Source organism: Sulfurospirillum tamanense (assembly GCF_016937535.1).
Taxonomy (GTDB): domain Bacteria; phylum Campylobacterota; class Campylobacteria; order Campylobacterales; family Campylobacteraceae; genus Sulfurospirillum_B; species Sulfurospirillum_B tamanense.
Genome location: NZ_JAFHKK010000003.1, coordinates 1 through 165757 on the forward strand (window position 1 = coordinate 1; position 165757 = coordinate 165757).

164 protein-coding genes, 1 tRNA gene and 1 pseudogene are annotated in these 165757 nt (G+C 44.4%); 55 read left to right on the forward strand and 111 right to left on the reverse strand.

What is annotated here, in order from left to right:
* Together JWV37_RS02040 and JWV37_RS02045 are read right to left on the reverse strand one after the other, a co-directional pair.
* Positions 1-820 (reverse strand): ATP-binding protein (locus JWV37_RS02040; protein ID WP_205457989.1); only part of this gene is annotated, 820 nt, incomplete at its 3' end.
* On the reverse strand, positions 817-1674 hold the full coding sequence (locus tag JWV37_RS02045) for a P-loop NTPase (protein WP_205457990.1): 858 nt from the start codon (positions 1672-1674) through the stop codon (positions 817-819). The genes JWV37_RS02045 and JWV37_RS02040, both read right to left, overlap by 4 nt.
* A gap of 119 nt (positions 1675-1793) precedes the next feature.
* Here JWV37_RS02045 and JWV37_RS02050 point away from each other — a divergent pair, with 119 nt between their 5' ends.
* Positions 1794-3650 carry a diguanylate cyclase gene (locus tag JWV37_RS02050; protein WP_205457991.1) on the forward strand — a complete coding sequence of 619 codons (1857 nt, stop codon included), beginning with the start codon at positions 1794-1796 and terminating at the stop codon, positions 3648-3650.
* Here JWV37_RS02050 and JWV37_RS02055 read toward each other — a convergent pair.
* On the reverse strand, positions 3636-4085 hold the full coding sequence (locus JWV37_RS02055) for an SRPBCC family protein (RefSeq protein WP_205457992.1): 450 nt from the start codon (positions 4083-4085) through the stop codon (positions 3636-3638). The genes JWV37_RS02050 and JWV37_RS02055 overlap by 15 nt on opposite strands.
* A gap of 105 nt (positions 4086-4190) precedes the next feature.
* On the opposite strand from JWV37_RS02055, the gene thiD reads away from it, so the two are divergent.
* From thiD to JWV37_RS02120, 13 genes are all read left to right on the forward strand, one after another.
* Positions 4191-4940: a bifunctional hydroxymethylpyrimidine kinase/phosphomethylpyrimidine kinase gene (gene thiD, locus JWV37_RS02060; RefSeq protein ID WP_205457993.1), complete on the forward strand. Its 750-nt coding sequence runs from the start codon at positions 4191-4193 to the stop codon at positions 4938-4940.
* A complete protein-coding gene (gene thiE, locus JWV37_RS02065; RefSeq protein ID WP_205457994.1) occupies positions 4930-5538 on the forward strand; it encodes a thiamine phosphate synthase in 609 nt (202 codons plus the stop codon). The genes thiD and thiE overlap by 11 nt, the downstream gene beginning before the upstream one ends.
* Positions 5535-6482 (forward strand): YbgA family protein, encoded by a 948-nt coding sequence (locus JWV37_RS02070; RefSeq protein WP_205457995.1) that lies wholly within the window; start codon positions 5535-5537, stop codon positions 6480-6482. Before thiE ends, JWV37_RS02070 begins: the two co-directional genes overlap by 4 nt.
* Positions 6479-7801, forward strand: coding sequence for a cryptochrome/photolyase family protein (locus JWV37_RS02075; RefSeq protein WP_205457996.1), 1323 nt, complete (start codon positions 6479-6481; stop codon positions 7799-7801). Before JWV37_RS02070 ends, JWV37_RS02075 begins: the two co-directional genes overlap by 4 nt.
* Positions 7802-7888: 87 nt before the next feature.
* Complete coding sequence (locus JWV37_RS02080; protein ID WP_205457997.1) at positions 7889-8173, forward strand: c-type cytochrome; 285 nt, start codon at positions 7889-7891, stop codon at positions 8171-8173.
* Between the two features lie 9 nt (positions 8174-8182).
* On the forward strand, positions 8183-8740 hold the full coding sequence (locus JWV37_RS02085) for a TorD/DmsD family molecular chaperone (protein ID WP_205457998.1): 558 nt from the start codon (positions 8183-8185) through the stop codon (positions 8738-8740).
* Entirely contained in the window at positions 8715-10988 is a 2274-nt protein-coding gene (locus JWV37_RS02090) for a molybdopterin-dependent oxidoreductase (protein WP_205457999.1), read from the forward strand. The genes JWV37_RS02085 and JWV37_RS02090 overlap by 26 nt, the downstream gene beginning before the upstream one ends.
* Before the next feature lie 11 nt (positions 10989-10999).
* Positions 11000-11629: a 4Fe-4S dicluster domain-containing protein gene (locus tag JWV37_RS02095; protein ID WP_205458000.1), complete on the forward strand. Its 630-nt coding sequence runs from the start codon at positions 11000-11002 to the stop codon at positions 11627-11629.
* Positions 11630-11639: 10 nt separating this feature from the next.
* Entirely contained in the window at positions 11640-11996 is a 357-nt protein-coding gene (locus JWV37_RS02100; RefSeq protein WP_205458001.1) for a hypothetical protein, read from the forward strand.
* A gap of 91 nt (positions 11997-12087) precedes the next feature.
* Positions 12088-12777, forward strand: a complete 690-nt coding sequence (locus tag JWV37_RS02105; RefSeq protein WP_205458002.1) for a response regulator transcription factor — start codon at positions 12088-12090, stop codon at positions 12775-12777.
* On the forward strand, positions 12767-14431 hold the full coding sequence (locus JWV37_RS02110) for an ABC transporter substrate-binding protein (RefSeq protein ID WP_205458003.1): 1665 nt from the start codon (positions 12767-12769) through the stop codon (positions 14429-14431). The genes JWV37_RS02105 and JWV37_RS02110 overlap by 11 nt, the downstream gene beginning before the upstream one ends.
* On the forward strand, positions 14432-16087 hold the full coding sequence (locus JWV37_RS12885) for a sensor histidine kinase (protein WP_205458004.1): 1656 nt from the start codon (positions 14432-14434) through the stop codon (positions 16085-16087).
* A gap of 61 nt (positions 16088-16148) precedes the next feature.
* Positions 16149-16658, forward strand: coding sequence for a lipocalin family protein (locus JWV37_RS02120; RefSeq protein WP_205458005.1), 510 nt, complete (start codon positions 16149-16151; stop codon positions 16656-16658).
* Between the two features lie 28 nt (positions 16659-16686).
* Here JWV37_RS02120 and JWV37_RS02125 read toward each other — a convergent pair whose 3' ends face one another.
* Positions 16687-17028, reverse strand: a complete 342-nt coding sequence (locus JWV37_RS02125; RefSeq protein ID WP_205458006.1) for a type II toxin-antitoxin system RelE/ParE family toxin — start codon at positions 17026-17028, stop codon at positions 16687-16689.
* Positions 17025-17219 (reverse strand): hypothetical protein, encoded by a 195-nt coding sequence (locus JWV37_RS02130; RefSeq protein WP_205458007.1) that lies wholly within the window; start codon positions 17217-17219, stop codon positions 17025-17027. Before JWV37_RS02130 ends, JWV37_RS02125 begins: the two co-directional genes overlap by 4 nt.
* A gap of 369 nt (positions 17220-17588) precedes the next feature.
* Here JWV37_RS02130 and JWV37_RS02135 point away from each other — a divergent pair, with 369 nt between their 5' ends.
* The 9 genes from JWV37_RS02135 to JWV37_RS02175 all read left to right on the forward strand — a co-directional run bounded on the left by JWV37_RS02135 (position 17589) and on the right by JWV37_RS02175 (position 28080).
* Complete coding sequence (locus JWV37_RS02135; RefSeq protein WP_205458008.1) at positions 17589-18179, forward strand: DUF6988 family protein; 591 nt, start codon at positions 17589-17591, stop codon at positions 18177-18179.
* A 3-nt stretch (positions 18180-18182) separates the two neighbouring features.
* The gene (locus tag JWV37_RS02140; RefSeq protein ID WP_205458009.1) at positions 18183-18842 is read left to right on the forward strand and encodes an AbiU2 domain-containing protein; all 660 of its coding nucleotides are present in this window, start codon (positions 18183-18185) and stop codon (positions 18840-18842) included.
* Between the two features lie 491 nt (positions 18843-19333).
* A complete protein-coding gene (locus tag JWV37_RS02145; protein WP_205458010.1) occupies positions 19334-20782 on the forward strand; it encodes a phytoene desaturase family protein in 1449 nt (482 codons plus the stop codon).
* Complete coding sequence (locus JWV37_RS02150; protein ID WP_205458011.1) at positions 20775-21776, forward strand: sensor histidine kinase; 1002 nt, start codon at positions 20775-20777, stop codon at positions 21774-21776. Before JWV37_RS02145 ends, JWV37_RS02150 begins: the two co-directional genes overlap by 8 nt.
* The gene (locus JWV37_RS02155) at positions 21754-22434 is read left to right on the forward strand and encodes a LytR/AlgR family response regulator transcription factor (protein WP_205458012.1); all 681 of its coding nucleotides are present in this window, start codon (positions 21754-21756) and stop codon (positions 22432-22434) included. The genes JWV37_RS02150 and JWV37_RS02155 overlap by 23 nt, the downstream gene beginning before the upstream one ends.
* 46 nt (positions 22435-22480) lie before the next feature.
* Positions 22481-24187 carry an autotransporter assembly complex protein TamA gene (locus JWV37_RS02160; RefSeq protein ID WP_205458013.1) on the forward strand — a complete coding sequence of 569 codons (1707 nt, stop codon included), beginning with the start codon at positions 22481-22483 and terminating at the stop codon, positions 24185-24187.
* Positions 24184-27360 (forward strand): translocation/assembly module TamB domain-containing protein, encoded by a 3177-nt coding sequence (locus JWV37_RS02165; protein ID WP_205458014.1) that lies wholly within the window; start codon positions 24184-24186, stop codon positions 27358-27360. The genes JWV37_RS02160 and JWV37_RS02165 overlap by 4 nt, the downstream gene beginning before the upstream one ends.
* Before the next feature lie 148 nt (positions 27361-27508).
* Positions 27509-27754, forward strand: coding sequence for an AbrB/MazE/SpoVT family DNA-binding domain-containing protein (locus JWV37_RS02170; RefSeq protein WP_205458015.1), 246 nt, complete (start codon positions 27509-27511; stop codon positions 27752-27754).
* Positions 27748-28080: a type II toxin-antitoxin system PemK/MazF family toxin gene (locus JWV37_RS02175; protein ID WP_205458016.1), complete on the forward strand. Its 333-nt coding sequence runs from the start codon at positions 27748-27750 to the stop codon at positions 28078-28080. The genes JWV37_RS02170 and JWV37_RS02175 overlap by 7 nt, the downstream gene beginning before the upstream one ends.
* A gap of 402 nt (positions 28081-28482) precedes the next feature.
* Here JWV37_RS02175 and JWV37_RS02180 read toward each other — a convergent pair whose 3' ends face one another.
* From JWV37_RS02180 to JWV37_RS02245, 14 genes are all read right to left on the reverse strand, one after another.
* Complete coding sequence (locus JWV37_RS02180; protein ID WP_205458017.1) at positions 28483-29730, reverse strand: ATP-binding protein; 1248 nt, start codon at positions 29728-29730, stop codon at positions 28483-28485.
* Positions 29731-30088: 358 nt separating this feature from the next.
* Positions 30089-31072 carry a hypothetical protein gene (locus JWV37_RS02185; protein WP_205458018.1) on the reverse strand — a complete coding sequence of 328 codons (984 nt, stop codon included), beginning with the start codon at positions 31070-31072 and terminating at the stop codon, positions 30089-30091.
* A 158-nt stretch (positions 31073-31230) separates the two neighbouring features.
* Entirely contained in the window at positions 31231-31443 is a 213-nt protein-coding gene (locus JWV37_RS12890) for a DUF5615 family PIN-like protein (RefSeq protein ID WP_205458140.1), read from the reverse strand.
* A 50-nt stretch (positions 31444-31493) separates the two neighbouring features.
* Positions 31494-31718, reverse strand: coding sequence for a DUF433 domain-containing protein (locus JWV37_RS02195; protein ID WP_369407637.1), 225 nt, complete (start codon positions 31716-31718; stop codon positions 31494-31496).
* A gap of 313 nt (positions 31719-32031) precedes the next feature.
* On the reverse strand, positions 32032-32277 hold the full coding sequence (locus JWV37_RS02200; protein WP_205458020.1) for a HepT-like ribonuclease domain-containing protein: 246 nt from the start codon (positions 32275-32277) through the stop codon (positions 32032-32034).
* A gap of 77 nt (positions 32278-32354) precedes the next feature.
* Positions 32355-32648, reverse strand: coding sequence for a nucleotidyltransferase family protein (locus JWV37_RS02205; protein WP_205458021.1), 294 nt, complete (start codon positions 32646-32648; stop codon positions 32355-32357).
* Between the two features lie 114 nt (positions 32649-32762).
* A complete protein-coding gene (locus JWV37_RS02210) occupies positions 32763-33158 on the reverse strand; it encodes a hypothetical protein (RefSeq protein WP_205458022.1) in 396 nt (131 codons plus the stop codon).
* Positions 33159-33221: 63 nt separating this feature from the next.
* Positions 33222-34403, reverse strand: a complete 1182-nt coding sequence (locus JWV37_RS02215; protein WP_205458023.1) for an MFS transporter — start codon at positions 34401-34403, stop codon at positions 33222-33224.
* 26 nt (positions 34404-34429) lie between these two features.
* A complete protein-coding gene (locus JWV37_RS02220; protein WP_275898328.1) occupies positions 34430-36151 on the reverse strand; it encodes a YgiQ family radical SAM protein in 1722 nt (573 codons plus the stop codon).
* The gene (locus tag JWV37_RS02225; protein ID WP_205458024.1) at positions 36135-36605 is read right to left on the reverse strand and encodes a GyrI-like domain-containing protein; all 471 of its coding nucleotides are present in this window, start codon (positions 36603-36605) and stop codon (positions 36135-36137) included. The genes JWV37_RS02220 and JWV37_RS02225 overlap by 17 nt, the downstream gene beginning before the upstream one ends.
* Positions 36602-37870, reverse strand: coding sequence for an aminotransferase class V-fold PLP-dependent enzyme (locus JWV37_RS02230; protein WP_205458025.1), 1269 nt, complete (start codon positions 37868-37870; stop codon positions 36602-36604). The genes JWV37_RS02225 and JWV37_RS02230 overlap by 4 nt, the downstream gene beginning before the upstream one ends.
* Positions 37871-37956: 86 nt before the next feature.
* Complete coding sequence (locus JWV37_RS02235; protein ID WP_205458026.1) at positions 37957-40815, reverse strand: sensor domain-containing protein; 2859 nt, start codon at positions 40813-40815, stop codon at positions 37957-37959.
* Between the two features lie 42 nt (positions 40816-40857).
* Positions 40858-41289, reverse strand: coding sequence for a hypothetical protein (locus tag JWV37_RS02240; protein WP_205458027.1), 432 nt, complete (start codon positions 41287-41289; stop codon positions 40858-40860).
* Positions 41290-41309: 20 nt separating this feature from the next.
* Positions 41310-41531 (reverse strand): VF530 family protein, encoded by a 222-nt coding sequence (locus tag JWV37_RS02245; RefSeq protein ID WP_205458028.1) that lies wholly within the window; start codon positions 41529-41531, stop codon positions 41310-41312.
* 173 nt (positions 41532-41704) lie between these two features.
* Between JWV37_RS02245 and JWV37_RS12780 the strand changes: the two genes are divergently transcribed.
* Genes JWV37_RS12780 through JWV37_RS02275 form a run of 6 tightly spaced genes read left to right on the forward strand, consistent with a single transcriptional unit; the run spans position 41705 to position 46666 of the window.
* On the forward strand, positions 41705-42511 hold the full coding sequence (locus JWV37_RS12780; protein ID WP_205458029.1) for a DUF234 domain-containing protein: 807 nt from the start codon (positions 41705-41707) through the stop codon (positions 42509-42511).
* Positions 42504-43520: a sensor histidine kinase gene (locus JWV37_RS02255; protein ID WP_240331966.1), complete on the forward strand. Its 1017-nt coding sequence runs from the start codon at positions 42504-42506 to the stop codon at positions 43518-43520. The genes JWV37_RS12780 and JWV37_RS02255 overlap by 8 nt, the downstream gene beginning before the upstream one ends.
* A 58-nt stretch (positions 43521-43578) precedes the next feature.
* Positions 43579-43929, forward strand: coding sequence for a P-II family nitrogen regulator (locus JWV37_RS02260; protein ID WP_205458030.1), 351 nt, complete (start codon positions 43579-43581; stop codon positions 43927-43929).
* Positions 43929-44327, forward strand: coding sequence for a CBS domain-containing protein (locus tag JWV37_RS02265; RefSeq protein ID WP_240331967.1), 399 nt, complete (start codon positions 43929-43931; stop codon positions 44325-44327). The genes JWV37_RS02260 and JWV37_RS02265 overlap by 1 nt, the downstream gene beginning before the upstream one ends.
* Position 44328: 1 nt before the next feature.
* Positions 44329-45822, forward strand: a complete 1494-nt coding sequence (locus JWV37_RS02270; protein ID WP_205458031.1) for a DUF1538 domain-containing protein — start codon at positions 44329-44331, stop codon at positions 45820-45822.
* Between the two features lie 10 nt (positions 45823-45832).
* Positions 45833-46666, forward strand: a complete 834-nt coding sequence (locus JWV37_RS02275) for a universal stress protein (protein WP_205458032.1) — start codon at positions 45833-45835, stop codon at positions 46664-46666.
* Here the strand turns inward: JWV37_RS02275 and dnaE are convergent.
* The 9 genes from dnaE to JWV37_RS02320 form a co-directional block, all read right to left on the reverse strand.
* Positions 46663-50217 carry a DNA polymerase III subunit alpha gene (gene dnaE, locus JWV37_RS02280; protein ID WP_205458033.1) on the reverse strand — a complete coding sequence of 1185 codons (3555 nt, stop codon included), beginning with the start codon at positions 50215-50217 and terminating at the stop codon, positions 46663-46665. The two genes, JWV37_RS02275 and dnaE, sit on opposite strands and share 4 nt — an antisense overlap.
* Before the next feature lie 30 nt (positions 50218-50247).
* Positions 50248-51111 carry a glutamate--tRNA ligase family protein gene (locus JWV37_RS02285; protein ID WP_205458034.1) on the reverse strand — a complete coding sequence of 288 codons (864 nt, stop codon included), beginning with the start codon at positions 51109-51111 and terminating at the stop codon, positions 50248-50250.
* 49 nt (positions 51112-51160) lie between these two features.
* On the reverse strand, positions 51161-51436 hold the full coding sequence (rbp, locus tag JWV37_RS02290; protein ID WP_205458035.1) for an RNA-binding regulator: 276 nt from the start codon (positions 51434-51436) through the stop codon (positions 51161-51163).
* 83 nt (positions 51437-51519) lie between these two features.
* On the reverse strand, positions 51520-52125 hold the full coding sequence (locus tag JWV37_RS02295) for a hypothetical protein (RefSeq protein ID WP_205458036.1): 606 nt from the start codon (positions 52123-52125) through the stop codon (positions 51520-51522).
* Positions 52126-52175: 50 nt separating this feature from the next.
* Positions 52176-52928 carry an NYN domain-containing protein gene (locus tag JWV37_RS02300; RefSeq protein WP_205458037.1) on the reverse strand — a complete coding sequence of 251 codons (753 nt, stop codon included), beginning with the start codon at positions 52926-52928 and terminating at the stop codon, positions 52176-52178.
* Positions 52929-52950: 22 nt separating this feature from the next.
* The gene (locus tag JWV37_RS02305; protein WP_205458038.1) at positions 52951-53370 is read right to left on the reverse strand and encodes a gamma-glutamylcyclotransferase family protein; all 420 of its coding nucleotides are present in this window, start codon (positions 53368-53370) and stop codon (positions 52951-52953) included.
* 130 nt (positions 53371-53500) lie between these two features.
* Positions 53501-53890 carry a DUF2721 domain-containing protein gene (locus JWV37_RS02310; RefSeq protein ID WP_205458039.1) on the reverse strand — a complete coding sequence of 130 codons (390 nt, stop codon included), beginning with the start codon at positions 53888-53890 and terminating at the stop codon, positions 53501-53503.
* Positions 53891-53939: 49 nt separating this feature from the next.
* On the reverse strand, positions 53940-57521 hold the full coding sequence (locus JWV37_RS02315) for an EAL domain-containing protein (RefSeq protein WP_205458040.1): 3582 nt from the start codon (positions 57519-57521) through the stop codon (positions 53940-53942).
* Between the two features lie 12 nt (positions 57522-57533).
* The gene (locus tag JWV37_RS02320) at positions 57534-58091 is read right to left on the reverse strand and encodes a DJ-1 family glyoxalase III (protein ID WP_205458041.1); all 558 of its coding nucleotides are present in this window, start codon (positions 58089-58091) and stop codon (positions 57534-57536) included.
* A gap of 183 nt (positions 58092-58274) precedes the next feature.
* Between JWV37_RS02320 and JWV37_RS02325 the strand changes: the two are divergent.
* Positions 58275-58472: pseudogene (locus JWV37_RS02325) on the forward strand (SelT/SelW/SelH family protein); the annotation flags it as partial.
* Positions 58473-58526: 54 nt separating this feature from the next.
* On the opposite strand, the gene efp reads toward JWV37_RS02325, so the two are convergent.
* Positions 58527-59093: an elongation factor P gene (gene efp / locus JWV37_RS02330; RefSeq protein ID WP_205458144.1), complete on the reverse strand. Its 567-nt coding sequence runs from the start codon at positions 59091-59093 to the stop codon at positions 58527-58529.
* A gap of 233 nt (positions 59094-59326) precedes the next feature.
* Between efp and JWV37_RS02335 the strand changes: the two genes are divergently transcribed.
* Both JWV37_RS02335 and JWV37_RS02340 read left to right on the forward strand, forming a co-directional pair.
* Positions 59327-59575 (forward strand): XRE family transcriptional regulator, encoded by a 249-nt coding sequence (locus JWV37_RS02335; RefSeq protein WP_205458043.1) that lies wholly within the window; start codon positions 59327-59329, stop codon positions 59573-59575.
* On the forward strand, positions 59572-59742 hold the full coding sequence (locus JWV37_RS02340) for a hypothetical protein (RefSeq protein ID WP_205458044.1): 171 nt from the start codon (positions 59572-59574) through the stop codon (positions 59740-59742). Before JWV37_RS02335 ends, JWV37_RS02340 begins: the two co-directional genes overlap by 4 nt.
* A 3-nt stretch (positions 59743-59745) precedes the next feature.
* Here the strand turns inward: JWV37_RS02340 and serA are convergent, their stop codons facing one another.
* The 7 genes from serA to pheS form a co-directional block, all read right to left on the reverse strand.
* The gene (serA, locus tag JWV37_RS02345; RefSeq protein ID WP_205458045.1) at positions 59746-61320 is read right to left on the reverse strand and encodes a phosphoglycerate dehydrogenase; all 1575 of its coding nucleotides are present in this window, start codon (positions 61318-61320) and stop codon (positions 59746-59748) included.
* Complete coding sequence (locus tag JWV37_RS02350; RefSeq protein WP_205458046.1) at positions 61317-61796, reverse strand: hypothetical protein; 480 nt, start codon at positions 61794-61796, stop codon at positions 61317-61319. Before JWV37_RS02350 ends, serA begins: the two co-directional genes overlap by 4 nt.
* A gap of 3 nt (positions 61797-61799) precedes the next feature.
* A complete protein-coding gene (locus JWV37_RS02355) occupies positions 61800-63485 on the reverse strand; it encodes a 30S ribosomal protein S1 (protein WP_205458047.1) in 1686 nt (561 codons plus the stop codon).
* Between the two features lie 67 nt (positions 63486-63552).
* Positions 63553-64383: a 4-hydroxy-3-methylbut-2-enyl diphosphate reductase gene (locus JWV37_RS02360; protein ID WP_205458048.1), complete on the reverse strand. Its 831-nt coding sequence runs from the start codon at positions 64381-64383 to the stop codon at positions 63553-63555.
* Entirely contained in the window at positions 64373-65656 is a 1284-nt protein-coding gene (gene aroA, locus JWV37_RS02365) for a 3-phosphoshikimate 1-carboxyvinyltransferase (protein WP_205458049.1), read from the reverse strand. The genes JWV37_RS02360 and aroA overlap by 11 nt, the downstream gene beginning before the upstream one ends.
* Positions 65653-67995, reverse strand: a complete 2343-nt coding sequence (gene pheT / locus JWV37_RS02370) for a phenylalanine--tRNA ligase subunit beta (protein WP_205458050.1) — start codon at positions 67993-67995, stop codon at positions 65653-65655. The genes aroA and pheT overlap by 4 nt, the downstream gene beginning before the upstream one ends.
* The gene (gene pheS, locus JWV37_RS02375; protein WP_205458051.1) at positions 67992-68984 is read right to left on the reverse strand and encodes a phenylalanine--tRNA ligase subunit alpha; all 993 of its coding nucleotides are present in this window, start codon (positions 68982-68984) and stop codon (positions 67992-67994) included. The genes pheT and pheS overlap by 4 nt, the downstream gene beginning before the upstream one ends.
* Before the next feature lie 208 nt (positions 68985-69192).
* Between pheS and JWV37_RS02380 the strand changes: the two genes are divergently transcribed.
* Entirely contained in the window at positions 69193-69549 is a 357-nt protein-coding gene (locus JWV37_RS02380) for a histidine triad nucleotide-binding protein (protein ID WP_205458145.1), read from the forward strand.
* Here JWV37_RS02380 and argH read toward each other — a convergent pair.
* The 24 genes from argH to nadB form a co-directional block, all read right to left on the reverse strand.
* Entirely contained in the window at positions 69546-70934 is a 1389-nt protein-coding gene (argH, locus tag JWV37_RS02385; RefSeq protein ID WP_205458052.1) for an argininosuccinate lyase, read from the reverse strand. The two genes, JWV37_RS02380 and argH, sit on opposite strands and share 4 nt — an antisense overlap.
* A 33-nt stretch (positions 70935-70967) precedes the next feature.
* Complete coding sequence (gene pckA / locus JWV37_RS02390; RefSeq protein ID WP_369407642.1) at positions 70968-72542, reverse strand: phosphoenolpyruvate carboxykinase (ATP); 1575 nt, start codon at positions 72540-72542, stop codon at positions 70968-70970.
* A 32-nt stretch (positions 72543-72574) separates the two neighbouring features.
* The gene (locus tag JWV37_RS02395; RefSeq protein WP_205458054.1) at positions 72575-73891 is read right to left on the reverse strand and encodes a sodium ion-translocating decarboxylase subunit beta; all 1317 of its coding nucleotides are present in this window, start codon (positions 73889-73891) and stop codon (positions 72575-72577) included.
* 11 nt (positions 73892-73902) lie between these two features.
* Entirely contained in the window at positions 73903-75717 is a 1815-nt protein-coding gene (locus JWV37_RS02400; RefSeq protein ID WP_205458055.1) for a biotin/lipoyl-containing protein, read from the reverse strand.
* Between the two features lie 20 nt (positions 75718-75737).
* Positions 75738-75992: an OadG family protein gene (locus JWV37_RS02405; protein ID WP_205458056.1), complete on the reverse strand. Its 255-nt coding sequence runs from the start codon at positions 75990-75992 to the stop codon at positions 75738-75740.
* Positions 75993-76148: 156 nt separating this feature from the next.
* A complete protein-coding gene (locus JWV37_RS02410) occupies positions 76149-78983 on the reverse strand; it encodes an FAD-binding and (Fe-S)-binding domain-containing protein (RefSeq protein ID WP_205458057.1) in 2835 nt (944 codons plus the stop codon).
* 91 nt (positions 78984-79074) lie between these two features.
* On the reverse strand, positions 79075-80421 hold the full coding sequence (locus JWV37_RS02415; protein WP_205458058.1) for a TRAP transporter large permease: 1347 nt from the start codon (positions 80419-80421) through the stop codon (positions 79075-79077).
* Between the two features lie 2 nt (positions 80422-80423).
* Positions 80424-80945, reverse strand: coding sequence for a TRAP transporter small permease subunit (locus JWV37_RS02420; RefSeq protein WP_205458059.1), 522 nt, complete (start codon positions 80943-80945; stop codon positions 80424-80426).
* A gap of 107 nt (positions 80946-81052) precedes the next feature.
* Entirely contained in the window at positions 81053-82117 is a 1065-nt protein-coding gene (locus JWV37_RS02425; RefSeq protein ID WP_205458060.1) for a TRAP transporter substrate-binding protein, read from the reverse strand.
* Between the two features lie 130 nt (positions 82118-82247).
* Positions 82248-82898, reverse strand: coding sequence for a response regulator transcription factor (locus JWV37_RS02430; protein WP_205458061.1), 651 nt, complete (start codon positions 82896-82898; stop codon positions 82248-82250).
* A 78-nt stretch (positions 82899-82976) separates the two neighbouring features.
* Positions 82977-85235, reverse strand: coding sequence for a sensor histidine kinase (locus tag JWV37_RS02435; protein ID WP_205458062.1), 2259 nt, complete (start codon positions 85233-85235; stop codon positions 82977-82979).
* Positions 85236-85245: 10 nt separating this feature from the next.
* Entirely contained in the window at positions 85246-85506 is a 261-nt protein-coding gene (locus JWV37_RS02440) for a hypothetical protein (RefSeq protein ID WP_205458063.1), read from the reverse strand.
* A gap of 9 nt (positions 85507-85515) precedes the next feature.
* Positions 85516-86886, reverse strand: a complete 1371-nt coding sequence (locus JWV37_RS02445) for a sodium-dependent transporter (protein WP_240331969.1) — start codon at positions 86884-86886, stop codon at positions 85516-85518.
* Between the two features lie 134 nt (positions 86887-87020).
* Positions 87021-87105, reverse strand: a tRNA-Leu gene (locus tag JWV37_RS02450).
* A gap of 33 nt (positions 87106-87138) precedes the next feature.
* Positions 87139-87438, reverse strand: a complete 300-nt coding sequence (locus JWV37_RS02455; protein WP_205458064.1) for a F0F1 ATP synthase subunit C — start codon at positions 87436-87438, stop codon at positions 87139-87141.
* Positions 87439-87630: 192 nt separating this feature from the next.
* Entirely contained in the window at positions 87631-89862 is a 2232-nt protein-coding gene (locus JWV37_RS02460) for a polyribonucleotide nucleotidyltransferase (protein ID WP_205458065.1), read from the reverse strand.
* Complete coding sequence (locus tag JWV37_RS02465; RefSeq protein WP_205458066.1) at positions 89841-90566, reverse strand: phosphoribosyltransferase; 726 nt, start codon at positions 90564-90566, stop codon at positions 89841-89843. Before JWV37_RS02465 ends, JWV37_RS02460 begins: the two co-directional genes overlap by 22 nt.
* The gene (locus JWV37_RS02470) at positions 90544-90822 is read right to left on the reverse strand and encodes a J domain-containing protein (RefSeq protein WP_205458067.1); all 279 of its coding nucleotides are present in this window, start codon (positions 90820-90822) and stop codon (positions 90544-90546) included. Before JWV37_RS02470 ends, JWV37_RS02465 begins: the two co-directional genes overlap by 23 nt.
* The gene (locus tag JWV37_RS02475) at positions 90822-92909 is read right to left on the reverse strand and encodes an LPS-assembly protein LptD (RefSeq protein ID WP_205458068.1); all 2088 of its coding nucleotides are present in this window, start codon (positions 92907-92909) and stop codon (positions 90822-90824) included. The genes JWV37_RS02470 and JWV37_RS02475 overlap by 1 nt, the downstream gene beginning before the upstream one ends.
* Positions 92902-93354, reverse strand: coding sequence for an RDD family protein (locus JWV37_RS02480; RefSeq protein ID WP_205458069.1), 453 nt, complete (start codon positions 93352-93354; stop codon positions 92902-92904). The genes JWV37_RS02475 and JWV37_RS02480 overlap by 8 nt, the downstream gene beginning before the upstream one ends.
* Positions 93351-94613 (reverse strand): phosphoribosylamine--glycine ligase, encoded by a 1263-nt coding sequence (gene purD, locus JWV37_RS02485; RefSeq protein ID WP_205458070.1) that lies wholly within the window; start codon positions 94611-94613, stop codon positions 93351-93353. Before purD ends, JWV37_RS02480 begins: the two co-directional genes overlap by 4 nt.
* A 263-nt stretch (positions 94614-94876) precedes the next feature.
* The gene (locus JWV37_RS02490; RefSeq protein WP_205458071.1) at positions 94877-95530 is read right to left on the reverse strand and encodes a uroporphyrinogen-III synthase; all 654 of its coding nucleotides are present in this window, start codon (positions 95528-95530) and stop codon (positions 94877-94879) included.
* 2 nt (positions 95531-95532) lie between these two features.
* Positions 95533-97071, reverse strand: a complete 1539-nt coding sequence (gene guaA, locus JWV37_RS02495) for a glutamine-hydrolyzing GMP synthase (protein WP_205458072.1) — start codon at positions 97069-97071, stop codon at positions 95533-95535.
* Positions 97072-98526, reverse strand: coding sequence for an L-aspartate oxidase (nadB, locus tag JWV37_RS02500; RefSeq protein ID WP_205458073.1), 1455 nt, complete (start codon positions 98524-98526; stop codon positions 97072-97074).
* Positions 98527-98633: 107 nt separating this feature from the next.
* Between nadB and JWV37_RS02505 the strand changes: the two genes are divergently transcribed.
* On the forward strand, positions 98634-99083 hold the full coding sequence (locus tag JWV37_RS02505; RefSeq protein WP_205458074.1) for a hypothetical protein: 450 nt from the start codon (positions 98634-98636) through the stop codon (positions 99081-99083).
* On the forward strand, positions 99065-100864 hold the full coding sequence (gene uvrC / locus JWV37_RS02510) for an excinuclease ABC subunit UvrC (RefSeq protein WP_205458075.1): 1800 nt from the start codon (positions 99065-99067) through the stop codon (positions 100862-100864). The genes JWV37_RS02505 and uvrC overlap by 19 nt, the downstream gene beginning before the upstream one ends.
* A 16-nt stretch (positions 100865-100880) precedes the next feature.
* Here uvrC and hisG read toward each other — a convergent pair whose 3' ends face one another.
* The 5 genes from hisG to JWV37_RS02535 are packed head-to-tail and all read right to left on the reverse strand — an operon-like array spanning position 100881 to position 104036.
* Positions 100881-101501: an ATP phosphoribosyltransferase gene (gene hisG, locus JWV37_RS02515; RefSeq protein ID WP_205458076.1), complete on the reverse strand. Its 621-nt coding sequence runs from the start codon at positions 101499-101501 to the stop codon at positions 100881-100883.
* 4 nt (positions 101502-101505) lie between these two features.
* Positions 101506-102138: a type III pantothenate kinase gene (locus tag JWV37_RS02520; protein ID WP_205458147.1), complete on the reverse strand. Its 633-nt coding sequence runs from the start codon at positions 102136-102138 to the stop codon at positions 101506-101508.
* On the reverse strand, positions 102125-102457 hold the full coding sequence (locus JWV37_RS02525; RefSeq protein ID WP_205458077.1) for a hypothetical protein: 333 nt from the start codon (positions 102455-102457) through the stop codon (positions 102125-102127). Before JWV37_RS02525 ends, JWV37_RS02520 begins: the two co-directional genes overlap by 14 nt.
* A 13-nt stretch (positions 102458-102470) precedes the next feature.
* Positions 102471-103472 (reverse strand): outer membrane protein assembly factor BamB family protein, encoded by a 1002-nt coding sequence (locus tag JWV37_RS02530; RefSeq protein WP_205458078.1) that lies wholly within the window; start codon positions 103470-103472, stop codon positions 102471-102473.
* 3 nt (positions 103473-103475) lie between these two features.
* Positions 103476-104036 (reverse strand): tetratricopeptide repeat protein, encoded by a 561-nt coding sequence (locus JWV37_RS02535; RefSeq protein WP_205458079.1) that lies wholly within the window; start codon positions 104034-104036, stop codon positions 103476-103478.
* Positions 104037-104194: 158 nt separating this feature from the next.
* On the opposite strand from JWV37_RS02535, the gene gatC reads away from it, so the two are divergent.
* The 11 genes from gatC (at position 104195) to JWV37_RS02590 (ending at position 113910) form a co-directional block, all read left to right on the forward strand.
* Positions 104195-104485, forward strand: a complete 291-nt coding sequence (gene gatC / locus JWV37_RS02540) for an Asp-tRNA(Asn)/Glu-tRNA(Gln) amidotransferase subunit GatC (RefSeq protein ID WP_205458080.1) — start codon at positions 104195-104197, stop codon at positions 104483-104485.
* 35 nt (positions 104486-104520) lie between these two features.
* Complete coding sequence (locus tag JWV37_RS02545; protein ID WP_205458081.1) at positions 104521-105582, forward strand: type IV pilus twitching motility protein PilT; 1062 nt, start codon at positions 104521-104523, stop codon at positions 105580-105582.
* Between the two features lie 81 nt (positions 105583-105663).
* Complete coding sequence (locus JWV37_RS02550) at positions 105664-106608, forward strand: GGDEF domain-containing protein (RefSeq protein WP_205458082.1); 945 nt, start codon at positions 105664-105666, stop codon at positions 106606-106608.
* Positions 106609-106611: 3 nt separating this feature from the next.
* Positions 106612-107172, forward strand: coding sequence for a CvpA family protein (locus tag JWV37_RS02555; RefSeq protein ID WP_205458083.1), 561 nt, complete (start codon positions 106612-106614; stop codon positions 107170-107172).
* Positions 107169-107621: a Fur family transcriptional regulator gene (locus tag JWV37_RS02560; RefSeq protein ID WP_205458084.1), complete on the forward strand. Its 453-nt coding sequence runs from the start codon at positions 107169-107171 to the stop codon at positions 107619-107621. Before JWV37_RS02555 ends, JWV37_RS02560 begins: the two co-directional genes overlap by 4 nt.
* Before the next feature lie 27 nt (positions 107622-107648).
* Positions 107649-109166, forward strand: coding sequence for a lysine--tRNA ligase (gene lysS / locus JWV37_RS02565; RefSeq protein WP_205458085.1), 1518 nt, complete (start codon positions 107649-107651; stop codon positions 109164-109166).
* Positions 109166-110413: a serine hydroxymethyltransferase gene (locus JWV37_RS02570; RefSeq protein WP_205458086.1), complete on the forward strand. Its 1248-nt coding sequence runs from the start codon at positions 109166-109168 to the stop codon at positions 110411-110413. The genes lysS and JWV37_RS02570 overlap by 1 nt, the downstream gene beginning before the upstream one ends.
* 7 nt (positions 110414-110420) lie before the next feature.
* A complete protein-coding gene (locus JWV37_RS02575; protein WP_205458087.1) occupies positions 110421-110963 on the forward strand; it encodes a DUF1882 domain-containing protein in 543 nt (180 codons plus the stop codon).
* 18 nt (positions 110964-110981) lie between these two features.
* Entirely contained in the window at positions 110982-111707 is a 726-nt protein-coding gene (locus JWV37_RS12895; protein ID WP_205458088.1) for an SPOR domain-containing protein, read from the forward strand.
* Positions 111707-113119: an anthranilate synthase component I family protein gene (locus tag JWV37_RS02585; protein WP_205458089.1), complete on the forward strand. Its 1413-nt coding sequence runs from the start codon at positions 111707-111709 to the stop codon at positions 113117-113119. The genes JWV37_RS12895 and JWV37_RS02585 overlap by 1 nt, the downstream gene beginning before the upstream one ends.
* Complete coding sequence (locus tag JWV37_RS02590) at positions 113116-113910, forward strand: shikimate dehydrogenase (RefSeq protein WP_205458090.1); 795 nt, start codon at positions 113116-113118, stop codon at positions 113908-113910. Before JWV37_RS02585 ends, JWV37_RS02590 begins: the two co-directional genes overlap by 4 nt.
* Here the strand turns inward: JWV37_RS02590 and recR are convergent.
* The 4 genes from recR to JWV37_RS02610 are packed head-to-tail and all read right to left on the reverse strand — an operon-like array spanning position 113894 to position 116909.
* Positions 113894-114466: a recombination mediator RecR gene (recR, locus tag JWV37_RS02595; protein WP_205458091.1), complete on the reverse strand. Its 573-nt coding sequence runs from the start codon at positions 114464-114466 to the stop codon at positions 113894-113896. The genes JWV37_RS02590 and recR overlap by 17 nt on opposite strands.
* A 24-nt stretch (positions 114467-114490) precedes the next feature.
* Positions 114491-115738, reverse strand: a complete 1248-nt coding sequence (locus JWV37_RS02600) for an ArsS family sensor histidine kinase (RefSeq protein WP_205458092.1) — start codon at positions 115736-115738, stop codon at positions 114491-114493.
* Positions 115735-116406, reverse strand: a complete 672-nt coding sequence (locus tag JWV37_RS02605; RefSeq protein WP_205458093.1) for a response regulator transcription factor — start codon at positions 116404-116406, stop codon at positions 115735-115737. The genes JWV37_RS02600 and JWV37_RS02605 overlap by 4 nt, the downstream gene beginning before the upstream one ends.
* A 35-nt stretch (positions 116407-116441) precedes the next feature.
* Entirely contained in the window at positions 116442-116909 is a 468-nt protein-coding gene (locus JWV37_RS02610) for a Spy/CpxP family protein refolding chaperone (protein WP_205458094.1), read from the reverse strand.
* Between the two features lie 156 nt (positions 116910-117065).
* Between JWV37_RS02610 and dnaJ the strand changes: the two genes are divergently transcribed.
* A complete protein-coding gene (dnaJ, locus tag JWV37_RS02615; protein ID WP_205458095.1) occupies positions 117066-118196 on the forward strand; it encodes a molecular chaperone DnaJ in 1131 nt (376 codons plus the stop codon).
* A gap of 110 nt (positions 118197-118306) precedes the next feature.
* Positions 118307-119602: a M99 family carboxypeptidase catalytic domain-containing protein gene (locus JWV37_RS02620; protein ID WP_205458096.1), complete on the forward strand. Its 1296-nt coding sequence runs from the start codon at positions 118307-118309 to the stop codon at positions 119600-119602.
* Here JWV37_RS02620 and mltA read toward each other — a convergent pair.
* From mltA to JWV37_RS12785, 6 genes are read right to left on the reverse strand one after another with little or no spacing between them, the layout of a single operon-like run.
* The gene (gene mltA / locus JWV37_RS02625; RefSeq protein WP_205458097.1) at positions 119577-120641 is read right to left on the reverse strand and encodes a murein transglycosylase A; all 1065 of its coding nucleotides are present in this window, start codon (positions 120639-120641) and stop codon (positions 119577-119579) included. The genes JWV37_RS02620 and mltA overlap by 26 nt on opposite strands.
* A complete protein-coding gene (gene polA, locus JWV37_RS02630) occupies positions 120641-123289 on the reverse strand; it encodes a DNA polymerase I (RefSeq protein WP_205458098.1) in 2649 nt (882 codons plus the stop codon). The genes mltA and polA overlap by 1 nt, the downstream gene beginning before the upstream one ends.
* A gap of 7 nt (positions 123290-123296) precedes the next feature.
* Positions 123297-124115 carry an HDOD domain-containing protein gene (locus JWV37_RS02635; RefSeq protein ID WP_205458099.1) on the reverse strand — a complete coding sequence of 273 codons (819 nt, stop codon included), beginning with the start codon at positions 124113-124115 and terminating at the stop codon, positions 123297-123299.
* Between the two features lies 1 nt (position 124116).
* Positions 124117-126930, reverse strand: coding sequence for an excinuclease ABC subunit UvrA (uvrA, locus tag JWV37_RS02640; RefSeq protein ID WP_205458100.1), 2814 nt, complete (start codon positions 126928-126930; stop codon positions 124117-124119).
* 6 nt (positions 126931-126936) lie between these two features.
* Positions 126937-127668 carry a sulfite exporter TauE/SafE family protein gene (locus tag JWV37_RS02645; protein ID WP_205458101.1) on the reverse strand — a complete coding sequence of 244 codons (732 nt, stop codon included), beginning with the start codon at positions 127666-127668 and terminating at the stop codon, positions 126937-126939.
* Entirely contained in the window at positions 127662-127790 is a 129-nt protein-coding gene (locus JWV37_RS12785) for a hypothetical protein (protein WP_275898331.1), read from the reverse strand. The genes JWV37_RS02645 and JWV37_RS12785 overlap by 7 nt, the downstream gene beginning before the upstream one ends.
* A gap of 183 nt (positions 127791-127973) precedes the next feature.
* Between JWV37_RS12785 and JWV37_RS02650 the strand changes: the two genes are divergently transcribed.
* Genes JWV37_RS02650 through JWV37_RS02665 form a run of 4 tightly spaced genes read left to right on the forward strand, consistent with a single transcriptional unit; the run spans position 127974 to position 130446 of the window.
* Complete coding sequence (locus JWV37_RS02650) at positions 127974-128405, forward strand: restriction endonuclease (RefSeq protein ID WP_205458102.1); 432 nt, start codon at positions 127974-127976, stop codon at positions 128403-128405.
* Positions 128402-128713 (forward strand): flagellar motor switch protein FliN, encoded by a 312-nt coding sequence (gene fliN / locus JWV37_RS02655; protein WP_205458103.1) that lies wholly within the window; start codon positions 128402-128404, stop codon positions 128711-128713. Before JWV37_RS02650 ends, fliN begins: the two co-directional genes overlap by 4 nt.
* Entirely contained in the window at positions 128710-129534 is an 825-nt protein-coding gene (locus JWV37_RS02660) for a hypothetical protein (RefSeq protein ID WP_205458104.1), read from the forward strand. Before fliN ends, JWV37_RS02660 begins: the two co-directional genes overlap by 4 nt.
* Positions 129535-130446, forward strand: a complete 912-nt coding sequence (locus JWV37_RS02665; protein ID WP_205458105.1) for an AEC family transporter — start codon at positions 129535-129537, stop codon at positions 130444-130446.
* Here JWV37_RS02665 and JWV37_RS02670 read toward each other — a convergent pair.
* The 7 genes from JWV37_RS02670 to gltB all read right to left on the reverse strand — a co-directional run bounded on the left by JWV37_RS02670 (position 130421) and on the right by gltB (position 140025).
* On the reverse strand, positions 130421-131371 hold the full coding sequence (locus JWV37_RS02670) for a tRNA dihydrouridine synthase (RefSeq protein WP_205458106.1): 951 nt from the start codon (positions 131369-131371) through the stop codon (positions 130421-130423). The two genes, JWV37_RS02665 and JWV37_RS02670, sit on opposite strands and share 26 nt — an antisense overlap.
* A complete protein-coding gene (locus JWV37_RS02675; protein ID WP_205458107.1) occupies positions 131372-132376 on the reverse strand; it encodes a fatty-acid--CoA ligase in 1005 nt (334 codons plus the stop codon). It abuts the gene before it with no gap.
* A gap of 14 nt (positions 132377-132390) precedes the next feature.
* Entirely contained in the window at positions 132391-132744 is a 354-nt protein-coding gene (gene dksA, locus JWV37_RS02680; RefSeq protein WP_205458108.1) for an RNA polymerase-binding protein DksA, read from the reverse strand.
* 16 nt (positions 132745-132760) lie between these two features.
* Positions 132761-133216, reverse strand: coding sequence for a 23S rRNA (pseudouridine(1915)-N(3))-methyltransferase RlmH (locus JWV37_RS02685; RefSeq protein WP_205458109.1), 456 nt, complete (start codon positions 133214-133216; stop codon positions 132761-132763).
* The gene (gene accD, locus JWV37_RS02690) at positions 133213-134115 is read right to left on the reverse strand and encodes an acetyl-CoA carboxylase, carboxyltransferase subunit beta (protein WP_205458110.1); all 903 of its coding nucleotides are present in this window, start codon (positions 134113-134115) and stop codon (positions 133213-133215) included. The genes JWV37_RS02685 and accD overlap by 4 nt, the downstream gene beginning before the upstream one ends.
* A 101-nt stretch (positions 134116-134216) precedes the next feature.
* Positions 134217-135599, reverse strand: a complete 1383-nt coding sequence (locus JWV37_RS02695) for a glutamate synthase subunit beta (protein ID WP_205458111.1) — start codon at positions 135597-135599, stop codon at positions 134217-134219.
* Position 135600: 1 nt separating this feature from the next.
* On the reverse strand, positions 135601-140025 hold the full coding sequence (gene gltB, locus JWV37_RS02700) for a glutamate synthase large subunit (protein ID WP_205458112.1): 4425 nt from the start codon (positions 140023-140025) through the stop codon (positions 135601-135603).
* A gap of 230 nt (positions 140026-140255) precedes the next feature.
* On the opposite strand from gltB, the gene recO reads away from it, so the two are divergent.
* Positions 140256-140873: a recombination protein RecO gene (recO, locus tag JWV37_RS02705; protein WP_205458113.1), complete on the forward strand. Its 618-nt coding sequence runs from the start codon at positions 140256-140258 to the stop codon at positions 140871-140873.
* Here recO and JWV37_RS02710 read toward each other — a convergent pair.
* The 28 genes from JWV37_RS02710 to JWV37_RS02845 form a co-directional block, all read right to left on the reverse strand.
* Positions 140870-141622, reverse strand: coding sequence for a PP-loop family protein (locus tag JWV37_RS02710; RefSeq protein ID WP_205458114.1), 753 nt, complete (start codon positions 141620-141622; stop codon positions 140870-140872). The two genes, recO and JWV37_RS02710, sit on opposite strands and share 4 nt — an antisense overlap.
* Complete coding sequence (locus JWV37_RS02715) at positions 141615-142337, reverse strand: 5'-methylthioadenosine/adenosylhomocysteine nucleosidase (RefSeq protein ID WP_205458115.1); 723 nt, start codon at positions 142335-142337, stop codon at positions 141615-141617. The genes JWV37_RS02710 and JWV37_RS02715 overlap by 8 nt, the downstream gene beginning before the upstream one ends.
* Before the next feature lie 8 nt (positions 142338-142345).
* Positions 142346-143104 carry a nitrilase-related carbon-nitrogen hydrolase gene (locus tag JWV37_RS02720; protein ID WP_205458116.1) on the reverse strand — a complete coding sequence of 253 codons (759 nt, stop codon included), beginning with the start codon at positions 143102-143104 and terminating at the stop codon, positions 142346-142348.
* Positions 143101-144024, reverse strand: coding sequence for an ACP S-malonyltransferase (gene fabD, locus JWV37_RS02725; RefSeq protein ID WP_369407639.1), 924 nt, complete (start codon positions 144022-144024; stop codon positions 143101-143103). Before fabD ends, JWV37_RS02720 begins: the two co-directional genes overlap by 4 nt.
* Positions 144021-144884 (reverse strand): DNA-binding transcriptional response regulator, encoded by an 864-nt coding sequence (locus tag JWV37_RS02730; protein WP_369407640.1) that lies wholly within the window; start codon positions 144882-144884, stop codon positions 144021-144023. Before JWV37_RS02730 ends, fabD begins: the two co-directional genes overlap by 4 nt.
* Entirely contained in the window at positions 144781-145371 is a 591-nt protein-coding gene (locus JWV37_RS02735; protein WP_205458117.1) for an FKBP-type peptidyl-prolyl cis-trans isomerase, read from the reverse strand. Before JWV37_RS02735 ends, JWV37_RS02730 begins: the two co-directional genes overlap by 104 nt.
* 120 nt (positions 145372-145491) lie before the next feature.
* Positions 145492-146400 (reverse strand): tetratricopeptide repeat protein, encoded by a 909-nt coding sequence (locus JWV37_RS02740; protein WP_205458118.1) that lies wholly within the window; start codon positions 146398-146400, stop codon positions 145492-145494.
* A gap of 3 nt (positions 146401-146403) precedes the next feature.
* Positions 146404-146946: a peptidoglycan-associated lipoprotein Pal gene (gene pal, locus JWV37_RS02745; protein ID WP_205458119.1), complete on the reverse strand. Its 543-nt coding sequence runs from the start codon at positions 146944-146946 to the stop codon at positions 146404-146406.
* Positions 146947-146999: 53 nt separating this feature from the next.
* Positions 147000-148268: a Tol-Pal system protein TolB gene (tolB, locus tag JWV37_RS02750; RefSeq protein WP_205458120.1), complete on the reverse strand. Its 1269-nt coding sequence runs from the start codon at positions 148266-148268 to the stop codon at positions 147000-147002.
* On the reverse strand, positions 148268-149017 hold the full coding sequence (locus JWV37_RS02755; RefSeq protein ID WP_205458121.1) for a TonB C-terminal domain-containing protein: 750 nt from the start codon (positions 149015-149017) through the stop codon (positions 148268-148270). The genes tolB and JWV37_RS02755 overlap by 1 nt, the downstream gene beginning before the upstream one ends.
* The gene (locus tag JWV37_RS02760) at positions 149018-149407 is read right to left on the reverse strand and encodes a biopolymer transporter ExbD (protein WP_205458122.1); all 390 of its coding nucleotides are present in this window, start codon (positions 149405-149407) and stop codon (positions 149018-149020) included.
* The gene (locus JWV37_RS02765; protein ID WP_369407641.1) at positions 149391-149954 is read right to left on the reverse strand and encodes a MotA/TolQ/ExbB proton channel family protein; all 564 of its coding nucleotides are present in this window, start codon (positions 149952-149954) and stop codon (positions 149391-149393) included. The genes JWV37_RS02760 and JWV37_RS02765 overlap by 17 nt, the downstream gene beginning before the upstream one ends.
* A 50-nt stretch (positions 149955-150004) precedes the next feature.
* Complete coding sequence (atpC, locus tag JWV37_RS02770; RefSeq protein WP_205458123.1) at positions 150005-150394, reverse strand: ATP synthase F1 subunit epsilon; 390 nt, start codon at positions 150392-150394, stop codon at positions 150005-150007.
* A gap of 20 nt (positions 150395-150414) precedes the next feature.
* Positions 150415-151812: a F0F1 ATP synthase subunit beta gene (atpD, locus tag JWV37_RS02775; RefSeq protein WP_205458124.1), complete on the reverse strand. Its 1398-nt coding sequence runs from the start codon at positions 151810-151812 to the stop codon at positions 150415-150417.
* Positions 151813-151844: 32 nt separating this feature from the next.
* On the reverse strand, positions 151845-152729 hold the full coding sequence (gene atpG / locus JWV37_RS02780) for an ATP synthase F1 subunit gamma (protein ID WP_205458125.1): 885 nt from the start codon (positions 152727-152729) through the stop codon (positions 151845-151847).
* Between the two features lie 9 nt (positions 152730-152738).
* Positions 152739-154244, reverse strand: coding sequence for a F0F1 ATP synthase subunit alpha (gene atpA / locus JWV37_RS02785; RefSeq protein ID WP_205458151.1), 1506 nt, complete (start codon positions 154242-154244; stop codon positions 152739-152741).
* A gap of 30 nt (positions 154245-154274) precedes the next feature.
* Entirely contained in the window at positions 154275-154805 is a 531-nt protein-coding gene (locus JWV37_RS02790; protein WP_205458126.1) for a F0F1 ATP synthase subunit delta, read from the reverse strand.
* Positions 154805-155320 (reverse strand): F0F1 ATP synthase subunit B, encoded by a 516-nt coding sequence (locus JWV37_RS02795; protein ID WP_240331971.1) that lies wholly within the window; start codon positions 155318-155320, stop codon positions 154805-154807. The genes JWV37_RS02790 and JWV37_RS02795 overlap by 1 nt, the downstream gene beginning before the upstream one ends.
* Positions 155321-155336: 16 nt before the next feature.
* On the reverse strand, positions 155337-155759 hold the full coding sequence (locus tag JWV37_RS02800; RefSeq protein WP_205458127.1) for a FoF1 ATP synthase subunit B': 423 nt from the start codon (positions 155757-155759) through the stop codon (positions 155337-155339).
* 121 nt (positions 155760-155880) lie between these two features.
* Positions 155881-156738 carry a ParB/RepB/Spo0J family partition protein gene (locus JWV37_RS02805; RefSeq protein ID WP_205458128.1) on the reverse strand — a complete coding sequence of 286 codons (858 nt, stop codon included), beginning with the start codon at positions 156736-156738 and terminating at the stop codon, positions 155881-155883.
* Between the two features lies 1 nt (position 156739).
* Positions 156740-157525, reverse strand: a complete 786-nt coding sequence (locus tag JWV37_RS02810) for a ParA family protein (RefSeq protein WP_205458129.1) — start codon at positions 157523-157525, stop codon at positions 156740-156742.
* Positions 157522-158157, reverse strand: a complete 636-nt coding sequence (locus JWV37_RS02815) for a biotin--[acetyl-CoA-carboxylase] ligase (RefSeq protein ID WP_205458130.1) — start codon at positions 158155-158157, stop codon at positions 157522-157524. Before JWV37_RS02815 ends, JWV37_RS02810 begins: the two co-directional genes overlap by 4 nt.
* The gene (gene fmt / locus JWV37_RS02820) at positions 158138-159055 is read right to left on the reverse strand and encodes a methionyl-tRNA formyltransferase (protein ID WP_205458131.1); all 918 of its coding nucleotides are present in this window, start codon (positions 159053-159055) and stop codon (positions 158138-158140) included. Before fmt ends, JWV37_RS02815 begins: the two co-directional genes overlap by 20 nt.
* Entirely contained in the window at positions 159055-159825 is a 771-nt protein-coding gene (gene proB / locus JWV37_RS02825) for a glutamate 5-kinase (RefSeq protein ID WP_205458132.1), read from the reverse strand. The genes fmt and proB overlap by 1 nt, the downstream gene beginning before the upstream one ends.
* The gene (gene obgE, locus JWV37_RS02830; protein ID WP_205458133.1) at positions 159806-160915 is read right to left on the reverse strand and encodes a GTPase ObgE; all 1110 of its coding nucleotides are present in this window, start codon (positions 160913-160915) and stop codon (positions 159806-159808) included. Before obgE ends, proB begins: the two co-directional genes overlap by 20 nt.
* Before the next feature lie 87 nt (positions 160916-161002).
* Positions 161003-161257, reverse strand: a complete 255-nt coding sequence (gene rpmA, locus JWV37_RS02835) for a 50S ribosomal protein L27 (RefSeq protein ID WP_205458134.1) — start codon at positions 161255-161257, stop codon at positions 161003-161005.
* Between the two features lie 9 nt (positions 161258-161266).
* Positions 161267-161575: a 50S ribosomal protein L21 gene (gene rplU / locus JWV37_RS02840; protein WP_205458135.1), complete on the reverse strand. Its 309-nt coding sequence runs from the start codon at positions 161573-161575 to the stop codon at positions 161267-161269.
* Between the two features lie 116 nt (positions 161576-161691).
* Complete coding sequence (locus JWV37_RS02845; protein ID WP_205458136.1) at positions 161692-162603, reverse strand: methylenetetrahydrofolate reductase; 912 nt, start codon at positions 162601-162603, stop codon at positions 161692-161694.
* Between the two features lie 156 nt (positions 162604-162759).
* On the opposite strand from JWV37_RS02845, the gene JWV37_RS02850 reads away from it, so the two are divergent.
* Complete coding sequence (locus tag JWV37_RS02850; protein WP_205458137.1) at positions 162760-163332, forward strand: c-type cytochrome; 573 nt, start codon at positions 162760-162762, stop codon at positions 163330-163332.
* 30 nt (positions 163333-163362) lie between these two features.
* Here the strand turns inward: JWV37_RS02850 and pyk are convergent, their stop codons facing one another.
* Positions 163363-164808 (reverse strand): pyruvate kinase, encoded by a 1446-nt coding sequence (gene pyk / locus JWV37_RS02855; protein ID WP_205458138.1) that lies wholly within the window; start codon positions 164806-164808, stop codon positions 163363-163365.
* 186 nt (positions 164809-164994) lie between these two features.
* Here pyk and JWV37_RS02860 point away from each other — a divergent pair, with 186 nt between their 5' ends.
* Positions 164995-165537 carry an isochorismatase family protein gene (locus JWV37_RS02860; RefSeq protein WP_205458139.1) on the forward strand — a complete coding sequence of 181 codons (543 nt, stop codon included), beginning with the start codon at positions 164995-164997 and terminating at the stop codon, positions 165535-165537.
* The last annotated feature ends 220 nt before the right edge of the window (positions 165538-165757 follow it).

The window sequence follows — 165757 nt, forward strand, 5'->3', positions numbered from 1 at the left end:
ATTTGGGATGCTCGTAGAGGGTTTTTTTCTCTCTAAGCGCTTCCCAAAATGCCTTTTGATACCGCAATTTTCCCACAAGAGGAATAGCTTCTTTTTCCAAATATGCCTCTATAGTTTCAGTGGATTTTGGGCTTAAATCCCATTTATTAATTATCGCCGCGCAAGGGATACCAAACTGGCGCGCCAAGGTTATAACCCGCGCTCCATCGTGCAATCCTGAAGCACTTGATTCCATCACCACCACCGCAAGAGAAGCCCCACTAAGCGAAGAGACCACAGGGCACCCGATTCCTGGGCTTGCGTCACTAAGAAGAAATTGGGCGCCTCTTTCTTTGGCTTTTTTTCGGGCACGCTCTTTGACGTGCGCGACGAGTTTTCCCGAGTTTTCCCCGCCAATCCCTAGTGTTGCATGCACCAAATACCCTCCAAAGCGCATAGAAGAACAAAAACTCTCTCCCGCAACGCGCGGCTCCATACCAATAGCCTTGGGGCGACAAATCGTGGCGCAAAAATGGCATCCCTCACACGCCAACGGGTCAACCACAAAAGCGTGGCCCTCCCCTTTGCTAATGGCTCCAAAACGGCACACTTCAAGGCATCTTCCACACCCGCGGCACACGCTTGGGTCAATCACCGCTTCATGACCACTTTGAAAAGCCTGCGCTTCGTTAAAATCTGCCCCCATGAGGATGTGCATATTGGCTGCATCTACGTCACAATCACACGCTAGTACCTCTTTGGGATGCATGGCTGCTAGGGCAGCGCTGATGGAAGTTTTACCTGCTCCGCCCTTACCCGAAATAACGACGATTTCTTTCATGCCAATACCCCCAAATGGTGTGCAAGCACCTCCAAGGATGCCTTAAAATGGGGCACTTCTTGGGCCGCTAAAACACCCAAAGCACAGCAGCGCGCCACTCCCTTGTCGTGGAAAAAACGCCCGATAATCTCAATGCCTTCGTGCTCACAGTACATTTCAACCGCACTATCTCCCATTCCTACACGGTTAATCACGACGCCAAAAGGTTTATTAAGAGCGCGTACCGTTTTAACTGCGAGTGTCAAATCGTTTAGTCCAAATGCTGTTGGTTCACTCACAAGCACCACATAATCGCTCTGACGTACTGTTTGTACAAAAGAGCACGACGTCCCAGGAGGCGCATCACACAAAAGAATCTCTTTGGTGTGTGCCTTTGCCGCATCAAGAGTCTGGGCGATGAGTGGCGTCGCCATCTCTTGCCCCACGTCCAATCGTCCTTCCACCACAACAACACCCTCACACAAACCTGTTGCAATCTCGCCTATGCGCTCTTTTGCCATAGGGAGCGCACCAACAGGACACAGTTCACTGCACGCGTAGCAACTGTGGCACAACTGAGGAAAGACTAGGATTTCACTGGGTAAAGCAATGATGGCATTAAAGTGACAATGGCCTGCGCACGCTCCACACAGCACACAAACCTCTTCGTCCCACACCGGCCTTTGTTTGATTGCCACCTTTACATGTAAACTATCGGGGCGCAAAAAAAGAGAGACGTTAGGCTCTTCTACGTCTGCGTCTGCTAAAACCACATGGTAGTTTTTTCCCGCAAGAAAGTGAGCAAGGTTGGTACTGATGGTCGTTTTCCCTGTTCCTCCCTTTCCGCTGCCAATGGCAATCGTTTTGCTTTGCATGACTCTCCTTTTTTTACATATGCAAATAGTACTCTTTATTTTTACATATGTCAATATAAAATGTCACTTCTCTTTAATAATTTTTTCTGTATACTTAACAATTTTCACGAGGAGTTTTTTTGAAGCGTGTATTAAGACCTGCCGTACTTCCTTCACTAATACTCTTCATTGGTCTTGCCTTCACACTCTTTGTTTCTTACAAAACCCAAAAGTGGATTCGACTCACCGAGCAGTCTCGCTTTGAAACCGCCATCACCCACACCACTTTGCTTGTTGAAAAACGCCTTGAATCCAACGTGCAACTTGTACGCAGTTTAGGGGGGTTGTTTTTGGCCTCAGACAAGGTAACACGCGATGATTTTAAACAGTTTCTTAGTGCTTACAATCTGGCGGAAAAATTTCTAGGCATTCAGGCGATGGGGTTTGGACCCTTGGTGCCATTGGAGCAAAAACGCACCTTTGAACGCACTGCTGATTTTGACCATTATTTTATCTTTCCTGCGACTGCAAAAACAGCTGTACCTGTTTATTATCTTGAACCTTTTAATAGGCACAACCAACGCGCCCTTGGCTTTGATATGGCATCTGAATCGGTGCGCAACACCGCCATGGAACGTGCCCTTAAGCGCAAAGACATCGCTCTTTCTTCGCGGATTGAACTTTTGCAAAATGAGAGCGAAAGGGATGGGTTTTTGATTTATTTGCCTGTTTTTAATGACGCAAATGTTCACCAAGGTTATGTGTATGCCGCCCTTAATACCAAGCGACTCTTTGATGGCATCATGCAAGACCGCTACATTCCCGTTGATTTTAAACTCCACGATAGCGCCTCTCACGACAAAGGAGCGCTTCTTTATGACTCTAATCCAAACCTTACCTCAGCGCGCCTTTCGCGCTGTGTTTCACTACCCGTTTATGGACACGCGTGGATAATGTGCTTTAAAACCGACCGTGTTCTTGACTTTGGCGATGGAATCTATTTGCCTTGGGTTCAACTCTTTTTTGGTTCGCTTCTCACTTTTGCCATGAGTGCGTGGGTTTATGCCCTGTTGCATACCCAACGTCGCGCTCTTACGATGGCAGATAAGATGACTTTTACTATCCAAGACCAACTGCGCATCATCGACAAAAACGTCATCATCTCTTCCACCGATACGCGCGGTATCATCACCGAAGTAAGCCAAGCCTTTTGTGATGTTTCAGGCTACACCAAAGAAGAGCTCATCGACAAAGACCACCTCATCGTCCGCCATCCAGACACCCCAAGTAGTACTTATGAGACAATGTGGAACACGATTTTACAAGGGGAAATCTGGGAAGGGGAGCTTAAAAATAGGCGCAAAAATGGCTCTGCGTACTGGGTGCATGCCATCATTACACCCAAGACAAACAGTGCAGGAGAGATTACGGGCTACACCTCGGTTCGCCAAAACATCACCGACAGAAAACGCGCGGAAGAGCTTTCCATCACCGATCAACTCACAGGGCTTTACAATCGCCTCAAATTGGATGAGATGTTTAAGACCTATTTACATGTAAGCCAGCGCCATGACACTGATTTTTCCATCATCATTTTAGACATTGACCGCTTTAAAAACGTCAACGACACCCACGGCCACCAAGTTGGCGATACCATCTTGCAAGAGTTTGCAAAAATCCTCCAAGAAAACGTGCGCTCTGAAGATGTTTTGGGACGCTGGGGAGGGGAAGAATTTATGATTTTAGCGCCCCAAAGCGGCCTTGAAGCGGCACAAAATCTTGCGGAAAAGCTACGTACTAAGGTGGAAAATTTCTCTTTTTCAACCATTGTGCGGGCAACGTGTAGTTTTGGCATTAGCACGTACCACAAAGGAGATGATGAAAAAAGCATGGTTTCCCGCGCAGACGATGCCCTTTACCGCGCCAAGACAAATGGCCGAAACCGCGTGGAAGTAGAAGAGATCCAAAGCGCTGCTACAAAATTAACTTCCCTCTAAAAGCTTTTGGGTTTGTTGGTGGCGGTAGGCAAACATGCGCGCCAAGTCCCACACTACCAAAGGGTACACAAGCTTGGAAAATGGCTCAAAAGGCAAGCTAAAGCTAACCGTGTCACGCATTTTGGTGGTGGTTTCATTGACCACTTCAAAAGCATGCTCATGATGAAACGTACGAAAAGGCGACTTAAGCGAGCGATCAACCACCACATAGGGCGCTTGCATCCTTTCAATCTCCATTTTCCAGCGTTGTGTGAACCCAAAACGGGTAATGTCTAGCACAATCACCGAGCCTTCTTGCAAAGGCAAAACAAGCTCTACAATCTGCGCTTTTATCCACGGAGGGGTGATTTTGGGAAGGTTGTTGGTATCACAATGAAAGGCATACACAGCCTCGATAGGCGCATTTAATAAAGTGGAAAAAGAGACGGTTTTCATGGGTTACTCCTTAACGCGCAGTATACCACGCACCCACGAAAAACCATTCCTTACCTACGAATTTTAAAGGGTTTTGTCTATAATAGCCAAAAACAAAGGAGTGCCATGAAAGTGATGCTAAGTATCGCAGGAAGCGACTCCAGTGGCGGGGCGGGCATCCAAGCCGACATCAAAACCGCCGAAGCCTTTGGGGTCTTTTGCGCCACAGCTCTGACGGTTCTCACTGCCCAAAATACCACAGGGGTGCGTAGCATTATGCCTGTCCCTCCGCAGTTTTTAGACGAACAACTGGCCATGGTCATGGAAGATTTGCCCGTCAAAGCCGTGAAGATTGGGATGCTTTACAGCACCGAGCTTATCCGCGTGGTGGAGCGTTTTGTCAAAACACTTTCCATCCCCGTGGTGCTTGACCCTGTGTTTCTCTCTAAAGCGGGTTCACCCCTTTTGCAACCCGAAGCCGTAGAGGCCATGCGCGCGCTTTTTCCCTACGCCACCGTCCTTACCCCCAACCAACACGAAGCCAAAGCCCTCTTTGGGGAACCCTACCATGTAAAGGCTCCTTGCCCTGTCATCGTGAAACATTTCACGACGGAGAAAGAGAGCCACGACACGCTATTTTATCCCAATGGCACCAAACGTACCTTCGCTTCACCCAAACTTGAAACCAAAAATTTGCACGGGTCTGGGTGTTCGTTTTCTTCGGCCATTGCCGCTAACCTCGCCCTTGGCAAACCCCTCGAAGAAGCTATCATGCGCTCCAAGGCGTTCATCTACCACGCCATTTTCCACGCACCCGCTCTTGGCCACGGACCTGGGCCACTTGGACACAAGCAAGGAGGGTTGCATGTACGTTAGCAAACTCTATGTATTGACCGATGACATCCTCACGCCCCGCGAGAGCATCATGGCCCAAACCAAGGAGGTATTAGACGCGGGTGTGCGTACCCTTCAACTGCGCGACAAAACCCACTCGAATGCAGACTTGCTTCCTTTGGTTAAGGCCATGGTTGCCCTGTGCAACGTCTATGATGCAAGGCTTATCATCAACGACCGTGTGAGCCTCGCCCTAAACGCCAACGCGCATGGGGTACACATTGGGCTGGAAGACGGCTCTTTAGAAGAAGTGCGCGCGCTGTTGCCTGATGCGCTCATTGGCGTGTCGTGCTATGGGGATTTGGAACGCGCTAAAAAAGCCCAAGAGGCAGGTGCAAGCTACGTGGCCTTTGGGTCGTTTTTTCCTTCTCCCACCAAGCCCCACACCAAAACCGTGCCATTAGACATCATCGGCCAAGCAAAAGCGACGCTCTCCATCCCTGTGTGTGTCATTGGAGGGATTAACGCAAGCAACATTCACCTTGTCAAAGAAGCCGATATGATTAGCGTGGTGAGTGCGGCGTACAAGCCCGATAGCATCACCCAAAACATCCAAAACCTCGCCAAAGGACTCTTATGAACATTGCCATTTCCTCGTGCCTTTTGGGTAACGAAGTCCGCTTTGATGGCGGACACAAACGCGACCGTTTCATCACAGATTTACTCTCCAACTACGCCTCGTTTGTTCCTTTTTGTCCCGAAGAGTTAGCCTTTGGCACACCGCGCCCTTCTATTCGCCTCGTCAAACACGACGAAGGGTTACGCATCATCTCCAACAAAACGGGCGAAGACCTTACATGTATGCTTGAAACACAAAACCAACACGAACTCTCCCGCCTCAAAGAAGTCCCCCTCACAGGCATCATTTTTAAAGCTAAAAGCCCAACTTGTGGGTTTGGAAGCGCGAAAGTGTATTTACCAAACGGGCATGGCGAGGGCAAAACTGACGGGCTTTTTGTCCTTACATGTAAGGCCGCATTTCCCCACCTGCCCATGGAAGAAGAAGCCAGACTCCTTGACCCGTGGCTTCGGGAAAACTTCATCATGCACCTCTTTGCCTACGACCGCTTTGTGAAATTTTGCGCTCAACATCCCACCATGGGAGGCTTGGTGCAGTTTCACACGGTCAATAAATTCCTCCTTCAATCCAAAAACGAAGCCTTGTACCGCGACCTTGGAAACGTCGTCGCTAACCACGAAAAACACCCGTTTCCTGATGTGCTAGAGGCATATGGTGCGCTTTACAAAGAAGCCATTGCGTGCAAAAGCAGCGTAAGCAAAACCCGCAACGTCCTTGAACACATGGTAGGGTTTTTCAAAAAAACACTCGAAAAAGGTGAAAAAGAGCTACTGCACCTCATGATTGAAGACTACAGCCAAAAAATCATCCCGCTCATCGCGCCCATTTCTGCCATTGTGCTTTTGGCTAAACGCTACAACATAGACTACCTTTTAGAGCAAACCTTTTTAGCGCCCTACCCCAAAGAGCTCGCCTTGCGCTCACACGTGGACGCGGGTAAGTGAGGCGCATTCTGTGGTTTCGGCGGGATTTGCGCGTACGCGACAACCCGCTGTTAAGCTTCGAGGGTGAGGTACTGCCCCTCTTCATCTTCGACCCTGCTATCTTGGACGAACTTAGCAAAGACGACAAGCGCATGGGGTTCATCGTGCACCATGTGCAAAAACTCAAACAGGAATTACAAGAGCGTGGGCTAGACCTAGCCATCTTTTACGACACCCCCAAACGGGTATTTGAAACCCTTGCACCGTTGGGGTTTGACGAAGTGGTAGCTTCGGGGGATTTTGACACGTACGCCACCGCGCGCGACAGGGAAATCTCCCACCTGCTCCCTTTCAGGCTTGTCAAAGACACCTACGTGTTTGAGCCCGAGGAACTGCTCAAAAAAGACGGTTCGCCGTATCTGGTCTTTACCCCGTTTTACAACGCCGCCAAAGAACGCTTTACTCCCTTACATGTAAAAGAATATGTACCCGCAACGCAAACGCTTTTTCCTTACATGTACGCCGCTTTTGACATGAACTCTTTAGGCTTTAGCACGCCCACGCCTGCAACGCTTGACCCTCATGAAGCCCTTGTGCGCTTTGCGTTAGAAAACTACCTCAGCACGCGGGATTTTATGGCGCAAGAGGGCACGTCGCGCCTTGGGGTGCATGTGCGCTTTGGCACGCTAGGCATTCGCACCCTCTTGCGCCACCTTGCTACGCAAAAAAAGGAAGGTGTGGACACGGAGCCTTTTTTTCGCCAACTCATGTTTCGGGAATTTTACGCCCACTTGCTTCACCATTTTCCCCATCTTGAAACCCAAAACTTTCGTTATGCTTTTGAGGGCATCCCCAACGCCAAGCTTCACCGTGCGTTTTGCGAGGCAAAAACAGGGGTGCCCATCGTTGATGCGGGCGTGCGCGAACTGGTGCAAACAGGCTTCATGCACAACCGCGTGCGGATGATTTGCGCCTCTTTTTACACCAAACATTTGCTCTTGCCCTGGCAATGGGGCGAGCGGTTTTTTGCCGCGCATTTACTCGACTATGAGCGCGCCAGTAACGCCCTTTCGTGGCAGTGGAGTGCGGGCACGGGGGTTGACCCGCAACCCTATTTTCGCATCTTTAACCCTTACGCGCAAAGCGCTAAGTTTGACAAAGAGGCTGTTTACATCACACGCTTTTTGCCCGAACTTCACGCCATTCCTGCCAAAACCTTGCATGATGAAACAGCCTTGCTTAAGGGCGTACATGTACACTACCCCAACCCCATTGTAAACCACAAAGAAGCCAGAGTAAAAGCCTTGGCACATTTTAAAAAACACACCCAAAGCATCTAAAAATCACCCAAAAACTCTCCTATTAGCCAATTTTTTCCCAATTAATTTTCGTCATCATACGACATCTTGTTGTTAAAGGAGGTCTGTATGAGAGTATGGATTGTATTAGCCGTGTTATTGCAAGGTATGTTGTTTGCCAACGCAGACGCATTGTATAAACCCTGCGCAGGGTGCCACGGACTTGAAGGCGAAAAAGTGGCAAACGGTGTGAGTAAAATCATCAACCAAATGAGCAAGGAAGACTTTATTTCAGCCATGGAAGGCTATAAAGATGGCTCTTATGGCGGCAATCTCAAAGCATTAATGCGTGGGCAAGTCATGCGCCTTAGTAAAGAAGATATCGAAGCGCTTGCGACTAAAATCGTCAAGTAAGGTGCAATCATGACCCTTTCACGACTTGCGGACGCCAAAGCCTTAAGAGACATCTTCAACAGCACCGACACCGCATCTTTGTGGGCGGCTTTTGGCGCGATATCCTCTGAAACATCTTCATCTGCGATGTCTTTAGAGGCCGAATTTAACCGTTTTTTTGTTGGGCCGGATGCACCTCTTGCACCGCCATACGCCTCAATATATCTGGAAAAATCAGGGCTTTTAATGAGCAAAACCACGCAAGAAGTAAGGGGTCTCTACACCCTTTTTGGGCTTAAAAACCCCAAAGATGGCCAACAGCCCGATGATTTTTTGGGGTTTGAGCTTGATGCGTATTATCAGCTACTTTACATCGAGCTTCACAGCAACATTCTCTACCTTAAACCACTGCGGTGCTATTTTTTGCAAGAGCACATGGCGCGGTGGATACTTCCCTTTGTCGAAGCAGTCAAGCAGCACGCGCCCTCACCTGCTTTGACGCAGATAGTAGACCTGCTTCAGCGTTTCATTACTACAGAACTTTCTATCCAAGGAGAAAACCATGAGTACTCACCCATCACCTGTTGATGCCCTGCTTCGCGAGGGTGTCAGTCGTCGTAACTTCCTCAAAGGGCTACTCGCCAGCGGTGCCGTGGCATCGTTTCCTGGTGGCGCATTGGCCGCAGAGCCTTATGTGGACACCAAAATCCCCTTTACGGGCAAAAAAAGCTACACCACGTTTCGCAACGCCTGTCCTCGCAACTGCTACGACACCTGTAGCATCAAAACGTTCGTCAAAGACGGCGTGATTCAGTTTATCGAAGGAGCCAAAGAGTCCACATTTACCAACGGTGGCACCTGTGTCAAAGGCAACTCGTATGTCAGACGTGTCTACTCTCCCGACCGCATCAAATACCCTATGATGCAAGTAGGTGGCAAAGGTTCAGGTACATGGAAACGCATCAGTTGGGATGAAGCCATGGATACCATCGCCAAAAAATTGCTTGCTATCAAAAAAGAGGACGGCCACCTACTCGGAGCCGCGCTCACAAAATACTCTGGCAACTTTGGTATCACCCATTACGGCGTTGAGGGCATGTTTAGCTCCATCGGCTACACCACACGCTTTGCTGGAACTCCTTGTTGGCCTGCAGGCATCGATGCCCAAAACCTCGACATGGGCGCCATGTGGTGCAATGACCCCGAAGAGATGAAAGACAGTAAGTACATCATCCTCTGGGGCGCAAATCCAGCAGCTAACTCCGTACACTCCATGAAGTACATTTTTGAAGCCAAGAAAAAAGGGGCAAAGGTCGTTGTCATCGATCCCGTTTTCACCGAAGCGGCCTCTAAAGCAAGCGAGTGGATTCAAGTTAAAGTAGGCTCTGATGGCCTTTTGGCCCTTGGTATGGCTAAAATCATCATCGATGCTAATATGCACGATAAAGAATGGCTTGCCAAAAACACCAAAGGCTACAAAGAGTTCAAAGCCTACCTTGACACCATCAACCTTCGTGATGTCGCTGAAACTTCAGGGCTTTCGCTAGAACTCATTAGCCAAATCGCCCTAGAATTTGCCAAAGCAGACCCCGCTACCATCTGGTCAGGCTACGGTTTGCAACGCCACACCAACGGCGGCTCTATGATACGCGCCATTGACGCCCTAGTTGCTATCACCGGAAACATCGGCAAATACGCGGGAGGCTCTCGCTACGGACACCTTGACACGTGGGGTTTTAACTACCACGCCATGAGCATGGAAAAACCCGCAGGAAGCGTGGGATATGTGGGCGGCAAACGCATGGGAGAGTTTGGCCATGGCGCAGCAGGCGAAGAGAAACCTGATTACGATGACCGCTACCTCAACATCAACAAAACCGCGCGTGAAATCTTAAATTCTGACCCTAAGGTACGGCTTTTATGGGTAGCGTGTAAAAATACCTTTGCTCAAGATTTTGACCGAAACCTTCTCATTGAAGCGTTTAAATCCCTAGAGATGGTGGTGGTTGTAGACGAATTTTTCAACGAAACCACCAAGTGGGCCGACATCGTCTTGCCTGTCACTACACAATTTGAAGAGTACGATGTCAATGTCTCTTACTGGCATTACTGGCTCAGTATCAACGAACAAGCCATCAAACCCCTTCATGAAGCCAAAAACGACCTAGAAATCGCCGCGTTGCTTTCTAAAAAACTAAATGCGCTAGAAAAAGGCTCTTGTACCTTCCCTGAATACGTCGATACCAAACAGTGGACCGCCAAAGAGTTTAATGCGGGCATCTACGAGAAGTTTGGCATCAGCTCTTGGGAAGAGCTTAAAAACGGCCCTGTGAAAGCAAAGCCAGTCATCCCTTACGCCGATGGCAAGTTTTTTACTCCTAGCGGAAAGTATGAGTTTTATTCTGAAACCTCAAAAGAGTATGGTTGGAAAGCACTGCCTGAGTACGTAGAAGTGCGAAAGCCTTACGACAAATTCCGTCTTACCACGCCACACAGCCGCTTTAGTCTTCACTCTCAGTTTCAAAACCTTGACTGGATGGAAGAATTTAACGCAGAACCGTTTGTCTACATCAACACCAAAGATGCGACCGACAAGCGCGTAGAAACGGGCGATATTGTAGCGGTCTTTAGCAAGGTTGGCTTATTGCGCGTTAAAGCAAAAGTCACCGACAATGTCCCCTCTGGCACCGTGATGATGTACGAGCAATGGTTCAATAACAACATTTACAATGTCAACGAACTGGTGGATGACACCTCTTCAGACATGGGTGCGTTTAAAACGGGTGCGCCGGGCGTTGCCTTACACGATGCCTATGTTAACTTTAGAAAAATTTAAAAGGATTACGCATGCAAAAAGCATTTTTAGTCGATAGCAGCATCTGCTTAGGCTGCAACACCTGTGCGATGGCCTGTAAAAACCAATACCACCAAGACAATGGCATTGCGTGGAGAAAGGTGCGTGAAATTGGTGGCGAAACATACCGTGAGGACCAAAACAACTTTCTTCCCACTGTCACCTGGTACGCCAAAGCGCCACAAGCCCAAATGCCCGAGGAGCGGTACTATTTCTCCCTCGCGTGCAACCACTGCGAAAACCCTGCGTGCGTAGAAGTCTGTCCTGCGGGCGCACAAACCAAGGACCCTATCACAGGAATCGTCAAGCACGACCAAGAACTGTGCATTGGGTGTAAGGGGTGTGTATTGGCCTGTCCTTTTGGGGCGTCCAAATACAACGAACGCTTAGGTAAATCAGAAAAATGTAGCATGTGCTGGGAGCGACAAGATGAGGGATTACTCCCCGCTTGTGTTCAATCGTGCCCAACAGGCTCCATTGCGCTCATTGACATCCATGACCCAGCTTATGCAAATGCAGGCACCACCGACCCCCTTGGCATTGATTACGCCATCGGCTCTTCTACAAAGCCTTCCACGCGCTTTGTGCATCCTAGCTTGCCTGCTAAGATGCACAGGCTCTAAGAAGCCTCCCATGAAACAGTGGATTTTTATACTGCTCGTGGGATTTTTACCACTCTGGGGAGAAGAAGCCTCCCCAGGGGCCTGTCCGCTAATCGACATGAAAGAATTTAGTGATTACGCGAAACAAAAAGTGACCATCTCCACGCCCAAAAAAGCGAAAATAGGAGAAAATATCGTCACGTTCTCTCTTGAAAAAAACGACTTTCCTTCGGGCTATATGGTTGCAGGCTATGCGGATATTCATGCTTTTTCCGCCCAAACACCGCCTAGCATCGTCGATGGCTTTCCTCGCACAACCATCACGCTACACGAAGCAGGAACCTATGAGTTTAGACTAAAATTGAACCTCATTTACAAAAGCAGTTGAGGCGGGATCAAATTTGCCAGTTTGGCAAAACAATCTTTGGTCTTGAAACTTGAAGATAAATAACCTATAATCATTTTTCTAAAGGATGGCGATGGACAAAGCACTCAAACTTCAGCTTAAAACCCTTCGCATTTTGTATGCGGAAGACGAACCCAACATCCGTAAACCCATCAGTGACACCTTGCGTTTTTATGTACACAGTGTCATCGAAGCCCAAGATGGCCAAGAGGCCTATGAGCTTTACCAACTCCACAAACCCGACATCATTCTCTCCGACATCCTCATGCCTAAACTTAGCGGCATCGAATTTGTCCAAAACGTACGGGCCAAAGACCGCACCACACCCATCGTGCTCATCACTGCTCACACGGAAAAAGAGTATTTACTCAGCGCGGTAAAGCTTCACCTGGAGCAGTACCTCATCAAGCCTGTCACTCTTCCTGATTTACTGGGCGTTCTTGAAGCCTGTCTCGCCCAAATCGCGCAGACCCATCCACTGACCCACGGCTTGCCAAACGATTATCATTATGACATCGACCACAAGCTTTTAACCCACAAAGGAAAAGAGATTCGCCTGAGCAAAAAACAGATTGATTTTTTAGAAATGCTCATCCAAAACCGCCACCGCGTGGTCACCTACGACGAACTTCAATACGAAGTGTGGAAGGACGATGTCATGACCGACAACGCCATTCGTTCTTTAGTGTTAAGCTTGCGTAAAAAGCTTCCCAAAGACCTCATCGTTAACCTCTCAGGCATCGGATACAAGCTTGAAACGTAGCTTAACGCTTCTTTTTTGCCTTTTTAGCACCTTGGTAGCCTCGGGCTATCGGTTGGATGATAGCGCTTCTTTGGCCCTTCAAACCCGCCATCCCGACTCACACATCAAGGTTTTTTTACCCACCATGCCCTACCTTTACCTCTCCAAACTCGTCAATGGCACCTTAGTGCGCTCCAGTGACTCTTCGCAGGGGTGGGAGTACATGATGGCCCACTCCCACCGTCAGCTCTCCCCTACGGTGTATGACTTTTTTTTGGTTGAAGGAGCGGTGTTTCAAGATGGCTCGCCCTTTGATGCGGATGCGGTGCTTGAGAACTTTGCGTCCATGCGCAAAAGCCCTTTTCGGTATTCTGATTTGTTTTCGCGTTTGGACCGTGTTGAGAAGATTTCCCCTTTACATGTAAGGTTTACGCTCACTCAGCCTTATGAACTGTTTATGTTTGATTTGACCATGGTCAACCTCTACACCAGTACCTACCTAGAACACTACGGCTGGGGATTCAAAGGCGCTTCGACGTCCAATAGCATGAAACACCCCGGACCCTACGGACTTGGGCCTTACATTCTCAAAGAAGGGTTTGCTACGGGTGGGGAGCAAACCCCCGTCATTGAACTAGAAGCCAACCCGCACTACTATGACCCGCGCTTGCCCTACATCCAAAAAATCACTATCTACACCGAACTTGGTACCGAAGCGGTCTTAGAGGCTGCGCTGGAGAGGGAGGGCAGCTTAGACATCGCACCCATTCCTTTTAACCGCAAAACCGAAGCCGTGCTTTCCCCTTACGCCAAACTCATCACCCATCCCTCAACCCACAACATTTCGGTTTATTTCAACATGCTCAAACCCCGTGGCGTGCTAAAGGACAAAGCCGTACGCATCGCGCTCAATGAGGCCATCAACCAAGAAAATCTTTTAAAGTTTGTCTACAAAAACGAAGGGCGCATCGCCCCCACTGCCGCCACACGCAACTACGCCTCGGTGGAAACAGCCACCCAAGACTTGCCCACCCACTTTGAACGCGCCGCGGCGGCGCCTGATGCGAAAGAACGCACCAAAAAACGGCGAGAGATTTTAGAAGGGCTAACCCTAAAAGTGTACACCCTTGAGCGCTTTATGTTTTTATGGAAAGGCATCGAATACCAACTGAGCCAATACGGCGTACGCCTTGAGTACGAAACCACCACCAGCGAAAAAGAGCTGTACGCCCAACTGCTCACCAACCGTGAAAGCCCAAAAAACTGGGATATTTTAGCGTGGGGGAATGATGACTGGTGCAGTAACCACCCGTGGACGGTCTTTTTTAATTACCGTACTGATGATGTGTGGTCGACCATCGACGAAGATGCGCCCCTCCAAGGGTTACTGCAAGAGTTTTTCACTCTGCCGTACAATTCCCCTGCCTTTGTCCAAAGTGTGGGACGCATCACCAAGCGAGCGTACGAGGAAGCTTACATGCTCTTTGTACCCTCACCCAACATCGTCTTAGCGGTCAATAAAGAAGTCAGTTACACCCCCTCCGCGGTGTTACTCATGCCCTTATGGGAAGCAAAAATCACCCCTTACCATTGGTCGATTCGCCAAGGCGCATACCCAAGTGCTAGGCATTTGCCCATCCGCCCTAACGCGCACCTTTTTGAAGAAAGGCCCTAAGTGTCGTACCTTCGCATTCGCACCAAGTTTATCCTCATTGGCGCTATCGGGTTTTTGACCCTCTTGTCCTTAGTGGGCTTGGCCTTTAACATCGGCAGGCTTGGCATTGACAGCCTTGACCACGTGTTTCAAGACTCCAAAAATGTCCAAACCCTTCAGCAAGAGTTCATCGCCCCTTTGTTTTACCTCAGAGAGCTTTCTCTCTCTCTTGTGGTTGCACCCAATGAAGATTTTCGCCAAGAAATCGAAAGGGCGCTAGAGCCTCTGCTTGGCACCTTGGATGCAAAAATGAGCGCCCAAGAAGAGGTCATCGCCAAAGAGTGGCGCGCCTACAAAACCCAACTTGCCCAAACCCGCACGTTTATCCATGAAGACTTTGAAGAGGGGGCATTTATCAACGCAAATACGGGAGAGCGCGAACAATTTTACGTGCTTGCCTCGGCCTTACAAAAAGCCCAAGCAAAACAGCTTGATACCTCTTCTAATACCTACTTAGACGCCAAAGAAAGGATTGACAACACCCGCTGGACCATTGTCATCATCTCCGTCCTTTTAAGCCTTTTGAGCCTTACTCTTGGGTGGTTGGTGATTCGCAAGATTGCCCTGAGCATTGAGCGGGTAAAGTCGGGATTGCTCGAGTTTTTTGAGTTTTTTAAACACAAAACCATGACCAAAAAACCCATCGCCATCGCCCTTGACTCCCACGATGAGTTGGGAGAAATGGCGCGGGCCATCAACGTGGAAATCGACGCGGCCAAAGACGCGCTCAAACAAGACATGGAGTTCATCGAATCTGCGACCCAAATGCTCCAAGCCCTCAAAGGCGGGGATTTGCAAAAACGCCTTGACGCACAGGCCAAAACCCATGAACTCAATGCGCTCAAAGAAGTTATCAATCACATGGTGGATGATTTGGAGCACAAAATCCAACAAGAAATCAGCCGCCGCACCGACCAAGAAAAACTCCTCATCCAACAATCAAAACTCGCCTCCATGGGAAATATGATTGGCAATATCGCCCACCAATGGCGTCAACCTCTTGGGGAGCTAAACGCCATCTTGATGAACCTAGAAACCCGCCACAAATTTAACCAATTTGACGGGGCATTTTTGGAGCATTGCGTGAAAGAGTGCAACACCATCACCGCGTACATGTCCCGCACCATCACGGACTTTCAAAACTTTTTTAAACCTTCTAAAACCAAAGAGTTTTTCAACGTGGTCACCGCGTGCAAGAGTGCGGGGGGCATCCTTGCCTCTTCCCTAAAGCACCACAACATCGCCCTAGAGTGGGACATCGTCAAAGAGTACGAAGTGCTTGGCTACCCCAATGAATTTTCCCAAGCCTTTTTAAACATCCTCTCCAACGCCAAAGACGCGCTCACCTCACGCCTCATTGCGCGGCCAAAAATCCGCATCAGCATCAGTGAAGGCGCCCAGTGCGTGCTCATCAGAGTGGAAGACAACGCAGGCGGCATCCAAGAGGAGCATTTGGAGCGGGTGTTTGAGCCTTACTTTACGACCAAACATGCCAAGCAAGGTACGGGCATCGGGCTGTACATGTGCAAAACCATCATCGAAAACAATATGGATGGCTACCTCAACGTAGCCAACACGCCCGAGGGCGCGTGCTTTACTATCAAGCTTAACAAATAGCCATTTTTTCCCTACGAACCGCGTCAAAAAGGCGGTACACTCTTTTAAAAAAGGAGATCCCATGCGCGCCATGCTTGCTCTGTTTTTGGGTCTTTTTCTAGGCGGTTGCGCCCAAAGACATCCCGAACTCCCCACGGTCTTACATGTAAACCTTGAACGCTACGCAGGCACATGGTACGAGATAGCCCGTTACGAAAACCGTTTTGAAAAAGGATGCATCGGCGCCACAGCCACCTACACCCAAGAAGGAAAGCGCTTGCGTGTGGTAAACCGCTGTTTTGACGCACAGGGCACGCAAATTGGCGAAGCCAAAGGCGTGGCGAAGCTGGCCTCACCCTTTGACACCGCCAAACTCAAAGTAAGCTTTTTTCGCCCCTTTTACGGCGACTACTGGGTACTAAAGCTAGCGGATGATTACCGCTACGCGCTCATCGGCGAACCTTCACGAAAATACTTCTGGATACTCGCCCGCGAAAAAGCCTTACATGTAAAGGACAAAGAAGAGATTTTAGCCCACATGAAAACCCTAGGCTACGACCCAGAAAAGCTTTTTTGGACGCGGTATCCGTAGCCTTACATGTAAAGGGTTTTAGCGAGGACTAGTCGAGTGCTTCTAGAATGAGTTGGTCTATTTCTTTTTCGCTTAAGGTTTCAAAGTCACTTTTGTCGTAAATGTAGATAAGGTAGAGTTCGTTGTTGAGGAGCTTTAAATAGGAGATGAGCCTGTAGCCACCGCTCTTGCCAGTGCGTTTATCGGAATTTGAAATGCGCGCTTTGTAGACGCCACTACCTAAATAAACACCTAAATCCTCTTCTGTTTTGATGCCATCAACAAAAGCAAGCCAATCTTTGTCGATATTGCGAAACTTTCTTTTTAAATTTTTGACAGCTTTGGCAAAAACGCTGGTGTCTTTAACAGTCAGGTTATGGAGCGGTTTCACTCGATAACTCTTATTACTTTTGAGCGCCCTTCTTCAATGTCCAACAAGGCTTGCTTGATGTTTTTTTGCAACACCCGAGCCTCTTCTTTGTTTTTGCTTTCAATTTTTACAGCCTTTTTGGGAAGCATATCTAAAAGAACTAAGAATTTATCAAAATAATCATCGCGTATTTTCAAGGTCAACGTTTTCATGTTTAGTCCTCATGTAAAATCAGTCTCAATTTTGAAGGATTATAGCATATTTGCAAAGCCCAAAACGAGGAGCTAGAAAAGCTTTTTTGGACACAGTATCCGTAACCTTACATGTAAAGGGTTTTGGCAAACATCAAGCTACTTTGCCTATAATGTTTTTTCTATAAACTTCATGAAAAACAGACACTAGGAAACCTTTGATGTTTGAACAAACCTTTAAAAACATAGATGGCCCAGAAAAAGACCACGCCAACATAAACAACTATAAAGGGATAAAGAAGCTAGAAAAACTCTCTCATAGATAACAAAACTTCCAAAAAAAAGTTTGTGAATATACGAGATAAAAATTATTGAGGATAGTTTTAACAAATGACACTAGATGAAGCATTGCAAAAAGCCAAAGATACAAAACAAAGTGTTCTTGCATCTTTAGGTGGTATCACGTCAAGCTCCACAATAAAAGATTTGATTGTTGTTTCTTATTTAGCACTTGTAAAACAACATCATGCTTCAGTTATTTTACTTATCGAAAATAATCTCCATAGCTCAGCAGTTGCACTTTCTCGTCCACTGCTTGAGGCTTGCTATAGGTGCTTGTGGGTTCAGCTTGTAGCAGACAATGATGAGTGTGAGAAAATCAAGACTCCAGATTATGATTGGAAACAAACTTGGAAATTAGCTAAAGAAGTTGATGGTGCATTATGTGGAGGAGTTTTTCATAGTATTTGTCAAAGAAATATTGGAGTCTTAAATGATTTTACCCATGGAGGGCTAGAACAAATATCAAGACAAATCAATTATAGCACTTATATAGTAGAACCAACCTTTTCAGATGAAGAGCTGATAGTGCTGTTAGTTTCTTCAAATGCTCAATTAGCTATGACCCTCTTGGCTTTTGCATTAAATATCAATGATAAAAAATTAATAGAATTTGCACAAAAACCACTCCTCGAAGAATAAATAATGAGCTTGCCTGAACTTATCTCAAAACACCAAGCGCATCTTCTACATGTAACCGATGCCTACCATGGGGTTGAAGAAAAATACGCCCTTTTAGACCCGATGCTTTTTGATACAAACTTATCCCAAAAACACAACAATCGAGGGTTTGAAGTCTTACGCCAGAGCCTCTTTTTTGCCTGCGTGGTGGACATTGTCAATATCGTTTGTAAAAAAGGTGGCAATAAAACGCCAAGCATAGAAGGCATAAGTTCCATATTTTGCAATCGAGAACTTTTAAAATACTTCCATGATGCAATCGTAAATGCGGATGCTTTTGTGGGATTTTCTAAGACACAAGAAAAACAGAGTCACGGTTTTTGGGAAAATGTTACAAAAACCAAAACAAAGATAGACTGTTTGCTTCATTCGCCAAAATTAGAAGCGTTTGAAACCATACGAGACAAACGCATTGCCCATCTTGAACTTAAAAAATCTGGTGATGATTATGAGCTTTTAGATATCTCAACTCTAGGATTAAAATGGGGTGATATCAAAAGTATGCTAGCTGAAATGCAAAGTATTATCATCAATCTAAATCAAATTATGACGGGTGCAACGATTATCACGAGAGATAAAATTAATCAAACAATGCGAGATGAGTTTTGGGAACAAAACAAATGAAAACTGTCAACAGTATTGTCATAATTATCTCAGCAAAAAGCGTAGATAATTATTGGGTATTTTAGTATTCCAAACTGAAATACTTTTAAGCGATTTTTTGCCAATGTGTTACGCTATATGTAAAGAATACAGGGGCGTAAAAATGCGCAATATTAAACTTTTTGAAGACAAAAAAATCTGCAGTCATTATGATGAGAAAAATGAAAAGTGGTTTTTTTAGTTGTGGATGTGGTTGGTGTCTTAAGTGAGAGTGAAAATCCTTGAAAATATTGAAGTGTTTTAAAAACAAGGCTTAAAAATGAAGGTAGTAAGTTGGCTACAAATTGTAGTCAACTGAAATTAAAAGTAACAGATGAAAAATATTATCTCACAGATGTTGCGGATGTGGAGCAACGTTTGCGCCTGATTCGATCCATCCCTCCGCCCAAACCGCCATTTTTTCCCTACCAACAGCGCGCGCCTTGCGTTACACTTTCCCAAAAAGAGGTTTCATGGTACACAAGGCACTTAACATGTACGACGTGGTCGTGGTGGGCGGGGGGATTGGTGGCACGTGCGCGGCGGCGATGCTCTCCGCTAAAGGCAAAAAGGTTTTGTTGTTGGAAAAGGAGCCTTACCTCGGGGGGTGCAGTAGCACCTTTTCACACCAAGGTTTTCGTTACAACACGGGTGCGACGACCTTTGCGGGGTTTGAAGAGGGAATGCCCGTGCATAGATTTTTTGAAAGCTTACATGTAACGCTGCCGCTTCTTCCTCTTTCGTCTGCTTATGTGCAAATCCAAAAAGGCAAAGCCCTGCCCCGTTTTGAGGATTTGGAGGCTTTTTTAGAAGCCCTAGAGCGCGTGCATCCTCATCCGCAAAATCGCGCGTTTTGGGAAGAAATCTGGCGCATTAATCGCGCTTTTTATGCCCACCAAGATTACGTGTTTTCCAAGCGTTCATGGGGAGATTTTGCGCGCTCTTTGGTGAGCTTTTTACCCATCGCGCGAGCTTTTTTTCCACTACTGTTGCGCCGAGGTGATGGGTACATTCGGGCGAAACTTCCTGGCATTTCGTCTGCTTATAAAGCCACCCTTGATGCATCCTTGCGCATCGTTACCCAAACCACCACCCATGAAGCCAGCGCCCTTTCGACTGCCCTAGCCCTTGGGTACCCTTTTTTACACAATGCTTACGTGCAAGGAGGCATGGGTGCGTTGTTTGATGCGTTGGAACCTTGCATTACACACGTGCGCAAGAAAACCCCCGTATCGCGCATATTTGCTCGTTCTTATGGCTTTGAAATTCACGCGCGCCACGAGGTATTTCACGCGCGCACTCTCGTGCTCAACACCCCCGTGTTTGAAAGCGCTAGGTTTTTTGAATCAGGGGCTATACACGCTTACTTTTCACGCTTCAAGTCTCTAGACAACGACCAAAGCGCCTTCATGGTTTATGCTACCTTTCGCACTGATGCGCCCTTAGAGCACCATTATCAGATTCTTTTAGATAGGCCTCTTCCTCAAACCACTTCTGACGCGCTTTTTGCCTCTTTTTCTGATGCAAATGACCACGATTTAGCGCCTCAAAGGCATCGTTCCATGACCCTTTCGGTGCACACTAAAAGCAGTTGGTGGAGAGGATTGCCACCTGCACTTTATAAAGCGCAAAAATCCGCCCTTGTTTCACAGATTCTTGACCAAGTCTGTGCTACACTAGGGCTTGAAAAATCCTGCGTCGTACACCATTTTGGCGCCACGCCAAAAACCTTTGCCCGCTACCTTGGGCGCGCGCAACTTGGAGGAATCCCCATGTCCTACACTCGCCCATTTTTTACTAATCCTGCCAACGACACCCCCTTTCGCGGGCTTTACATGGTAGGCGACACTACCTTTGCCGCCCAAGGATGGCCTGGCGTCATCGCAGGAGTCAATAACCTCCAAAAGCTCCTTGATGCTTGAACTGAATATCCGCTTCAAAGACTGGCTTGGAGTGCTAGGACTTGGGATCTTTTTTTCAGGACTTTTGGCAGGGTTTTTGTACCTTTTGCTTGAACTCCCTCTTGTGCATGGTCTTGGGTTCGGGGCGCTACTTGGCGGGTGGATTGGCCTTGCTTCGTGGGGGCTTTTTAGTGTAACAAACCGCCTCATCATGCCCAAAATTTCCCCCACTTGGTGGGTGCCCACAAGTGCGTTCATCGCGTTTTTGGCCGGATTTTTGGGTACCTTTCTTGCGTTGCGATTTCCTTTTGGGCTGGTACTGCCTGCCAATGTGCCCCACCTAGAGAGTGCTTTTATCTTAGGCATACTAACGTACCTCTTGGGTGCTTTACTGTACCATCTCGTGCGCTTGCGCAACATCAACACGCACCTAGACACCCTCTTGCTCCAAAGCCGCCTCAAATCCTTAGAAACCCAACTCAATCCCCATTTTTTGTTCAACGCCCTTAACTCTTTGGCCGAACTTTACCACGTCAACCCCGAAAAAGCCGAAGCCATGGTCTTAAAACTCTCCACCTTTTTGCGCAACACCATGCAAGAAAGCGCCCTGTTGAGTCTCTCTCAGGAGTTGGAAAACACGCGGGCGTATGTGGAAATCGAAGCGGTGCGCTTTGAGGGGAAAATCACCCTAGCCGAGGACATTGCACAAGCGTTTGGTGCGCACCTTGTGCCCAAATTTTCCATTCAACTTTTAGTGGAAAACGCCATCAAACACGGCTTCAAAGGCACCCCTTTTGAGATTCGCATCACCGCTTCGCGCCACCAAAAAGCCTTACATGTAAAGGTAGAAAACACCGGCCCCATTCCCCAAAACCCAAGCTATGGCATCGGTCTTTCCAATCTTAGCGAACGCTTAGAATTCCTTTGCCACGGACATTTGATACATTCATCCTCTCAGATGGCTAGCTTTACCCTTATTTTAGGAGAACCTCATGCACATTTTAATCGTCGATGACGAACCTTTAGCCCTCTCGCGCCTTGCCCGTTTACTTGGCCAACTGGGCCACCAAAACATCCTCCAAGCAACCAGCGGCGCCCAGGCACTTGAACTACTCCAAACCCAGCCCGTCTCTTTACTCATCACCGACATCGCCATGCCCGACCTCTCAGGGATTGCCCTAGCCTACCAAGTGCGACTGCGTGCGCCCATGCTTCCCATCATCTTTCAAACGGCCTACGAAAAACACGCCCTTGAGGCCTTTGACATCGGGGCGGTGGATTACCTGCTTAAGCCCTACACCGCCGAACAACTTCACCGCGCCCTTTCGCGCGCCAAGCCCGAAGCCTTACGCTTACTGACAAAAAACGGGGAACTATTTTTCTTGCTAAAGCCCGAAGAGATTTTTTACATCAAGGCAGATTTGGCCGAAGTCATGGTGCGCGCACGCGAGGGGTTTTCCTACTACGCGGCCAAAATCTCCCACATGGAAACACTCTTAGAAACCCACGATTTTGTGCGCATTCACCGTTCTTATCTTCTCAATCTTGCCCATGTTTCGCACTTTGAGAGCTTAGACCAAAGCCGATTGGCCTTTTTCTTCAAGGGTATCGATGAGAGTATCGAAAGCAGCAAAGAAGGCGCCAAGCTCTTTCGCGAACGGTTTAAAAAATAAGCCCAACCTTACCCTTTCCCAAGGAATCCCATGGTATCATGCGCGCATGCTAACCCGTTTTTTAAGCGCGTTGTGCCTTGTTGGCACCTTGCACGCCACTCCCATTACCACGTTACATGTAACAGGCGACATTGACCCGCTTTTTGGGCCTTTCACCAAAGACACCTTACTTAAAGTGTGCAACATTACTTTTCCTCCTGTGTATAAGTTTTGGCAAAGTGCGCCTGTTTTTTCTCCTGAGCAAATTTCCCAGTGTGCCCAAACCCTTACGCAATACGCCCACAGCTACGGGTTTTACAATACGGAAGTGACACATGCCATCAACGAGGACTCCGCCTCCTTACATGTAAAGAAAAATGTCCCTATTCGCGTGGCCTCCTTGGAAGCTGACGAAGCACTACGCCCTTTTATCGATTTTGCCCAAGGTGACGTTTTTACCGCCCTCGCCTTTTCCGCGGCCAAGCGGGACATCAAAGACCATTTTGCTGCCTTAGGCTACCCCAAAGCTGAGCTTGACACCAAAGCATACGTGGATTTGGATGCGTACAAGGTCGATGTGCATTTTCGCGTCACCCCAAGAGACCTGCACACTTTTGGCCCCATCACCCTTTCCAACAACGCAAAGGTAGACGAAGCCCTTATTTATAACGCCATACACTTCAAAGAAGGTGAGCGCTACGACGCACGCTTGCTTGAAAAAACCTACGAAGAATTGTACGGGTTTGGCGTCTACAGCTACATCGCCCTCAACCAAGACTTCGACCAATCCAACGCCACTGTGCCCGTTGAAGTTACCCTCCTTCAGGGTGATCACCGTGAAATCCAGTACGGCTTTGGCTACGACACGGACACGGGTGGGCGCGTCGTAGCCCTCTATAAAAATGACAATTTCTACGGCAACTTGAAAAAATTTTCCCTTGGCGGCACGCTTAATGAAAAAGGAGTGAGCGTGTACAACTCCCTCTTTCTCCCACGCCTTTTTCTGAATGATACCCTGCTCAAAGGCGTCACCCTAACCAACGACATCACCTTTGAAAACACCGACTACGACAGTTACAAACAACGAAAATTTGATGAAAAAATCACCTTTTCCAAAGAGTTCTGGGGGCTCAAACATGGCGTGGGGGCTTCGAGTGAAATCAGTCGCATCACCTCCAAACTGCCCGAATACGAAAGCGGTAACTACTGGATTAACGCCGTGTTTTACCAAGTAGAGCTTGACAGGCGCGACAACGCCCTAAACCCCAAAAATGGCTACTACCTCTCTTTTACCCTCGAAAACGGCACCAAACTCTTAGCCAGCGAAGAAGAATACGTCAAAACCCTCACCGAATTTCGCGCCATGAAAACCTTCGACCGCCTCACGTTTTCCTTTAAAACCAAAGTGGGCACCCTCGACCAAGACCTTCCTATCTTCAAGCGCTTTTTTGCAGGGGGAGATTACAGCAACCGAGGCTATCAGTACCAAAAAGTAGGCAAAAAAGACCATGAAGACAACCCTTACGGAGGGCTTACCCTCATCGACAACAGCCTCGAACTCGAATACGCCTTTACAAAAACATTGGGCATCACCACCTTTTTGGACTCCACCATGTTACGCGAAAAACCCAACGATTTTGCCAATGATTTTTACCATTCGGTGGGCGCAGGGGTGCGCTACTACACACCCATCGGGCCGTTGCGCCTTGACATTGGCACGCCGTTGAAAGAAGGGGGTGTTGTGTTTCACCTTGGGATAGGACAAGTCTTTTGAAACGCCTCGCACGTCTTTTGGGCCTACTTAGTGGCCTTTTTATTTTTTTTGGTCTGACTTTTTGGTGGGCGCTCACCTCCCCTTTTGCCGCACGCTTTATCCTAGAAAAACTCGCCCACGCCAACGAGGCTTCTTATAAAAAAGTCGAAGGCACCTTGTGGGATGGCATTCGCCTTGAAGGGCTTTCTCACCCTTTTGGAAGCATCGACACCCTTCATCTCTCCCTTGACTTGCCTGCACTTTTGTGGGGCGAGCTTCGCATTGGAACCCTAGAACTCTCAGGCGTTTCTTTGGAAAATGAGTTGAGCGAATCGCTCTTTTCAAACGAGCAAACACAAGCAGGATGGTTTCCGTTTCATACGGTCTTTATTACCACATTGCGGGTGCGCCTAAATGCACTTGCCTACCAAGACTACCGCATTTCCTACCTCAACTTACAAGGCAAGGGCCTAGCGTATCAGCCAAACGAAGCTCCAAAAGGAACACTCTCTTTAACCGTTGGCGCTTCAGTGGGCGAACTGCACGCGTTTGCGACGCTGGATGAGTACGTCGAGGCAAAAGGAACTTTTTTGCCCACGGCATTGCCTTATGATTTTTCCCTCGCGCCCAAAGATGCCCTCACCTTTAGCGCCCAAGGTACGGCGCAAAACGTGGAATTTACCCTCGAAACCCAAAGTGTGGATTACCGTGGGTTTTCCGAGCCTGTTTCTTTTTTGACCCCCTCATTTCAAGGAACTTACAACCTCCTCACCCATGCGCTAAAGGCAACCCTTGCTTCCCAAGTACGCTTTGGCTCTTTAGAGATTGGCGCGCGCGCTTTGGTGGAGATGCAAGGATGGAATGCTCCCACTTTTAGCCTTGAAGCGTCCGCGCAAACCAATGAAAAAACCGTGGAAGAGCTCCGCGCGTTAGTCCCTTCTTTTCCTTCGTTTTTAGAAACATTGTCAGTTCAAGGAGAGGCGCGCCTAAACGCTAATGGCACCCAAGAAGCCGTGCACTATGAGGCTTTTTTGACCCAAGCACGTGTCCTTGAGGCAACACTAAGCGAGACCTTTGTCATCGGCACGTTAACAAACACAACCCTCGCAGGAACGGTTGCCACGCAGCTTGACACCCTAGAAAGTAGCACCAAACTCGAAGGTGCGTTTAGTGCACCTCTTAACAACCTTGAAGCCTTGACCTTTGAAGCCAAAGGCGACACATTGCTTTCCTTCTCGCCCACGTTGCAAGGCGTCTTACATACCACTGCCAAAGGTTCCCTAGAAGCGGTTACCTTTCACACGAATGTTGCGCCAACCTCCCTTTCTTTTGGCGAACAGCGCGCCCAACTCAACACCCTCGACATCCAAGGAAAAGCCACCTCCAAAGAGACGGTTTTTGACCTCAAAGGGACAGCGTTGTATCAAAAGCGCGCCCTTGGCATGGAAACAAAAAATGCAATACTTTCTTACGGCACCTCGCGCGTCACCCTTGATTTTGCGCCCCTTGTCACCATAGAAGGGGTTGAACTTGAGGAAATTATGGAAAATGCCCATGTTCTTTTGTGGCGTACGCCAAAGGAAGTACATGGCATCTTTAACTCTTCATTATTAGAAGCCTCTCTCTCCCAAAAAACCGACCAACCCATCAAAGGTGCTTTACATGTAAAGCCTTTTGACCCAGCGCGTTTAGCGGAGCTTCCCTCCCCCCTCGCCATTGGCACAGCTGAGGGGAAAGCCACTTTTATCTACAACAACATCTTACGTGCCAATGGGGCTTTTACCCTTGATGGCGTCACTTTTGAGGGGGATTTTATTGGCAGTGCCGAGAGTTTTAAGGCAACCCTTTCTCATGAAACCTTTGCCCTTGTACTTTCACGCCAAAAAGCCACGGCCCGCGCCACCCTTGATGTGCCTTCTCTTGCTCTTTTTAGCCAAAGCTTACTGCCTTTTACGACCCTTTCACCCCAACGCCTTGAAGGCGCGTTTAACGCTTCAGTTTCTCACGACGGCACGCAAACGCGCTTAAAGATCACTTCGCCGCACCTTGCACTAGAAGGGTATGGGGTTGACGCCATCACCCTAGCAGGAATGTTTCAAAAAGAAAACTTACGCATCAACCAGTTTGATTTTACCCTCGGGGAAGCTTTTGGAGGACCTCATACCTACAGCCTCACCAAAGCAGGATATATTGACCTTGCGACGCGCCAAGGAAGCCTTGAGTTTGAAGGCCTTTCGCTAAACGCAAGTTTTTTGCCTCAGTGGTTCCTAGACCTTCACGTCAACGATTTTTTGCTCGCCCATCCTGATTTTGGCGCAGGGCGTGTTACGGGAGATTTACATGTAAGCGCCCAAGAAGAGGTGCTTCGCTTTGAGGGAGAATTGCACGCGAGGGAGGTGCTTGTGCACTACAAAGCCCCCGCCCTTAGCATCCACACTGACCAAGACATTGTCATCCTTACCAAAAATGGCGAGAGTGCCAAAGAGGATTATTTCACAGCACAAGTTGCCCTTGAAGTTGCCCTTTTTGTTGATGGCCTCACCTACGCCCACAACGGTGTCAACCTCAACAGCGACGGGGTGTTTTACTTTAAAAAGGATGCCAAAGCGCCTTTAGAGCTTTATGGTTCACTGCACGACATTGCAGGAACATACACCGAGCTTGGCAAAACCTACACGCTGGAGCGCTCCAACCTTTATTTTCGAGGTCTTAGCCCTCTCGACCCCGTACTTGACATCCACGCGCGCTACGCCCACAACGAGGTGGACATCAGTATCCGCATCAGCGGTACCCAAAGCAACCCGCGCATCTACCTTAGTTCCAACCCCATCATGCCCCAACAAGACATCCTCTCTTTGCTCATCTTTGGCACCCGTTTGGGAGGCGAGGGGTCTTCTTTGGATAAAGAGCACCGCGCTAGCCAAGTGTCCCTGTTTTTGGTCAACGAACTCTCCAAAGATTACGCCAAAGAGTTGGGGTTGGATGTGTTGTATTTTGAATACGACCCCAGTAACGAATACATCGAAACCATCATCGGAAGAAACCTGACAGACAACACCGTCGTGCTCATTAAAAACAAATTTGAAGGGGGCGAAGCCGTACTTCAACGCCAACTCACCGACAAATGGAACGCCGAGCTGGGCGCGAGAGAAAACGCAGGAAGCCTTGATTTTGTGTATAAAAAGCGGTATTAGGGAATTTTGCTTGCAGGGGTGATGTGCCTTACATGTAAAGCATTTAAAAGCACAGTCCCCGCCAAAAAGCACTTCTGGCGAATCTAGCTACATGTTGACAACCCTGTAAATAAACAATATACTTCGGATATACAAAAAAGGAGGGCTCATGATAGCGACTATCTCAAGCTGGGGCAATTCTCAGGGGCTGAGACTTCCAAAAGGTGTTATTAAAGAATTGCACCTCTCGGTGGGCGATAAAATAAACATTGTGGTTGAAAATGAAAAAATTGTCTTAGAGCCGCTAAAAGCATCGAGGCAAAAATACGACATCAAGACCTTGGTCAGCAAACTGCCAAAAAACCATCAAGCTCATGAAGAATTCAACAACAAAAGTGGGCAAGAAGAGTGGTAAGCTACATTCCAGAACAAGGCGATATTGTGGTCTTAGATTTTGATCCACAAAGTGGCCATAAACAAAAGGGTCGAAGACCTGCAATGATTATTAGCAATAAAACATTTAACAAACACCTTGGGCTTGCTTTTGCGTGCCCAATAACAAATACAAAACGAGATTTTCCCTTTCATGTTGAAGTAAAAAGTGAAAAGATTACGGGTTTTGTCATGGGCGAGCAAATGAAGTCTATAGACTACAACGCTAGAAATATAAAATTTATAGAAAAAGCAAACCAAACAGCCCTCAATCAAATACTAGGCATTGTTGATAGCATTTTACAATAGAGCGCCTTTCCACTTCTTGACAGGGTTTTCATAGTGGCTTTTCCACGCGTCTAGGTCGTTTTCGTTGCAACTCAAATTTTTCTTTCAGTTCGGGTTTGTAGTAGGCTCTTGCCTTGTTTAAAAAGGTCGTTAACTCGTCCAAGAAAACATACCACGGGTTAAAACAATAGACTCTTGTTTTTCCCACCATTCTTTACATGTAACGCTTGTTTTGGCTTATGCTCCTCTTGAAGCGTTTGCTATATGCGTTTTTGCCAGGTGTATTCCATTTGATGGGCCACTGCTGTAGCAAGTGCTTGGCTATGAAGCTGTGATACCAATATTCATAGTGCCTCCGTTGTTTGTGTGGAAATGCTTACATGTAAAGGATTTGAGGAAAAAGCAATCACCATCCCTTGGGCGTTATGTATAAAAATACTCCCAAAAACTCACTACTTTTATATCGTCGATTGTCTCTTTTTGATTGTAGGTGATGATGTATTTTTCCTGCACATCAAAGGGGAGTTTTTTGATTCCGTTTAGCTCTCTGGTTTTATTTTGGTCATTTAGTTCATAGCACACTTGCAGGGCGATGGTTTTCTCTTCTTTTTTGACGACAAAATCACATTCACTCTCTTTGTTGTAAAAATATATCTCAAGCCCATGTTTTTGGAGTTCGCTAAAGACCAAATTTTCAAGAAGTTTTCCGTGGTTTGCACTAAAGCTGTATCCTAAATTCATAAAGCCGTTATCGCATAAGTAGAGTTTCTTTTTGTTGTTCATCTGCTCTTTGAGCGAGTAGGAAAAAAGTTTTAGTTCTCTAAACAAATAGCAATCTTCCAACGCTTGAATGTACTCTTTGATCGATTTATCGTTCAATGTTACCGCTTTGGCTAAAGACGCGTAAGAGTAGAGTGACGTAAGGTTGCTAAGTAGATAAAAGCTCAACTCTTTAAACCCTTTGATGTCTCTGATTTGATTATTTGCTACGCAATCTTTTAGGAGGATAGTCTCATAGTAACTGCTAAGCACTTCCCTTTTTAACTCATCTTGCAGCCCATACACCTCTACAAATGAGCCATAAAGCATCATGTCGTCTACGAGTTTTAAGACTTTTGGGAGGTGTTTGTTAAGCTCTAAAAAACTCGTTATGCCATTGATATGTAAAATCTCATGAAAACTAAGGGGGTAAACCTTTGTGGAGATATAGCGTCCTGTAAGCAAGGTTGCAAACGCGCCGTTTAAAAGCGAAGAGTTAGAACCTGTGATAAATATCTTTTTAAACTCACCGCTATCATAGACGCTTTTAACGTACTTTTCCCAGCCCTCTATGGCCTGAACTTCATCTAAAAAAAGATACCTTATCTCTTTTTGAGTAAGTTTTTTGGCTGCTTGGAGGATTTCATAAAAACTTGTAGGGTCATTGGAATATTTGGTAAAAAAGGGGTCATCTAAGTTGATATAGAGTATCTCCTGAGGGTCTATGGTTTGGGAGAGGTGATTGATGAGGAGTTTAAAAAGCGATGACTTTCCGCTTCTTCTTATCCCTTGCAAAACTTGGATGTGTTTAGTCTGTAGATTGGTAAGAAGTTTTTGAAACACATCTCTGTCATAGAGGTTTTTATACCCATGTTCCCAATGTTTGTTTTGAGATATTATGACATTGTTCATAGTATAATCCTTATAATCCATAAATATCTCGTATTATATTACGATATATTTCACCAGTCAAGTTGCTTGGTGGCAATGCTTCTTGCTTTTTGATAAGAGAAGGCTGGATAATGTTGTGTAGGGATGTTTGAGGAAATGGTAAATACTTGGAACTGTTTAGCGCATTTAAACCTAAACCCAATTCCCCGCCAAAAACACCCTTATATGTAAAGCATTTTAGGCGTAAAATGGGATTTGAAGTAGCCTCATCCCCATTTTACTTTGCTTGATACCCCATTGGTTTTCCTTGTTTTTCTTTGGTGCATTATAGCACAGCCAAAAAATGGCAAAAATGAGAACGAGGCTAATTTTTTCCGCTTTACCCTATCTCCCCATCTTCATCAAATGGTATAAAATGTTTTTTACAATACTCTTTCACTTCTGAATCATTTTTAAAATATTCATCGCAAAAACTACTTAGCTCATTTTCTACAGATTGATAGTTTCTTTCGTCTATAGTCAACATTCGCTCAATCATCTCTATAAAATTTTCATAACTTTCATTTACTTTGCATAGTTTATCAATTGTTTTAAAATCTAACTCTTTAAATTTTGATTGAAATAGTATTTCGCTCTCATATGGATTTGACTTAAGTTCAATAATACCTATTCCAAAAGATTCATTTAGTCTTTGCATCTCATCTTTAAGATTGTCGTTAATTTCCAATGCAACTAGATAACCGTAATTTGCCCAGCTAGAATTTGATACAGCTTGAAAATAATACTTTTTCAGCTCATAATCTGTGTTTATCTCTTTTTTTATTTCATAGGAAGTAAGTTTAAAAGTATCTGACTTATTAAGTATTTTCATAAATGCTTTATTAACTTTTGAAGTTAAATTTAAAAATTCTATCCCAATCATATCGGGATGTATCCACTTTTGATGGTCATCTTTTGAGTTTTTTGATTCTTCATGTAAAATTGTTTTTGTATATATCTTTTTATTTTTTAGATAGCTACTAAGCAATTTATGTAGATTTCTTTCACTATAGGTTTGTTTTTTATTCTGTTGCATTGGCTGAGATGTTTCTGTAATATTAGAAGCAATTTCATTAATATTTAAATCTTGTTCAAATTTTGCTAAATAGTATAAATATTGTGATTGCTTGCCTTTTATTCTTTTAACTCTTGTGTCATTTTTTCTAATAAAATCGCCTAGCAATGCAGAAATTGTTGATGCAGGTGTTTTTGCTTCGCCAAAATAATAATATTTTTTATTAATTATATGTTCATATATTTCATTGTGAGTTAAGAGCTTATGTAAATCCTCAAGACTTTTAAGTATTGCTTCTTTTATTGTCATATCTTCTTCTTTATTTTTTATAAATTATATCGGATTTAGTTTCAATAAACACTTCGGTGATATTTTTAGATAACGTTTAAAATGACCAGTCATAAAGCCGCGCGTGGGTTTAGTGAGAAAAAGGGGACGAGGCTGCTTTTCATATTTTTTCTACTCTTCTATATCTCAAAAATTGCACTAAACTCATCTTCTAAAAATTCTATCATACCGTGATGGTTCTCTTTCAACAACTGAACGATATCATTAACTCTACAATTGCCAATCTTTATCCAGATAATTTTAGGCGGACTCCCTCGACTAATAGCTAATTCATTAAAATCAGAGTCTTTGGTAACTATCGTATATCCATTTTTTCTTGCATATTTCCATATCTGTTATCTTTGACACAACTCGATGAGAGATGTTGTTATCAAAAAGAAGTTTATGCACTCAATCTTGCCGTAACGGTTCTATGCTCTCTGTCAGCAGCATAAGCAAGTGCCGATAAGATATCTTCTTTTGTGAGCTTTGGAAAATCTTCTAAAATTTCATCATAAGTCATTCCATTGGCAAGCATAGAGAGGATATCATAAACCGTTATTCTTAAATTTCGGATGCAAGGTTTGCCACTTCTTTTTGAGGATTTAAGAGTAATATTTTCCTTCACCACATATCCTTTCATAAAATGTATTCAATGACAATGCCTATTAAAATGACCAACCATTGATTGTAAATCATCATTGTACCATATTATTAAATTAGGAAAAAATGGGGCAGGCTGCTTTTTAAATCAAAAGCGTCTCTTTTTTTCCACACCCCTGAACCCTAAAAACCAAATCCTACCACATCTAAACTTAGACCCCATTCCCCGCCAAAAACACCCTTACATGTAAAGCATTTTAGGCGTAAAATGGGAGTTAAAGTAGCCTCTCACCATTTTACCCTAGTGCCCCAATAAATACTAGCGCACCCTTGGCGCTTTATAGCGTTTTTTGGATGGTTTTGATTGCCTCATACAAGGGTGGTAGGTCGTTTTTTACAGTATTCCAAACGATTTCAAAATCCACACCAAAATACTGATGGATGAGTAAATTTCTAAAATCTTTTATATCCCTCCATGCGATGTCCTCATGCAAAAGCGTCATCTCCGATGGCAAATGCTTCACCGCTTCGCCGATAATCTCAAACTCTCGAATAACATTTTCTGTCTTCGGCAAAATGCTCAAAATCATACCCTTGCACATACGCAAAAATTGCCTCGCATGACTCCTTGATATCACCGACACAGAGCCTCACATCCCTTCTAAGCATAGATGATTTCCTTTTTGACATACTCCCTCACGATGGGTTTTAGTGTGGCTTCGATACCCAAATCTACTTTTTTGCCAAATTGCCCTTCAAGTTCTCGCTTGATAGCAAAAAAATTTCCAAGGCTTTTTTTGTTTTTTTCAATCTCAACCGCCAAATCTATATCACTATCATCGGTTTGCTCATCTCTAGCAAAAGAACCAAAAAGGCCTATTTTAAGGACACCAAATCTTTCTTTTAACTCTCCTTTATGCGCCTTGAGGTAGTTTAGGATATCTTCTTTTGTCATGATGCGCCTTTTTGTCTATTTGAGGGTTATTGTAGTTAAAAGTAGCTAAACATGGGTTAAGAACCACACCTTACATGTAAAGTAGAAATCTTAATACTACATATAAAAGCGACACTACCGCGCAATCACAAACACCGTAATGCCCGCGTCTTCGGCCACTAGCTCTAGCCGTTTGAGGTAGCGCGCGTCTTTTTCGCCCACGATGAGCGCGACGGCGGGTGCTTTGCCTGTCATCTTGGCGTAGTACAAGGCTTGGCCGATGCCCTCAGCCCATTTTTCCGCCCAGTCGATTTCGATGGCGTGGGTGGCGGTGAGGCAGTCCACGCGCGTTTTATCGGGCAAGACGTATTCCATTTGGCCTTTTAAACTTGGGCAAAAAGCCTTTTGATAGTCCCGTTCGGTGCGTTTTTCTTGAGGTGCTTGGGGTGGCGTTTCTAAAAATGTATCGCCCATCCACCACAACACCAAACCCACGATGATGCCAAGAAGCGAAAGACCACTACCGCGCATAAAACCCCTTACATGTAAAGCTTTGCAAAACCACTTTCACATACCGCGCCAGTTTTTTACCACTCATTTACGAGCGCTTTTTTGTGCTTTAAAGGCCTTTCCTGTTTGAAGAAAAAGCAACCCGCCCATAAAACTCATGAAACTCGCCAGCAAGATGGCATAAAAAAATGACCCAAACACATCGTACAAATACCCACCGCTCATAGGCCCTGCAATACCCGCAATGGCATACCCTAAAAAGACATAGGGATAGACAATACCAAGGTTTTCTACCCCGTACAGTTGCGCCGTCTCCCTGGCAAATAAAACAAAATTACCGCCAAATCCAAACCCAATGCACGCCGCAATGGCCAAGTATAAAAGATGTGTCAACGCAAAGAGGTTTAGAGCCAAAATAGCGATAGACTGGAACAAAAGAGCTAAAAATATACTCAAATCAGCCCCAAAGTAGTCACTAAAGACTCCCCACAACAACCGGCCCATAAAATTTGCCACAGCAAACAAAGCAACACCAATAGCAACGATACTGCTTGGTATGCCATGCTGATTGGCAATAATCCCCAAACTGCCTATTATCAACAATCCCGCAAAAGTTCCTAAAAATATTCCAACACAAAGTTTTTTGAAAATTTTTGAGCCAATAAACGCCGATAATTTTATATGCGCAACATCCTCACCCTCTTGGCTTTGGGCTTGGAAAATCAAAGTTGAAAAAACCACAATCACCACTCCGTATGCAACGCCAATGATTTTTAGTAATTCAAGTATGCCAAACCCGCGACTAAGCAGTATTTCCAGTAGTTCCGACATAAACACCGCCCCAAGGCCAAAACCAGCCGCCGCGATGCCTGCAATAAGCCCTTTTCTTTCAGGAAACCACTGGAGAGGCGACGTGAGCGAAACCCAGTATCCAAACCCCGTCCCAACCCCTGAGAAAATCCCAACACCCAGCAAAATCATGAAAAAACTTCCACCAGAACTGCCTGCAATCCAGTAACCAAAAGCAAACAATAACCCACAAATATAGCCAAAATACCTATGCCCCATCCGCTTTCCAAGCTGTCCCACGAAAATCATGGTCACCGGAAAAATAGCAATAATGAACCCAAAAACGAGCTGAGACTCAAAGGCTGAAAAATCATATTTGTCCATCAACTGAGACGCTACCAAACTCCACGCATAGACACTGCCAATACACAGCATGATTACAAAAGAGGCTATTACGGTGGAATATTTTTTACTCATAAATGCTTTCTCCTTTACATGTAAACTCATCCGTCCATCCTCCCACGGCCAGCAAGATGTTCTTTGGTGATGACAATCTGCTTTTGCCGTTCTTTTTTACCCATCTCTTTTTCCACAAAGATGGGCTTGCGCGTGAGGTAGTGCCGTCCTGTGTAGTACATGAGCGTCGAGTAGGTCGAAGGCGTGGGGATGAAAATCTGCGCTTGTTCGGGGTTCATCTTAAGCACTGTGGAAGCAAACTCTTTGAGGCTGTGCATGTGCCGCTCTTCACATCCAGGATGCGCGGCAATGAGATAATAGGTGAGAAATTGTTTTTTGGGATTGAGCTTGTCAAAGAGGGCTTTAAAGCGCACGAGTGAGGCTTTGCCGGGTTTTCCCATGAGTGAGAGCACTTCATCGTCGATGTGTTCGGGTGCTACTTTCATCTGCCCGCTGATGTGGTGTTCTAAAATCTCTTTAAGGTACGCTTCCCCATGCGCCTTGTCCTCGGCGATGAGGTCGTAGCGAATTCCTGAGGCGATGAACGCTTTGCGCACCTTTGGCAACGCCCGAAGCTTGCGCAAGAGGGTGATTTGCCGCGCGTGGTTCACGGGCATGGCCTTACATGTAAAGGGAAACAGACAGGTTTTATCCTCACACGTGCCTTTTTTGAACTTTTTGGCGCACTCGTAGCCGTACATGTTAGCCGTCGGGCCGCCTACGTCGTGGATGATGCCCTTAAATTTGGGATGTTGTGTGAGCTGTGTGGCTTCTTCCACAATGGACGCTTCACTGCGGCTACGCACGGTGCGCCCTTGGTGGACGCTGATGGCGCAAAAATTGCACTCCCCATAGCACCCTTGATGGGTTGAGAGGGAAAAACGGATGGTCTCTAACGCGCGGATTTCCCCTTGGGCAAGGTCACAAGGATGGGCTTCGCGGGTAAAAGGAAGAGCGGAAACTTCGTCCATCTCTTCGGGCGTCAAGTAGCGTGCGGGCGGGTTTTGCACCACGTAGCGTCCGTCCACTTCTTGGCACAATCCTTTGGCACTCATGGGGTCGTTGTTGTGGTAAAACAGGTCAAACATCTCCATGAACACCAACGGGTCTTTGACGCACGCGCTAAAAGAAGGAAGGGTAAGGTAGCCTTCTTTGGGAGCTTTAGCCACGTAGCACAACCCCTGCACCGCTTCTATGCCCTCGCCTTTTTCTAAGGCTCTGGCAAACTCCACCACGCTGTTATCTGCCATGCCATAAAGCAAATAATCCGCCTTTGCATCCAAAATGAGCGGACGGCGCAGTTTATTTGACCAAAAATCATAATGGGTCGTGCGCCTCAAACTCGCCTCAATGCCCCCAAGCATGATAGGCACGGTAGGCTTAAACACGCGGCGAATGAGATTAGTATAAGCGATGCTCGCACGGTCTGGACGCTTGGTGTTTTTGCCCCCAGGCGTGTAGTCGTCATCGTTTCTGAACTTTTTGCTCGCCGTGTAGTTGGAAACCATGGAGTCCACACTGCCCCCACTCACGCCCCAAAACAAGCGCGGTTCTCCAAGGCGTGCGATGTCCTCTTCGTTCATGGGCTGAGCAATCACCCCGACGTTAAACCCCGCCCGTTCTAGCACGCGCCCCACCACCGCCACGCCCATAAACGGGCTGTCGATGTACGCGTCGCCTGAAACAAGGATGATGTCGCACTGCTTCCACCCAAGGGCGCGCATCTCTTCCTTGGTCGCGGGCAAAAACGCGTTAGGCTTGGATGCCAATGTAAATACTCACCTCATCCTCTCCCGTGTACACTTCAAAATCCGTTTTAAACGTGCGCACGTGCTGGCTGTTTTTCCTAAAAAAACTCCAAATTTCTTCCCAAAGCCTCACCGTAGTCAAAGGCATCTCTCCTTTGGCATCAAAGCGAAAATACGCACCCCCTTCTAGCGTGATGGATGCATACTCTCTAGACAACCCTTCCACGCTTGACACCTCAGCGCCCACGAGCACATCGTACTTTGCCCGCACGCCGTCTTCGTAGTTAAAATAAACCGCGTAAGGCGGTGTGTCGGGGACTTCATTGGGGATGGGGTCAAGGATACTGCTTTGAAAATACGCCCGCCACAAGGAGGGAATCTTCGCGCCTTCGTACTCTTGTTCTTCCAGATTTGAAGTGCGCTCTTTAACGCCTGCAATAGTTTTTTCTTCAACCGTTACCACTTCATAAGTCATCTCTTTTCTCCTCGTAATCTTTGTGCGCACGTATCAAGCGCGTCCAGCAAAATGTCCACTTCTTCTTTGGTGTGGGTAAAATGGATGCTGATGCGCAGCCATCCTGGTTTTTGGCTAAAAGGCTGGCCGTCAGTGAGTTCTAGCAAATCGTGCCCGTAAGGCCCCGCGCAACTGCACCCTGAGCGGGTTTGGATGCCGTAGCGTTCACTGAGCATTTTGGCCATGTCGTCTTGATGCGCCCCTTCCATGTTGAGCGAAAAAATGGGCAATTTGCGCTGGCCGTAGTGACAATAGAGTTTAGCGCCTTTAAGCTCTCGAACCCGCGTCCCAAAGTAAACCTTCAGCTCCTCCTTGACCGTATTGATGCGCTCTAGGCCAATGGCGTTGCGTAGCTTGTACGCTTCGGCCGCGCGGACAAATTGCAAAATACCCGGCGTACCCGCATCTTCAATAGCCTCAATATCGCTTAAATATTCATGTGAAGTGCGCGACACATACGCCACCGTCCCGCCACCTGAAAAAGTGGGCTTGCACCCCTTGCACAGCGCTTTTTTAATGACCAAAAGCCCGCAAGAACCTGGGCCTCCTAGGAGCTTGTGCGGAGAGAGAAACAGCGCGTCGTAGTAGCGACAGTCGATGTTCATGTACGGCGAAGCGGCCGCCGCGTCAAGACACAAGATGCCCCCGTGGGCATGAATGCGCTCATACAACGCTTTGTAGTCGGTAAGTACGCCCGTGACGTTAGAAGCCACACTAAAACTCCCGATGATTTCGCGCCCCTTGTTGGCTTCAAGGACTTTTTCCAACGCGCCCAAATCCAACATGTCTTTTCCATCCAGTGGAATGCGTACCACCTCACACAGCGCTTCCCGAAAACTCACCTCGTTAGAGTGGTGTTCATACGGCCCCACGAGCACCAAGGGCAAGGTTTTGGGCGCAATCCCAAAGCGTTCTTTGGTCGCAGGAGGGCAATACAACCCCAAAAGTTCTTGAAATTTTTTGATAGCCCCCGTCGCGCCCGTGCCTGTAGGCATGATGTAAAAGCACTCATCCACTTCCAAGCTTTGGCGCAAACTTTCTCTGGCGTTGGCGTAATGGGCTTGCGTTTTTAGGGCATTGGAAGAGACTTCTGAGTGGGTGTTGGCGTAGGTTTTTAAAAGCCTGCGAATCTTCCGCTCGATGGGCGCGTACGCTAGTCCTGAAGCGGTATAGTCAAAATACAACACATTTGGGTCGCAGATAATCCCTCTGCGTATATTTTCCATTAAAAACAACCTCTTTTTTTGGGCGCATTATACCTTACATGTAAAGGGTTAAGGTTGAAACATATCAACAAATGGGCTTTACGTCTTTACATGTAAAGGTTTTTGGGCCGCCACTGCTTTAAAAATTCTGGGACGTCATTTGCAGGCAACGGTTTGGCTATGATATACCCTTGCCCATAGCCGCATCCAAGCGCTTTGAGAAACATCAATTGCTCTTTGGTTTCGATACCCTCAGCCAACGATTGCATTTTCATGTTGTGGGCCAAGCCCACGATGGCTTTAGCCACTACGCACGCATCGGCATCGTGGGGCAAATCACACACAAAAGACTGGTCTATTTTAAGTACATCAAGGGGCATTTGGCGCAAGTGGGACAACGAGGAATACCCTGTACCAAAATCATCCATTGCCAGCTTCACCCCTAGCTTATCAAGCTTTGCAAACTCCGCGCGCCATGCCGCTGGGTCGTTCATGAGGGATGATTCTGTAATCTCAAGCTCCAAGGCCTCGCCCAAAAGCCCGTTTTCTTCCAAAACCCTTGCAACCCCTTGAGAAAATCGCCCTTCGTCTAATTGTACACCTGAGACATTGACCGCTACGACCCCTTCAAAAATCCCTGTTTCGCGCCAAGTTTTAAGCTGTGCGCAAGCAGTCTCCAGTACCCACCGCCCCAAAGGAACGATAAACCCGTTCTCCTCCGCCAAGGGGATAAACTCCGCAGGACTCACAACCCCAAGCACAGGGTGCCTCCAGCGCAAGAGCGCCTCAAACCCCACCACCTTCATGCTCTCAAGGTCGATTTGCGGTTGGTAGTGCAGACTCAACCCTTCTGAACCAATCGCTTCTTTCAAGTACGCCATCACCCGCATCCGCTGACTCATCTGCGTAGTCAGCGTCTGGGCGTAAAATGCGTATCTATTTGAACCAAGACGCTTGGCTTGGTGCATGGCCACATCAGCAAATTTAATAAGTTCTTCCACTTCACGCGCATCGGTCGGACTGAGGCTAATACCCACACTCGCGCTTAGCACATGGGTATGCCCGTCCATTTCCACAGGCTGTTTTAGCACATCTAAAAACAAATCCAGCTTTACAATCACATGCGCAGGCCCCTTGACCTCTTCAATAATCACCACAAACTCATCCGCTCCAAAACGGGCAAGGGTATGGCCGTGGTTGGCCACTCTTTGCAAACGCCGCGCAATTTCTTGCAAGATGGCATCCCCTGTCTCGTGGGAATACAAGTCGTTGATGTACTTAAAATCATCCAAATCTATAAAACAAACCGCCACCAAAGTTTTGGTTTTTTCTGCGCGCTCCAGAGCATGGCCAAGTTCGCGCTTTAACAGTAGCTGGTTGGGCAGTTTGGTAAGGGGGTCATGCAAAGAGAGGTATTCGATTTGGTCCATCAACACACGTTCATCGGTAATGTCTCGCACCGTGCCCACCGAACGCATAGGCTTCCCTGAAACATCACGGTATATTTCACCCTGCTCTTGCACGTAACGCGTAGTGCCATCAACCACGATACGATGCACCACATCGTAAGATTTTGCAGGGTCATCTAAAGCGGTTTGGTAAACGCCCATCACCATATCGCGGTCTTCAGGATGGATAACGTGCAAAAAGTTTTCAAAACTAGGCACCACTGTTTCATGAAATCCAAAAATCCGATACACCTCTTCCGACCATGCCAGTTTTTCACTTGTTATGTCGTGCTCCCAGCTCCCAATCTTCGCAATCCGTTGCGACTCGCGCAACATGGTTGCACTTTTAGCCAGCGCTTGTTCTTTTTCTAAACGTTCGCTAATGTCAATCGCAAAAGCAATATTATAATCCACACCTTGATAGGTAAAAATGGACGCAAACACTTCCACAGGAAAAATGCTCCCGTCTTTGCGTCGGTGCAAGGTTTCAAAGTGTAAAGCGCGGGTTTTGTCGAGGCTTTTTGCATGGGCTTCCCATTTGACTTGATCAAAATTGGGGTCAATATCTACAATACCAAGCTGCGTCAACTCCTCTTTGGTATACCCAAGGCTTTCACAGGCAGCTTCATTAACGTAAAACATACCTCCAGTGATGGCATCAACCCAAAAAATAGGCACCGTTGCCTTTTCGACCGAAAACTGTGTCAGCTGTAAATGCTCTTCCAGGAACCTACGCTGGGTGATGTCGTGAGCAATCCCAAGCACACCCAAAACCGTTCCATTTTCAGAACGAAGCGGTGCTTTGGTCGTCTCAAACAGTGCTTCTTGCCCATCAGGAAAACGAAGCCACTCTTCATTGACGTGCACGGTGCCTCGCTCCATCACTTTAGCATCTTGCGTGCGAATAACTTGCGTAATACGGGCATCAAAAAAATCCGCATCCCTTTTTCCAATAGCTTCCCCGGGGGCCACCCCAAGCAGGGCTTCACATTGAGCGTTGCACACCAAAAACTTTCCCTCTAAATCCTTAGCAAACACCACATCGGGCAGATTGTGTAAAACATTTTTTAATAACTCTTTCTGAAAAGCAAGGGCACGATTGACCTCAGATAAGGTAGTTTGGTCTACCACCGAAAACAAAAAGGCAATGGTTGAACAAGTATTTTTTGGAAGAGGTGTTAACGTAGCAAGGAGCGCATGAGCTTCTCCTTTTGAACTAATAGTTACAGTGGTTTCTACAGAAGTTTGTAGTGTCTCAAGGCGCTCTTTTGGGTACTCTTCAAACACCTTAAACACCCCACAGCTTGGATGATCATAGATGCTCTCCCCTGCGTTACATACCGTACAATGCTCACATTCTAGCAATGTATTTGAGCGAAATACCACACGCCCCTCGCAGTCTAAAAAAATGAGCATCCGATCAGGTAAAGCAACTTGCATTGACCTTAAAATCTCTTCTGATGCAACAGCAGGGTGCGCCACAGGCATGTCTTGCTCCACGGGTTTATTTTTTTGCATTGTAACACACTTGCACTTCTTTACATGTAAGGCTAAAAGTCGCTATTTTACCTCGCACTCTTGCATTGCTTCTTTCCATGTTTTGCCAAGGTACTTGCGCACAAATGCTTTGTTGTGAGGCACCACACAAGCCGAGCAATCCAAATGCTCCACGCCCTCATACACAAACCTTTTAGCAAAACGCGCATTTGCCGCACAAACGCTCTTAACCACCACGCCATTTTCCCTTACATGTAAGCCTTCATCCTTAAAGCGAAAATGAGGACAAGCACACAAAAAACAGTTCAAATACGCCCTGTCGTGGCACTTTTTACCGCGCGCATACAACGGACAAAAATCAGGCTCACACTTAACCATGTTTTCAAAAACAAAATACGCCACCAAGGCTTCGCCCGCAATGCCTTGTGTTTTTAGTTTTGCCACCAAGGCTTCGTGTTTTTGTGCATGGGTTTCAAACCAGCTTTTGTATCCCATTTTCATCCTTACATGTATGCTTACGAACGCGCTTTGCCTTGCACGTATAAAGCCTCCACTTTAGTCCTTGCCCACGGGGTTTTACGTAAAAATTTCAGCGATGAAGCCACGGAAGGGTCGTGGGTAAAACAGCGGATGCGGATGCGGCGGGCTAGCTCCTCAAAGCCGTATTGCGCTTCAAGTTCGGTCAGTATTTTCTCCAACGTTACGCCGTGGAGGGGATTGTTGGGTTGCGCGTCCATGGTGTTCCTTTTTTGGGCCGATTATACCGCCAAACCCCTTACATGTAAAGCTTTTTTGTACCTTTTTAAGGCACCGCTTGCTAGAATAGAGCAAGATACACAAAGGAGGACGCATCGCTTCAAAAGCCCACGCCTTTTACCGCTCCCTTCCTCATCTCCCCCCGCAGGATTTTGTGGAGTATTTTTCCGTTTTTGAAGGCTTTTCGCCGCCGCTAAAAGACGTCAATCTTCCCATCCAAGAAGCCATCCAAGTCTTTATTTTTGACCACCTCGACACCTTGCGTCCCCACATGGAAGGCGGTCTTTCCCCTAAAGCCAAAGCTGTTCTCATGCGTCTGGCAAAAGGCGACCGTAAAATCCACTCCATCTACAAAAAAGAGTCCATTTCCCAACTCCAAGGGCGCGCCATCTACAAACAACTCTTTGACGCGGGCTTCATCCAAAAGGAAAAAACCCGCGAACTTCCCCTTAAAGCCCACCCCAAACAACGCCTCAAAAAATCCTTGCGCCATTACCATGCGGAAGACAAGATTCATTTTTGCCACCAATTTGCGCGCTTTTGGTTTACCTTTATCGCGCCTCACGACGAAGTGGCAAGCATGCAAAAACAGTTAGATTTAGGATTTGAATCTTACGTAAGCCTTGGGTTTGAACTCCTCTCTCAGTCTCTTTTACTGCAAGAACTCTCTCCTTTAGGTGCTATACACCAAGGGAGTTATTGGGACAAGCGCCACGAAATCGACTTGCTACTGGAGCTTGAAGATGGGCGCGTGATTGCAGGAGAGTCTAAGTGGAAAAATCGTAGAGTGTGCAAAAATATCCTCACCGCATTGCAACGCAAATGCGAACGTGCACACTTACATGTAACCCATTTTGTGCTCTTTTCCAAAAGCGGGTTTAGCAAGGAACTAGAACGCATGAAAGACGAACGGGTGTGGCTGTATGACTTAAACGCCTTTGAAAGGTTGCGTGATGATTGACGAACAATTTTTAAATTCACTAAGTACTCCCGAAAAAGAGAGTTTCAAACAAGGCCTTGAAGCCCTCATTAACCAAACTTACGTCATCGAAGAAGAGTACAAAACCCTCAACGAATCCTATCTTTCTTTGCAGACTTTTATCCGTCAAATTGTCGAAACTCTACCCAACGCCTTGTGGGTGCTAGATGTTTCAGGGGAGATTTTTTTACAAAACAGCGAAGCCGAGGCTAATGCTGGCCTACTCGAACACATCGACACCACACAAGGGCACCACGAGGTAGAATTCAACGAGGCCACCTACCTTATCAAAATCGTGCAAAAAGGCGACAAAACTATCATCTCTGCCACCGACATTACAGGCGAAAAACGCAAAGAACGCTTGGCCTCCATGGGGCAAGTGGCCGCCCACCTTTCCCACGAAATCCGCAACCCCATCGGTTCTATTTCCTTGCTCACTTCCACTTTGTTCAAAAAAGTGGACATTGCCACCAAGCCCATTGTTTTAGAGATGAAAAAAGCCATCTGGCGGGTGGAGCGCATCATTAAAGCTACCCTACTCTTTTCCAAAGGTATCCAGCCTTCTATGGGCTCTTTTTTTCTGGATGAACTAGGTGCTGAATGCGAAGAAGCTCTGTCTCACTACACCTACACCAAAGAGATTGCCCTCAAAGTGGATCTCCCCCATCTTGCCTACCAAGGAGACAAAGACTTACTCTCCTTGGTCTTTCAAAACCTTCTTTTTAACGCCATTGATGCCATCGAAGAAGACGACAACGACACAGGCACCATCACCCTTTCTTACGTAAAAGAAGGTGAATTTCATTGCCTTGATATGCACGATTCTGGCAAGCCTATTGAAAACTCCAACATCCTCTTTGAACCCTTTAAAACCACCAAAACCAAAGGCAACGGCCTAGGCCTTGCTCTTTCTTTGCAAATCATTCAAGCCCATGAAGGTCTCATCACGCTTCAAGAAAATCCCAAGGCATTTCGCATCTTGCTTCCTTAGTGTTTTGGGTTTTGTTTTTTCGCTATAATCTTGGCAAATTCCACCCAAGGAGCGTGTCATGAAGTTTGTCAACTTGACCATCATAGCCCCTTCTGATTATGAAGATAAGCTAAAAGTCATCACCAAAGAAGCGGGTGCTAGTGGCGCAACAATCGTCCAAGGACGCGGCTACGGTCACGCAGAGAAAAAGAGTTTTTTCTCCCTTACCTTCGAGGGCAACCATGTCATTATCACCCAAATTCTTGAAGAAAAAATCTCCAAAGCCATCCTTAAAGCTATCAAAAAGGGGATTCAAGAGGGGGAATTAGATGCCATTGCCTACACCTCTCCCATTAATCACATTGTCGGACTCAACACCTGCACCCTTAAAAAATTTGAAGAAACTATCAAACAAGAAGGAGCCGTCTAATGCAATCCCCTATCCTCGTCGAACAAATCATGCGCCCCAATGTCAATGTCATTGACCCATGTGCTAGCCTCAAAGATGCGCTGACAATGATGCGCGACCGAAGAGTCCATTCCCTCATTGTGGCCAAAAGCTACGAACACGACGCTTATGGCATCATCACCAACACCCAAATCCTTCAAAAAATCCTTGCTGAGGATGGGGATGTTGAGCTCATTAATGTCTATGACATATACAGTAAACCCGTCTTTTCGGTCTCGGCTAAAATCGACATTCGCCATGCCGCCAAACTCATGCTAGAACACAACATCAAACGGGTTGCAGTAACGGACAATAATGAGCTCAAAGGTGTTTTATCCACAACGGATTTAACCAAATACCTCATTTCGCTTTTGGAATAACATGAACGCATTGCTTCATGAGTTTCTCAAAACCCTTAAAGAGTCGTTTTTAAACCTCTTGCCCATTATTCTCATCATTGTAGGGTTTCAGCTTCTCGTGTTTCAAACATTACCCCCCAATACTTCCAGCATTGTTTTGGGGTTTGGCATTGTAGTGCTTGGTGTAGCTTTTTTTCTTATGGGTCTTGAAATAGGCGTGTTTCCTTTGGGAAATAGCCTATCAAGCGAATTTTTAGAGCGCCGTTCTTTGGTGCTTTTTGCTCTGTTTGGGTTTGCCCTCGGGTTTTCGGCTTCCATTGCAGAACCTGCCATCATTGCTGTGGCCACCCAAGCCCAAACTATCACCCACGGCGCTCTTAACGCACTCACCCTTCGGCTTATTATCGCCTTTTCTGTGGGAGTCATCACCGCCTTTGGTATTATCCGCTCTTTACTCGGCTGGCCTATTGCTAAGATTATCATTGGGGGGTATGTAATTGTCTTACTCATCACCTATTTTGCTCCCAAAGAAATCATCGGCCTAGCGTATGATTCAGGCGGGGTCGCGACCAATGTGGCTACTGTGCCCCTCATCGTCGCTCTTGGCATTGGCATTGCTTCGGCGTTGCAAGGGCGCAACGTCCTTAAAGACGGGTTTGGGTTTGTGGCTCTTGCTGCCATCACGCCGATGATTAGCATCCAACTCTACGCTATCTTGGTGCTTGGCGATGACTTTAGCGCTTCGGCCCAAACCCTTATTCAAGAAGCCCCCAAGGCCGAGGTTTCCTTCTCTTTGTTAACCATACTGGCAGACCTGTTTAAAACTTTTACCAATATTTTGCCCATCCTTGGGACTATTGTTGTTTTTCAATACCTCGTTCTCAGAAAACACCTGCCCAACCTTGGGCGTGTTATTATTGGTTTTGGAATGCTTGTGGTGGGGCTTTATGGGTTTATTGTGGGGATTAAATTAGGACTTTTCCCCATAGGAGAATCCCTTGCGCGCTCCTTGGTTGAAAAAGACAATGTTTACTTCATCTACCTTTTTGCCTTTTTGATTGGCTTTGGCACCACCATGGCCGAACCCGCTCTTGTAGCTGTCATCAAACAAGCCGACCGCTACGCCAATGTACGCCTTAACGTGGGTATGATTCGCCTTTTGGTGGCGCTGGGTGTGGGATGTGGGATTTTGCTAGGAACGTACAAAATCGTTCACGGCTATGATATTTGGCTACTCATCACGCTACTTTATGGGATTGTGGTGTTGTGTACACTTTTTGCGCCACCCCAAATGGCCGCCTTTGCTTTTGACCTTGGCGGTGTTACCACCTCCGAAATCACCGTTCCTATTGTTACGGCATTTGGACTCTATCTTGCTACCAACATTGAAGGTCGTGATGCCCTAATGGACGGTTTTGGGCTGATTGCTTTTGCTTCGGTATTTCCCATGATTACCGTCCTTGGCTACAGTATTCTTTCAGTATTTATCGCTAAAATAATAAGACCGACACCCTAGGAGGTTTCCTATGCCACACAGAGAAAAATGTGTTCTTGTTGCCACCGATTTTTCGTCACGCAGCTTTGAGGTTATCACTAAAGCACACGCTTTTGCCACCGCCTCCAAGATGCCTTTACATGTAGTACATGCTATTGAAGAGAGTTTTTTTACTAGAATTCCCGATTTAGAACAAGCCAAAGAAAATGCCCTAAAAGAGCTACAGTCTCACTTTCCTTTCATCACCAAAGAGGTCTTTCATTGCGACAAAGGAAAGGTTGAAGAAGTTATTGGCGCTTGCACAAATGCACTAAATACCAGTGTTGTTTTTTTGGGAAGTGGCGGCGAAAAGGGAGGGCTTAAAGACTTGTTTATGGGCTCTTCCACCAAGGCTATTGTTCGCGCCCTTAGTGCGCCTGTACTTGTAGTCAAAACCCACAAAGAGGTCCAATCAAACAAAATCCTCATTCCAACCGATTTTAGCGAATCCTCAAGATGGCATATTCATGCGGTTAGAACCCTCTTTCCAGACGCTTCGCTTTTACTCTTACATGTATACACAGTGCCTTTTGGCAATCGGCTTAGCATGTACGGAGTAAAAAAAGGCGAGATTAATGTATTGGCTGAAAACTTAAAAATAAACGCTCAAAACGAAGGAATGGTTTTTTTTGAATCTCTTGGAGAAAGCAAAGAAAATGCCGAGCTACTGGTGCGCGAAGGGGGGCTTGATACAAGCCTTTTCACCTCCATTGCCACCATGCATGGCATTGGGCTTATCGCCCTTCACACCACGGGAAATATCAGCTTTTTTGCCTTTGACTTGTTGCAAGAAACCGACAAAGACGTGCTCATCACAACTATTTAAGCAACTTCACCGGAGGCTTCGAGCGCTGCGGCAAAGGAGTCTCCAACACTAAGTTGCGTTTCTATAATCACATCTTGAAGTTTAGAAGTGAGCGTTAATGTTAAGGGTCGATTTCCTGGATGACTTCGTACCAACTGATACAGTGCCTCAAGACGTTCTAAAGACTCTTCCATATTTAGTGTCACAATCATAGGCTCTTCAGGAATTTCCCGCATCTTGGTTTCCACTTTTTGGCTGCGCGCTGCGTCTAGGGTCATGATTTTTAAAGAGCGAATGCGTACAAATTGGTCGTCGCGGTTAACCGCCACCTTAAATGCCAAAGGCTCATCCAAATTCATGCCTTCAAGTTTTTGCAAATCTTTTTCAAACAAGGTTACTTCCACGTTGCCATGTAAATCCATAAGACTAACAATGGCAAAGCGGTTGCCTTTTTTGCTAAATTTAGTCACTACCTCTTCTACTTTTCCAACCACCATCGCATTAGATCCGTCTTCAATGCTGTCAAACTCCGAAGAAAGCGTATAAGAAAGCCCTTCCATCTCTGCTTTAAAATCATCCAACGGATGCCCTGAGATGTAAAACCCAATACTCTCTTTTTCAAGCACCAACAGGTGTTTGAGGCTGTATTCACCAAGGCGTTCAATCTCAATAGCAACACGTGTCATCTCTTCATTTTCACCAAAAAGAGAATTTTCAGCCATTTTTTTGGCTTGAGAAGATTTGTGTGCGGCGTCGATAATGATTTCCACTTGGTCAAAAAGGGCGCGTCTAGTGTAGCCAAAACAGTCCAAACTGCCCGATTTAATCAACGCTTCTAAGACTTTTTTATTGACTTTTTGCGTGTCTACTCGAGAAATAAAATCGCTCAAACTCTCAAAAGGCCGCTCTTCGCGCGCTTCAATGATGCTGCGAATCGCCCCATGCCCAATGCCTTTCACCGCGCCAAGGCCAAAGATAATCGCGTCTTCTCCTTCTTGGGTTTTTCCCCCTGTAAACGCAATTTGTGAATTGAGCACTGAAGGAGGAAGAAGCTCGATTTTAAGGCGTTTCACCTCATCAATGTATTTGACAATCTTATCTGTGTTATCTTGCTCGCTCGTGAGCAAGGCGGCCATGAATTCTTGCGGGTAAAAGGTCTTTAGCCACGCCGTTTGGTACGTAATCATCGCGTACGCCGCGGAGTGAGACTTGTTAAATCCGTAGCCTGCAAACTTGACAATAAGGTCAAACAAATCCGCTGCTTTGGCTTTATCAAGCCCTTTTTGCGCCGCACCTTGCGCAAACTGGCTTTTGAGATTATCCATCTCTTCTTTAATCTTTTTCCCCATGGCCCGACGCACCAAGTCCGCTCCGCCAAGGCTAAAACCGCCGATGGTTTGCACAATCTGCATAACCTGTTCTTGGTAGACGATAACCCCATAGGTGGGTTTCAAGATAGGCTCAAGTTCAGGAAAGGCGTACTCAATCTCAGCCCGTCCATGCTTACGCTCAATGAAATCATTGAGCATCCCTGATTCCATCGGGCCTGGGCGATACAAAGCCAAGACCGCGATCACGTCTTCAAAGCTCGTGGGTTTGAGCTTGGCGTTGAGTTGTTGCATACCGCCGGATTCTATCTGGAACAAGCCGATGGTGTGCCCGCTTTGGATGGTTTCATACACCTTGGGCTCTTCCATGCTAATTTCCGCCCAGTTAATCACCTTGCCAAAACGGTTTTTGATGAGTTTAATGGCATTGTCGATAACCGTGAGAGTCTTTAGACCCAAAAAGTCAAATTTGATTAAGTCCACGTCTTCAAGGTACTTTAGCGAATACTGCGTAACCAAATGTTCTTCGCCAGAAGGCTTGTACAGCGGGGTTTTATGCCACAATTCCTCATTGGAAATCACCACACCTGCCGCGTGCATCCCCGCGTTTCGGTTAAGGCCCTCAAGGGCAAGGGCAAACTTCCACACCCGCGCTGACGTGGGATTGGTTTGGATGAGTTCGCGCAGTTTTTCTTCTTTTTGAAACGCCCCTGCTTTAAAATCCTTATCCCCCTCTTCTCCTTTGCCATTGAGCGTAATGCCAAGTTCATCGGGGATGAGTTTAGCCATGCGATCCGCTTCTGCGTAAGGCACGCCCAGTACACGCGCAACATCACGGATGACGCCCTTTGCTAGCATTTTACCAAAGGTGATGACTTGGGCCACGTTGTATCGGCCGTATTTTTCCACCACATATGTGATGATTTCCCCACGCCTGCTTTGGCAAAAGTCCACGTCGATATCCGGCATGCTCACACGTTCTGGATTCAAAAATCGTTCAAATAGCAGGTTGTAAGGCATGGGGTCGATGTCGGTGATTTCAAGGGAAAACGCCACCAAACTTCCCGCGGCAGAACCTCGTCCTGGTCCCACGGGAATGTCGCGCACCTTGGCTTCTTTGATAAAATCCCAAACGATGAGCATGTAGCCGGGAAATTTCATGTTGTTGATAATCTCAATCTCTACATGTAAGCGTTCTTGGTAAGTTTGGTGTTCTGATTCCTTTACATGTAAGAGCCGTTTTTCTAATCCCTTTTGACACAAATGCGCAAACAAGACTTTGTCGTTTTCAAGGCTGTACATAACCCTAGGTTCAGGAAGTTCCACCCCTTCGGCCTTGGCGTATTCGAGGGTAAATTTAAAATTTGGCGGTGTTGGATTGCCAAGGTCGAGCTCCAAGTTGCATTTTTCCACGATTTCTTGGGTGTTTTCAAGGGCTTCGGGGATATCTGCAAACAGCCGCGCCATTTGTTGAGGGGATTTGAGAAAAAACTCGTGCACCGAGTGGCGTAACCGCTTGGGGTCATCAAACTCTTTATTCATGGCGATACACATAAACGCCTCATGGGGTTCTGCGTAGTCCTTAAAAGGGTAGTGGGTGTCGTTAGTGGCGATGAGCTTAATGCCTGTCTCTTTGGCAAGTCGCAACACCGCATCGTCGATGTAGTGCTGGTCTTCGATGCCATGGCGCATGATTTCAAGGTAAAAATCTTCCCCAAAAATCTCTTTGTACTCCAGTGCCACTTCCTTGGCGCGCTCGTATCCTTTGGCCCCAAATTGGACGTTGCGAGGGCTGTTGAGGTTAAGGTGCCAGTTTACTTCTCCTTGCAAACATGCCGCGGAGCAAACTAACCCCTCCGAGTGTTCGCGCAAGAGTTTTTTGTTGATTCGGGGGTAGTAGTAAAAGCCTTCAATAAAACTTTGAGAAGAGAGGTACATGAGGTTTTTGTAACCCGTAAGATTTTTAGCATACAAACACAAGTGAAAGCGTTGCTTGACGCTTTTATCTCCCAACTCGTCTTGGTTGTGCAAGTACGCTTCCATGCCGATAATGGGCTTGATGCCCTCTTTTTTCATGGTTTGGTAAAAATCAATCGCCCCAAACATGTTGCCATGGTCTGTGATGGCCACTGAGCCAACACCTTGGGATTTAAGGGCTTTGGCGAGGTCTTTGATGCGGTTCGCGCCATCAAGTAGAGAATATTCTGTATGGAGATGCAAATGGGTAAATCGGGGTTCGCTCACAAAAAACCTTTCAAAAAAAACTGAAAGGTATTATAAGAAAAAAGCGCTTAAAGGGCTCTCCTCTTTTTGGAGTAATGCCCCACATAAATCAATCGCATTTTCACAGGGAAAAACACCTAAAAGCATCGATGCATGGCGGTACAGGGGTGCGGGAGAAGAGGCAAATTCCACAGGACTTGAACGGGCAGATTTTGAAAGTTTTTCTCCTGCTTCGTCTAAAAGCAAAGGGTGGTGCAACACTTTTGCCTCCAAAAAAGAAGGGGCGCGCATCAGGTGTGCAAGGTAGCGTTGGGCTAGGGTAGAAAGATGCAAATCTTCTCCGCGCACTATCAGGGTTGTCCCCATGCGCCAATCATCCATCAAAGACGCCAACTGATACGCCGGCAATCCCTCCTTGCGCCACACAATAAAATCACCCATCTCTTTCGCCACACGCGGTGCTTCTTCGCATACAGTAGGGTTTACATGTACACGCAATGCAGTTGTGTTTACATGTAAAGGGAGATTTTTCTCTTTACATATAAAGAGATAAATGCCCTTAGATGATTGGGCCATAATCTCTTTGCGAGAGCATTCGCACGCGTAGGCCAAAGGATGTTTTAAAAGGGTCTGTTTTGCCTCTTCATAGTACGCCAAACGGTGCTTTAGGGCAAAGGCTGCCTCAAACTCCGCTACGCTAAAAGGCCCCTCATCCCAATCAAGCCCCAACCACTCAAGCACACGAAAAATATGTTCCACGTAGAGCGTTTTTGTGCGGTCTGTGTCCAAATCATCAATACGCAAATGAATTTTTCCCTCAGCAACGCGCACAAGCGTCCACGTCAGGATAAAATTAAGAGCATTGCCGTGGTGCAAAAATCCGCTAGGAGTGGGAGCAAAACGAGAGATAATCATAAAAGAAAGAAGAGCCGCCCAAAGACGGCTCGAAGAAAAAGTGGCTTAATTAGTAGCGAGATCCACGAAACTCACGTGGTTCGCGTGGTCGCGCCTCATTGACTCGCAATTCGCGTCCGCCAATCTCTTTGCCGTTTAGTTGCTCGATGGCGGCGTTGCCCTCACTTTGGCTCTCCATCTCAACAAACCCGAATCCCTTAGATCGGTTGTTATTCTCACGATCAACAACAATCTTTGCACTTTTGACAGCACCATAGGGTGCAAACGTCGCCTTGAGCTCTTCCTCTGTCATTTGGTATGACAAATTACCGACATAGATGTTCACGGTACAACTATCCTTGAAAAAATCTCCCAGCAAAAGCCAGTAAGTGATGATACCTTTTTTTTAATAAAAATGGCAACTTTTTTTCAAAAAACACCCATTTCATCGACATGCACAAGGCCGTGCTTGTCATAATGAAACAACACTTCCCTTACGCGCGCTTGCCACGTTTGCCCAAAAATATCTTGTGCTTCTTTGTCTCCAAGGCGTGCTTTTTCCATTAAAGAAGAGAGTTCTGGAGTTTGTGGAAGTTGCGAGGGAGTATAAGAAAGCGTTACAAATTCACCCGTATCAACACGACTAAATTGCACCATGCCTTTTAGGGGTTTTTCAAAGGAAAGAAGTCCTGCGCGTACGTGCTCTCCTCCAAGCCCTTTAAACCCGCCCGCATCTGCTGCGCCTGTGATATTAGCCATCACTTGCGCCATCACCCCTGCTACACCATTTGTTTTTGGCTCCTTAAAAGCAATGCGCACTAAACCGCGTACTGGGACTTGTGTAGGAAAAAGTTTTTTCAATGCCACTTGAGTGAGCACATAAGCGCCAGCAACTGTGGGGCAGCTGTGTCCTGCCATTTTGACACACTCAAGGTAGGTTATCTCAACCTTGCCCTCGACAAATGTTCCAAGCAAACACGCAAGATCATCTTTTAAAACAATCGGAGGGACTTCATCAAAAAATTGGGGGTACATGGTGGCTCCTTTTTTAGAAGGAAGCCTATCAGAAGAGACGTGTTTTTTCCTTAATCATGCTCAAGACTCACACCCTTGCGAAAACGGTACTCGATGATTGTTGTGGTTCCTTTGCCTTGGCTTTTGCGTACTTCAAAATAAGTATTTAGTTTTTCCACTAGCTTGCTCATTTTGCTTGCTCCGTAGCTTCGCGGGTCAAAATCTGGATGCAGACGTTTCACAATTTGGCCTGCTTCAGATACCTTTACCCAACCCTCTTCGTCGCGCTGTTTTTCCCAAATTTGATGCATGATTCTGGCCGCTTCGCGGATACGCTCTTTGTGTTGGTTGGCTTCGGCTTCTTTTTCAAGTTCTTCTTCGGTTTTAAGGTTTTCGGTAAAAATAAAATCATCGCAGGCATTGCGAAAAGAAACAGGGGTTTTGCGCTCACCTATCCCAAATACGTACACCTCATCTTCTTTGAGGCGTGAGGCAAGCTTGGTAAAATCACTATCGCTTGAAACTAGTGCAAAGGCGTCAAATTTTCGCGTATAAAGTAAATCCATCGCATCGATAATCATCGAGGCATCGGTGGCATTTTTTCCCGTAGTGTAAGCAAACTGTTGCACTGGCTGTACAGCAAGTTCATTGAGTAGATCTCGCCAATTTTTCAAATAGCGACTCGACCAATCCCCGTAAGCACGCTTAACAATAATGTGCCCATGGGAGGAGAGTTCACTTAAAATTTGTCCGATTTTACTCAGTTGCGCATTATCAGCATCAATCAACACGACGATTTTTTTTTGATGGGCTAAATCTTCCACGGTCTGCCTTTTGTGTAATACGTTACGAAACGCTCAAAAATCCCTGATACTGCTCCAAGAAGCGTTGCATCCCCGCGAGCTTAAACTGTTCTACATCCCATGGATTATCTTCCACAAGTTGGTAAAAATCACTTTTGAGCACATACACGCTTGCTCGAACGATTTTACCATTTTCCAAGACAATATCTTCTTCTTTGCGGGCATAATATTCCCCCTCAAAGAGATCTAATCGTCTCATGTCTTCTTCGTCTATATCAAAATATACTTGCCCCAAAACCCGCTCACTAGGCGCCCCCTCAAAAGCAACAGGATATGTCTCTTGCTTTAAACACCGTCGTCGAAACCCATGCAGAGTGCCTTGGATGCTTTCATAATCTCCTTGCACGACGCGCGTCCACACCTCGGGAAACATAAGCGAACCGTACGTAAATACATGCATCATCCCTACTCCTACTGTTAAACTAAAAAAATGGTGTTGGTTTTTTACGCTTGCCATTTTTTAACAAAGGAGCCATTATATTTAAAAATCCTAAAGACAACGTAATAGGCTTTACATGTAAAGAACATTTGGGTTATTTTTGGCCCAAGTGTATCCCTTTTAGCTCCATATTTAGCGCCTTGGTGGAAATGGTAACTTCCCACAAGGAAAGCACCAAAGAGACACACATCGTCACAAGACTTAAGCCAAACACCTTCGTTCCAAGCACCAAAAACCCAAGCAACATACCAAACATGGAAATGGTACAAAGCAGTATGGAAACTACGCCAAAAAACTGCATCCAGCGGGTTAGCTCTAAACGCTTGCGTAAGTTTTCAATCTGTTCCATCACGCTTACTTTTTTTTCCTGCTGACTTAACATGCGAATCAGCGAAGCAGTAGCCAAGAAACGGTTAGTATAGGCCAAAAGTAGCAGCGATACCGCAGGAAACAATAAAGCGGGCGTTGAAATTTCAATTTGCATCGTTACCTCCTGCAGCACACAATACTGGCTGGTGTTAAATGTATTGCTTTTACCATGAAAATTTCTCCTGAGGTTTCTCTAGTGTAGCCGCAGGAACAGGCGCGGCATAAAAATACCCTTGCGCCAAAAAGCACCCTTGACTCAACAAAAACTCTTTTTGCACTGCATCTTCTACTCCTTCAGCTAGGACCTCAAGCCCCAAACTTTTGCCTAGTGCTAAAATTGCTTTAGTAATAGCCATGTCATCTAAATCTTCTGGAATGTCACGAATGAATGAGCGGTCAACTTTGAGCCTATCTAGGGGAAATTGCTTCAAATAGCTCAGCGACGAATACCCAATGCCAAAGTCATCTACCGCCAACGTAATGCCCAATTTTTTCAGCTTGTCCATGAGAGCTCTTGCCACTTTTGGGTTTTGCATGATGTATGTTTCGGTAAGTTCTAATTCCAAATAATGCGGGTCTAGGCCAGTTTTTTGTGTAATTGCATGCACTGCTTCGTACAAATCATCATGGGTGATTTGAATGGCAGAAATGTTAACCGCAGTTTTCCATGTTGGACCGCACAACCCCTTATCTACCCATGCTTTGGTTTGCACACAAGCAATCTCCAACAACTGGCGCCCAATAGGAATGATGAGCTTAGTCCCCTCAGCGAGCGGGATGAATTTATCTGGCATGATAATCCCCATGCCAGAATGCTCCCAGCGCGCCAACGCCTCAACCCCCATCATCTTTCCTGTGCGCATATCTATTTGAGGCTGATAAAACAAAGTGAATTCTTGGGCGTCAATCGCACGGCGCAATTCGTTTTCCATGAGCATTTTTTCAAAAAGCGTATGGGTGATTTCGGTGGTGTAGAAAGTGTATGTGTTACGACCAGACTCTTTTGCCTTATACATTGCCGCATCTGCATTTTTGATTAATGTCTCAATGTCTTTGCCATCATTTGGGTACAAAGAGATGCCCACACTACATGTTAGGTTAAAACTACGCTCATTCACCAAAAAAGGTTCCTTGAAGAGCTCTAAAACCCGCTTCACAACTTGTTCCAAATACAGCAAATCCTCATACTCTTCAAGTACAATTACAAACTCATCGCCACCAATTCTCGCCACTGTATCTTTCTCACGCAGCAAGCCACGAAACCTCACAGCTACCTCTTGCAAAATCAAATCCCCAACCGAATGTCCAAAAGTATCATTGATTTCTTTAAATTGGTCCAAGTCCATAAATAATACGGCAATTTTAAACGCATCACGTCGCGCCCATTCGATAGCATGCCCTAGCCTTGCTTCAAGAAGCAGTCTATTGGGGAGTTTTGTCAACGGATCATGGTGGGCCATAAACTCTAGTTGCTGTTGGGTTTTTTTCATGAGTGTAATGTCTGAGAAAACACCAATATAATGCACCACTTCTCCCAAGGTATCTTTGACTTGCGAAATTGTCAAAAGTTCTGGGTATGTCTCTCCATTTTTACGTGAATTCCACAACTCGCCCTGCCAATTCCCGTGGTCCAAGATGCGCTTCCACATGGCTTGATAAAAAGACGCTTCTTGAATTCCCGAAGAGAGTACGGTGGGGTGTTTTCCTATCACTTCATCGGCGGTGTATCCTGTGATCTGAGTAAAAGCAGGGTTAACAGAGGTAATAATTTGATTTTTATCGGTGACAATAATACCCTCGGCAGTATTGTCAAATACACTCTGGGCAAGCAACTGTTGTTGTTCTTGTTTGCGCTTTTGGGTGATATCATGGGCCACGCCCACAAGGCCTATAACCTCATTATTTTCATCAATCAAAGGCGATTTTCGCACTTCAAGCACATACTGGGAGCCATCTTTTTTATAAACAGTTTCGATAAAAGTCAAGTGTTGGCGGGTTTTGAAAACCTCCATGTCTGTCACATCACACTGCTTGGCTACCCCTTCAGGGTAGAGCGTCTGGGAAGTTTTTCCCAAAATACTCTCTTTATCAAACCCAATAAAATCAAACCACGGCTGATTACCTCCGATGTATTCACAGTGGGTATTTTTATAAAAAATAAAATCTCCAACCGAGTTAATCACCGTAGAAAGAAGCTTTTCTTGTGCTATTAGAGCGCTGTTTGCTCTGTGTCGTTCAGAAATATCTTGCACGAATCCAACAATGTGTTTTACTTCCCCTGTTTTTGAGCGTTGTACGCTTAATGCTACCTCCACCCAAATGTACGACCCATCTTTCTTTTTATAACGTTTTTCAAATTTCTCTTCCGCGTGAACAGCGCCCTTAATGAGGCGATCACGCACTAGATGGCTCATAGAAACGTCTTCAGGGTGGGAAATGTCTGAAATATTTTTACCCACAAGCTCTTCTTGGAAATACCCCAACAAAGTTGCCATGTAAGGATTTGCCGCTAGGATTATCCCTTCTTGGGAAATATATCCAATACCAATAGCATGTTGGTTAAAAGTCTCCTCATAAAGGCTTTGGCGCTCCTCCAAGGAGTCTTTGATTAAATCTACCTGCTCTGTAAGCTCGAGGTTTAGTCGGTGAATGGCACTAATGTCGCTCAGCAAAAGCTTAATCACCGTTGTTCCTAAAATTACCGAACAACTTGCACTAAAGCGATAGGTTTTTTGGTTAAGGGTAATGTACTCTTCAATATGTCGGTTTCCTTGTCCAAAAACCCGTAGGGTTTCTTCCCATAATGTTTTAGGTAAAAAAACCTCCACCTCATCATCAATCCCTATCCCCAGTTCTTGCTTAGCACGCTCATTTGCCCATCCGACAACATGTGCATCACCCAAATCCAACACTTCAATCATTAATTCATTCATTTGGTTATACATCAAACGATTTGACTGAAGCTTTTTTTCCAAGAAATTGCTATAACTGCCTTGAAGATTACGCAAAATATCGCGGGTTGTCATAACAAAATAAACAGACTGCCCCCTATCAAAAATAGCAATGCGACGAATATTTTGCTCTCTAATAACTTCAAGCACATGATCAACCTCTACATTGGATTCAAAAAAGACAAGAGGAGCGTGCATCACTTTGGCTAGAGGGAGCGAAAAAATTTCAGGAGTTTGTGCAAGGTGCAAAACATCGCTTTCCGTAACAATGCCTTCGGGCTTGTTTTTTTCGCCCACCAATACCGAGCCAATATTGTGTTTTGCCATCACCGCAATTGCCTCTCCTAAGGATTGCTCTGGCTTAAGAACAATGGCCTCGGATGCAATATGTAAAAAATCATACAGCTTTGAACTTGCTTTAAAAATATCTGCTTCAAACTGATAAATAATCTCTTCTTGACTCACCGTCCCAAGGTATTCTCCACTATCGCCCACTACCACAATACGGCGCAGTTTTTGATCTACCATCAGCCCAAGGGCATACTCCAAGGAGCGATTTCCGTTGGATTTTACCAATTGACGCGAGCATAAAGAACAGGCTAAAGACCTCATGGTGTTTTTTTCATGCAACAGTCGCAACACATCACGCTCTGTGATAATCCCATAAGGTTTACCTTGCTGGAGCATTACCATGTGGTTTACACCGCGAGTATTCATAAGAGTGATAATTTCACCCACACTTTTGCCGCACTCAATGGCGTCATTTTTAGGCTTAATAAAATTCTTTAAAATCATTCCAACTTTTCCTTACTGCATGTCGCCAAAAAGCAGCGCCTCTTTTACTGCCACAAAACGCTCTTCCCCACACAATTCTTTTACAATCTCTAATGCAAACTCCATCGCCGTAGCCGGACCTCGTGAAGTCATGGTATTGTGGTGGTGAACAACGCTACATGTAGACAAATAGCCCGGCGCATTAATCACTGCTTCAAAGGAAGGGTAGCACGTATAATGTTCTTTGAGAACACCTGCGTTTTTTAACGCCCAAGGGGCAGCACAAATGGCACCAATGCGCTTATTATCTCGATCAAAGGCCTGAAGCAACTCCATCACAGCCTCAGACTCGGCGAGGTGTTTAGCTCCTGGCATTCCCCCTGGAAGAACCACCATGTCGCACACATCTGCCACCACCTCGCTCAACACCATATCTGCATGTATCACTATGCCATGCGCGCCCATCACTGCTTCGCGGTCAAGTCCTGCGCTAATGACCCGTATCTGGGCACGACGCAAAACATCAATAAGAGTCACTGCTTCAATTTCTTCAAACCCATTTGCCAAGAGGATGAGTACGGTGCGCTCCATCGGTCTCTCCTTGTAAAAAACGATGGGACATTATAACAAGTTCACACCCCAAATCCCCCATCTTTTGCTACAATAGAGTTCTTTCATACTCCCTCTAGTGAGTCGTGAAAGAACGTCATACCAAAAGGAGATTCCATGCGTGTCACTATCACTTACTGCAACGTTTGAAAATTTTATCCCAGAGCTTCCCGTGTGGAAGAAGAACTCAAAACTGCATTTCCTGATATTTCAGTTGAACTCATTCCCGGCAGTGGCAGTGTATTTGATGTAGAAGTGGACGGAGTACGAATTTTTTCAAAGAAAGAAGGTGGCCCAGACCAATACCGACGCTTTCCCGAAGAGGGCGAAATCACTGCTCTAATCAAACAGATTAAAGCATAAAATACCGCCTTACATGTAACCCTTTACATGTAAGGCGGTTTTAGTATTATTTTCTCACTTACTCACACGCTCTAGGTATTCACCTTTAACCGTATCCACGCGAATCACTTCCCCTTCAAGTACGTGAAAAGGAATCTGCACTACCGCTCCGCTCTCAAGGGTTGCTGGCTTTTTGCCTCCTTGGGAATCACCCTTGAAGTTCGGCGGGGTTTCAACGATTTTAAGCTCAACCGTTCCGGGAACTTCAACGTCAATAGCTTGACCATTGTGGAACAAAATATCCACCATCATGCCATCAATCATCCATTTAATCACATCGCCCACTTGGTCATGGGAAATGCCCACTTGCTCATAAGATTCCGTATCCATAAATTGCAACAACTCACCATCATCATACAAATACTGCATCTGCTTTTGCACCAAATTGGGTTGTTCGCACTTATCTCCTGCATGAAACGTTTTTTCAATCACTTTACCGTTGAAGTACGATTTGATTTTTACCCGCACAAACGCTGCGCCTTTGCCGGGCTTTACATGCTGGTACTCTGTGATTTTATACGGTACGCCATTAAGCTCGATTTTGAGCCCTTTTTTTAAGTCTCCCATGGAGTAAGAAGCCATCATCTCTCCTAAAAAATTTTTAAAAGTATAGCCAATTTTAGATTAGACTTTTCGCAAATTCCACAGGATGACAAAAATTAGATGAAACATACAGTATTAAGTATGTTTACCTATTTTATTTACAAATTATTTACATTTTAATATATATTTTATAACATATACTGTAAACTTACAAAGTTTTTTTTCACTAAAAATATATTTTAATGGTTTAAATATACACTTTAGGTAGCATAATGAACACGTCTGATATTTTTAATCTTTTGCACAGCAGTGTTGAGGCACAGCAATTAGGCAAACGCATTTCCCATAAAGAAATGGCGCACTTGTTGGGTGTTTCTATGCGCACTTACCAAGAGTGGCGTCTTGGCAACAATGCACCAAAGGCGGTTAAAGCGGTGTTTAAAATGTTGGGATTATTAAATGATGATGATGTGGTTCGATTGATTAAACGCGTAAAAAATGCCCAAAGGGAAGTGCGATGACACATGTTTCCATTCAAGAAAAACAAGGACTTGAGGAGTTATTTTTATGCCTAGGCAAACAGCAACAACGTCGTTGCCCTAAAGCATTCGCAAAAGAGATTCGAGGAAAAATTTTACGTTTTTTGGCCAAGGCACGCCGCAGAAAAAAGGCGGCCTTGGGCCATTAAGGCTTATAAAACTGCGTATTCTGCCCAGATGCAGGTTTTGAGTCCATTGAGTTTTGCTAGAATGTGCTTATCAATAGCTTCGTCCACCAAAATAACAGCAAGTGCCATGCCATGCTCATCTCTTCCTAGTCTAAAGTCTGCGATATTAATGTGGTGTTCGGCCAAAATGGAACTGATATCCATGATAACCCCTGGCACATCGGAGTTTTTGAAAACAATCATTTTACCCTTAGGCTTAAAATCTGTCTTAAACCCATTAATGTTTACAATGCGTTGCTCACTTTCGCCAAAAACAGTACCACTGATGCTCGTCATGCCCTTTTCAGTAGTAACTTTGACTGTGATTTTGTTATCATAGCCACTTTTTGGCTCAACAATTGTTGAGGTTTTAACCCCTTTTTCCTTTGCCACAAACCCTGCATTCACATAGTTGATTGTTTCGCCAAGAGACTCCCTAAAAGACCCCACCAAAGCAAATGTCAACATAGAATTTACATATTTTCCAATATTTCCCTCGGCCTCAAGGCGCACAGAAGTAATGGGGTGTTTATTGATTTGTGCAGCCATGTGCGACATCTTTTGAAGCAACTCTACATAAGGCATCACAAAAGGAGGTAACTCTTCTACTTTAAAAGGGAGGTTGAGAGCATTGGGATAACTCGTTCCTCGCAGTGCCGCTAGAGCTTGTTCAGCTGCTTGAATCGCAATTTTTTCTTGAGACTCTAAGGTGTTTGCGCCAAGATGAGGTGTGACACAAATATTTTCAATCTCTAGCAATGGATGGTCAGCTGCTGGCTCATAAGAAAACACATCTATGGCCGCATAGGCAACCTTTCCGCTACGCAAACCGCGCTCCAAAGCTGCTTCATTATACAATCCGCCACGGGCCACATTAATCAGCCGAACCCCCTCTTTCATTTGTACAATTTCTTCATCATCAATAATATTCAGGGTTTCTTTATTTTTTGGCGTATGAATCGTGATAAAATCGCAAGCCAAAATGTCGTTAAAATTTTCCGTGTATGTCATTCCCAAGTCTGTCACTTTAGAAGAAGGAATATAAGGGTCATAGGCAACAATTTCCATTTCAAACGATTTTGCTCGCACAGCCACCCGACTACCAATATTTCCAAAGCCTATAACGCCTAATTTTTTCCCACACAACTCAACACCATACCATTTTTCGCGCTTCCACACACGATCGTGCTTGAGGTGGTTATGAGCTTGGGGCAAACTTCGCGCTGAAGCTAGTAGGTGTGCCATCGTAAGTTCTACTGCTGCAATGGTATTGGCCGTTGGAACATTCATAGCAATAATGCCTCGCTTACTACATGCCTCCAAATCCACATTATCCACCCCTACGCCTGCGCGCACAAGCGACTTGAGGTTTGTTGCCGCATTTAGGAAAGTTTCATCCACATCCGTGGGGCTGCGCGTAATGGCAACATCTGCCTTATCCATTAACCCTAACAATTCATTTTTGGGCACTTTGGTCGCATCAATAACTTCTACGCCCTCTTGTTTTAGAAGTTCAAATCCTTTGGAGTGGATTGCGTCACATACAATTACCGTTTTCATAACCAAGCCTCTTTTACAATGGATTCTATATCATATTCTTTCAACCGCTCTACTACACCCTGCAGCATCTCTTTTTGCTGAGCATTCACATAAATCACATTACCTTGACGGTCTTTAACAACGCTATAGGCAAAAGGAAATGCCTGGAGTGTCTGCATAATGCAAAAATGAGAGTATAAGTCGCTGCGTTCAATAACCAACTGAAAAATATGCTCTTTGGGAGGTTTTGCCTCTTGGAGTTCAAGTTTAATAAAAAGTTCATTAACAGGAAAGTGGTAATCCAAAGAAGCTGCTTGGGCCATTTTTTGGGCCCAAGAGCTTGCTTGAATCATTGGCTGAGGTGTTTGCTTTTCACTAGGAGTAACTGCTACCGCCCGTGCTGTGGTTTGATTGGCGAAACGAACAAGTGCTATAAACACTATCACCAAGAAAAGACTCAGCAGCACAAAGGAGGAAAACAGTATACGTTTGCGCATTACTTAAGAGAGTTGATCTTTAAGAATATCTCCCAACGTCATCTTCTCTTCTTTATTAATCTCATTGAGCACTTCGCGCTCTTTCATTTTAGAGAGACGACGAACAGAAAGACGGATACGGTTCTTTTTTTCATCAATGAAAGCGATAGCTGCTTCAATCTCATCCCCAATACTAACCTCTTCAGGATTAATTGGTCCAAGATCTTCTTTGCGAATAAGCGCATCAACATTTTCTTCAAGCTCTACAAAGATACCAAAATCCTTTACGTCACGGATTTTACCCATGACGATATCACCCGCGTCATGTTTTTTGGCGTATTGTTGCACAGGGCTATCTTGAAGCTCTTTGAGAGAAAGGGAGATTTTTTCACTCTCTTCGTCTACTTTTACAATTTTTACTTCAACTTCATCACCCACCTTGAACATATCTTTGCATTTTTCATTGCGATCCCAAGAAGCATCTTCATTGTGCAGTAAGCCTTCCACGGAGCCCACACGCACAAATGCACCAAAAGCAGTTGTGGTTGTTACTTCACCCTTAACCACATCACCTACTTTAAAAGTAGATTTGAATTCGTCAAAAGGTTTGGCCAATAGGTTCTTTAAGGAAACACGAAGACGTCTGTCTTGCGGACTGATTTCAATAACTTCAACATCCACAACCTGACCTTCTTCAATGTGGTCTTTAGGGTGTTTAATGTTTTTATCCCAAGAGATTTCAGAAATATGCAAAAATCCTTCAATGTCGTTACCCAAATCTACAAATGCGCCATAAGGCTCAATGTTGCTAATGGTAACCTGAATGGCATCGCCAACATCTAGGGCATCCTTAATCTCATCCCAAGGATCAGGCATGGCTGCTTTAATAGAGAGAGAAAGGTGACGTTTTTCCTTGTCGTAACTAATGGCCTTAACAGGAACTTTATCGCCTTCATTGTAAAGCGTATTGGGGTTTACAGGACCCTTGTAGCTGATTTCACTGTAGTGCACCAAGCCGTCTACGCCACCAATATCCACAAACATGCCATAAGTGGTGATTTTTTTAATGATGCCTTCAACCACATCATCTTTTTCCATGAGTTCTTGGATAAGGTCTTTGCGTTTTTTGCGGTCATCGTCAAGAAGTTTTTTGCGCGAAATCAAAATAGACTCATTTTCAGGGTCAATTTTCAGAATACGAACTTTAATGCTCTTGCCTACAAGTGATTGTGGGTCACGAACTGCCGCTTGAGAGCGTGGCAAAAAGAATTCAACACCCTCATCATCTTCAGCAATAAAACCACCACGGTTTTTGCCGACGATTTTTACATCCAGAATGGTTTCATCTTCTTCGGTGTGAGAAGCAATAAACGCTTTCACTTTCTCTTTTTTAAGTGCTTTTTTGTGAGAAACCATAGGGCGCTCATTGCGAAAACCTGTCACAACCACCTTAATAGTGTCGCCAATTTTATACGCCAAATTTCCTTCGGTATCTAAAATTTCTGACATATTTAAGCGGCCCTCGGACTTCTTGCCCACATCCACCAACACCATATCATCTTTAATTTCAACGATTACACCGTCAACATAAGCATCTTTTTCGGTTTCTTTGAAAGACTCCTCAAGCATTGCAGCAAAATCTGCTTCTTCCATTGTCTCTTCATGCTCATTTGCACCCTGTGTTTGAACATTAGTGTTCACCTCAGCCATCACGATCCTTTGTATAGTTGATTTGTCTTTTGCGTTTGAATGCGAAAAACAGACGAAAAGTCGCTTATTATACTTTAAAATTGCTTATTTTTTCAATAATTTTTTTAATAATCCAATCTGGAGTAGAAGCACCTGCTGTAATACCACACTGCTCCTTCCCTTCAAACCACGATGCCTCAAGCTCTCTTTCACTTTCGATTAGGTAACTATCGGAGCAAAATTCTTTTGAAATATGTAACAACTGCTTGGTATTTGAGGAGTTTTTTCCCCCAACAACTACCATCACATCCGACTCTTTCGAAAGCTCCCTGGCAGCATCTTGGTTTTCAAAGGTGGCATTACAAATGGTGTTAAATACGCGCACCTCTTTGTAGTGAGAAATCAAATAACTCACAATTTCTTTAAACTCTTCTACCTTGCGCGTCGTCTGGGAAACAACCGCAACGCGCGCACTTAGTTTTAAAGCCGCCAGTTCGCTTACATGTAAAACCACATGCACTTTCCCACTTGCGTAGCTTTTTACCCCTTTAACCTCAGGATGCATCTCATCACCAAAGATAACAATGTCGTATCCCTCTTTGCTCATTTTTTCGCAAATCTTTTGAGGTTTTGTCACATAAGGACATGTAGCATCGATAATATCTACTTTCTTTTCTTTTAAAAATTGGAGGTCTTGTTTTGGGATGCCGTGGGTGCGAATAATAGCTTTTTTGGTGCCTGAGACATGTGAAATATCTTCAAGGGTTTCCACATTAAAGTTTTTCTTAAGACGCATAATCTCTTCATTATTATGAATCAAGGGGCCAATAGTAGAAGCGTTTTGGGTGCTTTCGGCAATTTTAATCGCCCGCTTTACCCCAAAGCAAAAGCCGTAATTTTTCGCAAGCTTAATATTCATGCGTGTTGCTTAGGCATTTTAAAAGATCTAAAAAATTTGGGAAAGAAGTACCAACACATTGGGTATCTTCTATCTCCATGCCGCACACAAGCCCAGCAATGGCAAAACTCATCGCAATGCGATGATCACCAAAACTTTTGACCTTGGCTTCTCGCAAAATTCCCCCAACAACCTCAAACCCATCTTCAAATTCACGCACTTCTATCCCACATAAGCGAAGATTAGCCACGGTTGTTGCGATGCGATCGCTCTCTTTGACACGTAGCTCTTTTGCTCCACCAACTCTACTCACGCCCTTGGCACAAGCAAAAGCAATAGCAAGGGCAGGGATTTCATCAATTAACCACGCAATGTTTTCACTAAGTTCGACACCTTGAAGTGGTGCATACTTTACGCAAATATCACCAACGCTCTCATAGGTTTTATCACGCACCGTGTAAGTAATATCTGCACCCATACGCTCAAGCACTTTAAATGCCTCGATGCGTGTGGGGTTTAACAGCACGTGTTTTAATACAACTTTGCTTCCTGGAACTATCGCAGCAGCCAGAGCAAAGAAAAAAGCACTAGAAGGGTCCGCAGGAACCGTAATATCTAAAGGATTCAAGGGTGATACCGGAGGGTAAAGTGTTACATGTAAACCTTCTTGCACAAGATGAACCCCCATGCCTGAAAGCATTTTTTCCGTATGGTCACGGCTGCGTTCTGGCTCCCAAAAATGGCTAGGTTTTTCACACGTCAAAGCAGCCAAAAGTAACGCACTTTTAACTTGTGCGGAAGCTATGGGGCTTTTGTAATCAAAAGCGCTTAACTGCTTTCCCCTAATGCCAATAGGCGATAATTCACCGTTTTTACGCCCGTCAATGTGGGCGCCAATACTACGCAAAGGGTCTGCAATACGTCGCATAGGACGCGCGGCAAGATAAGCATCGCCGTGCAACACAAAAAAACCCTCGCGCGCAGCCAAAAAGCCCATCAAAAGTCGCATGGCAGTTCCCGAATTACCACAATCAAGCACAAGGGGTGGTTCTGAGAGTTTTATTGGCGGAGTAATAAGCATCTCTCCTTCTTGCATTTCCACAGTCGCACCAAGCTGCTTAACAATCTCTAATGTACATAGCGTGTCTTCCCCCTGAAGGTAGTTGCGTACCTTTGAAGGACGGTCACTCAAAAGGGAAAAAATAGCGCAACGGTGGGAGATAGATTTATCCGGCGCAATGGCATCAATACTTTTGGAAAAAGCTGTCGCAGGCTTTACAACATAGGTTTTCATCGCATTCCAATGCCCAATGTTACGTGCAGTGTCTTTAGTACCGCCTCAACAGCTTGACTAATCTCTTTTTCTTCCAGTGTGCGGTCTTTGTGTTGAAAAATAAGCTTAATAGTTAAACTCATTTGCTCCCCAAGGTCTGCACTTTCAAAGCGGTCAATAGGATAGCACTGGCTAAGGTTGGCAATTCCTGCCTCCTCAATACACGCACGAATGCGCGCATAAGACATGCTTTTAGGCATAAGCAAGCTTAAATCACGGCTAGAAGAGGGAAATTTTGAATATTCTGAGGCAATCACACGCTCTTTGTGCAAAGCTTCCACGTCTAGTTCCGCAATGTACGTGCGCGGTAAATCAAAATCTTTTTCTACTTGCGCATGCACTCTGGCTAAAAATCCCACGCAAATCCCATCAACGATAACATTGGCATATTCATAAGGACTGGTTAGCTTGTTGGTTGGCGCACCTTCCTCAAGGCGTATTTGTCCCACTACTTGAGAAAGCTTGGAGGCAAATCCCATGAGTGAAATAGGGTTTGGTTTACCATGGTTTGGCAAAGCAGCCTCTTCGCTTTCGCCGCTAAAAATAAATCCTATTTTAGTTGTTTCATTGCGACTGCGATCAAACACGCGTCCAAGCTCAAACAAAGGGACGCGCTTTTTGCCATTTTTGATATTTTTACTTGCCGATTCCAATAAATGCAATGCGAGGGTTGAGCGCATTGTGTTGAGCTCACTGGTGATGGGATTGGAAAGTTCACGTTTTTTATACACCCCTTTAATCCCATAGTGCTCCTGTTTTTTGCGCTCATCAAACAAATAATGCACGCTCTCAAAAAACCCAACTGCTGCTGCTCTTTGGCGCAAAGATGTGCGAAATTTATACTGCACATAAGCCTGATTTGTGCGAGATTTTTCTGCAAAAACAAGGGGTTTGGCCGTGATGTTATCAATGCCAACCATACGCACAATCTCTTCGCATAAATCTTGCGCATTGAGCACATCGTGACGAAACGCAGGAACGCTTACATGTATAATTTCCTGCTCAACCTTCACATGAACTTCAAAACCCAAGCGTTTCAAAATGTCTACCACGTGATTTTTGGGAATCTCTTGCCCAATCATTCCGCTTAGCTCATCAAGGGATAAAATCACAACAGAAGGCTTAGATTCCCTTGTAAATTTTTGTGCACCAGCATAAAGTGAAACACCTTTTTCTTTTTGGAGTAGTGCCCAAAGGTATTCCATTCCAATTTCAAGCTCAGGCTCACTCCCTCTAGCAGAACGGTATAAATGTTTATCGGAGGATAAAGTTTTATTTTCTGCACCAAGGGTTGCCATGCGTTCAGGAGATGAAAAATTTGCTTCCACGATGACAATTTTGCTCTCATCGGTGGTGCGGCATGTCGCCTCTTGTGAAAATCCCACATACGCCACGCGCCCGTTTATGCCAAAAACGGCGTCAATGCCATTGGTATCTTTTTTAAGAGAAACTGTTGCTTTATCTTTTGCATCAACAAAACAGGCGTAATCGTACGCACGCATTAAAACACCCGTTGCGTATGTGGCGTATTCTATGGCGCGCTCAACTTCACTGGCGAGCTTTATTTCAACTTGCGCTAATCGTAACTCCCTTAACACATTAGGGCGCATGGATTGTTTTTCAAAAGCCTTGTAAACAAAGGAGCTTTCTACTTTGTCTTCTACATGTAAAGAAAGAATACGCCCAATACCCAACTGGTTTTCTTCCTCTTCTGTTGCTTCGTGCTGCAAAAGAGGCCGCTTGAAAATCACAGATAAATCTCTGGCTACCCCACGAATGCTCAGACAATCCCCGCGATTGGGCGTCAAACCAATTTCAATTACATCATCATTTAATGCTTGAATTTCACACAAGGGTTGGCCAATTGTCAAAGTTCCAATGCTTTCATCAAGCACCATAATGCCGTCATTGATTTTTGGCAAGCCAAGCTCCGTAGAAGAGCAGATCATACCCGTGGAAGTGATGCCGCGCAAAAGCGTGGGGGCAATTTCCAATCCATCAGGCAAAACAGCTCCTTCAAGGGCTACAGGAACATATTGCCCTTGAGCCACATTAGCTGCCCCGCACACAATCTGAAGTGGAACACTTTGACCTACATCAACTTGGCATACGTTGAGTTTTTGCGCGTCAGGATGGGGTGTTTTATTTACCACGTATCCCACAACGACCCCCTCAGGGATTCGTTGCTGCGTCAATCCATCAACTTCTAGCCCAATTGCATTAAGTGTTTCACACAGTGCTTGTGTTGTGATACCTTCGAGGTCAATCCACTCTCTTAGCCATTCTCGTGTTACTATCATCTAAATTGCTCCAATAATCGCAAATCGCCCTCAAACAATGAGCGTAAATCTGGTATTTGATGCAGTAGCATTGCAAAACGCTCTACGCCTAAACCAAACGCATAGCCACTCACTTCCTCGTAGCCAACGGCACGAAATACATTAGGATCCACAACCCCGCATCCTAGCACCTCAAGCCAGCCTGTATGGGAGCACACACGGCACCCTTTTCCCTTGCAAAAAATACAGCTAATGTCTACTTCAGCACTTGGCTCTGTAAAAGGGAAAAAGCTAGGACGAAAACGCACGGTGACGTCACCAAACATATGCTTTAGAAAATCTTCTAAAATGAATTTTAAATTGGCGAATGAAACTTTACCAGCCGCATCAACAACCAACCCTTCAACCTGATGAAACATGGGTGTGTGTGTCAAATCAAAATCACGCCGAAACACAGAACCTGGACAAATCATCCGAATGGGTGGCTTTTGGGAGAGCATCGTGCGCACTTGCACGGGCGACGTGTGCGTACGAAGCAACATACCATCATCAAAATAAAACGTATCTTGCATATCGCGCGCGGGGTGGTGCTTAGGAAGGTTAAGGGCTTCAAAATTGTGAAAATCATCTTCCACCAAAGGCCCCTCTTCAATAGAGAAGTTCATTCCCACGAAATAATCAATAATTTTGTTCATGGTTTCCATCACAGGGTGCAACGCACCAGCGCCCAAAGTGGCATTAAAAAGCGCCACATCTTGGGCATCTTTTTGCATGAGTTCATCCATTTTTCCAAGCTCTAGCTGCTCTTTTTTTTCTGCCAAGAGCATTGTAAATTTCTCTTTTGCAGCATTAAGTGTGCTAGCGACTTCTTTTTTTTCTTCGCCTTGCAAATGCTTTAATCTTGCAAATTCTTCTGCAAAGTGGCCTTTCTTGCCAAAGAGCTCAAGGCGAATTTTTTCCAACGCATCAAGTGAGCTGCACTGGGCAATCGCTTTTTCTAGCTTTTCCAACGGTTCTGCCTTCTTTAATTTTTGAGCTGATTGTAGTCAATGTTTGATTATAAACGTGTTAAAAGATTCAACCGTACCTACTCAAAAGCAGAAAACTTCGGTCTTAGCCCTAGACGGTCACGCTTTACATGTAAAGCCGTAGACGTTGAGAATTTTTCTTGGTATACTAGTTTTTTGATTTCACAAAGAAGGAACACACATGCGCGAAGTGACTGTTTTTGAACGCATCGTTGCGGGGGAACTTCCTTGCAACAAAGTCATGGAAAATGACCATTTTTTGGCCTTTCACGACATCAATCCAAAGGCACCTATTCATATTTTAATTATTCCTAAAAAACATGTTGCCAATTTTCAAGATGTTGACCCCAAAACCATGGAAGCCATGACGCCTTTTATTCATGAAGTTGCCACCCTCTTGGGACTTGATAGTTCGGGGTATCGGCTCATTACCAACAATGGCGAAGATGGAGGACAAGAGGTGCCCCACTTGCATTTTCACCTTTTAGGGGGGACAAAGCTAGCGTGGGGGCATTTTTCTGATGCCAATCCAAAAGGAAGCCTCTAGGCCTCCTTTTTCTTAAGCCACTGTTCTATGTGAGTAAGTTGCTCTAGGGTGCGACTAGTGGCTGTTCCGCCCTCAGAGTTTCGTGCATTCATGGAAGCCTCAAGAGGCAAACACGCCAACACGTCTTCTTGGATGCGGCTGTCAATGCTTGCTAGTGCTTCATAAGAAAGCTCAGACACATCACACCCTTTTTCTTCTGCTAGGGCAACCACACGACCTGTAATGTGGTGCGCTTCGCGAAAAGGAATGTTACACGTACGCACAAGGTAATCTGCCAAATCAGTCGCGCTCAAGTGTCCAACCTTACAAGCAGCACCCATTTTATCTGCGTTAACGCCCAATGTTGCCATCGCAGCAGTGAGTATTTGCAAAGAAAGTGTCGCGGTTTGAACACTGTCAAACACCCCTTCTTTGTCCTCTTGCATGTCTTTATTGTAAGCCAAAGGCAGTCCCTTTAGCACACTTAAGAGGCCTATCAAATTTCCATAAACACGGCCCGATTTGCCACGCAATAATTCGGGTACGTCAGGGTTTTTTTTCTGGGGCATGATTGAGCTTCCCGTGGAATACTCGTCACTAAAGGTCACAAAACGAAACTCCGAACTTGACCACAAAATCAACTCCTCAGAAAGGCGTGAAATGTGCATCATCATGGTCGCAATATTAAATAAAATTTCCAGAGCAAAATCCCGATCACTCACCGTATCAAGGCAGTTGGGAGTCACACCAGCAAAGCCCAAAAGTTTGGCACTTAACTGCCTATCAACAGGGTGAGGAGTGCCTGCAAGTGCAGCACACCCAAGAGGCAAAAGATTGTTGCGCTCATAGGAAGATTCAAAGCGTTCAATATCGCGCTTGAACATATACATGTAAGCCAACAAATGATAAGCAAAATTAATAGGCTGTGCATGCTGCAGATGGGTCATGCCTGGCATTAAAGTTTTCGTATGGTCCTTTGCAATTTTCAACAAAGTATCAATGAGTGTCTCAAGGTGCCGTGCAATAGCACGGTTGCTGCGAAGCACATAAAGCCGAAAATCCAGCGCTACTTGGTCATTGCGACTGCGCGCGGTGTGCAGCTTTCCGCCCACATCACCCACAAGCTGGGTGAGACGCTTTTCAATAGCCATATGAATATCTTCATCCTCAATGACAAACACAAAATCCCCTGCCTCAATCTCTTTGCGGACTTTTGTCAAACCTTCACACAAAATATCTGTTTCTTCTTGGGTTAAAATCCCTTGGGCGCCAAGCATGGTAGCATGGGCGATGGACCCTTCAATATCCTCTTGATACAACACGCGATCAAAAGGCAAGGAGGCATTAAATTCGTCTAACAATTTTGCCGCACCTTGCTTGAAGCGACCCGACCACATTTTTGACATACGTTTTCCTCTTTTTTAATTCTTTAAAGTTTATTAAATACTCGGACCTGCAGCAGAATAATCATGTTCCGCGTCTTCAGCGAGGTATTTTTGAAAATTGTGGGCAAACATTCCCGCTAGATGAATCCTGCCCTCGTCATAGCGCGTTTTGTCTTTCCATGTATTGCGCGGATTTAGCAATTCTGTCTCAACCCCTTCAAGCTGCTTTGGAATCTGTAGGTCAAAAACGGGAAATGTTTCAAACTCAACTTCGTTAATAGAGCCATCAAGAATTGCATTGATACATGCTCTAGTTGCCTTAATACTCATGCGCTTTCCAATCCCATAAGGACCGCCCGTCCAGCCAGTATTGAGCAGAAAAACATTTACATTGTGTTTTTTGATTTTTTCACCCAACAAAGTCGCATACTTCGTAGGATGTAGTGGCAAAAATGCCTCACCGAAGCAGGCGCTAAAGGTAGCCACAGGCTCCGTAATACCGCGTTCCGTTCCAGCAACTTTAGCCGTATAGCCGCTTAGAAAATAATACATGGCTTGTTCGCTTGTCAACTTCGACACGGGAGGTAAAACACCAAAAGCGTCTGCCGTAAGAAAAATAATGTTTTTTGGATGACCTGCTTGAAGGGTTAGCTCGTGATTTTTGATGTGATGAATAGGATAAGAAACCCGGGTGTTTTCGGTTTTAGAACCGTCCGTATAATCCACCTTACCCTCGACATCAGCTACCACATTTTCCAATAATGCATCTTTTTTGATGGCGCCAAAAATTTCTGGCTCACTTTGAGCATCAAGATTAATGCATTTTGCGTAACATCCACCCTCAAAGTTAAAAATTCCCTCTTCGTCCCATCCGTGCTCGTCATCCCCAATCAAACGGCGATTAGCATCGGTAGATAGGGTTGTTTTGCCTGTTCCAGAAAGCCCAAAGAAAAGTGCAACATCCCCTGCTTTACCCACATTGGCAGAACAATGCATAGGAAGCTTGCCCTCTAGCGGCAACCAGTAGTTCATCATGGAAAAAATCCCTTTTTTCATCTCCCCACCGTACCACGTGCCTCCAATGATGGCAATGTTCTCCTCGATGTTAAAAACCACAAATACATCTGAATGCAATCCGTGTTTTTTAAAATCCGTATTGATACATTTGCACGCATTGTAGACTGTAAAATCAGGCAAAAACCCCTCTAATTCTCCTGCGCTTGGACGAATAAACATGTTTTTAACAAAATGCGCCTGCCAAGCAACCTCTGTCACAAAACGTACTTTTTTGCGACTGGCTAAACTGCCTCCACAAAAGGCATCTTGCACGTAAATATTTTTATGGGAAAGTTGCTGTTTTACTTTGGCAAACAGCTCTTCAAAAATCTCTTTAGAGACGGGTTGATTAATGTTGCCCCAAGCAATATGTTCCTTTGATGGACTTTGCTTTACAAAGTATTTGTCCTTTGGACTCCGCCCCGTAAAAATGCCCGTATCCACCATAAACGTACCATTTTCCGTTTGCCAGCCCTCATCGTTGGCAACTTCATGTTCAAAAAGTGTTGCGTAGTCTAAGTTATGATAAACCGTCTTTATGCCCTCTAGTCCCAACTTATCTAGCCCATTAATTGTTGACATTGTTCTATCCTCGTTCGTACACTTTATTTAAAAATAGACAACAGTACGCCCGCTGCGACCGCCGAACCAATAACACCCGAAACATTTGGACCCATAGCATGCATAAGAAGTATGTTGCTTGGGTCTTCCTTCATGCCCTCTTTATTAGCCACCCGCGCCGCCATGGGCACAGCACTTACTCCCGCAGCTCCAATAAGTGGATTAATTTTCTCTTTTGTAAACAGATTCATCGCCTTAGCCATCAAGACCCCTGATGCAGTACCAATAGCAAATGCAATGAGGCCTAAAATTAAAATGCCTAAGGTTTCGGGCGCCAAAAACTTATCTGCATCAAGCTTTGACCCCACCGCCAATCCAATGAAAATAGTAACAATGTTAATCAATGCGTTTTGCAAGGTGTCTGACAAACGCTGCACAACGCCTGATTCTTTGACAAGATTACCAAAAGCAAGAGCCCCAATGAGTGGGGTCGCATCGGGCAAAATAAGCAAAGAAAGCAAAACGATACTAATGGGAAAGATAATCTTTTCCAAACGTGACACTTGACGCAATTGCACCATTTTAATCTTTCGTTCTGCCTTGGTGGTGAGTGCCCGCATAATAGGCGGCTGAATCACAGGGACAAGGGCCATATACGAATACGCCGCCACTGCCACTGCCCCCAAAAGGTCTGGGGCAAGCCTAGAGGTAATGAAAATAGCCGTAGGACCATCTGCCCCTCCGATAATACCAATAGCAGCGGCATCTTGAAGGGAAAAGTTAACTACAGAGGTATATTGGCTTAAGGCCACAGCACCAACTAGTGCCCCAAAAATACCAATTTGAGCCGCTGCGCCCAAAAGAGCAGTTTTAGGATTAGACAGCAAAGGACCAAAATCCGTCATGGCGCCCACGCCCATAAAAATCAGCAAAGGAAATAAGCCATTGGCAATACCTGCATCATAAATAATGCCTAAAAAGCCATTTGGTCCCGCAATTTCAGCAATGGGCACATTGGCCAAAAAGCCTCCAAAACCAATAGGAAGCAATAAAAGAGGTTCAAACTTTTTAGCAATAGCCAAGTAAAAAAGAATGAACGAAATGACAATCATAATAACACGGCCCCACGTCTGAGTAAAAACACTCAACTCATGTCCCGTCGAATCCGTAAGCCCCTCTTGGGGATTTAAAAAGGCATATATCCCCGTAGACTCGTAGAAACTTTTAAAAAGTGCTCCGATATCTTTAGAGTGGTACTCTTTGACTTCTTGTGGTGCTGCGGGTGCTTGGACTGCGCTAGCAGACAAAGGCACCAATGCCAACGCAACAAACAATACAAGTGTTTTTAATATCAGCTTCATTATCCCCTGCCCTATAATACAATCAAAATTTGGCCATTCTCAACCGATTGGCCCTCAGAAACCTTCACTTGGCTTACAATGCCAGCGCAAGGGGAAGGAATTTCAATTTCCATTTTCATGGCTTCCAAAACAATCAACACCTCTCCTTCTGCAACACTCTGACCCTCTTTTACAAGAAGTTTAAACACAGATCCAGGCAAACTTGCACACACTGTTGCTCCTGAAGAAGGCGCTGACGCTACTTGTGCTGAAGATGTTGCTTGTGTTGTTGCAACGGGTGCAACAGCAGTAATGGCCACATCGGCCCCTTCTGCCACTTGCACGGCATAGGTTTTTCCATTGACAACAACCGTATAGGCACAAGGTTCTTGATTGGTCTCTTGTGGCGCAGTAGGCGTGACAGAAACAGGGGCGGGAGCACTATTTTTACGCACATTAACTTTGGCTTCACCTTTTAAATAGGCGATTCCTTTTTCTTTACATGCCGCCGCAATAAAGAGATTTTCCTCAGTTGCCTCCAACCCCTCTTTTTCAAGAATGGCACGCGTATGGGCCAAGGATTTTGTTTCGTCTTTATCGGCCAAATCAATGGCATGCTCTGTTGTTGGCTCTAGCTTTAACTGCTTGGCCGCCAAATCTACCACGGAAGCATCGGGAGCCACAGGTGTTTTTCCAAAGTAGCCAAGGACCATTTTGCCATACCCGTCTGCAATTTTTGTCCACGGTCCAAACATAACATTATTAAACGCTTGCTGGAAGTAAAACTGTGACACAGGGGTGACACTTGTGCCATAGCCTCCTTTTTCTACCACTTCGCGCATAGCCTTAATGACTTCAGGAAATTTGTGCAAGATGTTGTTATCGCGCATCATCTGCGTGTTGGCAGTCAAAGCGCCTCCAGGCATGGGTGAAAAGGGAATCAGTGGCGACACCTGCACCGCTTCTGGTGGCATAAAGTACTCTTTAAGGCACTCTTGGAGGACTTCTTCGTAAGTTAAAATCTTTTCAAGCTCCAAGCCACCTAGGTCATAAGGCTTTCCCTTGACTGCATGAAGCATGGTTAAAATATCTGGCTGACTTGTGCCACCGCTCACAGGTGCTGCGGCCAAATCAATACCATCCACCCCTGCCTCCAAAGCAGCCAAATAACAAGCCACACTCACCCCTGCTGTTTCATGGGTATGGAGCCTTACATGTACAGATTCTGGCAAGAGTTTTTTTGCCATTTTGATGGTTTCATAAACCTTTTGGGGACTAGATGTTCCGCTGGCGTCTTTAAAACAAATACTGTCATAGGGAATTCCCGCATCTAAAATCTCGCGCAGTGTTTTTTCGTAAAAGGCCACATCATGCGCACCCACGCACCCTGGAGGAAGATCCATAAGGGTCACCACCACTTCATGTTTTAGACCATAATGAGAGATGCGTTCACCACTATATTTAAGGTTCTCGACATCATTTAGTGCATCAAAATTACGCACGGTAGTTGTGCCGTGTTTTTTAAATAATTTTGCGTGCAAATCAACAATTTCACGGCTTCCTGTGTCTAGTGTCACGGTATTTACACCGCGCGCTAGGGTTTGAAGGTTGGCATCTTTTCCAGCTACTTCGCGGAATTTATCCATCATATCAAACGCATTTTCATTGAGATAGAAAAATAGGCTTTGGAACCTTGCGCCGCCGCCAAACTCAAAGTGTGTGATTCCTGCTTCTCTTGCTGCAGCAACTGCAGGCATGAAATCTCCCATAAGAACCCTGCCACCGTAAACAGATTGGAATCCGTCTCGGAATGTTGTGTCCATAATATCGATGAATTTTTTTGCCATGATTGCCCTTTTATAAACGCTTAGTGACGTTTTTGATTACGAAATGTTTGAATCGCTGCGGAAATCACCGCTACAAGTGTCGTTTCATCGCTAGGGGATGATGGAGTGCTCCCTGGGGTTTGTTGGGGTTTGGGAGTGGGTTTTTGAGGAAAAAACGTTGTTAGGATGGCCGATTGCGCGTACAGTATCGCTACCATCAACACCAGGAATAAAAACACGGTCGTAATGCCTAAGACCATGAATTTGAGACCTTCTGTGACCAGATTTATTTCCATGCCAGAAGCCTTTGTGTGAGAACATTTTTAGCGCAAACGCTAAATGGCGGTTATTCTAACATGTCTTTTATTAAAAAAAACCAAGCCACCAATAGGGAGCTTGGTTTAAAAAATCCCCTTTACATGTAAAGGGGATTATGGGGTTTTGTTGGGGTATTACCTAGTACAACGGTCCACCAAATACAAGATGTTACGATAAGCCAGCCCACTGTGCTCACTAAGGCCAATTTCACAGGTTTTATTGGTCGAAAAGGCCAAGCGTGTTCCCTTGGGAATATTGGCTTTCAAATCGCGTAAGGCCGAAGTGTTTAACTCAGGATAGTTAAACCCACGGTCTCCCGCAAAACCACAACACTGTACGTCTGAGGGTACATGTACTTGTGTTGAACACAAGTTAGCCACCTCAACAAATTTATCCACTAAGCCCATTTTTCGCGTTGAACAAATAGCGTGAATCACCACGGGTTCGTCAATTTTCGTAAAGGTAAGCTTCTCTTTGAGGTGTGTCAAAACAAATTCGATAGGGTCAAGCATGATAATATCGCCATTAAAATTCTCGCGTGCTGTTTTACTGCACGAAGTCATATCACAAACAATAGGATAAGCCCCATTATTGCTAGCACCTCGCAACACGTCTTCGAGTTCTTTATTTTTGCGTTTCCCCTCTTCCACGTACCCTTTGCTCAAAAAAGCTTGGCCACAACACAGCTCTTTGACCCCTTTTGGAATAATAACTTCATACCCCGCGCGCTCCAAGAGTCCAATGGTAATTTCATGGATGCTGGCCTCTTCGTCTTGCGGTTTTGGATTTCCAAGAGAGCGATTAATACATGAAGAGTAATAAACCACCTTGGGTGCATCAGGACGAAACTGAGGCTGTGGTTTAAAGGAAACGCCTCCCGTGAGACTTGCTGTCCACAAAGGCAAAGCATTGTTTGTTAGTTTTCTTGCGCCTTTACCAAGTCCTGTCATCACATTTTCACCCAATACGGAACTCACTCCTTTTACGGCGCTTAAGGTGACGTTCATTGCACCCAGCGTTGCTCCAAAGTGCGATCCGATAAACCCAGCTGTTTTTTGCGCAAATTCCCCAATTTGAGCGCTACGCAACTCTTTGGTAAGATTGCCTGTGTTGATGCCAACGGGGCACGAGAGGGAGCACAGCGAACATGTAGCACAGGTCTCTATGCCATCGTACTGGTACGCTTTTTTGAAATCCAAATATGCTTGCGTATCCAGCTCGCTTTTGAGTTTTGAAAGGTGACGATTGGCCACAATTCGTTGGCGTGGTGTTAATGTGATAACATTAGAAGGACACACAGGCTCACAAAATCCACACTCGATGCACTTGTCGACAATCGGATGGGTTGCGGGCATAAATTTAAAATCTTTCAAGTGCGCTTTAGGGTCATCGTTTAAAATAACGCCTGGGTTAAGTAACCCATTGGGGTCAAAAAGTGCCTTAATTTCTTTCATAAGCGCGTAAGCATCCGCGCCCCATTCAAGCTCAACAAACGGCGCCATGTTGCGTCCTGTGCCGTGTTCTGCTTTGAGGCTTCCTTGGTACTTGGTAGCCACTTGTTCAGCCACTTCTTGCATAAATGCTTCGTAGCGCGCTATCTCTTCTTGGGTATCAAAGGCTTGCGTGAAGACAAAGTGCAAGTTGCCATCTAGCGCATGTCCAAAGATAATCGCTTCGTTATAGCCATACTTTTTAAATAACTCTTGAAGCTCCAAGGTTGCATCAGCCAAAGACTCAATAGGATAAGCCACATCTTCGATAATAACAGTCGTACCTGTCTCCCTTACTGCGCCAACAGCAGGGAAAGTTCCTTTGCGAATTTTCCAAAAAGAGGTGTACTCGGCCACATCTTTTGTAAATTGCAAGGGAATTTCTGGCTCAATGTGCTGAAGCTTCTCCAAGATAGTAGCGATATTTTTATCCAGTGTTGCATCATCTACCGCTCTTGTTTCTACAAGCACGGCCGTAGCTGTCTCACTTAAATCTTTGAGGTATGGCGGCATGCCATCTTTGCCCTCAACGCTTCGCAACGCAGCCCTGTCCATGATTTCTGCTGCGTCTACTTCTGCGTTTTCAACCCGTGTTCTGCATTGGGTTTTTAGGACAATAATAGCATCACAAGCGTCTTTGATGTTTTTGAAAATCATTAACGCACTGGCTTTATCTTTGTATTCAGGAACGGTTTTAAAGGTGATTTCCTTAATAAAACCCAACGTTCCCTCACTCCCAATCATAAGGTGCTGAATGATCTCATAGGGGTCGTCAAAATCCACAAGAGCATTAAGGCCATACCCACAGGTGTTTTTGATTTTAAATTTTCGGTTGATTTTATCCCGCAACGCTGTGTTTTCATTGGTCTTTTTGGCAAGTGCTGCAACGCCCTCCACAAGGTCTGGATGAGAAAGGGCGAATGCCTTTTTGCTCTCTTCGCACCCTGTATCTAACTCTGAGCCATCGTGAAAAATAATTTGCATCGTATGGAGCGTCTTATAGGAGTTGTCAGACGTGCCACAGCACATACCACTAGCATTGTTTGCCGCAATCCCTCCGATCATCGCTGAACCGATAGAAGCAGGATCTGGACCAATCTTCTTTCCATAAGGCAAAAGCTTCTCGTTAACAGAAGTGCCCAAAACGGAAGGTTCCATTGTAACGAAGGTGCCGTTTTCTTTTACATGTATACCTTTCCAGTCCCTAGAAGTCATTAAGAGAATGGAGTCTGTGATAGCTTGGCCCGCCAAGCTTGTCCCTGCTGCACGAAAAACAACAGGCAAGTTTCTTTTTGAGGCTTCTTTGAGCACCAAACTGACTTCACTCGCATTCGCAGCAAGAATGACAATTTTTGGCACCAAGCGATAAAACGAAGCATCCGTCCCGTAGGCAATGGTGTGAAGCGGGTCAGTGAAGATACGATTTTGAGAAATCACAGAAGAAACAGAGGCATGAAAATCACGATAAGGGCCTGTCATGGACTATCCTTTAGAGCGGTTTTTGTGTCAAATGCACTTATTGTACAAAGTTGGCATAATATCTAAATGATAATGTGCCAACCCTGAAACACTACTGCATAACGCTGATACCAAACCACTCAGGATAAAACATCAACACCACCAAAACAGCAATTTGAATGAGGATAAAAGGCAAAACGCCTCGATAAATATGAACAGTCTTTACCTCTGGCGGTGAAACACCCTTGAGATAAAACAAGCTAAACCCAAAAGGCGGCGTAAGAAAGGAGGTTTGCAAGTTCATAGCAATCAAAATAGCAAACCACACAGGATTAATCCCAATAGCATCTGCAATAGGCACTAAAATAGGAACGATGATGTAAGAGATCTCAACAAAATCAATGAAAAACCCTAGCACCAAAATAGCAATCATAGACAAAATAATAAAGCCCCATTTTTCCCCAGGAAGGCTTAACATAAACTCTTCCACAATCTCCTCACCACCGGTATAAGAAAAAACCATCGAAAAAGCAGTAGCACCAATCAAAATCCCAAATACCATAGCGGTTACTTTAACGGTCTCTAAAGCCGCTTCATGAAGCATCTTAAAAGAAAACGTGCGGTATAAAACTGCAAGCCCTATGGCGCCAATACACCCTACTGCCGAAGACTCCGTGGGCGTAGCGATCCCTGCAAAAATAGACCCGAGCACCATAACAATTAACACCAAAGGAGGAATAACAGCCAAAAGAGCGTTAAGCACTTGCTTAAGCTTACTTTCTTGACTCACAATCGTAATAGGTGGCGCAACTTCTTTTTTAATAAAAGCAATCACCAAAATAAAAAGAATATAAGCTCCCACCAAAGCAAGGCCAGGAAAAAGGGCGCCTTTAAACAAATCTCCTACGGGAACTTGAAACACATCCCCTAAAATAATCAACACAATCGAAGGCGGAATGATTTGGCCCAAGGTGCCTGCGGCACAAATGGTTCCTGTGGCAAGTTCTTTGTTGTAGCCGTATTTAAGCATAACCGGTAACGAAATTACTCCCATCGCTACCACGCTTGCCCCTACAACACCCGTAGACGCAGCCAAAAGTGCTCCCACGAGCACGGTGCTAATAGCAATGCCGCCACGAATCTCCCCAAACAAAAAGCCCATGGATTCCAAAAGACGTTCGGCCAGTTTGGTTTTTTGCAAAATAATACCCATCAAAACAAAAAGTGGGACTGCCATTAAGATGGTATTTTGCATAATAGAAAAAACTCGAAATGGCATGAAGCCAAACATATCTTTCCCAATACCAAACCCCTCTGCGATGGTTCCACCGTACTGCAACGATTCCACCACGCCACCAATCATGGCAAAAAACACCGACACCGCCCCAAAGGTAAACGCCACAGGAAACCCAAGTGCTAGCATTGCCAAAGCGGCAAAAAACATGATAATGCCTACCATGATTATGCCTCCTTAGTTGGGCAAGAATGGGCCCGGTAAAGATTAATGTTTTTAATAATAAAGCCAAGATTAATGAAAAGCAAAAGATAAAAGGACAACGGAATCATCCCTTTGATAATCCAACGAAACGGAAGTCCGCCAGGATCACCACTGCCCTCATTACTACGATAAGCTTCTAACACAAACTCTGTTGAACCTGTAGCAATCAACACAGAAATGGGAACGATGAAAACAATCGCACCAAATATATTAATCAGTGCTTTTCTTTTTGGCTGAAGCCTGTCGTAGATAACATCAACGCGAACGTGGGCATCTTCTTTGAGTGCGTAAGAGATGCCAAAAAGAATAATCAGAGAAAAGAAGTGCCACTCAAGCTCTTGCATTCCAATGGAACCCGTTTTAAAAAAGTACCGCATTACCACGTTGTAAAAGACATTTAACATCATAATGCTCATCAAAATTCCACACGCATGACCAATCCAATTGGCGAGCGTATCAAAAAAACGCTCCATTCGCTCCAACATTCAATCTCCCTACCTACTTGCAATTTCACTGGTTTTTTTCCATAGCCTTTACATGTAATGCTATGGAAAAAAACCAAAAGGCCTCAAAAGGCCTCTTGGCGCCAATCCTAAAGATTGTCTTTAAGGTAATCAAAGTCCGACATTTTAGTCCAAACACGAACTTTTTTCAAGTATTGCGCCTGAGACTCCATGGCTTCTTTAAAAAGAGGATTTGCATCCGACATCTCTTTGAGAAGCTTTTGGTTGGCTGCTTTCATGGCATTCATAATCTCTGGAGAAAATGTTTCAATCTTGATGTGAGGAAATTCTGTCGCAATTTGCGCCCATGCCTCAGAACTCTCATGGTAGTTGAGTGCATACATGTCATACGCAGCGACACGCATAGCCACGCGTAGCATCTCTTTGTATTTTTCTGGGAGTGCCTCGTAAGCTTTTTGATTTACCAAGTACTGAAGTTCAGTTGCAGGCTCATGCCACCCTGTATAGTAATATGGCGCCACTTTGTGAAATCCAAGCTTAATATCCATACCTGGTCCAACCCACTCAAGGGCATCAATGGTTCCCCGCTCAAGAGCTGTGTAAAGCTCACCTGGTGCGATGTTAGTAACCACCGTACCAAGTTCTGCTAAAACCTCTCCTGCAAAGCCGGGGATACGCATTTTGAGTCCCTTTAAATCTTCAAGAGTTTTGATTTCTTTGCGAAACCAACCACCCATTTGCGCACCTGTGTTTCCGCCTGGAAAAGAGTACATGTTGTGTGGCGCATAGGCTTTTTGCATAAGCTCCATGCCTCCACCATAGTAAAACCACGCGTATTGCTCAGGTGCCGTCATGCCAAAGGGCATGCTCGTAAACGGCAGGAGGTTAACGTCTTTCCCCTTCCAATAATAAGAAGCAGAATGGGCCATCTCATATTGCCCCGCCTTAACCATGTCCAACACTCCAAAAGGCGATTTGTGCCGATTGGCTGAATCAATGCGAATGATAAAATTGCCATCACTCATCGTCTCAACCATTTTGGCCATACTCTCAACCGAAGTGGTAAAGGGGTGCAAGGTTCCGCCCCATGTCATTGCCAACTTCCATACAATTTTGCGCTCCGAAGCGCTTGCGCTCGTGAGCACTGCAACAGCCAACACAAGTGTGGCAACAATGCGTCTCCAATATTGCATTCTTTCTCCTTTACATGTAAAGTGGTGTTCAATACGTATTGTAGAAAGAAATAGCCAAAAAGTGACAAGATTGCTCTATTTCAAGGGCAGGATTCCCTGTATTGTTTCATTATGAAACAATACAGGAGTATTACGCCTTTGGAGGGTTGAACAAATAGCCGATATCCACTACTGTTTCAATGTAATTTTCGGGGATTTTTTTTCGTAATCTGCGAATAAGTGAGCGTATGGAGTCCAGGCTGGCAAAGTTTCCTTCCCAAACGATTGATTGTATTTTCTCATAGGAAACCACCTTTCCTTGGTCACTCAAGAAAAGCCCTAGCAAAAGACGTTCTTTTTTGGAGAGCCGTTCACGCTCCCCTTGGTGCTCTAAAATGCTCGACAATGCATCAAAACTATAGCTGTCACCAAAGGTAACAATATCGTTGGTGACATTGCACAGTTTTTCAATTTTTATCTCCAGCTCATCCACAAAAAAAGGTTTTTTAATGTAGTCACTGCAACCAAAATGGTATGAATCACGAATGGTTTCAAGCTCGACACTGGAACTAATAATAATTACAGGGGTATAAGGATAGTACTCTCGAATACGTTTTAGCAATTCAATACCATCAAGTGAAGGGACATTAATATCCAACACATAACAACCATAGCCATTGTCCACCGCCTCATAAGCAGCAGCTCCATCCTCAAAACTATCCACGTCAAAACCCTTGGCACTAAGGCGCTTGGTAATGGTAGCATTGAGTCTCGTGTTGTCTTCCAAGAGTAATATTTTCATAGGGGCATTATAGTCCAAAAAACTTTAAAAGAGTTCTTGCAAAACTCAAGATTGGCTCTCAAGGTAACGGCCCAAAAGCTACATCAAATGCTCTTCAGTAGAAATTCCTTGCACCTTTGGTGCTTTTTCGACCCGTTCACAGTTGGGAACCTCAACAATAAAAATCGCACTGTTTTCTCCATTGGCTACGCTAATGCGTCCTTGCATCTTATCTTCGATAATGACTTTGGCCATGTAGAGCCCTAGCCCAGTTCCTCCAGGTGTAGTTGTAAAATAAGGGTCAAAAACATGGTTGATAATGGAAGGATGGATTTCGCCTGCATCATCAATGATTTGAATCACCGTGGTGTCTTCATTACGATACACATTTATAGTGATAATTCCTACTTTGTCAGTTCCTTTATAGGTATTGATAATTTTCTTTTTGGCATTATTGATAATATTAAGCAAAACTTGCTTAAACTCGTTTTCGTACCCATAAACCATAATATCGCCAAACTCTGGCTTGAAATTTACAAACAGATTAATGTTCGAATAAAACACATGTCGCCCAATCAGTTCCGTGATTTCACTCAAGGCTGTTCGAACACTAAAACTCTTTTTTTGAGTAGAAGGTTTGAGAAAATTTCTAAAGTCTTTGAGCGTTTTGGACATGTATTGAATTTGGAGCATCGAATCTTTAACATACGCTTTGACCACATCATCGGTAAGCTCTTCGTTGTAATATGCCATCTCCATATCTTGAACGATGGCCGAAAGCTCCACCAAGGGTTCATTCCACTGGTGTGCGATAGCTGCTATCATCTCCCCCATTTCGGCAAGCTTTGACTGCTGAATCAAGAACTGTTTTTGCTGGATACGCTCTGTAATGTTGTCCATAATACACACTACACCCCCAACCGAGGCATCCGCATTGGAATAAGTGGCTTTATGCAGTACAAAATGCTGCATGGGACGTCCCGGTAGGTGCAATGTCGCCTCATCGACACTGCTTGCATTAGGATATTTTAACAGCATTTCATCCTTTAGAGCATGTTCCTTGGCCCAAGCAGAAGGAAAAAGATCGTAGATTGTTTTTCCCTTTATTTCCCATTTTGGAAGCTTTAAAAGCGTCGAAAATGCTTGATTGCACCCCATATATCTTCCTAAAACATCCTTGTAAAAGATGGGGTTTTTCATCGTATCTAGCAAGGTAGTAATAAACATCAATTGGCTTTTGAGTTCTTTTTCACTTTTGCGTCGTAGAATCACATTGGTTGCCAGTACAAAAGTTACAGCAGTCCCCGCCAAAAACAGAAGAACCAAGCTCCACACGAGAGATTTGTAGGTTTCATAAAATGAAAAAGGCTTGTTGTGAATTTCATGAAACCCGATATGCAACGGTATCTTTAATCCAAAACGCGCCAACTCGTTGTGATCAAAAAGATACACATTAGGACTGGTGTCAAGAATGGGTATTTCATCAGGAGATTTGCCATCAAGAATTTCAAGTGCCATTTTTGACGCTGCTTCACCTTGCGCCTTTGCGCTTGTCATTTTTCCTCCAACAACACCATGCCCAAGGTAAAAATCCCAAACACCAAAAATTGGAACAGAGCTCACCGCCCTTACCTCTTGCAAACTTTCTTTGTAAGTAAAGTATTTACCTGTGCTGTCTTTAAAAAGAAGGAGGAACAAAATAGCAGTGTTCTCAGGATTAAGAGTACTTACGCGTTCTTTAATGGCCAAAATATCCAAATTGTCTACGTATTCAAAATTAAGTCTACTGCTGTAATACGGAATGACTTTTTCTAGTTCGTGTTTAACAGCCAGTCCTGTTTCACTTTGGTCATTGAGCACAAAAATAGTTTGAAGGCCTCCATTCATGGCCAACATCAACTCTAGTGTTGAGGCGATATCCACCTCTTCAACAACGCCAGTAATTTTATGATTTAATCCTCGAAGCAATCTAGGGTGAAATCCGTTAATGCCTAAAAAAACGATAGGGGCGTTATGAAACACAGTGCTGTGGTGCATTAGCACAAAATCCAAAGCTGCGTTGTCTGCCGCCATAATTAAATCAAAAGTACGGTTAGGAAATTGCTCTTTATACAGGCGCGCCAAGGCGTCTAAATAAGCAGGGGTGTCGATGCGTTTTATATCCATATAAAGCGACATGATTTCAACATTTTCACGATTGGCAAAACTCTCATCAATGGCCAACGACATATCATCTGTCCATTTGTAACCCTTGTGGTATGAGTGCAACAAAAGCACTTCCTGAGTTTTACTCCCCGTAACCGCAAATGCTTTACATGTAACAATAAAAATAAGCGCCACCATTAGGCAATAGCGCATGAGAAATTTTTTAGCGCACAAAAAATGCCTCAGGAAACTGAACGATGGCTCCGTGTTCAGCAATAGCTTCCTCAGCAGTATGGTACCGCTCACTAAACAAGGGGCGATCATGATCAACTTCGTCTTCTTTAATTTCAAAAACCATGGTTTCATAAACAATGCGCTTGCCATCCCCGTCAAACCACGTGTGTCTGACAGGAGTGGCAATAGTTGAAACCAAATAGCTTTTTTCCCCAAGGGTAATGACATTTTTTAGTTCCAAATCACGCATTTTTAGCCTTTAAAAAAAGAGTTGATTAATCATTACTGCCGCAATCCCCAAGGGCGCAACATAACGAATGGAGAAATACCACACATCAAAAGCCGCTTTTGGCATATGATCTCCAAGTAATGCAACCAGTCTATCTTTTTGAAGCGCATAACCCACAAACAGAGCAACCAAAAGGCCGCCAAGCGGAAGGAGTATGGAAGAGCTTGAAAAATCAAGGATGTCAAACACCCCTTTCCCAAAGATTGTTGCATAACCCTTAAGCGTTTCCACATTAGAGATTAAAGCAAGTGTTCCTAAAACATAGGTCGTAACACCAAGTATGCTCAACGCTTGAACACGGCTTATTTTAAAGCGGTTAATCATATACATAGCAGTTGGTTCAACAATAGAGACAGCAGAGGTAATTCCCGCAAAAGCTAAAGCAACAAAAAAGGCAAACCCGATGATGTTGCCCAAAACACCAAGATCATGAAACAAGGGTGGCAACGAGATGAAGACCAAGCCCGCACCTTGCGCTGGCTCTGCACCAAAGCTAAAAATAAGAGTAAAAATAACCATCCCCGCAATCAAAGCAATGATAGTATCAAGGGCGGCTACAGAAAGCGATGAAGTCACAAGATTTGAATCTTTTGGAAGCGAAGCAGAATACGTCATGATAGTTCCCATTCCCAAAGAAAGGGTAAAAAATGCATGGCCAACCGCAGAAAGAATAGAAGTGGAAGTTACTTTGCTAAAATCTGGAATGAATAAAAATCTTAAAGAGTCCCCAAAACCATCCAGCGTCATGGCGTAAAAAAGCAAAAGAACCAATATCCCCACCAACAATGGCATTAAAACGAGATTAATACGCTCAATACCGCGTTTAATTCCTTGGGAGACGATGTAAAATGTAATAACAAAAGCAAGAGTAAAGAACAACATTTGACCCACGGTGTCCGTTGTGATCATTCCACCAAAAGCAGCCCCAGCTTCTTCGACCGAAGAAGGCAGTGTCGTAGCAGCCACATAGATGTATTTAAAAATCCAACCGATGACAATGGTGTAAAACGAAAGAATAATCACCCCAGTAAAAACCATAAAACCGCCGTATTTCCAGTATTGGCCATTTTTTTGCGGTAGTGTTTCAAAAGCAGAAACCGCATCGCCTCGACTCAATCGTCCCATTACCGATTCAGCCAAAAAGACCGAAAGGCCAATAAAAACAATCGTGAGCAGGTAAATAAACACGAATGCACCGCCACCATTTTCTCCTGTCATATAAGGAAACTTCCAAATATTTCCCAATCCAACCGCACTTCCTGCGGCCGCTAAAACAAACCCTACTTTGCTAAAGCGCTCACCATGCATCAGCATTCCTTTAAAATAAATTTTGGCCACCATGGTAGCATACCTAATCTTTTAGATTTATTGGAAAAAATTTATTTTATGGTGAAAAAAGAGGCAGAAAAGAAAATGTAACAAGTGGGCAAGAAAATAAAAAAATTGGGGGGGGTGATTCAAGAGAAGTAAAAAGATGGTGCGACCGATGAGACTCGAACTCATACACCTGTTGGCACTACCCCCTCAAGATAGCGTGTCTACCAATTCCACCACGGTCGCATGTTTCAGCCCAAATTTTGGGCTGAAGAAATATTACATTAAAGGATTTGCGTAAAGAAGGATTAATGCAACAACCAAAGCATAAATAACTTGCGCTTCAATCATCGCCAAAGCAATAAACATTGTAGTCAAGAGCTTTCCGCCAACCGCTGGGTTGCGTGCTGTGCCATTAATAGTAGCAGAAGCCGTGTTGCCCATTGCAATCGCACCACCAAAAGCAGCAATACCAAGAACAATAGCTGCGCCTAAAACAGAATACACTTTCAGTGTTTCGCCGTCACTCGCAAATGCAAACGATGCAAGTGCAAGCATTAAAAAAAGAACTTTTTTCATACAGTACTCCTGTAAATTTTTAACAAAGTCTGTTCGGATTTTATTCCCCTACTTACCACTTTGCAGGCGAAATTATACTCATGACATGATTAAAATCAGTTTAATTTGCTAAAAACCTTTGAGCAAATTAAACTGCCCACAAATGCCTACTTTAGCAAAGCTCTTTGGTAGGCATTTACAAAATATGGAATTTTAGTCTCGAACCATTTCTAGGCTAATTTTATGAGCTTTTTGCTCTAAAATTCGCACTTTCACTTGCTGTCCTTCGCGCAAATAATCATTAATGTTATTAACGCGTTCTTTGGCAATCTTTGAAACATGCAGTAATCCATCAATGCCTCCAGGCAGACCCACAAAGGCACCAAAGTCAACAATGCGCTTCACTTCGCCCTCAAACACTTGCCCTACTTCAAACACAGGAACCTCTTGGCTCTTTTCACGACTTCCACCTCGTCCACCACGTGGTCCGCCGCGACTATTGTCCTTTTGTGTAATCTCAATGATGTAATCTTTTGCAGCCTCAACTTGTTTTTTCTTACCGCCTGCTATTTTTACTTCGCCTTTTTCGCGATTTAAATCAATAGAAACCTCAAACCGTTCAATAATTTCCCGAATTGTTTTACCCGCTTGACCAATAATATCGACAATTCTGCTTGGGTCGACGCTAAAGAGTTCAAGTTTTGGTAGTACTTCTTCATTGAGCTCAATTTTTTTATCTGCTTCTTCCATAATGTTAAGAATATGAGCCCTAGCCTCTTTGGCTTGATACAGTGCTTCTTTTAAAACAGAAAGCTCAATGCCACCAAGCTTAATGTCCATCTGCAACGCCGTGATGCCTTTTTTCGTTCCTGCAACCTTAAAATCCATATCTCCGTCATGGTCTTCCAATCCCATGATGTCTGTTAAGATAGCATACTTCTCGCCTTCAAAAACCATTCCCATGGCCACACCCGCCACTAAATCAATAGTATCAATGCCAGCCGCGCGCAAGGCCAATGAGCCACCACACACCGTTGCCATAGAAGAAGAGCCATTGGATTCAAGAATTTCAGAAACAAGACGAATAGTATGAAGTGCATTCATATCTACAGTTGGAACAAGTGCGCGCTTGGCAAGGTTTCCGTGCCCCAACTCGCGTCGTCCTGGAGGTCTAAGTGGGCTTGCCTCTCCTACGGAAAAGCCAGGAAAATTATAGTTAACCATAAAGGCATCTGTTTGAACTGATTTTTCTGTCAAAATGTCAAACATTTGCCCATCTTGATCACTTCCTAGTGTCACCACTGCCAATGCTTGCGTCTGGCCCCTTGTAAAAAGGCAAGAACCGTGCGCCTTGGGTAAAATATTGGTTTCAATAGTAATGTCACGCACATCACGCAATCCCCTACCGTCTGCCCGTACACCTTTTTGAACAATTTGTTCACGCACAACTTTCTTTTTATATGCTTCCAATACGCTCATAACCAACTCTTTGCCCCAGCCCTCTTCTTTGGCTGTTTCATCAGAAAGAATAGCATTAAGGATTTTTTTGAGCTCTGTTGCACGCTCGCTTTTAGCCATTTGATTAATGGCTTCAGCTACATCTTGCTTGTAGAACTCATCAATATAAATAAAAATTGAATCATTTTCCAAGCTTTCTTTATATTCTAATATTGCTGTTTCTTTTTTAACAGGCGTGAATGCTTCTTCGTAAGCGCTTGCAGCTCTCGCAATGGCTTGTTGTGCAAAACCAATTGCCTCCACCATCCGCTCTTCATCAAATTCGTTGCTTTTTTGGAGTCCAATAAGCCCTCTTCCAAGTGCTGGGTCGATCATGGGATCAATAGCTGCCATGGGGACAGGTTCCGTATCTATGCTTGGCAAGGAGCGCATTTCAATCATTAGCAGCTCTTCTTTGGTGCCTGCAACATAAAGATCCAAGACACTCTTTTTCAAATCACTATTGGAAGGATTAGCGACAAACTCTCCATCAATACATCCAATTCGCACCCCCGCTACGGGCTTGTTTACAGGAATATCTGACAAAAATAGAGCTGCAGAAGCGGCGTTAAGTGCAGCAACTTGCAAGTCCACTTCGGGGTCACACGAAAGAACAAAAAGAACAATTTGTGTAGGATAAGCATAACCCTTGGGAAACAAAGGGCGTAAACTTCGGTCAATAATGCGAGAGGTTAACGTTTCAAAATCCCCAGGTTTTGTTTCTCGCTTAATATAGCCACCAGGGATTTTTCCTGCGGCATAAGTCTTTTCAATATAGTGTACTGTTAGTGGCAAAAAGTTTTCTTCTACTTGCTTGTCGTCTCTTGCTACTGTTGCCAAAATCACCGTATCCTTAATGGTTAACAGCGCCGCACCTGAAGCATGTCTGGCCACTTTTCCTACATCGTATATTTCCGTTTGATTGTTTACTTCAATAGAATACTGCATGTTCTTATATCTCCTGTTTTTTGAAATGGCAAATAATTTGAGCTACTTTCAATAATGGCTTTTACTTCCTCTTGTGTAAGCGGCGCATGATCGCGATAGTAAAAATCTACATCAACAAAATTAGCAACACGAAAGACGGTAAAAATCTCGTCCACCACAGCTTCTAGACCTACTACAACATTAGAAGCAATCACAGGTGTCGCATACGAAACGGATCTTGCGCCCGCACCAATGGCGGTCTTGATACATGTAAGGACCGTTAGCCCTGTTTCGCACCCTTCATCCACCAAGAGGACATTTTTGTCCTTCAGGGAATCAATCAAGTCTCCTTTTCTGTATTTATAAACATATTTTAAGACCTTTTCTTCGTATTTGCGATGCGCTTCTCCATAAATAAAGTCTAAGTTAATACCAAAAGATTCCACCAGTTCAGTATGAATCACAATCTCTTCTGTCTCGCTAACCATAGCAATCTGGCACTCTGGGTTGTTAGGTGCATACACAGCCTCTGTTAGCAACAGATCGTACCCCAGTCCAAGTTTTTTAGCAACAGCCTCTGCAATAGGCACGCCCTCTGCAGAGATGGCCACCAACACCCAGCCCTCGTGACACATTTGATGCGCAGGAAGGATGTCAATTATTTTTGAAGCTGCCTCATTGCGATTTTCAAATCGTAATGCTTCAGAATTTAAATCGTACAGCATGGCTTTCTTCTGGGAATTGTTTTAAAATTTCTTCGTCTGAAAAAGAAAATCTGTATTTTTCCATATACTCTTTCAAGGTCTCATACGCAAGATTGATACAGACCATTTGCGCTTCTTCGGCTACGCTATCTTGGTGATGTTTTTTTGCTATGTCGCGATATTTTGCCTTCAACTCGCGAAGAGAGATTAGTGGTGGCAAATTTAAAATCTCCAAAGCTGCGCGTATTCTTTCTGACGGATTTACATGGTTAAGCACTAACGTTCTGCCTCCACAGTATGTTCGTATTGAACTGCGCCAATAGGGTAAAAATTAAACATAATATAAAATCCTCTACGATTAACCGAATCCGAACCTGCACTTGTTAGCTTTGGGGTAACGCTTTCTCTATAAATAAAAGTGTAATCCCAGCATTTTTTGGAAACTTTAAGACCCAATCGCCAAGAGCTCAAGTAGCTCTCCTCAACATCATAATTAACTGAACCAAAAGCATTATAGTATTTTCCTAGTGTTGTTTCAAAGGAGGCAGTCAGATAGCTTTTTCTTGCATCTGTTTTTTCATCCAAAAATGTATGCGAAAAAGAAAACTTATGAGGCGAAGCATTCCAACCCACAGAAGACTGAACCCGAGAAAATTTTTGAAACTCATGGGAATATTTAAAGTCATTACGCAACGTCCATGCTTCCGAAAGATAGACGGCAATACTATTCTCCAAGTCACCATATTTGTAAAGTGACTTTTCGAGATAATAGGGTTGCCGCACGGAGTGACGCAAACGTTTTTTGCCCATATCATCATAAAAATACTGAACCAACTTGGCTGCAACACTTTCAACTTCATGTCCCGTGGAAATAAAATTATTAATCTCAACACCGCTATCTTGTTCAATGATACGTTCAGAAATTTCCCCATGATCAAAACTAGGAACCGTATAATCGAGGCGTACATTCATAGTATGATAAAACGTTTCATACGCTTTTGCTAAATCAATATAGGCAGAAAACTGATGGTAATTTCGATAAAACGTCTCCGAATTTTTCCCTCTTTTGTTGTCGTATTGCACATAGGTAGCGTAAAAGTTTTCGGATACACTCAAACGCAAGAAATCATCAAACAGCGCCGTATAAAAGGTCAAAGGGGCGTTAATTTCATACTGACGCGCGCTAATGCCTTTGTCGCGTGTGTAATTATGAAATTGAGAATCTACAGAATAGACTAAATTTGGAATAAAAAAATAGTTTGAAAAACGATGATAGTGCAATGTTGGAAGTTCTTGAAGGGTTGTGTCGTTGTTAATTTTTTTTGTATCAATATAATATTTCGCATACAAACCAAGGTAATCATCTTCTTGACTCAAATAATAATTTAATCGTGAAGTTATTAGTTGATTAGATGCATCGCTCTCTGAGGTTTTAAGGTTAAGGTAATCAATATCGTTTAAGTATGTAAAGTCTAGCCAGAGCCCATCTCTTGCTTCTTTCTTTAACAAGTGGCTTATAAGACGTGATCGTTGATATTGAGCTTCAAGACCATAGTGCTCTTTGTTTTTAAGGTTTTCTTCTTCTGCATACGCACTTTTTTCCTTAAATCCACCTAGGGCAACATGCCCTTTAGAATAAGGTGAATCCACAAAACGCAACGTCGAATACAAGCCCTCCCCTCGATTGGTTCTAATTTGCGGGTTTAACTCCAAGTCCCAATTATCATGAGGTGCAATGTAAATAGGCTGCTCGTAAAACAACCCCTCTTTTTTTCCATAGCTTATCATAGGGATTAAAAGACCAGTTCGTCGTGTCTTGTCTGTAGAAAAAGCGAAATATGGGAGGTAAAAAACGGGGACATCTTGAATATAAAAAAGTGTGTTGTAAAGGTGCAAAAAGCTAGTTTCACGATTAAGCTTTCCTTCCGAAAAACCTATTTTCCAGTCTGGATTTTGCACGTTACAACTAGAAACTACTGAATTATCTGTCACAAAATAAGCAGGACCACTGATAGCAGATTCACACTGCATCCACACATCACTACGCTGATCATAATAAAAAAAAGGTTGGTAATCACCTTCGTCGGTTTTGAGGTTTATTTTCGCGTAGTTGCTTTGGCTTGACTCGTACACGCCTCGCAAAACACTTACATTATCAAAAAGCTCCAATTCTCCTGTTTCTTCGTTATAGACAGCGCGATCAGCACTAAGCAAATAGCGCTCACTGTAAACCAACACCTCCCCAGACGCTTCGACCCATTCTCCGTTCTTGGTTACTGTATTGGCAAGCAATTCAACATTTTCAACCTTGGCAAATACAACACAAAAAGAGAGTGTGCACAGCAACACAATTCTTTTAAGCATTGATAACAAGGGTTCCCGCCACTTTATCATGCCATGATTCACGCTTGGGGTTAAGTGCTGCCCAAATAAATCCTAAGTAAAAAATCGTCTCACTGAGCACGCGCACCACAGCCCGTAAAAGTGATTTTCCCAAAGAAGGATTATCGATGTCGTAAACATAAATCACTTTAATTTTTGCAATCATTTTACCTGGCGTTGCACCATACATCCACACAAAAAAACTTTGGTAAATGACTTTAAGCAAGATCACATACATCACCATGGTGTTCATAATAAGAATGGTCTGCTCCACATCCGCCGCATTGGAAAACTGGCTCCAATACACAGAAATAAACAGTAAAGAGACGAGCAATTCATCAATGACAAACGCAAGAGTGCGCATAGGCAAAGAAGCTAGCGTGACATTCTCTTGCTCAAACCGCTCAACAAGTTCTTCTTCACTCATTGTGCCAACGCCTGATACGCGATGTCTTTGCGGTATTGCATTCCTTCAAAATGAATGTGCTTACACAGAGTATACGCGCGCTTTTGCGCCTGGGCAACATCCTGGCCTACACCAATGCACAACAACACCCTTCCCCCCTTTACATGTAAACCTTTTTCAAAGGAGCCACCCACACCCGCATACGCCACATGTGCCCCCTCAATCTCCACCTCATCAATAGTGATGGGAACTTCAGGAGAACTCTTATAGGGGTAATGTTCACTCGCCACCACAACTCCCACGGCCACACGGTCATGAAACGCTACATGTAAGGTTTTTAAATCCTTAGTTGCCGCCTTATAAAAAAGCTCTGTGGCCGATGTTTTTAAAAGCGGCATCAACACTTCACACTCAGGGTCACCAAAACGCACGTTGTATTCAAGGACAAAGATTTCACCCTTTACAATCATAAGCCCAATAAAAAGCACTCCGCAAAAGGGCGCATCGATCGCTTTCATCCCTTCAAGGGTTGGCTCAACAACGCGTTTTTTTACTGCATCATAAATCTCATCATTTACCAAAGGTGTTGGCGCGTATGCTCCCATTCCACCCGTATTTGGTCCTTTGTCACCATCTTTGAGACGTTTGTGGTCTTGGGCTGCTGGCAGTAAAATATACTCGTCTCCATCACAAATAGCAAATAAGGAAAGTTCAAATCCATCTAAAAATTCTTCCACAACAACGCGTGCGCCTGCAGCGCCAAAGCTTTCACCGCTTAACATGTCGCGTACTGCCACTTTGGCTTCGTCTTTACTTTGCGCGATGATGACGCCTTTTCCAGCACATAAGCCGTCTGCCTTTACAACAACAGGCACGCTGAGTGTCTCAATAAAAGCGCATGCTTTATCATAAGAGTCTGTTTGCAAAAAGGCGGCGGTGGGAATGTTGTTGGTGGCCAAAAATTCTTTCATAAAAATTTTAGAGCCCTCAAGTCTTGCGGCTGCTTTAGAGGGGCCAAAAATAGTTAAGCCATGTGCATGAAATACATCCACAACCCCTTCTGTTAGTGGCGCTTCTGGACCAACAATCGTTAAGCCAATAGCACGCTCTTTGGCAAACAGCGCCAACGTTTCAAAATCAGTAATATCAATATTCTCACCAAGGCTACTCGTAGCCCCATTACCTGGAGCAAAAAAGAGAGTGTTTTGTGGAGTGTCTTTCAATAAAGCAAGTCCAATGGCATATTCGCGTCCGCCATTTCCGATAATCAAAATATTCATACGCCTTACTCCAAAAAAAAATAGCACCCTTGCCAGTGGCAATGTGCTAAAAAGTGAACCCAAGCGGCCGTTCCGTCAATGTCATTGGCCCTATTTAAGCCAACATGGCAAAAATGACACACTCTTTAGGCTGCAATTTCTCACCCTTTGAAAGGCTCAAACAAAACCACAGTCACACCAAGTATGCACGCTTTCCGCCCCTACTAAAGTGTTGGACCCTCATCTGTACGGGTATCGCACCGCCCAGGCTCACTAGTAGTATATTATAAGGGATTTTTGCTTAAGTCCACGTATAACTCTTGCGCCAAAGAAACACAGGCTTCCACGGTTTGAGAGGGAGCGATGTGTGAAAAAATGGTTTCAGGAAAGGCGTTGGCTGTTTTAATGCCAATACTTACCGCCTGCCACGAAGGCTTCCACTCAAAACAGTTCAAAAAACAACACACACTTGAGGGAGAGGTGAAAATAAAAACACTTAGTTCCGCGGGAAGCTCAAGGGATTGACACGGAACACACACTGTCTCGTAAGCCACCATTTCCCACACGTAAACCCCAGCGCTTTTCAAGACGCCAGCAACATCTGAAACAACCTCTTTTGCCCGAGGAAATAGAATATTTTTTGCCCTAAGATGCGGCGCTATCTCTTTAGCGAAAGCATCCCCATAGGCTTCTTTGGCTACATGTATAACACGAGCACCCGTTGCCTTGGCGGCACGTTTTGTTCCTTCTCCAATAACATACACTGGCAAATGGTGCCAAGAAATCTTGGAAGCTTCAAGGGCCGCAATTGCGTTTTTGGAGGTAAAAATAACCGCATCGAAGGAGTCGCACGAAAAAGAAAGGGGAAGAAAACGCACCCGAATCACCCCGAGGTGCTTAACCCCAGGATGAGACGTTGTGCCAAGCAGGTAAATCAAGCCTACTCCCACTCAATAGTAGCAGGGGGCTTACTTGAGATATCGTACACCACACGATTAATACCATCTACTTCATTAATAATGCGACGGCTAATGTTTTCTAAAATATCGTGGGGGATATGTGCAAAGGTGGCTGTCATGCCATCAGTTGCTTCAACGATGCGTACGCACACGGTGTTGTCGTACGTTCGGTTGTCCCCCATGACGCCAACGCTCTTGACGTTTAGAAGCACGGTAAAGGCTTGCCATGTTTTTTCATAATACCCTGTTGCGCGAAGCTCTTCTAGCATAACCACGTCTGCTTTACGCAAAATCTCCAAGTCTTCGCGGTTTACTTCACCCATGATACGAATCCCTAGACCTGGACCAGGGAAAGGATGGCGGTTTATCATCTCTTTAGGGAGCCCAAGCTCCAAGCCCAAAATACGCACTTCGTCTTTAAATATTTCGCGCAATGGTTCGATCAAGTCAAATTTCATCCACTCAGGCAAACCTCCCACATTGTGGTGTGATTTAATTGTCTTAGAGGGTCCCTTGACTGAAACGGACTCAATCACATCGGTGTACAAAGTGCCTTGAGCTAAAAATTCGATACCGTTATGTTTCTTGGCTTCTTTTTCGAAAACTTCAATAAAAGTCTCACCAATAATCTTGCGTTTTTGCTCGGGCTCAGTAATTCCCTTTAGACGCTCTAAAAAAATATCCGAAGCGTCCACTGTAATCAGCTCTACCCCTAAACGCACCTTAAAAGCAGCCTCGACTTGGGCGCGCTCATTGGCGCGCAGTAGTCCGTTGTCTACAAACACCGGCACCAACTGGTCTCCAATCGCTTCGGCGAGTAGTGCTGCTACCACAGAACTATCAACACCGCCACTCACACCACACAACACTTTTTTGGAGCCCACTTTGGCACGAATCTCTTCAATTTTTTCTTTTGCAAAAGAGCCCATATTCCAAGTACTTTCGCACCCGCAAATGTATTTGGCAAAGTTTTTAAGCAGTCTACTGCCTTGTTCAGTGTGGTACACTTCAGGGTGAAATTGAAAGGCGTAGAATTGTTTTTCTTCATGTGCAATGGCTGCATAAGGAGAGTTGGCACTGGTGGCGATTTTTTCAAACCCTTCAGGCAAATGCTCCACTTTGTCCCCGTGACTCATCCAAACAATCTGCCCACAACCTGTCTCTGCAAAAAGAATATGATTGCCCTCAAGCGTTAGCTCTGCTTTGCCGTATTCATGGTGACTAGCAGCCACAACACTCCCGCCAAAATGCTGTGTCATCAGTTGCATGCCGTAACAAATTCCTAGCATAGGAATGCCAAGATCAAAAACACCTGAATCTGGGTAGTAAGCATCTTTAGCATACACCGAAGCAGGGCCACCGCTTAAAATTAATCCCTTGGGAGCACGCGCCTTAATGGCTTCTAGCGGTTCGCTGTAAGGTACAATCTCGCAATAAACGCCGTTTTCTCGCATCTTACGCGCAATGAGTTGCGTGTACTGTGAGCCAAAGTCTAAAACGAGGATAGGTACGTCTTTCATTTATTTCCTTATTGGTGTGTTAACCAGACGATGTGCGCCAAGACTCTCGCGTCGATGCAAGGCGTGGCGTAAAATCTCCTGCGAAGCTAAGAGCCTCAGCCTCAGCAGTTTTCCAGTGCGACATTTTAGCATGTCTTGGACGCGATTCAAAGCCTCTTCCATTCCACCCACATTGCGGACAATGCCTGCATTTTCCCACATCAATAGACGCAATGCATTTTTCTTTTCTTTGTCGCCCTCACACTGCAATACTTCTTCTTTACATGTAAAGGTTTTAGCTATCAAGGTGGGCGCACTATAGGCAATAGCATTTGCCACGCGCGCCGAAAACACCAACCCTTCCAAGAGCGAATTGCTTGCCAGACGGTTAGCCCCATGGACTCCTGTACACGCCACCTCGCCTACCGCATAAAGGTTTTTAGCGCCCAAAACGCGTCCATCCAAATCCGTAGCAATACCTCCCATCGCGTAGTGAAACGCAGGGGAAATAGGAATGTGCGTACAGGGAACATCAACACCTTCATTTTGCATCGCAAAATAAATACTAGGAAAGCGTTTTGCAAAAGCTGGTTTATCTAAAAAAGAGACGTCTAAAAAAACTTCTTTTTTAGTGGTTTGCTGGTAATCAAAAATCGACTGGCTCACCACATCCCTTGGAGCCAATTCACCCGCGGAGTCATACTCAAACAAAAACTGATGACCCGCGCTATCTACAACCTTTGCACCCTCGCCCCTTAGGGCTTCACTAAGGAGCTGTTTGCGCACTCCTTTGCCTTTGACGTATACCGTCGGATGAAATTGCATCATCTCCATGTCTTTGAGTGCCAATCCATGCTCCAAAACAATGCCTTGCAAATCTGCACTGATGGTGCGAGCATTGGTGTGAAATTCGTACAATGATCCCACGCCACCACTTGCTATCACAACATGATTAGCGTACGCACACGAAAGGCCCTCTTGGGTACGCATACGCACCCCGAAGCATCGGCCCTCATTTATCAAAAGATCCACCACTTGCGTGTTATAAAGCAACGTAGTTTGCAAATGACGCATAAGATGCAAATGTATTTCTCGTCCTGTTGCATCCCCACCTGCGTGAATAACACGTTTATCACTGTGCGCGGCTTCTTGGGTGTAGAGCAATGCGCCTTGTTCGTTCACGTCAAATGCAAAGCCTTGAGCCATGAGGGCTTGGACTTTTTCTGGCCCCTCATGACACAAAATATTCACAGCTTCGGGATTACTACAATGAACTCCAGCCTCCAAGGTATCGGCAATGTGACGCGCGATATCCTCTTTGCTGTTTGCCACCGCAACACCACCCTGAGCATAAAAAGTATTGCATTCCCAAGGATAATCCTTACTCAAAACAAGCACCTTCATGGATGAGGGCAAATGGGCTGCGGTACTTAATCCAGCTATGCCCGCGCCAATGATGATAACATCGTACTGCATTAACGTGATTGTTCTTGAGGTTGTTCTTGTGGCGGTGCATAAGTAGGTGGCGCTTTGTACCCGCACCCTGCAAGAAAGAGCACCAAAAGAGATGGTATAATTAGTTTATGAAACATGTACGCGCGATTCTTAGTCATTTGAAAAACGATCCTTCTTTAATGCACCTAAAAAAAAGTGAAAGCTATCAAAAGCTCCTTGGGTTGTTGCCTAAAAGCATGGCGCAAGGGGTGCGTTTTATGTACAACAAAAACGACACACTTTTCTTTGTTTTGGAGCATCCTGGGTTAAAAATGGAATTCCATTATAAAACCACTTTGATAAAAGGGCTATTAAAAGAGTTGATTGCCCATGACCCAAGTTGTCGTTGCATTGAAGCCCAGCACATTCAAACTTTTGTGACCAACAAACCCCCTTTACATGTAAAGCCTTCTGCTCCCACGGGGCCTTTTTACAGCGAAGCCTCCAAGGGAGCATTTGTCAACCACGCCGCTTCTGGGGAACTGCATAGTTTATTTGAATCCATCCGCAAAACAATTCAATGCTCGCAACCCAACTAACCCACCTCCCTGACCAAGCAGGGGTGTATCAATTTTTTGACAAAGCAGGCCATTTACTCTATGTTGGTAAGGCAAAATCTCTCAAACATAGAGTCAAAAGTTATTTTCGCTTTTCACCTACCCTGTCCCCAAACCCCACCCTTTCGCCACGTATCTTAAAAATGATTAACGAAGCGGACGCACTACAATACATCCTCGTTCAAAGCGAACATGATGCATTTATTCTGGAAAATTCTCTTATCAAGCAACTCAAACCAAAATACAACATTTTATTGCGCGATGACAAAACCTATCCGTATATCTACATCGATTTAAGTAAGCCTTATCCCCGTTTTGACATCACGCGGAAAGTGATTAAGGGGAAGCATATTCGTTATTTTGGCCCGTTTTCTTCAGGAGCAAACGAGTTGCTCGGCGCCCTATACCTTCTTTTTCCTTTAGTGCAAAAAAGGGGGTGCGAACGGGCCAAAAAAGCGTGTTTATTTTTTCAGATGGGACGCTGTTTAGCCCCTTGTGAAGGTCTTGTTTCGTCCGAAACGTACCGTGATATTGTAGACAAAGCAACCAAACTGATTCACCGCCCTCGGGCTTTACAAGAAGCTTTGCAAGAAAAAATGGTCTCCTACGCTAGTGCATTGCATTTTGAAGAAGCAGCCAAACTACGTGACATGCGCCAACGGATTGTCTCCATGGAGCGTTTTACCCATTTAGATTTGGCCAAGCTGGAGGATTTTGATATTTTTGCTCTTTATAACGAAGGCGGTATTACTTGCGGATTGCGTTGGTGTGTCCGAGAAGGAAAAGTGGTTTCTTCAAACCATAGCTTCGCCCGCTCACAGAGTGATTTTGACCCAGAAGCCTTGTATCGACAATTACTGCTTGATGCCTACCCGCCCCAAACGCCTATGACAATAGGAACACTCTTTACCGCCTCCCCCCTTGAAGAAGCAAAAGCACTAGAGGCCATTTTACAGCAGCGCCACCAGCGTGCCATTTCCATCAAGCACCCAAAGCGCGGGGAAAAACACCACCTCATTACCCTCGCTCTCACCAATGCCAAAGAACTTTGCGCGCAACATTTGCGCAAACCTACTGTTTCACTCCAAGAGACCTTAGCGCGCTACTTTGAGTTCTCTCGGACTCCTGAGCATATTGAAATTTTTGATAATTCCCATTTGGGAGGAGAAGCAACGGTAGGGGCTATTGTGTGTTGGCGGCATGATGGTTTTGACAAAAGCGCCTACCGTCATTATCACCTAAACCATAAAGACGAATACGGGCAAATGCGGGAACTCTTAACAGAACGTGCATTGCGTTTTGAAACTCAAAATGCGCCTGATTTATGGGTCATTGATGGCGGAAAAACCCTCCTGGATTTAGCTCAAACTGTCCTTGAAAGCGCAGGGGTAAAGGTAGATGTTATTGCCATTTCAAAAGAAAAAATCGATGCCAAGGCCCATCGCGCAAAAGGTGCCGCAAAAGATATTTTACACACTGCCAAAGGCTCTTTTACCCTTAGTGCGCAGGATGAAAAACTGCAATTCTTCCAACGCTTACGAGACGAGGCACACCGCTTTGCTATCTCCTTTCACCGCAAAACAAAGCGCACGCAAGACAAACAGCACTCTCGGCTAAAGCAGTTGGGTTTAAGCGAAGGTGCAATAAAAAAGTTGCTTCTTTATTTTGGCACCTTTGAGGCAATCGAGCAAGCAAGTCATGAGGAACTTGTGTTGGTCAGTGGAAAGCGCGTTGCACACACGCTTTCTCAAAAGGAAGAATAGATTCTGTGGTGTTTCTTTATGCGTTGGTGCCAATAGCACTATTTATGCGGTAGTACAGCTCCAAAATTTCGCTCTTTTTTTCGATAAAACTGTTTTGATTTGCAATCAGATGCGCCGAAGAGTGCATGATGGTTTCCACAACTTCAAGGCCATTTTGCTTCATGGTTGCGCCCGTTTCCACCACATCAACAACCGCATCGCACATTCCCACTAGGGGTGCTAGCTCAATAGACCCGTAAAGCTTGATGATTTTGGCCGCAACAGCCTTGTTGGAAAAATGCTTTTTGGCTATATTTTCCATTTTGGTTGCAATGGTAATCTCTGGCATAGAGTAGTCCAACTGCTCCCCTTGGCGCATCCCCACACACACGCGACATTTGCCAATTTTTAAATCCAACAAATGTACCAATCCTAGCTCTTTTTCCTCGAGCACATCAAGGCCCACCACACCCAAATCTGCCGCTTGGTGTTGCACATACACAGGCACATCTTGATTGCGCACGAGCAAGAAACGAAAAGGAGAAGCATCCAGAATGAGTTTTCTGTCTTCAAAAACAAATCGCGTGTTAAAGATTGTTTCAAAAATTTCCAATGTTTCTTCGGCAATACGACCTTTTGGCAGGGCTACTGTTAACATAATTTCATCCTTCTTTTACTAATCCACTTTGAGAGAGTGCTTTTTGCATTCCACGAAAAATCAACGCTTTATCAAAAACAGAGTGTTTAAAAAAGCGGGAAAGAAACTTGCCATCTCCTCCCGTTAAATAGATATTTTTATCTTTACATGTATCGCTTAGCATCATAATAATTGGTTTAATAGCACCATAGCTGACCGCATCGGCTGTTTTTTGAGGAAGTGCGTCGAGGGCAATATTAGGATTAATGCGCACATTCAGTCTAGGAGAAATTGCAGCGTACGCCTCTTGCGTAGCGCTAAGACCAGGTAAAATATACCCCCCCAAATGCAACCCTCCCGACATAATATCTACCGTAATAGCGCTGCCCGCATCAATCACAATACCATCTTTTACCGTATAGCATGCTGCAACCCTATCGATTCCCATACCTTGGTAAATGGTATCAAATTCAAAATAAGGCTCCAGATCAACACAATGCTTTTTCCCTGCCAACCACGGCTTCACTGACGCATTAACATTAATGAAATAAAGAGGCTCTTGAGGAGAAAAGTGCTGAAACTCTGAAACCGAAATGGCCCAGATTCTTCCCTCTTTAAAAAAATGCACATTAGAGTTTCCAATATCACACAGGTACACGCCAAATCCTCCATCCATTTTTTTGCATCAGCGTTTGGGTTTTTGAGCAAACAGGCGCATTGGTCAAAAGAATTTTTACAAACACGCGGTGGTTTCTAAGCACCTCTAATCGTGCCACCAGAGCTTCAAGTTGCGCTGCTTCAGCACTAAGTATTTTTGTCTTACTTTCGCGCATCCACACACATATATAGCGCGCATCCAAGCCAACACCTACATAGCACTCAAGCCGCTTTCTGGAATCAAGTTCCCTTAAAGAAACAGGGGTCAAGGAGCGACACACCACACCTTTTGAAAGCAATGCATTAACAATGTGGTTCATCACAAACCAAGCACTATTGGTGATTTAGCGTAAAAGAGCGGTTATCCACAAACACTGTTTTGTGTGTTACAAAAGTTGGTGCATTAATTTCATCTGGTAATTTATACACATTCACCGTAGTCAGATCTAAATCAGTAGCAATTAAATAGCCACCTTTTTCCACAACATACACAAACTCGCCGTGCATCACACCTGAAAAAACAGCAAAAGGAAACTTGCGCTCCTTCAAAACATTCAAATCCGCATCAGCAAGCATAACACGACCATCTTTTGTGAAAACAAAAACCCTATTTTCAAGCACAATCACATCCTTAACATCAGCATCAAGAAAAACTGTTGCATTGGGGTTAATGGAGATAACACGCTTAGAAGTCGCTACCACCATTCTATCTGCAACAACATCCAAAAAGATAACATTGTTAAAAAATTGCTCACTGCTAATCACAACATCGCGCACCAGCGTAGCACTTTCGCGGTCAACAATAACAACCTTTCCGTCTAAGGTGGGAAACAACACCAACGAGGACAAAAAATAAGGTGCAGCAATGCGCGAATCTAGCGCATACACATTATCTTGTTTGTGGCTATAGCGAACCGTTCTTGTCTCCATGTCAATTAAGCTTAAACGGTTAGAAGCATCAACAACAGCGAGTGTATTATTATCCACAGAAGCAGAGGCCACCGTGTGCTCAAAAGTGTACTCAAAAACCGTTGCACCCGTCGCATCTAACACCAAAAGCTTTCCGCATGCGCTTGCAGCAATGAACCTTTCGTCAAACTCTCCAAGTAGCCCATACCCCTCAGGCAGGCGTACTTTTCCTAATCCTGCTTTGGTGATAATTTGTCCATTGGCAAGCGTTGCACCATAACGCGAGACGTCCGAAATAGACGCGGGAAGCGTTCCGTCGTAGCGCACCGAGCCTGCTACTTTTTCAGGTTCAAAGTTTTGGCGCTTTGTTTCGCATCCTAAAAAAAACAATCCGACAAGTACTGTACTAATAATTATGCGAAACATGCTTTATTCTCCCTGGAAGTGTTCAAGATTTTTTACAACATTTTGCAGTGGCGAACTCATAGAAATCGTTGAAAATTCTACTTTAGCTGCTTCTGGCTTTCCCTCTTTTAAAAGAAAGTATCCTCGCTGTAAAGCCGCTAAATTCGACAATAATCCCTCAGATGTTTCATGAAGCTGATAAGAGACCAGGTCGCGCAAAAGCACATCTACATCTGAAGCAAGGACAGCCTCAAGAGCGACTTGATCATTGCTATTAAGTGCCAATTTTGCTTCATAGGTATGGTAAAGCGCAGGACTTGTTTTCTTAAGCGTCTCAAGCGCGGCAGTGTCGTTTGGGTTTTGAAGCAAGACACGGTAGGCTTCATTAGAGGTAAGAAGTTGCTTAGTTTTAAAGGTATCCATTATGGCGTAACCCATGCCCAAAACGATGGCGATTGCCACAACACAGACTAGTAACCATTTGTATTTTTTAAAAAAACGTTCGCCTTTTATCATTCCTTCAAGAAATTGCTCTTCGGTACTCAAGCCTTGTTTGATTGCATCGAGGTTTTCTTTTAGTGCCACGCGCGTCCTTTGAAATTCGTTTTATTTTTGGGAAAGTATTGTAGCACACTAAAGGTGAGACAATTCTTTTTTAAAGCGCATTTTGCTACAATCCTCTAGCTCTAATTATAAAGAGTTTTACTTTCTATTTTTCACTACAGGTTTTAAGGACTAGCACTATGCATATTGATAACACACTTCTTTCCAAACTCGAAAAACTCTCCTCCTTAGAAATCGAACCCTCCAAGCGTGAGGGCATTATTGGACAACTTAGCGAGATCGTCACCTTTGTAGAAAACCTCAACGAACTTGACCTTGAATCCCAAGAAGCCACATTTACAACTGTTGAGGGCGGCACTCCTTTCCGTGAAGATATTCCAACAAATACGCCTGAGATTGTAGCAACCATCCTGCACCACGCGCCAAAAAGCAACCAAGGATTCTTTGTTGTTCCTAAAATTATTGAATAACTCTTTACATGTAACGCCCACTCAAAGGAACTTTCATGATTAGCATTAAAGCATTACTTAAGAATGTTGTTGCCTACAAAGCCTCAGACCTGCACCTCGTGAGCCGTAGTGAGCCGCAAATTCGCATCGATGGAAAGCTGGCCGGCTTAGACATGGAAAAGCTCGATGGTAAAGAAATTGAAGAGATGTGCTACTCACTTCTAACAGATAAACAAAAAAAAGAACTGGAAGAAAACAAAGAGCTCGACTTTGCTGTTATGTTTCCAGGGATTGGGCGCTTTCGTGCCAACTATTACTACACTATGAATGGCGAAGTAGCAGCTGCCTTTCGGATTATTCCCCTTGAAATCCCCTCCCTTGATGATCTAAAATCACCAGAAATTTTTAAACAACTCATTAAGCGTGAAAAGGGATTAATTCTTGTTACAGGTCCCACAGGAAGCGGTAAATCAACCACTTTGGCCGCCCTTTTAAACGAAATCAACCTTACTGAGAACAAACACATCATCACCATTGAAGACCCTGTGGAATTTGTTCACGAAAACAAACGTTCGCTGTTTTCACACCGCAACGTGGGAGATGACACTAAAAGTTTCGCGCGCGGCCTTAAATACTCCCTTCGCGAAGACCCCGATATTATCCTTGTCGGCGAAATGCGTGACCAAGAGACCATCGGCACAGCTGTTACTGCGGCCGAAACAGGCCACTTGGTGCTTGGCACCTTGCACACCACTTCTGCTATTCAAACCCTCAACCGCATTGTTGACAGTTTTGAAGGAGCAGAACAAGTGCAAATTCGTAACATGCTTTCTGTTTCACTCACAGCAATCATTTCTCAAAGCTTGCTTCCAAAAATTGGTGGCGGGCGCGTTGCGATTCACGAAGTCCTTATCAATAATGCCGCCATTTCTAACCTCATTCGCGAAAACAAGTTGCATCAAATTTACTCCCAACTACAACTGAACCAACAAAAAACAGGCATGATAACCCAAACCCAATCTATGATAAAAGCCATTAAGGCAAACCTTATTACCAAAGAAGATGCCGTGCGTTTTTCCACCCAGCCTCAAGAGCTGATGAACCTCATTGGCATTTAACCAAAGATATAAAAATGCCGATTTACCCACGTTACAGCTTTTTTAGCTTATAATTGAATTCAAATTACTGAAGGTATTTTTATGATTAAAAACAGCTCTGTTATCGAATCCATCTGTGAACTTGGAGATGAAACGTTTGCTAAGCTTAAATCGCTGAATGTCCCCCCTTATCCAAAATACTACTACGAAACGTTTATGGATGGTCTTTATGCGTCCAAAGATCAAGAAATGTTGGAGCTTTCTAAAAAATACAGCTACCTTTTTAGCTCCAATACTTCCCATGAAACCATCGCCGAAAACAGCGTCAGTCTTGCCAAAGAGAGTCTTCTTAAGTTTCAGGAGTCAAACACCACTATTCGACAAATCTCCGAAGAAAATGCGGTTGATCTTGCTTTGTTAAAAAACCAAACCAACCCTTCGCAAGCTACGGGGCTTTTTTCACTTTTTAGCACCTTTCAAGACCAAGTATTAAAAGAGTTGCAAAACGCTGAGGAGATTATTACTAGCCTTAGACGAGAAATTGAGATTCTTGAGCGCGAGTCCAATATCGATTCTCTCACCAAAGCTTATAATAAAAAGGCGCTTTTTATTGATCTTGAAGAGATGCTTGGCTTTGGTAAAGAAAAAGATTTGGATTTGTATTTCATTCTTTTTGATGCGGATGATTTTAAAACCATCAATGAGAATTTTGGACACATTGCGGGAGACAAAACGCTCATCTATCTTGCCAAACTTTTGCAAACAGCATTACGACGCGGAACACGCATCTATCGTTTTGGAGGGCAATCGTTTGTGGTTATTCTCAACCGAATTGAACGCGAAGATGCTCAAAAAACAGTACAGCGAGTGCTGCACGACACTAGCGAAAGTAAGCTTTTTTACAAAGGCAATAATATTCGCTTAACACTTAGCGGAGGCATTGCAGCTCACCGTTGTGGCGACACTGCTCAAAGCCTCATTGACCGCGCAGAAAAAAGCTTAAACCGTGCCAAATCTGATGGCAAAAATTGTTTTAGAGAAGAGTAAATTATGGAACACATTGTTTGGTTTGACATCATCACCATCTCTCTTATTTTGCTTTTGGGCTTCAAAGGCATCCTGAACGGATTTGTAAAAGAGACGTTTGGGCTTTTAGGAGTTGTTGGCGGTATTTTTATTGCTTCGCGCTACGCACAAGAAGCAGGCGCCTTTATTGACGCGTCCGTTTATGCTTTTGATAACAAAGCATCTCTTTTTTTAGTTGGCTTTATTGCACTCTTGCTTTGTTTTTGGATATTGTGTTTAATTGTCGGAAAGATTGTAGCTAAGCTGCTCTCTCTGAGCGCTCTTTCTGGAATTGATAAAATTGCTGGTTTTTTTGTTGGAAGTGCTAAAATATTTTTAGTCTTTTCTATTTTTATTGCTGCAATTTCTAATATTGATTTTGTTCAAAAGAAAATTGATGCGCACATGACCCAAAGTTTTATGTACCCCATTTTCATGGAAGTGGGCCAAAAAATTGTTGAGCTTCGGCCAGATGACTTTATTAAAGAAAGCCCATCTGAGACCTTGGCTCCCGACGCACCTAATGACACAAAGGACGAGGGATGACCATAGAAAATATGGAATATGACACACTATTGGATCGCTTTAAGGAAGTGCTTAAAATCAATAATCTGAAATTCACCAAGCAACGCGAGGTCGTTCTTAAAACACTCTATAACCACCATGAACATTTTACGCCAGAACACTTGTATCTGCTCATCAAAGACAAATACGGTTCTTTAAATGTTGGCATTGCAACAGTTTACCGGACTCTCAACCTTCTTGAAGAAGCCGAAATGGTCACCTCCATTACTTTTGGATCCCAAGGAAAACGCTTTGAATTGGCTACAAAACCACACCATGACCACATGATTTGCCGAAGCTGTGGGGCTATCACTGAGTTTGAAGATGCACTCATTGAAAAACGCCAAGAAGCCATCGCAAAAGAGCATGGGTTTAAACTCACCAACCACCTCATGCAGCTGTATGGGGTTTGTAAAACGTGTAAAAAATAATCTACAAACGAAGGAAAGTAAATTTTAATGTTTGACAATCAACTTGAACAACAACGTATTGAAAAAGCAAATGCCTTTCGTGAGTTAGGAAAGAATCCCTACCCTCACGCCCTTACCAAAGACACAACAACAGAGACCTTTAAGACGCACTACGCTTATGTCTGCGAAAGAGACCCTCAGTCTGACCAAAGCGCCACAAGCACCATCGCTGGCAGGATTAAATTTTTGCGTCATATGGGAAAGGCTGCCTTTGCTAAAATCGAGGACGAGTCGGGAATTTTGCAAATATACTTCAGTAAAGATGTGCTAGGAGAAACATGGTTTGGTCATGTGAAAAAACTTATTGAAGTAGGCGATATTATCGTCGCCTCAGGCTTTCCTTTTGTTACCAAAACAGGTGAACTTTCTTTACATGTAACCCATCTTGAACTCGCAACCAAGGCGATTGTCCCCCTTCCTGAAAAATTTCATGGCCTTCAAGACAAAGAGTTGCGCTACCGCCAGCGCTACCTTGATATGATTATGAATGGGCAAGTAAAGGACGACTTTAAGCTACGATCAAAGGTTGTTAGCATCATTCGGCACTTTTTTGAATCCTATGGTTTTTTAGAGGTCGAAACCCCTATGATGCACCCCATTGCAGGAGGCGCTAACGCTAAGCCTTTTGTGACACACCACAACGCTCTTGGCATCGAACGTTACTTGCGCATTGCTCCAGAACTTTACCTCAAACGCTTAGTGGTTGGTGGGTTTGAAGCGGTTTTTGAAATTAATCGTAATTTTCGCAACGAAGGCATGGATCATACACACAATCCAGAATTTACTATGCTGGAATTTTATTGGGCGTATCACACTTATGAAGATTTGATGGACCTTACTGAAACACTTTTTAACACTCTGCTTGATGCTCTCAATCTTCCAAAACACCTTCCTTTTGGCGAAGAAATCATTGATTTTTCAAACTCTTTTACGCGCATTCCTTACCAAGAAGCACTTGTCACCATTGGCGGTATTGACCCAGCTATTTTAAAGGATAAAGTAGCCATTTTGAAAAAGCTCTCAGCAGATGGCTTTGAAGCTAACCCTAAACTCTCTTTGGGACATTTGCACGCGGAATTATTTGATGCTTATGTAGAAGCAAAACTTATCAACCCTACATTTGTAACGCACTTTCCCTTAGCTATTAGTCCGCTCTCGCGCAAAAGCGATGATGACCCAACCATTGCAGAACGCTTTGAGTTGTTTATTGCAGGGCGCGAAATTGCCAATGGCTTTAACGAGCTCAATGACCCCATTGATCAATATGAGCGTTTTAGTGGTCAGCTTGAGGCTAAAGATGCAGGAGATGACGAAGCGCATGAGATGGATGAGGATTACGTTAGGGCCCTAGGATACGGCTTACCACCTACTGCGGGCCAAGGCTTGGGTATTGATCGCCTTGTTATGCTACTTGCCAACCGTCACTCTATTCGTGATGTCATCTTATTTCCTGCCATGAAGCCCTTACGAAAAGAAATTCAATCACAAGAAGAAGGAACCGTTTAATGAGCCCCTTAGAATCCCTTGACCCTGTTATTTATAACCTTATCGAAAAAGAATTAGTACGCCAGTGCGATCATCTTGAAATGATTGCGAGCGAAAACTTCACTTACCCTGCTGTTATGCAAGCCATGGGCAGTGTTTTTACCAACAAATACGCCGAAGGCTACCCCGGAAAACGTTACTATGGCGGATGCGAGTACGCCGACGAGGTAGAGCAATTAGCCATTGATCGTGCCTGCAAACTTTTTGGATGTACTTATGCTAATGTTCAACCAAACTCTGGCTCACAAGCCAATCAAGGGGTTTTTAATGCGCTTTTAAAGCCTTATGACAAAATCCTTGGAATGGATCTTAGCCACGGAGGTCACCTCACCCACGGCGCCAAAGTAAACAGTTCTGGCAAAATTTATGAGAGTTTTTTTTACGGCGTTGAACTAGACGGACGCATTAACTACGACCGTGTGCGAGATATTGCCAACATTGTCAAACCAAAAATGATTATTTGTGGTGCTTCGGCATACCCAAGAGAAATCGATTTTAAGGCTTTTAGGGAAATTGCCGATGAAGTGGGTGCAATTTTATTCGCTGACATTGCCCACATTGCTGGCCTTGTTGCCGCAGGTGAGCACCCTAGCCCCTTCCCTTATTGTGATGTAGTCTCCACCACAACCCACAAAACATTGCGTGGACCGCGTGGTGGCTTAATTCTAACAAACAATGAAGAAATTGCCAAAAAAGTGAATTCCGCCATTTTCCCAGGCATCCAAGGTGGCCCCTTGATGCATGTGATAGCGGGCAAAGCCGTAGGTTTTGGCGAAAACCTTAAGCCCGAGTGGAAAACTTATGCCAAACAAGTCAAAGCCAACGCGGCAGTTTTAGGCAAAGAACTCCTTGCACGAGGTTACGATATTGTGAGTGGCGGCACTGATAACCACTTGGTCCTCATGAGTTTCCTCAATAAACCTTTTAGCGGAAAAGACGCTGATCTTGCCCTTGGCCGAGCTGGCATTACAGCCAACAAAAATACCGTCCCAGGAGAAACAAGAAGTCCTTTTGTTACCTCGGGCATTCGCCTTGGTTCTCCTGCGCTTACAGCACGCGGTATGAAAGAAGCCGAGTTTGTTGTTATCGCTGGACTGATTGCCGATGTTCTTGATAATATCGAAGATGAAACTTTGCATGGCAAGATTAAAGAGCAAGTAAAAGCATTGGCTAGCAATTTCATTATTTACGCTCAATCTACTTACTAGGACAAGTATGCTCCCCATTGATACTTCTTTAATCAAAATCATCACTGACCACTATTGGATTAAACGAGATACGATTGTTCAAAAAATTGCCTACAAAGAGCGTACTTTTTTTGATAAATTTGAACGCATTAATGAGCCTTTAACGCGTGCTATTATCAAGCAACATGAAGACCGTGAAATCACGGTCGCCCATTCGCTAATTAATCGGTTTGATAAAGTAGAAAATATTGTTTTTGATTACAATGGGCGCAACACTGAGCGCTTTTGGCATCGGGCACAGTTGTTGCTTAGAGAAGAGGGGTTTATTAATTTTACTGCCTATGAAAGCAAAACTCCCGGGCATTTGCATTTGTATGTTCACAAAGGGCACACTACCTTGCAAGAGGGTGAGCAGATTGCTAAAATGCTCTCCATGAAACTCGGTCAACGGCTTCCAAGAGAATGGCGGATGTTTCCAAGTTCAGACTTGCCAAAAGAATTTAATATTTTGGCACTTCCTTACACCCTGTACCAAAAAGAACGTGGCGCTTCATGGTCGAAGCATATGTAGTGATTTTAAGGAGAAAAAATGGAAGATAAAAACGAGCTCAGCGATATTGTTCTTGATAAAGACGATGGTGCTAAAGGAATGAAACTAAAGCGCATTTTAGTAATTGCTGCTGTGTTGGTATTGCTTTTTTTGGTAGTGCTAATCATTATGCGAGCCCTCAATAAGCCAAGCCCAGAGCAAGAAGCGCGACTCATCTTGCCTCCTGAACCACAAAGCACTACTGCGCCAAGTGTCGCTGAAGAGAAACTTTTTCAACAAGTCCCCATTATTAACGAAGAGCCCAAAGAAAGCTTTGAAGATATGGTGAAAAAACTCAAAGAAAAAGAGCTAAACCGCACTCCTGAAGCAGCTCCAAAAGTACCTCTTAGTGAACCTGAGCCTCAAGAGGTAGCCACACCAACTCCACCTAGACCTGTGGCACCTGTTGCGCAACCAACGCCAGTACCAAGCACACCTCTAGTGCAACCTCGGGCAGAAACTGTGGCACCCAAAGGTGATCACCTTGCCACCTCTGGTATTTACATTCAAGTGGCTTCGGTCACACGCACAAATCCTGATGCAGCTTACTTGAAATCCATTCAAGATAAGTCTTTTAACTACCATCTTTACCGCACCACCGTTGGCGAGCAAACACTTACCAAGGTTCTTGTGGGCCCCTATGCAACCAACGAAGCAGCACGTGCCGCCTTGGTTAGTGTCAAACAAGACCTTAGCCCTAATGCCTTTATTTTTAGAGTGCCCTAGTGTATTCCCGCCAACTTCTTTTTGACCAACTCGCCCCCATCACGATTTACCACAAGCTCCAAGAATTCCTAGGGGGGGAGCTTGGTTTTCTATTTGAAAGTGCCATTAATAACGCTTCAGGGAATTCCAGTTTTCTCTTTTTTGGTGCCAAAGAACGCATTATCCACCATCATGGCGTTAGCACCCACACCGACGAGAAAGGCATAACGCATCAAATCCAAACCAACCCACTTCTTTACCTAAAACAGCGCTATGCCACTATTGACACGTCCCGCTATAAGCAATACGGCAGTACTTTAGGCATTGGTTTTACAGACGGATTTATTGGATACATTGGCTACGATGCCGCCAAACTATTTGAACCCAAGCTTGCGCCACATATGGAGAAACTTTGCGACCCTCTTGATATTCCAGAAATTGACTTAATGCGCCCCAAACTCGTATGCGAATTTTCCCACAAAACAAACCGCCTTACCCTTGTGACTTTTGAAAAAGAGCTAGGGGAAAAACTGGACGAAATTGTAGCTCACCTCAAAAAACCCCACCATTATCTGCCCATTAAAACCAGCGACATTGACTCCACTAAAGGCACTTTTGCCTTTAGTAAAAAGACGTTTTTTGAAATGGTGGCACAATCCAAAGAAATGATTCGCAGCGGAGATGTGTTCCAAATTCTGATGTCCAACCGCTTTACACAATACGCAGCCATAGACCGCCTTAGCTTTTACCGCATTTTGCGAAGCAAAAACCCCTCTCCTTATATGTTTTTATTGGACTACAACCACTTTGCCATTGCAGGAAGTTCGCCCGAGGTAATGATAGGACTTAAGGATGGAAGTGTCCTTTTGCGTCCTATTGCGGGCACGCGCAAGCGCGGTGCAACCCTTGAAAAAGACAAACAGATGGAAGAGGAGTTGCTCGCCGATGAAAAAGAGTTGGCTGAGCACCTCATGCTCATCGACCTAGGACGCAATGACGTGGGTCGGGTTGCTAAAGTAGGAACAGTAAAGGTTTCAGAAATGATGCGCGTGGAGCGCTACTCTCACGTGATGCACCTTGTAAGCGATGTAAAAGCTACACTGGATGCATCCCATGACATGTTTGATCTTTTTTGTGCTACCTTTACCGCAGGAACCATGACAGGTACCCCCAAAATTCGTGCTATGGAGTTAATTGCTGATTTTGAGGGGCTCAAGCGGAGCTTCTATAGTGGCGCTGTTGGCTACTTTGGGTTTGATGGCAACATGGACAGTGCTATTATGATTCGTACTTCCTATGTGGACCACGAAAAAATTGTTTTTCAAGCAGGAGCTGGCATTGTCGCAGACAGCAAGCCCGAACTTGAATACCTCGAAGTACACAACAAGCTAGCAGCCATGATGAGTTCTTTAGAAGATTTGCGTCAATCATGACCCTCTATTCACTCTTTGGCAACCCCGTAAGCCACTCGCTTTCGCCACGGATGCACAACCTTGCCTTTACACGCCTTGGAATTGACGGGGCTTATATTCGCACGCCTTTAGAAGATGGGGCTCATTTAAGAGAGGTTTTTTTAAACCAAAAACTTGATGGCGCTAACGTCACTGTTCCCCACAAAGAAGCTGCTTTTAGGGCTTGCGATACAGTACTTGGCATCGCCACTTCCATCAAAGCTATCAACACCCTTATTTACACCAAAGGTGCAATCACTGGCTACAATACTGACGCGCCAGGGTTTTTGCGTGCTATTGCCTCTTTTGGCATAGTGCGTACTGCTCTCATTTTAGGCGCAGGAGGTACGGCCAAAGCCTTAGCTTTTGCTCTTAAAAGCACAGGTATTGCGCCTGTAATTCTCAACCGAAGCGCGCCCAAACTCGACGCCTTCATAGCAGAAGGGTTTACCTGTTTTACCCACGAGAATTTCTCTCCAGCCTCTTTTGATTTGATTGTAAATACAACTTCCGCAGGTCTTAGCGATGAAGCATTTCCTACCCCTGAAGCACTTTTAAAAACACTTTTCAATAAAGCTACTTACGCATTTGAAGTGATATACAAACCAACACCTTTTTTGGCTTTAGCCAAGGCGCATGGGCTTACATGTAAAGATGGAAAAGAGATGCTTTTGTGGCAAGGGGTTTTGGCCTTTAACCTCTTCCATCATAACACCCTAGCAGAAGAAAAAATTGCCGATGCAATGCGTGAGGCCCTTAGGCTTTCATCCTAGATTCAAGTGCTTTTGAGAGAGAGAGCATGTCTACGTTCTCCAAGGAAACACCCGTAGGAACACCTTGTGCTATTTTGGTAAACGAAAGCTGAAACTCTTTTAATCGCTCTTCCACATACAAAATAATACCATCACTTGAAAGCCCTGGTGTTAGGGCAAAAATAACCTCTTGTACCTCGCGCCCCCTAATAAGGGCCATCAGTCTTGAAAGAGGCTCTTCCTCTAAAGAATCAAGAACAAAATAGCCACCCTCGTACGCGCCATTCTCCTCTAGTACAAAAATATCTTTTGCACTCTCCACAATACACAACATACGTAAATTTCTGTATTCATCCAAGCAAATATCACACAACTCGTGCTCACTCACCCCACCGCACGCTTCACAGCGACGCAACGAACGCACAGCTGTCTCAATTGCATTAGCCAACTTCATCGCACCAAAGGTGTCTTTGAGCACCAAATGATAGGCAAACCGCAATGCAGATTTTTTTCCCACTGTAGGCAATGTGCCCAACACCTCAACCAAATTATCAAAGGCTTCTAGTCTGTGTTTCATAGTAAAAGTGTAACCAAAGACCCATTAAATACCACTGTTTTTGCCCAACAAAAGATCAAAATAATGGGTGCCGTTTTCATACGTATACGCCATTTTCATTCCATGCAATGCAAGAATATTGGTGACAATATACAGACCCAATCCCATGCCATTTTTGGTCTGTTCAGCAGTCGTCACAAAGGCTTCGCAATAGTGCTCAATAGAGTGTTTTAATGCAGGACCATGATTGCTAATGCGCAATCCCTTTTCCGTGGTCGTTACGGCTACCTTTTTGTCGCTGCTGTATTTTAAGGCGTTGTCTATGAGGTTTTTAATAGCCAAAGCCAAAAGCTCAAAATCAGCCTTAACGAGAAAGTCATGGCAAAGGTTTACATGTAAACGTTCTTGCATCTGGACTTCATCGAGCATCAGTAAATCACACCCTTGCTCCACTACCAAAGACAAGGGGCACTCTTGGAGGTTTACACTGTAGCTTTTAGAGACCAGTTGTTCGATTTTTGAAAATTCATTAATCAACAAATCCAAGCGCTCAAAAATACCCACCAAGCGCTTTTTTTGTACATCACCCTTGACCATTTCTGCAACGATGCGCCCTTTTCCGATGGGCGTTTTTAGCTCGTGCATAATAGTGCGCAAAAAAAGCTGGCGAGAGCGAATCAGGTCTCGTATTTTTTTTACCGCGCGGTCAAACTCGTTGGCCACTTCGGCAATCTCATCTTTTTTATCACTCTTACATGTAATGTCCATGTCCCCGCTTGCAAACCGACGAATGCTTTGGCTCAAAGGCTTCAAGGGATAAATACTGCGCATCACTGAGACGTATATAGACACCAAAACCGCCAAAGCAAGTGCCAAGGCTATCCACAAAAAATCATCCGTGTGTTTGATGTTTTGATTTTCAAAAACCACACGCACCGCAGGATTGTCCAGAAGTAAATAGTACCGCTTGTTGTAAACAATTGAAGAAAGAGAACCCAGTGAAGTTGTGCGATGAAAGGTAACTTCCCCTTTTTCAAGAACTGCTGCCATGAGGTTGCGATTGCTCACCTGCTTAAGGCCAAAGTGACGAAAGTAGGCTTCAATGTCTTTAGGAGGGGTGTTGTTTTGGTGCAATTGAAAAAGATAATTCACGGCCTGAAACTGACGCTGCTGCATCACTTCTAGCGCCCGCTGGGTTTGCATGTTGTCAAGCAGCAAAAACAACAAACACACCAACGCAAAAGAGATGCCAAAAATAGCACTAATGCGACTACTTAAAGAGTGGCGATTCATCCTAAAAGCTTGTATCCGATGCCTCGTACCGAATGGATATGCTGGGGTGTTTTAGAGCTCTCTCCAATCTTAACACGCAACCTGCCAATAATCACATCCAAGCTTTTAGAGCCTTTGTCTTTAAGGGACTTGCAATTATACACCAACTGCTCTCTTGAGACCGAAAATCCGTGTTGCTTGATAAGGTAATGGAGGATTTCATACTCCGCAGGTGTCAGACTAAGGGGCGTTTCGTTGTAGTAAATCTGATGACGCATATCATCAACACGAAAGAGTGTTTGTGTGGCATGAGCTTGGGGTTCATTACTTTTTTTGTAGCGACGAATAAGACTTGTAATGCGGGCGTACATCTCTTTGGGGTCGTAGGGTTTTGGCAGATAATCATCTGCGCCAATTTGAAGCCCAATAACCTTATCGCTCACATCACTTCTGGCTGAGGAGATGATAATGGGAATGTCGTATTTTTCGCGAATTTCACGGCATACATCTAGGCCATCCATCCCTGGAAGCGTTAAATCTAAAATCAGGAGGTCATATTTTTTCACCCCTGCACTTAGACCCAAATAAGGGTCTTCATAATTGGTGATTTTGATATTGTACTCGGCTAAATACTCGGCTAAAATTTGCGCAAATTCTGGGTCATCTTCTATCATGAGCACGTTAATCATCTGTGTCCTTTTCAAGGGGCTAATGCCCCTTGAAACTAGCTTCGGGGGCCCCTATTTTGCATGTTTTGAACAAACTTTTCACGCTGTTCTGGCGTGAGGATATTATATAGTTTTTCAATGTGTTTTGCCTTAAGTTCTGCCCTTGTTTGTACATTTTTCATATTTGCTTCTACAAAAGCTTTAGTGTCAAACTTGGCACCATTGAACGCTTTTTTCATTCCCTCTGCCTTTTCGCCTGGCTTGACAGATGAAAGCATCTCAACCCGCATTTGCGCCTGCACCAGCTTCACTTCATGCACTTGTTCGGGTGTCAAGTCAATGCCTTGAAGCATCATCATGCCGCCGCCTTTTTGACCCATTTTTCCTTGATGATTGCGCATTTCTTTGTTTTGACCGTTAGCCATACCGCAATCGCGCTGCATCATGCCGCCTTTTGCCCATGCTCCTGTTGCCGCGAGCGAACCTGCAAGCACTACCATGGCTACTGTTTTACCTAATTTCATTGTTTCCTCCTTGGAATGTTTTGATGAGTGAAGTATAAAGCAAGGGGCTAAACAGGGCTTTAATCTTTTGTTAATGCATTGCAACAAGGTTGTATTAAAACATATTTTAAGGTAAAATAGCGCTCTTCAAAAAGACTACACTTATAGGATTCTACCTTGGAATTAGATTATTATGAAATACTAGAAATCAGTCGCGATGCTGATGGTGCTACCATTAAAAAGGCTTACCGAAAGCTTGCCATGAAGTTTCACCCCGACCAAAATCAAGGGGACAAACAAGCTGAAGAAAAATTCAAACAAATCAACGAAGCCTACCAAGTCCTTAGCGATACCCAAAAACGCTCTGTTTATGACCGTTACGGCAAAGCAGGATTAGAGCGTCAAGGCTTTAGTAACTACTCTGAACAAAATTACGAAGACATTATGGACGATTTGGGGTCGATTTTTGAATCGGTCTTTGGTGGCGGATTTAGTGGCTTTGGAACACAAGGGCGTCGTCAAAAACCCCGCAAGTACACGCTAGACCTTGAAACCTCCCTTACCCTTGATTTTAACGAAGCAGTTTTTGGTTGTACTAAAGAGGTCACCTACCGCACCAAAGCACCGTGCAACACGTGTGAGGGCACGGGCTCAAAAGACAAAAAACGCTCTACATGTAAAGAGTGCGGGGGCAAGGGGCAAGTTTTCTTCCGCCAAGGGTTTATGACTTACTCCCAAACATGTGGTGCGTGCCAAGGCACGGGCGAAACTGTCACTAATCCTTGCCAAGTGTGCCATGGCAAGGGCTTTAGCGAAAAAGAAGCGACCATTACTGTAGATATTCCCGAGGGCATTGATTCGGGAAATCGCATTCGCGCAGCCCAAAAAGGCAACGTCGATGAAGAGGGACGAAAGGGCGATTTGTATGTGCACATTCAAGTCAAAGAAGACGACCACTTTGTTAGGCATAACGATGATATTTATATTGAAGTTCCTGTCTTTTTTACCCAAGCTGTTTTGGGCGAAACCCTAACCATCCCAACCCTTCGTGGAGAAAAAGAGTTAAAACTCCCTGCTGGCGCCAAAGACAAACAGCAGTTTTTGTTTGAAGGAGAAGGGGTTCAAAACGTCCACACAAGACGCAAGGGTAACTTGGTAGCTCAAATCAGTCTACGCTACCCCAAAAAACTCACCGAAAAACAGACCGAACTCTTACAGGAACTCCAAGCCTCTTTTGGCTATGAAAGCACACCTCATGAAAAAAGTTTTGAGGGTGTTTTTGACAAAATTAAAAATTGGTTTAGTTAACCCACTTTCTTTTTTTGGGGGCATATTAAAAGAGCCCCCAAGTATCACAATCAAGTTTTAAAGCTTCATTTTATATAATACCCTTTTTTTTACATGTAACGAGGTGAATAGTGCGGATTGTTTTGACTCTTTTTCTAATCCATGGGTTGCTCTTTGGGGCATTGAGGCATTTTGGCATCTATGAGATGGAGGGAAAAGAACAAGGCAATAAGCTTCTTGTTATTGGCGGCATTCATGGGGACGAGCCCGGAGGGTATTTTGCACCCGCGCTCGTGGTGCAACACTACACCATTAAAAAAGGCTCCTTGCTTGTTGTGCCCAACCTAAACTTCGACAGTATCGTTCACAACCGTCGTGGTATTTATGGAGACATGAACCGCAAGTTCGATCACGTTGACCAAACTGATCCTGATTATGAACTTGTAACCCACATTAAATCTCTCATCACCGACCCCAGTGTGGACTTTATCATTAATCTACACGATGGACGAGGCTTTTACCGCACCACGTGGGAGAGTGCCATTTTTAATCCGCGCGCATGGGGACAGGCCTATATCATTGATCAAAAAACCATCGATGATGCAAAATTTGGCAATTTGGATGAAATCACTGCATTAATGGCAAACAAGCTCAACCAAAGTGAGCTAGCCGAAAACCACCATCAGTTTGACGTTAAAAATACTTACACCAAAGACAAAGACGAGCAAATGCGCATGTCATTGACATACTTTGCCATCACCCATCTCAAGCCTGCCCTTGCCATTGAAACAAGCAAAAACATTACCGAACTAGACACCAAAGTCCTTTATCAGCTCCTCTCTATGGAAGCACTTCTAAACCACATGGGCATTGAATTTGAACGAAATTTTGAGTTGACCCGCGAAACAGTAAATCACCTTCTCGCCCAATACGGAACTCTTGCTATCAACAATAAATTTGAACTCTCTTTGAACGACTTACGACCTGCTTTGCATTTTGTACCTATGCGCAAAACTGGCAACGTTTTTGAGTTTTCCCATCCTCTTGGCACAACCATTGACCGTGGCAGTTACCATCAAATTATGATAGGCAACATCCCTGTTGCAAGACTCTATCCGCAACATTTCTCCCTTACATGTAAAGCAACCGCTGCCACCATAGAAAGGGATGGCAACCAAGAGCGTGTTTCTTTTGGTCAAACAGTACGGGTTAACAAAACCTTTAAGGTTTTGGCAGATAAGGATTTTCGGGTCAATCTTATTGGATTTGTCACCAAAGAACGCGATTCGCAAGATGGCATCACGGTGCAAAAAAGTGATTTTATCTCCCGTTTTTCCACTGATCAATCCGAAACTTCTTTTCGCGCCGAATTTTACGACAATGGGGATTTTTGTGGCACCATTACGGTTGTATTTGAAGGGCCTTGATCTGCTTTTTTGGAAAGACCACATAAAGCGTGATAGGCGCCTTAAGCCCTCCTGCTAATACAGGCGCCTCCTCGTCCGCACCAAAAAAATAATCCACGCGTGCCTCCCCTTTGATGGCGCCACCAACGTCGTGGGCCACCACAAGAGGCTGGACAAAAGGCAAACCGCTTTGAATCACCAAAGGAAGCCCAAGCGGCACATGGCGCCTGTCTACCGCCACACTCCCATAGGGCACTAACTCCACCCCCAAAGCTCCTGTTGCTCCAGTTGTTCGTTCAGCAAAAAAAACATAGCTAGGATTAGCGTGCATCACCGCCTCCGCTTTGCTGGGATTTGCCTCTAAAAAAGCGCGAATGGATTGCATCGAAACCTCGTCTAGGTACCCTTTTTGGCGCATTAGTCCACCAATAGCGCGGTAAGGGTGACCATTTTGATCCGCGTAGCCTAAATACATTACCGCGCCATCTTCAAGCACCACTTTACCCGAGCCTTGAATATGTAAGAAAAATGCATCTACCTTGCTGCTAACATAACACAAAACTTCTGCATCTATGCCTTTTTGGTCTATCTCCCCATGGGAAGCATAAGGCACAACGCGCTCACCCACAACCTTCCCGCGCAAGCGCATTGAGGAGAGCTCAGGATAAAGAGAAGAGAGGCTAATGGTAAGCATGTCGTTTGGTTTTGCATACAGTGGGTAAAAAAACTCTTCTGATTGGGTTTTGCTACCCCTAAGGGTAGGCTCGTAGTAACCTGTCATCATCCCTTGCCGAAGAAGCTTTATGGGAACAAAAAACTCCTTAAAAGCTTTAAACTCTTTGACGCCGCAATAGGGTGCAGTCAAAGCGTTAAGCGCACAGCTACGCTCAAATGCCTCAAAAAAAAGAGCTTCATCCATACCTTTAAGATCAAGATCCTCCCACGATGCTACTTCTGCGCTTATTGGCAAAGACCCAAAAAGGAGGGGCTGGGGTTTAGGAGCGCACCCTAAAAATAATCCTAAAGCTAGCACTATAACTAATCCACTTGCCCAGTTCATTATTTTAATGCTCCCCAGTGTTTACCTATAGCAACAGAGGTTTTTAAAGGCACCCGCAAGGCAAAAATCTCCTCCATGCACTGCTTTGCACGTTTAGCAAAAGCCTCCGCCTCCTCTTTGGGCACTTCAAAAATCAATTCATCGTGAATTTGTAATAATAGCTTCGCTTTTTCTCCCAAAACATTTTTATCCATCTTCAGCATTGCTAATTTAATCAAATCTGCCGCACTTCCTTGAAACACGGTGTTGACCGACTCGCGCTCATACGCCGCAAGCAGCATTGGGGTTGCGTTGCCATAATCAAAATAGCGCCGTCTGCCTAGCAACGTTTCTACAAATCCTTGTTCTTTGGTTTTTTCTTGGACGGATTTTAAATACTCTTTCACTGTTGGAAAAGAGTCAAAATAGCTTTGAATGTATCCTGCGGCCTCTTTGGAGGGAATACCTAGCGTTTGCCCGAGTTTTCGCGCGCCCATGCCATAAAGCAAGCCAAAGTTAATACTCTTGGCAATGTTACGTTTAGCCGAAGCTTCTTCCTCGCCAAAAAGTTTCACTGCTGTTTCTTGGTGAATGTCTTTTCCTTCACTAAAGGCGTTCACAAGCGCAGGGTCTTGGCTAAAGTGCGCCAACAACCGCAGTTCAATTTGCGAATAATCAATCCCAACCAACACCCACTCAGGCTCTGCTACGAACCCTTCCCTAACCGCACGCCCTAGCTCAGTACGCACAGGGATGTTTTGCAAGTTTGGCTCTTTGGAGCTGAGTCTTCCCGTGGATGTTCCCGTTTGCAAAAAGTTGGTATGAACCCGTGAGTTCTTGTCCTTGGCAGCAAGTTTTAACAAAGGTTCAAAATAGGTGGATTTGAGTTTATACAATTCGCGGTATTCAAGCAACAACGCAATGGCGGGATGGGCATCTTTAAGCCCCTCCAAGACGCTCTCATCCGTGCTGTAACCGCTTTTTGTTTTTTTTGCCGCAGGCAATTTTAACGTTTCAAACAACACAGCACCCAGCTGTTTGGTGGAGTTGATGTTAAACTCACTTCCTGTGAGCTGATGAATCTCTTTTGTCAGCACCCCTAGTCTGGCTTCTGCGTCTTCAAGCAAGGAGCGTAAAAAACGCTGGTCCACCTTAATGCCTCGCTCTTCCATTTCCATCAATGTCAACACAAAAGGAAACTCCACCGCTTTTGCCAAATCTATCATGGAAGGATCAAGCATTTGGATGAGTTTATGGTAGAGGCGTAAGGTCATCCATGCGTCTTCTCCTGCGTACACGCATGCTTCTTCTAACGCCACGCTAGCAAAGGTTTCACCCCGTTTTACCACCGAACTAAAGGAGACCATTTCGTGACCAAAAAAACGCTTAGCCAACGCATCAAGCCCCACTAAAGACCCCGGAGAAAGAAGCCACGCCAAAATCATGGTATCGGCGTATGGCACGGGCGGGAGGAGGTCGAAATTGCGATGCACAACTTTAAAGTCAAACTTACCATTTTGCACCACAAGCTTACATGTAAAGAGTTTTTCAATGGCTTTGCGCGCTACGTCTTTGGAGATTTGTTCTGGCACGCCCAAATAGTTGTGCGCCAGAGGAACATAATACCCCCGATGCGCCTCAAACGCAAAGGAAAATCCCACTATTTTAGCTGACTGGGTATCGAGCCCATCCGTTTCGGTATCAAAAGCCACCACTGTCTCAGGCGTAAGGTTTTGCATGATTTCTTCAAGCATGGCGGCATCTTTAACCAAAATTGCCTCAAAGGTTTGTACTTCTTTTTGGGGCACTTTTGGAGCGCTACCAAGACGGCTTAGAATGCGTCTTAGCTCATACTTTTCCAACTCATCCCTAATGGCAAGTAGCGGATTTTCTTGGGGAAATTTAAATCGCTCAAATCGTGCAGCCACATCCAAAGTATCTACAAGAGCCGTAAGTTGCTTGCTTAAAAAGGCATTTTCCCTGCCCTCTTCCAGTAATTTTTTATTGCGCACATTGGAAATGTTGTCGAGGTTTGCATAAATCCCCTCAAGGGTTTTAAACTCATCCAATAGTTTTTTTGCACCCCGAGGCCCAATGCCTCGCACCCCAGGGATATTATCTGAGGCGTCCCCTATTAACGAAAGATAATCTTGAATTTGACAAGGAAGGACGCCAAACTTTTCTACGCAGGCGTCTGCGTTAATTTCACTTTTTTTCAATGGGTCATAAATCACCACACGGCCATCGTCAATCAATTGATACAAGTCTTTGTCATGGGTCACCACGCGTACTTTCATGTCATATTTTTTAGCAAATGCGACCGCTGAAGCAATAATATCATCAGCTTCATAGCCCTCCATAAAACACTTGTTAAAACCCATTTTCTCAATCCACTCAATGGCAATAGGAAGCTGGGTTTGCAAATCTTGCGGCGGAGCAGGACGGTTGGCCTTGTAGGCGGGGTCTAGGGTGTGACGAAAGGTTTTTCCTTTGGCATCAAGGGCAAAAAAGATGTAATCAGTGCCATGCTCCTCATTAAGTGTGGCAATAAAATTGGCAAAACCTGTGAGCAATCCCGTGGGGAGCCCTTGTGAATTAGTAAGGTTTGGCAATGCAAAGTAGTTGCGAAAAAAAAATCCAAAGGTATCAATAATCGTTAAAGTTTTCATAAAAATCCTAGTATGAAACGTGTTCGATGAGTTGTTCAATGGCTTCAGCAAATGCCATTTCATCCAGTTCAAACCGCTGCACTTCACGCAGGGCCAACGTAATGTTTTGTTCATTCATGGGGCCGTTAATAGCCACGGCAGTTTTAGCTACATGTAAAGACGCTGCAAAGCGCTTGGTTTCCAAATCAGGCGCGTTATTTGGGGTGTCGCTGTAGCGAATGAATTGAATCATCGTTTCATCAAACCCCCAATGCTCAAACACAGCAGCGGTCACAAGAGCCGTAGTGGTGCCCACAAAAGCACGTTCGACTTCCGAGAGGTTGTGTGCCGTTGTCACTTGCGCCTTAAAGGGAGTCACTTCATCACTACGCACGATTTGCTGGGCAATCAAAATTTTTCCCGTCTCTTGCAATAAACCACACAAAAACAACAAATCCTGCCTAGGCATATCGAGCTTTTTGTACCACTGGCGCATGAGCATCCCTTGGAGATTAGAAGTTTCCACAAAGGCTTCTGGAGTGACGCCATAGGGTGCAGTGTCCATCTGAAGGAGCTTTTTAACCGAAATCCCTGTCACCAGTGCCCTTGTGGTGGTCATACCAAAAAGTGAAACTGCTTGAAGTACGCTTTTAATCTCTCGGGAAAATCCATACAAAGGCGAATTAGCAAGACGCAACAAGCTTGCAACAAGCATGGGGTCTTTTTCGATGACTTTGGCGAGCATTTGCGTGGTGCCGTTTTCGTCACTACAAATGGCATTGATTTTTTGAAAACTCTCAGGGAGTGGCGGAAGTGCCTTGATTTGTTCAACCATTGAAATCAGCATCTTAGTTTCCTTTTCCTAATGTTTTTGCTAAAAATTTTCCCGTATAACTGCCTGTTTTTGCGTGGGTTTTTGCTAACATTTTCGGGGTTCCTTGGGAGACAATCCGTCCACCTTTATCCCCGCCTTCTGACCCCATGTCAATCACATAGTCACAATTAGAAATCACGTCCAGGTTGTGCTCAATCACTAAAACCGAATTGCCCAAATCCGTCAAATGGTGCAACACTTTCACAAGCCTGTCCACGTCGGCAAAATGCAACCCCGTAGTGGGCTCATCCAGTACATACAAGGTCTTGCCCGTGTCCGAACGGCTTAGCTCTTTGGCAAGCTTAATGCGCTGTGCCTCGCCACCACTGAGGGTGATGGCATTTTGTCCAAGGGTAATGTACCCTAATCCCACATCATAAAGGGTTTGAAGTTTTTGAGCAATCTTAGGAATAGCTTTAAAAAATGCAAGCGCTTCATCCACGCTCATGTTAAGCACGTCCGAAATGGACTTACTTTTGTATTTAATCTCCAAAGTCTGAGGGTTATACCGCGCGCCATGGCACGCATCGCACTTGACCATAATGTCTGGTAAAAAGTGCATTTCAATCTTAATCTCACCCTCCCCTTGGCACTTTTCACACCGGCCACCTTTGACGTTAAAAGAAAAGCGTCCGACCTTGTAGCCACGAATTTGCGCTTCCTTGGTCTTAACAAACAACGCGCGAATCTCATCCATCACGCCAGTGTAGGTCGCGGGATTGCTTCTAGGCGTGCGACCGATGGGGCTTTGGTCAAGGTAAATGACTTTGTCCAAGTGCTCCAAGCCTTCACACTCCACCCCTTGCACTTTTTTGACCTTGCGCGCACGGTTGAGCATCTCTTTGGCAACAGGCAACAAGGTTTGTAGGATGAGTGAACTTTTCCCACTTCCGCTCACGCCCGAAATGCCTACTAAATTCCCCAAAGGAATCTTTACATGTAAAGCTTTGAGGTTGTTTATCGTCACATTAGAAAGAGAAATCCACTCTTTTTGCGGGCGGTTTTGCGGGTAGTACGACCCTTTTTGGCCTGAGAGATACTGGGCGGTGAGGGTGTTGCTTTTGTATAAATCTTCCACCGTGCCCGCAAAGACAATCTCTCCACCAAATTTCCCAGCTGCTGGACCGATGTCTACCACAAAATCTGCGGCGTCGATGGTCTCTTTGTCGTGCTCTACCACAATGACGGTGTTGCCCTTTTGTTGCAAGTTTCTGAGGGTTTTGATGAGTTTTAGCGTGTCGCGTTCGTGCAGTCCAATGCTAGGTTCATCGAGCACGTACATCACGCCCGTCAATCCGCTTCCAATCTGCGAAGCGATGCGAATGCGTTGGGCTTCGCCGCCGCTGATGGTGCGCGCGTCTCGCCCAAGGCTCAAATAGCCCAGTCCCACGTCGTACAAAAAATGCAACCGCTCGTTGATTTCTTTTAGCACAGGAGCGGCGACCACTTGCTCTTGGGGACGCAAATAGGAAAAATTTTCAGCATTGTTAAAAAACGCCACGCTCATTTCAATGGGCATAGAAAGCACCGAAGCAATGCCTTGGTCTGTTATGCGCACCGCTAGGCTTTCTTGACGAAGTCTAGCCCCTCCACAACGGTCACACACTTTTTCACTCATGTATTCGCCCAAATCTTTTTCGTCTTTGAGCATGTCGTAGGCCAGTTTGATGACCCCTTCCCATTTTCGGGTAAGTTTGTGGCGCTTCCATAAAAACTCCACAGGCTCCACACCGCCGTGCAAGATGGCTTTTTTTTCATGCTCTTCCAAGCTCTCAAAAGGCACCGTAGTGTCGATCTTGGCGGTTTTACAAAAGGCGGTGAGGAATTTAAAATAATACCCCTTATTAAACCCGTACATGAGCTTAATCGCCCCCTTGTCCACGCTAAGTTCTTCGTCGATAATCTTCGATAAATCTAAGGTGTAGCGAATCCCCAAGCCATCACACACAGGACACGCACCTTTGGGGGAGTTAAAAGAAAAACTTAAGGGTTCGAGAGGTTCAAAACTAATCTTACATGTAAAGCACGCAAAGTGTTCGCTGTAGTGGACATGGGCGCGGTCTAGCCCCACCTCTTCGTGGTTTAAAATCTCTAATTCCACCTCGCCATAACTTTCTAAAAGGGCTTTTTCAATGTCTGCGGCAATACGTTCGTGACTTTCACCGTTCATCACCACGCGGTCAATGACCACTTTGATGGTGTGTTTTTTGGTCTTGGAAAGTTCAAATTCCTCATCCAAGCGCACCATCACCCCATCCACCATGGCACGCACAAACCCCTTATGACGCAAAGACTCAATCATGTCTGCAAAGGAGCCTTTTTTCTCGCGCACTAGCGGTGCTAAGATGACAATCTTGGTTCCCTCGGGAAGTTTGAGCACTTCTTGAATGATGTCTGCACTGGACATTTTGGAGATGGGCTCCCCGCACTGGTGGCAGTGTTGTTTTCCCACGCGCGCATACAACAAGCGCAGGTAATCGTAAATTTCGGTAATGGTTCCCACAGTAGAGCGAGGGTTTTTGCTTGTGGTTTTTTGGTCGATAGCAATGGCAGGCGTGAGCCCTTCGATTTTATCCACATCAGGTTTGCCCACGCGGTCGAGGAATTGGCGCGCGTAAGAAGAAAGTGACTCGATGTAGCGGCGTTGCCCTTCTGCATAGAGCGTATCAAAGGCTAGCGTACTTTTGCCACTACCTGAAAGGCCTGTAAAGACCACCAATTTGTTTTTTGGGAGGCTAAGATTAATGGATTTTAAATTATTTTCTCGTGCGCCCGTGATGTGTATCATATGTCTTTATCCTAAAAGTTTATTCAAAGTTATTGCTAGCAATATAGCATACAGTCCAATCAAAAGGTATTTTTGTTTTTTACGCCCCACAACGTGTGATTGCTTGGCGCCAACGTAAACCCCCGCAAGCGAGGCAATGCCCAACACTAAACCGGCATGGTAGTCAATCAATCCATGGTAGCTCATACTGATAAAGCCCGACACGGAAGAGAAAATCACAAAAAAGAGTCCCATGGAAACAGCGCGCTTAATATCATAACGCATCATGCCCACCAATACAGGCGTCAAAAACAGCGCCCCGCCAATACCAATGCTAATTGCCATCATACCCACAAAAAATCCAAGCCCAAACAACAAAGGCCTAGAACGGACGGCTTCGCCACTAGGAACAGCAGGGGCACGTACAAAACGGTAGAGAGAAAACACCAAAGCCAACGCAAAAATAGCCATCAGCATTTGCCCCGAAAGTGCAGCAACAATCACCCCGCTTTGTGTTGCACCCACAAACCCGCCAAGACCGACCAAAAGCCCATCGTTTAAAACCAGTTTACCGTGTCTATAATTAACATAGGAGCCCAAGATAGAGCTAAACACCATCTGCATGACAGAAATTCCAATAGCCACTTTAATGTCGTACCCAAGATACACCAACGCAGGAACCAAAACCGTCCCCCCGCCAATGCCAAAAAATCCTGAAACAAATCCAACACCAACGCCTACCAGTCCCAATTCTAACACTTATGCTCGCTTTCATCAGAGTCTAATAGCACTCTAAATTCGCTTTCAAAAATCTCTTGCCGCACCAACACAAGGTCTTCTTGCGCAAAACTCGGCCAGTCTTCGTGCTTTTGCTTCTGCATTGCCCTTAAAATGCTAATTTATTCATAGTGTTTTGGGCGTCAAAAGAGGTGCAATAAAAGAGGTCTATTGTATCCAAGCGGCTCTTAATCTCTTATTTGGGTACGCCTTAGGTATTTTTAGTAAGATTTTACCCCACTTTAAGTACAATGAATCTTCAAAATCTCTGTAAGAGAGGATCTGCGGTGATGCTTTCGGCGATTAATGACTCGACAACCTATTTTTGTACTGACATATTAGGCCTTGAAGTTACGCCATGCACACGCTTTGGCGCCTCTTTTTTTGGCGCTTCCATCCCCCTTACATGTAATGCTATCGAACACCATTTTTACCTCTTTTTTGAAGACGGGGTTTTAAACCATTTTGGTGAAATTCTTTTAGGTGAAAGCCCGTTGTGTGAGGCAGATTTGGACGATTTGTGCAAGGAGGTGGCCAATCAAATTATTGGGCACGCTAAGGTTTCCTTAGAAACAGAATACCCAAAAAACCACTACCAATTGGGTACACCTGAATTTCTTGGGCAAATTCCCTCACCTCCCCCTGTGCATCTGGAAGAGTTTTTGCTTTATGAACTTCAAGGACACACATTTCTTATTGGCAAAAGGACAGCATCTTGAGCGACATCACTCCACCTCTCATTCACCACTCTCTCATTCGAGGCTACAAAGACCTCTTGGACATTGGTGTTGAATTTATCTCCGAACTTGGCATGACAAGCATGAGTATTAAAGAACTTTTACGCCTTGAAAAAGGCTCTGTCATTGACCTTGAAAAACCTGCTGGAGAAAGCGTTGAACTGTATATTAACAACCGCATTTTTGGCAAAGGCGAAGTGATGGTCTATGAAAAAAACCTTGCGATTCGTATCAATGAAATTCTTGATTCAAAATCTGTTATCCAATACTTCAAGAAAGAGGTTTTATGAGATTTATTGTTCTTTTTTTACTTGCCGCACTCTCTCTTAGTGCATCCAATCTACTCACCCATAACATTTACGAACGCAGTGACAGGGTAGACATCATGCTCTCCTTTGATGCGCCCTATGAGGGAAAAATTTTTCAAAAAAAAGAAAAGGGCATAACCGTCTTAACCCTTGAAGACCTCTATTTTAATGAATTTGTAGAGCGTGGTATCAACTCCGGCATACTTCAAGAGCTTACCATTGAACCCACACAAAACAGCACAGCCGTCACCCTTAAAAGCAATCAAGACATCTCTGTGCTAGCGTCCAAGACCGTTGATGGCTTCGGACTGCGCATCAGGGCTCGTCTAGCAAGTGCCCCAGCTCAAGCAGCCCCTCTAGTCACAACCCCGCTTCCCAACACACAAAGCCAAAGCATTGTAGATGGTCGCTATATGCTTGTGGTAGGCATTATGGTTTTTTTACTTTTGGTGCTTTTGTGGGTGAAGCGCAAAATCCCCCTTGCTAACAAAGGAAAGTCTGGCGCTTGGTTATTTCCCAATAACGCCGCCACTGAAGCGATGAAAATTCTCTATCAAAAACCCCTTGATGGAGCCAACAAAGTAGTCTTGTTGGAGTTTGAAAAGCATCAATACCTCATCGTCACCGGAAACTCAAACCTTTTACTTGAGCGATTTGGCGAAGGAAGAGTGCAAAGCGATGGGGAATTTAAAAACGTGTTTGAACAAAACCGCCAAAAACTCGACGAATACTTGCGCATTCAACAAAACCAACTCAGCGCCTACAAGGAAAAAGCAAGCCAAGACTTTACACCCACTCGATAAATGTTTTACTCAATTCTCGCTATTTATTGCTTTGTTTTAGTGGGCTTTTTTGCTAAAAAATGGTTTCAAGAACAGGTGCAAGAACGCTCTTTTGTTGTTTTGTCTGTCTATTTTTTCCAGCCTATTTTAGCTTTCTGGGGCCTCTCTACGCGCCCTTTAAACAGTGAACTGCTTTTAGTTCCTCTTTACTTTTTTGCAGGTATTGGCATTTGTTTTGCTGTTAGTTTTGCAGTGGCAACACTCTTTTTTAAAGACACCCAAGAACGCTCTATTCTTACAGCGGGCGCTATTATTGGCAACACGGGAAACCTTGGCATTCCTCTTGGCATCGCCATTTTTGGGGAAGCTTCTGTGGTTTATACTTCTCTTATGACTTTATGTAACGTTTTTTTGCTTCAAAGCGTGGGTGTTTTGCTCTATTCAAGGGGGAGCTATTCTTTGCGCGCTTCTTTATCAAACATGATAAAGCTTCCTGTGATTTGGGTAGGGCTTATCGCCCTTGGACTAAATCTTTCCGGAGTACGCATTGAAGAAAATATTTTCAGGGCTCTTGAGATGGGAGCACACACTGCACTTACTTTTCAGCTGTTAACCTTTGGCATGTTTCTCAACCAAGTTAAATTGCGCTCTCTTAACATCAAATTGCTCGCCCACACCACTTTTTTAAAATTCCTCGTCTTGCCAACGCTTTTGTTTCCCTTTTTGCTTTGGCTGGAGCTCTCTCCTTTGCTCACAGGGGCGCTTATATTGCAACTTACTGTTCCCATGGCGGTCAACAACATCAACTTTGCTTCTTTGTATTACTGTCGCCCCGTGGATGTGACGTCTATGGTGTTAACAACTTCCGTGCTGTATATAGGGTATTTAGGCGGAATGGTATGGGCGTTTAAAGTATTTGGGATTCTGGATTGAAAAAAGCGTCAATACATGCACGCGCTTCATCGGCCCTATCGATGCGATTAATGGTATCTCGAAAAGTGCTCGCATTTGAATACCCCTTGGAATAAGTATGCAAATGCTTACGAAAGATACTAACTCCTTTTTCATGGTAAAAATCCAACATGGCATCAAAATGCTCCAATATAATCGCGTGCACTAACGCGGGGTCAAGTGTATTGGTTTGGTGTTTAATCTGGTGAAAAATCCATGGGCTTCCCACTGCGCCCCGTCCAATCATTAACCCTTCACATCCAGTGAGATGCTTTACATGTAAAGCTGTTTTTACATCTTTAATATCCCCATTGGCAAACACGGGTATGTTGACACTGCCTTTAGCTTCTCTAATGGCTACATAATCAACCTCGGCATGGTAACCGCCTGAACGCGTGCGCCCATGAATGCTCATAAAATCAGCCCCCGAAGCCTCTACAACTCTCGCGATGACATCTGGTGTCTTTTGGGTAAACCCAAGGCGCACTTTGGCGCTTGTATATGGTTTATTGGAAGTGTTTTTAATAGTTTCAATAAGTTTTCCAAGCTTGGGTAAATCCAACAATAATGATGACCCAGCACTTTGAGCAACCACCTTTGGCACAGGGCAACCACAGTTTAAATCAATCCCATCAATTCCCTCTATGTCATTTAGCATACGCACAGCTTCCTCTATTACGTGTGTATCCGAACCCGCAAGCTGAACGATATAAGGATTTTCAAGAGGAGATTTTTCGAGCATTTTAAAGGTTTTTTTTGATTGGTAAACTAAGGCATTGGCGCTAATCATTTCAGAAACGGTTACGTCCGCCCCAAAGCGCTTTGCCACACGCCGAAAAGGTAAATCTGTAAAGCCCGCCAAAGGAGCAAGCGCCAAGGGGCACTTGCTAAAATCAATACTATTCATCTACACAAAAAGTGAGGTGTCGCAGTGTTTTCCGTGGTCTTTTAGGAAGAGGAGGAGTTTAAACTTAATCAAGTCTTCTTCATCACTATTTTCCAAAACTTCACGTGCTCGGTCAATCATTTGCAACTCGAACAAAACATACAAAAAGGCATCACACGCCTCGATGCGTCCGTTGTAGAGTTTTTCAAACAATGCCACTAGCGCGTCGGGATTCAGAACAGATTGAAGTGTTTTTGCTGCCTCAATAAGCCCTTGTTTTGATAAAACAGGATCACTCAACAACACCTCAAGCTCTGCTTCGTCCATGGCTAGGGCATCTTCCTTATCTGCATAGCGGTGCAGTAAATCCAGAATCATCTCCTCATCCAAAACCCTTCCAAAACGCTTTATTTCAGCATAAGAGCCGGTTTTAAGGAGGGTCTTAAAAGCTTGTTTACACAAAGGCGTCTCATCCAAAACACAGCTTTTTAAAAATTCACCGGCAAGACGTGGATTTTCTCTAAGTTGATTAAGTTTGTTGCGCATTACCAAGGGGTTGTCTTGACGCAATTTGTACTTTTTAAGCTCCACAATCTCGCCTTGATGAATGCGCGCAACAGTGTCAATAACCGCCGCTAGCTCTTCGTTTTCAATGCCTTGCGCATCACTGTTTGGCTTAAGTGTTGTACGTGAAAAAAGCGCTGCTGGCAACGTAAACCATTGGGTCTTAAAAGCAACACTGGCTTCTTCTTCCAAAAGCGATGCTTTGGCCACTTGAATAAATTGTTCATAATCTTTTTTACGAGCACGCTCTTGGAGTCCTGCTTTGGCATAGTAAAAACTCATGTGCACAGCAGATGCGACCATAAGTAAAATTAAGGGAATAATCACCCATAATGCCACAGGTAAAGTCACATCCACACCAAAAAAGGCCCTATTAAGCTGGGTGCCCTCGAAACTAAAGACATACAACCCAACAGCGACAACAAACACCAATGAAAGAAGGATGTAGCGTTTAATTCCCATCGAACAATCCTTTACTATTTAGCTGTTTTTTCGATAATCTCGCGACACACAATGCAATACTTCGCATGGGGTTTAACTTTAAGCCTTTGCATCCCAATGTCTTCTTCACACATATCACAAATACCATAAGTTCCATTAGAAATTTTGCTTAAAGCAATCTCTATTTCAACTAACTCGCGGCTTTGTTGAGAAGAAATCGCCTGTTCTATCATGCGATCGGTGCTAATGGAAGCAAAGTCAGCCTCATCGTTTGCCTCACTCTCATTAAGCCCCTCGATTTCACGATAAGCGTCCTCGATATTTTTCTTAATTTGGCGCTTTCGCTCATGGAGCAAGTCTTTAAAGTACTTCAAATCACTCTCGTGCATCGTCTTCCTTTGGCGATTATTTGTGATATGGGTGATGGTTATTAATACACAATCCCCGATAAATTTGCTCAAACAAAACCGTTTTTGCAATTTTGTGTGCGTATGTTAGTCTACTTAAGCTTATAACCTTTTGATGCTTGGCTAGAAAATCTGTAGAAAACCCAAACGCTCCGCCGATAAAAAATCGAACATCTGACGCTGAGGCAATGAGTTGAGCAAAAGAAGCGCTTCCTAGCGTTTCTCCTTGCACATCTAAGGCCACACAAAAGCCCTTCATGTGGGGTTCAAAAGCTCTCGTGTAGGCTTCTTTTGCTGCTTGCGCATCCATTGTTTGCGCTTTGGCAATATCCTTATTAAACACCACCACATCCTCAACCGTGGCGTAGCGCGAAGAGTGCTTAATATACTCCTTGATTATTCCATCTACCCATTGACTTGAAGATTTTTCGATGGAATAAACACCTATCTTCATCCGTGTGGCTCTTTAAGTTTAAAGGTAAAGCTTTCCTCGGAATTATCAGAAGGTATCTGCGGCTTGGTAAAAAACCGTAGCATATCAGCAACACTTTTTTTCATGTCATGGCGTTGCACAATCATGTCGATAAGTCCGTGTTCAAGCAAAAACTCTGACCGCTGAAAATCTTCTGGTAAATCCGCTCCAATCGTTTGCTTAATAACGCGCTGTCCTGCAAACCCAATAAGCGCGCCAGGCTCTGCCATAATAATATCACCAAGCCATGCAAAAGAGGCGCTTACGCCACCCATAGTAGGGTCGGTTAGGATTGAAACATAAGGAAGTTTAGCATGGGAGAGTTTTTTAAGCGCAGCAGATGTTTTGGACATCTGCAGGAGCGAGAAGGTGCTTTCTTGCATTCGCGCACCTCCGCTGGCACTGACAATTACAAGGCCATGTTTTTGCTCAATCGCTCGGTGAATGGCACGTACAATCTTTTCACCCTCCACCGAACCCAAACTCCCACCCATGAAGCTAAAATCAAATACCACAAGCTCCACAGGGATTGTTTCTATACTACATGTACCACTAATAACCGCGGCATGACGACCTGTTTTATCATACGCTTCTTGAATACGTTTCTTGTAAGATTTTTTATCGACAAATTTTAAAGGGTCCACAGGAGCCAAAGTGCTATCATGCTCTACAAAACTTCCTTCATCGCTCAATAGTTCGATGCGTTTTTGGGCACTTATACGCATGTGAAACCCACATTTTGGGCAGACGCTGAACTGGTTCTCAACCTCTTTATAATACATTAACGATTGGCATTGTTGACATTTTACCCAGTGACTTGGCGCTTCGGCAGGGGCAGATTGCTGCCGTCTAATCTTTGAAAATATTTCGCTAAATTTCATCGTGCACACCCTGGAATCAAAAAAATTTTGCCTATTGTACCTAAAAGTTCCTTATTGCCCCTTAGGGCCGCAGGCCACTCTAATGAAGGCCTACGTTGCTCTTATTTCAACAAAGCATCAATCATTGCTTGGGCGGCCTTTTTTCCCTCTGCTGCTGCAGTAACTACCAAATCTGAACCGCGCTTACAATCTCCGCCTGCATAAATACCAGGCTTTGTTGTTTCAAAACGCTCATTCACAATGATACCACCCCACTTGTTTACCTCAATACCGTTTTCTGACAAAAACTCTGGCACGCTTGGAGAAAATCCTAAAGCAAAAACAATAACATCCGCATCCACTCGAAAATCACTGCCTTTAACAACTTCAACATTTTGCCGACCTGCGGCATCCTTGTCACCAAGAATGGTTTTTTGCATTTCAATACCAATGGCTTTGCCGTCGCTGTTAATTAAGACTTCTTTAGGAGAAACATTATAAAGAAACTCCGCCCCTTCTTCCAAGGCATTTTTAAACTCTTTTTTGGAACCTGGCATATTGTGCTTATCGCGCCGATAGAGGCATGTTACACTCTTGGCTCCTTCTCGAATAGAGCTACGAATACAGTCCATGGCTGTATCGCCACCTCCTACGACGACTACGTTTCGCCCCTTAACATCAACAATAGCGCCCTTACTTTCTTGGAAAAGTTTTTGCTGAATTGAGCGCAAAAAATCAATCGCCATTACTACACCAGAAGCACTATCATTGGCTAGATTTGGACGCCTTGATGTTTCAGCACCAATGGAGACAAACACCGCATCATGCGTGCTTGCAATAGCATCAAAGCTAATGTCTTTACCTACTTCTGTGTTTACATGTAAACGCATTCCCGCCTCTTCCAGCCAACGTATCCTGCGAAAAACAACCTCTTTTTCCAGCTTAAATCCAGGAATCCCGTAAGTCAACAATCCCCCAGGGCGATTCTGCCTTTCATACATAGAAACAGCAATGCCTGCGCGCAACAAGTACGTTGCCGCAGCAATACCCGCAGGGCCTGCTCCAATCACGGCCACGGTTTTTGTGGTTGTGATACCTGGAAATTCAGGGCGCAATCCATGCTTAAAGCCATTTTCACTAATAAATGTCTCAATCGCACCAATCGTAATAGCACCATGACCATCATTGAGCGTGCAATCTCCTTCACATAGCCTATCGTGAGGGCAAATTCTTCCTGTGATTTCAGGATAAGGGTTAGACTCATTAGAAAGAGCGAAAGAGAGCTTTTCATCATAGCGGTGTGTTGACCTTAGCCAAAAAGGGATAAAGTTATGCAAGGGACATTTGCTGTGGCAAAAGGGGTCACCACACTGAATACAGCGCCCTGCTTGTGAAGAAGCCTCTTCTTTGGACATGATTTCATAGATTTCTCTAAAATCTTTAATACGCTGGGTTGCTTCACGGCGCTTTGGGGCAAGTCGTTCAACGGTAATAAAATTTTGCATCTTAGTCTCCATCCTGAGGATTCAAAGGCACTTTGGTCATATCTTTGGGGCGCACCATCCAAAAATCACGCACTGCATGCCTAAAGTTTTCTAAAATAAACTGGGCTTTTTCACTTTCGGTTTCATTGATGTGCGTTCTGAGCAAACGCTTCAAAAAGTGACGCGCTTCATCCATTTCATCGGTATCAATACGAACACCAATGACGAGCTCTTGGTTAAGCTTGTCGATAAATTCATGCTCTTCATCATAGACAAAAGCAATGCCGCCTGTCATGCCTGCACCAAAATTGACTCCAGTTTTTCCAAGAATCCCAACCACGCCACCTGTCATATACTCGCATGCATGATCTCCCGTTCCCTCTACAACTGTTGTAGCCCCAGAGTTACGCACACAAAAACGCTCTCCCACACTGCCAGCAAGAAAGACTTTTCCGCCTGTTGCGCCATACAAACATGTGTTACCTGCGCACGAATAATTGCTTCCTTGGTGACGCGGCGTGATGATAATCTTACCACCGTTCATGCCTTTGCCAAGGTAGTCATTAGCAACTCCTTTTAGCCGAATAGTGATGCCGTTGGTTAAAAACGCGCCCAAAGATTGTCCGGCAACACCACTAAGATTAAAAGTGATGGCATTCTCTGGCAACCCTTTATTGCCATAAAATTTTGCCACTTCACCACTAATAAGCGCCCCAAAACTACGGTTGGTATTGCGAATGCTCTTGTGCATTACAATTGTTTCGTTAGGGTTCTCAATTACTTTATAAACATCCTTAAGAATCTTTTTTTCATACGCATTGGTATCAAAAGGTGCGTTTGGTTTTCCATTCCATGTGTTTGGGCCATCAATATAGCGTGTAATAGAAGAAAAATCAAAAGGCGCCGCACGCATATCATCTACCTTGTTTAGCAAGTCAGTTCGCCCAATAATCTCCTCCAAGGAGCCATACCCAAGGCTAGCTAAAATTTCACGCACATCTTCTGCCAAGAGACTAAAATAGTTTACCAGACGCTCTGTTGTGCCCACAAAATATTCGCGAAGCTTTTCATCTTGGGTTGCAACCCCAACCGAGCAACGGTTCAAATGGCACACACGCAACACCTTGCAGCCCACAATTGCCAAAGCCAAAGTGCCAAAGGCGTATTTTTCTGCACCCAAAATTGCCGCTTTAACCACATCAAGTCCTGTTTTTAAACCGCCGTCGGTTTCCAAGAGCACACTGTCGCGCAGGTGGTTTACTTTTAGGGCATTATGCGCTTCGCTTAAGCCAATCTCCCAAGGGTTTCCAGCAAATTTAATAGACGTATGCGGTGCAGCACCCGTCCCCCCATCGCCACCAGAGATAATGATTTTATCTGCATAAGCTTTAGCGACTCCCGCGGCAATAGTTCCTACACCAGCAGTCGAAACAAGCTTCACCGCAATCGTCGCTTCAGGATTAACTTGTTTTAAATCAAAAATGAGTTGCGCTAAATCTTCGATAGAATAAATATCATGATGCGGTGGCGGAGAGATGAGTGTTACCCCAGGAATTGTGTAGCGCAAAGAGGCAATAAGTGGTGTCACCTTGTGCCCAGGGAGCTGACCGCCCTCGCCTGGTTTTGCTCCCTGGGCGACTTTAATTTGAATCTCAGTAGCAGAGCGCAGATACTCTGGAGTAACCCCAAAGCGGCCTGAGGCGATTTGTTTAATCTTTGACCTTTTTGGGCTTTTTAAACGCTCAGGTGCTTCCCCGCCCTCCCCTGAATTGCTAGAGGCTCCGATGATATTCATGGCTTCCGCAAGGGCTTCGTGGGCTTCAGGTGAAATGGAGCCCAAACTCATTGCCGCGGTACTAAAACGCTTCCATATGGCTTCTTTTGGCTCAACATTTTCTAGGGTAATAGGTTTTTTATCTGAAGTCAGTGTTAAAAAGTCGCGAATCATTTTTAAATCGCGCTTGTTAATAAGGGTTTTTAAAACCTCATAATCCTCCCTCTTGCCTGTAGCCGAAGCGTGATGGATGGCGTGCACGACACTAGGACCATAATCATGATACTCACCCCCATCAAGGTATTTATAAAAACCGCCAAGCTCCAAAGGAAAAAGCTTTTTGGTAATGTCTAGAGAAAAAGCCTCAGCGTGGCTACGCACGATGCGCTGTTCTATCTCTTGATACCCAAGACCAGGAATTAGGACGTGGGAATCACTAAAACAATCCTTAACAATTTCTCGCGAAAGGCCAATCACATCAAAAAGAGCAGAGTTGCGGTAAGAAGCAATGGTTGCAATACCCATTTTGGAAATAATTTTTAAAAGCCCTTGGCCCAAGGCGTGATTAGCGTTTTTAAGACGCGTTTTTGTTTCATAGTTGCCAAGTTCTTGACGCTTGCATTCATCCAAAACAGTTGCATAAAGTAAATAGGGATAGATAGCACTTACACCATACGCGAGCAAACAGGCACTTGAGTGGGAATCAAAGACCTCTCCCGTGATGGCCACAACAGAGATTTTGTGACGTACGCCCTCTTCTTGTAGGGCATGGTTCAATCTCCCTGCCACCATCATCATGGGCATAGATTTAAGGGTTTTATTGACGCCTCGATCGTCTAAAAAAATGATGCGAATGGCCTCTTTTTTAACCGACTCTACCACATCATAAACCAAATCCTCCAAGCTACCACGTAAGTTGTCTTCATACAGTGTTGAGAACGTTTTATTTTTATAATACTTTTTATAGCGCGGCTTGGTAATATCGCCAAAGGATTTGAGAATCTCAAATTTCTCTTGCATCAAAATAGGCGAAATAGACTTAATGCGCCTCGCGTGTAGCGGTGTCTCTTCTAAAATATTGCGGATTTCCCCAAAGCCAACATTTAAACTCATAACCACTTTTTCGCGAATGGGATCGATGGGCGGGTTGGTCACTTGGGCAAATTTTTGTTTGAAAAAGTCGCTAAAACAGCGTTGTTTTTGGCTAAAAGCAGCAATGGGTGTGTCGTCTCCCATGGAGCCTGTTCCCTCTTTGCCGTCTTTCATCATCGGCTCAATGACAATTTCTTTGGCTTCTTGAGTGATGTTAAAGTAGCGCTGCAAATAGTGCAAATTTGAGAGTTTATAATCCCCTGTTTTAGAAAAAGGAATTTCCACAAACTCTTGCAAGTAGACCAAACTTTGATTGAGCCAATTGGTGTAAGGATTGGAGTCTTTAAGGTAATCATTGATTTCATCGTTTTTCATAATTTTGCCAAATTTCAAATCAATGCCAATCATTTGACCGCTTTGCAATCTTCCGCGCTCTAAAATGTTTTCTTCTTCTAGGTCAATGACGCCGTATTCGCTAGAAATTACGATGCGCCCGTCTTTGGTGATAATGTATTTCGCAGGCCGCAAACCATTTCGGTCCAAAATACAGCCAATATACCGTCCGTCCGTCAACGAGACTGCAGCTGGGCCATCCCATGGCTCAAAATTAATGCTCGAATACTCATAAAAAGCACGCAAGGCAGAATCCATATGGGGGGCGTTTTGCCAAGGGGCAGGAATGAGTGAGCGAGCAGCCTTGAAAAAATCAAATCCATTGATGAGTAAAAATTCAAACATGTTATCAAGGCTGGCACTGTCGCTTTGATTCCCTCCCGTAATGGGCAACAAGCGCTTAAGCTCTGCTTTAGAATAGACACTGCTTTGCACCGAACCGCCTTTGGTGACTGCGTTAAAACGGTTTGCGGAGATGGAGTTAATCTCACCGTTGTGAGCAAGGGTGCGAAAGGGCTGTGCAAGGCGCCATTTAGGAAGCGTATTGGTAGAAAAACGCTGATGAAATAACGCGAATGTGGTTTTAAAGTTTGGATTGGTGAGGTCTAGGAAAAACTCTTTGATGTGTGTTGGCATCACCAGCCCCTTATAGGAGACTACTTTACTTGAAAATGAAGGGATGTAAAAATCCTCTTCATCTTTTAACGCGTTTTCAATATCGCGTCGAGTGAGATACAAGAGGGCTTCAAAACGTTTGGTAGCAATCAGAGAGTTTGGTGCGACAAAGATTTGGACAATTTGGGGCAAGGTGTCAAGGGCTAGTTTTCCCAGTGCCTTAATGTTTACAGGCACGTCTCTGCACACAAGGACTTTTAAATCATTCTGTTCACAAATTTCTTCAAACACTTGCTTCTGTTCATCATTTTGCAAAAAAACCATGGCTATAGCAAATTGCTTTGGCAAATCCACGCCAAGCTTTTTTGCTTCTTCTTTCATGAAATCAACAGGTAAAGAAAAAAGCAAGCCGCTACCATCCCCGCTTTTTCCATCTGCGGCAATAGCGCCCCGGTGCATCATACGCTCAAGTGCCGTAATGCCATCCATAACATTTTCATGTGTTGGGATGTTATTAATATTAGCCAACAAGCCAAACCCGCAGTTGTCTTTGTAGCTCGTAAGGAGTTCCATAGCCTTGCCCTTTAAGAGAATTTCACCTTTAGTCCAAACGAAAATTTGAGCCAAAAATTTTTCGATATTACAAAACATTGTCTTAATACTTTATAAATTCAGTAAACAAGGGGTTTATTTGCAATTACATATCTTTTTTATGCTTAATAGTCAATATCTTTACATGTAAAGGTTTTTTGGGACTAGAAATGGTATACTTTTGGCTTAAAAATAAAGGGGTGCGTGTTTATATGCAAGGGTATATTGTCCATATCACCAAGGCCAAAGAAGAAGACTTAATTGTTCATATTCTGACAGAAAACAAGCTTAAGACCGCTTATCGGTTTTACGGGGCGCGTCACTCTGTCATTCATGTGGGGTATAAAATTGATTTTGAGCCCCATTATTCTACTAAATCCTCCTTGCCTCAACTTCGCGAGGTGCTACACCTAGGCCACCGCTGGAACGGCATTAGAGAGCGTATGTTGCTCTGGCAACGCTTTATTGCGTTATTTTACCCTCACCTCAAAGGCATCGAGTCATTAGAGCCGTTTTATCTTGAATTGTTAGATTGGTGTGCCCTTCGATGGGAAAAACAAAACCCCAAACGCATCGCATTAGAAGCCTACATTAAGCTCTTGGCACATGAGGGAAGACTGCATCCGCTTTCTGATTGTTTCGCCTGTGATTTGCCACTTCATGAAGAGGTAACGCTCACACGAGGGTTTTTGCCCGCACATCCAGCTTGTGTCTACCAAGAGGGCATGCAACGCCCTTTGGTAGACACGCTTTTAAATGAGGCTTCTGCGCTGCACCTTAGCGACAAGCATGTGGAAAGTTTATGGAGAACGCTACTAGAAGGCCTTTAGCGTAAAAGTGCTGGGTCCATAAAACTAGAGGTATGGAGCTTTTCAAAAGCAGATTTAAGAGAGATAAAGAGTTTAGGCTGTTCGCTCTCAAGAGAAGCTAGTAGTGTTTTGGTGCTAGCTCTTGCGTGGGGCATTTTTACATCAAAGCGCAAAGAAGGGCAAGCCTCATCTCCAATGACTTCGAGGCCATTTTTAGTAGCATTATCGCGCAGTTGACGCTCCCTTACGTGGATAAAAGGACGTATCACAACAAGGCCATTTTCTGCGGTGTATTTGGGCGCCAAAGAGCGCAATGCACCGTTATACATGAAGTTCATAAAAAAACTCTCTGCCGCATCATCTAAATGGTGGGCCAAGGCTAATTTATTAAAACCATGATTTAAGGCATACGTGTACAGCGCACCCCGACGCATTCGAGAGAAAAAACTGCAAAAAGAGGAGTTTTTACGAATCTTTTCACCTGCAAGTTCATACACCTTAGTCTCAAGCACTTCATGGGCTATCCCATAAGCTTCACAATGGGCGTGAAGTTTAGAATAATCCTCCCCCATTCCATAAGAAACCGTTACAGCTTTAAAGCTAAAATCAAAAGGCGCCACCCGCTGCATGTGGGCAAGAACGTGCATTAAGGCCAAAGAGTCTTTGCCGCCACTGAGCCCAAGCAAGACTTTATCGCCCTCGCCAATAAGCCCATAGGTCCCATTCGCTCTGCCTGTTTGACGGAGAATTTTCTTACTCAATTCAACCATGCGACAACTCTTCTAGCATCGCAATAACAAAGCTGCTGCTAATTTTTGCAGATTCTTTCAAAAAAGCATCAAAATCAAACTGCGCCTCCATGTCTGCTGCGTCACTAATGGCTCGCAAAATAAAAAATGGCACTTCAAGGGCGTCGCAGACCACTGCTACTGCCGCCCCCTCCATCTCAATGGCATCGGCTTGAAAGGTTTGCGCAACCCACGCTTTGCGCTCAGAACTTGCGATGAATTGATCACCTGTGGCAATAATTCCGTGCCTCAAAGCAACACCCTTGGCTTTAGCTACCCGATCCGCCAAAGCCAAGAGCTGCGTAGCAGGTTTTACATAAACAGCACCTTCTGGAACAAAACCGTGGGGGTGACCAAAAATACTAATATCCAAATCATGCTGACATAAAGCAGTGGCCGCCACCAAATCTCCAATGCTTAAAGCACTATTGACAGCTCCTGCCACCCCAGTAAATAGCAGCATGTCTGCGCCAAATTTCTCCAACAGTGTTGCGGCAGTTAGCGTGGCATTAACTTTGCCAATCTTGCTATAAGCAAGCACAATGTCAAGGTCTTTATATTTTCCCTCGTGGTAGGTGTTTCCGCCATAACGCAATTTGCTAGTTTTTCTGAAATTTGCCAACAGAGGCTCATGTGCACTGTGGGTTAAAAACGGTTCTATCTCTTCGAGCATTGCGCCCATGATTGCAATTTTCATTGTCTTCCTTAAGTGTAACGTAAATGGTATTTTTGAACAGCCCCAAGGCTTGGGTTTAGCTTTACATGTAAACATTCTGGAGTAAATAATGGTGCTTTGGCCACAAGTGCACCAGTAGGAGCCAATACACATGACCCACCCCAAAAGCCAAGTCCATCCTCAAAGCCCACACGATTGACAAACACCACATGTGCCTTGCAGTAAATAGCACAGGCGCCAAGAAGTGTTTCCCATGTCTTCTCTATGGTAAGCTCTTCTCCAAATCCTCGCGCAGGAGAATTGGAGAGCACAAGCACTGCATCAGGATTAGCTTTAGCAACTGAGGCCACAAACGAAACATCAAACAAATCTTCACACACAGCCATCACTGTTCTCCCAAGAGGAGTTTCAAAAGGGATGATTCCCTCTCCTTTGAAAAAAAAGCGTGCCTCTTGAAAAAGCCCATAATTGGGCAAAGTGCTTTTTTTATACACCGTTATTTCACCTGTACTTTTGGCGTATATCGCAGCGTTGTAAATTTTGTGATTTTCTTTGAGAGCGCACCCAAAAACCACATCGCACGCAGCACCCACAAAAGGGAGCTTTAAAAGCTCTTCATGGGTATATGCGTCTTCAAAAATCGCATCTTTTAGCATGTAGCCATTAAGGGAGAGCTCCGGAAAAACAAGCACATCACACGCGTGTTCATGGGTGCGCACCAATGCTACATGTAAGGCTTCATTTTCACGAGAAAGCATCGGTGCAATTTGCGCTAAAGCAACAGTCATTGCTGCGCTTTGATGGCCTCTTCCAAAGATGCCATATCTGTAATTGCGTAGGTCGGTTTTTGTGAAATGCGGCGATTTAGCCCCTTAAGTACCGATCCACCAAATTCCACATAGCACTCCACATGTGCATCATAAGCCTCAATGGATTGCTTATATTTTACCGGCATGGTCAGTTGGTCTTTTAATAAACTCAGAGCTTCTTCTTTGCTCTGGTAAGTCTTAGCTGTGACATTTGAAACAATAGGCGTTGCAAAGGTTGTGCCGAGTGCTTTTTGCATAGAAGCCAAAAGCGGCTCGCCTACACTTTCAAGCAAAGGACAATGGCTAGCCACCGACATAGCTAAAAGCAAAGCCCGCTTAGCCCCTGCTTCTTTAAATGTGCCTTCCAAGCTTGCTAAATCTTCCTTAATACCCGCTACTACAATTTGACCTGTACTATTGTAGTTTGCAGGCCAAACTTGCTTGCCGTCATTTCGCGCATGGGCACAAATGGATTCAACATCCACATCGTCCAAGCCCAAAATAGCCATCATACCTACAGCCTGATTAGCACACGCCTCCATCATCAACATACCGCGTGTATGCACAAGCGACAAACCTTCACGAAATGCCAATGCACCGCTTGCGTGCAATGCTAAAAATTCTCCAAGAGAATGGCCCAAAGTCAACACGGGCGCTTTAGGAAGTTGCGTCTCATAAAGTTTGTATGCAATAGCGCCAACTAAAAAAATTGCAGGCTGGGTGTATTGGGTTTGCTCCAAACGCGTGTTAGGCTCAAAAAGGAGGGTTTTCATGTCCCAACCAAGAGTATCACTTGCCTCTTCAATCATCTCTTTAGCCACAAAAGTGTGGTCAAAAAAATCTTTTCCCATGCCCAGTGCTTGGCTTCCTTGCCCTGGAAAAATAAAGGCGGTTTTCACTTTTTTTCCTTTCCCTCAAGATAATGGCCATATTCGCTGATTTTTTTTCGTAGGGTGTTGCGGTTAAGACCAAATTTTTCAGCCATGGCTAATTGAGAACCAAAAGCATCGTGTCCTGCCTTAATCAAAGGAACATCAAACAAATAGAGTAAATCACGGTAATCATTGCCAGTACCAATTTTTTTCTTTAAGTAATTTTGCATCATCAAGAGGATTTCATTTTCCCCAAAGGAGCTTGCCAAAAAAGTAGTATAGACAGAGCGACGCAAAGAGTATCCGTTTTCGCTCAAATCTGGTACAAAATCCTTTAAAAAAACTCGTTGTTTCTCATCAGCGTTAAACACTTTGCGAATCTCTAGAAAAAATTTATCAATTAGTGGATTTATGTCCTCGGGGCGTTCCCTTAGGGGTGTGAGTGTAATTTTTAAACTAAAAAATTCATCTACCAATGCATCACTTAAGACTCCTGAGGTAGTCGCGATAATGCGCGTATTGTGTTTGGCTAACAACTCTTTTAGCAGGTGAAATTGGCCAAGTTTATCAAAATTTTTTATGATAAGCTTACTGTTTGATTCAACGGCCTTGAGTACTTCATGAGCATGCTCCCCTGCAACAATAGGGGCTTGAACGATATGAGTAGCAAGGGTTGTTTTACCAACACCCTGTTCGCCCAAGATGAGCGCATTAATATTGAGGCTTTTAAGGAGGTTGGCCGATTTCAGAGCCTCCAAAGAGGCTCGTGATCGGGCAATAAAATTAGTGTGATCCACAGCAACTTCCGCCATGGTCTTTTCCATGACTTCCGCAGCACTCATCTTCTTCGTGGGAATGTGTGTGACTACCGCAGCCACCTGTTCCACCGCAACAACCGCCTTCTGCGCTTCCGCCAACAACACCAGAGGCTAGCTCATCTGCTGTTGCTTCGCGCACTTGAGAAATAGAGATAGCAAAAAGCAAATCTTTTCCAGCAAGTGGGTGGTTAAAATCTACATCAACGCTTTCATCATTAAAGCCCTTAACGGTTACCTGAACCGTTTGTCCATGCTCACCTTGCCCATAAAGGGTCATGCCCTCAAACAATTCAATACCAGCAAATTGTTCTTTGGGAAGCGTTTGGACTGCCTCGGCATCATATTCGCCATATGCGTCTGCTGCGGCAACTGTGATTTCTGCGTTTTCGCCTTGTGCAAGTTTAGCAATCTCAGATTCAAGTCCAGAAATAATATGCCCTTTTCCTAAAATAAATTCCAAGGGAGCAGATCCAAGATTTGAGTCTAAAACTTCACCATTTTGAACATCTTTAAGTTCATAATGCATTGAGACGACACTGTTTTGTTCAATAGCCATAAAAGTCTCCTCGTTAAAAGTAAGGGGAGATTCTAACACAGGTTTGTTTTAGTGATGCTTAGTGTTTACATGTAAAGAAGTTTTAAGAGAAGAGATTTATGGGCACTGCACACAAACCCCTTAACGATCTGGTGAGGCTTGGGCTTCTTTGGATTCAGGGTAGTTGCTTTTTAATGCACGGTAAAAAGGAGCTGCGTTAGCAGGTTCACCTATTTTGTCAAAACTGATTGCCGTGTGGTATAGCAAACGTGGAATATAGTCCGCCTTGTCATACAAATCAATACTAATTTTATAGTGCTTAATGGCCGTCTTCCATTGCTGTTTTTTGTAAGCAATTTCGCCTAAAAAATAGTTACTCCGCGCTGGCATATAATTCTTTTTGACCAATATGTCATACCGTGCCCAAGCTTCATCTAAATTGTTCGCACTAAAAAAACTTAATGCTTCTTGCATGAGTTCTGCACCAGGCTTAGCCTCAAGACCTGAAGGCAAAGGGGCTGTTTTTTTAGCACCCTCAAGCTCCCCTACACGTTCGGCTAGTGTAGCTAAAGTGCTTTTGCTAGCATAATTATTATTGATTGAGTCAATCAAGGAGCTCATTTCACCTAGAACAATTCTCAAGCGCTCGTTGTTTGTGTCTTGGGCATTTTTGGCCTCTTGAAGGTTTGTTTGAAGGAGAAGAATTTGCTCAGATGTTTTTGCAAAAGTTTCTTCAAGGGATACTAATCTAGCCTCAAGGGCACGCATATCTCCATCACTTCTTCCTACCCGAGTGTTGGTTCCATCCAGAACCGACCGCACACCCTCCATCTGCTCTTTCAATGAGGAAAAATCATTCCGCATACCCGCTAGTTCACGCCCCAACTTCTCAACCTCTTGGGTTTTTTCTAAAAGTAATTTTTCATTTTGCGTCAAGCCGTAGGGGGAAGGATTACGTAAATTACCAGCCTCAAAAACAGAAACTTCGGCTGCAAAAAGGAGTGAGGCAGCCCCAAAAAAGAGGGCTACCTTATGAGAAAAAAAACGCATGGATTAGGGAAGTAGCTTAAATTCTGCGCGTCGATTTTGATCCCAGCATTGCTTGTTGCTCTGGGTGCACACGGGGTTGCTTTCGCCAAAACTTACCACCATAACACGTTCGCTTGAAACACCTTGGGCCACAAGGGCATCTTTTACCGCTTTTGCTCGCTTTAGTCCCAACGCATAGTTGTATTCATCTGTTCCCCATTCGTCGCAGTTCCCTTCGACCTTAATAGACAAACCTGCTGCGTTTACTTGTTTGAACAAGGCTGCATTTGCTTCGATGACTTGTTGCATGTCTGAACGGATGGTGTATTTGTCAAAATCAAAATATACTTTTCCAGCCTTTTGCTCAAGATCCGCAATAAGCTTGGCAACAGCCTCTGCACCCGTCTCCACCTTGGTAGCATCGACACCAGAAATATTATCCATCTTAGAATCTACAGAACTTGGGGTGGTTGTGCTTTGCGTCATATCCACCTGAGGACTCTTTTGACTACACCCTGTAAACACCAACATCAATGTTGCTAACGAAGCCACTACCAAATGTTTCATTTTTTCACCTTTAAAATAAGATTGTGCGCATTCTACCATACTTTTTCTTTAAATTACCAGTCAATAGATTGAATATGGCCCGCTTTCAAGGGGAAATGAAAGCTTTTGTTGGCACCTAATCGAATGACACCTAAAGCACTTTGAGCACCGTATTCTTTAATAAACAAAACACTCTCTCCGTCATTAGAAAAGCGGGGGAAAAGATTTTTTCCTGTTGCTGTAAGCTGGCGAATGTAGTCTGTTTGAGTTGAGATAAGATAGAGATTAAACGTCCCAGAGCCAAATTCACTAGATTTTTCTCGACTAGAATAAACCATATAACGCCCAAAGGCCGAAACAGAGTTATTGTTTCTTCCGTGGTAAACCATTTGCTCAACACTGCTTTGTCCTATGGTTTTAGAAAAGATATTTGGGTACCCCAGCCGATCAGATACAAATACAATACGCCTTTCATCGTCAATAAACCCAGCACTCACATCAATACCTGAATACGTAGTAAGACGCTCAAGGTGTTTTGTTTGCGTATTATACATGTAAACATCCGGCTGATCACTGGGCGCCATAGTAAGAAGGAGTCTTGTGCCATCTTGGCTTACATCAGAAACCATCATCATACCTTCGCTTTGTGCAATCTTGGTTTTTTGTCCCGAAGAAAGATTAACGTGGTATAAAGTAGGGACCTTGGCAGTATAGTCAGAATAATAATAGCCAGACTGACGCGCATCTGCCCATTTGGGGAAAATATTTAGCCCGCCAGAAACAACAGTCTGTTGAAATGTTAATGTATAATCAGCAAGAACAATTTCACTTTGCTTTGGTGTTGTGTATTTTGAAAAAATAATAAATCGCTCCATCCATGCGATAGAAGGAAGTCCAAGTCCATCATTAAATTCCACCGCCATGCGATGGGCTAAAAATGGGTAGCGCTCCGGTTGTGCAATTTTATAACTTCGTTCACTGCGTAGTGTTCCCGTGCCGCCGTTGAAGACTTTAACGCGTGCTAAAATTTCTCCGCCCCAAGAATACTCAAGCTTATACCTTAAAACCAAATCTGGTGTTTTTGTGCTGGTGTGGTGAAGACGATAATCTCCGCCGTAAGTGCTTTTTGTATACTCATCAAGAACATCAAAGTTCGCACTAACTTTTAAATCCCCGATTAGCATTTGAAAAAAACGTCGCTTAAGTCCTGCATCCACATCATCAGCTGTTGCGTCTTGTAGAGCAACAACGGGGAGTCGCTCAAGACGCTTAACAATCTCCACCGTTGCATCTGAAGCAAACAATCCCACAACACATACTAACAACATAATAAACTTTTTCATCATTGCTCCATTAAGTCTTTAAAGGTTACATTCAGACTGGTCACATCCCCTTCGACAGAAGGAGGAAAAATGACAGATTTCATGCGTTCTAAAAAATCACGCAATTTTGCATTAAAGGCATTGTTATAAGATACTTTTACAATAGCGTAACTAAATCTTCCTTGACGATCAATACTCACACGCACACTCGCCTGAGCACCAGAAACAGTATCAATGGTCTGTTGCCAGTAACCCTCAAGTAACTCCGTAATTCTACCCAAATACTCATCATATGCGCCCGTTGCACTCGCCTCCATAGCAGCGCTCTCAAACGTCAAAGAGCCTACTAATTTACTTGCGGTATTTACGGGTGGGGTTTGTTCTGTTTTTGGCGTATCTTGGCGCGCGCGACTTTGTATTTTTGCAGGTGGAGTTGGGATAGGCTTGGGCTCAGCCAGCTTATTTGCGTCAATCCCTCGAAACAGCTCTCGCACGTTCGCCTCTTTGGGTGGAGAGGGCTTGGGTTGCGTCGGCGCAACCAGAGGAGGAGTTGGTTCTAAAGCTTTTAACACAGGGCGTACTTGCGCCACCTGTTGCCTTGGACGCTCCACCAACACTACATCTAAAAAGCTATCTTTTTTAGATGTGAAGCGTTGGACCCATTCTTGGTTGCTTGCCATATAGGCAACAAGCCCCACAAGAATAGCCACATAAACACCCACCGCGCCCAAAAACGCGAAGGCAGTGTTTTGTTTGATCTCTATTTCCATTTAGCCACCAGTTTCCAAGGCTACCTTATGAAATCCTGCTTCTTTTACACTTTTGAGAATATACATTACATCCTCATAAAAAAGTCGCTTATCTGCTTTAATATAAACTGGCGTATCCTTACTAAAGCCTTCACCATATAAAATAAAATTATCTGCAAATGAAGCGTAAGTAAAAGCATCATTTTTAATGAAAATTTTACGATCAGCATCCGCACGAATTTCTATTTCTGGCAACTGACTTACGGCCACTTTTTGGGATCCATCAGGCAAAGAAATATTTTCTTCGTAGACCAAGGTTGGTGTTGTCACCATTAAAATTGCTAACAACACCAACATAACATCCACCAAAGGCGTAATGTTTAAATCAGGTGTCTCATCCCAATTGATCATGTCCGCTCTTTGCTTCACCGGCCTTTGCATTAGAAGCAATAATTTCTGCTTGACGCTCAACTAGGCTTAGGACTTCGTAGGCTTTGCGCTTAAGCAAAATATGAAAAGAATAGGCAGGAATGGCAACAAAAATGCCAGCAGCTGTTACAATCAGAGCCTCGCTAATAGCGGGTGCAATAACACCCAAAGAAGCGCTTGAAGCATTTCCAAGACCACCAAAAGTCTCTAAAATTGAGACAACCGTTCCAAACAAACCAATAAAAGGAGAGGTGGAGGCAATAACAGAAAGCCATGACAAACCAATGGTTGCATTTTTTTCTGCAACATTTTTGCAAACTTTTAAAAGGTTGATTGAGTAGGAAGCCGAAGAAACACAGCGCTTCAAAATTGAATCGTCTCTGACATTTTTGGAGCCCATCATAATGGACTCCAAAGAAGCGCGTTCACGCTCATGCCACTGAGAAAGCTGTGACCATCTAGCAAAAAGAATGGTGAGAGTTGCTATAAAATAAACGGACAACCAACCCAGAACAACCCAAGTTACCACATTGCTACGCAATATATAATTTAAGAAAAGATCAACAGAGGCCATGTTCATTAGCGCAATCTTGCAATACTCTCAATTCTTGCTTTTGCCAAGGCAATAGAAGTCTCAGAATCACCCATGCTTTCAATGAGTTTATTGGCATTTTCTATAGAGGCCGCAATCTCGCTTTCATTGCTGCCGCGAACCGAAACAGCCCCATCAGCCAAAACAATAACCTTCTCTTCATCCACCTTAACATATCCCCAGTTCACGGCAACCACATCGTGCTTGCCGCTTTCCAATTCAATGTCCATAACTCCCGCTTTTAACATAGAAACGAAAGAGGCGTGGCCTGGCAAGATACCAAACTCACCCTCAACCCCTGGGAGGGTTACCGCTTTAACATCGTGGGAAAAGATGAGTCCAAGCGGAGTGACAACTTCTAATTTTAATGTGCTCATACTAAATCCTTAAGGCGGTATTAGCCTTTTAGTTTTTCCGCTTTGGCAATCGCTTCTTCAATGCTACCCACCATATAGAATGCATTCTCAGGCATATCGTCGTATTTGCCTTCCAAGATGCCCTTAAATCCAGCAATGGACTCTTCTAATGTAACATACTTACCTGGACTTCCTGTAAAAACTTCTGCTACAAAGAAAGGTTGCGAAAGGAATTTTTCAATTTTACGCGCACGATCAACAACCATTTTATCTTCCTCGCTAAGTTCATCCATACCTAAAATAGCAATAATGTCTTGTAAATCTTTGTATTTTTGAAGCACAGCCTGAACGCCTCTAGCAACCTGATAGTGATCTTCTCCAAGAATTTGCGGATCAAGCATACGTGAACTTGAATCCAAAGGATCAACTGCAGGATAAATTCCTTTTTCAGCAATCGAACGGTTTAGAACTGTTGTTGCATCAAGGTGTGCAAATACTGTTGCAGGCGCTGGGTCAGTCAAGTCATCCGCAGGAACATAAACCGCTTGAACAGAAGTAATAGAACCTTTTTTGGTTGATGTAATGCGCTCTTGAAAGCGTCCCATTTCACTTGCAAGGGTCGGCTGATAGCCTACCGCGGAAGGGATACGCCCAAGGAGTGCTGACATTTCTGCTCCAGATTGAGAAAAGCGGAAAATGTTGTCAATAAACATCAATACGTCCAGTCCCATCTCATCCCTAAAATACTCAGCCATCGTCAAACCCGTCAATGCAATACGGTTACGTGCCCCTGGTGGTTCATTCATTTGGCCGTAGCACAGGGCTACTTTATCCAAAACGTTTGAATCTTTCATTTCATGGTAAAGGTCATTTCCTTCACGCGTTCGCTCGCCTACGCCTGCAAATACAGAATAGCCGCTGTGTTTAAAAGCAACGTTGTGAATAAGTTCCATAATAATAACGGTCTTTCCAACACCAGCGCCCCCAAACAAGCCAACTTTTCCACCTTTTGAATACGGGGCCAAAAGGTCAACAACCTTAATGCCTGTTTCAAAAATTTCAGATTTAGTGCTTTGTTCTTCAAAAAGAGGAGGATCACGGTGAATTGGCCATTTTGTCTCAGTTTCAACAGGCTCACCCTCATCAATTGCTTCGCCAATAACATTTAAAATGCGACCCAAAACTTTTTCGCCAACTGGCACCTGAATTGGGCTACCTTGAGCAACAGCTAAAAGGCCTCGCGTAAGCCCTTCGCTCATATCCATAGCAATAGTTCGCACTCGACCATCACCAAGGTGCGCCGCCACCTCTAAAACAAGCTTTGTCGGCTTGCCCTCTACCTCATAATTGACGACGATCGCTTCGTTGATTTTGGGAAGATAACCGCTAAAATCAACATCGACCACCGGACCCATGATCTGGCTTATAACTCCATTCATTGAATGCTCTCCTTTAATAGTTCACTCTGCATTTATTTCATTGACTCGACGCCACTGATAATCTCAATAAGCTCAGTGGTAATAGACTCTTGCCTTGCTTTGTTGTAAGCAATATTTAACGCCTCAACGCGTTCTTTAGCATTTTTTGTCGCACTATCCATTGCTTGCATTCGAGCACTGTGCTCTGCTGCTAACGAATCAACAAGTGCATAATACATGTTATACTCAAAGTATTTTTTCATCAATTCTTCGAGAATTTTTTCATCACCAACGGGCTCAAACTCCATAAGAGAAAGGGCAGCATCACTAGACGCCGCTGGCGGATCAACAGGAACTATGTCATTAATCTTTAGTTCTTGGGAAATCATATTCATATACCCATTATGAACCAAAACAACACCGTCGGTAACCCCGTTGCTAAAATCATCAATCGCATCAGCAATAATTTCTTGTGCTTTTTCATAAGAAGGCGCAGAACTCACACCCGCATATGTCTTAAGCAATTCAACGCCTTGAAAATTAAAAAATTCAATTCCCTTGCGACCAACTGCGCGTAATCGCACTTTTACTTTCTTTGCCTTATGGGTTTCAAGTAGGTTTTTTACTGCTTTAATTGTTTGAACATTAAAGCCACCACACAAACCTTTATCTGCTGTTACAAAAATAATATCAATCTTCGAAGGCTGCTCAATAGGTTGAAAAAAGCGGCTCTCAAGATTTCCACTTTTGTACTGGTTCACCTTATAGGCAATCTCAGAAAGCACTTCATTGATCTTTGCAGCATACACACGTGACTGCTTTGCAACCTCTTCTGCTTTTCGCAGCTTGGCCGTCGACACAAGTTTCATGGCACGCGTTGTCTTTTGCGTATTCTGAACACTCTTGATTTTTCTCTTAATTTCTTTTAAATTAGCCATGAAGCATCCTTACTTTACAGCAAAGGTCGTCTTAAACTCGTTCAATGCCTTTGATAGTAAATCTTCAATTTCTTTGTCAAGCACTTTCTTACTTCGAATTTGCTCTAAAATTTCTGGATATTTAGCTTCAATAAAGGGGTAAAGCTCTACTTCAAACGCACCCACATCACTTACTTCAATATCATCCAAATAACCCCTTGATCCCGCATAAATCAACAATACCTGCTTTTCAACAGGAAGCGGTGAGTAGGGCGGTTGTTTTAGAATCTCAACCATGCGCTGCCCGCGCTCTAGTTGCTTACGGCTTGACTCATCCAAGTCGCTTGCAAACTGAGCAAAAGCTTGAAGCTCACGGTATTGTGCAAGGTCTAGTCGCAATGTTCCAGAAACTTGTTTTGTTGCCTTGATTTGAGCAGCACCCCCAACACGTGAAACAGAAAGACCAACGTTAATAGCAGGACGAATACCCGAGTTGAACAAATCAGACTCAAGAAAAATCTGTCCGTCAGTGATAGAAATCACGTTTGTTGGAATATAGGCGGATACGTCCCCTGCCTGAGTTTCAATAATTGGCAGTGCCGTCAAAGAGCCAGCACCTAAAGAATCGTTAACCTTGGCAGCGCGCTCAAGCAATCGTGAGTGAAGGTAAAAAACATCACCAGGATAGGCTTCGCGACCCGGAGGACGTCTTAAAATAAGAGACATTTCACGGTAAGCAACCGCATGCTTGGAAAGGTCATCATAAACAATAAGCGCATGTCGTGAATTATCTCTAAAATACTCACCCATTGTCACCCCAGCATATGGTGCCAAAAATTGTAAAGCGGCGGAGTCGCTAGCACCCGCATTTACAACGATTGTATAGTCCATTGCTCCATGCTCTTCAAGCTTTTTGACCACTTGAGCGACTGTAGATTGCTTTTGTCCAATAGCAACATAAATACAGACGACATCTTGCCCTTTTTGGTTAATGATGGTGTCTACAGCTACAGTTGTTTTGCCTGTTTGTCGGTCACCAATAATAAGCTCGCGCTGTCCACGGCCAATCGGAACAAGCGCATCAATAGCTTTAAGTCCAGTCTGAAGCGGCTCATGAACAGACTTTCTTGCCATAATTCCTGGGGCCTTTTCTTCTACAAAGCGTGTTTCAGAGGCCTCAATTGGTCCTTTAGCGTCGATAGGCTCGCCCAACGGATTAACAACACGTCCAATCATCGCATCACCCACTGGCACGCGCAATAATTTTCCAAGCCGCTTAACAGAGGAGCCTTCTTGAATTCCTTTTCCACTTCCCAAAACAACAACACCAACACTTGATTCTTCAAGGTTTAGTGCCATACCACTTTCGCCATTTTCAAACTCAACCATCTCGCCGGCCATAACATTTTTGAGTCCATAGACATTAGCAACGCCGTCTGCTGTGGAAAGTACTTTTCCTGTCTCCTCTACATCAACATTTAGATCAAAATTTTCAATCCGCTCTTTGATGATTGAGCTGATTTCATCAGCCTTCATTTTTGCTCCCACGTATTTACTCCTTACCGCTTATATTGCTTTTAATATGTGTTCTGTAAGTTGAGACTTTAACCGCTCAACCGAAAAACTTACCTCAACCCCAAGATCCTCAAGTTCAATTTTAATACCTGGGTACTCACTTTTTTTAGAAGTCAAGTGAATTGTGGCACCAAATTTTTTACCAAAGCTCGCCTCAAGATTCTCCAGTTGACTCTTGGTAAGCTCAAATGAACCTACAACCGAGCCCACAAAACGGTTATTTTTGATTGACATTTGATAATCAAGCCCTTGTTTTATCTCGGGTAAAATTCCAAGTCTATCATGCATGCTCAATAGTTTAATAAGATTCACTAGCTTAAGCTGAGGCTCTGAAATCATTGAAAGAAGAAGCTCTTCTTTTTGTTTAGAACTTACCTCACAAGAATGGATAATAGTTTGAAATTTTTCAACCTCATAAGCCATACACATTTCCTGCAAAGCAGAAGAGAAAGCTTCCAGTTCATTATCCCCAAGAGTTTGCATGAGAGCGTTTACATATTTTTTTGCCACCAATTCTCTCATTAGGCCACCTTCCTTAAGACGATATGGACAAACTTATCGCGGTCCAGAGTTGCTGCATCTCCTTGGAATATTTCATCCATAACCTCAGAAACAGCCACACGCGTCATACGTCGCCTTTCAATTTCAACTTGCTCATTATGCGTTTTATCTAAATTTTCCAACTCTTGTGCAAGCTCTTTTTGAAACTTCTGTTTTAAAATTTCAACCTCTTTTTTTGTTGTCTGGATAAGGGACTTTGCAGAAACTTTTGCCTCTTCAACCCGACTCAACGCCTCTTCTTTTCTCGCTTTTGATTCTTTAAGCTTTTGCTGGATGGAGTCCAAACTTTCTGCAATTCCATTGATTCGCTGAAAGTAGGCGGACTTAATTGGCTCTGCCAAAAGATAATAAAGTATAGCGGCAAAGATAGCAAAGTTAATTGCGCGAGGTACAATATCATACTCTCCGCTGCCGCTACCAGCCGCAAATAAAACAGCGGGGCTAGCAAACAGAAGAAAGTATCGTATCATGGTCATACTCTGTCTCCTTATCTTAAATTTGATTGAGTTTTGACTGAACACTCTCTTTAAAAAGAGGCATTTGTGCCAATAACCCACTCTTGAGCTCAACGCGCTCTTTATCCAAGCCTTCCAAAAACGCCGTATACTCTTCTTCGAGCTCTGCTTTGCGTTGTTCAACTTTTTTTAAAGCAGCATCTTTGAACTCTTGAATAAAATCTGCACGCACCCTTACGGCTTCTGCTTTGGCTTCCCTGATAATGCGCTCTGCTTCTTCTTGATACGCATTAATATCGCTAGTATTTTTTCCAGCATTCTCATAGTCGTTTGCAATTGCACTGTCCCTATTATGAATAAATTCCAAAAGAGGGCGGTACAACATTTTGTTTAGCAAAACCAACATAACTAGAAAAACAGCTACTGCCACCAACAACAGCGCCGGACTAATATCCAACATGAGCTTACTCCTTGTATTGATAAACACCTAAGACAAAAATCAAAATACGGTGGATTGGTATCGAGCACTTTGTTAAAGTCGACCGGATTCTAACATAGTTAAAGAAAAAATTTTATTAAAATTAAATAATCTGTGACATTTTGTTAAGAAAATCTTCAATCTCTCTTTCATTTTTAAAAGCAATAGCAATAGAATTATTGGACACTTTCACCTTTAATCCAAACCCCTGAAGGCGCTCTTTTGCAGATGAAAGCAGTGGTGAAATTTCAGGTTTTGAAGTTTTTTTGCTAGCCGTTTTCCCTTCTTTTAGGCGTTTAATAAGTGTTTCTGTATCACGCACACTCAACTTTTGACCCAAGATGGTTTGCACAACTTTTTCTTCTTCTTCGGGACTTAATCCAACAATAATTTTTGCATGCCCTTGAGAAATTTTTCCCTCACTAATGTAGCGCTTTGTTTGTTCACTCAGACTCAACAATCGCAGGGTATTTGTAATTTGGGTGCGGCTTTTATGAATAATTTCTGAAAGTCCCTCTTGCGTAATGGCGTATTCTTCAATAAGCTCATAGTAAGCATTGGCCAGCTCAACAGGGTTAAGGTTTTCGCGCTGAATATTTTCAATAAGCGCAAGCTCACGCAAATTCTCTGAAGCAATATCTGCCACAATTGCTTTGATGTATTCAACGCCAGCAAGCTTACTTGCCCGCAGTCGTCGCTCACCTGCAAGCAACATGTAACCGTCTTCTTTTTCAACAACCAAAATAGGCTGCAAAAGCCCATGTTTTTTTATTGATCTTGAAAGCTCTTCCAGTGCAGTTTCATCAAAGTGAGTACGAGGCTGAAAAGGATTGGGACGAATAGCATTTATTTCAATCTCGCGCACCAAATCCGCACTGTGTCCATTCAGCTCTTGGTTGTAAGCATCTTCAACATCACCAATAATAGCCCCAAGTCCTCTTCCTAATGCTTTTTTAGCCATACTAACTTACCATAATCGATTGAGCCAAATCTTGGTATGCTTGGGAGCCTGGCGATTTGATATCATAAAGGATGATAGGTTTTCCAAAGCTTGGGGATTCTGCTAACTTTACGTTGCGCGGAATAACAACATAATCTCCTCCTTGCTTATCTACAAAAAGTTTGCTTTTGAAATGTTGTTTCAAATCAGCAAACACTTGCTTTGAGAGGTTATTTTGAATGCTAAACATCGTTGGCAAAAACCCTTTTATTTCCAATTTTGGATTAATTGTTTTCTTAATCAGTTTTACGGTGTTTAGAAGTTGTGCCAACCCTTCTAAAGCATAAAATTCGCACTGGATTGGTATGATGATAGAGTTTGCAGCGCCCAACGCGTTGATTGTGATACTGCCAAGAGCAGGTGGTGAGTCAATAATAATATAGTCGTATTGATCGGCAATTTCTTCAATTTTTGTTTTTAAAATAAGCTCTCTTCCCTTGGTTTTGTTATCATAAAATTCTTTTTCAACACCAACAAGGCCGATATTCGAGGGAGCCAAATGGAGTGTTGGCAGGGAAGTTTTTAGGATAATTTGAGACATGCGCTTGCGACCAATAAGCACGTGATAAATGTTAAACTCGTAATCATTGCGGCTAAATCCCATGCCTGTTGTGGCGTTAGCTTGGGGGTCGATATCTATCAGCAACACACGCTTTTCGGCAACAGCCAAAGATGCTGCAAGGTTCACCGCCGTGGTTGTCTTTCCTACGCCACCCTTTTGGTTGGCAATTGCGATTATTTCACTCATCGTAAGCTGTACACCTTTTTGTTTCCAATCTGAATCGAGCCATCACTACACAAGAGCGCCTCGCGTAAAGAGACTTTCTCTTCGCCAATATGACATGTTGATACTTTGCTATGCTCGAATTCTAACTTATATTTACTAAAAATATTCTTCCACGAGGGCAAGGCCGAAAGTCTGTGCAAAAAAGATTCTAAAAATCCTTGAGCCTCTAAAACGGTGTCTAAAACCCCAAATGGCGGGGTTGATGTCTTTAAATTGATGCCCATAGAAACAACGATGCACGCTCCCGTCTTAATGCTCATTATCCCGCCAATTTTCTGGCTTTCCACATACAAGTCATTGGGCCATTTTACCCATGCCCTCGAACCTGCGTCGCAAAGAATCTGTTTTGCTATCATCCCAAAATAGATCGAAACAGACGCCAAAGGCAAATCCTTTGGAAGATGTTCCTCCTTTACACACAAACTCAAAAAAAGATTGCCACTTCCGCCTTCCCATTGGTTGCCTCGGCTTCCCACTCCCTGCGTTTGCTCTCTCGCTGTTATCACAACAGGGGGTTGCAAAGTGTTATTTTTTAATCCCTCTAAGACATACTGATGGGTTGAAGGGGTTGATTCAAGAAAGTAATGCTCCAACGCCACTCCTTTTTCCTGCCAAATAATCCTTTACATGTAAAGGCTTCTTTGAAGGCGCCTGCACATAGCAAACGCGCACGCTCCCTTGTGAACATCCTATGACTGCACCTTCTTTATCTAATGCAAGAATCTCTCCAGGTTGGTACCCGCCCGTACTGGACTCCACACAAAGCTCCAAAAGCTTAAGGCCACTAGATAACCAAAGGCCCGGCCATGGTGTTAGTGCTTGAAATTTTCGGCACAACACGGTACTGCTCGATGAAAAATCTACAATCCCTTGTGCTTTTGAAATTTTCGGTGCATAGGATGCTAGGGCATTGTGTTGAGGCAAGGGAAACACGGCATCTAGCTGCTGAAGGGTTCTTAAAGTTAATGTGGCCGCACACGCTGCTAAAGCTTCAAAAACTTCTGGTGCTTTTATGTGTGGGTCTAAAGAAAGGTAAGCATAGCCAATCATAGCACCCGTGTCCAATCCCTTGTCCATTAGCATAGCGGTTACTCCCGTATAAGCATCGCCCGCCAAAAGTGCTGCTTGAATAGGGCTTGCGCCTCGGTATCTTGGAAGCAGTGAGGCGTGGAGATTAATACAAGGGGCAATGTCCAACACAGATTGAGGCAAAAGCTGTCCGTAAGCAGCCACCACAATCACATCAGGCGATAAGGCTCGCAGTGTTTCTTGAATTTCAGGAAGTTTTAGCGAAGAGGGTTGAAACAGCGGAATCAAAGGATGCCCATTAAGAAGGCACTCTTTGACATGGGGTGGCTTCAGGAGTTTATTGCGTCCCGCAGGCTTGTCAGGTTGTGTAAACACGCCCACAACCTGACACTCATCCCACCCCAAAAGAGCCTCAAGGATAGACGTTGCATACTCGGGTGTTCCCATAAACACCACGCGCATTACGCCTCCCTTGGAGGGCAAAATAGGGTTCCCCCTTCGTGCTTATCGTGAAGCAAAAAACTGTACACGTCTTTGAGTTCAAAGCCACTTGCCATAAACATAGCGCCCTTGCGTTGGAGTAAAAAATTAGCGGCTTTAAGCTTAGTAACAATGCCTCCTGTGGCAAATTCAGTGCCCGGAGAAAAGGGTAAATGCAGCTCTTCTTCTTTAATTTCATGAACAATCTTGCGCATTTTGGCATCGGAGTTCTTGCGGGGATCTTTGTCGTAATAACCGTCAATATCCGATAAAATTACTAAAATATCCGCATCAAAATAGTGAGCCACATGCGCAGAAAGTTGGTCGTTGTCTCCAAAAACAATCTCTTCCGTGGCCGTAGCATCATTTTCATTAATGATAGGCAAAACACCTTGCCCTATCAAGGCATTAATGACATTTTGTGCATTTTTAGTGCGTTTGCGCGAGTCAAAATCTTCTGCAGTAATAAGCACTTGAGCCCCCATTTTAGAAAAATGCGAAAGCTTTTTGTTATACGTCTCAATCAAATAAGGCTGGCCAATAGCAGCAAGGGCTTGGCGATTTCCAAGGATACTTTTATCCAATTTAAGCCTCGTGTAGCCAGCAGCAATCGCGGCAGAGGAGACCAAAATCACCTCATATTTTTCCATCAGCGCCACCAAAAACTCCACAAGATTAAACATACGCTCGCGGCTAAGGTGATTTTGTTCGCTCAAAACATGGGTGCCAACTTTAACAACAACGCGTTTCATCTTCTCGTACCTTTTGAACTAAATCGGAAAGCGCAAAACGAAGGGCCTCTGTATTTCCATGGGTTACCGAAGAAAGTGGCAATACAAAATAAGGCTTTTTGGCGTCAAACTCATGGTAATCTTGGAAATAGGAAGGGAGCTCTCCCGTGAGTCGATAGCGCTCTTTCGGCGGGCAAACTTCTAACTTCAAGTGCGCTAAAAATGCCTCGATATCGCCTGCAATATTTTCACTATAAGCCCCATCGTAGCGCGTTAAGGCAATAGCAAAATAGCGCGAAGAAAGCAACGAAGAGTACTTGACAAGTTCTTGCTTTAACGTTTCATACTGCTCAATCAAAGGTCGGTAATTAGCCAAATCTATCATAAAAAGCAAGCATTTTGTCCGCTCAATGTGACGCAAGAATTCAAGCCCCAAGCCTCTGCCCTCGCTGGCTCCTTCAATGATGCCAGGAATATCGGCCATCACGTAGGAATTGTACATATCCACCTCAACCATGCCAAGCTTGGGTGTTAGGGTTGTAAATTCATAGTTAGCAATCTCAGGCGTAGCGTTTGAAAGGGTAGAAATGAGCGTGGATTTACCCACATTAGGAAACCCCACCAAGCCCACATCAGCAATAAGCTTAAGCTCCAAACGCACGGCTTTAATCTGGCCTGGTTTACCCGGTTGTGAATGGGTGGGACGCTGGTTCACAGAGTTTTTAAAATGGGTGTTTCCAAGACCGCCCATGCCGCCTTCTAAAAAAACAACCTTTTGCCCATGTTCCACCAAATCCATAAGCACTTCGCCGTTCTCTTGATCAAGAATCTGTGTTCCTGGAGGAATGATGACTTCAAGGGATTCGCCTTTTTTGCCATACATATTTCGCCCCATGCCCGCTTCGCCATTTTTTGCTTTCAGTGCGCGCTTTCCTTTAAAATGGGAAAGGGTGTGAGTATTGTTATCAACACACAGGACAATATCCCCACCTCGGCCGCCATCGCCGCCATCAGGTCCGCCCATAATGACGTGCTTCTCGCGCCGAAATGAAACGGCACCGGGGCCACCTTTGCCTGCGCTCAGGGTTAGTTCAACGGTATCTATAAACATGGGTCTACCTTTTTTACATGTAAGAACGAAATAGTATGAAACAAAACGAGGACGGGTAGGCCAAGCCTACCCATGAGAGAAAGTGAACTATGCGGGGTAAACAGAAACTTTTTTTCTGTCGCGGTCTTTGCGCTCAAACTTCACATAGCCGTCAACCAACGCGTAAAGGGTATGGTCTGTGCCCATACCTACGTTGCTGCCCTTATGTGTTTTTGTGCCACGCTGACGAATGATAATGTTGCCAGCTCGTACAAATTCTCCACCGAATTTTTTTACACCAAGCCGACGACCGGCGGAGTCTCGGTTATTCTGGGTACTACCTTGACCTTTCTTATGTGCCATTGTTTCTCCTTAGCTCGCGATTTTTACGACTTTAACTCGGGTAAACTCACGGCGGAAACCGCGCTTGAGTTTAGAGTCTTTTCGTCGTCGCTTTTTATAAATAACAACTTTTTTATCTTTACCAGAAGTAACTACTTCAAGTGTTACTTTTGCGCCTTCTACCAATGGTGTTCCCACCGTCAACTCACCATTGTTAATGGCAAGCACTTCCGTAACCTCGATTACGTCTTTCGGGGCAGCGTCAAGTTTATCGACATTTAAAAAGTCGCCTTCTTGCACTTTGTATTGCTTGCCGCCGTTTTTAATGATAGCGTACATTGCTAATCCTTAAGAATTTTGGATTACCATAGGGCACTTTTTGAAAATTTCAAGAAAGATTTTGGAGCACCTAAATGGCATATAAGAGGCGCATAATAGCCAAAAAAAAATTAAGCCTAGTTTAAAATAATTGCGCGCACCTCATCAATCAAAGCGATGGAAGCTTCAATTTCTGCCTTACGGATAGCCACACTTTCTATATTAAACCCAACAGGAACACCCTTGGCAGTGCCGTACATGTAAAGCATTTTTGCCACATAGCGGATATGCGCCATCGATCCCCCCAGCATATCATCTGAAGCCAAAAGCATCTCTTCTAGCATGGAGGGGATATGAATCCCTAGCCATTTCATGAACGTAAGGGTTTTTTCCGATCCGCATGGCGTAAGGGTAAAAACGATAGGCACCAAGGGAAGGTTTTTAGCCTGAGAAAGCGCCACATAATCATCCAAAAAGCGCTTAGATGCCTCCAAATCATACACGGCTTGGGTCACAAAAAAACTACATCCCTCTTCAACTTTACGGACCACGCGCTCATGTTCATCATGTTTTTTCATGTGCCGCTCTGGGATAGCAATACCCCCAAGCAGCAAATCTGGTGCTACCTCTCGTTTCAAAGCGTACGCTTCTTGCATGCTAAGCGTCATCTGCTGCGTACGTGAAGCTGCCCCCACAAATACACATAAGGCCGCAGCATTATTGTGCTCTTCAAGCCAAGCTTGGGTTTGGGCTTTGGTGTATTTTCCTATTGCTCGGTATAAAATAGAAGGGGTAGACAATTCCTTGAGATAAGAAGAAGCGTATGTTGCTGGGTCAATGGTCTCCAAAAAAGGAAAGGGGCGCTCTTGATTGGTGCGCTGGGCCTCATCTTGTAAATCATACACCACCACACCATCAATAGTGCTATTTTTTAATCGTGCGCACTGCCGTGCAGCAATCTCTTGAATTTGGCTAGGCGTGTTAGTGGCCTTAGGGGGCGTAAGACCATACAGCACAATGCCCGCCTGTCTTTGATGAATCTGTTCCACAACATTCTCCTTTTAAGTGTGGCGTATTTTACTTGCTCTGACTTAGCTTTTGCTTTTGCTTTGTTTTTAAGACGGGCTATGTTAAGTTGCTGTACATAACACTCAAAACGAAGACACCTTAAGTGTTTTCGTTTTTACCCCATCAAGGAGACCCCCATGCAGTATCTGGTTGCTGGACTTATTATTTCTACTTTATTCCTAAGTGGCTGCGACAAAAAAGAGGCTTCGACCCACACTCCTCCCACCACAACCACCCAGGCAAGCCCTTCTGTTGCTAGTGATTCTCCCAAAAAAGAGGCAGCACAAGAGAAAGACGACATTGAAAAACAAATTGCCCAAGCGCTAACCCCTGCGCAAGAGGAAGTGGCTAAAAAACTGGAAGAGACCAACAAAGAGCTCTCTGAACGTTTAGCGCAAACAGCACAAGAAGGAAATGAAAAGATTCAAGAAACCCTTGAAGCCACAACATCTACACTCATGGTGAGCGAAAAATCCGCACCCCAAAAAGCAAATGCCTGTGCCACTTGCCATGGAGCAAAGGGAGAAAAAGTTGCCCTAGGGCGCAGCAAAATTCTCAATGAAATGACGTCTCAAGAGATCAAAGATTCTCTTTTGGGATACCAAGAGGGTACTTACGGTGGTGCCATGAAAGCAATGATGCAAACACAGGTAAGGAATTTAACAAAAAAAGAGATTGGAGCCTTAGCCCAATTTTACGCCAAGCCATAACAAGATTTCTTGTTATGGCTTGGGAGGGTTTTAAATGACCATGTTGGTGTAATAATCTATTTGATCTTTTTTCAAAATACGAATATAGTTAGTACTTCCCGCCACACCAGTAGGGTACCCTGCGGTCGCCACATAAGTTTTTTCAGGGTCAACAAACCCTAACTTTACTGCTTTTTGAACCGCAGTGGCCAACATAAGGTTAAGGCTGGTTTTTTCCACCGTCATAATGGGTTCAACGCCCCATGCTATCGTCAATGAACGTGCCGTTTTTTCATCGTGTGTTACGGCGTAAATATCCACGCTTGTGCGGTATCTTGCCATTTTTTTCGCAGATTGCCCAGAGCCTGTAAGGGACATAATGGCTCTGGCGTTAAGCTCCACAGCAAGACGCGCTGTTGAAGAGGCAATCATATCTGTTTCATCTAGGTATTCAAATTTATCAAACTTGCCATAGGGGTAAACGCTTTCGGTCTCTTTGATGGTAGCCGCCATTGTTTCGACAACTTTAACAGGGTTTTTACCAATGGCGCTCTCCTCCGAGAGCATCACGGCGTCCGTCCCGTCCAACACGGCATTGGCCACATCGCTAATCTCTGCGCGGGTAGCTGTTTCGTTTTGCGCCATCGATAAAAGCATTTGCGTGGCTGTAATAACAGGCTTTGAGGCGGCGTTAGCTTTTTTAATAATACGCTTTTGAATACTAGGGACTTTGTAATAAGGCACTTCGATGCCCAAGTCTCCTCTAGCAACCATCAATCCGTCGCTCGCGTCCAAAATAGCATCAATATTCTCTACCGCATCAAATTTTTCAATTTTAGCAAAGAGTTGTATCTTGCCTCCATTGGCATCCAAAATTTCCCGTGCGCGCACCATGTCTTGGGCGCGTTGCACAAAAGAAACAGCAATAAAATCAATATCATGGGCAATTGCCCAGAGCATATCGCGCTCATCTTTGGGCGTAATGACATCTATATTTAACTTCGTATTGGGAAAATTGACCCCTTTGTTGGAGGCGAGCTTGCCACTGTTTTCCACACGCGCAACAATCCGTTCACCCGCCTCCACAACTCTGGTGCGAATCATGCCATCGTACAAATAGATGTACTCATCTACGTTCAATAGCGTAAGAATTTGAGGTTGATTAATGCTAAGCTCATACACGCCTTCACTCTTTTGTTTTCCCACGATTTCGCCGCGCACAAATTCAAGAGTATCGCCCTCCTTGAGAGAAAACTCTGTTTCAAGTTTTCCAACGCGAATTTTTGGGCCACAAATGTCTTGCAAAACACCAACTTTTTTGCCTGTTTGCTGTTCTGCTTGACGAATTTTTTCCAAAGTAGCCTCGTGGTATTCATGCGAACCGTGGCTAAAGTTAAGGCGAAAGACATTAACACCTGCTAAAATAAGCCCGCAAAGTGTTTCAATACTATCGCTTGCTGGACCCACAGTAGCCAAAATTTTTGTACGTTTTTCCATTGACAAACTCCTAAGAAGTGATATTGTATGCACTATCCTAACACGAACCCATTACAAAATCTTTACATGTAAAGATGGTGAATAAAAAGTAACAAAATAACATACATTGATTTAAAAAACAGTAAACGTTTTCTTTCACAGGCACCTTTTGCTACAATAATCCACGCTACATGTAAAGGAGAACCCATGCGTATTGAAAAAGAAAACACCCTTTTGATGGTCGTTGATGTTCAAGAGCGTCTCATTCCTCATGTTGCCAACTCCGTTGCGTTGGTCGAGAACATTGCCAAGCTTATTGAGGGCTTTAAGCATCTTGGTGTTCCTACAGTGCTAAATGAGCAATACCGCAAAGGCCTTGGTGAAACCCTTCCTTCCATAAAAACATTGCTCGAAGGTGTTAAATGTTACGAAAAGGCCACCTTTAGCTGTTGCCAAAACACACCGACCCTCACCCATGTTCTTGAGAGTGGAAAAAAAGTCGTTGTTGTTGTAGGCGCCGAAACCCACGTGTGCATTTTACAAACGTGCTTGGATTTGCTCGCTAGCGGAGTATTGCCTGTGGTGGTGGTAGATTGCGTAAGTTCGCGAAAAACCCTTGACCATGACATTGCCCTAAAACGCATGGCGCACTCAGGTGTTGTGCTTTCAACACTGGAGTCTATTTTGTTTGAATTGTGCAAAAGCTCAAAAGAACCCACGTTCAAAGCAATCAGCGCCCTCATCAAATAATTTTTTGCAAAACCGCGCGCCATCAAACCGCTGCTTGTGCCCCAAAAGCGCAAGCAGACTGGCTAATTAATAGCACATAAATGTCAAAAACAGTAAAATGCGCGCCATTACGTCACGAGGATTTGAATGTCAACATCTACCCATATCTTTAAAGAAACCTTTGCATTTTTAGAGCAACATATCGACGAAAGCTTTTATTGTGAATCTTTTGATGAAGTCC

Bases quoted from the DNA above. Each gene is read 5' to 3' on its own strand.
- JWV37_RS02590 (WP_205458090.1), top strand. From the start codon at position 113,116: ATGACCCTCTATTCACTCTTTGGCAACCCCGTAAGCCACTCGCTTTCG.
- JWV37_RS02155 (WP_205458012.1), top strand. From the start codon at position 21,754: ATGCACATTTTAATCGTCGATGACGAACCTTTAGCCCTCTCGCGCCTT.
- JWV37_RS02425 (WP_205458060.1), bottom strand. From the start codon at position 82,117: ATGCAATATTGGAGACGCATTGTTGCCACACTTGTGTTGGCTGTTGCA.
- accD (WP_205458110.1), bottom strand. From the start codon at position 134,115: ATGAAATTTAGCGAAATATTTTCAAAGATTAGACGGCAGCAATCTGCC.
- JWV37_RS02415 (WP_205458058.1), bottom strand. From the start codon at position 80,421: ATGGTAGGCATTATCATGTTTTTTGCCGCTTTGGCAATGCTAGCACTT.
- JWV37_RS02285 (WP_205458034.1), bottom strand. From the start codon at position 51,111: ATGATTATCTCTCGTTTTGCTCCCACTCCTAGCGGATTTTTGCACCAC.
- JWV37_RS02205 (WP_205458021.1), bottom strand. From the start codon at position 32,648: ATGACAAAAGAAGATATCCTAAACTACCTCAAGGCGCATAAAGGAGAG.
- JWV37_RS02355 (WP_205458047.1), bottom strand. From the start codon at position 63,485: ATGGCTGAGGTGAACACTAATGTTCAAACACAGGGTGCAAATGAGCAT.
- rpmA (WP_205458134.1), bottom strand. From the start codon at position 161,257: ATGGCACATAAGAAAGGTCAAGGTAGTACCCAGAATAACCGAGACTCC.
- JWV37_RS02710 (WP_205458114.1), bottom strand. From the start codon at position 141,622: ATGGTTGAATTGAGTAAGAAAATTCTCCGTCAAACAGGCAGAGCGAAT.
- JWV37_RS02045 (WP_205457990.1), bottom strand. From the start codon at position 1,674: ATGCAAAGCAAAACGATTGCCATTGGCAGCGGAAAGGGAGGAACAGGG.
- JWV37_RS02070 (WP_205457995.1), top strand. From the start codon at position 5,535: ATGAACATTGCCATTTCCTCGTGCCTTTTGGGTAACGAAGTCCGCTTT.
- JWV37_RS02605 (WP_205458093.1), bottom strand. From the start codon at position 116,406: ATGATTAACGTGCTCATGATAGAAGATGACCCAGAATTTGCGCAAATT.
- JWV37_RS02215 (WP_205458023.1), bottom strand. From the start codon at position 34,403: ATGAGTAAAAAATATTCCACCGTAATAGCCTCTTTTGTAATCATGCTG.
- JWV37_RS02555 (WP_205458083.1), top strand. From the start codon at position 106,612: ATGGAACACATTGTTTGGTTTGACATCATCACCATCTCTCTTATTTTG.
- JWV37_RS02570 (WP_205458086.1), top strand. From the start codon at position 109,166: ATGAGCCCCTTAGAATCCCTTGACCCTGTTATTTATAACCTTATCGAA.
- JWV37_RS02340 (WP_205458044.1), top strand. From the start codon at position 59,572: ATGACACATGTTTCCATTCAAGAAAAACAAGGACTTGAGGAGTTATTT.
- atpA (WP_205458151.1), bottom strand. From the start codon at position 154,244: ATGAAGGCTGATGAAATCAGCTCAATCATCAAAGAGCGGATTGAAAAT.
- fmt (WP_205458131.1), bottom strand. From the start codon at position 159,055: ATGCGCGTGGTGTTTATGGGAACACCCGAGTATGCAACGTCTATCCTT.
- uvrC (WP_205458075.1), top strand. From the start codon at position 99,065: ATGCTCGCAACCCAACTAACCCACCTCCCTGACCAAGCAGGGGTGTAT.
- JWV37_RS02305 (WP_205458038.1), bottom strand. From the start codon at position 53,370: ATGATGCATGTATTTACGTACGGTTCGCTTATGTTTCCCGAGGTGTGG.
- tolB (WP_205458120.1), bottom strand. From the start codon at position 148,268: ATGAAAAAGTTTATTATGTTGTTAGTATGTGTTGTGGGATTGTTTGCT.
- JWV37_RS02505 (WP_205458074.1), top strand. From the start codon at position 98,634: ATGAAACATGTACGCGCGATTCTTAGTCATTTGAAAAACGATCCTTCT.
- thiD (WP_205457993.1), top strand. From the start codon at position 4,191: ATGAAAGTGATGCTAAGTATCGCAGGAAGCGACTCCAGTGGCGGGGCG.
- JWV37_RS02545 (WP_205458081.1), top strand. From the start codon at position 104,521: ATGATTAGCATTAAAGCATTACTTAAGAATGTTGTTGCCTACAAAGCC.
- JWV37_RS02795 (WP_240331971.1), bottom strand. From the start codon at position 155,320: ATGACCATGATACGATACTTTCTTCTGTTTGCTAGCCCCGCTGTTTTA.
- rplU (WP_205458135.1), bottom strand. From the start codon at position 161,575: ATGTACGCTATCATTAAAAACGGCGGCAAGCAATACAAAGTGCAAGAA.
- JWV37_RS02665 (WP_205458105.1), top strand. From the start codon at position 129,535: ATGTTTTACTCAATTCTCGCTATTTATTGCTTTGTTTTAGTGGGCTTT.
- JWV37_RS02465 (WP_205458066.1), bottom strand. From the start codon at position 90,566: ATGCTGTACGATTTAAATTCTGAAGCATTACGATTTGAAAATCGCAAT.
- JWV37_RS02860 (WP_205458139.1), top strand. From the start codon at position 164,995: ATGCGTATTGAAAAAGAAAACACCCTTTTGATGGTCGTTGATGTTCAA.
- JWV37_RS02410 (WP_205458057.1), bottom strand. From the start codon at position 78,983: ATGACAGGCCCTTATCGTGATTTTCATGCCTCTGTTTCTTCTGTGATT.
- JWV37_RS02180 (WP_205458017.1), bottom strand. From the start codon at position 29,730: ATGAACAATGTCATAATATCTCAAAACAAACATTGGGAACATGGGTAT.
- JWV37_RS02720 (WP_205458116.1), bottom strand. From the start codon at position 143,104: ATGACTGTTGCTTTAGCGCAAATTGCACCGATGCTTTCTCGTGAAAAT.
- pyk (WP_205458138.1), bottom strand. From the start codon at position 164,808: ATGGAAAAACGTACAAAAATTTTGGCTACTGTGGGTCCAGCAAGCGAT.
- JWV37_RS02695 (WP_205458111.1), bottom strand. From the start codon at position 135,599: ATGCAAAATTTTATTACCGTTGAACGACTTGCCCCAAAGCGCCGTGAA.
- JWV37_RS02755 (WP_205458121.1), bottom strand. From the start codon at position 149,017: ATGGAAATAGAGATCAAACAAAACACTGCCTTCGCGTTTTTGGGCGCG.
- JWV37_RS02575 (WP_205458087.1), top strand. From the start codon at position 110,421: ATGCTCCCCATTGATACTTCTTTAATCAAAATCATCACTGACCACTAT.
- JWV37_RS02800 (WP_205458127.1), bottom strand. From the start codon at position 155,759: ATGTTGGATATTAGTCCGGCGCTGTTGTTGGTGGCAGTAGCTGTTTTT.
- guaA (WP_205458072.1), bottom strand. From the start codon at position 97,071: ATGAAAGACGTACCTATCCTCGTTTTAGACTTTGGCTCACAGTACACG.
- lysS (WP_205458085.1), top strand. From the start codon at position 107,649: ATGTTTGACAATCAACTTGAACAACAACGTATTGAAAAAGCAAATGCC.
- JWV37_RS02245 (WP_205458028.1), bottom strand. From the start codon at position 41,531: ATGGACGCGCAACCCAACAATCCCCTCCACGGCGTAACGTTGGAGAAA.
- aroA (WP_205458049.1), bottom strand. From the start codon at position 65,656: ATGAAAACCTATGTTGTAAAGCCTGCGACAGCTTTTTCCAAAAGTATT.
- JWV37_RS02790 (WP_205458126.1), bottom strand. From the start codon at position 154,805: ATGAGAGAATTGGTGGCAAAAAAATATGTAAACGCTCTCATGCAAACT.
- JWV37_RS02435 (WP_205458062.1), bottom strand. From the start codon at position 85,235: ATGCGCTATTGCCTAATGGTGGCGCTTATTTTTATTGTTACATGTAAA.
- JWV37_RS02740 (WP_205458118.1), bottom strand. From the start codon at position 146,400: ATGCGTTTTTTTTCTCATAAGGTAGCCCTCTTTTTTGGGGCTGCCTCA.
- JWV37_RS02560 (WP_205458084.1), top strand. From the start codon at position 107,169: ATGACCATAGAAAATATGGAATATGACACACTATTGGATCGCTTTAAG.
- JWV37_RS02255 (WP_240331966.1), top strand. From the start codon at position 42,504: ATGATTGACGAACAATTTTTAAATTCACTAAGTACTCCCGAAAAAGAG.
- JWV37_RS02850 (WP_205458137.1), top strand. From the start codon at position 162,760: ATGCAGTATCTGGTTGCTGGACTTATTATTTCTACTTTATTCCTAAGT.
- atpD (WP_205458124.1), bottom strand. From the start codon at position 151,812: ATGAATGGAGTTATAAGCCAGATCATGGGTCCGGTGGTCGATGTTGAT.
- JWV37_RS02335 (WP_205458043.1), top strand. From the start codon at position 59,327: ATGAACACGTCTGATATTTTTAATCTTTTGCACAGCAGTGTTGAGGCA.
- JWV37_RS02170 (WP_205458015.1), top strand. From the start codon at position 27,509: ATGATAGCGACTATCTCAAGCTGGGGCAATTCTCAGGGGCTGAGACTT.
- gltB (WP_205458112.1), bottom strand. From the start codon at position 140,025: ATGGAACTCCTTACGAGCTACAAAGACAACTGCGGGTTTGGCTTGTTG.
- JWV37_RS02420 (WP_205458059.1), bottom strand. From the start codon at position 80,945: ATGTTGGAGCGAATGGAGCGTTTTTTTGATACGCTCGCCAATTGGATT.
- JWV37_RS02460 (WP_205458065.1), bottom strand. From the start codon at position 89,862: ATGCAGTATTCTATTGAAGTAAACAATCAAACGGAAATATACGATGTA.
- JWV37_RS02315 (WP_205458040.1), bottom strand. From the start codon at position 57,521: ATGATTTTAAAGAATTTTATTAAGCCTAAAAATGACGCCATTGAGTGC.
- JWV37_RS02275 (WP_205458032.1), top strand. From the start codon at position 45,833: ATGCCACACAGAGAAAAATGTGTTCTTGTTGCCACCGATTTTTCGTCA.
- JWV37_RS02525 (WP_205458077.1), bottom strand. From the start codon at position 102,457: ATGAACCACATTGTTAATGCATTGCTTTCAAAAGGTGTGGTGTGTCGC.
- JWV37_RS02810 (WP_205458129.1), bottom strand. From the start codon at position 157,525: ATGAGTGAAATAATCGCAATTGCCAACCAAAAGGGTGGCGTAGGAAAG.
- JWV37_RS12895 (WP_205458088.1), top strand. From the start codon at position 110,982: ATGGAAGATAAAAACGAGCTCAGCGATATTGTTCTTGATAAAGACGAT.
- JWV37_RS02150 (WP_205458011.1), top strand. From the start codon at position 20,775: ATGCTTGAACTGAATATCCGCTTCAAAGACTGGCTTGGAGTGCTAGGA.
- JWV37_RS02735 (WP_205458117.1), bottom strand. From the start codon at position 145,371: ATGGCTATTGAACAAAACAGTGTCGTCTCAATGCATTATGAACTTAAA.
- uvrA (WP_205458100.1), bottom strand. From the start codon at position 126,930: ATGATACACATCACGGGCGCACGAGAAAATAATTTAAAATCCATTAAT.
- JWV37_RS02160 (WP_205458013.1), top strand. From the start codon at position 22,481: ATGCTAACCCGTTTTTTAAGCGCGTTGTGCCTTGTTGGCACCTTGCAC.
- JWV37_RS02235 (WP_205458026.1), bottom strand. From the start codon at position 40,815: ATGCAAAAAAATAAACCCGTGGAGCAAGACATGCCTGTGGCGCACCCT.
- JWV37_RS02350 (WP_205458046.1), bottom strand. From the start codon at position 61,796: ATGCGCAAACGTATACTGTTTTCCTCCTTTGTGCTGCTGAGTCTTTTC.
- JWV37_RS02240 (WP_205458027.1), bottom strand. From the start codon at position 41,289: ATGGGATACAAAAGCTGGTTTGAAACCCATGCACAAAAACACGAAGCC.
- argH (WP_205458052.1), bottom strand. From the start codon at position 70,934: ATGTCAAAAATGTGGTCGGGTCGCTTCAAGCAAGGTGCGGCAAAATTG.
- JWV37_RS02805 (WP_205458128.1), bottom strand. From the start codon at position 156,738: ATGGCTAAAAAAGCATTAGGAAGAGGACTTGGGGCTATTATTGGTGAT.
- dksA (WP_205458108.1), bottom strand. From the start codon at position 132,744: ATGCACGAGAGTGATTTGAAGTACTTTAAAGACTTGCTCCATGAGCGA.
- JWV37_RS02395 (WP_205458054.1), bottom strand. From the start codon at position 73,891: ATGAAGCTGATATTAAAAACACTTGTATTGTTTGTTGCGTTGGCATTG.
- JWV37_RS02530 (WP_205458078.1), bottom strand. From the start codon at position 103,472: ATGTTTCGCATAATTATTAGTACAGTACTTGTCGGATTGTTTTTTTTA.
- pal (WP_205458119.1), bottom strand. From the start codon at position 146,946: ATGAAACATTTGGTAGTGGCTTCGTTAGCAACATTGATGTTGGTGTTT.
- JWV37_RS02675 (WP_205458107.1), bottom strand. From the start codon at position 132,376: ATGGGAATTAAACGCTACATCCTTCTTTCATTGGTGTTTGTTGTCGCT.
- JWV37_RS02405 (WP_205458056.1), bottom strand. From the start codon at position 75,992: ATGGAAATAAATCTGGTCACAGAAGGTCTCAAATTCATGGTCTTAGGC.
- polA (WP_205458098.1), bottom strand. From the start codon at position 123,289: ATGAAAACTTTAACGATTATTGATACCTTTGGATTTTTTTTTCGCAAC.
- JWV37_RS02225 (WP_205458024.1), bottom strand. From the start codon at position 36,605: ATGACTTATGAAGTGGTAACGGTTGAAGAAAAAACTATTGCAGGCGTT.
- JWV37_RS02685 (WP_205458109.1), bottom strand. From the start codon at position 133,216: ATGAAGATAGGTGTTTATTCCATCGAAAAATCTTCAAGTCAATGGGTA.
- JWV37_RS02440 (WP_205458063.1), bottom strand. From the start codon at position 85,506: ATGCGTGATTTGGAACTAAAAAATGTCATTACCCTTGGGGAAAAAAGC.
- atpC (WP_205458123.1), bottom strand. From the start codon at position 150,394: ATGAGCACATTAAAATTAGAAGTTGTCACTCCGCTTGGACTCATCTTT.
- JWV37_RS02265 (WP_240331967.1), top strand. From the start codon at position 43,929: ATGCAATCCCCTATCCTCGTCGAACAAATCATGCGCCCCAATGTCAAT.
- obgE (WP_205458133.1), bottom strand. From the start codon at position 160,915: ATGTTTATAGATACCGTTGAACTAACCCTGAGCGCAGGCAAAGGTGGC.
- JWV37_RS02635 (WP_205458099.1), bottom strand. From the start codon at position 124,115: ATGCTGATTTCAATGGTTGAACAAATCAAGGCACTTCCGCCACTCCCT.
- atpG (WP_205458125.1), bottom strand. From the start codon at position 152,729: ATGGCTAATTTAAAAGAAATTAAGAGAAAAATCAAGAGTGTTCAGAAT.
- JWV37_RS02760 (WP_205458122.1), bottom strand. From the start codon at position 149,407: ATGATCAATTGGGATGAGACACCTGATTTAAACATTACGCCTTTGGTG.
- JWV37_RS12785 (WP_275898331.1), bottom strand. From the start codon at position 127,790: ATGCAGAAGCAAAAGCACGAAGACTGGCCGAGTTTTGCGCAAGAAGAC.
- JWV37_RS02230 (WP_205458025.1), bottom strand. From the start codon at position 37,870: ATGGAAAATATACGCAGAGGGATTATCTGCGACCCAAATGTGTTGTAT.
- JWV37_RS02360 (WP_205458048.1), bottom strand. From the start codon at position 64,383: ATGAATATTAAGCTTGCGAAAAATTACGGCTTTTGCTTTGGGGTAAAG.
- JWV37_RS02080 (WP_205457997.1), top strand. From the start codon at position 7,889: ATGAGAGTATGGATTGTATTAGCCGTGTTATTGCAAGGTATGTTGTTT.
- JWV37_RS02145 (WP_205458010.1), top strand. From the start codon at position 19,334: ATGGTACACAAGGCACTTAACATGTACGACGTGGTCGTGGTGGGCGGG.
- nadB (WP_205458073.1), bottom strand. From the start codon at position 98,526: ATGCAGTACGATGTTATCATCATTGGCGCGGGCATAGCTGGATTAAGT.
- pheT (WP_205458050.1), bottom strand. From the start codon at position 67,995: ATGATAGTAACACGAGAATGGCTAAGAGAGTGGATTGACCTCGAAGGT.
- JWV37_RS02090 (WP_205457999.1), top strand. From the start codon at position 8,715: ATGAGTACTCACCCATCACCTGTTGATGCCCTGCTTCGCGAGGGTGTC.
- JWV37_RS02400 (WP_205458055.1), bottom strand. From the start codon at position 75,717: ATGGCAAAAAAATTCATCGATATTATGGACACAACATTCCGAGACGGA.
- JWV37_RS02295 (WP_205458036.1), bottom strand. From the start codon at position 52,125: ATGTACCCCCAATTTTTTGATGAAGTCCCTCCGATTGTTTTAAAAGAT.
- JWV37_RS02105 (WP_205458002.1), top strand. From the start codon at position 12,088: ATGGACAAAGCACTCAAACTTCAGCTTAAAACCCTTCGCATTTTGTAT.
- JWV37_RS02140 (WP_205458009.1), top strand. From the start codon at position 18,183: ATGAGCTTGCCTGAACTTATCTCAAAACACCAAGCGCATCTTCTACAT.
- JWV37_RS02270 (WP_205458031.1), top strand. From the start codon at position 44,329: ATGAACGCATTGCTTCATGAGTTTCTCAAAACCCTTAAAGAGTCGTTT.
- gatC (WP_205458080.1), top strand. From the start codon at position 104,195: ATGCATATTGATAACACACTTCTTTCCAAACTCGAAAAACTCTCCTCC.
- JWV37_RS02085 (WP_205457998.1), top strand. From the start codon at position 8,183: ATGACCCTTTCACGACTTGCGGACGCCAAAGCCTTAAGAGACATCTTC.
- JWV37_RS02055 (WP_205457992.1), bottom strand. From the start codon at position 4,085: ATGAAAACCGTCTCTTTTTCCACTTTATTAAATGCGCCTATCGAGGCT.
- purD (WP_205458070.1), bottom strand. From the start codon at position 94,613: ATGAATATTTTGATTATCGGAAATGGCGGACGCGAATATGCCATTGGA.
- efp (WP_205458144.1), bottom strand. From the start codon at position 59,093: ATGGCTTCTTACTCCATGGGAGACTTAAAAAAAGGGCTCAAAATCGAG.
- serA (WP_205458045.1), bottom strand. From the start codon at position 61,320: ATGAAAACGGTAATTGTATGTGACGCAATCCACTCCAAAGGATTTGAA.
- JWV37_RS02210 (WP_205458022.1), bottom strand. From the start codon at position 33,158: ATGCGCGGTAGTGGTCTTTCGCTTCTTGGCATCATCGTGGGTTTGGTG.
- proB (WP_205458132.1), bottom strand. From the start codon at position 159,825: ATGAAACGCGTTGTTGTTAAAGTTGGCACCCATGTTTTGAGCGAACAA.
- JWV37_RS02430 (WP_205458061.1), bottom strand. From the start codon at position 82,898: ATGAAAATATTACTCTTGGAAGACAACACGAGACTCAATGCTACCATT.
- JWV37_RS02185 (WP_205458018.1), bottom strand. From the start codon at position 31,072: ATGACAATAAAAGAAGCAATACTTAAAAGTCTTGAGGATTTACATAAG.
- JWV37_RS02670 (WP_205458106.1), bottom strand. From the start codon at position 131,371: ATGAATAGTATTGATTTTAGCAAGTGCCCCTTGGCGCTTGCTCCTTTG.
- JWV37_RS02715 (WP_205458115.1), bottom strand. From the start codon at position 142,337: ATGAAAATTGCAATCATGGGCGCAATGCTCGAAGAGATAGAACCGTTT.
- recR (WP_205458091.1), bottom strand. From the start codon at position 114,466: ATGAAACACAGACTAGAAGCCTTTGATAATTTGGTTGAGGTGTTGGGC.
- JWV37_RS02600 (WP_205458092.1), bottom strand. From the start codon at position 115,738: ATGAATCGCCACTCTTTAAGTAGTCGCATTAGTGCTATTTTTGGCATC.
- mltA (WP_205458097.1), bottom strand. From the start codon at position 120,641: ATGAACTGGGCAAGTGGATTAGTTATAGTGCTAGCTTTAGGATTATTT.
- JWV37_RS02310 (WP_205458039.1), bottom strand. From the start codon at position 53,890: ATGCAAATTGAAATTTCAACGCCCGCTTTATTGTTTCCTGCGGTATCG.
- JWV37_RS02260 (WP_205458030.1), top strand. From the start codon at position 43,579: ATGAAGTTTGTCAACTTGACCATCATAGCCCCTTCTGATTATGAAGAT.
- JWV37_RS02095 (WP_205458000.1), top strand. From the start codon at position 11,000: ATGCAAAAAGCATTTTTAGTCGATAGCAGCATCTGCTTAGGCTGCAAC.
- JWV37_RS02660 (WP_205458104.1), top strand. From the start codon at position 128,710: ATGAGATTTATTGTTCTTTTTTTACTTGCCGCACTCTCTCTTAGTGCA.
- thiE (WP_205457994.1), top strand. From the start codon at position 4,930: ATGTACGTTAGCAAACTCTATGTATTGACCGATGACATCCTCACGCCC.
- JWV37_RS02480 (WP_205458069.1), bottom strand. From the start codon at position 93,354: ATGAGTGAAGAAGAACTTGTTGAGCGGTTTGAGCAAGAGAATGTCACG.
- JWV37_RS02100 (WP_205458001.1), top strand. From the start codon at position 11,640: ATGAAACAGTGGATTTTTATACTGCTCGTGGGATTTTTACCACTCTGG.
- JWV37_RS02120 (WP_205458005.1), top strand. From the start codon at position 16,149: ATGCGCGCCATGCTTGCTCTGTTTTTGGGTCTTTTTCTAGGCGGTTGC.
- JWV37_RS02475 (WP_205458068.1), bottom strand. From the start codon at position 92,909: ATGCTTAAAAGAATTGTGTTGCTGTGCACACTCTCTTTTTGTGTTGTA.
- JWV37_RS02455 (WP_205458064.1), bottom strand. From the start codon at position 87,438: ATGAAAAAAGTTCTTTTTTTAATGCTTGCACTTGCATCGTTTGCATTT.
- JWV37_RS02550 (WP_205458082.1), top strand. From the start codon at position 105,664: ATGATTAAAAACAGCTCTGTTATCGAATCCATCTGTGAACTTGGAGAT.
- JWV37_RS02130 (WP_205458007.1), bottom strand. From the start codon at position 17,219: ATGAAAACGTTGACCTTGAAAATACGCGATGATTATTTTGATAAATTC.
- hisG (WP_205458076.1), bottom strand. From the start codon at position 101,501: ATGTTAACAGTAGCCCTGCCAAAAGGTCGTATTGCCGAAGAAACATTG.
- JWV37_RS02135 (WP_205458008.1), top strand. From the start codon at position 17,589: ATGACACTAGATGAAGCATTGCAAAAAGCCAAAGATACAAAACAAAGT.
- JWV37_RS02445 (WP_240331969.1), bottom strand. From the start codon at position 86,886: ATGGTGGCCAAAATTTATTTTAAAGGAATGCTGATGCATGGTGAGCGC.
- recO (WP_205458113.1), top strand. From the start codon at position 140,256: ATGCAAGGGTATATTGTCCATATCACCAAGGCCAAAGAAGAAGACTTA.
- JWV37_RS02610 (WP_205458094.1), bottom strand. From the start codon at position 116,909: ATGAAATTAGGTAAAACAGTAGCCATGGTAGTGCTTGCAGGTTCGCTC.
- JWV37_RS02320 (WP_205458041.1), bottom strand. From the start codon at position 58,091: ATGGAGCGCACCGTACTCATCCTCTTGGCAAATGGGTTTGAAGAAATT.